Source organism: Marinifilum fragile (genome assembly GCF_963677365.1).
GTDB classification, from domain to species: domain Bacteria; phylum Bacteroidota; class Bacteroidia; order Bacteroidales; family Marinifilaceae; genus Marinifilum; species Marinifilum fragile.
In genome coordinates this window covers 173,015-403,700 of the sequence record NZ_OY781962.1, presented here as the reverse complement: position 1 = coordinate 403,700, position 230,686 = coordinate 173,015, and the positions used below count along the sequence as shown (strand labels likewise).

Below are 230,686 nucleotides of genomic sequence, written 5' to 3'. Positions count from 1 at the left end.
CGGATCAATGGAAAAGCCGAGTTAATAAAACTTGTGGTAATCAAATGATCATCTTCGAACTCGGTATGAGAATACAATGGGAATTCCCTGTACAATTCATCTTCGAACTGCCCCAATGCTACTGTTTGTTCCGCATTACCGTACCAATCGTATATTTTTGTATTCAGCGTTTTCTCAACAATTTCTTTCTGAAATCCATGCAACACCTCTGATGATGTAAATGCGATCGGAATGTCTAAATTCAAATCTTTCTTATGCAATTCTGTAGCCAAAATGTGCATGGAACTTGGATAGGCTTTGATTACCTTAGGATTAAAATCCTTAATCAATTTGTAGTATTCATCAATTCTTTCCGCCTTTAAATGATAAGATGACAAATACAATACATTATTGCTCTTATCAAAATAGGAAAAAGTATTTCGGTCTAGAGTTCCTCGTAAGGATACTACTGGATCTCCTAAATGATAACCATGCATTTGCTGAAAAAAGTGACCGTAGGCATACTCTTTTATTGTAGATGAGAAATCTCTGTAAACCTGCAATGGTGTACCAGTTGTTCCGCTCGAATAGGCTTTAAATACACACAATTTTGATTTCGCCAACATCTCTTTGGCGTAATCACGAACATCTGCTTTCGAAATAATTGGCAGTTTGTTCTTATCGCTTAAATCTTTTACTGAATAAAGATGCAATCCATGCTTTTTGTATAGTTGTTTATAAAACTCGGTATTGGAAAAGGCATTTCGATATTGCTTTACAAATTCCTGACTTTTCAATTCTAAAATCTCAGATACAGACATTTGATCCAGCTCAATAATCCTTCTCAATTCACGCTCGAATGCTCTGCCATATTTTATTTTATAGGCAATCAAATCCTTAATTAACTGTACTGGCATGTTTTCAATAAATTAACCACAAATTCAAGATTCCTAATCAATTCTCTCTTGAAACTTGTTACGATTTTAACTTTCAGCTCGACTCTATCTCCTTTAAAATCTCTTTCGCAGTAGCATCCTTCTCCTTGGTATCCAAGTAGGAAACCATCAAGTTAAATTTACCAGTCTTTGTTTTTATGATCTGATCTTCGCTAATCTCATTGTAATGAATCTTACAATCTTCGGTTACCAATTGTGTGAGGTTCTTTAGCAATTCTGCTTTGTTTTTCTCCGTAAAATTGTAATCGGGTATAATGTTCAAATCAATTTCACCGGGTTCTTTTTGAACAATTTGAGCAGCCAAGATATTTTTAATGTTGTTGAAATTAAATGCATGATCTAGCAAGCCAACCTGTTGTCCATTCTTTAATCTTACATATTGGTTGTCGCGACCTATTATTCGTTCTGTGCAACAACGAATACAGCTGGCATCGCACTTTAACTTGATGATATCATCTACCTGGTAGCGAATCAACGGGAATGATTTATTAATAAATCCTGTGGTGATGAGATGCTTCTCATTAACCTCAACATGTCCATACATTGGGACATCCTGATACAAACCTTCTTTTATCTGCCCCAAAGCAATGGTTTGCTCCGAATTTCCATACCAATCAATCACTTTTGAATGTAAAATCCTTTCAATGATTCTTCTTTGCCAATCGTGCAATACTTCGGATGAAGTAAAAGCAATCGGAATGTACAACTCCAATCCTTTTTTATACAATTCTGTCGATAAAATCTGTAGTGAACTTGGATAAGCCTTAACCACTTTAGGTTCAAACTCCTTAATTAATTCATAGTATTTTAAGATGTTCTTCTCATTTAGATTATAACTTGACAAATGCAGTGTATTCAACGACTTGTCAAATCTTGAAATTTCATCCTTGTCCAAATCTCCTTTTATCGAGATTACTTTATCCCCAAGAGTGTAGCCATGGGTATGTTGAAAATGATATCCATAGGAATATTCCTTACAAACCGATTGATAATCGCGATACAACTTTAATGGCGACCCCGTAGTTCCACTTGTAAAGGCTTTGTATACAAACAATCGATTTGTTGTCAACAAATCATCAACTCGATGCCTGATATCATCTTTTGTAATGATGGGTATTTTCTCTGTGTCGTCAATCGATTTTACCGAATTTACACTTAATCCATGCTTTCGATACAATTCATTGTAAAACTTAGAGTTTAAATAGGCGTTTCGATATTGCTTTACAAATTCTTTGTTTTTTAATTCCGATAATTGAGATTCACTAATTGAGTAAAGATTCTTTATTCGATTCAATTCTTTTTCAAATCCGATCCCGAATTTAATTTTGCTCAAAAAGTAATCCCTTATTCCCTTGTAGTTCATGGTAGATTGAGAATAATGATTTTAATACACGATCTGGATAAAAATCAACAACTGCTTTTGTTGAATTTTGTGAGTATTTTTTGCAAATATCTTTGTTTGTCATCAACTTGACGATTGCATTTTGAATAGCTCTTTGATTTCCAGGGATCACAAGAATTCCATTTTTCCCTTTGTGAATTAGATCTGGAATTCCTCCAACTTTACTAGAGATAATAGGCAAACCATAACTCATGGCTTCCAAAATAGATAATGGCAATCCTTCTTTATAGGATGGCAGAATAAATGCATCCGATGATCGAAACAATTCTTCTTTCTTTTCTTCGTTGGCCCAACCTTTAAAATGTACGATTTTCTGCATCTTCCATTTCGAAATGGTATTGGTTAATCGATCCACTTCACCATTTCCGGCAATCACAAGCTCCAGGTTACCTTCAAATTGTCTCTTGTTTTTTGCAAGAATTTTAATCAAATCGAAAATACCCTTGTTATCGCCTATCAATCCCAGGAATAACAATCTAAATTTATCATTGGATAGATTTCGCTCCGTGTTAATCGGAGGAATAATCATGTTATTTAAGATTTTGATCTGTTTCGGTTTAAATGCACTGCTATAAAAGTGTTTCCATTTTTCCGACAAGCATATTACCAAATCGGCAGAGTTGATTACATATCGAATTCTACGCTGAATAAACTTTGATGATTCCAGGTAAAAATCCCTAAAGCCACCTCCATGTATATGGTAAATAATTTTCTTATTGGAAAAGGCTCTCGCAAATGCATACAAAATGTACTTTCGGTAAAAACTGCCTTTCGAAGCTCCATGAATGTGAAGTATTTTAATATTTCGATCTTTAATCAAAATCAACAGCAACTCCACAATACAAATCGGGAACCATAAAGTATTCATCACCTTGGATTTAAACCGATGCGTAACCAAAACCTTGAAATCGGACATGTGCTTCGAATAATTGTTTACACACAAACCAATTCCTCCTTTTGAGTTTTGATTCCCAGGTGCTATGTAAAGAATCTCCTTCACCCTTTCAATTGATTTTAACTTCCTGATAATTTAGGATTAAATAGCAATGCTTGCTTTTGCTGCAGCGGCTGAACAAATTTGTGCCAAACCCGAAGCATGCGTGCAATATTCTCATATTTTCCTCCATTGGAATTGATAGATACTCTTGGAATCTGGAATTCAGAAATGAAGTTTGAATTCAATTCCGGATTCACCGTAAATGCCATTTTGTAATTGTATTTCTTCAGTAAGGCCAAATCTCTTTGGTCATAGTCGCCATTGGGAAAGGAAAACGAATTAATTTCAACCGATAGCCACTCTTCCAAAGCTTTTTTAGATTCACGATATTCAAAATTCAATTCCGCATCAGAACATCTTATGGTAATCGGATGATGATAGGTGTGAGACCCAATTGCAATTAATGGATTTTCGCTCAAGCGTTTTAATTCTGACAATTCGATACATGACCTCTTTAAATCATATCTGGAAGCTGCATCACGAATTAACTGCATTCTTCTATCATTTGGCAATTTCTTCAGTTCTTCAACAGATTTAAATTCCGGATTTTCCTCTACCACTTTAGCGGCATACTCCCACCAAAAGTTTCCAGTCATTACTGGTCGCACCGGAATAAAAAAGGTAGCAGGTATCTGATATTTTTCAAGAAACGAAATCAATTTTAAATTGCCTTTCCATCCATCGTCAAAAGAAACAAAGGCAGTTCTTCCTTTAACATTCTTTTCTCCGCTTATGATCTCAAAATACTCTTCTTCCGAAATAAACCGAAAGCCTTTCGATAGCAAAAAGCCAATGATGCCTTTAAAAAGAACAAGCGATGGATTGTGAAAATAGATGGATAATACTTGCTTATCGAACCGCTTCAAAGCTGATTTACCAAAGATCAAAAGCAATAAGTATCCCAATATGTTGGCAATTAATTTCTTCATACGTATTCTTCTACTCCTTCAAATTCCTGTTTTACTTTTTGATCTGATTTCTTTGCTCGGTACAAAACAAAGGGCTTTGCTAAAAATGACTTCAGTCGATTCTGTAGCCCGAAACACATGTAAAATGGTAATGCAGTCTTTGTGAACTGAAATTTATAAGCATCCATACCAACTCCGAACGAATATTTTTCCTTGCTCAATGAAAACGTCTTTCGAATATTACAATCCATACATTGAACGCCTACTCCATAAATTCTATAGTCGCGGTCGAAGGCACAATCAATGGCAATCCTGGCATCATCACAATCTATATTTGCAACATAGGCAACCGGGTAATTATTAAAATTGGCAAACATTACATGCGATGGAAACTTACTGTACAAACTTTTATGAAACTTTTCCTTGTTTACATCATCGTATACAAAGCTTTTTCCATCTAGCATTTTTGATTTCGAAATTCTTTTAATGGTCTCAAAATTGGATGAATTGATTTCCTCGTAGGACAGACTTAAACGAAAACCATCTTTTTCAATCTTTCGTAAGGTTCTGTCTAACTTCTTCCGAAATTTCTTTGCATAAACCTTTTGGGCAAACTCATTATAATCTTTGTAATCCGAAATACAAATCATGGGAGCTCCCGAGTATCGATACATTTTAAATTCTTTTGTCAGAATCGATTTTTTAGGAACATACTTGAAAAAGATGAAGTGATAGCGAATGTTCTTTTTGATCCAGCTAAGAAGCTGCCTAATAAAACTAGAATCCAATTCTTTGAGTATGATTAAATCATGTCCAATACAGGACCATTGCTGTCCAAGAAACTCAACAAATTCAAGCTTTATGCATTTACAAAACTTACGAATTAGCTTAACAAGAGGAACAATGGCAACCAATTGGTTATTTTCATAAGCAGTAACAATATAAGCTTGCTTCTGAAAGCCTACTATATTGTTTTCCACTTTCTCAAAAACCTCATACCAGCTATAAATCCATTCAAATCGATTGCTTGGAAAATTTGCTTTGTATTCAAGGTGTTCAAGTTCCTTAATTGAAATGGTTTTAAAATTATACATTAGATTTTAGGGCTTTAAACTTCTTTGTGTGATATAAACTTACATTTCAACACTTTTAAAAAAAATTAGATTGTTGTTAGAGGTCTTATTATTCTCCGCTTTAGTTTTTATCTGCTGTTCGCTTTTCTGCATAACCGAAGAAACATGCTGATTTATTTTTTTTATTCGATAATGAAAATAAGGCAATACAAATAACGACTTCAATCTGATTTTAAAGTCATAACACATGAAAAACTCTTCAACGCAATTGGTAAACTGAAATTTATAGGTATCCATTCCCAATCCGAATGATAATTTTTGAACATTATCTTCAAAACCACTGCGAATTATTTGGTCAACACAATGAATGCCTACCCTATATTTTCTGTATTTTCTGTCAAAAGCAGCATCAACACCAATTCTTTGCCCTCCAACATCTATCAACGTGCCATAAGCTACAGCTACTCCATTTAACTTTATAAAAACAACTTTTGATGGGTTCTGTTTGTATATTTTTAAATGAAAATTTTCTTTGAGTTTGTTCTCATACATATCACTTTTTCCATCAATAGTTTTACTAGCTGATATGCTCTTCATAGCCTCTAAACTGTTTTCATCAATATCATGTTGCTCCACCTCCATTGTAAAACCATCTCTTCCAATTTTCCGATAGGTTCTGCGAAGATCTTCTCTGAATTTTCTTGAGTACACATTTAATCGAAATGTTTCGTAATCGGAGAAAGAAGAAATTTTAATAAACGGAGCTCCAGCATATCGATAAAAATGAAACTTTGATTTTAACCTACTGCTTGCTGGAAGGTATTTAAGGAATAAAAAATGATAGGAAATATTTTTTTTGACCCAATGGAACAATTCTTCAATAAAGCCATCTTCCAGGTCCCTGATAGTAATAATGTCGTAGCCCATTCCCGACCATTGCTGTCCAAGAAATTCAAGAAACTGCAACTTAAAGTATTTGAAATAGGTTCTCGTTAACCTCATCAAAGGAACAACGGCAACCAGCTTATTTCCCTCATAAGCAGTAACGATGTAAGCTTTTTTATTGGCTCCAAAAAGATTGTCATTATGCTTTTTAAAGGTATGATACCAATCTGCTATCCATGAAGTCTGACCACCCGGAAACTGACTGGCATACTCAATTTTTTGAAGGTCTTCTAATGTAACTAAGCTAAAACTATACATTTATGTAATCTTATACCATTTATATTTCAAAATGATTGTGATGTAATACTGATTGGTATTTAACTTTTATAGAAAGGATATGAAGGTTTTATGTTTTTGTAGATCTCAGATTTCCTTTTAAAATCGATATAACGATTTACCTTTGATTCAATCAACGCAATTCCAATGTAGATAGAAAGAAATACATCTACCAGAAAATAATTAGCTTGCTGAGTAGCCAAACAGGACAGAAACATAAATAACATTGCCATTGTCAATTGGTTGTGGCTGCTTTCAGATCTTGCAATAGTCCTGTAAAGGGTTATCAGAAATAACAAATACAAAACGAAACCAATAATTCCATTGTCAACTAAGGTTTGTATAAATCCATTGTGCGCAAACAAAGCCATGCCATCCTTTTTTTCGTATCGCCTTTGCGATTCTTCCATTCCCATACCAAACAAATAGGTAACAAAATTGCTCTGATACAAATTGGTAAGGTATACTTCAGCAATTTGCAATCGTCCAGATCCAACGGTTTCATAAGCCGATTTGTCTTCCTGTCCTGCTCTGTCATCCATGACCCTTCTTCTGAATCCCTCATTGGTTTGAAACAAAACCGACAAAGCAATTACCATCAGCACTCCTACAGCTGCAATTTTCCCTAAGCTTTTAAAGGATACTTTTCTGGCAAACAATACAATATTACCAAGCAGAAACATCATCCAACCTGTTCTTGTATAGGTTTTAAAAAGAAAAAACACACCTATAATCAAAATGGGTATCACAATGAGGTTCACTCCAAAGTTTCCTCTTTTTTTCGCCACAAAATCAATCAGTACAATACTTGCAACAGCCAATACTGCAGATGTATAATGTGGTGCTCCCAGCATTCCAATTAATCCATCGATTTGAGTGTCTTCCATCCATAACATTGTGGTTGCTGGTGCCGCAAACACACCAAAGTAGTAAGGAATATTGCACACAATAAAAAAGGCTGCCATATATACCGGAACCAACCTTAACTTTTTTAAGGCATTAGCACTATTAATATTTAGGTAAATCCAGTGTACAAATAAGGGTATCGTTAGATATTTTATGAAATTGATTATAGAATCAACAGGAAACTTAAAAAACGACACATTCACTAAATTCTTTGCTGCAAACAGATAAGCCAAAACCAAAAATGTATGCTTTGTTTCCTGACCAACTACTCTTGATATTAAGAACAGTAACAAAGGAAGTTTCCATAAATACACCAACTCTTGACCACCAACCGTAAATCCTTTAAGGTAGAAGGCTACAAAAAAGATGAGAAACCAGAATGCGATTTCGATATACTTCATTGTTTCAACAATTGTATGATCAGTTTACAAATTCTGTCCATATCCAATAATCCATAACGCTGATCTACAGGAAGTGGAATCAGATACTTGGCTAATTTATACTCCAGTTTATCAGATTCTACATTTTGGATTACACTTGGCCAATAACTTGCAGTATATATTTCCTGTAGCATCAACTCTTTTCGCAAATCATCATTTTCTACATAAAAAGGATAAACCATTGGTCCATCTATATCCGCATCATTAATGCTTAATCCATTGTATCCTTTCAACTTTAAGTGTAAATATTGAAAATTCCGATTTCTTCTACTTTTTACTGCTGCATAATCGATGCTGGCTAGAATTCGGTAGGTTAAATCCGACATCAACTTTATCTCCTGGTCACACAAATACTCTTCATTTCTTTTGAATGCAGGATATCCATCATTAGGACCATTCTCCAATCTTCGCAACAAGTGCTCACTTCTTTTCCAGGACACCTCTTGTTTAAAATCCATATATGGCTCACTATCGATACTCAAATAAGCTCCATCACTTACTCCAAAAAACTTTCGTGCAGAATAAAATGTATCAATTCCTTCCAAAGGAACTTCAAAAAATGCCTGAGAATTGTCTACTATTAAATTGTGAAAACGTTTTGCCAAGAAATTAACATATCTCCCTTTTAATCCGAAATAATTGATTGTCAATAAGGCTTCATCCTTCCCTGGATGAATGATTTTATCTTGCTCTAGTTGCATATTTATTGGGTACTTCTCATACTCCAGTCCCAATTTTAAAATGGGTTCCATAAGTGCATCACAAGAATATTCAGGCAAATAAATTTTTTTGTATGCGCGAACTCTTAGGATGTATTCCAGACAGTTTCGCCCAGTATTCAAACGAATTAAGTTCGGATAGTATTCCGATTCAAATCGGTTCTCCAATTCAAAATATCCACCAATTGCTCTAACCATTTGCTTTTATTCCAACTCAACGGCAATAAACTCGTCAATTTTATCCATCATCTTGTTGCGTATCTCAAGGGTTGGAAATTCCAGTAGACCAATTCCTACCGTGCAATTCGAACCCTTAAATTTGAAGACATCCCCACCCTTTTCTACCATCAACCTGATTTCCAGAATATAATCGGTTATATTTTCATGAACCTTAACCGATTTAAATTTTCCATCCTTATCGGAATGAATCACATAAGTTGTATAAAACTTATCAATATCCTTACGATTGTGGATCTTTGGTTCTTCTCCCATGCAAGCATCCACACTCATTTTAATCATATCTACATTACTGGCGCACTTGATGATATCCGGAATGCAATTGCCACCGTTTCTTGCTCCAATCTCAATCAAATACACCTCATCATTTTCATCTACTAATACCTCAATATTAAAGCCGCCAAACTTTATTTTCAGTAAATCAATTGCTCGCTGCAGCTCCGACTGAATTTTAGCATGAATGGTTTCTGGCAACAGGGATGGATAATTGATACTTGAAGGAACAAATGGATTTACCTCAACATCATTCCTTTGATCTCCGAGATAATAGGCAATAATTTTACCATCATAAACAAAAATATCTCCATCCAATTGAGGATATTTCTTTTCAATAAACTCCTCAACAATAAATCTTTTACATAGGGAGTATTTCATGGCATAATCAATTGCCTTATCCATTTCCCAAAAATCTTTTACTGCACTAATTCCTTTGCTTCCACTAGAATCAACCGGCTTTACAATGATAGGATACTTGAATTCATCGCTTGAATCTGCAAAATCTTTTAAACTCCCGAATGCTCCATAGGATGGAGTATTGAATTTCTTTAATCTTAAAAAACTTTTATACAAATCCTTTTCCGATAGAGTCTTTACCGATTTATATGGATTTCCTGGCAAACCCATTTTCTCTGCTACAAAAGCTGCGGTAGGTGCTGCCGGATCTGATGCATAAGCCAAAATACCATCTATTTCTAACTTTCGTCCCAATTTTAGTACTGTCTTCAAATCTGTTGTACTGACATTATAAAATTCATCTGCATATTTGTGTCCTGGATTATCTGGTTTATAATCACAAGTAATCACATGATACCCCTTTGACTTTGCATATTTTATGCAAGGAATTTGAAAGGATGTTCCTCCAAGAATTAATATTTTCTTTTTTTGATTTTGCATGATGTGATCAGAAATTAAATCATCCGATATCAAAATTATTTAACAATTCAAGTACTGTAGTTTTATCATTAAACATCAGGATATCAATTATGGAAAGATATGGAACAAAATCATTTTCAAATTGCTTGTACTTAACTTTTCCCGATTCTATAAAACCCAAATCAATTCCATGCTTTGCAAAGTAATCTTTGTGATAAAGAGTTTTTCCTCCTACCGGATTGATATAAGTATCACAAGCTAGCATTTTACTGACACTAATCAATCTATCGGCTTTTGCCTGACCTTTTGTTTCGCAAAACTCTTCGGATGATTTCATCCAATTCAAATCCATGTTCATATACCTGCAAATCGCAAGAATGCTTACAATGGCAAGGTCTCCAATGTTTGAATACTCTCCAACAAAAACAGATTCTATTACATCATTAACTTCTGCGTAGTAAGGTGCTTTTTTGTAAGCTGATCTTAATTGTTGACGAAATTTTTGAATAAACAATTGATTTTCTACCAGCCCAATTTCATTGATTAGTTTGTTTTGACTTGCTTTTTGTAATGGTATGGTAAACATGAATTCCTTTCCATTCACGAGTATTTTGTTTCTGTTGATCCAGCCTCTCTTAATAAAATTTACATCATCATAAAAAACCACATTCTCAACAGAGTAGAGCAATTGAAAGTACCCTAAATAAGGAAATACATATGGTTGTATGATTGCAACACTACCAGGAATGGGAAATTCACAGTTTCTTACCTGCTTCTCCAATTTTTGATAAGAACTTGATCTCATAACGAATTAAACTACCATTTTAAGTTTTCTACGAGTAGTGTATACAAAGCAATACAGCGGATCAAATATTGGATATTGCGAAAGCATAAGGTATGGAAAGCTTTTACCAACCGATGAATCCTTAAAATATTGGAGACATCTTTCCCTTAAATCCTCATCCTTCAATAATATAGCAAACTTTAGCAGTTCCCGATGATACATCTTGTTGATAAATGGTTCTAAGTCTTCACATCCAAATTTCTTAATGTAATGTCTCTTAATATCATACCGATCACTAAAGAATCTAAAATCGCCCATCACATCTAATCCATGTGTAGCAGAAGTTTCATGAATACGATAGGTAATGGTATCATCCTCTAAATAGTGAACTTTCATTCTGGCTGCAGATTCTATCCATAAAGGATAATCACCCATTCTCCAGTTGTGTTTCCTGATCGGCTCTCCAATTCGAATAGACTGTAACAAATCATTTCGCATACAAACCGAAGCTGTAGCAATGTGATTCCCTCTTATCAAATCTGATAGAATATTTCCACTTGGCAGATTCTGACCATCCCTAAATCCTTTTAAGAGTTTATCTCCCTTTTGACATGAAAAATTAGTGTGAACCAAACCATAATTCGGATTTGCTTCCAAAAAGTCAACCTGCTTTTGCAATTTATAAGGATCGGTCCAATAATCATCACCCTCACAAAAAGCAACATACTTCCCTCTGCAAGCATCATCGGTTCTTTGATCATTAAGCGTTGCACCTACATTTTGCTCACTTGTTATTACTCGAATTATATCTGGATATTTCGCAGCATAATCCTGAATTACATCCATTGTTTTATCAGTACTGCAATCTTCACCAATAATATATTCGAAATCAAAATTCGTTTTCTGATTCAAGATTCCTTCAATGCACTGAGCGATGTATTTCTCGTGATTGTAGGTTATGGTTTTTACACTTACCAAAGGCTTATCCATAAGACTCGTTTATTTTTCTTTTGGGAATTTTCTTTTCTCCTTATAGGTTTTCAGCACCTTTACTGGTACTTTATCCGTATTGGCTTGAACCATTTCTGTAATGATGGAAATGATCAAATCAACGATCTCGTCTGCCAAATCAGGATACAAAGGCAAGCAAATAATTTGCCTGGATACTTCATAGGCAATATCTAAACCTTTTGCTGAAGGCAAACCTCTATAGGTTGGGAACTCGCTTATTAGTGGGTAAAAATATCTACGTCCATAAATTCCATGTTTCTTCAATTCTTCAAACAAATCATCTCTACTTCTTCCAAATTCCGATTCATCAATGAAAATTGGAAAATAGGAATAATTGTAATCCACATCCTGTGGTTCATCCAGATATCTTACTCCTGGAATATTCTCTAATCCTTGCTTGTATTTTTCTGTAATATGCTTACGCCCATCAATTACCGTATCAAAATATTTCAATTGTAACAATCCGTAAGCCGCCTGCAATTCGTTCATTTTTGCGTTAATCCCCGGAGCAACCACAGTGGTTTCGTTCGCAATTCCAAAATTCTTAAGATAATCCAATCGCTTCTTGGTCTTCATATCATGGCAAATGATTGCTCCTCCTTCAATCGTATTGAACACCTTGGTAGCATGAAAGCTAACAATGGATAAATCACCATAATTGAGAACACTAGAGCCCTTTAATCGAACTCCAAAGGCATGAGCAGCATCATAAATCACTTTTAAACCATAATAATCTGCTAAATCCTGAATCTTGTCAACCTCACAAGGATTACCATAAACATGAACCGGAAGTATTGCAGTGGTTGCTGGTGTTATAGCAGCCTCAATTCTCTCGGGATCCAAATTACAGAAATCAGGCTCTATATCTACAAAAACAGGTTTGATGTCATTCCACCATAATGAATGTGTGGTGGCAACAAAGCTATAAGGCGTGGTAATTACCTCTCCCTTGATTCTCAAACACTGAAGCGCAGCCATTAAGGCCAAGGTTCCATTTGCAAATAATACAACATATGGAACACCCAGGTAGTTTGCCAAAGCCTTTTCAAATTCCTGATGATATTTTCCATTATTGGTTAGCCATCTGCTATCCCAAATATCTGCTAGTAAAGGTATAAACTCGTTAAGAGGCGGCAATTGCGGTCTTGTTACTAATATTTTACGTTTTTCCATCTTCGTGTCGGTATAATTTCTTTAAGAATTAAAATACCATCGCTAACTGCTTCTTGTTTTGTAGCACAAGCCAATAGTAGATATGTTCCGATACCTGCTAGTATCTGAAAAGAGAGTGAGAGAAGCTGATCTTGTATCAACCAACCAATGCTCATAACTGCGGCACTTACAATTGTGATCAAAAAAGTTTGACTCACATCTTTAATTTGGCTGATTGTTGAGTAGGAAATTAATCTTCCCGTATAATGCGCATTGATAAAAAAGCTTATGAATGAGGTTACTATTTGTCCAACGATTAACCCCATGATTCCCCATTGTAAACCAATTACAATTGCCAATACAACAAACACTTTTTTAATAATTTCCAGATAGAGAAATAAATCTGATCGCCCTTTTACCTTAAGAATATTCAAATTCGAAGAATGTAATGTGTACATCATTCCTGCTATACACAAGAGTTGGAAATAAGGAACCGAAGGCAACCACTTTTCTCCTAGAACTAGCTCGAATAGTGGTTTAGCCATTACAGCCAAACCAATCATCAAAGGAAAATTAATAAAAACCAACAGCTTAATTAGTTTTCTGAATCCCATTCGAAGGCGTTCATTCTCATCCTGAATTTTTGAAAAAGCTGGAAATGTTACATTGCCTACAACCTGTGCTAAAGTTCCAACGGGTACTTGTTGAAATTTTTTGGCCTGATGGTAAAAGCCTAGTGCTGTTGCTGAAAACATCCTACCAATTACCAGCAAATAAATATTCTCAAATATCTGACTAATCAATCCTGACAGCAACAACTTTGATCCAAAATCGAATAAACTTTTAAATGATTTTATTGAAAATACAAGACTTGGTCGCCAGGAACTCTTTATCCAAAACAATACGGTTCGAAATACATAAATGCCCATTACTTGAGCCGCCAAAGCCCACACTCCAAAGTTTAATAATGCCAAACTAATTCCTAATACTGCAGACAAAATATTTGCTGCTACAACCACTTGTGCAATGGCTTTAAAATTCATATCGATCTTAAACTTCACAAATTGAATCAAACCAAAAGAGTTTATCACCAATATCAAACAAACTACTCGTGTAAGTTCAACCAATTCGGGAGTTCTAAAAAAATCAGCAATTAGTGGAGCTGCAAAAAACAATATCAGATACAAAGCAATTCCAATGCTGATATTAAAGAAGAATACAGTAGAAAAATCCGTCTGATCTGCATTCTTTTTCTGAATCAAAGCATTGTCAAAACCGCTATCAATAAAAGCCTGCGATACTGCAATAAAAATGGCAAGCATTCCAAGTAAACCAAAGTCTCTGGGCTCTAACAATCTGGCCAGAATAACTTGAGAAATTAAAAGGATGAATTGACTCCCAAACTTTTCCACAAAGCTCCAGAAAACACCTTTAATGGTCTTGCTCTTTAATTCAGACATGTATTTGTAAAACTAGGCAACAATACGTTCCCGAATGGATGATGCTTTTTTCAATTCCTGTACAATCCTGATGCAAGCTTTCCCATCACCATATGGATTAATGGCCTGAGCCATTTTTCGATATGTTGCATCTTCATGGAACAACAAGTCAACCGATTCTATGATTTTCTGAGAATCTGTGCCAACCAATTTTACTGTACCAGCGGTTAAAGCTTCTGGTCTTTCTGTTGTATCTCTCATCACAAGAACTGGTTTACCCAAGAAAGGAGCTTCTTCTTGTATGCCTCCCGAATCGGTAAGTATCAAATAAGATAAATTCATCAGGTAAACAAATGGCAGGTAATCAATCGGATCAATCAAAAAGATATTCTTATTTGTATTTCCCTCTGAATCCGCTCCTTGTCCTAAAATATCATAAACTGGTTTTTGAACATTTGGATTCAAGTGAACCGGATAAACAAAATCTACATCGGGATGCTTCTCAGCTAAAAACTTAATTGACTCACATATATTTAGAAATCCTCTTCCAAAATTTTCTCTTCTATGCCCAGTTATCAGTACCATTTTACGGGTTCTATATACCCACTCGGCAACCCGACCTGTAGAAATTCCTTTGGCTTGCAAAACATTCACAATATCCATAACCACTTTCGAAGAGCGATGTATTTTTGTAAGTGTTAGCTGCAGTGCATCAATCACTGTATTGCCAGTAACAACAATTCTGCTTTTGGAAATTCCTTCATCCATTAAATTCTTTTGTGCCATTATGGTTGGTGCAAAGTGCCATTGAGCCAAACGACCCGTAATTTGTCGATTTGCTTCCTCGGGCCATGGCGAATACAAATTATTGGTACGCAAACCCGCCTCAATATGAGCTACAGGAATTTGCTGATAATAGGCCGCCAAAGCCGTTGTAGATGATGTGGTAGTATCGCCATGAACCAAAACCAAGTCAGGATCGGCCACTTTTAATACATCTCTCATCCCAATTAATACGCGACTGGTAACATCATATAAATCCTGACCTGATTTCATGATTTGCAAATCATATTCAGGTACAATTTCAAAAAGATTTAACACCTGATCCAACATCTCGCGGTGTTGACCCGTAACGCAAACTATGGTATCAAACTGCTCCGGGTATTTCTGAAACTCCTTCACCAAGGGAGCCATTTTAATGGCTTCTGGCCGAGTTCCAAAAACCAACAATACTCTATATTTAATATTCTCACTCATATGCTTTATCATTAGATGGTAGAAAAGAATAGTAGCTGTATAATCTTATTTATTCCTTTTGTTCTCCTTTGGCTTAAGAATTTCTATCGGAATTTCATTAAAGGTTTTCTCCTGATGATTGGTAATTCCACAGAAATCAAGAATTACTTTCTCATCGGAAAAAGGAAGGTTTTTGAACTCATTGTGTGCCACCAAATAAACAATCATATCAGCCATGTCAAAAGCAATCTGGTAATCACAAATCTGGAAACTTGAATGTTCTTCAATATTTGGTTCAACAATTAGGTAATCATCCTGCTTAGATTGAGTAATTTTATTGGCGATATACATTGCAGGCGATTCTCTTAAATCATCAATATTAGGCTTAAAAGCCAATCCCATTATTGCTATTTTTGGCTCATATCCGCGTTCTAATTGAAATTTCAATCGAGCATTTTTAATTTTCTCTACACACCAAAATGCCTTGTAATTATTTATTTCCCGTGCTTTTCCAATGATTTGACTCTCCAGAGGATATTCAGAAACAATAAAATAAGGATCAACAGCAATGCAATGACCACCAACACCACAACCCGGACTTAGAATATTCACCCTTGGATGCTTGTTCGCCAATTCAATTAATTCCCAAACATTTATCTGCGCTTTATCGCAAATCACTGATAGTTCGTTGGCAAATGCAATTTGAACGTCTCGAGAAGAATTCTCAACCAACTTGCACATCTCTGCAGTTCGTGAATTTGTTTTGTGAAGCTTACCTACCACAAAGTTTTTAAAGAAATCACATGCCATTTCTGTTGACATTTCATCAATTCCTCCAATTACCCTATCGTTATGCTCCAACTCATAAATGATATTACCAGGAAGTACACGCTCCGGACAATAAGCAATAAATAGTCTATCCTCCAACTCAGGACGTTTGGCGTATATTAAATCTCGCACCTTTTCGGTTGTTCCAACCGGAGATGTGGATTCTATAATGAATAAATCTCCCTCTTTTAACAATGGAATTGCCGCCTCGGTGGCATCCAATACATAGGAGATGTCGGGTTCGTGATTGCCTTTAAAAGGAGTTGGAACCGCAATGGTATAAACATCAGCTTGCTGTACTTCCGTATGAGCGGAAAGTAAATTATCTTCTACAACCTGATGCACCAACTCATCTAAATCGGGTTCTACAATAATGATTTCACCCAGATTTACTGCCTCTACTACTTTTGGATTTACATCAACTCCTTGTACACGAATCCCACTTCTAGCAATAAGTGAGGCCGTAGGAAGTCCGATATACCCCAATCCAATTGTGGTAACTACTTCAAACTTATTCATAAAATTTCTGATTTCTGCGATACCGTAACCAGTATCAAGCGACGGGTTGAACTTGTTTAATCTTGTCTAACGAAATATCAGTATAAACACAAGTTCCCAAAGAATCGAATCGGATAACAATACGATCCTTACCTTTTATTTGTATGATCTCGCCCTTAATTCCTTTTAAAGGACCACCCATTATCTCTACCAATTCTCCTTTTTCCAGATTCTCATGACTTAGATCTACCTTGCGATTTTCATCATCCAGAAAAATTCGAAGAGCCTGAATCTGATATTCAGGTATAGGCACAGCTTTGCCACCGAAAGTTACATATCCAACAGCGTAAACAGAATTGATTACGTCGTAATACTCCCTTTCACTGACTTTCACAAACAAATAAGATCGAATCAATGGTTCTTCAACCCACTTGGTTCGATCGCTCCACTGACGAAGCTCTTTTTTTAAAGGAAGGTAGCACTCTATATTCTTTGAGCACAATTCTTTGTACAGCCTCTTTTCTGCACGCGATCTGGTATAAATCGCGTGCCAAAGATAAGGCCTCTTTAAAGCTTGCATGGTTGATTGAGTTTAAGGTTTATACTTGTGAAAAAGATCTGCCTCTAAAATGATGTTGGTTGAAGGGTGGTTGAAGCCCTGAAATCATTTTATCAGCGTATAGCGCTCTGGTTATATTATATGATGTCTCGGCACAGCTTCGCTTCCTCGGTCACAGAAAACATTAATGCCGATTCATTTTTTATACATTAAAATTCGAAAAAGCTCAAGGCTTTTCCTGGGCGAATGATAGTCGTTTGGGCAGTAATTAATTTCATTACATAAAGCTGGGTCGTATCTTCATGTAAACCGAAAAAAAAACATACTTTTCTTTCTCGTATTTTTTAAACGGTAAATAAAATTTCGTAAGATTTTATGAGTTGTACAAATATACTCCCTCATTACTTAGATTGAGTCTAAGTAATTTTGGTAAGAGTACATTCTCGCATGATCAACTTGCACTTTCGCCTGACTACCAATAGATAAGAAAAATTAAACACATTAGGTTGTTTTATTTTTTCTTAAACCATATACGTATTAACAATTATTAAACCCGCTATTTATCACGACTTTAGGCTGTTTATCTATAATATCCTTCAAACGAAATACAGACTGATTGAAAACAAAAACCTGTTAGAAGTAGATATTCCAACAGGTTTAAATAATATTAACAGACCTAATTAGCTCACTCTTTCAGGAATTGCAATCTAAAGCAATCCCTGATTTACAATTCTCACATCTTATTGAGCATCTACCACGGCAATGGTTACCATGTTTACAATCTCACGAACCGAACTCTCCAATGGTACAATATGAATGGATTTATTCATACCCAAAAGAATTGGACCAATGGCCTCGGCACCGCCAATCTCCTGCATCATCTTATAAGCAATATTACCAGAACTCAGATTCGGGAAAATAACCGTATTCACCCTTCGCGAACCCAATTTTGAGAAAGGAAACATTTTCGTTCTTAACTCAGAATTTAAAGCAAAGTTCATTTGGATATCACCATCTACCATTAATTCCGGATATTCGTGATGTAGCATCTCAACTGCCTTTTGCACTCGAATCGGACTACCTTCCCGAATTGAACCGAAATTGGAATAAGAAACCATTGCAATCACAGGTTCAATATTAAACTTGCGAACTGCTTCAGCCGTAAGCAATGTGGTATCCACCAGAGTTTGAGCATCAGGGCGTGGATTTACAGTTGTATCCGAAAAGAATATTGGCCCTTGTCTGGTCATCAACAAATACATACCAGCAATGTGATTGATATCTGCTTTGATCCCAACCGTTTGGATTGCAGGCTTAATGGTATCGGCATACTTGGATGTTGAACCGCTAATAAAGGCATCCGCCTCTCCTGTTTCTACCATCATGGCACCAAAATAATTACGATCGGTCATTTTATCGACTGCCTCGCTGTAGGTAAGTCCTTTTCTGTTGCGCTTTTGGAACAATATTTTTGCGTACTCTTCCCTTCTTGATCTCTCTTCATCCCCTCTCCAATTGATGATTGGAACACCATCCAAATCCAAATCATTCTCTTGTATTACTTTATGGATATACTCAGGATTACCCAATAATATTGGAACTGCAATCCCCTCGTGAAGAACTGTTTGTGCAGCTTTTAACACCTTAAAATTACCACCTTCGGCAAATACAACACGTTTCGGATTTCGTTTGGCTTTGTCAGTCAAAGCTCGCAGCAACTTGTTGTCCCTACCCAACCTTTGCTCCAACTGGTTCTTGTACTCGTCCCAATTTTGAATTGGAGATTGTGCAATGCCCGAATTCATTGCAGCTTTGGCCACAGCAGGTGCAACCACAGTTAGTAATCGCGGATCAAGAGGTTTCGGAATAATGTAATCCTTACCATAGCTAAGATTCATTTCGTGATAAGCCGTATTCACAATATCAGGAACATCCTCTTTTGCCAATGTTGCCAGCGCTTTAACGGCCGCAATCTTCATTTCCTCATTAATGCCCGTAGCTTTAACATCCAATGCTCCGCGGAAAATAAATGGGAATCCCAATACATTATTTACCTGATTGGGATGATCCGATCGACCAGTTGCCATTATCAAATCCTTTCGTGTTTTCATTGCCAGCTCGTAGTCGATTTCAGGATTAGGATTGGCCAGTGCAAATACAATGGGTCTATCAGCCATTTTTTGCACCATACTTGGTTTAAGCACATTAGCTACTGATAATCCCAAAAACATATCGGCACCATCCAAGGCATCCTCCAAGGTCTTCACATTAACTGATGTAGCAAATTCCTTTTTAATATCACTTAAATCGGTGCGAGATTTATGAATTACCCCTTTGCTATCGAGCATGATGATGTTCTTTTTCTTCACACCCAATGCGATGTAAAGGCGAGTGCAGGCAACGGCCGATGCTCCTGCTCCATTCACTACAATTTTGATCTCGCTTAGTTTCTTCTTTTGTAACTCAACGGCATTCAACAATCCTGCTGCCGATATAATTGCAGTACCATGCTGATCATCGTGCATGATCGGAATATTCAACTCCTTTTTCAACTGATCTTCTATGGCAAAACATTCTGGTGCCTTGATGTCTTCCAGATTAATTCCTCCGAAAGTAGGAGCAATTCCTTTTACAATTTTCACAAACTCATCTACATTCTTACTGTCTATCTCAATATCAAACACATCAATATCTGCAAAGATTTTAAACAGCAAGCCCTTCCCTTCCATCACTGGTTTACCTGCTTCGGCACCAATATCGCCCAAGCCTAAAACAGCAGTACCATTCGAAATAACAGCCACCAGGTTACCCTTGGCGGTGTACTTGTAAACATCTTTTGGATTTGCCTCGATTTGCAGACAAGGCTCTGCCACCCCTGGAGAGTAAGCAAGCGATAAATCCAATTGTGTGGAATGTGGTTTGGTTGGGATCACCTCGATTTTCCCGGGACGTTTGCCTTCGTGATACCGAAGTGCATCCTCTTTGGTAAATTTTGCCATGATAAGTGTTAGTTAGGGGAACAATTGATCGTAGACCAATTGTTGATTGTTAGTTGTTTTTTGCTTTTGGGTGGAATACCCTTTTAGAGGACTAATAGACGAAGCTATGAGGTACACTCGTAAAACGACTCAACTTCACGGTCCTTTCTTAGGTGGGTTTTACTCTATTAAAATTCCGACATTCTGCCATCAATGGAAAGATGTAAGTTCATGTTGTTCAACATGGTTTAAGAAAAACCTCAGCCTAACCCTCTCCTTAGAAGAGAAGCTCGGGGATGAGATGGGTTGTAAACACAAAAAAACCGCCAAAGCATCAAATCTTGTGGCGGTTTCTTAGAGCAATATCATAAACATGCCTAGCATCTTTGAGAAGCTTGGCATGTCCCTATACTAAAGGATATCTTTAAACTTAAAATCCTTTATCAATACATCAGGCTCAACTCCCTTGTTCAGGTTTGTGCCGCCATATTGTATAAATTCCTTTGGCGAAACATAGAAAGTGATTTTGGTGTTGGGCAGTTTGTACATCAGAAAATCACCATAGTAACGTATGTTTTCACCTGTAGCTTTGTTGCCTACAATGGTTCCCAAACCCTTCTCTTTTACCACTCCTGCAAAGGTTGCTGCAGCACTATTCGATCGCTCATTAATTAGAACATATACCTCCCCGGTAAAGGCCGATTCCTTGTAATTGGGTTCGTGTTTATAGGCAGTACTATCCATATAGAACAAAGTATCGTTGGGCAGTTTTTCGATACGATCATACAATTCAGGTCGCTTTTGCTTGTAGTTTGCTTTCAGTTCCTCGCTTACCCTAATTCCTATGCTTTTGTATTGTGAGTAGCTTTTATCCGTTAAGTAATTCAGCAAACTATCTACTGCACGACTTCTTCCTCCCGGATTATTCCTAACATCGATAATCAACTGCTTGCTGCCTTTGCTTTTGATCTCTTGAAAAGCATCTTTCAAAAATTGATAATATTGCTCATCCCCATAAAAAGAGGCAATGCTCATCTTTGCCAGTTGCTGATCCTCAGAAAAAGCCAAGTGGTACTTCTCGGGATTTTGCTGAGAGCCGTATTTTTTCTTCAACTCGAAGTATTTGGCATTGCTAACTCCACTTATGGCAAGCGGTACATCCTCTCCCATTAGCTTTAAGCGATAAACATTGGTTTCGCCATACAAAGCCCAGAACGACATGGCAAACATCTTCTCCACAGATCGATCTCCACATTCCCGACCTCTCACTCCTACTGTATTTCTCATATCCTGCAGAATCTGATCCGAAGCAATGTTGTTAATGGCCAATATTTGCTTGCCTGCAATATCATGCGATCGATCTTCAGCAAAATATTCGTTTACATACAACCTATGATCCTTGACTGTTATGGTAAAAGGCATGCTTACACCTCCTCCATCAATCATGTACTTTTTTCTTTCGCTGTATGGGAATGAAATGCCAGTATGAGTATCCTCCAATTCTCCCACCAGCTTTGTTATTTCTATATAAAATTGATTTATGGACAGGCTATCGGGCAATTGTTTTTCTACAATATTTCCATGCATACTCCACTCAAATGCAAATGCTTCATTTAAAATCAAGGGATGCATGTTCTCCACCTTGTTTTGTAAAAACCATAAATCTTCAATCAATTCCCCTTTTTCAAAATAAGTGGGTTTGTAGTCTTGTGCTGTTGCGGATTGAAATACACACACACAGAAAACAATCGAGATCAATAAGCTTTTCATTTGTATAATTTTTAGAAGGAATAACTATCTATCATCTATTTAATCAAACCATTCTAAATTAACCATATAAACAAAAACACCCAACACCAAGAAACTATCCATCCTCATTCCAAATAAGCGCTTTGCACAACCACTTCATTAATTCGCACTTAACGGATAAAACTCATAATAACTTCATTTACCAAAACCTTTAATCAGAATTAAAATAAACTTTATCACTAATATAAAATCACTTACAACACTTTTTTCACAACATCAGATTGATTTTAGATTTACCATATCATTAATATTTTTTTTAAAAGAATTTTAAATTCTCTCTACACCTTTAAATTCGCAGGAAGTGATGGATTTCAACATCCAGTATGAACTTAATCTTTTATCAATAAATCAGCATATTATTTTTATTTTTAAATATTGTTTCATAATTTCATTATCGTTTTGTCAACCATGAAAGCAAAATAATCAGAGCAGAAATTAATGTAGAAGGATTAGTGCGGAGGAAATTATTAACCTTTAAACATTATTAAAATGTCTGAACAACAAAACTATGACGACAGCTTGGTAGAAATTAAAGCTGTGAAAAACGAAAATGTAAAACATTGCAGCATGCCTGTTGGAATGTACATTCAAGAGATTAAAGCAATGATTCATGTGGCAAAAGAAGACTTGCCTTTGTTGACCCCTGTTGGATATACCGCAGAAAACCTTACCAAACTTGAAGTTCTAACAGGAGCACTTTCTATTGCACAGGCCATTTGGGATACCCAATTAACGGCGCAGAAAGATGCTCAGAAAAAATGGCAAAAGGATGCACCTGCCATGTTTGAGCTAATTCGTGATTTATATGAAAACATGCGCTTTGCTTACCGCAAAAACGATGAATTACAAGAAATTCTTGATGAAATAAACGAAGGTGACTCCAACGCAGATGCTGTAATGGACCTGTTAAGGCTAGGGACACTGGGAAATAATAATCAAGAACCATTAACAGGTATTGGATTCGATATCGCAAAATGTAATACCGCAATTAGCGAATCGGAACGCATGGGAGCTCTCTTGGCAGAAGTAAACGGTTCGTTGTATGTTGACGATGACAGAAAGGTAATCCGCGACAAAGCATACTCTTTGGTGAAGCAATATGCCGATGATTTAAAGGAATACGGACAATTTGTATTTAGAGACGAAGAGGAACATGCAATGCTATATTCTAGTAAATACCTGAGAAACAAGAAAGCTGAATACCGCCGTAAGAAAAAAGAAGAAGAAAATACACAAGAAGAAACAGTAAGTTAATGTTCATAAATACGGGTTTTGAGTTTTACACTTGAGAGGGAATCTGCGGATCCCCTCTTTTTTATGGTGGTAAGACAGGAAATAAGATGAAAAAGACAAAAGTAGATTCCAGTCTTCGGTCTTGGATAGTGTCAAACCTGTCTTGGAGGCTTCACCCAACTGTCTTTTTACACCTGCCCCTTGTCTTGGAAAAGGTTCTTCTATGTCTTGGAGCACCTTACGGCAGTCTTGGAGTTCTTTTTTTGTGTCTTGGGGTAACTGACTTCTTGTCTTGTTGATAGTGGCTTTTGTCTTGTTAAAGCTTTCAATTTGTGACACAATCACTTCAGTCTCAAAATCAAATTGGGATCAGGACAGGTATTGAGGTAATTTTCGCGATCGGCCTGGTTGGATACACCTGGAAAATCTCCCTTGCGACCATTCATATCTGCGATGATCTGAAAATGCAGATGAGTAGGCCAATTGCCATTCTCCTGATCGTTACCCAATTCGGCAAACTGCTCACTTTGCTTTATTTCTTGTCCCACACTTTTTCCTTTTAGCGATTCAACAGAGAGATGTCCGTAAAGGGTATAGAACGTTGTGTCCTCAATACAATGTTCGAGTATGATGGTTGGGCCGTAATCGCCAAACGCATCGTTGTTTTGAAAGCTATGGATTTTGCCATCCAAAGGTGCTGCAATGCTGGTATTGGCTGCCAACCAAACGTCGATTCCCAAGTGAATGCTTCGTGCATCATCACCCTCGCCAAAGTGTTTGCTCTTGCGATAAATCAGCCTGTCCTCGTTGTATCCACCGATGGCATATTTGCCACCAGTCTGCTTTAAACAATCCGAAATGTATTGCTGCAAGGCCTCCACCGAACTCAAGTCTATGGAATACAGGGCTTGATTATCGATGGACAGATCGAGCTTGTGATGCTTCTCTTGTTTTAAGTTGAATGGGAAAATATCAGTAAAGAGGTGTTGATTGTTTTGTAAAAATTCTTTTAGCATTTGTTGTTGGTTTAGTTTGTAGCTCAAAATATTTATTGAGAGTAATCTTTACTTCTGGTTGTCCTTAAGCCGGACAGGCTTTTCATTAAGTGATGAGTAATTCCAAGTTACCATTACCCCAAACCCCTAAAGGGGCTTTTCCTGTGCGCTGTTCCCTTTAGGGAATCGAAGGGTTAGCGTTGGAAAGGCTACTAACTTATTCCCCGTTTATTTTTTGGTACAGACCTGTAAAGATCGTAAGTCCTGTTTCGATGATCTCGTCGGGAAAATCGTAGTCGGGATGATGCAAGGCTGCCTGATCTACTCCGGCTCCCAAACCAAAAAATCCACAGGTGTATTTCTGTGAGAAATAGCCAAAATCTTCGGACCACTTAAAGGGTTTATCCATGTATTTATAAGACAAGTTATGCTCTTCGGCCAAATCCTGCAGCATATCCACACATTCATCTTGATTTACCGTTGCCGGAAATTCTTCGTGGTAAGCAATGCTGTATTCCAAATTTTCCTCAGCAGCAATTCTATGTACGATCTCCTCGGATTTTTGAGTCAGAACCATCATATCCACATTCTCGAATGAGCGCAGGGTAACGCCCATTTCGCCGCTCCCCGCCGAAGTTCCAAAGGACTGCTCACCCATACGAATATAGATAAAGGTAAGTAGGGTATGATCGGTAAACAGGGCTTTGTTGTTGAGTAAATCGTTTAACTCTCGACTGATTTTTGAAATGGCAATGGCTGGGTTTCTTCCCTTCTCGGGCTCAGCCGCATGAGATGTTTTCCCTTTTAATCCAATGGTCATTCCTTTTGATGCTGCAGAAAAACTTCCACGTCGCAGCAAAATGGTATTGGTCTCTTGCCCGGGTACGTTGTGCAAGGCAAACATGTAATCTGGTTTCAGATCAGCAAATTTTGGATGAAACAATACATCCTTTGCTCCTTGCTCTACCTCCTCGGCTGGTTGAAATAGTAAAATTACCTTGCCTTTAAGTGGCGGATTTGCTGAAAGCTGTTGAGCCATGCCAGCCAATATAGTCATGTGTCCATCGTGCCCACAGGCATGCGACACTCCGTTGTATATTGAGGCATACTTTACTCTCGTATTTTCTTCTATTGGCAATGCATCCAATTCTGCACGAAACACGGTAGTTTTGCCCTCTTCGGCTCCCTTAAATACAAATGCCCTTCCCGTATCTCCCAAATGGATGACCTCATAAGGATGATAGTCTACCATGAAGTCGACAATGGTTTGAGCGGTTTTATATTCCTTATTGGATAGTTCGGGTTGTGAATGTAGCTGATGCCTTAAGGCTATGAGTTTTGAGTTCATTTTATTCGGTTTGTGTTTGCTTATGTGTTAAAGTTATGTGAAAGATAGTGATAAATTGTATTATCACCTCACACTAGTCCTCTGCTTAAGGAGTGGAAATTGGAACCATCTGGATTGTGTAGAAAACTCCCCTTCTCCATGAGGAGAAGGGGATGGAGGATGAGATTATTTCTCATTCCACCCACTGAAGTTCTTCTTTTAAAAGCTCTTCCAAGTAAGGTTTCATTTTAAATTCTTCACTTACTTTTTTGTATTCGTCGGCAATATCAAAAGTCTTTCTGAAATCAGTTCGGGTAGCTCTTAGCATTGTATTTTTCTCGGTAAATCGAGAAGATACAAAGTCGAAGATACTTACCTTAAATCCCATTAGTTCCAGAAGCATGGCACGTAAGGAATCCGATATCATCATAATAGTTTTATCTCTGAATGCCTTGTGACGTATTACTGATTTAAAGGTTTTTGATCTCATTGTAATGGAATGTTGACAACAAGCTACGCTAAAAATAAATCGTGCATTATTCCTGATAGCCAAATGCATGGTTTTATCGGTTGCTGTATCGCAAGCATGCAATGAATAAACGGCATCTACTTTCCCATCGAAAGTGAATTGACTAATATCATTGGCATGGAAATGCATTCGATCAAAATTCATTCGTTTGGCTAATTCTCTGTTCTCAGCCATTAGTCTTTCATTAATATCAACACAATGAATTTCGATGTCTCTTTCATCTATTTTCTGATAAAAGAAATAGATCAGAAAACTTAGATAGCAATTTCCTGCAGCACTATCTATAAATACCAATTTCTTCTTTTTCGATATTTTTTTAATGTCGGCATGCATAATTTCGAGGAATGCCAATACCTGTTCTATTTTTACCTTCTTATCTAATGAAGCATTTCCGTAACGGTCTTGTAGTCGAATGATATAGAACAAATCATTCAGTTGTTCTCTTGTATTTTTATTTAAAAGCATACTATTCGTGATTGTAAAATTTCACGAGGCAATTGATGCAATACTATGATTATGGGAATATTTTCGCTGGAATGAGGAAATATATAAATACGATTAATCTTATTACACCAATCTACCTCTACAAAATGTAAAGTTAAATTGAAAGCAAGGCAAGCTATTACCTGTTTAGGGCAAAGCATGTCTTCAGATATGTAATTAAGATTTGTCGTTCCCAAACCATTGTTCTATGAACAACGAACGGGTTGGATTTCCAGCATTAATTTTTGAATTCTCTGCGAAGCTACAAAAAATTAGGATGTGATAAAATAAAACTCTACAATTCTTCATTGTTAACCTGGTCTCAAACCAGACAAATTTTTTATCACCTCACCCTAGCCCTCTCCTTGAGGAGAAGGTGTTGAGGGATAGATCCTAAACAAAAAAGCCCCACATAAAATGCGGGGCTGTATATAGAATCGTAATGATCTTATTTTTTAGGAGGCTTGTAACCTCTTTGCTTTGCAGCTTCTTCCAAACGTTGTTGGAATTTTGATTTCTTCACTGGCTTTTTCTTGTTTGCCTCGATAGTTGCCAATACTTTATCTTCGTCAACCATATACTTACGGATTGCCCAAGTTTGAACAATGGTAAATAATGTTGCAATAAAGTAGTAATACGAAAGACCTGATGCATAACCATTGAACCAGAATAGGAACATTAGTGGCATTAAGTACATCATGGTTTGCATACCCGGCATTTGTTGCGACGACTGCATTTGGCTATTCATACGAGTGTACACCAAGTTGGTAATTGCCATCAACAAACAGAATAAACTAATGTGATCTCCATAGAATGGAATGTTGAATGGTAAATCTAAAATTGAATCGTATGATGATAAATCTTCTGCCCAAAGGAAACTTTCCTGACGCAACTCAATGGATGCAGGGAAGAAACGGAACAATGCAATCAGAATTGGGAACTGTACCAACATTGGCAAACAACCTCCCATTGGATTCACTCCTGCCTTTTTGTACAGTGCCATGGTTGCCTGCTGGCGCTCCATTGCTTTATCCTTGGGTATTCTTTCGTTGATTTCATCGATTTGTGGTTTCAACACCTTCATCTTAGCAGTCGACATGTACGACTTGTAAGTTAATGGCGCTAAAATCAACTTGATTAATATGGTCAAAATCAAAATGATGATACCATAGTTACCAATGTGTTTTTCCAGGAAGTTGAAAACAGGGATTACAAACCATTTGTTTACCCAAGCAAACATTTTCCATCCCAAGTCAACTAACGAATGCAATTCGATATCCTTACCGTACTTTCTTAAAGTTTGATATTTGTTAGGACCGAAATAGAAATTCATTGGGTAATTTTCCAATTGAGATCCTTGATATGGCAAAGAAATCGCTGCCGAGAAGTTCTTCAAAATTGGAGAATTTTCTTCCATATCAGTCGATTTCAGCTCAATTCCTTTGAATGAATCATCAGCAATCAATACAGATGAAAAGAATTGTTGCTTAAAACCAACCCATTTTACTTTAGTTGATAAACTCTCTTCTTTTGAACCTGTTATACTTTCAACATCATCCTCAAAAAATTTATAAGAAATATTGGTATACTGATTTTCGAACTTGCGACCTTTTTCCTGACTAGGAATATCAGCTGCCCAATTGAAGGTTAAATCTCTTTGATTCAATGAAATTACATCTTGCATTCCTACTACGTTGATATCAAAACCAAGCATGTAAGAATCCGGATCTAATGAATATTTGTATTCGATGTATTTGCCTTCGCCAGCATGTAAACGCATGCTAACAACTTGTTGTGCTGTTGATGCATCAACTGTTTTAACCGAATTCACAGGAGTAAAATACAAATCCTGAGTATTCATTGGTTTGTTCTCAGCATAGAAAGCCAATCCGAATTTGGAATTTTTCTCACCCCAAAGTATCAGTTTTTTTGCATCATGAGTTTTATATTCTTTCAACTCTACATTAGCAATTCTCCCCCCTAAAGTATTGATGCTAATCTTCACCAATTTATTTTCAAGGGTAATGATTTCCTCTTTTTGCTGAACTGCTCCTGCAAATGCTCCATATTCACTTTGAAGTGCTGCAGTATCTTGTTTCTTTTCTGCGTACTGCTTTTTTAAGGCCTCAACTCTTTCCGCTTCTAATTGCTCTTCATGCAATCTTTCAACACGCGCAATCGAATCTCTGGTCTTCATGGCTTTGATTTCTTCATCCGATGGTTTTGTCAGGTAAGTATACCCAATCAAAATCGCACCGATGATAACCAAGCCCCAAATCGAATTTTTATCCATATTCTATTATTTTATCTTTTCTAAGTAATGTATTGTAATCTACAGATTACTTTTCCATTGCTACTTTTACAAACTCAACAAACAATGGTTGAGGTCTGATAACCGTACTTTTGTATTCTGGGTGGAATTGTACACCAACAAACCATTTATGGCCTTCAATTTCTACCGCTTCAACCAAGCCTGTATCTGGGTTCATACCAACAGCTTTCATACCTGCAGCTTCGAATTGCTCCAAATATTCGTTGTTGAACTCATAACGGTGACGGTGACGTTCCGAAATTTCTTTTTGCTTGTATGCTGTAAATGCTTTCGAATCTTCTTTTAAGATACAATCGTAAGCTCCCAAACGCATGGTACCACCTTTCTCGGTTACATTCTTCTGCTCTTCCATTAGGTTGATAACCGGATGTGGAGTTTTCGGATTCATTTCCAAAGAATCTGCACCTTCAAGTTTCAATACGTTTCGTGCAAACTCGATTACCGCAACCTGCATACCTAAACAAATACCCATGAACGGGATGTTGTTTTCGCGAGCATACTGTACTGCCAAAATCTTTCCTTCCAATCCTCGGTGACCAAATCCTGGTGCAACCAAAATACCTTTCAGGTCTTTCAACTCTTTCTGGTAATTGGCTTCATTCAATTTCTCAGAGTGAATCCATTGGATTTTTACCTTACACTCGTTAACCGAACCTGCATGAACGAATGATTCTGCGATTGATTTGTAAGCATCATGTAACTCCACATACTTACCTACCAAACCAATCTTCACTTCCGATTTTGGATTCTGAAGACGAGTCAGGAATTTTGTCCATTCCTTTAATTTTGGTTCTTGCTTTAAGTCTAGTCCAAGCTTTTCACAAACGGTTTGATCAAGCTTTTCTTCACGCATTTTCAATGGCACTTCGTAAATGGTTGATACATCAATAGATTGAACTACCGCTTTAGGATCAACATTACAGAACAATGCTACTTTTCTTCTAACATCAGCAGGCAATTCATGTTCTGTTCTTAATACCAATACTTCCGGCTGAACACCTGTTTCCAACAATGACTTCACAGAGTGCTGTGTTGGTTTGGTTTTCAACTCGCCTGAAGCAGCAAGGTAAGGAACCAAAGTCAGGTGAATTACCAAAGCATCGCGTCCAAGTTCCCACTTAAGCTGACGAACTGCCTCGATGTATGGTAATGATTCAATATCACCCACAGTACCACCAATCTCAGTAATTACAACATCATATTTGTGTTTGGTTCCCAACAATTTGATGTTTCTTTTGATTTCATCTGTGATATGAGGAATAATCTGAACCGTTTTTCCTAAGAAATCTCCTTTTCTCTCTTTATTGATTACGTTACGGTAGATTCTACCTGTAGTAACATTGTTCGCCTGAGATGTTGGAGCATTTGTAAAACGTTCGTAGTGTCCCAAATCCAAATCAGTTTCCGCACCATCATCGGTAACGAAACACTCTCCATGTTCATATGGATTTAATGTTCCTGGATCTACATTCAAATATGGATCTAACTTTTGGTTAGTTACAGAGTATCCTCTGGCTTGTAATAATTTAGCCAGCGACGATGCTATAATTCCCTTTCCCAATGATGAGGTTACCCCACCTGTAACGAAGATGTATTTGGTTGTTGACACTTTATAAACTTTTTTAGTTGATTTATTAAAGCTGCAAAAGTAGTCAAATTATAGGTTTTTAGGAAACAAATTCAATGTTTCAAACTATCATTTGTCGATTTCTTTGCGCAAAGAATAAATTATCGAATATAAAAAAAAGCATTCCCCACCTCGAGAAATACTTTTAAACGCATCTATTTTGTACGAACTTAAGAAACTAAACCGTCAATAACTTTGAGCTTTTCGTTCAAGATTGTGAGGTTTTGTTTCCCTTTCTCAATCTTCTCTTGAATCTCACTTACCACATTCGAATTCTTTGATGAAGAGAAAAATCCAACATTGTTTTCCCAAAGGGCAATGTCACTTTCCAGTTGCCTGATTTTACTTACAATCTTATTTCTCTCAATAATAATCTTGTCCTCAGAATTATTCATGGTCAAGAAAGTATCAATCTTCGATTTAAACTTTTGAACTTCCTTGTTCTCACTATCCATATTCATTCTATCATACAAGCCATTAATGGCTTTTCTGAAAGATTCTTGCAACTTATCTTTCTTCTTATAAGGAACATGCCCAATCTTCGTCCATTCTTTTTGGAACTGACGCAAAGTATTTAAATTACTCTCGTTATCGTCTCCAAGTTCAAATCCCCTCACCTTTTCTATTAATGCTTCTTTCAACTTCAAATTCTCTACTTGTCCTGTATCCGCATTATCGAAATGTTCAGATTTATTATTAAAAAACTTGTCGCAAGCCGCACGAAAACGAACCCACAGGTCCTCAGAAACCTTTCTTGGCACGGGACCTATATTTTTCCATTCTTTTTGTATGGCAATCAATTTATCCGTAGTTTCCTTCCAATCCTGACTATCTTGCAAACTTTCTGCAATGGCACAGAGTTCCTTCTTTTTTTCCAAATTAACATTCAACTTATCTTTCAAAGCCATGTAAAAGTCACGCTTTCTATCGAAGTAAAGGTCACAGGCGGCCCTAAACCTCTGATAAATTCTGTTGTTATCTTTTTTAGGAGCGAAACCAATGGTTCGCCATTCTTTTTGAAGATTAATTATTTCTTTAGAACTGGAATTCCATTCCTTGTGAGAACCAATCTCACGATTGGCAATTTCTTCAGCTTTTTCGCAAAGAACCGTTTTTTTGGACAAATTATTTTTCTGTTCAGATTTTAAGCCCTCGTAATACTCCTGATGTTTACGATTGATAATTGTTGTAGCATCCTTAAATCTTGTCCATAATTTTTCTTTCTCTTCACGCGGCACAGGTCCAATCTCTCTCCACTGCTCATGATATTTTTGAAGAGTATTAAAAGCTTTCACTACTGAGGATTCATTCAACAACTTCTCGGCCTCTTCACAAAGTTTAATTTTAGAAGTCATATTCTTCTTCAAATCAAGATCGCGAAGTTCCTTATTGATTTTAATGTAATCGTAAAAATTCTCGACATGATGATGGTAATTATCCCAAAGGTTTTTTAGTGCCTGCTGTGGCACCATTCCTATATCATGCCACTTCTTTTGCAAAACCCTAAATTCATTGAAGGTTTTATCGAATGATTCTTTTCTGTTTACCAGTTCTTTAATATCCTCAATTATCTGGTATTTCTTTTTAAGATTATCTTCCTTCTCTTGTTCTACATTGCGGTTTAACTCTGATTTCTTCTCTTTAAACTTTTGCAACATTTCACGAACCTGAACTTCCAAATCGTCTGTACCGAAATCAAATTCCTCTTCAACGCCACCATCTGCAATAAACTTTTGTTTCGCAGCATCAACTTCTTCCTTGTGCTTTTTATAAAAGTTTTGTTTTATTGCATCTACTTTTTCTTTTATCGCCGACAACGATTCATTTTCAAGAAGTAATGCCAAGCGATTTTTCAATTCGCTTTTCTCCATTAAAGTATAGTCAGGCTCTTTCTGAAGTTCCGAATCATTTTCTGAAGCAGAATCAGAATTATCTTCTGTCTTGCTATCCATTTCAGGTTCCGAATTTTCTGCACTAACATTATCTTCTTTTAAATTTTTTATTTCATGAGAATCTACAACATTATCTTTCGCTTCTAAATTTTCATTCAATTCATTCTCATGTGAGGGATTTGACAGATCTGGTGCTTTCATGTAAATTGAGTTAGATTAAGTTTCGAACAAGGCAAAACTCCCGTTAACAATACCACCTAAAAGAAAACTTTTAAGCCTACTCTTACGAATTTAACTAATTAAGTGCTAATCCTCAAAGATTTTAAATATTTTCTTACCCTTTAAAACAAAGAGGTTCATGCATCGCATGAACCTCTTAACCAAAACAAACTAATTAACTAACCTAAATTTCTCCATAATTCGGAGAAATCTTTCTCCTTAAACCTTACTCATTATTATGAATATTACTTATTCAATTTCTTATCAATTCCTTTATTTTATCTCGATATTATGAACTTGAGACTTTCTCTCCTCAACTTTTGGAAGAATGATATTTAATATTCCATTAATAACTTCAGCAGAAATATTCTGTTGATTGATGGTATCAGCTAACTTAAAGCTACGCTCAAATTTGTACACTCCAAACTCTCTTCTTAGGTACTTTTTATCTTCTTTTTCTGCTTTCTTCTCAGCCGAGATTTTAATAGAACCATTCTCCACCCTAATATTCACATCTTCTTTTGCAAAACCAGGAATAGAAACTTCTATCAGATAGTAATCCTCTTCTTCGATAACATTTGTTGCTGGACGAAAACCACTTTCTCTTTCCACAGCAGCTTTAAAACTATCCTGAGTTTCTTTAAACAATTGATTCATTAACTGATTTGTAAAAAAATCATTTGGCCTTTTTCCATATCTTAATAATGTCATAATTCTAATCTCCTATACTTTTATTAATTTTTCGGCTCCGGATTCCGATCATTTTCATTTTCAAATTCGACGAGTAATCTTCAAATGGCATACCATCACGAAAAACAATTTAAATCGTCAGTTTTCTCTTGTTTCACACTGCCATCTTGTCTTTACACCTGCAAAATCAACTGTCACATTGTCTTCTTTAAATGAATTAGCATCTTCATTTTCTATTTTCTTGCATCACTTGCATGGGATATATATTTTTACACAAAATTTAGAATAAATGAGAATCGATATATTAACTGTTGTTCCTGAATTATTGGAAAGTCCTTTGAACCATTCCATAATTCAGAGAGCAAAAGACAAAGGTGTAGTTGAAATACACATTCACAACATTCGTGATTTTTCGGAAGACAAGCACAATAAAGTTGATGATTATGCATTTAGTGGCGGAGCTGGCATGGTAATGCGATTAGAGCCTGTTGTTAAAGCGATAGAACACTTAACAGATCAAAGAGAGTATGATGAAATCATTTTCACAACTCCAGATGGTGAACAGTTCGAACAAAAAACTGCAAATACCTTATCGCTAAAGGAGAATATTATAATCCTTTGTGGTCACTACAAAGGAATTGATCAAAGAATCAGAGATCATTTTATTACCAAAGAAATTTCGATAGGAGATTTTGTTCTTACCGGAGGTGAACTTGCTGCTGCAGTAATTATAGATAGTGTTGTTCGCCTGATTCCTGGAGCTATGAACGATGAAACTTCTGCTCTAACCGACTCCTTTCAGGATAATTTGTTGTCTCCACCAATCTACACTAGACCTGCAGAGTTTAGGGGGTGGAAAGTACCTGAAATTTTACTTTCTGGAGATCACAAAAAGATTGAGCAATGGCAAGAAGAACAAGCCTATTTAAGAACTAAAAAATTACGTCCTGATTTATTGGATGAATAAGAAAGGCTCCTTAATGGAGCCTTTTCTTTTTTTATTAATAGTTTTTCGCTTTTCTCTCAAAATATGCTTGAGGATGTTCACATGCAGGACAATTCTTAGGAGCTTTGCTACCTTTATGTACGTAACCACATTTGCGGCAATACCACTCTTCCTCTTCTTCTGATTCAAATACTTTTTCTGCTTCAAGATTGCTTAAAAGCTTTAAGTATCTCTCTTCATGCATTTGTTCAACCTTAGCAATTAATTTAAATGCAGTAGCAACTTTTTTGAATCCTTCTTCCTCAGCGATACGTGCAAACTCAGGATATAATTCGGTATACTCTTCATTTTCACCACAAGCTGCTGCCTTTAGGTTTTCCGCAGTTGTACCTACTTTTCCTGCTGGATATGCAGCTGTAATTTCCACATCACCACCTTCTAAAAAGCTAAAAAAACGTTTAGCATGTTGCATTTCTTGTTCTGCAGTCTCTAAAAACAAAGCTGCAATTTGCTCATAACCTTCCTTTTTTGCCTGTTTTGCAAAGTAAGTATATCTACCTCTAGCTTGCGATTCACCAGCAAATGCTTTCAAAAGGTTCTTTTCAGTTTCGGTTCCTTTTATACTTTTTTCCATGGTATTATTTTTTTGATTCTGTTATGCGAATATCTTGATTTTTACTACAACATAAAAGAAATTCAATACTAATCAAACAATTTATACTGATTACAAAAAAGCTTAATATTCCAATCAAGTCTGATTTCAAGTACAGTTAGGACAATAATCTCTAAACTAATTAAGTCGAGACATAAATTATCAGGGTGTAATTCTAAAAAACACTTTTATACAAGCACACCCCCCTAAATTTAAAACCTTTGCACATTTTTTTTAATCTTTTTATTATAGATACCCCTGTTTTTATTTGTTGCTTTAAATAATTTTTAACTATTTTTAAATCACACCCCAACTCGTTAGGGTTAGAATTAGAAATTAGTTGATTTGCACCAACACTTACCCCCTTACAAAAGGGGTAAGTGTTATTTTTTTAGTGAAAAACCACAATTTATTTAATCGATATATAACTATTTACCTTAATTATTAATCTAAAAACCATTATTATGATGAAAATCAAAAAATTAACCACATTACTTATTGGAGTTATTATCATCACAGGCCCATTATTCGCTCAAAACGAAAAAGGCGATATATCCTTAGGGGCTGACCTAATGAGCAGATACATTTGGAGAGGTACCCAATTTTCAACCGGTCCCGTAATTCAACCAGGAATTGAATACAGTAAGGGGTCATTTACAATTGGCGCGTGGGGCTCTTATTCCTTTGATGGTGATAATGACGGAGCAGAAGCTGACATTTACATTTCATACAGTTTTGCAGACAATTTATTTATAGCAACTCTTACCGATTATTTCTTCCCAAATGATCAGATTGCAGCAAACAACTCCTATTTCGATTTCAAAAAAGAATCAACAGGTCACATTCTTGAAGGAAGTATTGCCTTTAATGGCACGAAAGGCTTTCCTATAAGCATTATGGCAGCAATGAACTTCTGGGGAGCAGATCAAGATGCAAATGGCGATCAGCAATATTCCTTATACATGGAACTAGGGCATAGCTTTACCTATAAAGATGTAAATATTGACTTATTTGCGGGTTTCACTCCTATAGATACAGATGAGGACAAAGGAGAATCTGGTTTTTATGGGGATACAGCTGGTTTTGTAAACTTAGGCTTTACAGCATCAAAGGAAGTAGCAATTACAGAAAAGTTTTCTCTCCCAATTTCTGCTTCTGTTATTGCTAATCCAATGGCAGAGAATCTATTTTTAGTGTTTGGAGTTTCATTTTAATCGCAATAGTTTTTCCAATTATTTAATTTATTAGTTTATAACAAAGAAGGGCATTCAAAATTTTGAATGCCCTTCTTACTTGTTCTTTTATATATGCTTTATGGTATTCTCATAAACTTATGAGATTGTAATGAAATATTCCATTTTGGATTATTCTTCACGTACTCAACTATTGGTTTCACATTGTGAACATACTGACTCCACTCAGACTGAAGATACAACAAGCAATCATCACCTACATTTTTAGCCAATTCCTCTGCCCATTCAAAATCTTTTTCCAAATCGTAAATAATCACTTTAAGCTCATTGGCTTTTTGATAGGATGAAGGTACCGGCAATTTATTTCTCTTTGGCGATAAACAAATCCAATCCCATTCACCACTGATTTCATATGCCCCAGAAGTTTCAAGGAAATTCTCGATATTGTGTTTCTTCAATTCTGTACACAAAGGCTCCAAATTATACAAGGATGGTTCACCTCCCGTAACAACAACTGATTTTGCCGGAGATTCAACAGCTTTTCTCACCACCTCTTCAACTGATATTAATCGATGCTCTGCAGGATTCCAAGAGATTTTACTATCACACCAACGACATCCAATATCACAGCCACCAACTCGAATAAAATATGCAGGCTTACCAGTATGATACCCCTCTCCTTGAATGGTATAGAAATCCTCAACCAGAGGTAAATCTGTTCCTTTGTCGAATATTTCTTTGTACTTATCTTTCAAAACCTTCTTCTTTTCTTATAAAACAATCTTAAAACTGTGGCTGTTTAGCAAATTGGGCTACAAAATTAGAAGCTTTTTAAGGAATTCAAAATCAAAGCAAGAGATTATTTGATACATCATCCCAAAGGTTAGTTCTTAACCCACTGTTTCCAATCAATTTTATATACCGCTTGCACCTGCTTTGTAGCTTCAGTATTTATAAGCAACTCATCACAGTCGGTAAAAACTACACCTTCCGTTTGAGCTCCTCCTAAAGAACTTAAATTTAATCGAATATGCTCTCCTCCAAAAAAATCAGATCCTATAAAGTTATAATAAAGAATCATGTAAGTTCTGTAGTTTTTATAACCTACCAAAGCCATAAGTTTGCCATCAGAGCTGATATCTGCACCCGTAACCATAAAATCAGTATCAAATTCAGCTTTTGGATTTAAATCTTGATGCTTAACAGATTTTTCCATTATATACATCCTGGTTTTTAGATTTTCCCAATTTTTGGTGAAAAAATACAAAGAATCTCCATAAGAGAAAAAAGCTTCACAATCATAATTATGATTGTGTTTTTTGCGCTTAAAATCCTTCTGATCTGCCCATGCAAAACTAATCTCATCAGCTGTAACATTTACTTCGGGTCTATCATCAATGTCCGATTTTTCTACTCTGAAAAGTTTAAGATTCTTGCGAGTTCCTTTGTTATTTCCAAATTCACCAATGTAAAAATACTTCTCGTCTTCAGCCAAATCCTCCCAATCCAAATTTGCAACATTTTTTATCTGCAAAGTTTGCTGCAAACTCCCTTTTAAATTATATGCATACAATGCCGGAGCTCCCCCACTATCGTTATTCACCCAAATTAAACTGTCATGCCAAATCATGCCCGATTGCTCTTCTACCACCTTTGGCAATTGGTCCGAAATTAAAATTGGATCATATTTTACCCAGTTGTAATTTTCTCGTTCACTACTGATTGATTCCTCTTTGTTTACTTGAGAAGAGTGACGACAAGAGATCAGTAAAATAACTAATAGACTTAATGCGAAGGCATAGTGTTTCACGATATGTTGTTTTTAATGAAAAACAAATCTGTGAAATTTTATTGAATATTAAAAATATTTAGAACACTCCAACTACTTATCCAAAATATAACTTTGTAACAGCTCAAACAACTTGATTCTGTCTATGGGCTTGGTGATATATGCAACGCAACCTGAATCCAATGCTTTCTGCCTGTCGCCTTTTAAAGCGTAAGCCGTTTGTGCAATAATTGGCATACCTGGTTTGTGTTCCAATATTTCTTTTGTAGCATGATATCCATCCAAATGAGGTATTTTAACATCCATTAAAATCAAATCAATTTCTGAATGTGATTGTACCATACCTACAGCATCAACCCCATTTCTTGCCCACAACACCTTTGCTTTGGTGGGGGTTAAAATCTCTTCCAGAAGATCATAATTTATCTCAACATCCTCAACTATCAAGATACTTTTATCCTTTAAATTCGGTGGTTTCATAAAACTTAGCTTTTCACAATCCTTAGAGTCAGGTATAGTAACTACATTATTTAATTTAAAGTAGAAACACGACCCTTTTCCTTTTTCTGATTCCAACCAGAGTTCTCCCTCCAACAAATTAGCTATCTCCTTACAAATTGCCAAACCAAGGCCAACACCAGATTGCAATCCCCAATACGGCTCTTCTACCTGACGGAAAATATCAAATATTACTTCTTTATGCTCATCAGAAATACCAATTCCAGTATCCGATACAAAGAATACAATATTTTTATCATGAACCTTACATCCATAATCAATTTGCCCTATGTCTGTATATTTAATTGCATTATTCAAAAGATTGGTTATCAACTGCATTAATTTAGTCCTGTCTGAAGTGATGAAAATATCACAATCGCTACAGGATTTAAAGTTGGTTACAACCTCTTTTTTATTATGCTTTTTCACCTCTGCCTTTACATACTGCTGAATAGTATTAAACATTTCGAGTAACGAGAACTGATTGACATTCACTTTCACCTCCTTAGCTTGCAGTAATGAAACATCGAAAATGGATTCAATAATTCTTAACAGGTGCTTTCCACTAGCTTTCACAATGCCATTCCACTTTTCTATTTTATCGGCTGGTGAATCTGGTTTTAGCAATGTACTAAAGCCTATTATTGCATTTAAAGGCGTTCTTAACTCATGAGACATGGAAGCCAAAAATGTTGATTTTAGCTGATCACTCTCCTCCGCCTTTTCTTTTGCAAAAATCAGTTCCTGTTCATATCTCTTTCGACTAAGAACACCCGCCAACATATCTGTAAAAGTTTTGATGTGAATCACATCAGTTTTATTCCATTTTTTTAAATGATTTACCACATCAAAAACAACACAACCAAGTATATTTTCTTGGGTAATTAATGGAAATACCATAAGAGATTTCACCACTTTCCTTGGATCATATTCGAAATTGCCAAAGGCATGAGCTGGCAATTTTTTAATATCATCTACTACAACGCTTTTATGCTTCTTAAATCTTTCAATCCACCATGAAAAACCATCGCTTAACATTAGTTTTGGGTTATCGAACCGAGCGATTTTCTCATTTGAAAACCACTCGTGGGTTCTTTCCAAATATTTTTGATTCTTGCTTACCAAAAACATATAGGCTCTATCTGCCTTTGTGTGGCAGGCAATTTTCTCTAATGCAGAATCAATCGCATTGTCAATATTCTCAATCGGAGTACTCACCAAATCGGCAGATATTTTACTAAGTAGCTTTTCAATCCTCGCTTTTCGAGCCAATTCAGTTTCTGCTTTTTTCTGTTTGCTAATGTCTCGAACTACGGTTTGAACGTACTTTTCTCCTTTGAGATTGATTAAATTCGCCGTTAACTCAACAGGAAACTCCTCTCCTTCCTTCGTACGATGCCATGTACGCATAAAGAAACTACCTAACTCTTCGATAATTTCTTTTATTTCGTCAACTTTCTCTTTGTTTAATACACCTTTGCGAGCAATATCTTTTGGACTTAAACTTCTAAACTCCTCTTTTGTATATCCATATCGATCAACTGCAGTATCATTCACTTCAATAAAATTCTGCAAATCTTCTCCTTTCCATGGATGTACAAACACCGCTTCGTTTAAAGAATTAAATAACAATCGAAACTTACTTTCACTTAACGCAAGCTTCTGCTCCGCATGTTTTCTTTCCGTGATATCTGCAATGTAACCTTCAATAAAAAGTGGTTTACCCATTCTATCTTTTATAGTAAGACCTTGTTCAAACACCCACTTCTGCTTGCCTGATTTGGTAATAATTCTGTATTCTAAAGAGAATCTTTCATTCTTATCGCCTGCCGTAAAAACCTCTTTGGCTACATATTCTCTATCATCGGGATGAATAACATCATTAAAAGCCAAACTGGCATTGTAATTTAGCTCTTCTGCCGTATAACCAGTAAGTTCATTTACTCCTTCACTAACAAATAGCATTGTCCAGTATTCATCAGCCAAGCAACGATAGGCCATGCCTTTCAGGTTTCCAATTAAAGTAGTTAACCTTCTTGTGGCTTCAATTACTTTGCGCTGCGAACGCTTTTGCTCTGTTACATCACGAATAATTACCGTGACTTCTTTTTCTCCAATCGCACTTAGGCGAAATTCGTAATAACAAACACCTTTATTCTCTACATTTTTTCGATAATCAAATATTTGAACTTGCCTTGAATCAAAAGCCTCTTCCATTGCATCTGAAAACTTCTCTCTTAATTCCAGATCAAACAAGTTTCTGATATTAACATTATCAATATTTTGGGGATAGGTGAATAGTCCATTGGGTTTTTCGTGCAGGTCAATGATCGTACCATCACGTGTAACTCGAATGATTAAATCAGGTATGGTTTCAAGTAGCGCTTTAGCTTTTGCTTCTCCATTTTTTATTTGTTGATCTGCTTCAATTTTAGCCGTAATATCTTCAAAAATTGTAAAAACCTTGGTGGGTTTGTTGGTCTGCTTGTCCAACATCGGCGTTGCAGTTACACTTAGCCAAATGTAATCCTGCTTTTCAGGGTTAAACACCCCTAAAGTAGAATTTGAAACTTCTTTTCTTGTATCTAATGCAACTTTTGCAGGATGGGTATTTACATCCATTAATGTACCATCGGGCAAAATATTCCTCATCCTAGGCTCAAAGCTGTCAATTCCCAGCAAATCTTTAATTGGTTGTCCCAATATATTCGAGGCTGCGGGATTTGCATAGCTTATTTTTCCATCAGCATCTCTAATAATTATACCCTGTCCTGTAGATTTAAAAAGCAGATTATACTCGTCGTTGGTTCTAGTATTTTTAAGCTCATTTGCCAAATAAGTATTTTCAGAATCTAGAGCGGATATCTGCTTTTGCAATTGCTCTATCTGTTCCTGATACTCAAACAGTCGCTTTTCAAATTCATCCGGCGATATGTTCTCAAAACTTTCCGACATTCCTGATTTTACATTAAACACCAAATTAGCAATCCTTACTAAGTTAATAAAAATCGCGTCAAGTATTTAATCGAATCGGCAAAAGAATTCTTGAATTAAATTAAATGTAATATTCAGAACTATGCTTTATTTCTTTGATTACAAATGTACTATTCAGTACTCCAATATTCTTTATTTTAGATAGTTTATACCGAACAAATTCATGATATTCTTCAAGACTCTTTACATGAATTTTTAAAATAAAATCAACCTGACCTGCCATGTGGTAACACTCTTGAACTTCCTTTAAATCCTGTATTTGCTCTTCAAATTCATCAATAAAAGTCTCATCATGGTAACGCATGGAAACCTGACAAATAGCTGTCACACTTCGCTCAATTCTTTTTTTATCGAGAATTGCCACGTATTTTTTAATGAACCCCTGATTTTCCAATCTCCTGATTCTCTCATACACTGGCGAAGGAGTTAAATTCAGCATATTTGCAATCTCTTTGGCTGTTTTCTTTGAATCGGTTTGCAATATTCTAAGAATCGTTTTATCGGTTTGATCAAGCTTATCCATAAAAGAAATTTTTACTCTGATTTATAACGTTTGCGGAAACATGAAAGTAGTTTTATCTTTCAAGTGTGGCAATATCGGTAATTTTTACTTATTTAAACAAAAACACTATGTTTTTTATCGGAAAGACCTTTACTTTGTCAGTATATAACACTGAAAACAACAACAAATACTCATATAATATCAGCTATTTAATAGCTAAACAAACACAACACACTTAACTAACAATTAGGGTTAATATGAACACCTTTATTCTCTCAGGATAAAGGTGTTTTTTTAATGGCTAATCCCCATTTTGGGAAAGGCTATATTTTTCCATTTTAAGCTTCCCCATCCTGGGGGAAGGATTCTTTTTTCAAATTCGAGTTTCCCCAAGCAGGGAAAGCTTTCTTTTTATACATTTTGCATTTTCCCAAGCTGGGAAAGGCTTCCTATTTTCAATTCACGCTTTCCCCAAGTTGGGGAAGGCGTTTTTTTTCAAGATTGCCTTCCCCAAATTGAAAAACTTGCCTATTTCACCTTAAAAAATTATTGCATAAAAAATGCGTCTCAAATCTGAGACGCATCCTTAATATTTGAATTTCAAGTTTTATTTCTTTAACTCGTAACCATCCATTTTTCCTTTTTTAACTGCAGGAATACCATCAGTCATCCAAACCGGAGCTGGCTTTCCTTTCAGATAATAATCGAAGAATTGCATGGTTCTAATCGATAAGTCCATTCGATTAGGACGCTTTCTTAGGTTATGTTCCTCGTTGTTATAGGTAAGCATCCAACATGGTTTCTGCAAACGACGCATTGCTACAAACAGCTCAATTCCCTGGTACCATGGTACCGCACCATCGTTATCGTTGTGCATGATTAAAAGTGGAGTTTTAATTTTTGGGGCAAAGAACACTGGAGAATTCTCGATGTACTGCAAAGTACTGTTCCAAAGCGTTCCTCCAATTCTACTTTGTGTACGCTCGTATTGAAACATTCTACTCATACCGCTTCCCCAACGAATTCCGCCATAAGCTGATGTCATATTGCTTACAGGAGCTCCTGCCATTGCACATTTGTACAAATCGGTTCTGGTAACCAAATAAGCAATTTGGTATCCGCCCCAGCTTTGTCCCTGAAGTGCTACATTTTCCTTATCGATAAAATCATAACGATCCATCATTGCCAATGTTCCTGTAACAATTGAGCTGTAAGCCGATTCTCCAGGAAATCCAACCTTGTGATACGTGATATCCGGCATAAAAATAAGGTAGCCGTTACTCACACAATAACTAGGATTAATAATCGACCAATTGGGTTGTGGTACATGGTAGTTATGCAAACGATCGGAAGTTCTTTCGTAAAAATACACCAACATTGGATATTTTTTGTTCGGATCAAAATCTTCCGGCTTGTAAAGTAAACCTTGTAGTTTTTCACCATCTCCTGATGTCCAATCAACTAATTCTACACTCCCCCAATTAAAATTCTTTTGCTGTGGATTTGCATCAGATACCTGAGTTTGATCAGCAAAACTCAAGTTGCTGGTCCAAAGGTTTGGATAATCAACGAAAGTTGATCTTTTAAACATGATTTGCTCAGCAGACTTTGCTTTTTCAACTCCATTAAGTTTGGCATCCTCAAATAAAATCTCTTTAGGATCGTCTTCTTTTTGCAATTTAAAATAACCTGATTTTTTATTGAATTCATGAAATGCCTCAAGCAAAACATCCTTCTTCAAATCCACAAATAACTCTTCCTCATCAAGTTTCACGTAATCGAATCGAATCTTATTTCTACGTCCATAACCATTGGTTAGATTTACTGCTGGCTTAGCTCCTGAAGGATCAATCATCCACAAATCATAGCGGTCTTTTATTATTACATTTTTATCACCTTTGGTCCACCCCACTAATCCATATGGACTTGGATCGCTTGGAGTATCATGGGTTTCGCTGTAAAAGTTCACATTAATTTTTTGGGTTAATGCAACTGTTTTTTTGCTTTCAACTTGGTAAGAATACCAAATGCTATCTTGCGTTTCGTACCACAATAAATACTTCTGTGCAGGAGAAATTCTCACACTTGAATTTTTCTTTTTCAAGATTAATTCTCTTTCACCTGTGTTAGTGTTTACAAGGTAGTAATCGGAATACCAATCGTCCCACGAAGCTAATTGCTGATACGGTAAAGAAGAACTTCCCAATGACAATACAGCATTACCTTTGTCGTAAAGCTCAACATTGCGCATTTCTTTGTCAGCCAACTGAACCAGTTTGTTGTTTTTGGTGTGATATACAGCCATCCATGTGCGCTTTTCTTCTTTCTCTGCCTGGACTTTCTGTTGTGGCTGCAACAATGGATCCTTCCAGTTCCATACATCAACATGATATTTTTCCTCATCCAGCAAAGTATCTTTTACCTCTTTCACCGGCTTTGGAGCAACTCCAAAGAATAGTTTCTCACCATCTCGCGAGAAAGAAATTTCTCCATTTTTGCTCACAGTCCAATTCTCTTGAATTTCACTGGATAAAGTATCAACAATGCGCTTGCTATTGTTTTTTAGATCGCCATAATACAATTCGTAACATTTGTTTTTAGTTGTATCGGCTGAAAAAATAAAGGAAACCTGATCTCCATTTGCCGAAATGCACGCTTTATCCGCTTCTCCCTCTTTTTCGAAAACCTGGTTTACTTTCTCGGTTTTTCCATCAAAGGTTTTAACCAATACGGTTTGAATGCTATCGCCAACCGACTGAATAAAATTCACTGCATTTCCATTTCTGGCAAGTGCATAATCGGTTACATTTTCAAAGTTATATTCCTTATCATTTACAAAGTTCCTGATAACAAGCTTACCCTTTTTAATCTTTCCGTTACCTTTCTTTTTCTTTGGCTTTTTAGCTTCTACTGAATCCTTTGCCAAACTATCTTTTTCTTCCTTTGGCATATCCAGATAGTAAGCCATCCATTCGCCTTTTTCCTTAGGCATTTGGAAGGATTTTAGCTCTGGTAGTTTCACCAATTCTTTATTGCTTAAATTCCAAATTCCAATAGAATCTTTTGGCATATCCTTCTTGTCAACTTTGTCTAATTTAGCTTGACGAACTGTATCATACTGAGCTTTAATTTTAAAAGTTAAGATTTCCGATTTTGGTGAAAATTCAGCATTAAAGCCTCTGGCAATTGAATCCAACTGTTTCGTTTTTACCTGATACAGATAAAGAAATCCATCCCCCTTTTGTGGATTTACTTCATAGGTTATCCATTCTCCATTGTCAGAAATCTGCTGATTCTTTAAGTTTTTCCATCCATCATAATCGGTATGCTTCAATGGAATTTTTTGCGCATAAGCTGTTACTTGAATCATAAGTAAACAGACCAATGCAGCTTTTAATAAATTTCTCATTTGTTCTTAGTTGTAGGTTGATTTATAGGTTAATTCCCAACGAATCTATCGAGTGCAAATAAAACTCGGATTCATTAAGTCCTTCTTGTTATATTTTAATTCTAAATTGGTATTGTACTGCAATACTTTACCACCTGAAGCTTTTACAATAGCATGACCTGCAGCCGTATCCCACTCCATGATTGGACCAAACCTAGGATAAACATCTGCTTCATTTTCAGCAATCATACAAAGTTTCAGTGAACTTCCTTTCGAAATCAGCTTCACCTCTTTTTTATCTTGCTTCCAATTCTCAATAAACTGTTTGGTTTCTTCATTCATGTGCGATCGGGAACCAACAATAAGCGTTTCGCTACGATTTTGCTCCAAAGGTAGCTTTTGGGATTTTTGGAGCAATACATCCAAATCTTTATCCCAATCCCGTATCTTATCCACTCGATAAGCACCTAATTCAATATCTGCAAAATACAACTGCTCATATACAGGAACGTAAATCACTCCGGCAACTGGAGTTTCATCATCAATTAGTGCAATGTTCACCGTAAACTCATCATTTCTCTTTATGAATTCTTTTGTTCCGTCAAGTGGATCAACAATCCAACATTGTTCCCATTTCTGCCTCTCTTCATAATTTAAGTGCTCTCCTTCCTCGCTTAAAATAGGAATTCCCAAATTATCAATAACAGAAATAATGGCGTGATGAGCTCTTTGGTCAGCAATGGTTAAGGGTGTATTATCCGATTTTAATTGCACCTCGAAATCTTCTGATTGATACACTTTAAGGATTTCTTTACCTGCCAATAATGAAGCCGATATAGCTTCTACCAAAAGCTTTTTTCTTTTACTGAAATTCATGAATAGATTGTCGTAATGATTACTTTGTACTATGCGCTTATCTATTAATAAAAATAAATGTATGACAGAATCAAAACTGTAACAATCATGTAAATGATTGTTAGGGGAAATCCTATTTTGAAGAAATCTTTAAACGAATAACCACCCGGACCGTAGACCATAATATTCGTTTGATATCCAATAGGAGTCATAAAGTTAGCTGCAGCTGCAAAAGCCACAATTAGAACAAATGGCTCGGGATCTAAATGCAAACTTAAGGCCATTGTTAACGAAATTGGGAAAACAATTGCTACAGCCGCTTTATTGGTAATATAGGCAGCCAAAACAGAGGTAATTAAATATATACCAAACAGCACACCTACTTTACCCAACGGAAGAAATACAGAGATCAACAAATCGGCAATAATCTCTGCCAATCCTGATTTTATCATAGCTGTTCCAAAAGCCAAAGAGAGTGATATAATCAGTGCTAAGTTAAAATCTACCATTCTGGCAATATCCTTAGGATTAGATATCTTCAAGCCCAAAATTACAATGATCATTACAATCAATGTCATAAAAAGTGGTACTATATTTAATGCTGATAATATTACTGCCACTACTGTACCTCCCAGCAATAATCCAATTTTATATCCTTCTTGCTTTCTGAATTCTTTTACTTTGGAAATAAAGTAGAAATCTTGAATACGATGTGTTCTTTCAACAAAGTCGTCACCACCAAGCAACAACAAAACGTCACCAGCACGTAGCTTCACCTCTCCTATTTTTCCACTTACTCTGCCTCCATTTCTATGGATCCCAATTACAGCAGCATCGAATTGGCCTCTAAAATTAGCCTCTTTTACGGTTTTTGAAATTAGTGTTGAATTGTGAGAGATTACAATCTCCACAACCTCGATATGCTTCTTATGTGTAAGCATACCAACCGTTGGCAGAGTTAAACCTGAATTTGGCAGCACCAAATCCGCAATGGTTTCCGTATCACCAGCAAATAAAAGTCGATCTCCTTCTTCTAATCTAAATTCATGCGAAACCGCTGCAACTCTTACGCCTCCTCTATTGATTTGAAAAAGATAAAGTCCCTTTAAGTTTCTTAGGTCTGCTTCTTCAATAGATTTTCCAATCAAATCCGAATTGGGTTTAACGTGTGCCTCTACAATATATTTCCTTGTATTTTCCGAAAAATCTCCTAAAATATCCTCTTTATCAGGAAGCAGTTTTTTACTTACATACAAAAGGTAAATTGCCCCAATAAACATCATTGGCAAACCTACATAAGCAAAACTAAACATGCTTAATGATTCCAGACCTGTAACAATGGTTTGGTCTTTCACCATACCGTTTACAATTAGGTTTGTTGAAGTTCCGATAAGAGTTATGCAACCTCCCAAAATGGCTGCATACGAAAGTGGAATTAGTAATTTTGAGGGAGAAATATTGTTTCGCTTGCTCCAACTATGCACGTATGGCATCATTACAGCAACCAACGGAGTATTGTTTAAAAATGCCGAAAATCCTCCCACCAAAAGCATCATTCTGGCCATAAAAGCTTTGTAGCCATTCGCTCGTTGAAATACTTTATCGAACAAAGTTTCAACAATGCCCAAATCTCTAATGATATCACCAATAAGAAGTAACATTAGGATTACAACAACCTGATCGTTGGCAAAACCACTAAGAATTTCTGAAGGTGTTAAAATCCCACTTATCCCTAAAACCACCACTCCTATTAAAAATGTAAAGGCAGGGCCAATCCATTCTTTATAGAAGGAAATAAGAATAAAAACCAATACGATTAATACAATGATCGCATCCAGTGAGAGCATAGATATATTTTTGGGTACAATTTAAGATACGAATATACAAAAATACCTTCAGGTACGAATGTCTTTACCACACCTTTGCACAAATGTTATACAAGCTATTTTTACGAGATCAATTATTATACTTTTGTGATAAATTGAATATTACAATGATAGAGGTTAAGGCAGATACAATTGTTAAGCATTTTAAAAATCAGAAAATCGAAATTACAAGAAAGGTATTGGAAATTCGAAAATCGGAAATATTACCTTTTCTAAACAAAGAGGAGTTTAATTCGCATTGTAGAAATGCTTGTCCAAACCACAATAGCAAATGGACTTGTCCGCCCAACTGTCCAAATTTCGTAGATTACTCAAAATCTTATTCAAAAATCCAATTGTTCCTATTTGTAACTTCAACAAAACAATTTGATTTTCTCCCTCAAGAAGAATGTTCACTTGAGGCATATAATTTTACCAAAGAAGAGCTACAAAACTATCTTCGTATAAATGAACCCCTTGATGGTAAAATTATAGCAGCCAATAGTTGTGAAATTTGTGCTACCTGCTCAATAATCAAGGGAAAGCCATGTTATTTCCCTGATAAAATGCGCTATAACCTGGTTGCTTTCGGATTTAACGTAGGAAAAATACTCACAGATTTGTTTCAACATGAATTAAAGTGGTCTACGGAAAATATCATTCCCGAATACGTAAGTAGTGTTGGAGCAATATTAAAAAAGTAATCTGATTGAAAACAAAATAAGCTCCCTTTTCGGAGCTTATCATCAAAATTTATTCTATTGGGGATTTCGTACCGATATTGGTTCACTTACCGATAATACTCTTTTATTTTTATAAGCTGTAGATTCAATGGCAATTAGTTTCACATCCTTTATTAGCTGAGATCCCTTGTTAACTTTGAATTTGTACTCTGCAATACCATTTTTAGATGGCAGTTCCATAAACCCCTTGCCGTCTGCAGGAAAATATTTTCCCTCTATCAATTCACCAATGTAGTAAACTACCTTATTTCTGCCGTTGCTTAATCTAAACCTTAAAATGTACTCGTTGGCTATTGCTACTCTATCAATCTTATCTACAATAATTTTGGGAGTAGTTTTTACTTTATTGGAATTATCGATTTCCTTTAAGCCTGTAGAAAGCATATTCTCCTTAAAAACCATTTCGGATTTTAAATTTCCGGATTCCCAATATTTCCTCTGGTATCCATCCTTCTTACCAAATTTATAATCCGTTTCTCTATATACTTTCCCATCTTTATAATACCAAATCACCTTACCATGTTTTTTTCCTTTCACGTAAGGGATATCGTACTGTTTTTCTCCACTTTTATAAAACGTATTACTTACACCAACCTTTTTGCCATCCTTAAAAGTTACAATGGATTTAATATTCCCATTATCGTACTTGTATTTCTTGACACCATTTTTAGGTTGTTTGTACGTTACTTCGTTTTCCTTTTTTACTTCTTCCTGTTTTTTTGTTTCTCGACTAATTGTCTTAATTGAATCAACTGCTGAAACAATTAGATCGCAGGAGCTAAACATGATAGCCACAAGGAATAAAAGAATTAATTTTTTCATGTAAATGTTAGTTGGTTAGTTGGCTTCACAAGTTAACTAAAATTATCATAAATAAAACTAAACACTTACTATTTCAGATAATTTCCCATACAACACATATCCTTCAACCTGATCGAAACCTAAGGATTCAACAAGTTTTTTATATACCGCAACTTGCTTTTCATGAGATTTTAATTTCTTTTTCCCGAACTTGTAATCAATCACAATGGCATTTTTTCCATTTCGAATTACCCTATCAGGACGATATATTTCTCCATTCCCTTTTAGAATATCTCTCTCATTTACAACTTCCCAATCTTTGGAAAACCATTTCGAAACCCGATCATCAGCCAGCAATATTTTTGCAAACTCCAGCACTTCGGCTGCTTGTTTTTCATCTAACTTCCCTTCAAATTGCAATTGCGCAACAGCTTGGTCCAAGTCTTCTGAGTACTCTATTAATTGGAAAAGCTGATGTAAAATATTCCCCCTGCTCACCGGTGAAAAAGACTCCACTGATTCGGCTTCGGAAAAGTCAAAATAGTCTGAAGAATGAGATCTTAATTTTAACCTGTCATCCAATAACGAGGCCGGGTATTCTATTGACTTTTCTTTTAGAGTTGGGATTGCTTTAGTTTCTTGACTTGGCAATTTCCCCATCTCGAAACATTGATCCTCTTCATTCCAAAACTCACCCAGAGCTACAATTTTATCTCCATAAAAATCGGTTGAAAACTCACTTGCTTCTTTAAAAACAAATTGCAATAGGTCAGCTACTGTTTTTAGCTCCTTATTTTTATTTATTGGTGAATAACTGATAAACACCTCTTCCGCTCTGGTTTGAGCCACATACAATAAATTCAGATTATCAATGTATGACTGCAGCTTCTCCTCAAAATATTCCTGATAATATATTGTTTCGCGTAATGAACTGCTGTAGCGAACTGGCAATACATCTAAAATATCAAATCCTTCAACTTTAGGCTGGCACCATAAAATATTGGTATGTCGAGTATTATCCAAATCCCAATTTGCAAAAGGCAATATTACAGCTTTAAATTCCAAACCTTTAGATTTATGAATCGTCATGATTCGGATGGCATCCTGTTCATCTGATACTGAAATCACCTCTTTGTCTTTTCTCTCCTCCCAATATTGTACAAACGAATTTAAATCTGGAGAATCACTTTTTGTAAAGCCTAAAACCAAATCCTGAAATGCTTCCAGGAAAGGATAATCCTCTGAATTTTGATTCAAGCCAAATATCTTAATCAACTTCTCGGTTAAATCGTATAATGGTTGGCGTTTTAGCTCTCCAATATGATCTTGAAATTCCTGTGGGAAAATAGAATTAAACTGATCCTCATCGGTAATTACATACAAATCATCAGTACTTGTACTCACTGATTCTTTAACATACAAGCTATACTCCTGCTTAAGGAAACCAATGTTAATTTTGTCATCAGGGTACACCAAATAATGAAGCAGATGAACTAGAAAATTAACCACTGATGAGTTCTTTAGATAAAGGGAGTCGTTGGAAATAACATCGTAATTGACATTTTCCTTTGCATTTTCGCTTGCGCGATAAGCCATTAAGGTATCGGCTACCAAGCCTCCTTCTTTACCATTTCTTACCAAAATTGAAATGTCTCTTGCCTTGTAACCACTGGTTTGTAATTCCTCTATTTTAAGAGGTAAATCTTCCAAAACCTGTTCAATCCAATCCGATTCATTTTCCTTTTCCAGAAAATGTGCTTTAACATATCCCGATGCTCCTTCTCCCTTGTTAGGAATATGCTGAAATACATCCTGATATGCACTTACAATTTTTTGTTTCTCATCCTCCATGCGATCAGAAATCTCGACAGGAATAGATTCATTGTAGTGATTTTGCATGATTTGAGCTCCTAGGGCAAAAGTTGCATTGTTAAAATCAATGACATTCTTGCTACTTCTCCAATTGTAATTTAAGCTTAAACCATTCACTCCATAAGCACTAAAGTCTGTATCCAGCTGATTCGCCAGCAATTTCCAATCTCCATTTCTCCATCGGTAAATCGACTGCTTTACATCTCCCACAACAAGAGAATGTTGATCTTCAGCCAAAGAGTTTCCCACCAAAGGCCTGAAATTATCCCATTGCATAGATGATGTATCCTGAAACTCATCAATCATGAAGTGCTTATAGACATTACCTATTTTCTCGTAAATAAATGGGGAATCGTTGTTTCCAATAATATCTCTTAACAACCTACTCGCATCTGATAAAAGAAAAATATTTTCCTCTTCGGAATACACACGAACTTTCTTCGAAAGGTCTGTAAGAATTCCTAAAGTATATATATAGCTTAATGTCTTTTCGGTTGAATTGTACAACATCGATTGCTCATCGTAATGATTCACTACAGCTTTGAGAATATCATTTAAACCTGATGAAACAGCCGCTTCAACAGCCATTTTAGTTTCTTTTCCAGCTTTCCCTGCAACCCATTTCTGAGGAGTATCAACTGCGGCTCTGGCCCTCGCGCCAGGCTCATACTTCCCTCCTTTTACTAGTCCTTCCAAATAGCCTGCTACTCCTGTTTTGCCATATGAAAAATCGGAAACACCTAAAGAGTGACTCTCCATTATTCTTGTTGCCTCTTCCCCTTTTAAAGCAAAAAATTGTTCAAACTCCTCCTTAATCTCATTCAGGATTTTTCGGTAAGAACTCAGAAACTTTTTATCTGATAATTTATCAATCAAGTTACTCGAGAAGTTTTGAAAATCCTCCTTGAACACTTCACTTCCGAGAGTTAAAATATCCTGCTTAAAATTCCAGGTTTTTCCATCTCTGATTTTCGATTCTGCAAAAGAAGAAAGCCAGTTTCTCAACTGTGCATCTTTATCAACATCTTGCAACAAATGATCCACAACATCACTCAAAACAGAGTTTTGATCCAGCTCGATATTGTACCCCATTTGCAAACCAATCTCGCGAGTAAACGAACGCACAACCTTTTGAAAAAAACTATCAATAGTAGTTACTGAGAATCTTGAATAATCATGAAGCAATCGATTCAAAATCTCATTCGCTCTCCTTCTCAATTCTTCCGAATTCAGCTGATTTGCCTCACACAATTGCTTTTCGTATGGCGATTTTTTCCCTGATGAGATAATATGAATCTCTTTTAAAATTCTCGACTTCATTTCATCGGTGGCCTTATTTGTAAAAGTAACCGCTAAAATATTCTTATAACTTAAAGGATCGTTAAATACGATGCTTAAAAACTCACCAGTAAGAGTATACGTTTTTCCTGAGCCTGCTGAAGCTCTATATATATTAAGTTGTGACATTTAAAATTGCTTTATGCCGAAAATACAAATAATCTTTTCAGTAAAATAATCAGGAATTGTAAATTCTCACAACAACTACCTTTCATCACTCGTAACTTTTTGCTTTTCACAACGTTTCTATAATATAGTCTCTGTCAATATTGATTCAATCAATACTATAGATGTTCTTTTAACATTAAAACGAATGAACTATGAAACATTTATTATTTATTCTAGTTGCTTTCTTTGCATTAGCGGCTTGCAGTTCATACACTTCATTCAATCAACCTGAAATTGTAAATGATGATACCACTGAGCTTGCAACAAAAGAACCTACAGATAGCACAGAATACGAGTTATTAATTTTAGATGTTGGTTTCGAAAACTGGTTTGCAACACGAAATATGCCAGCTACGGCACACTCCAATACCTATTATAAAAATTGGAATCAAAGGTATGTTATAGAGTGGAACATTAAACATTCACAAGGACATCCATATTTCGAGAATCATATTTACTACGATCCTTTCGTGGATTATGGTTTTGATGTCAATTACAAGTTGTATCACTATTTCCAGTTTGTTGAAGAAAAAACTGGCGTTATTTTAGTTCAAAGGGGCAGGTGAGAGTACAAAAAAAGCGGAAGACTGATTGTCTCCCGCTTGTATTTTATATCAATTCAATTAAAACTTGTAAGCCAAACCTACTCCGATAATCTCTTTAAATTGAATTCTAGGACCTCTATTATTTCCTCCTACATCGTAATAATCAATATCATCATCGTAAACTAGCGAAGTGTTTACCGTTGCCGTAAGGAAACTATTAACTTTCATATTCAACAATACTTCCCAAGTCACATCAATGTTCCCAAAGCTATCCGAATAGCTAGTAAATAAATCCAGAGTACTTTTTAGATTTACATTTTCCATGATATCTTTATTCAATGACAATTTGGAAAACGCACCAAACTCACTTCTAAATTTATCACCCGGATCAACACCAAAAGCACCTCTATCTGAAAGATCATCATCATTTACCACAGTCATTTTTCCAGTAACTGGTGAAATGTATGCAGAAAAAACATCACTTGGTTTGTAATCCATACCGACTGATAGGTTCATGTAAGCAGGAGCAAGAAAATTCGAAATTTTCACATCTTCCACTCCCTCTTCACCACTGTAATTGTAACCTTTGGCAAACTGAGTCTTAAAATCAAAAAGAGCTGTATAGTACCAATGTCCACCATTTTTATAACCGTACTTGGTAAAGTATTCCAGTTTATCGATACTCTTACGAACTCCTTCGTCGCCTTGCTTTACCAATCCATACTCCATATTCAATTTGTTCTCCCAACTGTTTTTTCCTTTGTTATAATTGGCAAACAAATTTAATTGAGAGTTTGTAGAAATAGCATTGTCGCCACCACCAGACCAGTTTGTTAAAGATGTTTGTGAAAATGATATCGAAATCATCCCTCCTTTTTTCCAGTAGGATGTATCTTGTTTTTCTTGAGATATTGCAATAAAACAAATCATTGCAGCAAGAAGTGTTAAACCAAGTTTCTTCATGTGTTAAATTTTAGCTTTGTTTATTAGTTAGTCAATAGAGAGCTTTATCAAGCTTTAATTTACAAACGAATTTAAAGCAATTTGTTGATCAAAAAAAATTCATAAGAATTTTTATAATCGAAAATTACAATGAAGGATTCAAAATTTTCTATAAAGAAGTTTTAATTTATTCTATCTCATTACAAATAAATGACATCCAAAAGAATTAAAGACCTTTAAGCCAATCAATCATAGTTGTTATTCAACGAGTACCTGCTAATAATCATGTAAGGCAGATGTATTATATACATTAACATCTGCTTAAAATTTGATTGCTTGCCACTTCTGTAAAAAATGAATACTTTTGCTCCTTGAAAAAACAAGGAGATTTTATTTAATGAAGAAAAAAGTTGTAATCGGACTGTCGGGAGGAGTAGATTCAAGTGTTGCTGCTTATTTGCTTAAAGAGCAAGGTTATGAAGTGGAAGCACTTTTTATGCAAAACTGGAATGATACAGTCGGATTAAAATCGGAAGAATGCCCTTTTGAAGAGGATGTTTTGTTTGCTCAAATGGTAGCAAAAAAACTGGATATTCCTTTCCACTTTGTGGATTTAAGTACCGAATATCGCGCACAAGTAATTGATTACATGTTTGCCGAATATGAAAAAGGGAAAACTCCTAATCCTGATGTATTGTGTAATCGTGAAATTAAATTCGATGTTTTTCTAAAGAAGGCATTGGAATTAGGTGCCGATTACGTTGCAACTGGACATTATTGCCAGAAAGAAACCATTGTTAAAGATGGCAAGGAAATTTACCGTTTAATTGCTGGTGTAGACAATAACAAAGACCAGTCTTACTTCCTGTGTCAACTATCGCAGGAGCAATTGTCGAAGGCGATGTTTCCAATCGGACATATTGAAAAACCTGAAGTAAGAGAAATTGCCCGAAGAGAAAAATTGGCATCCGCCGAGAAGAAAGATTCTCAAGGAATCTGCTTTGTGGGTAAAGTTGATTTGCCTGTTTTTCTTCAGCAAAAACTAAAAGCGAAAAAAGGGAGAATTATCGAAATATCAGCTGATAAGGCAAAAGATATCATTCCTCAGTCAGAGGATTTAAAAGAAATTGCTCAACCCTATCAATTTTCTCCTGAAATGGGAGAAGAAGTGGGAACCCACAATGGAGCTCACTTTTTTACCGTAGGTCAGCGTAAAGGACTAAATGTTGGTGGAAAAGCAGAACCTCTATTTGTAATTGGTACCGATGTAAAGGAAAACATTGTTTACGTGGGAATGGGACACGAACATCCACTGCTAATGCGCAAGGCTTTGTTTATTCCTAACGAAGACATTCACTTTATTCGCGAAGATTTGCGTCCGACCGAAAATTGTGAAAGAAGATACGATATCAGAATTCGTTACCGCCAACCTTTACAAGGTGGGACCATTCATTTTAAAGAAGAAGGATTGTACATACATTTCGATGAACCACAACGTGCCGTTGTTTCAGGACAGTTTGCTGCCTGGTACGATAAAGGTGAATTAATTGGTTCGGGTGTGATTGATTAAATTCTACTACAGTATTTTAAAGCCATTCATTTTTTGAGTGGCTTTTTTTTTGAGAAAATGATTTCCTAAACCAATTTAGGAGCTTCTTTTTTGAGAAAATGATTTCCTAAACCAATTGAGGAGCTTCTTTTTTGAGAAAATGATCTCCTCAACCAATTGAGGAGCTTCTTTTTTGAGAAAACGATCTCCTGAACCAATTCAGGAGCTTCTTTTTTGAGAAAATGATCTCCTAAACCAATTCAGGAGTTGCTTTTTTAGGAAAATGAATTCTTCATTCAAATGAAGAGCATTCCTGATTGTGAAATAATCTCTCATAACATCATTGCCATGTAATCTGCTATCAAAAGTGCTATATAGAGAATTTTATAGCAATAAAAAAGTGCACCAAATGATGCACTTTAATTTATTTTGATCCATAAAGATCTTATTCTTTCAGCTTTTTCGAAACATACACGAAAAACTCAATTGCTGCAATAAAAAGCAAGGTGTATCCAAACAACTCACTTCCCTCTTCAACTGCATTTTTTACCCAACGTTGCACTGGTTCCAACTTATCAACATCGAACAAAGCACGCCATACTTTCTTGGTTCCAAACAAACGCGAGAAAACAAATACACTTAAAAAACCTGCAATAAAGGTTCCGAATGCCGGGGTTGTAAAAAACTCCTCAAGGTTTTCCCAAATTTGCTGGCGTTTGCGATACACCAAAAAGATGGAAATCAGCATCACAAACAATGCAAATGGGAACCAGGCTCCGTGATATATATTATCGAAATAAACATCGAACTCACGAATTAAGGCTACCAAAGCACCACCACCAAATAAATAGGAAATGGCTTGATGTCCTCTGGAACGGATCCCTGCCAAAATAAACATTATACTGGTTAGCAACAAATACAATTGCTGCATCCATTCGGTTTGGGAACCTTCACCAAATTTTCCCCCATCGATAAGAATACCTGCATCGCTTTTAATGATTAATGCTGATGCTACTACAGGAATGGCATAAAGAATTACCCTAACTGCAGCAAAAATAATTGGTTTTAAATTCATCTGTCTATATTTTTTTAAATCTTAAAGTCTAATAGTCGAACCGTTAGAAAGTTCAATTTTTATTGTTCATTATTCTTAATTAATATCTCTGCTTTCTGCAGTTGCTCTGGTTTTCCCAAATCGAACCACAAATCTGATTGATCTTTGTAGGCCAACATTTTTTCGGTTTTTGCCAATCGCAGATACAAATCGATAATGGAGAATTTTCCATCCTCCTCTATCAAATCAAAAAGTTTAGGATCAACTAAATGAATGCCACTAAATGCCAAAGGTTCTGATTCTTCCATATCAGTCCTAGCCTGTTTTACCTCTGCGGTCTTACAATTCTTCCAACCCGTTAGCTGTTTCTCTTTGTTAAAATACAAATAACGACTACTTTCGCGCTTTCGCATCACCATGCTTACCAAAGCTTTTGATGATTCGTGTTGTTGAATCAATTCATTCAAATCAATTGAAGAGAGAATATCTACATTGTAAATTAACACAGGAGCATCAGGAATAAATAAATCTATGGCCTTCTTTAAGCCTCCACCTGTATCCAATAAATGATCTCGTTCATCAGAAATACGAATATCCACACCAAAATTGTTATTCTCTTTCAGGAAATCATCAATTAAATCGGCAAAGTGGTGCACATTTATTACAATGCGATCAACACCCAGCTTTACAAGCTTTTGAATTGCTCTTTCCAATAGTGTTTTGCCAGCAAGTTCAACCAAAGCCTTTGGTTTGGTATTGGTATAAGGTTTTAATCTTGTGCCCAATCCTGCTGCAAATATCATTGCATTCAACATTTTTCAGTTATCAGTGAAGTTACTTGTAAAATATTCTGTCTTTATCTATTTCAATCTTTTTAGCCTTGCAAAGTTTCTTGGCACTTTTTGCTACTCTATTGCATTTCGGACAAATGAATTGTTCCGTTTTACAAACCTTCTCCGCATACTCCTCTGGTGACAATTTACAACGCTTCTTGCTCATTTTTAATTCCCCTCTATTTCTCTTTCAATATGTCGCAAACTAATATTCACATCAAATTTTTCGCTTAAATGCTTGGCTAAACTTTCTGCTGAAAACACTGAACGATGTCGACCTCCTGTACAACCAAAACTCACCTGTAAATTTGTAAATTTTCGCTTAATGTACTTGCCAACACTCATATCTACAATAGCGTAAACCGATGTAAGGAATTCATCCATTTCACTCTTTTCTTTGAAAAAGTCAATTACCGGCTGATCTTTTCCTGTCATTTCCACATACTCTTTATACCTTCCCGGATTATGAATGGCACGACAGTCAAACACGAATCCCCCTCCATTTGTTGACTTATCCAATGGTATTCCCCTGCGATATGAGAAACTGTTGATTTCTACATTTAGTTTAACCTCTTCTTCTTTTCCCACATGCTGTAAAAATTCCGAACTAACCACTTCATTAAGCGCTTTGGTTAATTCTGGTAACTCCACAGGCATATCCAATCGACCTAATATCGTTTCCAAATTCTTTAGCGCATATGGTATCGACTTTAAGAAATGCTCTTTTCTCTCGTAAAACCCACGGAAACCATAAGCTCCCATTGCTTGCATAATACGAATCAAAACATATCCCTGGAAGAATGATTTGAATGCTTTCAAATCGACTTCTTGTACTTTCTTAATCTCCTGAAGGTAATGATCAAACAATTCATCTCTTACTTCTTGCGGCAAATCAGCCTTTGCATCATAAAGCAATGATGCCAGATCATATTGTAAAGCTCCTTTTCTTCCTCCCTGATAATCGATAAACCAAGGTTCACCATTCACCAACATGATATTTCTTGACTGAAAATCACGATATAAAAAATAATCTCTTGGTGCATCCAAAAGGTAATCCGAGAACTTTTGAAAATCATTTTCCAGTAATTGCTCATCAAATGGAATCTTGGCCAATTTTAGGAAGTAATATTTAAAATAATGTAAATCCCAAATCATCGACTGCTTATCGAAGCTATCTCGAGGATAACAAGCGGTAAAATCCAATCCTTCTCCCCCTTCCACTTGAAAACGCACCAATTGACTTATGATTTTCTTGTAAATCAATACCAAATCGGTAGCGAATCCTTCACCAACACGAAGATTCAATATGTAATCAAACAAGGTTGTTTTTCCTAAATCCTGCAATAGGTATAATCCATTTTCATCGTCTTGATGATAGATTTCAGGCACTGGTAAATTTTTCGATAAAAAATGCTTGCTAAAACTTATGAAAGCATGATTTTCTTTTAAGTCGGCATTATAGGCTCCAAGAACAATTCTCTTTTTACCGATAATTCTTATATATTCTCTGTACGAACCAGATTGCGGAAGGAGCTCTGTTTCAACTACTTTATCTTGAGCCCAATTTTCAAACAATCTGATTAACGCGTTTTCAATTTCTTGTTTCAATTCTGTATTTTTTAGAGGTTACCCTGACATGCGGATTTACAAATTTATAAAAAGATATAACACAGAAGTATTTCAATTAGTATTGCTGGTAACATATTCAAAACTTTAATTTTTTTAAGTTCCAAAATGCTTATTCCTAAAGCAATTATTAACACTCCTCCTATTCCTGTTATTTCATTGATTATTACTTGAGGAATAATATCACCAAACAATGCTGCCAAAAGGGTTAATCCACCTTGATAAATTAAAAGAGGAATAACCGAAAAAAGAACTCCAATTCCCATTACTGCTGCCAAGGCTACCGAGGATATGCCATCCATTAAAGATTTGGTTAGCAACAAAGTTGGCTCTTTTCCCATACCTTCTTCTAAACTCCCAACAATGGTCATTGCCCCCATACAAAAAAGCATGAATGCAGTAAGCAAGCCTGTTGAAAAGTTTGCATCCCCACTGCCTACTCTTTTCTTCAAGCGTTCACTTAACATCTCTACTCGTTCTTCCAATCGAAGCAACTCTCCAAGCAAAGATCCCAACACCAAACTAAACACCATAATAAGCAATTCATTTGCCTTAAGCGCCATGCTAATTCCCAAGTAAAGGGTAAAAACACCAATTGCCTGAAATACTATTTTAAATAAACGTTCGGGAATTTTAGTCCTAAATAAAAGACCAATGCTACCTCCAAGAATTATAGCACCAATGTTGATCAGCGTTCCTATCATAAATCTACATTTTGATATCAAATAACTAAATTAAATAAATTAATGGAAGCTAGGTATAGAATTACAAAAAGCTTTGCCTATTGACAAAGCTTTTGTGCCCAAGGCGGGAGTCGAACCCGCACGCCCAATCGGACACATGGCCCTCAACCATGCCTGTCTACCAATTCCAGCACTTGGGCAAGGCAAGCAAAATTAACAAAAAAGAAATAATTGCAAAAGATTTTTAATCTTATCCTAATAATTCCATATATTTAATTCTGCTTGATTTCGTATTGGAGAATGTTTTCATGTTTATATCTTTGCGCAAATTAAAATTTCGATATGGCTAATCAGAAGAAGGACTACTCCTATTTAGATAAAATCGCATTGCAATCTGATAAATGGGATGAATTGGATAAGAATGAACTGCAAGTAATGACTTTTAGAACATGTTTTTTATATGGTGAAAGTCGCAACAAAAATATTATTCCTGTTCTTTTTCGCATGTTCGAATATCTTATTAATAAAACTTCAAGCGAAGAAAGAACTAAACTTCTAACCGCGCTAAGTTCAGTTATCAGAAAAAGTAATCCAAAAGCTGTTATGGCTTTGTTTCCTTTTATCCAGGTTGAAACGGATGGCCAAATTGTTCGTACTGCAAGCCAATTTTTCGTCAACCTTTCGGTTTTATCAAATAAGGAGTTTCATTCTGGAACAAATATTCTATTGGAATTGATTAAAGATGCGCCTGAAGATAGAAATTCAGCATACATTATACTGGGATTAACCGATATTGAGAATGAAAAAATCAATCAAATGCTGAGAACTATTACACCTCAACTGGGTACTGAAGTACTTAGCATACTTCACAATAATGGAATCCGATTTTAAATAAAGCAACCTATAAGATTGTCCAAATATCTAGATTTTTACATCTTTTAACACGACAACTAGGCATTCTAAGTTTTTTTTTTTTAGTTTTGATTTAGATTTTTATGTTTTGATTAAAAATACATTTAACTAAATAGAAACTAGAATGAAGATTGTAAAATCAATGTTTTTACTATTTGTAGTACTCCTTGCTACAAATAAAATTCAAGCACAAACAGATTTAAATCAAGCTTTAGAACAAGCAAAAAAAGAGAACAAATTTGTATTCATGAATTTCTCTGGCTCCGATTGGTGCAAATCCTGTATCCTATTAAAGAAAACAATCCTAAACACAGAAGAGTTTAAAGATTTTGCCAAAAACAAACTTGTTATTTTAAATTTGGATTTTCCTCGTTCTAAAAAGAACAAACTCAGCAAAGAACAAGTTAAAGTTAACGAAAAGCTTGCTGAAAAGTATAATAACAAAGGGCATTTCCCTACCATTGTCCTTCTGAATAAAGAAGGGAAAGTTTTAGGAAAAACCGGCTACAAAAAGCTAAATCCTACTCAATACATTAATCACATTAAATCATTCTTAAATTAAAGGAATGAGAAGATTACTGACAATGGCACTTTTCCTTGTCCTCAGTCTTATTACATTCGGACAAAATAAATCGCATAAAAAGGTCTTGCTGTTAATGGGATCCCGATTCGAAATTACAGCAGTTACCAAGGATGCAATAAAAGCAAATAATGCAATAGAGGCTGGGATAAATGAAATACAAAGAATTGAAAACTTAATTTCTTCCTGGGATTCAAATTCACAAACATCGGCAATTGTTCGTAATGCTGGCATTAAGCCTGTTCAAGTTGATCGTGAATTATTCAACCTAATCAGAAGAAGCAAAAAAATATCTGATTTAACACATGGTGCATTCGATATTAGTTATGCATCAATGGACAAAATATGGAAGTTTGACGGAAGTATGATTCAAATGCCAGATTCAGCCAGCGTAGCAAAATCTGTTTCAAAAATAAATTACAAAGACATTATACTTGACAATGAGAATACAAGCGTATTTCTCAAAAAGAAAGGAATGAAAATTGGCTTTGGTGCAATTGGTAAAGGTTATGCAGCAAATAAAGCACTCGAAGTGATGTCGAAAATGGGATTAGATGGTGCCTTGGTAAATGCTTCGGGCGATTTAATCACCTGGGGAAAAGATGAAGATGGTAAGGATTGGAAAATTGGAATATCAAATCCAAAAGAAAAAGACAAAATATTTTCTTGGTTGAGCATAGGTGAAACCGCAGTAGTAACCTCCGGAAACTATGAAAAATTTGTAACCTTTAATGGGAAAAGATATTCACATATTATTGATCCCAGAACAGGTTATCCCGTAAGTGGATTAAGCAGTGTTACCATTATTTGTCCGAATGCCGAATTGGCTGATGCACTTGCCACTTCTGTTTTTGTTTTAGGAGCTAAAAGTGGTTTACAATTAATCAACAAATTAAATGGAGTTGAATGTATTTTGGTTACCGACGATCAAGAAATGCTTACTTCCTCCAACTTAAAGTTAGAATATCACAAAACAAATAATCAAAATAACTCACATCAAATTCAAATAGGAAAATTCAATGAGTAAAAGAAAAATCAAATTAATGCTATTTGGATTGCTTGCTGTAGTTGCCATGAACAGCTGTGTTTCCGTGGCGGCATATCAAAAAGCATATCTTAACGATGCTGAAATGGCATTGCAAGCAAAGAAATTAGAGGTTTACGAAACCAATTTCCAGGCGTATCGTGAAGGTGCGGCAGGTGCTAATGGTGGAAAATCGGGAGGAGGTTGCGGATGCAATTAAAAACTCTATTAAGCCTGTTTTTGTTATTAGGAATTGGCATGACAGGATTCTCTCAAACCGATAAAAATAGTCTTGACGATAGACAGGAAGAAAGTCGCAAAAAAGTTAAGATTAAAAAATCGCCTGAAGATTTTAAGGACACTGAGGTGAACTTCCTATTCAACTATTACGAACAGGACGGCGATCATTCTCCGGTTACTGGTGGAATGGGAACCGAAGAATTGGACAATGTTGCACCAAGCTTTGTGGTTCATGTTCCTATTGACTCTTTATCGGCTCTCGACTTAAACTTTGGAGTAGATATTTACTCGTCAGCATCTACCGATAATGTCGATTATTTTGAGATTAATAAATCTTCTGCTTCGAGTATGGATGCAAGAGTTCACTTTAATGCTGCCTATTCGCACACTTTGGCTAATTCAGGTAATGCTTATAGTATTTCAGGTGGTGCTTCGGCAGAATTTGATGTTACCTCCTTTCATGCAGGTGGTTCTTACACTTTTAATTCAAAAGATCAAAACCGATCTCTAACCATTGATGGTTTGTTCATGAATGACACGTGGAATCGAATTTATCCTGTAGAACTAAGAACGGGAACAGAATGGCTAAAAGACGATGTTCGTACAACCTTAAAGCTGGGCCTGTCCTACTCTCAGGTAATCAACAAGCGCTTACAAGCTTTATTTTCGGCTGAAGTAGTGTCGCAAAGCGGATTGTTATCAACTCCATTCCATCGGGTATTTTTCGATGATGCGAACATCAATGACGATATGGCTACTTTAAGAGGATTAAGTCATGTTGAGCAATTGGATGACAGTAGACTGAAAATTCCAATCTCTATGCGATGGAATTATTATTTAAGTGATTTTGTTCGATTAAAAACCTTTTATCGATTCTATACCGACAGTTGGGGAATATCAGCACATACTGCTAGCATTGAATTGCCGATGATGATTTCTCAATCATTTATAGTTTCACCGTTTTTCAGGTATCATACTCAAACTGCCGCTGATGACTTTTATAAATTCGGCCAGGCAAGTGCAACCAACACTCCTGAGTTTTATACATCAGATTATGACCTGTCTGACTTTGACAGCTATAAAGTAGGTATTGGATTTCAGTATTCCCCAGTTATGGGAATTGGCAAATTTAAATCGCCATTTAGAAAAGGAAAGGTTGCTCAATTTAAAAGCATTGGGCTAAGAGCAGCTTATTACGATAGAAGCGATGGCTTAAATGCAATGCTAGTAAGCCTTGATTTTGGATTTACATTCTAATTGATATATCTAAAAGACTTCCGAAAGGGAGTCTTTTTTGTGCATACATTCCTATCTCATAAAACCGAATTAAACATACTTTGCAAACCAGCAAACTACCTTTTTTCTATTTTTTTACCAAATCATTACAAAATGCAGCTACAAGGTCAGAAGGTATTTTTTGAGGATTTAAAGAATAAAAAAAGCTGCTCCATAAAATGAAGCAGCTTTAGTAATGCTAGTTTGTACAGTAAAAAAATCCTCAAAAGAGGAAATTTCTTCAAAAGAGCGAGAAACGAGACTCGAACTCGCGACCCCAACCTTGGCAAGGTTGTGCTCTACCAACTGAGCTATTCTCGCAATTTCCTTTTTTATTTAAACGGAAAAGAAAAACCGTTTTGAGCGAGAAACGAGACTCGAACTCGCGACCCCAACCTTGGCAAGGTTGTGCTCTACCAACTGAGCTATTCTCGCATTTTGCAATGAACCGTTGTTCTTACAATTGCGATGCAAATATAGAGATTCCCTAGTTTTTCGCAAGTGTTTTTTTCAAAAAAATTTCAAAAAAACAACCATCGTTCACCTAAATTTCTGAGTGTTTGCACAAAAGAAAAGGGAAAAAATTTCTTAATTCTTTCCCTTTATTATTTAAATCAGCTTAAATCGTGCTTATAAATTATCTTTTAAAAATTTATTGAAACGCTTGTACAGGTGTAATCTGGTTTTACCTCCATAAATGCTATGGTTTCTGTTGGTATAAATTTGCATTTCGAATTGCTTGTCAGCTTGAACCAATCGCTCTGCAAACTCATAAACATTTTGTACATGAACATTATCATCTGCAGTTCCATGGCAAAGTAATAAGTTCCCTTGTAGTTTGTCTACATGATTAATTGGCGAATTATCATCGTAACCTTTAGGGTTTTCCTGAGGAGTTCTCATAAAGCGTTCGGTATAAACTGAATCATAGTATCTCCAATTGGTTACCGGAGCAATTGCGAGTGCAGCAGCAAAAACATCAGGAGCTTTCTCCAAACAAAGTGATGACATGAATCCACCAAAGCTCCAGCCCCAAATTGCAATTCTATTTTCATCAACAAACGACTCCTCAGACAAAGCTCTTGCTGCTGAAATCATATCGTCCGACTCAAGTCTTCCCAACTGCATGTAGGTACATTTGCGGAATTCCTGACCTCTGGCACCAGTTCCTCGAGGATCAATGCATACCACAATATATCCTTCCTGAGCCAAATACTGATACCAATCAAAACTCCAGCTATTCTGAACACTTTGTGAATTAGGACCACTATACTGAGTCACTAAAACCGGATATTTTTTAGAAGGATTAAAATTGAATGGTTTAATCATCCACGCATTCAGCATTGTCATTCCATCAGCCGCAGGCAACATGGTGAACTCTTTCGGATTGTATTGATAGTTTTTCAACTTCTCAACCAAAGCCTTGTTATCTTCCAACACACGAATTAGTTTGCCTTTGTAATTGTACAGACTAACTGTATTTGGCTGTGTAACACTAGAAAAGTAGTTGATGTAATATTTAAATCCATTACTAAATACAGTTCTATTTGTTCCTTTAGCAGGAGTAATCAGTTTCTTTCCCGTTCCATTCAATTTCACCGAATAAGTGTTTCTGTCCATTGGCGAAACCTCTGCCGATTCGTAATAACACACTTTCTTCACCTCATCAAAACCTAGAAAATCTGTCATATCCCAATCGCCTGATGTAATTTGATTAACCGCTTTACCAGTTACCATATCGAATAAATACAAGTGATTGAAACCATCTTTCTCATCAGGATAAATGAACTGAGTTCCGTTATCTAGGAATGTTAGAAAATCAAAATTACCTTCTTCAACGTAATACTTGTTTTCTTGTGTATACATTACATCCGACTCGCCGGTTTTAGCATTGGCCAGCAAAAACTCCAATTTATTCTGATGACGATTCAAACGGTAAATGGTTAGATTTTTAGGATCTTTGGTCCACTTCAGTCTTGGAATATACTGATCCTTCTCCTCTCCTACATCCATTTTCTTGGTAATACGATCTTCCACGTTGTAAACCCAAACACTTACTTCCGAGTTCTTCTCTCCTGCTTTCGGATATTTGTAAGTATAGTTTTCAGGGTAAAGTGCATTCTCTTTTACTTGCGGATACAAACCTTCAAACTTGTTCATGTTAAACATCTTCACTTCGCTCTCGTCAAACTTCATATAAGCAAGAAATTTACTATCAGGCGACCATGTAAATGCTTTATTAAATTCGAATTCTTCTTCGTAAACCCAATCAGGAGTACCGTTCTGGATTTTATTAAACTCACCATCTTTGGTTATTCTGATTTCCGACCCGAAAAGAACATTATGAATAAATAAGTTGTTGTCTCTTACAAAAGCAATTCTATTTCCATTTGGCGAGAAAGTTGCCAATCGTTGCTTTCCATTTTTTGATAGCGGAACCAACTCCTTATTTTTAAACGAAAAAACGTAATAATCGGCTGTGAACGATCTTCTGTAAATTCTCTCCTGGTTTGTTGTCAACAGTATTCTCTTCTCATCATTACTTAAAGTATATTCACTGATATACTTTAAGTCAGTATCCTTCATTTCACTTAAATCGAAAAGTGTTTCAACAACTTTGCCCGTTGCAAAACTGTATTTCACAATTTTAGTTCCGTTGCCTTCCAATGTAGTATAGTGTACTCCATCATTCATCGAACGTAATCCATACACCGATTTTTGACCAAATGTGCGATTTAGCATCAAATCTTCCATGCTTATTTTCTTCACGTCTTGCTGAGCAAGAACTACAAGTGAGAAACACATCACGATAGCAGATGTTAAAATCAATCTTATTTTTCTCATGTCTGTTGAATTATTTACAATTTGTATAGGTTGTATTTACAAAGTCCAAAGATTCTACTTTTTTGTAGAAAAGAAAAATTTTTAATCCTGATATAAATCAGAACTAATAAGCATTACAAGTCCTAATCGTCTTCATAATATAATATCTCATCTTAAGAAATTGCTAAATCTATTGAAATGCTAAATATTGCTTACAATTTAAATTTCTATTTGCACAGAAAGTTATATCTTTGTGGATTGAATTTCAAAATGGTTGATTTATTATCTCAACCAGCTGAATATTAGAACGAAATTCATATTTTCTATTTAAGTATGTCATGCTGGTTTGTAGCAGTGTGAATAAAAATTAAAAACAATAGGATGATTAAAATTACATTTCCAGATGGAACAGTAAAAGAGTTTGAAGCTGGAGTCTCTGGTATCGAGATTGCGAAAAGCATTTCTAGTCGATTGGCAAAAGAAGTTTTGTCGATAACTGTTAACGATCAGTTGTATGATCTTACACGTGCGATTAACGAAGATGCAAGTATTAAGCTTCACACTTGGGATGATGAAGAAGGGAAACATGCTTTTTGGCATTCTTCAGCTCACTTAATGGCTGAAGCTTTAGAAGCTTTGTATCCGGGAGTAAAATTTGGTATTGGTCCTGCAATTGAGATGGGCTTTTACTACGATGTTGACTTAGGAAATGGAACGGTACTTACCGACAAAGATCTTCCTAAGATTGAACAGAAAATGCTTGAGCTTGCACGTAGCAAGAACGAATATAAAAGAACTGACGTAACAAAAGAGGAAGCTCTTAAGTTTTTCGGTGAAAAAAATGAAGAGTACAAAGTTGAGTTGATCAACGAATTGGAAGATGGTACGATTAGCTTTTACCAACAAGGTGGTTTTACCGATTTGTGTAGAGGACCACACTTGCCAAACACAAGCTATATTAAGGCTATCAAACTTAACTCGGTAGCTGGTGCTTATTGGAGAGGTGACGAAAAACGTCCTCAGCTTACTCGTGTTTATGGTATTACTTTCCCTAAGAAAAAATATCTTGACGAGTATGAGGTAATGATGGAAGAAGCTAAAAAGCGTGACCACAGAAAATTGGGTAAGGAAATGGAATTGTTTACTTTCTCTCAAAATGTTGGTCAGGGTATGCCAATTTGGTTGCCAAAAGGTGCTCAATTGCGTGAAAGCTTAGAATCATTCTTGAAGCGAGTTCAGAAGAAATTTGGATACGAGCAAATTATTACCCCGCATATTGGTAACATTAATTTGTATAAAACTTCCGGTCACTACGACAAGTATGGTGAAGATTCATTCCAGGCAATTCAGACTCCACAAGAGGGTGAAGAGTATTTGTTGAAGCCAATGAACTGCCCTCACCACTGTGAAGCATATAAATTTAAGCCTCGTTCTTATAAAGATCTTCCTGTTCGTTTTGCAGAATTTGGAACCGTTTATCGTTACGAGCAAAGTGGAGAGCTTCACGGATTAACTCGTGTTCGTAGTTTTACTCAAGATGATGCTCATTTGTTCTGTACTCCAGATCAATTGAAAGATGAATTTAAAAAGGTAATCGATATCATTTTCATCATCTTTAAAGCATTGAACTTTACCGAATATGTTGCTCAGGTTTCTCTTCGAGATAAAGAAAATCATGCAAAATATATCGGCGCAGAAGAAAATTGGGATAAAGCTGAAAAAGCAATTATCGAAGCTGCTGAAGAAAAAGGATTGAACACTGTAGTGGAATACGGTGAAGCTGCATTCTATGGTCCAAAGCTTGACTTCATGATTAAAGATGCAATTGGTCGTAAGTGGCAATTGGGTACTATTCAGGTTGATTACAACTTGCCGGAGCGTTTCGAATTGGAATATGTAGGTAGTGATAACCAAAAACATAGACCAATTATGATTCACCGTGCACCGTTTGGATCTATGGAACGATTCGTTGCTGTATTGCTTGAACATACAGGTGGTAAATTCCCATTGTGGTTAACACCTGAACAAGCTGTTATTATGCCGATTAGCGAAAAATATAACGATTATGCAAAAAAAGTTTTAAATTCGTTAAATAATTCCGATATTCGCGCCGTATTAGATGATCGCAACGAGAAAATCGGAAGGAAAATCCGTGACAACGAGTTGAAAAAGACCCCATACCTGATTATTGTTGGCGAAAAAGAAGCTGCAGAAAATACAGTTTCGGTTCGTAAACAAGGAGAAGGTGACATGGGATCTATGACTATTACAGAATTTTCAGAATTTATTAATAAAGAAGTAGAAGCACAATTGTCTTCTATCGAGAATTACTAACTAAAATAGGAGGACCTAGCCATAGCTGGATTTCATCAAAGAAACAACAGAGGTCAAAGAAAACCTCAAGAGGCTCAACACAAAATTAATCAAGCAATTAGAGCCCGCAGTGTTCGCGTTGTTGGAGATAACGTAGAACCAGGAGTTTATTCAATTTCAGAAGCATTAAAACTTGCGGATGAACAAGAATTGGATTTAGTTGAAATTTCACCAAAAGCCGATCCACCAGTTTGTAAGATCATCGATTACAAAAAGTTTCTTTATCAACAGAAAAAGAAACAAAAGGAAATTAAGGCTAAAGCGGTTAAAGTTGTTGTAAAAGAAATTCGTTTCGGACCAAATACCGACGAACATGATTACAACTTTAAATTGAAACATGCTGAGAAATTCCTTAACGAAGGAGCAAAGGTAAAGGCATACGTTTTCTTTAAAGGACGTTCGATCCTGTTTAAAGATAAAGGTGAGATTTTATTGTTAAAATTCGCTCAAGATCTTGAAGAATTAGGAAAAGTTGAACAACTACCTAAATTAGAAGGTAAGCGTATGACAATGTTCATTACTCCAAAGAAAAAGTAGAATAATTTATATATACATTAATTTTTAAATTTGTACAATGCCTAAGATGAAAACAAATTGCAGTGCAAAGAAAAGATTTACTTTGACTGCATCTGGAAAAATCAAAAGAAAGCACGCTTTTAAAAGTCACATTTTGACTAAAAAAAGCACTAAAAGGAAGAGAAATCTTACCTACTTCGGTACTGTAAATAAAGCAGACCAGAAAAACGTTAAGTTAATGCTTAACATGTTGTAAGAATCAGTTATTGATTTTTTTAGTTATTAACCGAGTGGTTAGCACCAAAGAGTCCTTAATTGGAACGCTAACATTCAAAAATTAGGAATTATGCCAAGATCAGTAAATTCTGTAGCTTCAAGAGCTAGAAGAAAAAGAATTTTAAAAGAAACCAGAGGTAACTTTGGAGCAAGAGCTAATGTTTGGACAGTAGCCAAAAATACTTTCGAAAAAGGTTTGCAATATGCTTACCGCGATAGAAAGAAAAAGAAATCAAACTTTAGAGCATTGTGGATTCAGCGTATTAACGCAGCAGCAAGACTTGAAGGTCTTTCTTATTCACAATTGATTGGTTTGATGCACAAAGCTAATATCGAAATTAACCGTAAGGTTTTAGCAGATTTAGCTGTAAATCATCCAGAAGCATTTAAGGCTGTAGTGGGTAAAGCACAAGCAGCTAAATAGTACTATAAATTATTTACTTTGAAAAGGGGTTGTGATTCACAATCCCTTTTTTACGTTTCAACTTCAAATAATTAATGCTTATTGCGCTCAATAAGTACATTATCGAAAAAGCACAATAATAGCAGCAAAGCGTGACATTATTATGCTTTGGATTTACTATTTTTGAAATCATAACAAGGGAAAGCTATTAACCAAACCAATTTCCCTCTAAATAAACCACAAATGAGAATTGCATTAATAGGCTACGGAAAAATGGGTAAAGAAATAGAGCAAATTGCTCTGGATCGTGGTCATGAGATTGGATTAATTATTGATCAGCACAATCCAAAAGATCTTTGTGCAGATCAATTACAAAATATCGATGTTGCCATTGAGTTTACGAATCCTGATTCGGCTTTTGGCAATTATTTAAAATGCTTTGAAGCAAATGTTCCTGTTGTGTCAGGAACAACTGGTTGGCTAGATCGATTGCCAGAAATTGAGAAGCAATGTAAGGAAGGCAAAGGGTTCTTTTATGCATCAAACTTTAGTTTGGGAGTAAATCTGTTTTTCGAATTGAATAAGAAACTAACTAAACTAATGGCTCCATTTAAGGAATACAATGTAGATATGGAAGAAATTCACCATATACACAAATTAGATTCTCCGAGTGGAACTGCTTTGACATTGGCCGAAGGGATTATTGAAAATCACCCAAAGAAAGACAAGTGGATTGAAGCTACAAGCATGAAAGAAGACGAACTTAGCATATTGGCCAAACGCCACGGTGCAGTGCCTGGTACACATTCTATCACCTGGCATTCTGAAGTTGATGAAATTATGATTCAGCATCAAGCTTACAGTAGAAAAGGATTTGCTTTAGGAGCAGTACTAGCAGCCGAATTTATGCCGAAAAAAGAAGGCTTTTATGGCATGAAAGATTTGCTTCAACTATAACAGAACATTGAGTAATCATTTAAATTTTATTGAATGGCAAACATACTAAGAAACAAATGGTTTAAGTTTTCAATCGCACTTATCATTACTCTGTTAATGATTATATGGATTGGCAATTATTGGCTTTTATTAGGATTACCAGTCCTTTTTGATGTTTATATCAGTAAAAAGGTACATTGGGCCTTCTGGAAGAAAAAAGGAGTTAAAAAACAAAGTACAGCTGTTGAATGGATTGATGCCATTATTTTTGCAGTAGTTGCAGCAACAATCATTAGAATGTTTTTTATTGAAGCTTACACAATTCCAACCAGCTCGATGGAGAAATCCTTACTTGTTGGAGATTATTTATTTGTAAGCAAGGTAGCTTATGGTCCTAAAGTACCTAACACACCTCTATCCTTCCCTTTTGCACATCACACTATGCCTGGAACGACCAAAACCAAATCGTACTTGGAATGGATAAACTGGCCTTACAAACGCCTTGCAGGACTAAATGAGATAAAACGCAACGATGTTGTGGTATTTAATTTCCCGGCTGGCGATACCATTGTTGTAGGAGCTGAAAACCCCGATTACTATTCTCAATTAAGGGCTGCTACTACTACTTTAAAAGAAAATGACATGAGACGAGGTCGTGCACTTCAATCAGATCAAACCTATATGAAAGTCGCACGTAAATATTTCGCCCAAAACATGGAAATTGATACACGTCCGGTTGATAAGCGTGAAAACTATATCAAAAGATGTGTTGCCATGCCTGGTGATACCATTTCCAGTATAGATGGTCAACTTTACATTAATGGGAAAGCACAAGATAAAGTTGGAGAAGTTCAATACAATTACGAAATCCGTACAAATGGAACTATGATCAATCCTCGAAAATTAGAGGAAATGAACATATCCAAAGATGAAATTAGTCATAGCGGTTCTGTGTATCACATTCCTCTATCAAAAGAAAAAGCGGATAAGCTAGCTAAACTTAGTAATATCTCATCGATGGTTAAAATGGTTCATGGAGTTGGCACAGAAGAAGATGTTTTCCCATTTAGCGAACATTACAACTGGAATAGAGATAATTTTGGGCCTCTTGTTATCCCACAAAAAGGTCAAACCGTAGCATTAAACCTTAAAACTCTTCCATTGTACGAAAGAGCCATTCATGCGTACGAAGGAAATGATTTGGTAGTAAAAGATTCTACTATTTACATCAATGGGAAACAAGCAGATAAGTACACTTTTGAAATGGATTACTACTGGATGATGGGTGACAATCGCCACCGTTCAGCCGATTCACGCTATTGGGGATACGTTCCGGAAGACCATGTGGTAGGAAAAGCTTCATTCATCTGGCTATCGCTTGATAAAGATCAAAGCGGCTTTGGAAAAATCCGATGGGATAGAATATTTAAATGGATTCACTAAAAGAGTAATCATTATACCAAAAGGCATCTTTATAGATGCCTTTTTCTTTTATCTATATTTTTTATAGTTTCGCAGTCCAAACAGAATTAATACCGATTTGTTGCTAAACTACTCATTTATTTCGCTATACTCATAACTGAGTGATAGCAATCTATCGGCATTATACCAATGTATAAATTAACATCTAAAAAGGTATAAAATGGAAAATACCACAGCTCTTCTATCAACAGCCTATTTTGCACCAATTCAGTATTATTGCAAACTGATTCAGTACCCCAATGTGATGATTGAACAATGGGAAAACTATTCAAAGCAATCCTACCGCAACAGGTGTAACATTTATGGTGCAAACGGAGCTTTGGCAATTTCTGTTCCCGTGGTAAAGGCTACCAATAAAAAGGTATTAACCAAGGATGTGAAAATCTCTTACGATACCAACTGGCAAAAACTACATTGGAAAGGAATCGAATCTGCATACAAATCATCACCTTTTTACGAATATTACATCGATGATTTAGAGCGATTTTTTAATCAAAAATGGGATTTTCTTTTAGATTTTAATCTTGAAATTCAAACCGAGATTAGTGAAATTCTGGAAATAGAAAACAAGCATTCCTTAACCGAAGATTTTATTCCTTTAGATGCTCCTGATATTACTGATTTTAGAAATGTTATTCATCCAAAACCATCAAAAGGAATAAATGATACTGAGTTTGCCCCACAATTTTACACTCAAGTTTTTGGTGACAAACATGGTTTCATTCCCAACCTTAGCATTTTGGATTTGATATTTAATTTGGGTCCTGATAGCTCTTACTATCTGGAATCTTGCCTAAAATAGTTTAAGGTAATCTTTCAGATCATGCATAATTTCATCATGATCGAAAGCCAAGGGTGGTAAATTTCTTACATCAAGCCATTGAGCTTTTAATGCATCATCATCGCCTTTAACTTGCGGTAAATCTTCTGTCTCCATTTGAGCCAAATAAACAACAGAAACCGTACGTCCTCTTGGATCACGATCTACAGCTCCATACGTTTTGAACTGCTTTATTGAAACCCCTTCAAAACCTGTTTCTTCCTTTAACTCGCGATAAGCTGCAGTATCCAAATCTTCATCCATATCCACAAACCCACCAGGAAAAGCCCACTTGTTTTTGAAAGGATCATTGGCTCTCTCAATTAACAACACGTAGTTATTGCTTTTACATTTGCAAAAAATGGCACAATCAACGGTTAATGCCGGGCGTGGATATTCGTATGTATACATGATTTAGCTTATTGAATATTGAAGTCATTATAGACTTCAATTTGCTGATTACTGTTTAATGATTCTTTTAATCACTCTCAATTTATGCGTGTAGCGTTTGGTATCAACATTAAAAATTCCTTGATGATCAACATTATCAATTCTCACCTTACCGGAAGCATGTATAATTTTGTGTCTATCCCAAATGATACCAACATGTGTAATTTTACCTTCCGCATTGTCAAAGAAGGCCAAATCTCCTGGCAATGCCTCTTCAACAAAAGTTAAAGGTTCGCCAACCAAAACTTGCTGACTGGCATCTCGAGGTAAACTTATACCATTTAGTTTGTAAACAATTTGAGTTAAGCCAGAACAATCAATCCCATATGGCGTTCTCCCTCCCCAAAGGTAAGGTGCATTAAAATATTTTAATGCGGCTTCAATTATGGAATCACGGACATTTGTTTCATCACCATTTTCGGTAACTTTTCCTTGATAAAAGTACTTCTTCTCTCCTATTTTAAAAGATTTCTCTTCTCGATTACAAAACGGGAATGAACTTCCTGGAACAATCAATTTGTTGGAATAATCTTTCTCCTGAAAAACAAGATTAAAAGTATCATTAGCTACTGCTGATAATTGGGTAGCCAGCAAATTATAGAACTCTTCATCGATAACACTTATCATTTTAGTATCAACCCAACCCTCGTAATTATCATAGGCTAATCGTACCTTACTCCAGTTTTCAACATCCTCAATAATTTCAAAATGTTCTCCAAATAAAATTTGGGTTACCATTTCGCTTTTTTCGGCAGGTTCGCTGCGTACTGGGATGATACTTAAATCGGAAATTCCGTAATTCATTTATTGGTTGCTTAATGATTGTTATCAATCAAATATAAAAAATATAATTATGTTTTTACATTTGCATTGATATATTTGCTGTGTATATCGCAGGTAAAAGAAAGGAATAAATATTTTTTACCAAAAAATATTCAACTAATTTTATAAAAAGAATTTCAACACTCCTAATCAGAATAGAATGAATAAATACTTTAGGTTAATTCGACAAAACTTAAGTAACATTTATCGCTTTACCATTACTACAATTACCATTGTACTGATCATGCTTCTATTCCCGAATACGGGTAACTTTAAGTATGAATACCAGAAAGGTAAGCCTTGGATGCACGAAACCCTTATCGCTCCCTTTGATTTTTCCATACTAAAAACAGAAAAAGAATTGAATCAGGATCGCGATAGTATTTTGAATCAATTCAGCCCCTATTTTAAGGTCGACACTTCTGTTTATCCTTCGGTAATCGAAAAGTTTGAAAAGAATTTTGAGACAAATTGGAGCAAATTTGAGAAATCTTCAGCCTATAAAAAGCTAAACTTTTCACAAAAGAGATCAGATTCCGAAAAATTACTATGCTACAATTACCTTAAAACAAACCTTAAGAATTATTACAATATCGGAATTGCTGATTTTCAAAATGAGAAGCAACAATACAACTTCAATCTGACAGAAACAATCAACAAATCAATAAATAACATTAATGAGAAAGTTCTTACCGATAAAATATACTCAGCAAGAACTGCCTATGAAAACATTAGTTCAAATTTAAAATCAGATTACAACAATCCCATTTTTCAAAGCTTTCTTCAGAATTTAAATCTTGATTCTTACCTGACTCAAAATCTGTTTTACGACAAAACCATGTCTGATCAGGTTAAAAACAGCATGCTTTCTAATATATCACTTACCAAAGGTAAAGTCGATTTTGGAACTCGTATTGTGTTAAGAGGAGATGTAATTAATGACGATACTTTTCTCATTTTAGAATCGCTAAAAAAAGAATATGAAAGCTTTTTAGGAGCATCGCAAAATCATTACCTAATTATTGGGGGACAAGCTCTATTAATCATTTCCTGTGTAATTCTTTTGTTTTTATATCTACGAAACTTTAGAAAGAAAATCTTGCACGACAACAAAAAACTCCTTTTCATATTTCTGTTGGTCTTGTTATTTGTTGCACTCACCACTCTGATATTAAAACTCCAAAATCAAGGCGTTGATGTTAACATTTACATTATTCCGTTTGCACTAATTACTATTGTGGTACGAACATTAATGGATAGCCGAACAGCATTATTTGTTTTTATTGTTACGGTTTTAATTACCGGATTCCTAGCTCCTAACGGTTTCGAATTTGTATTTCTTCAATTGGCAGCAGGTATCATGGCCATTTATAGTCTGCCTAGACTTGAGAGACGGGGTCAGCTTGTACTAACTGCCATTATTACATTCTGTACCTACAGTGTTATTTATTTTGCGTTCTCGATTACTCAGGAAGGCAGCATTGAAGAGATAGAATGGTTCAATTTTGTGTGGTTTGCTTTTAATGGACTACTACTTACTTTCTCCTATTCTTTAATTTACATTTTTGAGAAGTTATTTGGATTCCTTTCTGATGTTACACTAATAGAGTTATCGAATCAAAACCATCCACTATTACGACAGCTAATTCAACAATCGCCGGGAACATTCCAACACTGCTTGCAGGTTGCCAATCTTGCCGAAGCTGCAATTAATAAAATCGGAGGTAATCCTCTATTAGTAAGAACTGGTGCACTTTATCACGATATTGGTAAAATGAAGCATCCAATTTATTTTATCGAAAATCAGATGTCTAACAAAAACCCGCATGATGATCTTGAATTTGATAAGAGTGCGCAAATCATTACCGATCATGTAAAATTTGGAGTGAAAATTGCAAAAAAACACAAGTTACCACAACAAATTATTGACTTTATTGAAACTCACCATGGGGCAGGTAAAGTAATGTACTTCTATACATCCTTTAAAAACAAATACCCTGACAAGGAAATTGATGAAGAGAAGTTCCAGTATCCAGGTCCAGATCCTTTTACCAAAGAAACCGCTGTTTTAATGATGGCCGATGGTATTGAAGCTGCTTCGAGAAGTTTGAAAGAAAAAACTCCTGAAACCATTCGTGAGTTAATCGATAAAATCATTGACAAGCAGGTAAAAGAAAATCGCTTTGCCAACTCAGATATCACCTTCAAGAATATCAATGAAATCAAAGAGATTTTCACAAATAACTTGATTAATGTGTATCATGCAAGAATTGAATATCCCAAAGAAATAAAAAGCAAAGACTAATTAACTTGAAATTGAAACCAGCTTAAGCAGAACCTACTACTCAAGCTGGTTTCTTTTTATGCAAAATTACATATACTTATTATAACAGGTATTAAAATTATTTTTAATACTTATTAAAAGTAATTTTGATACCTGTTAAAAATAAAACAGCAAAGTACACCTGTGGTTACCTTGCGCTTTGAACCAATAAAAACTAAATGTTGAATACAACGGTTAAAACACATTCTAAAAACAACAATACCTGTATTTGTTACCCCCAATTTCTTCTTTCTAATCAATCGTATTTGTCATCAGCATTTTGAGAAAACTCAATTTTTTTCCCTCTCCTATTTTTTGTAACTTATAGAATGTGACCAACTTCACACAAAACATATTAGTTTTTAATGTGATATTTATTTGATGTAAAACCATCTGTTTACTAAATCTTCACCCAAAACCCTACTATTATGATACGAAATAGCATATTTTTACTCGGTCTGATTGTATCGATTGCATTTGCAGTGTCTTGTCAACCTGAAAAAAAAGTAGATGAAAAGAAGACAGGCGACACAGTGATACAAAGAAAATTAGCCAACTATGCAGAAGTTAAGCTATCTGCAGATCTAAGCTCCCTCTCTTCCCAGCAAATAAAATTGTTCTCCCATCTAATAAAGGCTGCCGAAGCTATTGATGATATGTATTGGATGCAGTCCTATGGAGATAAAGATGCTCTATTAAATGGCATTCAGGATCCTGATATGAAACAGTATGCCAAAATAAATTATGGTCCTTGGGATAGATTAGATGGATTTAAACCATTCACTGAAGACTTTCCTCCCAGACCATTAGGAATTGGCTTTTTCCCTGCCGATATTAATCAGGAAGAGTTCTTTCAATTGAATAATGATGAAAAATACAGTGCTTTTACAACGCTAACAAGAGATGAAAGTGGAAAGTTAAAAGTGGTTCCTTTTAAAGCTTCTTATAAAAAGCAATTACAATTGGCTGCAGATCATTTGAAAGAAGCAGCAAATCTGGCTGAATCAGAAGATTTCAAAGAATATTTACAGCAAAGAGCTAAAGATCTTACTTCCGATAACTTTACAGAAAGTAACAAGCTTTGGTTAGAGCTTAGCAATAACCAACTAGATTTTATTGCAGGTCCGATTGTAAATACAGAAGATCATTTAATCTGGACAAAATACTCCTATGGTGCCTTTATTCTTTTAAGAGATAACGAATGCACCAAAAATGTGTCTAAATATGCTTCCTTACTACCTTTTTTACAGCAGAACTTACCAGTTGATGAAAAGCTTAAAGCCGAATCTGTAAGCAGTACGGCTAATCTGTCAATCTATAATGTACTGTACAATTCTGGCTACTGCAACGCTGGAAATAAACTAATTGGATTAAATCTTCCCGTAGGTCTTCAAAATACATCTGAAGCCAAACGAGTGTACTTTAAAAATGTAATGCACGCCAAATTCGATAAAATATTAAATCCAATTAGCGAATTGGTCATTGATGAAAAACAACGTAAACATATAAATTTCGAATCGTTTTTCTTGAATACCATTTTCTTTGAACTTACCAGTGGTATTGATATCTCGAACACAGTTAATGGAAATGGAAATGTAAAAGATGCCTTAAAAGAGCATTACAACGTTATTAATGAGCTAAAAAACGATGTGCTAAGAATGTATCTTTTAAACCAGGTTCACGATATGCGACAAATAGAAGAAATAGATATGCTTGACAACTATGTAACCTATATGGCCGACGTTTTTAGATCTATTCGATTTGGCGTAACCGACGCTCAAGGGGTTGCAAATATGATCCGCTTCTATTACTTTGAGGAACATGAAGCCTTTAAATACAATCAAAATACAGGAACCTATAAAATCAATGATTACAAAATGGAGAAAGCAATTGAATCATTGGCCAAAATGGTACTTGAAATTCAAGGGAATGGTGACTATGCAGCTGCAGATAAACTGATAAAGGATAAGGGATATATAAGAAATGAGTTGTTGCAGGATTTATATCGAATTCAACATGCAAAAATACCTAAAGATCTAACTTATGATCAAGGAGAAAAGGTAATAATCGCTGAAAAGTAATTTTACTTTAAACGGGTAATTTTTAAAGGGCATCCAAGAGATGCCTTTTTTTATACCTCAAATAAAATATTAATCATATATTTGAGTTTTCTCTAAAATTTAGAATATATGTTTCGTCTATTAAGCTCTTTCTTATTCGTATTAATTGCAAATTACTGTTTTTCTCAGCAAGTAAAAGTTGTTGATAAAGAAACTAATAAGCCAATTGAGAATGTATACATATTTGACAAATACAATTCCACTCTAACCAATAAATTCGGAATTGCCGATTTATCAGAATTTAAAGAAAAAGGGCATATTTATTTTCAACATCCTTCTTTTCAAAACTTGGAATTGGATTTTGACGAAATTAAACTTAGAAATTTCACAGTTCGACTACTTTCAAATATTTTCCCCATACAAGAGGTTGTAGTTTCTGCAAATAAATGGGAACAAAACATTAAGGAAGTTCCTTTAAAAGTTCATAGAATAGATAAAAATGAAATCGCTGAAGTTAATTCTCAAACAACGGCGGACCTTTTAAAATCATGTAACCAGGTTTATATTCAAAAAAGTCAGTTGGGTGGCGGGAGCCCAATGATTAGAGGTTTTGCCGCAAACCGGGTTCTACTTGTTCTGGATGGAGTTCGTTTGAACAATGCCATATATAGAAGCGGGAATTTGCAAAATGTTATTAGCATTGATGCAAATAGTCTGGAATCGGCGGAAATTATTTTAGGGCCTGGATCAATTATTTACGGTAGTGATGCAATTGGAGGTGTTATGGATTTTCATAGCATAAAGCCACTCTACTCTACTTCGGGAAAAACCAATACCAAATTTAGATACAAAAACCGTTATTCATCTGCTAATAATGAAGTAATGAACCACGTATCGTATAATGTTGGAAAAGAAAGTTTAAGTTTTGCAGGAAGTGTTACTTACAGTGATTTTGATGATCAAAAAATGGGTAGTCATGGTCCTGATGAGTATTTAAGGAATGAATATGTTATTCGAGAAAATGGAACAGATAAAATAATCTCAAACTCTGATCCAAAAACCCAAAAACAGTCTGGGTACAACCAATTCAACCTTGTTCAAAAGATCAGGTACAAAGCTTCTGAAAACACGGATTTACTTTATGGTTTTCACTATACAACGAGTTCTGATATTCCTCGTTACGATAGATTAATTCAATACAAAGGAGATAATTTAAAGTATGCAGAATGGTATTATGGACCGCAAACATTACAAATGCACAACTTTCAACTAGCATTAAAAAAAGCCAATCTTTTATATGATTCATTCAAATTAACTACAGCATTTCAGAATTATAAAGAAAGTAGACATGATAGAAAATTCTCATCTGCTTCAAAACGTAGTCGTTCTGAAAAATTAAATATTTACATTCTAAATGCCGATGCTGAAAAAGAACTATCCAAATCAACTCATTTGTTTTGGGGAGCAGAAATGACCTACAATCGTTTAAGATCAAAAGGACATAGCACCAATATTGAAACCAATGCCTTCGAAGAAATTGCAAGTCGTTATCCTGATAAATCAAAATATTCAAGCCTGGCTGTTTACAGCAATATCAAACGAAAATTAAATTCAAATTGGACTTTAAATACGGGAATTAGGTACTCTCACATCTGGATCAATTCTGAACTAGATAATACTTACTATAACTTCCCTTTTACCAAACTTGATTTATCCACCGGAGCTCTTAATGGTGGCATAGGGGTTACATACAATTCCGATTTAGGTTGGGATTTCAAATTAAATGCAAGCTCTGGTTTTCGAGCTCCTAACATTGATGATATAGGTAAAGTTTTTGATTCTGAGCCTGGAAAAGTTGTAGTTCCTAATAAGGACTTAAAACCAGAATACATTTATAATGTAGACTTTAATGTCAGTAAAAATTTTAATCAGAAATTTTTTATCGATATCAACGCCTTTTATTCTTTTCTTGATGATGCGATGATTAGAAGCGACTATAGTTTTGATGGTCGAAATACAATAATTTACGACGGTGTGGAAAGTGAAGTCCAGGCGATAGTTAATGCTGATAATGCTAAAGTATGGGGTATAAACTTTCAATGCATTGCAAAAATCAATCAAAACTTTTCAGCAACAGCAAATATGAACTACAATAATGGAGAATACAAAGACGGCAGTCCGGTAAGACATGTTGCTCCTGTGTTTAGTTCATTTAAACTTGATTATAAGTCGAATAAATTGTCTTCCAATATTGCATTAGAATACAACGCAAAAATAGCCTACAAAGACCTTGCAGGGGTCGAAAAAGACAAACCATACCTGTATGCTTCGGATAAGAATGGCAATCCTTATTCTCCTGAGTGGTTAATTGTAAATTGGAACAACAATTATCAACTCAGCAAATCTATAAATCTCAACTTTTCAATTGAGAATTTATTTGACAAACGATATCGTCCATACTCTTCAGGAATAGCCGGTGTTGGAAGGAATTATGTTGTGGGAGTAGTTTACAGCATTTAGCTATAAAATCAAAAATAAATAATGCTATTCTGGTTAATTTTGATTAAATTGGCTACAAGTTAACTCCCTAAAATAGATATAGTAATGTATAAGTTCGTTTTTTTTATAAGCATATTATCGTTTTATACTTTAATCGGTAACGCACAAAAGCAACCTCAAAAATTGAATTCGAATTTAAACTTGTATTCAACGTCATTAATGAATTTTTATAATGACGTTATCAAGGTAAAAATAGCAGAAGAGAATACTTCAACTCAGTTTAATGGAAGTCCTTATGTCAATGATAGATTTAGTAAAGGCTCTTTGGTAACAAAAGATAGTTTGCTTTATTCAGGGCTTCTTCTTAGATATAATAACTATAAGGATATAATGGAGTTTCAAAAAAACAATACGGCTTTTGAAATATCTCATCAATTTCCTTTATTACAAATCATGTTTGACGGAAAAATCTACGAACGATTTACCTACCAAGATAGCAACGAATTGACAACTGGTTTTTTCTTGCAATTATTTAAAGGTAATTTCAGTTTGTATTCAAAAGAAAAGATAGTTCTAAAAAGCGGTAGACCTGCTAAGGGTTACCAAACTAGAACACTTCCAACTTTTCAAAAAACATCAATTCAATTATACATTAAAGACAGTAACGATAAACTTACAAGAATAAATAATAAAAAGGATTTACTTAATTTATTCCCATTAAATAGAAATAAGGTATCGGAATTTATAAAAAGCAACCATCTAAAAACTAATAATCAATCAGATCTTATTAAAATCCTTGATTATTGCAACAATCTTAAAATATAGAACTCTGCATTCATTGGAGCTTTTATTTTTTAAAAATAAGTCCTGCAATTAAATATGGTATAATATTTAATTGCAGGATTTATCTTGTAATACAATTTCCTCTAATCATTTTGATTTATAAGAATCGAATAAAGTTTACATTCAACTTGTTTCCTTTGCAACATATTCTACATATTTGCTCAGCACATTCAATTACTCCTTTCAACGTTCAATATTATCAATATGTCATGCCATAAATGAATGTAAATATGTTGAAATTAACATCTATCCTTCTACATTCTACCAACTGTAACACAATTGAGCCACTCTTTTAAACTCTATTGTATCAGCTCACATAAAATCGGGAGTAATATTCTGCTATAGTTTTCACTCCTCTGCTATCTTCATGAAAAAATCCTTTATACAATACTTTACACCTTTTTCAGAAAGAACATAGTTTATGCTGATATGCGTATAAAATAATTTTCTTCCTCATTTTGCAATTATCAAATCAATCAATACACTATCAATAGCACTATTTAATGCACGCAGCAAATAATCCTATCATACGATATTAAATTGTTGAAACAAAAAGTATCTATTTCGATCCTATGAATTAAACTGACTTTACTACTAATACTCTTAAAACAATATTTTTATCAGAGAAAAAGGGGCTATCTCAATTGAGATAGCCCCTTCGAATTAATTCTATTTAAATATTAATTAATGTCCCAAAATAATTTTGTGTCCATTTCATCTCCACCGATAGCAGCAGCTGCCGCATCATATTCTGTTCCATTAAGTGTTGCCTCTTCAATAGGATATAAAAATCTAACAGGAACTTCTGGATCTTCATAACCAATAAGATTATCATCATCATCAAAAATTGGAAATCCTTTTAGAATTCCAAAATCCAATAAACGATAAGTTGTCCATCCCTCAAAACCATTATTAAATAATGATATCCATTTTTGAGATCCTATCTTAACCTTCCAATCTCCAGTTGCAGTTGTATAAGCTACCTCAGGTTGTGCCAAAAAAGTAGATGCTTCTGTACCATCAACACCCCATTCTGCCATAGATGCTAATACAGCTGCATTATAATGATCTTCTGCAGTACCAGTAACAGTGTAACCTCTCTCAGCTGCCTCTGCAAGTAAAAATTCAACCTCTGCATAAGACATCAAAACACCTTCCAATTCTGGGTCATGAAATAAATCTCCAATATGTGAATTCTTAGAATAAGAATTTGCAGTTCCGTAAATTCCACCTTTATAAGATCCGTCATATAACGTAAAATAAACAGAACGTCTTGGATCATTTTGAGCATTCATGTAATCCACTAAATGATTTGCAGCAACGAAATCTTTTCTACCACTTTGTACCAAATCTACCCATAAAGGATTAGTATTTGGTGATAATGGCATATAATCTATTTTAAAATTATCTGCATTACTACTAATTAGAGTATTACTAATTGCTTCTTCAGCAGTCGCCTGTGCAACTGATGGATTTACGTCTGCCAATCTTAATGCAAGTCTTAATTTTAAAGAATTTGCATATTTCAACCAATTTGACATATTTCCTCCATAAATTGGATCATTTGCATCTAACCCTCCATAACCAGTACTGATCATATCAATTGCATTATCCAATTCTGTCAAAATATTTGAATATACAGTTGCAGCATCATCATAAGAAGGTTCTGGATTTTCAATATCTAATGCATCTGTATATGGAACATCTCCAAACAAGTCTACTAAATTAGAATATGCAAGGACCTCTATTATTTTAATACAAGCAAGCTTATTATCACGAATAGCTTCTTCACTTACTGGATTAACGCCTGGTAAAACAGCATTATTAATAGAAACTTTAGCCCCATCTAAATCTTTCAAAACATCGCGGTACAATGTTCGCCACATATTTCTACCAATATTTCTTGTGGTCTGATTATATTGACTTTCATCAGGATAGGTAGTTTGAGCCCAATATTGAGAATAAAGTCTGAATACATTACTATTAACATTAGTATTCAACATTAAATAATAATAATCAAGAACAGCATTTGTAAATAATGGTCCTGGAGGAACTTCCGATGCATTTTTTGTATCTGTATTTCTCTCTTCCAAATCATCATCGAATCCTGAACATGCCGATATCACAGCAAGTGAAAACAGCAGTATTCCAAATTTATATATATATTTTTTCATCTGATTATAAATTTTTAAAAGTCAATTTTCACATTAAATCCAAAATTTCTTACTGTTGGGTATGAACCCGAAAGATATCCTTGAGCTAAACCTGCAGATAATCCAGATTCAGGATCTGCATAAGGAACATGCTTATCTATAATCCAAAGGTTACGTCCAATCAAAGAAAGTGATACATTTTGTGCAAATCCACTTATTAAGCTTTTCGGTAAATTATACGTTAATGACAACTCTCTTAACTTAACAAAAGAAGCATCATAAATTGTTAATGCCGAAGGATTTCTTGAGTTATTACCCCAATAATATGCTCCACCATAGTAGTCGGCTCTCGCACGTGTAGTATTAACTTGTCCGTCAGCAGTTACACCTTGATTTAAAATACCACCACCTTCAGATACAGGATCGCGTTTAGGATTTCCTAGCTCATTCAAGCCAGCCGTATGCTTCAAAACACCGGTACCTTGTCCATAATGCATATCAAGAGAATAAACATCTCCACCCTGTTGAATATCAATCAAGAAACTCAATGTCAACCCTTTATAACTAATCGTATTTGTAATACCTCCTGTCCAATCAGGATTCTGATCTCCAATTACTTGATCTGTTTGTGATACATAATAGCCAGACGAGTTTACAATTCTTTCACCATTTTCATGATACAAGAAACCTGTTCCTCTAATTGTTCCTAGAGGTTTTCCTTTAGTTGCATTGATAGAAACTCCTCCTTGATATGAATTAATAACAATGTTATCAAGGCCTTGATACAAGTCTACAACTTCACTTTTATTTTTAGCCCAGTTGATATTAACGTCCCAGCTAAAATCTTTTGTTTTTACAGGTGTACCATAAAGACCTAATTCTATACCTTTATTTTCAACCTCTGCAGCATTAACCCATCTTTGTGAATAACCAGTCGCCTTACTCTGTTCAACAGGAATCAACATATCCTCTGTTGTTTTATGATAAAGTGACAAATCAACACCTAATCTATTATTAAGAACTTTTGTTTCCAAACCAAATTCATACTCTTTAGTTCTCTCTTCTTTCAGTTCTTGATTATTTTTAGTAGAACTATAACTATATCTCTGGTATTGACCAAAATTTTCGTCACGAACATAGGTGTCAAATACATTTAAAGGACTAGTATCATTCCCTACTTCCGCATAACTTAATCTTATTTTTGCAAGATTTAGCCAAGAGTAATCCATTAGACTTGATAACAAGAAACTTGTTGAAGCCGAGTAATAGTTATAATTATTATCACTTTTAGGTAATGATGAAGATTGATCAATACGATCGGTCAATTCTAGATACAAGAAATCTTTATAAGATAATGTAGCTTGAGCATATACACCATAAACCCTTTTCTCTTCTAAACTTTCAAAAGGGAAAGGATTCGGATTTGCTGAATTACTTAACGCATAAATACCAGGCACTACAAGACCACCTAAGGTAGAACTAATTACGCGATCTGTTTTTTCATCTCTAATGTTAAAACCAACAACTCCCGATAATGCAAAATCATCAGCGATCTTTGTATCGTAATTAAACATCAAATCGTAATTCAATTCTGTTCTTTGAATATCTTGACGTTGATATCCTGAACTTTCATCCTGACGAAGCAAGCCAAATGGAGCTGGAGTAGATCCTACTGCTCTCCTTTCTTCACGAATTTCATTGTAAGTATCCAAAGAAACTCTTGCTGTAATATCTAACCAATCAAAGGCATCAAAATTCAAATATACATTTCCGTAAAATCTATCACGTGCATCAGATTGATAATTCTCATATCTGGTCCAATAAGGGTTATCCCAAAAAATAGGGGTTAAAGGATCACCTCCAATAGTTGCAGTATGATTCCAAGTATAATTTTGTCTTGTATCCTTATATATCCTCTCTTGATCTTTAACATCAACATTTACCTGCCACCATTGGCGGAACTGAGACATTAAATTATCTGAATATCCAGTAGAATTACGACCTTTTGTATCTTGAAATGATGCATTGGCACTAATACCCACCTTCAACCTATCATTAATTTGATTATCTCCATTAAATGCAATAGTATTACGATTTAATTTTGAATTTGGTAAAACACCAGAAGTATGGAAGTTTGTAAAACTCAATCTAAATGTACCATTTTCTCCACCTCCAGTTAACTCTACATTATTAGTAAAACCAACTTCTGTTTCAAAAAAGTCAGATGGATCATTATCCGCTCCTTTATATTCGTATGCTTTCTGATAGTTTGGAGAACCAGGCACAAAAGAGTCCCACTGATATGCCATTGTACCATCAAATTTAGCTCCATAAGAACCATCTTCATAAAGTGGCACAACTAAATCATCAACTCCATCTCCGTCAAAATCAAAATCATCAAAACCATCGGTATTTCCATAATACCAAGGTGCATATCCTGCACCATACTCTTTCTGATATTTCGCAAATGTTTCCTTATCAATACGACCAATTGAAACACCTGAATTAATGCTTATACCTAATCCTTTTTTTGCAGTACCTTTTTTAGTAGTAACCATAACAACACCATTGGCTCCACGTGAACCATATATAGCTGTTGCAGCTGCACCCTTAAGTACACTCATTGCCTCAATATCATCTGGATTAATATCAGATAAAGCACTACCATAATCATAACCAGTACTACCACTACGTTGAGCACTTGAATTAAATGTAGAACCTCCAATAGGTACACCATCAACAACAAATAAAGGTTGGTTACTTCCAAAAATAGAAGAGTTACCTCTAATTACCATATTTGGAGATCCACCGAAGTTGTTTGATTGCTTAATCTGAACACCTGCAATTTTACCTGACATGGAACTCATCAAGTTCTGTTGCTTAACTTTTGTAACTTCATCGCCGCCCAAATCAGTTACCGAATATCCAAGAGATTTTTTTTCTCGAGTAACACCTAACGCTGTTACTACGACTTCATCCATACCAATAGATTCAGTTTGAAGAACAACATTAATTACAGTTTTATTTCCAACTGCGATTTCTTGAGTAACCATACCAACGAAGCTAAACATTAAAATGTCTTCAGGGGATGCCTCTAAGGTATACTTACCATCGATATCGGTACTGGCTCCAATCGTAGTACCTTTAATAACAACAGATACTCCAGGCATGCCCAGACCATCTTCAGCATTAGTTACCGTACCGGTAATCTGTTTGCTTTGCGCATTTACTATCTGTAATCCCATAAACATGAGGAAGACAAATAGTCCAATCATTTTTTTCATAAAAAAAACTTTTTAGTTAGTAATTAAGTAAAGATGCAAAATGGTTAATGGTAATTCTTGAGAATAAAAATAGCACTTTAATTGGTTTTAACAAATTTTAACACTTCCTAATCGGTACTATTTTCAGTTATTTAAGTAAATTATCGCAATACTTTATGATAATATTTACAGCGACAATCATTACAAGATTAATTTTTAATTATAATTAGTGTAAAAAAGGGAGTTTTATCACTATTGTATGATATACTATTGTTACTACCTCTTAAATATTATCTAAAAGAGATTAAATATGATCAAATTTTCAGCCCCTCTATTAAATTAATATGTTACTCTTAAAAATAACGCAAGTCACGCAAAAGTTATCCAACAAATTATCAAGCAGAGAAATTTTAATTCAATCAGTAAATCATATTAATTCATGATACTAGTAATCTTTTAAGCAATTAATAGGGTAATATACCCCTCAATTCATTCTATTAAAACCTAAATACTTAAAAGTAGTTTATAGCTTAAGCTTGCAGGGGCAGAAAAAAGAGTAAGTATATCTGCTTACCAAGGATAATAATGATACTCACTACTCTCTGGAAAGGTATATTGTAATTTAAATAATTCTTATAAACTTACAGCTTCAATAAATTTCACCTTTGTAAGCGAGAATTTATTTAACAAGGTGCATCTCTTGTAAACTATTGTAGTTACTAGTATTGATAACAATTTTGTGGTAAGCATTTTTTTCGTAATAATTCTAAGTTTTACTAAAACTATTCATTTGCGGAGTCAGATTTATTTAATATTTACAGTCAAAAACTGAAAAAAATATCATGTTAATATAAGAAGATCTTAATATAAAACTTGTTCTTGAGTTTATCACTCGAATACTTTAATTAAATTCTACAGTTTAGAAAGAAAAGTTAAAAAAAAGTCCCCAAGGAATATACCTTGGAGACTTTTTACTTTTTATTTAATAAAAACAATCAATAACGACTATTTAAATTAAAGGCTAGTCGTTTCTCGTAAACAAGAAATTATAGGTTCCAAATGATCCTTCATCCACAGTAATTTTAAATTGCATCTCGAAAGAACCATCACAAGACTTATACAGACCTCCACCAGGACCATAATAGTAGTTTGTATAATCCCCCCAAGGAGCACTTGGGCCAAGAAGCGAAGTTACTACATCTACTTTAAATGAGTTAGGATCAATGTTTAATTCAAGTAAATTATCATTTGCAGCTCCACCTTCCATTTCATAAATACCTGATACAAAAATTTTGAACGGATCATTAGGATCTGCTGTAAATTCAACATCACCTGCAACCTCCCAATCTTCAGATACAACATGGTAACTACCAACTGCCATAGCTGGAGTAAATTCACAAGTTACAAATACATTTAATGCAGCAGTCGATCTCGATGTAACATCACCTGAAGTAGTAACAACATGAAATAAAAACGAATCATCTACTTTAATATCACTTTCGGATAAACCTAAAACACCAATTACATCTAAAGCTGGTAAAGTAATAGTTGCCGGAAATGAAGCAATTTCTTGTACAACAGCAGTAGTGCCTTTATAAGTTACCTGTACTTCAGCAGCATCAACCTGTTCTCCTTCTGGTAAATCAACAACAAATTCCACATAAGAATTTGCTAAATCTGATGTATAAAAGGCTGGATTAACATCTGTAATTACCGGTATAATCGATAAACCACGAGATCCTACAAGATTCTCGTTCGTGTCATCACATCCACTAATAAAAAGTGAAAGTGCAACAAATAAACTTAATAATCTATATAATTTCATTCCTTTTCGTTTTTGTTTAGTTATAACATTATCTGGATCCTCCAGCCCACCATACATTCTCAGAATAAACGTAACTTCCATCACCATATGCTTCACGAACATTTGCATTAGTAGTTACATCTTCAGATCCGTAAGAAAATCTTAATGGAAATTGATTCGTGTTCAAAGGATTATCCAATTGAATAAAATCTTCGCCCATAGCTCTTAATCGTCTAATATCATTATATGCTTCAATTGCTTCTTCTTCAAAAAAGGCAATATATTTCTGAACCATGATCTCTTTCAAAGTTGTGTTCTGATCTAATAATTTAGGCTCCACCTCATCAGTAAAATAAGTTTCAGCATCAGCTTGTGAAATACCAATATTAGATTTTGCACATGCTGCTACTATTGCTTTTTTAAGAGCTGCAGTCGCATTTACAAGATCACTTTGTCTAGCATATGCTTCTGCTTTTAAAAACTCAACCTCATGATAACTCATTAAATAAGTTGGTGCAGTTAAAGAACTAATTGCAGAAATTCCATAGCGTCCTTGTTCTTGACTTGGTGTTCCATTTGGGGCAAATTCCAAAGTACCTCCATCTGTATAAGGCTTAAAGAAAACAGCATCTCGTGGATCGTTTCTGGAAGTAAGTTTGTTGTGTAAACTTGTACTTGCACCAAAATAATCACGATCTAAGAAAAATTGTTGAAAAGGACTTTTCGAAGAAGAACCATTGTAATTAAATTGACATTGTTCATCAGCATTAGCAAAAGATTGATTTGCAAAAGAAATTACATCAGTATAATTTGCATTGCGGAATGATAATCTCATTGTATATCTTGCTTTTAAACCGTAAGCAAATTTTATCCAATTATCAATACTATCTTCATCTCCGTCATAAAGGAAATCTTGATTTCCTAAATTTGGAAAAGTGGTTTCCTTTCCTAAATTCTCAATAGCATTATTTAAAAAGCTAAATATTTCAGTATAGATCGATTCTTGAGAATCCAATACAGGGGTAAAAATTACACCAGGTTGTAATGCTTCAGTCCAAGGTACATCGCCCATAACATCAGTTAATATCGCCAAATTATATGCAGATAAAACTTGTGCAATCCCTAACGTATGATAATTACCCTCTTCAGATCCACCTTCAGAACATTTGGTAATCACATCATTAAGATTCAATAAGGTCTGATAAATTGAATTCCATGAATTATTATAAGTAGTACTACTTGTAGGTTCATTCGATCTAATCTCTGCATTATACATCTGATTGTAAACACCCACGTTATGTTCAACATAACATGAAGAATAAAAAGCCAAATCAGATCCTGTCACACTAAATGCTGTACTTGTCATTACATCCGTAATAATCAAGTTTGATGCTACATTTGCAGGATCATTCACGTTCTTATTGATATTGTCCATCAAATCTTCAGAACATGAACTAACCATAAAAGCAAATAAAACAATGGTTATATTATAAAATATTTTTTTCATAATTGTCCTTTCTTAATAATTAGAATTTAACATCTATACTAAATCCATAACTTGTTGCCTGAGGAAGAGAAAATCTCTCAAAACCTCCAGCCATATTATTATTTCCCTGAGAAGATTCCGGATCAAAATTATCTAGCTCTGTCCAAAGCAAGATATTTCGTGCAAAGGCAGAAACAGAAAGATCTACATTAGGAATTAAAGTCTTACCAAAATTATATTTTAATGATAATTCTCTAAGTTTCACAAAAGAATTACCATGTATATAATACTCATCAATATTAGTTAATACATCTGAGTATAATGTCTGGTATGCACCAAGGTCATTAGCACCACCTCTTGCAATATCGTTTTTCGATCCATCTGCCTTATAACCTTCAAATATAAATGTAGATTCTCTGTCTTCTGTTCTTTCAGACATACCGTATAGATCAAGAAGTCCATTAGAGCCAGAATACATCTGTCCACCATCTTTCCATTCGAAAGTAGCACCAAGAGACCACTTCTTATATCTTAAGTTAGTAGAAACACCTACAATAAAATCAGGAGAAACAGAACCTATTACGCCTGGATCACCAGCCATTGGCATACCGTAACCATCAGCGTTAGGATCTTCATTAACAAGGATTCTCCCCATATCATCACGCTTATACTGAGAGCCATAAATTACAGGATAAGTATCTCCAATTCCAGCTCTAACTTGAGGAGTTGTAAAACCACCTAAGAAAATACTTTCTACACCTGGGGCCAATTTATCGACAACATTCTCAATTTTTGAATAATTAACATTCAAATCCCAAGTAAAATCGTTTGTAGAGATAGGAGTAAAGTATAAGACAACCTCATGACCATTAGTATGTACCTCTCCTCCATTCATAGTTAAACTACTAGCTCCTGTTGAACCAGCAAGAGGTACCGAGAAAATTTGATCTTCAACATTTTGTCTTGAATATGTATAATCAACTCCTATTCTGTTGTTTAAGAATTTCAAATTAATCCCTAACTCATAAGACTTTGTATTCTGTGGTTTTAATGCTGGATCATACAAAACATTATTAGGAATATAAGAACTTGTACCATCTAGCGGATATATGATAGGTTCATCAGTCCAGAATCCACCACCATAATTAGGTTTTGCATAATAATTTTCTCTATATGTTCCAGCTTGTCCAACTTCCGCATAAGAACCTCTAATTTTTGCAAACGAAATCCATTTTGCATTCTTAATAAAATCAAGTTCTGAAGCTACAAATCCTAAAGAAACAGAAGGGTAAAAGAATGATCTGTTATCACGAGGCATTGAAGATGCAACGTCATTACGTCCAGTCATATTCAAGAACAACATATTTTTCCACGAAAGTGAAACACTTGAAAATACACCAACGGTTCTGTCTTTATATTGTGCTTCATCAGAAGTTACAGTATTCGCATTGTTAACATGATTCCATCCGCCAAAATTGAACTCCTGACCAAACTGATCATAAGTTTTAGTTTCGTTATGATTTAATTCATTACCAACAATAACATTCAATTGGAAATCATCATTAATTTTCCAATCAAAATTAGCTGTTAACAAAGAGTTATAGGTTACGTCAGTTACTCCGTAATTATTAATAGAACCTGTTTTTCCTTTACTTCCAAAACCAAAAATATCCTGATAGTGAGTAGTATAAGAATCAATACCCAATTGATATTTCACAGTTAAGTTCATATCTGCTGTTAACTCTTTAGAATATTGAATATATCCATTTCCGAAAAAACGATTTGTTTGTTCATTAAACTCATTATTATGCTCAACCCAATATGGATTGTCAAAAGTTAATGAACGATAATAAATCTGAGTATATGGATCGCCAGGAACATGATAAGGTATGCCTTTTAGGTTATAACTACTTGGAGCAGATAATACACCTGCCAAAGAAGCATCATTAGCTCCCGACAATTTATCAACTTCAGTTTTTGCAAAGTTTGTAGAAAATCCAACTGTAAAATTTTCATTAAGTTTTCTTTCAGCTGCAGCCTTTGCATTCCATCTTTCCATTCCAGTATTTAAAGCAATACCGTCTTGATCAGTATAACCAATTCCCACTGAGAAATTACCATTTTCTGTAGCTTGGCTAACATTAATTCCCGTAGTTGATGTATAACCAGTTTGGTAATAATCATCCCAATTGTTATATACCTGAGGAGTAACCCAAGGATCAAGACCTGCATCCTCTAACTGAGGAACCCTATACATTCCATCATGACCATTTCCATTACCACCATAAGTTGGATCATTAGGTAATTCTGAAATTTTACTACCCCATGACATTGATGTTCTTGGACTATACGCACCAGCATATCCTTGAGCCCAGGTTTTTTGATAGTCTGGAGTTCTGGAAACCATATCAAAACTTGTTGTGTGGTTAATTGAAACTATAGGTTTTCCTTTTACTCCTCCTTTTCCACTCTTGGTAGTAATAATAACAACACCATTCGAGGCTCTAAGCCCATATAATGCTGCTGCTGCCTGACCTTTTAGTACATTAATACTTTCAATATCATTAGGATTCAAATCTAATGCTCTATTAGAAATATCGGCTCCTGTAACACTACTACCAGTACTAAATGCAGCTGTACTTGCGATAGGCATTCCGTCTACTACATACAATGGAGTATTATTTCCTGTAAACGAACGCGATCCTCTAATAACAATTTGAGAAGAAGCACCAGGCATACCACTTGACATTTTAATATCAACCCCAGCTACCTTCCCTTGCAGCGCTTTTGCCAAATCTGGCGTTCCTGTTTTCTTAAGATCTTCAGCTTTTACGTCCTGTACTGCATATCCAAGAGCTTTCTTTTCTCTTTTAATACCCAATGCAGTAACAACAACTTCATCAACCCCTATTGATTCAGCTTCCATAACAACATCAATTACAGTTTTATTTCCTACTGTAATTTCTTGTGGGACCATTCCCACGAAGCTAAACATTAAAACATCGTTTGGTGAAGCTTCTAATGTATATTTTCCATCAATATCAGTACTAGATCCTATTGTAGTACCTTTAATAACAACAGACACTCCAGGCATCCCAAGGCCATCTTCGGCACCAGTAACTGTACCTGTTATCTGCTTACTTTGTGCATTTACTAATTGTACACCTATCAAAAATAGACATACAAATAGTCCAATCATTTTTTTCATAAAAAACTTTTTTAGTTAGTAATTAAGTAAAGATTCTAAATATGGTTAATGGTAATTTTAGATCCTAAATATAATGCAATTATAGTATTTGACAAATTTTAACACCTCTAAACACTTGAAAATATAATCGCTTTTATAACTATTCTTAACAATATACAAAACAAAAAAAAACACATTAGTCATCAAACATCATCATTTTGTTTTATTAACTTATTATATTCATTTTATGAAATTTATAAAATCTATTATACAAGAAAAGCCAACATACAGACATGTTAGCTTTTTTATTGTTTTTTGAACTATATATACGAATATAAAAGAAATTCAGAAAATATTACTACCTTCCTTCTAAGTGTATAATTAAGTCTCTAAAATAAGCCGTTATAATAATTAAAAATTTGAATCAAATCATTTTCTTTTCCTATCTTCAATTTATTCTTTTTCACAAAAGTCTTTACATTCTCACTTTTGTCCGCAAGAAGTTGTAAAATAGATTTTTTATTCACTTTAATAAGTTCAGCTACCCCATTACTTCTTCTTATATAGTATTCTTTCTTCAACACATAACGATCTGGATCTGGAGCAGTATAAGAACTCACATCCCTCCCTTTTATGAAACGGCAGGTATAATATTTTAATATTTGTAACTTTTCATCACCGCCAAGCAATTCCATATAATCATATTTCACATTATTTCCATACATCAATTGTGCGTAAATAAATTTGTGCTTATTTATTATTATAGAATCCATCGTTTGAGGATTTGAAACTGCGAGTATTTCACCTTTATGGTGTATTAGCATTTTCCCACCTTTAACAAGGTATTTGATAGGTACATCAGAAACTGTGTATTCCGTATTAAAATATATTTTACCTTTTACCCAATCTTCATTAAAGAATATTTGCCCTTCTACTTCTTTAAGTGAAGCAAAACCTTCATAATGGTGTCTTCTTACTTCTGTAAGATCGAACTCTTGGCTAAACACTTCCACATTAAGTACGAATGTAAGCACTATAACTATTAATCCTCTATAAATTAACGAATACATTTCTTTTGTTTTTAACTTATTTTTTATATCATACATAAATATAATAAAAAAAGGTTGTTCTTAAAGAACAACCTTTTGTTTTTTTTCAAAACTTAATTATCTATTATCATTAATAGTATCATCAATCAAATCATTAGCATCTATTTCATCTTGTGGAATCTTTAAGAAGAAACGCTTGTCATTTGGTTCTAAAGCAACCATTACTCTGTGGTTTCCATCTCGAGTAATACCTCTACCTAAGCGTTTAGCATCAAACCATTCAACACCAATCTCTGCATACAATTCTTTTCTTCTTTCCAATAGAATTTCTTCCAATAAATCTGCACCTGTATTTGCAGACTTCACAGCATTTGGATCGCGATTAGATTGTAGAGCAAAAAGTAAATCATGAGCAGTATCTTCATCTCCATTACGATAATTTGCCTCTGCATCAATTAATACCATTTCGGCTGTTCTCATAATGTGCATATCAGCTTCAAAAGAGAATTCAAACTTATTTGAAATAAAATTTCTATAATCATCATCACCTACAGGGTAGCCTTCCCAAAATTCATTACGAACATCAGTTGCACTAAATGTTGCCACAAAAGTATTATTAAAGAATGTTCCGAAATAAGCATCCTCTGTATGATCTGTAAAAGCATGAGGAGCTATGTAATAATAGTTCGACTGATCTGCTTGCTGATCCATACTCCACATAACTTCTGAGGCAGTTAAATCATCAAAACCACCTGCATAAATAGAAGCATCTAATGCGGCTGCTAGATTTCCACCATAAGCAGCATTAGCTGCAATCTCAACCTGTCCCCAGTCTTTATCTAAAGCCATTAAAATACGTGCTTTTAATCCATTCGCAACACTCTTATTCATATATGACTTATTGATTCTGTCTGATGTTAAACCAGCAACAGCATCGTTTATATCACTAATCAATTGAGCTTCAAAATCAGCAGGATTAGACATCCCCTTTGGTTCTAAGGCAGCTGGTTCGGTATATAATGGAGGAGTTTGAAGTCCAGAATTTCTTGAATAATATTCCAAATACAACTGGAAATTGAAGAATGCTCTTAACCCTTTTGCTTCGGCATCTAATACCACTTTAGCATTATCAGATAATGCGTCACTTGCTGCAATTTCCTTAATTAATGTATTTGCATGCTTAACCCCTTCATAACAAAATTGCCAATCTCCTACTACACGCGTATAGTTTGGCTCACGGTTTTCATGTGCATAGTCAAAATTATACCATGAATTCTGAATTAGATCATTACCCTTTACACTACGCGACATGTACATAGAGTACACTCCCCCCATATCAGTTCTGATATATTGAGCTCTAAACAGTCTGTAAATTCCGGCAAAATATGCTTGAACTCCTTCTGGGTTACTATAAATATCATTTGCTGTTAAAACATCTGTAGGCTTTGGTTTATCAAGATAATCAGAACATCCTGCAACACCTAAAAACATAGCAACCCCTGCTATAAGAATATATATTTTTTTCATTTCTTCTATGTTTATCAATTAAAATTCTATATTCACACCAACAGAAACTGTCTTCATAATATTTGAACGACTATCAGTAGTTCCTGCTAAATTCTGCTCTGGGTCTAATCCTTCTAATGATGCCCAAGTAAATAAGTTATCAGCTTGGAAATACAATCTACACTTACTGATATTATATTTCTTCAAGAAGTTCTCTGGCACATTGTAACCTATTGTTAATGCTTTTAATCGTAAGTAATCATTATCAAATAAGAAACGAGTAGATGTACCATTGTAATCGTTATTGGCATTAATCAACTTAGGAACATCTGTAATGTCTCCTGGCTTTTGCCATCGGTCTTTAATATCAACATGAAGCTGGCTTCCAGCACTTTCCAAACTACTCATTAAACCCGCATAAGAATAATCATACAATTGACCACCAATACTAAAATTAAACTGAGCATTCAGATCAAAATTCTTGTACTTGAAGTAAGTACCAAACCCACCAGTCCAGTCAGGAAGAGAAGAGCCTTGGTAATAACGATCAGCTTTAGAATAATCATTAGTTGTTACTTTTACACCTTCTTCATCTTCAGAATCCATATACCACAATGCTTCTCCCGTTTGTGGATCTACACCTGCATATTCACGAATGAAGAAATCGTAAATTGATTTACCGACCATCCACTTCTTGGTTCCCATAGGTATTTCTTCCTGTGGCAACTTAGTTATTTCATTTTTATTTGTTGAAATATTAAATGTAGAAGTCCAATAAATGTCATCGGTATGTACATTTACCGTATTTACGCTAAATTCCCAACCAGTATTTTTCACGGTACCAATGTTAGTACTAATTACAGTATTTCCAGTTGAAGGAGCCAATGGTTGATCAAATAATAAATCTACAGATTCTTTGTTATAATATTCTAATGAACCTGTAATTCTATTGTTAAAGAATCCATAGTCAAGAGCTACATTAAATAAAGCCGTTTTCTCCCACTTGATATCTTCATCAACTACACCTCCTTGTAATACACCTGTGTTTGGTCCATTGTTCCAACCAGTATCATAAGCTGCATAATATGGGAAATAACCAATTCCTCTATTGTTTCCTAACTCTCCATAAGAAGATCTAATCTTAAGAAGGTCAATAAAATCCGCCCCCTTCATAAATTCTTCATCAGACATTATCCAGTTAGCACCGACTGAGTAGAAAGTACCCCAACGCTCATCTTCATGAAACCTTGATGAACCATCAGTTCTTACACTAAAATCCAAGAAATAACGCTGCAAGTAATTGTAATCAACTCGAGCCATATAACTTTCAAGTCTTTCCGAATTTAAATATCCTCCAACTGATTCAGGGACAGTGCTACCTGACATAACTTTAACTCCTGGCAAAAAACCGGTTCCTTGAGCAGTTAAACGATCATATTTGTAATCATAGTGTTCAGAAATCAAATCTACAGCAAGACTATGATCATCAAAATCTTTTCTATAATTTAAAGAGTTTGTAATGGTAGTCGTTTCTGTAATAGTTCTCTGCTGAGACACACGTCCATTAACTGATGCAGCTGAACCATACTTATAATGATCATACTCGTTGGAATCGTAGATGTATCTCTCATAACCAAAGTTTGTTTTGAAAGAAAGATCTTTATAAAGGTCAACTTTCATAAAGGTTGAAGAAAATAAATTAGAGCGAGTATAAACAATATCATTTAACAAAGTAGCCGAAACTGCATTTTCTCCACCTAACCTTGGTCTTACCGCATTAACCAACTGTCCACTTGCATTACCATAATCATAAATTTTTTCTCCCTTATCATCAAGCTTGAATTGTCCATTTCCGTCCCTTTGATAAATAGGATAAATATTTGCAATAGAATTAGCCCACTGCATGATACTTGTATATGAACTACCAGATTGGTTTGGATAGTTTTGAATAGATTTAGAGAATGAGCTATTAGTTCCAATTTCCAACCAATCTTTAAGTTTAGCCTTAAGGTTAACACGTCCCGAATATCTTTCAAATTCAGATTCCAAGATTGCTCCCTCTTGTTTTAAGTAATTACCATTAACGAAGTACACTACATTATCACTACTTCCACTAACACTTAGATCATATTCGTTATAAAATGCATTGTCATTTGAAAGAGCATCATACCAATCTGTATCCCACATTAATTCAGCTCCACTTACAATTTCACCATTTGCATCAACTGGATTGGCAACATTGTAAGGATTATAGCCCAAGGTAGATATTAAATTATTTGATGCAGTCGCAGCTGCTACTGCATCAGTAGCCCCATCTGCAATTTCTGCATTTTTAATAGATTCCCAAGAATATTTCATATAATCCTCTGCTCCTACATAATCATACAAATCAACAGCAGCATTAGAGAAACCAGCCCTTGCGTTAACAGCTATTTTCGCATCTTTCTTAACATACTTACCACCTTTTGTAGTAATCAAAATAACCCCATTAGCAGCTCTAGAACCATATAATGCAGATGCAGATGCATCCTTCAATACGTTAATTGTTTCGATTTGAGATGAACTAATAGAATTCAGATTACCAGAAAAAGCTACTCCATCAACAACAATTAACGGATCCGCAGATGCATTCACAGAACCAACTCCACGAATGCGAATGGTTGGATTTTCCCCTGGCTGACCTCCTGAAGTTAGGATATTAACACCAGGTGCAGAACCTTGAATAGCACTTACAGGAGACACTGCAATTTGGTTTTCTAACACTTCTGAACCAACACTTGTAATTGCACCTGTGATAGCTCTTTTGGTTTTTGTTCCGTAAGCTACAGCTACAACTTCCCCTAATCCAATAGATTCATTTTTCATAACAACATTAATCACGGATTGGGAACCAACCTTTATTTCTTGGGGTACCATTCCCACAAAACTGAACATCAAAATATCTGATGGTTCTGCTTTAAGGGTATATTTTCCATCAATATCAGTACTAGCACCAATCGTAGTACCTTTAATAACAACAGATACACCTGGCATACCCATGCCATCCTCAGCACTTGTTACAGTACCGGAAACCTGTTTACTTTGCGCATTTACTATTTGGGAGCCTATTAGAAGTAGACACACAAATAGTCCAATCATTTTTTTCATAAAAAACTTTTTTAGTTAGTAATTAAGTAAAGATTCTAATATGGTTAATGGTAATTTTAGATCATAAATATAATCTTTTAATATTATTTAACAAATTTTAACAACTCTCCATGAATTTTAGTTTTTCATGACTTTTGTCATGTTTTAATTTTATTTTTGAGCTGTACAAATAAACTATAATACTATATAAATTAATATTAAGACCTCTTCTCAATCTCTATTATAAAGGTTTTGTAGATTCTTAACATTTCAATACTAACATACATTATATAATAAACTTTCATTTAAATTATTATCATCAACTTTTGATGAATACACATTTATCTATTATCAAATATTATATTCCCAACTCTAATTTATTACATTTGAAAAAAATTTAAACAACAATGGAAAATATATTAAGCAAATTAGAGCCAAAAGAAGTTTGGAAGCACTTTGAAGATATTTGTCAAATCCCTCGCCCTTCTAAAAAGGAAGAGAAGATCATTGAGTTTTTAATTGAGTTTGGAAAGAAAAACAATTTAGAAACTAAAAGAGATGAGATTGGCAATGTTTTAATTAAGAAACCAGCTACACCTGGTAAAGAAAACTTCAAAACAGTGGTTTTACAATCACATATGGATATGGTTTGTGAGAAAAACAACGATACAGTTCATAATTTTGACACAGATCCAATAACACCATGGATTGACAATGGTTGGGTAAAAGCAAAAGGTACTACCCTTGGTGCTGATGATGGTATAGGTATGGCTGCAGAAATGGCACTTCTTACTTCTACCGATATTGAACATGGACCAATTGAGTGTCTTTTTACAGTAGATGAGGAAACGGGTTTATCTGGTGCTTTCGCTCTACAATCAGGTTTCTTCGATGGAAAAATCTTACTGAATTTGGATTCAGAAGACGAAGGTGAGATCTTTATTGGATGTGCCGGAGGTATTGACACCTTAGCTAACATGGAATATCAAAAAGAAGAGGTTCCTAGTGGACATTTTGCTCTTAGAATTGATGTAAAGGGATTACTTGGAGGTCATTCTGGCGATGAAATTAACAAAGGACGCGGAAATTCGAATAAAATACTAAATAGATTTCTGTGGCAAATTAACAAGAAATACCACATTCGAATTAACAAATTTAATGGTGGTAACTTAAGAAATGCGATTCCTCGTGAAGCATATGCCATTATTACAATCCCTTCAGAGTTTAAGGAAAATGTTAGAGCTGACTTAAACATTTACGCTTCAGAAATGGAGCATGTTTGGGAAATATACGAACCTAAACTTAAGATCACATTAGAATCTGTAGAAAAGCCTGAATTTGTAATCGATATCAATACTAGCAATAATTTAATGGATGCTATTTATGCATGTCCTCACGGTGTTTTTACCATGAGTTCAAGAATGCCAGGCATGGTTGAAACTTCAACAAATTTAGCTTCAGTTAAATTTATTGATGACAACCAGATCCAAATCACAACTTCACAACGAAGCGATGTGGATAGCGAAAAATACAACATTGCTCAAATGGTTGGAAGCTCTTTAACATTAGCTGGAGCTGAAATAGAACATACGGATGGTTATCCAGGATGGGCGCCAAATCCAAATTCTGAAATTTTAACTGTGGCAGTTGAATCTTATAAAAAGCTTTTTGGCAAAGAGCCAGTTGTAAGATCTATTCATGCAGGATTAGAGTGTGGATTATTTCTAGAGAAATATCCAGAAATGGACATGATTTCATTTGGCCCAACATTAAGAGATGTGCATTCTCCTGATGAAAGAATTAATATCGAAACGGTAGAAAAATTCTGGCTACATTTGGTAGATATCATTCAAAATATGCCAACAAAATAAAAACAATAATTCCTAAAATGCGATCAATTTTTGATCGCATTTTTTCCATCCCAAATCGTAAAAAAACTGTTATTGAACCAATGCAAATAGCCCCTTATCATGAATCAGGAACATTGGTCAAATCCTTATCAATTCTACCATACGAATACTTTCCGATTTTATAGAAAAGATGTAGTTTTGCGTGCTATTTTAATACACACATCTTGAATCAAGAAATTTACCAAAATATAAAATTCTGGTTTGATACATACACAAACCGTTTTTTAAGCGAGAATGATGAAATTCAACTGAATTTTGACCTTAAAAGAAGTCACTCTTTTAATACGGTTGAAATCATTACAGAACTTTCATTAGACTGTGAATTAGATGATGACCAGTTACTAATTGCAAAAACAATTGCTCTTCTTCATGATGTTGGAAGATTCGAGCAGTTATTGAAACACGAAACTTTTTCGGATAACGAACAGGATAATCACATCGATTTAGGGATCGCTATTTTAAAATCGGAAAATGTACTTGAGCAACTCGAAGAGGAAACAGTACAAATCATTTTCGAATGCATCAGATTTCATGAGATCAGCACTTTACCAAAATCGATAAATGAGAATGCGTTAACATTTCTTAATCTACTTAGAGATGCAGATAGAATAGATATCCTAAATATCTTTTCAAAATACTACTCGGAATGTAAGCCTGGCACCAATAAAAGATTAGAAATGGAACTGGCAGATAAACCAGAAATCTCGAAAATGGTTTATAAATCCGTTATGGATGAAAAGGTAATAAGCAAAAAGGATATTCTTACACTTAATGAGCAGAAGCTTCATCAAATGTCATGGGTTTACGATTTAAACTTTAAAAGGAGCTATAAAGTGGTAAGTGAAAAGAACTATCTAAAAAAGATCTACGAATCTTTGCCTAAAAAAGATGAAGTTATAGATATGTACAGACAGATGAAAATCTATCTCGAAAACAACTTATAATCCGTTTCGAAACTTTTATTTAGATTTATTTTAAATTAATCACCTTATTTGTCTGATTTGAATCGAAGAATATATATATTTACATCGGAATTATATATAAATTGAGATTAACATGAGAGACATAGTTTGCAACTGTCAAATGGTAGACAGAACAACAATAAATAGAGCGATTCACGATAAAAATGCCACTACAATTGAAGAAATTAGGCGATATACAGGAGCCAACACAGGATGCGGAAAGTGTATGTCTTACATCAATAGCATTTTAGACGAAGAAGTTCCTAAAATTGTTAAAAAAGAAGAAAACACACAAGGTAGCAGATTTAAACTATGGTAATATAAAGCTTCGATAACCGAAGCTTTTTTTATTTCTAAAAATTCTCCTACAAGAATCAATATTATAAAAGGAAACAGGAGAAACGAAAAACAATATCATTCTCGCCTCTCCCATTAAAACCATTTTAACATCTGATATAATTAGTTGTTATAAATATATAACATCCCTTCAATATAAAAAAATTGGACATTTAAAAAGGCAAAACCTTCTGAAAGCCCCTAGATGTTTGATTACTTTTCCGATGAGCGGGTTCCAAACCCGATGGGAGCTATTTCAAATGCGATGGGTTGATTAAAACCCCAATGGAAATCATTACAGATCCAATGGAAACAAAAAAGGACTGTCGATTACTCAACAGTCCTTTTAATATATTAACTATAGATATTTGGCTACATTAAGAAGCTTAATAAAATACCAGCACCCACAGCAGAACCAATTACCCCAGATACGTTAGGAGCCATAGCATGCATTAAAAGGTGATTTGTTGGATCGTTTTGTAATCCCATATTTTGAACTACACGAGCACTATCTGGTACAGCTGATACACCTGCAGCACCAATCATTGGATTGATTGGACGATCTTTTGGCGAGAACCAGTTCATGATTTTAGCAAAAATTACACCACCGGCAGTTGCTACGATAAATGAAGCAGCACCAAGACCAAAAATCATGATAGAGTCAGCAGTTAAGAACACGTCAGCCTGAGTAGAAGCACCTACAGTAACACCCAACAAGATTGTAATGGTGTTGATCAATGCATTACTAGCAGTATCTGCCAAACGGTTTGTAACAGTTGATTCTTTTAACAAGTTACCAAAGAACAACATACCCAATAGAGGTAGTGCTGTTGGTGAAATATATGCAGTCAGCAACAATCCTACAAGAGGGAAGATAATCTTCTCAAGACGAGTTACCGCACGTGGTGGCTTCATCTTAATCTTTCTTTCCTTCTTAGTTGTAAGTAAGTTGATGATTGGAGGCTGAATTACAGGAACCAATGCCATATAAGAATAAGCAGCAATTGCGATAGGACCGATCAGGTTTTTCACTGTTTCACCATTGGCCATTACGTTCATACCGTTTGCCAATTTCGACGAAAGGAAGATAGCTGTTGGACCATCAGCACCACCAATGATACCAATTGCACCTGCTTCAGGTGGAGCAAAACCTAGGGCTAATGCACCAAGGAAAGTAGCAAAAATACCAACCTGAGCTGCAGCTCCTAATATCATCAATCTTGGATTCGAGATTAATGATGAAAAGTCTGTCATGGCACCAATTCCCAAGAAAATCAATGGTGGATACCATCCATTAACAACCCCGGAATACAGAATATTCATTACTGAACCTGGCTCGTAGATACCTAACTTCAAGTTGAAGTCTACCGCCTGAAACATTGGAATATTACCAATAATAATACCTGTACCAATAGGGATTAATAGTAATGGCTCATAATCATATCTAATTGCCAAGAAGATGAAAAGCAAACCGATCAACACCATCAAAAGGTGACCACCAGTAACGTTTGCAAATCCAGTAAATTCATAAAAGTTCTTCAATCCAATTACTGCGCTTGAGTTGTGCTCGCTGTCCAACACTGGATTTCCAAAATTCAATAAATCACCTTCCATCTTAGCAACACGCTTGCCAATATGTAGAGTCTCTGTAGTAGTTACGTATGCATTTGAACCCGAGTTAGGGTCAGTATTCTTTTGCAAGTGAGTAACTTCTTTAGGGTTAAAAGTCATTGTTAAGTTAGTACCATTTAGTACCCAACGACCCGTAAACCTTTGCTTAATAGAGTCCATTGTAAAGGTATTATCCTTTTTGAACTCGATAGTTTTGTAACGTTTTACCGTTGTATTCGATTCTCCAATTGGATTTGGGATGTAACCATCCGCATGGTTTACCCATTTTCCGCTTGTTAGTTTAGCTGTTGCATCCCCTTGATCCTGAGCAATAGAGTTTATTGCAAACCCCATTATCAAAATCATCGAGAATACCAATGTATAAAGTTTTCTCATTGTGTCAGTTCTTTGACTTTAAATTCAAAAATGTTATGCAATTTCAACAAGAACATCGTCCTGAAGCACGCTGTCACCTACTGCAACCTTAATGGCTTTAACAGTACCTCCTTTTTCAGCCATAACATTATTTTCCATCTTCATTGCTTCCATAACCAACACCGTATCACCTGGGTTAATGGTATCACCAACAGCAACGTTGATTTTAATAATGCTACCTGGAAGTGGAGCCTTAACAGTAGTTGCACCAGCACCACCTTTTTGAATTTTTCCTTCGCCTGGTTTGTTTACAACAGGCTTACGAACTAGTGTAGGTGTTTTAGTTGTTTTTTCTGCAATGTGTACATCTACATCATAACTAGTTCCGTTCACTTCTATTTTGGCATTCGATCCTTCAAAATCCTTGATTTCAACATCGTATTCCTGCCCTCTTATTGTAAATTTGAACTTTTTCATTTTTTTATCTCGGTTGATTATTTACTCCATAAATCTTAGAACTCCATGGAGAATAATTCTTAGTAACTTTTTTAATTGTGATGATATTGCTCTCTTCATCGTGCAACTGATTGAAGTGCATGTGTAAAGCCATAGCGATGGCTGCATTCACGTTTCCTTCAACACTTAAATCATCAACTTCTGCGCAAGGCTTACCTTCTTTTACAAGCTTCTTTCTCAAATTAAGCTGTAACAGTTTAGGCAAATTGGTGAAAACAATAACCAAAAGTATTAACGCAACAAATACAATTGTATAACCAACAAGTGCTACTGTCCAACCTCCTTGACTTCCTATAGATAATAAATTCATCATCATAGTCCTGTTTTTTACAATGGAATATTAGAGTGCTTCTTAGGAGGATTCACCAACTTCTTAGTCTGAAGCGACTGGAATGCGCGAATCACTCGGAATCGTGTATTTCTTGGTTCAATTACATCATCAATATAACCGTAAGAAGCTGCATTGTAAGGATTAGCAAATGCCTCATTGTACTCAGTTTCTTTCTCTCCAATGAACTTCACTTTTTCATCATCGCTTAGTTCAGCAAGCTTTCTTCCATGAAGAACTTCGATAGCTCCTTTAGCACCCATCACTGCGATTTCAGCAGTTGGCCAAGCGTAGTTCAAATCTCCACGAAGTTGCTTAGAAGACATTACATCGTGAGCACCACCGTAAGATTTTCTAAGAGTAATAGTTACTTTTGGTACAGTAGCTTCACCGTAAGCGAACATTAATTTCGCACCGTGAGTAATGATACCACCGAATTCTTGTCCTGATCCAGGTAGGAATCCAGGAACATCAACCAATGTTAAAATTGGAATATTGAAACAGTCACAGAAACGGATAAATCTAGCCGCTTTTCTAGATGATTCAATATCAAGAACACCAGCAAGGAAGTTTGGTTGGTTAGCAACCACACCTACCGACATTCCGCCCATACGAGTAAAACCAACGATGATATTCTTAGCATAGTGACGGTGAACTTCCAAGAATTCTGCATCGTCAGCAATTGCATAAATAACATCCTTCATATCGTAAGGCATGTTTGGATTATCAGGAATAATATCATTAAGAACATCTTCCATTCTATCGATTGGGTCAGCACACGCAACGATAGGAGCTTCTTCCAAGTTGTTTGAAGGCATGTAAGATAATAACTTACGAATAATAGCAATACCTTCTTCCTCATCTTCCAACATGAAATGAGAAACACCTGATTTAGAAGCATGCATTTTCGCACCACCAAGATCCTCAACAGAGATATCTTCACCTGTTACAGTTTTTACAACCTTAGGACCGGTAACGAACATGTACGATTTCTCTTCAGTCATCATGATGAAATCTGTCAATGCTGGAGAATATACAGCACCACCCGCACATGGACCGAAAATTGCAGAAATCTGTGGAATAACACCAGAAGCAAGAATGTTTCTTTCGAAGATTTCAGCGTATCCTGCCAAAGCAGTTACACCTTCCTGGATACGAGCTCCACCTGAATCGTTCAAACCGATAACTGGTGCACCCATTTTCATTGCCATATCCATGATCTTACAAATCTTCTGTGCAAAAGTTTCAGACAAAGAACCTCCAAACACAGTAAAATCCTGAGAGAATACGAATACCAATCGTCCATCAATGGTACCTTGTCCTGTAACAACACCATCCCCTAAGAATTTGGTTTTTTCCATACCAAAGTTAGTACAACGGTGAGTCACGAACATATCGAACTCCTCAAAACTTCCTTCATCAAGAAGCATGTCGATTCTTTCGCGAGCTGTATACTTGCCTTTTTTGTGTTGAGATTCGATTCTTTTCTCACCTCCACCAAGCTTAGCCTCTGCTCTTAAATCAATTAGTTTTTTAATCTTATCCTGACTAGCCATAACTTTATTGAGTTATTTATATATATAATTATTGAGTTTTTATGTAATTATGTGTTTTTATTTGTCACCACAAAGCTCAGTCAATACTCTCATGGTTGATTTTGGATGTAAAAATCCAATCTTCAAACCTTCAGCACCACCACGAGGAGCTTTATCGATCACTTGACATCCAGCTTCTTGAACATCATTCAACGCTTCTTGTACATCTTCAACAGCAAAAGCCAAGTGGTGCATACCACCGCCAGTTTTCTCTACAAATTTTCCAATTGGTCCTTCTGGATCTGTAGACTCCAACAATTCGATTTTTACGTCTCCAACTTTAAAAAAAGCAGTCTTCACCTTCTGATCAACAACTTCTTCAATTGCGTAACACTCCAATCCCAATACTTTTTCATAAAATGGAATTGCTTCTTCTAAGCTTTTTACAGCGATACCGATATGTTCAATATGCGTTGGTTTCATACTAGTTAATTTTTAAAAATTTATTTTGGACAAAAATATCTAATCAAAAAATTTTGGTCAATGATCTTGAACATTAATAAAGTTGTTTTTCAACATGTTCTTGATTCATTGCAAGAAAGTTTTTTATTTGCTGAATTTCAACAAAATAACATTAGAATTCAAGTATCACGGTAACGATTTCATACATTTTCTTCGAAAACCTTTGCAGAAATAAACCTCATTTTTGAATTGCACTCCAAAGGAAAATGTTTTTTTCAAAATAGCGGATAAAAATTTTACTATTACAAAACATATCTCTACGGCATAATAGATTGCCTAAAATTTTTGGTCTGTTTTAACAATTTGTTGTAAGAGAACTCCTACAAGATTTATTTACTTGCCACGCAGAAAATTATTCTTGATGATTCAATTAAATCATCAGATAAATAAAGGCAATAATGCAAGTCTTTTATTTATATTTGCACTTTGAAACAACATTCAACCAATTTTATAAATTTATAAGTTGACTTTAAGATGATTTTATTCTTCAAAAAAGACGAAGTGCACTTTGTTGTCCAGACAACAAACCAATTGAATGGATTAGATCTTGACAAGCTATCATGGCTGTTTGGTAATGCAGAAAAATTAGATCAAGACACACTTGATGGAATTTTTGTGGGTCCAAGAAAAGAAATGATTACTCCTTGGAGTACAAACGCTGTAGAAATCACTCAAAACATGGGAATTGATGGTTTGCTAAGAATAGAGCAATACATACTCGTTGATTCCGAAAAAGCGGATTTTGATCCTATGCTTCAGTCAATGTATAAAGGACTTAACCAAGAAGTTTATACCATTGATAAGCAACCTGATCCAATCGTTTACATTGATAATATTGAAGAATACAATCAACAAGAAGGTTTAGCATTAAGCGCTGAGGAAATTTCTTACTTGAATGATGTTTCAGAAAAAATTGGCAGAAAATTAACAGATTCTGAGGTGTTTGGATTCTCTCAAGTAAACTCAGAACACTGTCGTCATAAAATCTTTAATGGTACCTTTATAATCGATAGCGAAGAAAAAGAATCTTCATTATTCCAATTAATTAAAAAGACCTCTAAAGAAAATCACAATAGAATCATATCTGCATACAAAGACAATTGTGCCTTCCTTGAAGGACCTAAAGCTGAGCAATTTGCTCCACATTCTCACGACAAAGCAGACTTTTTCTATACAAAAGACATCGATACAGTAATTTCGCTTAAGGCGGAAACTCACAATTTCCCTACTACAGTAGAACCATTTAATGGTGCTGCAACTGGCACCGGAGGTGAAATTCGTGACAGAATTGCTGGCGGTAAAGCTGCTATTCCAATGGCAGGTACGGCAGTTTATATGACTTCTTATCCAAGATTAGAAGCATCACGTAAGTGGGAAAATGCAACTGAAGCAAGAAAGTGGTTGTATCAAACTCCTGAAGAGATATTAATCAAAGCATCAAATGGTGCTTCTGACTTCGGAAACAAATTTGGACAGCCCCTAATTGTTGGTTCGGTTCTTACCTTCGAGCACTTCGAAAACAACAAGAAATATGGTTACGACAAAGTAATCATGCAAGCCGGAGGTATCGGATATGGTCGTTTAGAACAAGCACAAAAAGATGTTCCGCAGAAAGGTGATAAAGTTGTTCTTCTTGGTGGAGATAACTACCGCATAGGAATGGGCGGCGGAGCCGTTTCATCGGTTGCTACCGGAGAATTCGACAATTCAATCGAATTAAATGCTGTTCAGCGTTCTAATCCTGAGATGCAGAAGAGAGTTTGCAATGCAATTCGTGCTATGGCCGAAGCTGACGAGAACCCAATCATCTCTATCCACGACCACGGTGCAGGTGGACACTTGAACTGTCTTTCGGAATTGGTTGAAGAAACTGGTGGAAAAATCGACTTGAACGCTCTTCCTGTGGGTGATCCTACTCTATCTGCAAAAGAAATCGTAGGAAACGAATCGCAAGAAAGAATGGGATTGGTAATGAAAGAAAAGGATGTTGAGCTTTTGACTAAAATTGCCGAAAGAGAGCGTGCTCCTATCTATCAGATTGGTGAAACAACTGGTGATATGAGATTTACTTTTGAAGATAAGAAAACAGGTAAGAATCCTATTGATCTTGCACTTTCTGAAATGTTTGGTAAGCCACCAAAAACAATCATGAAAGATGAAACTGTAAACGAAGGATTCGCAGCTGTTTCATACGATATTAATAAGTTCGAAGAGTATCTTGAAGATGTTCTTCAGTTAGAGGCAGTAGCTTGTAAAGACTGGTTAACCAACAAAGTTGACCGTTCGGTAACAGGTAAAATTGCAATGCAGCAATGTGCTGGTCCTCTGCAATTACCACTAAACAACCTTGGTGCTGTAGCTATCGATTTCCAAGGTGAAAAAGGTATTGCTACCTCTATCGGACACACTCCTGTAGCTGCTTTGGTTGATTCTAAAAATGGTAGCCGTTTGTCGGTTGCTGAATCGTTAACCAACATGGTATGGGCACCAATTGAGAAAGGTTTGAAAGGTATTTCGCTTTCAGCAAACTGGATGTGGCCTTGTAAAAATCCTGGAGAAGATGCGCGTTTGTACAATGCAGTTGAATCAATCAGCGATTTTGCAATTAAATTAGGAATCAACATTCCAACTGGTAAAGACTCGCTTTCCATGACTCAAAAATATGGAAAAGACGATGTTGTTTACTCTCCTGGAACCGTTATCATTTCTACTGTTGGTGAAATCATCGATATCAATAAAATGATTTCTCCAGTAATGAAAAATGATCAAGATTCTCACTTGGTTTACCTTGATTTCTCTAAAGATAACTTCCAATTGGGAGGTAGTAGTTTTGCTCAGATCGTTAACAAATTGGGTAAACAAACTCCTGATGTTACCGATGCTGATTACTTTGTAAAAGCATTTGAAACACTACAGCAATTAATCCTTGACGGAAAAGTATTGGCTGGTCACGATATTTCTGCTGGTGGTATGATTACTGCTCTATTAGAAATGTGTTTTGCTGATAACAAGCTTGGTGCAAACATCGATTTAAGCTCTATTCAAGAGAAAGACTTAATTAAAGTACTTTTCAGCGAGAATCCAGGTGTTATTTTCCAAGTAAAAGAGAAAGATGCTGTAAGCAAAGCTTTAGCTGATAAAGGACTACGTTTCCACGTAATTGGTTCTCCTGCTGAGGCTGGAATCCTTAAGCTTGCTAAAGATGAACAATCATTTAATTTAGATATTGCAAGCCTTCGTGACCTTTGGTACAAGACTTCTTATCTGTTAGATAGAAACCAGTCTGGTAAAGAATTGGCTTTGGAAAGATTCGAAAGCTACAAAAAGAATGAGTTAACCTACAAGTTCCCTGAGAACTTTACCGGTAAATTCTCACAATACGGAATCGATCCTAAGAGAAAAGACATGTCAGGTGTAAAAGCAGCTATCATTCGTGAAAAGGGTGTAAATGGCGATCGAGAAATGGCTTGGATAATGCACTTGGCCGGTATGGATGTGAAAGATATTCACATGACAGATCTGATCTCTGGTCGTGAAGATCTGAGCGATGTTAACATGATTGTTTTCGTTGGTGGTTTTTCCAACTCAGATGTTCTTGGATCGGCAAAAGGTTGGGCCGGAGCATTCCTTTACAATGAGAAAGCAAAAGCTGCATTGGACAACTTCTACAGCAGACCTGATACACTAAGTTTAGGTGTATGTAACGGTTGTCAGTTAATTTCTGAGTTAGGCTTGATCTATCCAGAGCACGCAAAACATCCTAAACTACTTCATAACAACTCTCACAAATTCGAATCTGGATTTGTTAGCGTTAAAATCCCTGAAAACAACTCTGTGATGCTTTCTAGCTTATCAGGAAGCAAGATGGGTATTTGGGTGGCTCACGGAGAAGGAAAATTCGATCTTCCATACGGAGAAGAAGAGTACAATATTCCAATGAAGTATGCTTACGATCAGTATCCTGCTAATCCAAACGGATCTCCATTTGCAACTGCTGCAATTTCATCGAAAGATGGTCGTCATTTAGCGATGATGCCTCACTTGGAGCGTGCAACTTATCCTTGGAACTGGGCATATTATAATGAAAATCGCATAGAAGACGAATTGACTCCATGGGTTGAAGCTTTTGTAAATGCTAAAAACTGGATTATTGAAAATAAATAATCTCATTTAAAATATTCTTAAAAGCCTCTGCAAATGCAGAGGCTTTTTTTTCTGAAAATCTTGAAAAGTAGAAAAGCTTTTACAATTCAAAAACTAATCCCCCAATTAGTATGTAGAATTAAAACTGATCATGTAATTCTAATTCCGCATTTACAAAATCCTACGATAACGAAATTTCTCATAGATATCTGTGATTCTCATTTCATCATGAAATTTTTTATATGTAAATCATAGATCGTAATATTTTTTTCATAACTTGGGCTCTGCTAACTAAAATCACAAATAATATGAAAAAAATTTTACCAATTATTGCTATTGTTTCCCTTACTTTTGGGTGTGCCTTGCCCAAAAAAGCAAGTGAAACCAGCCCTCCTGAGAAGAAAATCCAAATATCAAATGATGCACCTAGCGAAAAACAATTTGATGTTGGAACTTGTTCTATTGTAATGAAAAACACAAAGATCATTTCTGAAAAAAAATCCCTTTGGCTAATGGGAAATGTAGAAGTGGTTCATGGCTACGGATCCGGATTCTCTGAAATTATAAATGTCGGTCAATCTTTAAAGATTGAAATTAACAAATCTCAAAAGGAGAAGATAGACACTTCAAAGAAATTAAATTGTTGTATTTCTATTGTTAAGGAAATGAACAACACAACCTACTTTAAACTGGTTAAAATCAAATAAGACAATCACCTGTTACGATATCTGAATTCTTTACTCTCAAAAAGAATATCATGATATCATCTTTACAGATAAAAAATAGAACAATGAAATATTTAATAACTCTCATATTAATATTCACGACTGTATTTTCCACAATAAGTCAGAATCGTAATCTTACTGCGAAAAAACAATCAAATGTAGGTGTCAAAAATATTGTCATCACTGAAAAGACGTACAAGACAATTACAAACCCTACCCTTAATGTAAGAAAACTATCGAAAATTGCAGATAAAGCAACTGGTGGTCCAAAGCATGCCGATGATCCAAATGCAAGAGTTAATTACGAATTGCAAAGACTAGTAGATCCAAGCACAGGAAAACTTCCTCTGAACATACGAAATCTTGAGATGCAATATATACTTTCTTCTGCATCTGGCTTGCAAAGCAGATTAAAAGCAGGTGGATTGGCTTTCACTCACAGTGGCCCAAGAAATGTAGGTGGACGTACCAGAGCACTTGCCATTGATAAGTCTAATCCAAATACAATCCTTGCAGGTGGTGTTTCCGGTGGACTATGGAAATCTACCAATAATGGTGTAAGCTGGAAAAGAGTTACTCCTTTGGACGATCATCCAAGTATCACTGCCATTGCTCAGGATCCAAGAGATGGTCACACCAGTACCTGGTATTATGCTACTGGTGAATATACCGGAAACAGTGCCAGTGGTACAGGATCATTTTATGCGGGAAATGGATTATTTAAATCTACCGATAATGGTGATACATGGACTCCTCTGGAAAGTACAACATCCAATACTTTTTCATCTTTTGATGAACTGTTCGATATTTGCTGGAATATCAGCATTGATCCAACCAATGGTGATGTTTATGTAGCAACCTATGGGGCCATCCATGTTTCTAAAGATGGAGGAGCAACCTGGTCTATAGATCTTCATAGTAAGGTTGACTCAAAATATTCTGCTTACACGGATGTTCTATGTACACCTGCCGGTGTAAAATATGCAGCTATGAGTTCTGCAGGCGATAAGAACAATGGAATTTTAAGAAAAGGAAGTGATGCTGGTGCTACCTGGCAAAACATTACCCCAGACAATTTCCCAGCAGAGTATAGCCGCCTTGTGCTTGCCCATGCACCAAGTAACGTAAGCAAGGATATCATTTATGTGTTGGGCAATACTCCTGGTTACGGGTCAGATGGACACAGCTTTTGGAAATTAAGCTACGATGCGTCTGCAGCAACGCCAGCAAGCTGGTTTGACCGCTCTCAAAACTTACCAACTAACGGAGGTGGCGACAGAGATGTGGACGGATACAATTCTCAAGGATCATATAATATGGTAGTGAAGGTTGCACCAGACAATGAAGATATGGTTTTCATTGGTGGAACAAACCTGCACAGATCGGATGACGGTTTTGCAACCAATGCCAACCCGGTTAGTGTCGGTGATACTGAAAAAGATAAATCTAAAACCTATTGGATTGGAGGATATGCAACAGAAAACGATGTGAACCAATATCCTAATCATCACCCGGATGTACACTCAATGGTATTCAAAGACAATAGTACACTGATTTGTGGACACGATGGAGGACTGAGTATTACCACTAATTTTAAGAAAAAGTCTGACACTAATACTTCTGATGACAATAGCACTCCTGTTGATTGGACCTTCTTGAATAATAGTTACCTGACTACACAGTGTTATACTGTTGCTATCGATGAAGATACCAGAGGTAGTAAAGTATTGGTTTCAGGCTTCCAGGATAATGGTTCATGGCTTGGCGAGGACATAGCTCCTACTACCAACTGGCAGCCTGTAGGCTCTGGTGATGGTAGCTACTGTAGTCTTTTCAATCATGGAAACAGCCTGCTTACCTCTTCTCAAAACGGAACAACCTACTTGAGACATAACATCTACGACAACAATACCTATTACATGACACGTATCGATCCGGAAGGTGCAGAAGGACAACTGTTCATCAATCCTTATATTGTTGATGCCAACAACAGCGAGATCGTTTATTACGCAGGAGGATCATATGTATGGAGAAATGTAGACATCTACGGAATCGACAAGTTTACCTATAGCAAAACAACAACAAATTGGGAAAAATTAGAAGCTTCTCAGACTACGGGAAAGATTTCCTATTTGGCCAGCTCTACTTACCCTGCTCATGTGCTTTACTATGGTACATCAACTGGGAAAGTATATAAAATTGAAAACTCACACTCACAATCGGCTAAGGTTAGCGATATCACAGGCAGCAATATGCCAGTCCCTGTCTCAGGGAAATCAGCTCCGTTTGTGAGTTCTATTTCCATCAACCCTAGAAATGCGAACGAGGTAATGGTTAGCTTTTCAAACTATGGAATCGAAAGTATTTTCTATACCAATGATGGTGGTGCTAACTGGGAAAAAGTGAGTGGTAATCTTGAAGAGGGAAGCTTTTCAGGCAATGGACCTTCGGTTCGTTCTGTAGCTATTATGGTTTCTCCTACCGATACAACTTACTATGCAGGTACCAGTACCGGATTATACAGCACAACAGTATTGAACGGAGCTTCAACTCAATGGACTCAGGAAGCTGTTAACAGAATTGGTACCACTGTGGTGGATATGATTAAAACCCGCCGCGACGGATTCATAGCTGCAGGTACCCATGGTAATGGAGTGTTTACTGCTGATGCTGATTATTCGGCCTCTGCTCCTATTGCTTTAATTGGAATGACCAAAGATTCTATTCAGGTCGGAGAATCTGTAACTTTCATGAACCGAAGCATTGGTGATGGCAACCTAAGCTGGGAATGGACTTTTGAAGGCGGAGAAACGACTAGTTCAACTGATGAATTTCCAGCGGCTATTCGTTACAACACACCTGGTGAGTACCGAGTAAGCTTAACCGCTACAAACGGTGCGGGAGCAACTACCCAAACCATTGAAAAGGCCATTGTGGTTAAATCTGTTGAAGCAAAATTTACAGTAAGTGCTACCAAGGTTGATGTGGGAACACAAGTTACCTTTACCGATAACTCAACAGGTACGATTACTACTAGAAACTGGAGCTTCCCAGGTGCTACTCCAAACAGCTCTACCGATGAGAAGCCTGTTGTTACCTACAACACTGTGGGAACTTATGATGTAAGCCTTACAGTAGGAGATGGTACTTTTGAAGATACCGAGACCAAAACTGCATACATTAAGGTGGTAGATCCGAATGATACTTCTGATCGTCTTCTTTACAATGTGGCAGATGAAGACAAAGACAAGCTGGTTCAGTTTGTATTCACAGGAGATAACAATGGATATGTAACAGGACATACCAACCTGCCAATCGATATGTATGCTGAAAAATTCAATATTGATAACGAGAACTTGAATGCCATTAAAGCTGTTCACATCTTCCCAACCAAGCTTATCAAGAAATCTTCTGATCCGAAGATCTCATTGAAGGTTTGGAATGGAACAGCAACGCCAGGCGAATTGGTATACAGTCAAGAAGTTGGTTTTGATGAGTTAACCGCTGGTGAATTCAACACCATCGAATTGAATGTCCCTGTAAAAGTTAATCAGGAATTCTTTGTAGGATATGAGTTGTCCTACGAAACTCCTGTTGATACATTTGCAGTGGCTCACTTGCCTTTGGATGGATCTGGCGACTGGGCAAACACTGCCTACATGCATTACGATGGCGACTGGGCAGCTTACAGCAATATCTTCTCTGGAAATCCAAATACCTCGTTGGCTATTAAAGCTCTTGTGGGATACGATGCTGGTGCTACTGCCATCGACGACATGCTAACGGATAAAAAAGTTGACAAACTACTAATTTATCCAAACCCAATGATGGACAGAACAAAAGTGGAATTCCCGAATGAAAACAACCAGAAGTACCGATTGATTGTGGTAGATGCAAGTGGTAGGGTTGTTCGAATCATTGAGAACATTACCAACAACAATGTCATCATAAACAGGGAGCAGTTGAAGCCTGGCTTACACATCATCAATCTATCAGGTGAAAAAATCTATAAAGGAAAACTATTGGTAAAATAAACTTTTCCAATAGCAAACCATAAACAAAGAGCTTGTCGACATTTGGCAGGCTCTTTTTATTTGATGGTCATCTACCTTCTGTCATCTACACTCTAAATAATTCAGACTGGAAATGTGAACAAATGCTATCAATCACGTTCATATTTATGCAATTTACAAATCTTCATATGTTTTTTAATTATTTATTGCGATTTTTCAAATATACTTTTAGGTTGTTTACATATAATTGTATTTTTATAACCTAATTTTTATAATATAATACCTATATTTTTATGTGATTATAAAATATTTTTATCTGTTATACATGTTTTTATATTGATTTTACAGCAAAAGTTCCCTAACTTTAGTAGTATTCAGTAATCTATTATCCAAATTCTTAATAAAATGTCTAAAAATCCAGATAAAGTACCCTTTGATGTTCAAAGAAAGATTCGTATGCACTTAAAAGAAACCCATCTCCCTGTTTCTTCATTGGCCAAAGACATCCATCTTACATCAAGCTCATTACACCAACAACTATATCGTGATAGCTTACAGGTAAATCGGCTTTGGAGTATTTGCAAAGCCTTAAAGTGGAATCTTTTTCAAGAAATTGCCAATCATCTTGAAAAAGAAATTCAAGGCATACAGGCCAAACAAAAAGGTATAGAAATAAAGGATATTCATGAAGAAATGGATGAAATTAAAAGAAAACTTGAATTACTCGAAAATGAAAATAAAACCTTAAAAGAGGTAATTACATTGCTAAAAAGTTAAATATTTTAAAACAAAACAGCATCAAGTCATTACTCTGACAAGATGCTGTTTTTCTATAAATTACTCTATCTAACTTGTCAACTGATCAAGCAAATTCTCCTCATCATCAACTTTAAAGTTTGAAAAATTGAGAGCCGTTTCTATAATAGCCAAATGTGAATATGCCTGGGGAAAGTTTCCTAACAAGCGTTTGCTCGCAAAATCAATGTCTTCAGCAAATAAGCCTAAGTGGTTCGAATAAGACAGAAGTTTCTCGAATTTTTCCTTTGCTTCTTTTTTCTTACCAATTTTAAACAAACTATTGATCAGCCAAAATGAACAAATGGTAAAAGCCGATTTAGGTGTTCCAAAATCATCCTGGTTCTTATATCGATACATTAACCCATCATGCTCCAACTCTTTTTGAATGGTCAAAACGGTAGACTTAAACTTCTCATCCTTGGCATCAATAAATCCATAGGTTTCCATTAATAAAACCGAAGCATCCATATCTTCTGATCCATAATACTGTGTAAATGCCTGTTTCTTTTCGCTCCAGGCTTTCTTCATAATATCATCTTTAACCGAGTGTCTTAACACCTTCCATTTAGTCACATAATAATCTCGCTGCAATAAACTGGCAATTTTAACAGCACGATCGAAAGCCACCCAACACATTACCTTGCTAAATGTAAAATGCAGGCTTCTCCCTCGAATCTCCCAAATACCTCTATCTGGTTTTTTCCAGTTTTCTTCAACCACCTTAACAATGCTTCTTACAATAGTCCACAACTCCTCGCTATGCTCCAGCGATGTTTCGAACATTTCAAAATGCTGATGAATCAGATCCAAAAGAATACCGTAAATGTCATTTTGCTTCTGTTTGTATGCCGCATTTCCAACTCTAACAGGCTTAGATCCCTCATAACCTGATAAATGATCTAATTCAAATTCGGAGAGTTTCTTTTCCCCATTAATGCCATACATAATTTGAATCTTTTCATTTTTTTCAGGAATAATATCCATTATGAAATTTAAATAACGTTTGGCAACATTATAATGTCCTAGCTGAGTTAATATTTTCACCATCATGGAACCGTCACGAATCCAGCAAAAGCGATAATCCCAATTCCGAATCTCTCCAATGGTTTCCGGAAGCGAAGTTGTAAGAGCAGCCAATACTGCCCCACTTTTCTGATAACTTAGCAACTTTAAAACCAATGCGCTTCTGGTAACCTGTTCATTGTATTCCGGTAATATTTTTGTTTTCTCACTCCAGTTCAGCCAATAGGTTTTTGTACGTTGTAGTTTTAAATAAACGCGTTCAATGTCCTGCTCTAAAAGTTTTTGATTATAACTGATCAGGCAAAATTCATTTTTCTCTAAGCAAATCAATTCCCTATCCAGTATCTCTTTATTCTTAAAACTGGAATACAGATAAAGCGAATCATAATTGCCTTTTGTAGTAAAAGATTTTATAAATCCTTCCTCAGAGATAATGTTCTCCGTGTGATTTCGCGCATAATCCAATTTAGGATCATATTTTAGTCTAAAAGTTGGCTTTCCATATACTAATCTAAAAAAACGTATCACATCAGGTGGTGCGTAATATTCTTTATTATCGGTCAGAAATCTTGGCATAAAATCCAACACCTCAAATACACCATCTACACATTCAAACCTTGTTTTTAATATATTGGTTTTAGATCTGTATTCTTGTTTTATTTCTAACAAATTTTCTGGGATAATTTCAAAACTCCCTCCTATCTCCTGATCCAAAATCTTAGCAAATGCCGATGAAGAGTCGAATTGAGGCAAACAAACCCAATCCAATGATCCTTTTTCTGATATTAAAGCTGCACTTCGACAGTTACCAATTACTCCATAATTTAAATTCTTCATAAAAAATCACTATTTTAGAGCTTAACAATATATGATTTGTCTATTCATTTGAGATTGACAAATCCACAACAACACAAAACACACAAACAATCAAATACTTAAGGAAATAAAATTGATATCATAGAAATAATATCAAGATTAAGTAATTGTTAAATTTTAATTGTTTGTGTTAGATATGATTCGGAAAATAGAGATTTTTCACGAATATTAATAACATTTCTACCAAAATAAAAACCACATTTTATGAATAGAATTCACATTGTCTCCAATAGGCTTCCTGTAAGTATTAACGTAGAAAACAACAATATTGATCTCATACCCAGCGTAGGTGGCCTGGCTACTGGCATGAGATCGGTATATAAAGAATATAATGGCAAGTGGATTGGATGGCCGGGATTGCCAAATGATGATTTAAACGATGAATTAAAGGCCAATATTGATGAAAAACTTAAGGGAGAAGATTGTATATCTGTTCACCTATCAAAAGAAGAAATAGACTTATACTACGATGGTTTTAGCAACCGTACCATTTGGCCATTGTTCCACTACTTTGCTCAATACATCGATTATGATCCAAAGCTTTGGGAGGCATTTGTAAAGGTGAATCAGAAATTTGCAGACAAAGCTCTTGAAACTCTTGAAGAAGGGGACACCATTTGGATTCATGATTACCAACTTCTTTTGGTTCCTGAAATGATTAAGTCGAAAAAGCCAGGAGTAACAGTCGGATTCTTTTTGCATATTCCGTTCCCATCTTTCGAAGTATTCAGAATTCTTCCGTGGCGAAAAGAATTGATTCATGGAATGCTGGGGGCCGATTTAATTGGTTTTCACACATTCGATTATCAAAGACACTTTTTTAGCAGCGTTCGAAGGCTAATGGGTTATGAAATATCTTTTAATGAAATTCATATTGAAGATAGAATCATCATTGTTGATTCTTTTCCAATGGGAATCGACTATGACAAATTTAGAGATGCTGCCACTCAAACTTTTCAAAAACCATTACAGGAAAAATCGAAACTACATCGCGAACTAGAGAAATATTTCCTTGTTTCTCCGGACAGAAAGCTGATTTTGTCAATTGATCGACTGGATTATTCGAAAGGAATTCCCAATCGCCTGCAGGCATTTGCTAAATTTTTGGAAGAGTATCCAGAGTTTATTGGAAAAGTAACTTTAATCATGTTGGCTGTACCTTCCAGAGGTACTGTAGAACATTACATCAACCTAAAACGTGAGGTTGACGAATTGGTGGGCAATGTAAATGGTAGATTTGGTAGTATTAATTATACGCCTGTTTGGTATTTTTATCGCTCTATGCCATTCGAAAATCTTATTGAGCTTTATAGCTCTTGTGATGTAGCACTGGTTACTCCTGTAAGGGATGGAATGAATTTGGTAGCCAAGGAATATGTGGCATCCAGAACAAACAGAACAGGAGTTATTATTTTGAGTGAAATGGCGGGCGTGTCCAAAGAAATGGGAGAAGCTCTAATAATCAACCCGAACAATACAGGCGAAATTGCTCAAAGTATATATCAGGCTTTAACCATGCCTCTTGATGAACAGCGTGAACGAATGATTTATTTGCAAGACAGAATCAAGCGTTATGATGTTTTCAAATGGTCATCTGAATTTGTAAAATCGTTACGAAAAGTTGAGAAACTGCAAAGTTCAATATATGCAAAAAAGGTAAGCTCTTCCATTTTAGAGAGCATTAAAACTGAATACGCAGATGCGAAAAAAAGATCTATTTTCCTTGACTACGATGGAACATTAACCGGATTCAAGAAAAATCCTAACGATGCAAAACCTGATGAAGAATTACACAACATTCTGTATAAGCTAGAAGAAGATCCTAAAAATGTAATCACGATTATTAGCGGACGCGATAGAGAAAGTTTGGAATCTTGGTTCGCAGGACACAACATCAATTTGATTGTTGAACATGGTGTGTGGATAAAAAAACATGGTAAGGATTGGAAAATGCTCGCCAATGCCAATGATACCTGGAAACCTAGTATTCGTCCTATTCTTGAAACTTTTGTTGATCGAACTCCTGGTTCTTTTATTGAGGAGAAAAATTATTCGTTGGTATGGCATTTTAGAAAAGCTGAACCTGAACAAGGTGAACTTAGAGCTAATGAGCTGAAAGATGAATTAACAACTATGATTGCTAATCACAATCTTGAAATATTAGAAGGCAACAAAGTTATTGAAGTGAAAAGTGGTGGGATAAATAAGGGAATGGCATCTCTACAGTTCCTACAAAATCAGAACTTTGACTTTGTTTTGGCTATTGGCGATGATTGGACAGATGAATACATGTTTAGAGAATTACCCGAATCATCCGTTACCATTAAAGTAGGCTTAAAACACACTGCCGCCAAGTATAAGGTAGATTCGGTATCTAAAGTTCGCAGTTTGCTTTCCGAACTGAATTAATTACCAATATAGGTTAGAATAAAGGTGGCAATATTGTCACCTTTTTTTCTGAAATTCAACTAGAATTAATATTCTCGCAGTATTTTTTCTCCAATTTTATAACTGATAGCAGGAAAATAGCTATTTTCGCACGAACCAAGATTTTTCTAAAATGTTACACAAACAATTCGATTTCTTAGTAATCGGAAGTGGACTTGCAGGATTGTATTCAGCATTCGAAGCCTCACAATATGGCTCTGTTGCGATAGTAACCAAATCAAAAATAGATGTTAGTAATTCATACTATGCTCAAGGAGGTATAGCTGCCGTAACCAATTCTAACGATTATCCTCAATTGCATTTACAGGATACGCTTACCGCAGGGAGAGGTTTGTGTGATTATACCCCTGTTGATATATTGGTGAATGAAGGTCCGGAACGAATTAAGGATTTAATTGATCTTGGAATGCAGTTCGATACAGAAGATGGTGAACTGTCTTTAGCTTTAGAAGGAGGGCATCACAGAAGAAGAGTATTGCATGCAGGTGGAGATTCTACTGGAAAAGAATTAGTAAAGTTTCTGATCCAGAAAGTTTTAAACACTTCTTCGATTAAAATCTTTGAAAACCAAATGGTTTATGAACTTTTGGTTGAAGAGCAACAATGTTTTGGGGCGAAAAGTTTTAATCCAAATGAAAATTCTAATCTCTGCATTCACGCAAAATCAACCATATTAACATTAGGAGGAGCTTCAGCAGTATATCAGCGTACTACCAACCCGGAAACTACAGTTGGAGATGGAATTGCTTTAGCTTATAATGCGGGTGCAGAAATTACTGATATGGAATTCATTCAGTTTCATCCAAGTTCGTTTTATTCTCAAGGTGGCCATACTTTTTTAATTAGCGAAGCTGTTAGAGGGGAAGGTGCTCATTTATTAAATTCTAAAGGAGAACGATTTATGTCTAAGATTCATGAATTGGCAGAACTTGCTCCCCGCGATATCGTAGCACGTTCCATTTTTAATGAAATGCAGAAGTTTGGAGATAATTATGTAACTCTTAGTTTAAAACACTTAAATGGTGAAAAACTGAAGAAGCGATTCCCTTCGATATATGCAAAATGTAAAGAATCAGGAGCTGACTTTTTAGATAAAATTCCAATTGCTCCCGCAGCGCATTATACGGTTGGTGGAGTTAAAACCGATAATAACGGAAAAACTAATATTAATAATCTTTATGCCTGTGGGGAATTAGCATCTACAGGAGTAATGGGTGCCAACCGATTGGCATCAAATTCGCTTTTGGAATGTTTGGTTTTTGGAAAACGAGCCATTCAACACGCTCAAAAACAAACGAACTTTACTCCATCAAATTCAAATCAAATAGGTATATCTGTTAATGATGACTTATCTGATTTGTTTTTAAACCATGTTAATGCAATAGCCATAGCTATGAATACTAAGGTGGGAATCGTTAGGACAGCTCAACATTTACAAGAAGTTTTAAATTTACTAGATGAAATAAAATCTACATTCCCATTTAAAACTAATGAATATTACAGCATTCGTATGCAAAATCTTATCAGTGTTTGTTCTTTAGTCACAACTGCTGCTTTGGCTCGTAAAGAAAGTCGTGGAGGTCATTATCGTGAAGATTTTAATACCGAAAATGAAGACTTTCTTGCTCACTCGGTGCAACAATTAAATAAAGAGCTTACTTTTGTGCCAGTAGAAATAAAATCAGAATAATATCATTTCATTCAAATGGAAGAAACAGGATTGAATATTCAGGAATTAGAATATATAATCGAACATGCTTTTCGCGAAGATATTGGCGATGGCGATATCACAACCAATAACTTGATACCCGAGAATTCGGTTGCAAAGGCAAGTATGACTGCAAAAGCAGATGGGGTAATTGCAGGATTACCAATCGCTGAAAAAGTTTTCAAAAAATTAGATCCAAACTTAATTTGGAAACCATTGGTAAAAGATGGTGATACCATTGAAAAAGGACAGATGATTGTTGAGATGCAAGGAAGTTTTAGAGCATTGCTTACAGGTGAAAGATTAGCTCTGAACTTGATGCAAAGAATGTCGGGCATTGCTAGCGAAACAGCAAAGTACGTTGCCGAAGTAAAGCACACCAATGTACAGATTTTAGATACTCGAAAAACGGTACCAGGACTTCGAACCTTAGACAAATATTCTGTAAAAACAGGTGGTGGAACCAATCACAGAATCGGATTGTACGATTTGGTAATGATCAAAGACAATCATATTAAAGTTGCTGGAGGAATTGCTCCTGCGGTTGAACAAATTAGAAAGTCAATACCAAATCATATTAAAGTAGAAGTAGAAACTACCAATATTGAGGAGGTACAAGAAGCTTTAAGTGCAGGTGCTGACATTATCATGCTCGACAATATGAGCAATGAAGCCATGACAGAAGCCGTACAACTTGTAAATGGTAAGGCCAAAACAGAAGCTTCTGGAAATATGAATTTGGAAAGATTAAAAGGTGTTGCTGAAACAGGTGTAGATTTTATATCTATTGGAGCACTGACACACTCCGTGAAAGCACTGGATATCAGTCAAAATATTATTCTATAGTTTAATTAGAAAGAAGTTTCCTAAAATGGAAAATAAAGAAATTATAAGACAGATAGAGGAGTTGAAAAAGGCAAAGAATGCAATTGTTCTTGCTCATTATTATACACATCCTGAAGTACAAGATATAGCAGATTATATTGGTGATTCATTGGGCTTGGCCCGTGAGGCAGGAAATACTACAGCCGATATTATTGTATTTTGCGGAGTACATTTTATGGCAGAAACAGCTTCTGTAATATCTCCCAATAAGAAAGTTCTAATTCCAGCTCAAAAGTGTGGATGCTCACTTGCTGAAAGCATTACTGGTAAAGACATTCAAGATTGGAAAGCCAAAAACCCTAACGGATTGGTCGTTTCATATGTAAACACAACTGCTGAAGTAAAGGCTGAAACCGATTATTGCTGTACCTCATCTAATGCAATTCAGGTAGTAGAACACTTAGGAAAAGACAAAAAAATCTTCTTTACTCCTGATAAGAACCTTGGTGCTTACATTATAAAGAAAACCGGAATTGAGATGGATTTGTGGGATGGTGATTGTTGCGTTCATGAAAGAATTAATAGCAATATGATTGTTGATATGGCTAATCAATATCCAGAAGCAGATATCCTGATTCATCCAGAGAGCAATTGTGCCAATGATGATGAAATTTTAAACATGCCAAATGCATTCTTTTATTCTACAGCTGGAATTATTAAACATGCAGCTGAATCAAATAAAAAGCAGTTTATTATTGCAACGGAATTAGGTACCCTGCACCAATTGCAGAAAGCAAATCCTGATAAAGAATTTATTCTTATTCATCCAAAAACCATCTGTGGTTCTATGAAAAGGGTAAAACTTCAAGGGGTACTGGAAGCATTACAGGAAGAAAAATATGAAGTAAAAGTTCCTGAAGAAATATCAAGAAAAGCAATAACATCCATTCAAAGAATGCTTGAAATTGGCTAAAAAAATTTAAAACCTTTCTGAATGACAGAAAGGTTTTTTTTATGACTCTCTTTAGCTTTTTTAATGTTAATAACTTGCGAATTCTAAAAATATGGTATATTTAGCAATCATTAAAAAAGCAATAGAATATTCTAGTAATAAACAATCTAAATAAACCAAAATCAAATAACAAATTCTTTTTTATACCGTACACCTTACACCAAACAGCTATTGTTAACGAACGATCTTTTAAAAAATGCAATTTCCCCTTAAACTTGTATTATTAATTTTCTGTCTTTTCCCCTATTCCATTTTTGCTCAGACTAAAATTGATCAACTAAAAAAACAGTTGAAAATAGAACCGGATAGTAGCAAAACATTATTATTAATTAATATTTCTGGAAAATACGCCTCTACTAACCTCGACAGTGCATTTCTCTATGCCAACAAAGCTTACAATTTTGCCAAAAGCAATCAGGAAAAATCGTTTCTAATCAGAGCTGGTTTAAATTTGGCTAATAGATATTCTCAACTTGGACAATCCGAAAAATCCTATAAATATCTTTTAGAAGCAAAAGATCTAGCTCATACTTTAAAAGATACTGCTTTATTAGGAAGAGTTTATCATAATTTTGGCTATTACTTTTCTGATAATAGTGAATATGATAAGGCTATTGAAAACTTTAATACGGCAATTGAATATTGTAAAATATCAAAAAGCGATAAAATACTTGCCAGCATTCTAAATGGATTAGGAATCATCTACTGGGAACGTGGCAATTCAGAAATTGCCTTAAAAAAATACCTGGAAGCATATGACATCTCTGAGGAGCTAAAAGATATCAATTTACAATTGGTCTTACTGCTCAACATAGCCAATATATATGCCGATGAAAGTAGAAATGATGTCGCACTTGAATACTACCAAAAAATTCTTAATTTGGCGATCAAAGACAAAAATCTAGATTCTCAAGCCATTGTATATAATAACATTGCGACGATACACCAAGAACGCAAAGATTATGCAAAAGCTTTAGAATTCTTTAAAAAAAGCCTGAACATCAATAGCAAAATTGGAAATGAAGCTGGAGAAGCTCTAGCCATGAATAATATTGGAGAAAACTATTTCAAGACTGGAAATATCCGAGAAGCTATATTTTATATCGATAATTCTCTTGCCATAAACAGAAAATTAAACTTAGAAACTGATATCGTTTACAATTTGGAATCCCTATCCAAGGTCTATTTATTTATCGGTAAATTACAAAAAGCCTGTGATATTATTGATGAAGGCTTACAATTATGCAGAAAACTTAAAATAAAATCTATGGAGCGTAGTTTTTTGCAACTTAAATCAGAATACTACTATTCCGCAGGGTATTACAAAAAAGCTTACAAGACTTACGAAAACTATAACAAACTAAAAGACAGTCTAATTGAAGTAAGTAAATCTGATAAAATTGCTCATCTCCAAACTCAATTTGAAACTGAAAAAAAACAAAAAGAAAACGAAATACTCAGAGTAAAGAATGAATTAACTCAAGAAAAACTAGATAAAGAAAAGGCACTTACCAATTACCTGATCGTATTTTTTGTTATAACCATGTCATTATTAATTCTGGTTTACTTTTTATATAAATCGAAAGCAAAAATCAATCAGAGAATTAAAAAGGTAAATGATATGCTTGAGGAATCAAATCAAAAGCTAAAAATTACAAATGCTACAAAGGATAGATTTTTTTCCATTATTGCTCATGACTTGCGTTCTCCATTCAATTCCATTCTAGGATTCTCCGAATTGATCAAAAACGAATTAAATGAGGGCAAGAACCTTAATTTAATTGAAGAATACAATTCTAATATTAATGAGTCTTCGCACAGCTTATTTACATTGCTTGAAAACTTATTACAGTGGGCTAAAAGTCAAAGAGGTGAACTAGAATTTAATCCGGTTGAATTTGACCTTCATCACTTGGTTCAATCAAATCTTATTATTTTCAAACTGAAAGCTGCTGATAAAGCAATTAAATTAAGTTCTGATATTCCTCCTCATACAGGAGCATATGGCGACATTAATATGGTGAGTACAATTCTTCGAAATCTAATTAGTAATGCTCTAAAGTTTACTGAACAAAATGGAGAAATAACAATATCAGCCGATGTTCACGATGAATTTGTATTTCTAAAAATTAAGGATTCGGGAATAGGGATCAGTAAGGAAAACCAGGAGAAACTATTTAAACTAGATTGTAATTATACAACAGTAGGTACAGCAGATGAAACTGGTAGTGGACTGGGATTAATTCTTTGTAAAGAATTCGCCGAACGAAATGGTGGTGATATTTGGGTAGAAAGCGAAGAAAATAAAGGAAGTGAATTTATTCTAAGTTTAAAAATAGCATAGGCAAAGTCGAAATATATACCAAGCGATTCTCAAAAAAGAATCGCTTTTTTTTCAGCTTCAAAATTAACTTTTATATTTGCGATCCAATCTAATAAAACATGGAACTAATTAGTATTTTTCTTATCGCCACAGGGCTTTCGGTAGATTCATTCGCTGCTTCGGTATGCAGTGGTTTGGCAATTAAAGGAATTAGATTTCTTCAGGCTGTTAAAATTGCCTTTTTTCTAGCTTTATTCCAAGGAGGAATGCCTGTTATTGGTTGGTTTATTGGATGGGAAATCAATGAGTTCATTAAAGATTTTGATCATTGGATTGCTTTTATTCTTTTAGCTGGTCTTGGTAGCAAAATGATTTATGAAAGCTTAACCAAGCAGGAGGAAGATTGCTCCTTTAATCCTCTTAAATTAACAGTCCTAATTGGTATATCTATTGCAACAAGCATTGATGCTCTTGTTATCGGTTTTAGTATGGCACTAATTGATGTTATTATTTGGTGGCCTGCAGTAATAATTGGGGGTGTAACCTTTATTGCATCAATGCTTGGGATGCTACTTGGTAAAAAAATTGGAAGTCAAACCAGCAAAAGATTCGAAGTTTTTGGTGGAATTGTATTAATTCTAATTGGTCTTCGAATCTTAATTGAACACTTGCTCTTTTAAATCCTTCCTGCTTCTTTTAAATGCACCATTAATAAACTAAGAGATTTTATTCCTGTTGTAATGGCTGGAGCAGATATTGTTGCGCCTGAAATTGAATCAATGTCTTTATTGAATTCAAGTTGCTCTCCATTATGCTTTCCCTCGAATTGCTTTAACCAATATTTGGCCATTATTTCACCACCATATGATGAGCGATACACAAGAATTACAACTTTTTTAATGGTCATTGATTCATCAAAAAGTACCAAATAATCAAACAGATCGTTTTTACCTTTTGAACTGGCAAAACCAGCAGTACCAATTGCCTTTCCTTCATTCACTAATTTACTAATGGACACTTTCTCAATGCCTGGAAAGCTGTCTAAATCATACGACACTTCAGGTAAATCAACAAACTGTACATCCTCAGCACCAAACGCAGTTTTTACTGCTTTATCAATTCTTTTTTGAATTGGTTTGGGATAATTTTTAGCATTTACATCACCGCAAATCAACACAATTGATGCAATAATTAATACTCGTAATAATCTCTTCATAGTAAGCTTTAAATAACAGAAAACTGCAAAGCAAGTTTTTACACCCACCCTGCAGTATATATTTTGTTATCTATTCCAGATTAGAACCAAACTCCAAATCCGCAATTGATAAAGTTCTTCTTCACATCATTACCATCTTTAAATCTTTGGTAATCTACTTTTACAACAGCACCTTTTGCCAAGTGATAGCTCAATCCAACAAACCAATCTTCGCGATCATAAGCTTTGTTAGCTGTGATACCATCAACTTTGTGATGAGTGTTATAGTTTTCGTAACGTACAAAAGGAACTAAAGATTGTTCTTTACCATGTAACAAGTCGTAACCTGCTTCAAGGTAGTAACCTCTCATTTGCTTTCCTAAATCCTTGCCAGTCTTATCGTTATACTCTTTTACATCGTTAATATATGAGTGAATATATTGTCCTTTAACTTGGAACGCATCAAGTTTGTAACGCAAATCAAGACCTAACATGCTAATACCAACACGAGTTGAATCTGCAACCTCTTCTGCAAAATCATCATCCTTATCTAAACCATTAAATTCTGACGATTGTGTTTTGCCGAAGTAACCCGATAAACCAAGATTAAGGCCTTTTATTCCATAGTAATCAACTTTTGCTGATAATGAAGGAGAAGTAAATGTAGATTCAGCACCTTTTTGACGACCTTTTCTGAATCCATCTGATCCTCTTAATTTACCGCTGCCATCAAATCCGTTAAATCCATTCATAACGTACAATTGATACTTTAAAGGAGCATTTGCCAATCTACCGGTAATACCTACCCCAATTTCTCTCCATGTTGTAGGTACAATGTACTTGTCAACGCTAGGACGCTCAACTCCGTTAAAAGTAGTTGGCTCATGATATTCATTAGTAATACCCATTGGTACCAACATTAAACCACCTCGGATACTTGTGTTTGGCTTGATATTGTAGTTTAAAAATGCCTGTTCTACATACAACTCTTTAACGTGTTCGTACTCAATCTCAGTCACAAAAGATGTTTTATCGTTGAATTGGTATCCAAAAAATAAAACCATTCTGTGTACATCCATATTTCCATTATATCTTTCTTTACCGCTAATTTGCTGATTGTAATGAACCTCACCGTAACCACCAATACTTAGTTTTTCACTCTTAATTTTCTCCAAAATAGTTGATCCAATACTTTGTGGTTCTTTCTGATCTTGTGCATTAGTAACACCAAACGCAAAACAGATTGCTAATAGTAGTAATACTTTTTTCATTTCGTTTTTTCTTAGGTTTTAATTCTGATAATCGTTAGTGTGATTATCTGCGACAAAATTAGATTCAGTCTTAATAAATAAAAATACCTACATGTTGGTATTTTTTAACTTCAGTGCAGAATTCATCGTATATAGACATTAAAGCATGCAGATATTTTAATACTTTTGAATCAAAATAATTTACGCAAACAGACAGAAAAAAATGGAATACCTGAACCAATTCATAATAGATTTTATTGAGATACTAAATGAAATGTCTCCCTATTTAATGCTGGGATTTTTATTTGCCGGAATACTAAAAGTTGCTTTTCCACAACGTTATATAGATAAATACTTAGGACAAAAAAATAGCAAATCAGTATTCAATGCTTCTTTAATTGGGATCCCATTACCCCTATGCTCATGTGGAGTGATCCCAACGGGAATTTCATTTTATAAAAGTGGAGCAACAAAAGGTTCTTCTGTTTCTTTTCTAATTTCAACTCCTCAAACAGGTGTTGATTCCATTTTGGTAACCTATTCCTTATTGGGATTACCCTTTGCTATCATTCGACCTTTCATTGCTTTAGCAACTGGATTTTTGGGTGGTATTTTAACCAATAAAATAGATGATTCAGATAAAATTGCAACTATTAAAGATTCTGATACTTGCTGTACTAGTGAAGAAAAAAACAACTGTGGTTGTGAAACAAATAACACAAAACAAAAATCAAAATTATATACGCTTTTCCATTATGCCTTTGTAGAATTCCTGCAGGATATTTCGAAGTGGCTAATCATTGGTTTGGTTTTGGCTGCAGTAATTTCTGTTCTAATTCCAGATGATTTTTTTAGCAGCTTTATTGGCAATGATTTAATTGGAATGTTTGTAATATTAATTGCTTCAATCCCTTTATATATCTGTGCAACATCATCTGTTCCAGTTGCTGCAGTTTTAATGATGAAAGGTTTATCACCGGGAGCTGCCCTGGTATTTTTAATGGCCGGACCAGCTACCAATGCAGCAACCATAACCGTACTGAACAAAGTACTTGGCAAAAAAACAATGTGGGCATACCTTCTATCAATAATTAGCGGTGCCATTGTTTTCGGGCTACTAATCGATAACTTTCTTCCAAGAGAATGGTTTGCTTTTGGTGGATTGCATCATCACATGACAGGACATGAAGGACATTGGGAACTTCCCAATTGGCTAAAATGGGGAAGCAGTATAAGTTTATCCTTACTAATTATTAATGGTTACCTTCAAAAGTATTTATCTTCTAAAAAGGAGGTCAAAACCAAAGATGTTGAAGTTCAAAAAGAGGAAAAATTAGTAATGGTTTATGGCATGAGCTGTAACCATTGTAAAAATAGTGTTGAAAAACACATTGGGGCTTTGCAAAATATTGATGTTGCAGAAGTTAACCTTGAACAGAAAATTTTACGAATGGTAGGTACATCCATTAACTTATCTCAAATTAAAAAAGAAATAGAAAGTTTGGGTTTTGAATTTGATGAAAATGTAAAAAACTAAAAAAAATATATTTCAACACAATTAACACAAACAACAAACTCATACACTGACAGTTTCGCCCTATTTGAATATAATTAAACTACCCTAAATAAGCTATATAAACAAGCTCTTATATTTATTAAGAATCTTTCTAAATCAGGCATTTTGCATGATTTTTATCATGTTTTTATGTCAAATCACATTGATACATCTTCATATTTAATTACTTGGAAACTTCGATTTTTTAATTATTTTTGACATGCTGTACAACATATTCATGCTGTATATTATCTTTTTTTTGGGAAACTATTCCTAATCTAATGGTAAATAATTGACTTAAAACAAGGTCCTTACAAGACCTAATTAACAATTAACCAAAACTATGATTACGAAGATTTCAAAAGTCCTTGTTGCGAATCGAGGAGAAATTGCTCTGCGTGTAATGAGATCGTGCAGAGAGTTAGGGATTCAATCCGTTGCGGTATATTCAGATGTCGATAGAGCATCAATGCATGTTCGATATGCCGATCAGGCATATCATATTGGTCCCGCAGCATCTGCTGAAAGTTACCTAAACATCGAAAAAATTATTGAAGTAGCTAAAAAATCCAAAGCCGACGCCATTCATCCAGGATATGGATTTTTAAGCGAAAATGCAGAATTCTCGAAAAGATGTCAGGAAGAAGGCATCATATTTATTGGGCCTACTCCAGAAGTAATTTCAACAATGGGGGATAAAATTACGGCTCGACAGACCATGATAAATGGCGGGGTACCCGTAGTTCCTGGCACAAAGGAGAACCTTAACAATGATGAAAACGCCCTTAAAGTGATTAGAGAAATAGGTCTTCCCGTAATGATTAAGGCTTCTGCTGGCGGTGGCGGGAAAGGAATGCGAATGGTTGATAAGGAAGAAAATATTCTTAGTGCATTAAGAGCTGCTAAATCCGAAGCCAAATCAGCGTTTGGAGATGACTCAGTTTATGTGGAAAAATACATCTCTTCTCCTCATCATATCGAGTTCCAAATCTTAGGTGATCAGCATGGAAATGTGATTCACCTTTGCGAACGTGAATGTTCCGTTCAACGTCGACATCAGAAAGTTGTTGAGGAAACACCATCACCACTTTTAACCCCTGAACTTAGAGAAAAAATGGGAAATGCTGCAGTAGCAGCAGCAAAAGCGGTAAATTATTATGGCGCTGGAACCATAGAATTCTTAGCTGATAATGATCACAATTTCTACTTCCTGGAAATGAATACTCGCTTACAAGTGGAACATCCAATTACTGAAAGAACCACAGGTTACGACCTTGTTAAACAGCAAATCCTTATCGCTGAAGGACAAAAGTTGAACATCAAACAAGAAGAAGTATTTCAGTTTGGACATGCAATTGAGTGTAGAATTTATGCGGAAGATACTGATAATAACTTCATGCCAAGTCCTGGTTTAATAACACACATTACAGAACCAATGGGCTTGGGTGTTAGAACCGATGGATACGTTTATGAGGGATATGAAATTCCTATTCACTACGACCCGATGATCTCCAAGTTAATTATTTGGGCTCGTACTCGTGAAGAAGCTATTGAAAGAATGCGTCGTGCGCTATACGAATACAAAATTACTGGAGTAAAAACCTCCATTAAATTCTTGGAAAGAATCATGGAATGCCGCGATTTTAGAGAAGGAAATTACGATACTCACTTTATACAGAACAATGAAGAGTTTTTGCTTGCCGATGATGAAGCCAAGCAACAATTTGAAGATCTAGCCATAGTTACTGCCTTTTTAGATTATCATCAAAAATTAAAGAATGCTCAAGTAAGTCATGAGATTTCTAAATCAAGCCGATGGAAAGATTTCGGTAGACGTAGAGGTGTATACAGAGCAAGTGAAAATTAAAATGGTTCAACTTCAAAAAAAATAATTATGGCATTAGAAATTAAATTAGATGACCGAGTTGCTAAGGTTGAACTTCTTGCTGAAGACGGCAACCATGTTAAAATCATAGTAGATGACAGGGAATATGACTTAGACATGCAGCAGGTTGAAAATGGAGTTTACTCCGTAATGTATAAAGGACGTTCATTCAATGTTGAGTTAATTGAAAATGGAAGTCCTAAAAAATACACTGTCAACACATTTTATCACTCATACAATGCTGAAATAATTGATGCTGAAACAAAGTATCTGCAAACGAGAAATGCAGGTAATCTTGAAGCAGCAGAAAGTACAATAATATCTCCTATGCCTGGAAAGGTTGTTAAAATTCCCGTTGAACTAGGCTCGGAAGTGAAAAAGGGAGATACTGTAATCATTATTTCTGCAATGAAAATGGAAAGCGAATACAAAGCAATGAAAGATGGCGTTGTGAAAGAAATCTTTGTAAAAGAAGATGACACCATTGATGGCAATCAACCTCTTGTATTCATTGATTAAAATCAGATTGTATACACAATTTGAAGTTCGCAATTAATAATTTGTAATAAAATAAGACATGTTGACAATAGAAGATAAAATCAAAAAGTTTCAAGAACTAAATAAAGCTGCTGAACTTGGCGGCGGACAAGAAAGAATTGACAAACATCATGCAGCCGGAAAAAAAACGGCTCGTGAAAGAATTAATGATCTGCTAGACCCTGAAACATTTGTTGAGGTTGACAAGATGGTAACACATAGATCAACGGATTTTGGAATGGAAAAGAACAAAATTCCGGGTGATGGAGTTGTCTGTGGATATGGAAAAGTGGATGGTCGTTTGGTGTATGTCTTTGCACAGGATTTTACTGTTTTTGGTGGTTCCTTAAGCAGGGCCAATGCTGATAAAATTGTAAAAATTACCAAATTGGCAATGAAAATGGGAGCTCCAATCATTGGTTTGAATGATTCCGGTGGAGCTAGAATTCAAGAAGGAGTTCAAAGTTTAGCTGGTTATGCCGATATATTCTATCAAAATGTTCGTGGATCAGGGGTAATTCCTCAAATTTCAGCAATTATGGGACCTTGTGCTGGTGGTGCTGTATATTCTCCTGCCCTAACCGATTTCATCATGATGGTAAAAGATACAAGCTATATGTTTGTAACTGGTCCGGATGTTATTAAAACTGTTACCCACGAAGAGGTAACAAAAGAAGAACTGGGTGGTGCCATTACCCACAATTCGAAAAGTGGAGTAGCTCATTTTACTGCCGATAATGATGAGCAAGCCATGATGATGCTAAGAGAATTGATTAGCTTCTTGCCATCAAATAATATGGAAGATCCACCTGTAAAACCATGTACTGATAACATTCATCGAGAAGATGAAAAGCTACAGAACATGGTTCCTGTAGATCCAAACAAGCCATATGATATGAAAGAAATCATTGAAACGGTGGTCGATGATCAAAATTTCTTTGAGGTGATGCCTTTGTATGCACAGAATATCACCATTGGCTTTGCACGACTGGCAGGTAGACCCGTAGGAATTGTAGCCAATAACCCTGCTTTCCTTGCTGGTGTTTTAGATATCAACAGTTCTATTAAAGCAGCACGCTTTGTTCGTTTCTGTGATGCTTTTAACATTCCATTGGTAACTTTTGTTGACGTTCCAGGATTCTTACCAGGTACGGCACAAGAGTATGGTGGCATTATTAAACATGGAGCTAAATTGTTGTATGCCTTTGCAGAAGCTACAGTGCCTAAAATTACATTAATTACACGTAAGGCTTATGGTGGTGCTTACGATGTAATGGCATCGAAACACATTGGTGCAGATATTAACTATTCGTTCCCAACTGGCGAAATTGCAGTTATGGGTGCTGAAGGTGCAGTAAATATTATGCACAAAGGTTTAACTGAATCTGAAAGAGCTGATGCTATTGAAGATTACAGAGATAAATTTGCTCACCCGTACAAAGCTGCAGAATTAGGATATGTAGACGAGGTTATACAACCTAAAGAAAGTAGATATAAGTTAATTCAGGCCTTGGAAATGTGTGCCAATAAGAGCGAGCAAAACCCTCCTAAAAAACACGGAAATATTCCTTTATAGATCAGATTAAACACAAAAGAAGCATGGCTTAAAAGTCATGCTTCTTTTATATTTTGTCGCTTTTAAAATCGGTAACCAGCCTTCTGAATATCTTTAAAAGTACTTATTGGTTTGTTGGGTTTTAATTGCTTTGCTAAAAACTTATAAATCTTTACGCGAATTTCTTTGGCCTTCTTTGTATCCATTCTATCAAAAGAGTGCCCACCAGGAACTGCCTGATAAATTTCATATTCAAATGTTTTACCATCCGCTTTTAGCGATTTAATTAAATGTTCTACTTCTAAAACATTTACATCATCGTCATTGGTATTGGTATGAATTAATAAGGGTGTATTCTGAAATTTATGAGTGTTCCAGGCTGGTGATCGCCTGCGATATTCAGCCAAATTATCATTGGCTGTTTTGCCAATATGGTAGTCAGCCGAGTACAAATCACGATATGATTGAGTCATGTATCCCATTCGGGCAACCAAATCGCTTACAGGAACTCCTGCAAACCCAACTTTGTAATCATTTGGATGATTAAATAAATTAAAGAGTGTAATCATACCTCCATGGCTCCACCCCATGATTCCAACTCGGTTCTCGTCAACAAAATCGTAATTTTCAATCATGTAATTGCGGCTGGCATAAACATCTTCATTCTCTAATCCACCGTAATCTATTTTCTCATAATGACCTTTTCCATATCCAGTACTTCCTCGGTATTCTGCGGCAACCACAATGTATTCCTGCGCAATTAACTCTCGTACAATATGGGTATAATAGGTTGTAAAATCGCCATGTACTCCACCATGTGGCAACACCATTAAAGGATATTTCTTATTTACATCTAATTTTTTTGGAAAAAAGGCATAGGTCCAAAATTTTACAGGATTACCTGCACCTTTTGCTGTAGGATTTTTTTCCTTCCATTTTGGCGGTCCATAAATATATAATTTGTCAACATGGGCTACATCTCCTACTCTTTCGAACCAAATGATATCATCTACCATTTTTTGAAGACGATCCAATCTATGATCTAAATTTTCGTTGTAATTTTTAAGTTCTTCGATTTCACTTTTCATTTCTTGAGATTGCGAAAATCCTGAAAGTGAAACCAGGCCTAAGATTAGAAAGGCTAAGCAGTGTTTTAGTTTTATCATTTTGTGAGTTATTAATGGTTGGTTGTAATAAACTTCGACTAAGTTATAAAATAAAATAGCAGATCATCACAGGCTTACACAATATTCCGGTGCGCTGCACCTTAGGTAGAACAAACAATATCGTTCTATAAATATTAAGGCACTCCGTACCATATTCTTACAATCATGTACTTCAAGCAACAGAGTTGCGTTATATTTATAGAAAGTAATCGTGATGAGAAGACAGGTGCAGCGCAGCGTAATATTACCAGATGCTACTTCAATTCTAATTTAAATATCTTAGTAGTTGTCGAGGTAATCTTAAATCGATCGTCCAAACGATGACCAACAACCCAAGCAATTCTATCACCCGAAAGTAATAACCATGTATTTTCCTTATCCTGTAAAGAAAACTTTTTATCGATAAAAAAATCAGATATTTTCTTGTTCCCCTTCATCCCTATCGGACGGAAACTATCTCCAATTTGCCATTTTCGCAGCTTAAGCGGAAACTTCAATTTACTAGCATCCAAACATGCAATTTCAGGATTGGTTGTAAATTTAAAGCTTGGTGTTCTATCAATAAATGATGCCTCCATTTCAATTGGAAATTCTATCATTCCCGATTTTTCTTCTAACAAATATTCCTTGGAATCATTCTCTCTCAGCTCAGATAAAATTAAATACTTTCTATCTCTTAATATTTGGTGTGTGGATGAATAGAATCTTTTGCCAGAAATGGTACCCAATGATTTGGCAATCATTTTCACATCACGGTGGTGATATCCGTAAGGAGATAAAATTTCGAACAAATGAGATGATGGAGAAGACAATTCTTGTAATCGTGCAATGGAGATTAACAACTGATTTTCTCTTTGAAATACCAGATGCAAGCGATTCTCTTCGATTACATCATTATAAATCTGTTCAACTTCCTTAAATCGTTGAACATTTTCACTCATGGTTTTTCTAATGGCCGGATTAATTTGCTCTAAAACCGGAATTATCTGGTGACGAATTTTATTTCTTATAAAGTCGGTTTCCCTGTTGGTTGAATCTTCATGGTAATTTAAGCCTTCTTTCTCAGCAAACTCTTCCAACTCTTTTCGAGTGAAAGGAAGCAATGGTCTAATGATCTTGCCCAACTTTGATTTAATGCCTGTTAAGCCATGAATTCCCGTACCTCTTACCAAGTTAATCAATACAGTTTCTGCAACATCATCGGCATGATGGCCAACCGCAATGTATTGGTAATTCTCCAATTCCAGAATTTGATTGAACCACTCGTACCTCAACTCCCGAGCTGCCATTTCAATAGATAGCTTATTCTTTTCTGCATAAGCTTTTGTATCAAAATCTTTAAAATAGAAAGGAAGATTGTATTGCTTGGCGAGATTTTTCACAAATTCAAAATCGCCATCCGACTCTTCGCCTCGCAAATGAAAATTGCAATGTGCAATTCCGCAATTCACCTCCATCTTTATTAATAAATGAAGCAGAACAACCGAATCGATTCCTCCGCTTACCGCAACTAAAATTTTTTCATCACGATAAAACAGATTTTCTTCTTCTACAAAGCGAACTAACTTACGAAACACAATAGCAATTTATAATTAGTAATTAAGTATAATCAATTTTACTCATTTTTTAGAACTTTCATAATGGCTTGGGCCTTTAACAAACACTCTTCATATTCTTTCTCTGCCTCTGCCTGCATGGTAATTGCCCCGCCAACCATAAACGAAAGATAATGATTTCTTGCATTATAAAGTATGCTGCGAATTACCACATTAAAATCAAAATTACCTTCAGGAGTAATGTATCCTACAGCTCCAGAAAACAATCCTCTTTTGGTCGATTCGTACTTTTCAATCAGCTTCATGGCTCGAACCTTGGGAGCGCCGGTCATCGATCCCATGGGAAAACACTGACGAATCGCTTCAATAAAGTGCACACCATCCTTAAGCTCTGAAACAACCGTCGAAATCATTTGGTGCACCTGCGGGAAGGAATAAATCCCACACAATTCCTCTACGATTACTGATCCTTTTTCTGCAGTTCTTGATAAGTCATTTCTTACCAAATCCACAATCATGATATTCTCAGCTCTCTCTTTAGGATCATTAAATAAAGTCTCCTTTATTTGCTTGTCTTCTGCTTCGGTGGCTCCTCGCTTGGCGGTTCCTTTTATAGGCTGAGAAATGATTTTCTTTCCAACCTTCTTGATAAATCGCTCCGGACTGGCCGACAATAAATATTGCTCGCCCATTTGGTAAAAACCCGAGTACGGAGTAGGCGAAACTTCGGTTAGTTTCTGATAGGTGCCGCGAGGCTTAATGTAGCAATCCTCAGCATAAAATTCCTGACAGAAATTCACCTCGTAAATATCTCCTCTTCGAATATGATCTTTCAGTTGATTAACAGCCTCCAAATACTCGTCACGAGAAATTCTAGAATGAATTTGATTTACAGAAATAGAGTTCTCTCCAGTCAATTCCATGTCTTGAAGATTCTGAACCAAAGAGAGCACCTCATCTTCCGTAAATTCTTCATCATAGTAATGAACAATCAGCGTATCTACATCCAAAAGAAACACCCAGCGTGGTTGGAAAAAATTCATTTCTGGAAAATCCAATCCATCATGATTTTCAGACTTCAGCTCTTCAATTTCATTCTTTAAATCATACCCCAAATAACCAAACCACCAATCATTCGATTTTTCAATGGACTCTTTCAAATGATGAAAACAATCCTGTTTTGGTTCAACAATCTGAAGCGCATCAATACCGGCAACCATTTCGTAGGTATTGTATTCGGCCTTCGAATTTACTTTCTGATTCACCTCATGACTATCAAGTATACTAACATACTCGAACTTCTTGCTCCAGAATAGCAGTTGTTCCTTAAACCTGCGCGGATTAGTGATATGAAATGTAAGCTGTTTTCGCATGCCGCAAATTTAGGCAAAAGATACACAAGATACTTTCTGCTTTAGATAAAACTTTTTGTGTGACAATATCCCTGTTCTACTCTAATACGATGGTACTTTATTTTAGTTAGGAAGAAGGCTAAAGTTTGAAATTGCTACTTTATGAATTGTTGCTGCTACTTTATATCCTGTTATCATTCTTTTGTAACTTGCTGCCATTCCTTTAGCTCTTGTCGCAGGTATTTTACAATACTGCACTGTGGGAAAAATATAAAAGAGAGACGACAAACCTCTGGCTAAGGGCGACAAAGCTTTGGCTGAGGACGACAAGCCTCTGGCTGAGGACGACAAGCCTCTGCTGAGGACGACAAGCCTCTGGCTGAGGACGACAAGCCTCTGGCTGAGGACGACAAGCCTCTGGCTGAGGACGACAAGCCTTTGGCTAAGGGCGACGAGCCTTTGGCTAAGAACAACATGTCGCAAAAAGTTACAAATAAGGGAGGAAAGATGGTAACAAGTCTGATAGTTGAATCAGTAGAAATCAGACCTCCTGCAATTAAAGAAGGAAAAATAGCTTATATCTCTGTATGTAAAGCAGCTATCGCATCCGTATCATCACAAAAGAAAATCCCTCATCATTATCACCCAAAACATTTACTTTAACTCTATTCTCTCTTAGTTTGAAGTATTGAATTTTCTTGGGAAAATCGTGCTTAGGATTCTCAAATGAATAATAGTCAGAAATGGACTCATTTAAAGGAAAAGAAATTGTAGCTCCCTGGTTTTGATTGAATACAGTTGCCTGATAAACCAACTTTCCTTCAATCAGCTTAATAGCTAAATGTTCCAAAACCTTCTGCTTGCCATCTACCAACTGATATCCCGTTCCAATCAATTCATTACCTTTTACCTCCCACTTTTCGAATTGTTGTTTGCCTTCCACCTGCCAATTTCCTTCCAAAAAGTGAAGGGTTTGAATATCCTGAGTAGAACAGGAGTAGGTACAAATCGAGAAAAGAATTAAAACCATATACTTCATAAAGCAAAGGGATATTTATTTCTTCCAATTTACCAATTAATATTTTCATCGATAAATTTAATCAGGCTATTGGCCATTTCCTCCTGCTCCTTAACCGATGGATGTCCTCTTGTTTCTTTGAATGGAACAAAATGCGTGTAGATTTTATCATCTTTTAATCCAACAACTGCCTTTTTAATATATTCTGGCCATTGAGAACCTTCCTTCGTAGCATCCATATTCCCAAGCATGCATATGATTTCTGCATTAGGGTAGTGATTTCGAATCCCAGTAACAAACTGCTGGTATGCATGAATCAAATATTCTTCGCTAGGAGAGTTTTTACCAAAATTCTTCTTGAACTCATCTCTTTTGGGCATATTTACCAACCATGAATCATTCTGAAATAAATTTACCACCACCACATCAGGTGCATACAAGGAAAAATTCCACTTACTGGTTGAATCTGCAGGGTTTAATCGATCGTAAATATCTGGCATTTCAAAAGGGAACCAACTAATTGTAATTCCAATACCGCTTTTACAAATACAATGGTAATCCGCATCAAAATGTCTTGCAGTTATTGCGGCATAGCTTAAATAATTGTTTGTAAAAGTACTGTCTGGAGAGTCTTTCCCTGAAGTATCTTCCACTGCGTATCCAGCTGTGATGGAATTCCCATAAAACTCTATCTTTCTTTTTGCCACATCCGCATTAGGTAACAACTTCGCTTTTCCATCAATCTTAAACCCATAGAAATCTGTTGTTCCCCTATCCCACTCTGTACGTTTAAACAACTCTATAATATGTTTCCCTGGCGATAAATTTGTAACCAATTCATGATAGCCCTTGATGGTATCAGGGCGAAACAAAACAATACTATCCTTATCGATGATAATATTATAATAATTATCGCCTTTTTCATCCTTCATTAAAGCACTAAGAGATTCTCCTTCAAAGTTTATTTTTATTGAGCTACCTGACCAATACAGCTCGGCATGATCAACACTTGCAGTATCAATTCTTCCTGAATATTTAATTTCTGAGTTTGAGAATGGAACAAACAAACTTTGTTGTTTTGAACAACCTGCAAAAATTACATACAAAACAATTAAGAGATAATAGGTATTTTTCATGATATGATTATTAAGGGATCCTTTTTTGATATAGGATGTCAAAACTACTTATTATTTTAATTAAAAATTAATGCCTCTTCTCAAATACTAATAAATCGTTATAAAAAAGACAGCCCAATGACTGCCTTAATCAATAAACATCTAATGAAACCTTAGAGTTTCACAATCACTCTCCCCCTACTTTTCTTCTGCAACATCAAATCAATGTAAGTATCCAATTCTTCTAAAGAAGATTCAATTACCTGTTCCTTATGTTTGTATACATTCCAATCAGCAGCCAATTTATCCCAAACTTTTTGTCGTAACTCCATCGGACAATTTTGAGAATCGATACCAATCAAGCTGATACCATTAAGAATAAATGGGTAAACGGTCATGGGTAAATCTCCCGATCCTATATTTCCACAACAAGTTACGGTTCCCATAGGCTTACAAGCTTTCAATAAGGTATGTAAGGTATTTCCACCGATTACATCAATGGCACCAGCCCAAAGCGGTCGTAACAATGGTCTTCCCGACTGATCATCAGTAATTTCTTTTGAAATACGGCTACTAACTCCCAACTCTTTCAAAACCTCTTCATCTCCTGTTGCATCGGAAGTTGCAGCAACTACCTCGAAACCTAATGAGGATAGAATACTAATGGCAATGCTACCTACACCACCTAAAGCCCCAGTAACTACAACGGGTCCCATTTCTGGAGTTTGACCCGATGCCAATAGTTTGTATATAGAAAGTGCTGCTGTAAAACCTGCTGTTCCATAAATCATCGCATCCCGAAAGCTTAGTTCTTTTGGCAAAGCCACAACCCAAGAGGCAGGAACACGAATGTATTCAGCAAATCCTCCATCGGTATTCATTCCCAAATCATAACTGGTAACAATAACCTCATCACCCACTTTAAATTGATCACTTGTTGATTCTTCTACTACACCGGCAGCATCAATTCCAGGAGTGTGAGGATAGTTTCTGGTTACTCCCTTATTTCCCGATACCGACAAGGCATCTTTATAGTTTAACGAGGAGTAACGTACACGAATTAAAACTTCTCCTTCAGGTAAATCCTCAATCTTTCTGCTTACAATCTCTCTTTTGTATTCTCCATTCTCTTCGCTAATACGAAGTGCTTTAAATTCTTTATCCATAACGGTTCTGTTATTTATTCTTATCTTGCAACAAAATTACAAGCATTTAATCTACAAATCAAGAACTTACAATTACATCACATACTAACATTTTGTTCTGATTTACTGATTATCAAGCCATAAAAAATCTATAAACATTGGAAAAAGGAGTTTGTCCCATCGATACATTTATTAATTACGTAAAAGGAAAACGTAAGGCAACGATCATTTTACACCTGAAACAAGGCACAAAACGATACTCCGAATTGGTGAAATTGATTCCTGATGTTAGCGATCGAATGCTTAGTAAAAACCTAAAAGAATTAGAGGAATCTGGCTTTATCCTAAAGAAAATATACCCGGAAGTTCCGCCCAAAGTGGAATATAGCCTAAGCCAATTGGGAAATGATATACATCCGGTATTGGTTGCGATGTATCGAGGAGGAAAACTACTAGAGAAAGAAATCAAATAGAAAAGGCAACCTATTGGCTGCCTTTTATTTTATCATTAAAGTTGATTTATCTTTTTGCAATCAAGTCAACAATCTTAAGAATTACATCAACTGCTTTTTCCATGGATTGAACCGGAACATATTCGAATCTACCATGGAAATTATGTCCTCCTGCAAAAATATTAGGGCAAGGCAAGCCCATGTATGATAATCTACTACCATCAGTTCCTCCTCGAATTGGAATAACCATAGGTGTAACGCCTACTTCATTCATTGCTTCTTCGGCAATATCCACGATATATTTTACTGGCTCAACCTTTTCTCGCATGTTATAATACTGGTTGGTCATTTCAAGAGTAACAGTACCTTCGCCATACTTCGCATTGTAATCTGAACACAAATCTTCAATGAACTTCTTGCGAGCTTCATAATTGGTCATGTCAAAATCACGAATGATATACTGAAGAGAAGTGCTCTCAACTCCACCATTGATAGCAATTAAATGATAAAACCCTTGATATCCTTCTGTCTTTTCAGGAACCTCATCCTTAGGCAAACGAGCAGCAAATTCATTCGCAATAGTCATAGAATTAATCATCTTGTCTTTTGCCATTCCAGGATGAACATTTCGTCCTTTAAAGGTGATTTTGGCGAAGGCTGCATTGAAATTTTCGTATTGCAACTCACCAATTTCTCCTCCGTCTAAAGTATATGCGAAATCCGCCCCAAACTTCTTAACATCAAAAAAGTCTGCTCCTTTTCCAATTTCTTCATCCGGGGTAAAACCAACATGTACCGGACCATGTTTAATCTCAGGATTTTTAGCCAAATATTCCACTGCAGTAATAATTTCGGCTACTCCTGCTTTATCATCGGCACCTAGTAGTGTTGTTCCATCTGTTGTGATTAAGGTTTGACCTTTATATTTTGTCAGTTCTGGAAAATCTGAAACTTTCATTATAATATTCTGCTCCTTATTTAGGACGATATCCATTCCGTTGTAATCTTCCAGAATTTGAGGCTTTACATGCTTTCCTGAAAAATCGGGACTTGTATCCATATGAGAAACAAAGCCCACTTTAGGAACTTCTCTATCAATATTCGAAGGAAGAACCCCCATTACGTATCCATTCTCATCTACACTTACATTTTCCAAGCCAATTTCTTCCAATTCTTTGGCCAACTCTTTTGCAAGAACCATCTGACCTGGTGTACTCGGTGTCAAACCTGTTTCTGTATCCGATTCGGTATCGAACTTTACGTATTTTAAAAATTTATCTACTACAGTATTCATTGTTGTGTATTGTTAATAGTATAAGCTTTACCCTCAGGTAAAATAAAAACGCTCCAAAAAATTGAAGCGTTACAATATTACTAAAATTCTGAATTCATTATTTAGATAATAATTGTAATTCCTAACTCTTAATGCATCATTCTATATTAAACGTCATCCGATTTAAACTGAAAACCTAGTCGTTTCCCTGTTTGTATTCTCGCATTCTGCATTTTCTCGAACATTTGTGCCACCGACATTATTTTAACATTATCATATGGTGGAACCAACAAATCAAAATTCAAGGAGTAGTTAATTGCCGTTTCAACAATTCTGCGTAAACTTTCTTTATTGGCCTTACTAGCTGACAAATCAGTTTGCAAGAGTCCCATTTGTCTCTTTCCTTCAACAATATAGTGTTTTTCACGATTGATAAATATACGAGCTACCAGATAACCTAAATCATCATAGCGAGTATATTTAAACGAATCGTAAAGAAAATTGTAAATATTTATAATTCCTGAGTATGCATTATCGGGATTCGTTCTTACATAGTCTTGTTCCCAGACATTATGATCCCGATTAAACTGGAAAACATTGGTATGCAAACTAAAAACCAAAATATCAGAAGCTACTTTTATTTGAAATTCAAATTCGCCTCTATCCTCATACTCCAATAAAACTTTCTCGTCTGCATCTTTTAGCTCTGCATTATACTCGAGTACCAAAACTTCCAAAACATCTCGCAAATCTTCAAATATCTCTTTAGTATTCTGATACACTTGTTGCTTTAAAGTAGCTTTATCTCGAATAGTATTTAAAATAGCAGCTTTTGTATTTAATATGTTCATTGTATAGTTGTTTAAGGTTAATGAGTAAATATACAAAAAAACAGTCACCGATATTTCGATGACTGTTTTTTATTATGATTGTATTGTATACTTTCTTAGTATGCTTTTGCAAAAACAACACGTCTTTTTGAAGGCTTTCCTGTAACCATACAAACTCCTTCTTCCTCCTCTGCATCAAAAGGAATACAGCGAATTGTTGCTTTGGTTTCATTTTTAATTTGCTCTTCTGTTTCTGCTGTTCCATCCCAGTGAGCAAGGAAAAATCCAGTTTTTGTCTCCAACAACTCTTTAAATTCATCATATGAATCCACTTTTGTTGTTTTTTCAGCTCTAAAATCAAATGCTTTCTGGAAAATATTAACTTGAATTTCTTCAAGTAACTTCTCAATCACTTCTTCTATACCTTCTATTGGAAGAGTTTCTTTCGTTAAGGTATCACGACGAGCCAATTCGATTGTTCCATTTTCCAAATCACGATTTCCGATCGCCAAACGAACAGGCACACCTTTCAATTCGTATTCAGCAAACTTCCAGCCTGGTTTGCGATTATCACTGTCATCAAATTTCACCGAAATTCCCATTGATTTAAGCTTCTCAACAATAGGGTCTAATTTAGCAGCAATCTTCTCTAACTCTTCCGCTTTTCTATAAATTGGAACAATAACCACCTGAATTGGAGCCAATTTTGGAGGTAAAACCAAACCGTTATCATCTGAGTGAGCCATAATTAATGCACCCATCAAACGAGTTGAAACTCCCCAAGATGTAGCCCAAACGTAATCCTCTTTTCCTTCTTTGTTCGCAAATTTTACATCAAATGCTTTTGCAAAATTCTGTCCTAAGAAATGAGAAGTTCCTGCCTGTAATGCTTTTCCATCTTGCATCAATGCTTCAATACAATAAGTATCCAAAGCTCCTGCAAATCTTTCTGATTCTGTTTTACGACCCTTTAATACAGGAACTGCCATAAAGTTCTCAGCAAAATCGCCGTAAATATTTATCATTTGTTCTGTTTCCTGCAATGCTTCTTCCTTTGTTGCATGAGCAGTATGCCCTTCTTGCCATAAGAATTCTGCAGTACGCAAGAATAAACGAGTACGCATTTCCCATCGCATTACATTTGCCCATTGGTTACAAAGAATAGGAAGATCTCTGTAAGACTGAATCCAGTTTTTATATGTGTTCCAAATAATGGTTTCCGAAGTAGGTCGAATAATTAATTCTTCTTCTAATTTAGCATCAGGATCAACAACTACACCGCGCCCATTGGGGTCATTTTTCAGACGATAATGGGTTACAACTGCACATTCTTTTGCAAATCCTTCTACATGATCTGCTTCTTTACTCAAGAATGATTTTGGGATCAATAATGGAAAATATGCATTTTGGTGACCAGTATCCTTGAACATCTTGTCCAATTCTGCCTGCATGTTTTCCCAGATTGCATAACCGTAAGGCTTAATAATCATACATCCTCTCACAGCAGAATTCTCTGCTAGATCTGCTTTCATTACCAGATCATTATACCACTGCGAATAATTTTCGCTTCTGCTCGTTAAAACTTTTGCCATTCGATATAGTTTTGGTATAGTATTTGCTACTTTTAGGCTGAATAAAATTCAATACAAAAGTATAAAATTATCTTATATATTCATTATTGGAGGACTTACGATGAAAACCTATTTTAAAATTCTATTAATTTCCGCCCTGTTTGCAACAGGATGTTCGCCTTCATATATGGGAGCTTCCCTTTATGATGACGATATTTACTATGACCCAAGCGATGCACCTTTGATTGTGCAAAACGCTGAAAGCAAAACTGTGATTGCAAAAAAAGACAATCCACTTGCGCCTGCTCAAGAAAATCAAACAAAAGTGGTACCAGAAACAAAATCAAGTATCGCACCAGCTGACAACCGCGATTTTTCTGAAATCCAAAAACAATACTCTGCAATTCTTCAGAATGATTCAATTGGCAATGTTGACACATTGGTTTATCAGGCTGAAGAAAGTGGTTATTACTATGGAGGTTTTACCGGATCTGAAAACGACCTTGAAGAAGCTGAACGCTTAAGGGCAATGTACCCACAAGGCTTTGGTTACTATGATGGTAGTGGTTATAGCTTAGCAATGTGGTTAGCAGGAGATTCTGATTGGAATGTTTATGTGGATGGAGACAAAGTTTGGTGGACTCCAACCTGGACCAATTATCGATATTATAATTCATATAATTTCCACACAATGAGATATGGCAATTATTTTGCTTATAACTATCCTTACGGATCTTACTATCCAAGCTGGGGCATTGGATTTGGATGGGATTCTTGGTATTGGGATCTTCATTTTGGATGGAACTATCATTATCCTTATCACTATGGTTATTACTACTATCCATATGATCATTATTATGGATATGGACACCATCATCATCACAACTATGCAGGGCATTATGATGGATATTACGGAAGAAATGTGTATTATGGAAGAAGAACTGCAACAGGATCACATGTTGGAACCTCTTCGTACGCAACAAACAGAAGTTCGAATGCAAATGTAAGCAGAAGAGCTAATGCAAGAACTAGTATTAATAGAACAGGTACAAACAGGACTACTAACGATAGAACTAGTAATGTAGCAACAAGAAGATCTGCAAGCTCTTCCTCTGCAGCCGATGTAAGAAGAACTAGAGCCGCTTCAAGATATAGTTCTGCAAACCGAAGTTCTTATGGTAATCGCTACAACAACACTAGTAGAACATATAATGGTACAAATCCAAATACAAGAAGAAGTGTAAGTGGCACAACTACTAATTCAAGAACTCGTTACGGTACACAAACAAATAGAACAAGAAGACCTGGCAGTACGTATTCGAATACAACAAGAAGTAGTTCACCTAGCTATAATAAAACAAGAAATGCTACCCGACCTACTTACAATTCTACAAGAGGATCACGAAACTCGAGCTATTCAAACAGATCTACAACAAGATCTTCATATTCTAAAGTGAGAGGTAACTCCAAAAGTTCTTCGAGAGGAAACGCTTACCGATCGTCGAACTCTAGATCAAACTCATCTCAAAGTAGTTCTTACAGATCTTCAAGTAGTGGATCTAGATCATCTGGTAGCTCTGTACGTTCATCAAGTGGCACTTCCAGATCATCATCAAGTGGTTCTCGATCATCATCGGGTGGATCAAGAAGAAGATAAAAATAGTATAGGGAAACAATCCTCCAGTTTCCCCATACTAATAAAACAACTCTAATTTAATTAGTACATATTTTCCCATATGGGTTCTAATATTAAAACCTAAAATTATGAAACGAATATATATTCTTATCTCATTTATAATCATTGCAGGAGTTACCTATGGTCAAACAGCCGATGATGCATTACGTTACTCAAAGCAATATTTTAATGGCACAGCAAGGTCTGCTGCAATGGGTGGAGCTTTTGGAGCCTTAGGCGGAGACTTTACTGGTATAGCTATTAATCCAGCAGGATTAGCAGTCTACCGAACTTCAGAACTTAGCTTTTCTTCAAATTTTAATTATACTGATACTAAAAGCTTAAATATTCAAGCCAAAACAAGTTTAAACGAAGATAAATATTCACTTGGCATTTCAAATATAGGTTATGTATCAACAAACAAGCCTAGAATTGAATCAGAAGGAGGCTGGAAAAACTTCAACTTTGCAATTGGATACAATAAATTGAACACTTTTAGAAAAAATGCTAGATCAAATGCACCCGAAGCTCCAACTTCACTGTTAGACGTAATGGTCAACAATTCGAACGGCAGACATCCCAATTCTTTAAATTCGTTTAGAGAGTTTTTAGCTTACGATACATATTTAATTGATACAATTAGCGGTAGTAATAATCAGTATATTGCGATTACCGATGAAATATTGAATCAAGCACAAACCATTGATGAAAAAGGATATGCAGGCGAATTTCTTATGGCTTTTGCTGCCAATTACAATCACAAATTTTACATTGGAGGTTCATTGGGAATTCAATCCATTTACTATAAATCAACAAAAGTATTTTCAGAAAGTATTTTGTCAAATAGCGATTCAGATTTTAACGATTATTCTTTTGAAGAATACTATAAGTCATCAGGTGTAGGTGCTAATTTTAAACTAGGTATGATTTACAAGCCTGAACAATGGCTTCGTTTAGGAGCTTCTATTCATACACCTACCTTCTATTCTTTTGATGAAGATTACCATAGTTCAATGGCTTCGAACTTTAATACGGCTGATGAAAATGGTTATTCCAGTTATTACTCACAATCGCCTCAAGGTAAATACTCTTATAAGTTTAGAACTCCATTAAAAGCAACATTCAGTGCAGCACTGGTTTTGAAGAAGAGACTTATATTAAGTGCAGACTATGAACTAATTGATTATTCAAAGGCAAAATTCTACAATGGAGATGATGGAGATGATTTCAATGGTACACCTGAAAATCCTGACACCAATGATATTATTAAAGCCAGTTACCAAAGCACAGGCAATTTACGAACTGGTTTAGAGTTTCGTGCAACACCTAACTTAAGCCTACGTGCCGGATATTCAAAAATGGGTAACTCTTTTAAAGTTTCAGGCGCTGATGATGGGTTTGACATGTTTTCAGGGGGTCTTGGTTTCAAACAAAACAACTTTTTTATGGATTTAGCTTATAGCTATGCCGATGTAGAAAATCAGTTTGTATACTACTCTACTCCTGATTTCGCTTCTGATCAAATTAAAGAGAATAATAAAAAACATGAAGTAAAAGTTACTTTTGGATTTAAGTTTTAATCATTATAACACACTACTACAAAGTAAAGGTGGCCTTATGCCACCTTTTTTTATTCATAAAAAAAGCTGATACCCATTAGATATCAGCTTCATATATTTATATTTCGAATGCTTACAAAATCATACCTGCAGCAACAGTTTCATTGGTTCCTTCATCAATCATGATAAAACTACCAGTAATTCTGTTCTCTTTGTATGGGTCAACAAATAGTGGTTTAGCTGATTTAAAGGTAATACATGCAATATCATTCAATCCTACTAGCTTATCATCTGTAACCTCTTCCAAAGTATTTACATTAACCTTGAATTTTACGTCGCGAACCATACAACGAGCCTCATTTGAGGTGTGTTTGATTGTGTACTTGCCACGTGGCATCATAGCACGCTCGTTCATCCAACAAATCATAGCATCAATTTCCTGCTCTACCTTTGGAGAATTCTCTATAGAAACAATCATATCACCTCTTGATACATCAATATCATCGGTTAAATTAATTGTTACGGATTGTGGTGGAAATGCCATATCCAACTCCCCATCGAAAGTATCAATTGATTTTACAGTCGATTCTAGTCCTGAAGGCAATACTTTTACCTTATCACCTGGGCGGAAAACACCACTGGCAACACGACCGGCATAACCTCTGTAATCATGATATTTATCAGACTGAGGACGAATTACATATTGTACAGGGAATCTTGCATCTTGGTGATTTCTGTCATCAACAATTTCGATAGTCTCCAATAGATTCAACAAAGTAGATCCTTGGTACCAATCCATATTTTCAGACGCATCTACAACATTATCTCCAAATTTTGCTGAAATTGGAATGAAACGGACATCCTCAATATTCAATTTCTCAGCAACCCTCTTGTAATCTTCCTTGATTTTGTTGTAAACTTCTTCTGAATAATCAACCAAATCCATTTTATTGATACAAACAATAATGTGAGGGATTTGAAGAAGGTTCGCAATATATGAATGACGCAAAGTTTGCTCAATTACACCATTTCTTGAATCTACCAAAATTAAAGCAGCATTTGCTGTAGATGCCCCGGTTACCATGTTTCTGGTATACTGAATGTGACCTGGAGTATCCGCAATAATAAACTTACGCTTTGGAGTAGCAAAATATCTGTAAGCAACGTCAATTGTAATCCCTTGCTCACGTTCTGCTCTTAATCCATCGGTTAACAAGGCTAAATCAACTTCCTCGTCTCCTCTTTTTTGACTACTGATTTCGATAGCTTCCATTTGATCTTCGAAAATGGCTTTGCTATCGTATAATAATCTTCCGATAAGAGTACTTTTACCATCATCTACACTACCTGCGGTAGTGAAACGCAAAAGCTCCATATCTAAATATCCTGATGTTTTATCTGACATATCTATATTTTTAGCTGTTAGCTTTTGGAGTTAACCTCAAGCTTAAAACTATTAACTTATCTGTTTAGAAATAACCTTCTTTTTTACGATCTTCCATTGCTGCTTCAGAACGTTTGTCATCATGACGAGTTCCACGCTCGGTAGTTCTAGATGCTGCTACTTCTTCAATAATATCTTCCAAACTATTCGCTTCTGATTCTACTGCACCTGTACATGTTGCATCACCAATGGTTCTAAAGCGAACAATTCTTTTCTCAACAGTTTCGGTATCACGCATTGGAATAAAATCTGAAACTGACAATAGGTTACCATTACGAACAAATACCTCACGTTCGTGAGAGAAGTAAATATTTGGTATTTTAATATTTTCCAGATAGATATATTGCCATACATCCATTTCTGTCCAGTTCGAAATAGGGAATACTCTAAAGTGCTCTCCCATGTGCTTCTTGCCGTTGAACAGGTTCCATAATTCAGGACGTTGGTTTTTAGGATCCCATTGTCCAAATTCATCGCGGTGTGAAAAGAAACGCTCTTTTGCTCTGGCTTTTTCCTCGTCGCGACGACCTCCACCCATAGCACAGTCTACTTGTAAATCTTCAATCCCATCAAGAAGAGTAACAGTTTGCAATTTATTTCTACTTGCATCAAAACCTGTTTCTTCCACTACTTTTCCTTGATCAATTGAATCTTGAACATAGCGAACGATTAAACGAGTTCCTGTTTCATCCATCAATTCATCACGAAACTGAATAGTTTCTGGAAAGTTATGACCTGTATCGATATGCATTAAAGCAAATGGAACTTTTGCTGGAGCAAATGCTTTACGTGCCAAGTGAAACATTACGATGGAATCTTTTCCTCCTGAGAATAACATCACAGGATTTTCAAATTGAGCAGCAACCTCACGAATTACGAAAATAGATTCCGCTTCAAGTTCTCTTAAATGATTAATATTGTATTCCTTCATTCGAAAATAATTTTATTTACTTCTCTTCTTACCCAATGGGTTTTATTAAGTCCGTTCAAGTCTCTCTTCACATATCCACAAGAGTATTAACACTCTTGAAAAATCTCTACATCAATAATTTCATTAGCAACGGCTTTAATCTATTATTGGGCTATCAAAACAGTATTTCCTTAAAACTTTACCAAGCTTCAGAAAATTAAAGGCAAATGTACATATTATCACTAGATTTAAAAAATCTAATCAACCTATATAGTTTACCATTAGAGCAAAAAAAATCCGAGTTTTACAACTCGGATTTTAAAACAATTCTAATATTGTTGTTACTCGCAATCTTCGCAAGTTTTAAAACTCTTGTTGTATTGGCTCATAGCTCTGTAACTCATACCCATACTAGAAAATCCTCCATCATGGAACAGATTCTGCATGGTTACTTTCCTTGTCAAATCAGAGAACAAAGTAATACAGTAGTTAGCGCACTCTTGAGCATCTGCATTACCAAGTGGAGACATTCTTTCTGAGAAATCAATCAATGAATCGAATCCTTTTACACCACTACCTGCAGTTGTAACTGTTGGTGACTGAGAAATCGTATTCACACGAACGCGTTTTTCACGACCATATATGTAACCAAAACTACGAGCGATTGATTCTAGCATTGCTTTCGCATCTGCCATATCGTTATACTCATACATAGTTCTTTGTGCTGCTGCATATGAGAGAGCAACTACTGATCCCCATTCGTTAATTGCATCTAGCTTTTTAGCTGATTGCAATACTTTGTGAAATGATGTTGCTGAAACATCTAAAGTTTTCTTAAGGTATTCATAATTTAAGTCATCGTAAGCGTGTCCCTTACGAACATTTGGAGACATACCGATAGAGTGTAATACGAAATCCACTCTTCCTCCCAACACTTCCATTGATTTGGTAAACAATTCATCCAAATCCTTAGGGTTGGTTGCATCGGCAGGAATTACCTCTGCATTGCATTTTTTAGCCAATTCATCGATGGTTCCCATACGAATTGATACAGGTGTGTTGGTCAAGACGATTTCTGCACCTTCTTCTACAGCTAATTCTGCAACTTTCCAGGCAATCGACATTTCATTCAATGCCCCGAAAATAATCCCCTTTTTTCCTTTTAATAAATTATACGACATAACTTGAAATTTTCAATTTTCAGGGTGTAAAGATAACCATTAATTCTTATAATGATTCTAAACAAGCCTATTAATTAAGACTGAATAAATTCTTTAATTGAAATCTCAATTGAATATCTAGCTATTTAATAGCACTTTAGCATTTTCCAACGCCGCTTTTGTAAGATCTGTTCCACTTAGCATCTTGGCTAGCTCTTCTATACGGCTTTGTTTATCCAGAAGTACAATATTTGAATAGGTTTCGTGCTCATCGTCGGCTTTATAAACCTTGTAATGAAATTTTCCTTTTCCAGCTATTTGAGGCAGGTGTGTGATGCTTATTACCTGAATATTTTCCGCCATTTGATTCATCATTGAGCCCATTTTGTCGGCAATTTCACCCGATACACCTGTATCAATTTCATCGAAAACAATAGAAGGCAAAGCTGTTGAAGAAGAGATCAAATACTTAATACTCAACATCAATCGAGATAACTCCCCTCCCGAAGCAACTCGCTGTACTTCCTCTAAACTACCATTCTTATTGGCACTAAACAAAAAGGTCACTTTATCGGCTCCTAATTGCTGAAATTCTTCGCTATTGCTAATTTGCACTCTAAAATTAGCGTTAGGAATTCCGAGTAATATAAGCTGGCTAACAATTGTTTTTTCTATTTTTGGAACCGATTTCTTCCTGCTATTTGATAGATTATCAGCAGCTTTCTGCAATTCTACTTTTTGCCCTGTCAATTGTTCCTTCAAATCTTCAATTAATTCATCGCTTGATTCAATTTTCCCAACTTTTCCTTCCAGGTCATCTCTAATTTGCATCAATTCTTCTACAGAATCGACACGATGTTTTTGTTGCAAAGAGTAAATTGTATCCAAACGTTGGTTCAAAAAGTCGATTCTCCCGTTATCGAATTCCACCAATTCATTACTTCGGTCCAACTCTTGAGACAGATCTTGCAATTCTATCAATGAACTATCCAATCTTTCAAAATAAGAATCTGCCTCAGTAAATACTCCTTGAATTTTAGAAATTGCACTTCTGGCTTCCTTTATTTGAGAAATCACAGATGATTCACCTTCCGACAAAAAGCCATATGCCTGATACAGGCCAGATTTTATTTCCTCAGCATGATTTAGAGTTTCCAACTCCTCTTCCATCTCTTTCTGTTCCCCCTCAACAAGATTGACCTCATTAAGCTGCTCCAATTGAAATTGGAAGTAATCCAGATCGGCCTTTTCCTTAGCAGCTATCTCTTCCTGATTTTTCAGCTCTTTCTTTAGATCTTGATATTTCTTGAAGGATAACTGATATTTTGCAAGTAGCGCTGCATTCTGAGCATAGGTATCAACAATACCTACCTGATATTCAAAACTTCCTAAAACAAGATTTTGGTTCTGACTGTGTATATCTACCAAACACACTCCTAGCTCTTTCAAAGTTTTCAAGCTTACAGGAGTATCATTTACAAAAGCACGTGTTTTTCCACTAGGCAAAATCTCACGGCGAACAATGGCCTCTTTTTCGTAATCCAATTCATTCTTTTCGAAAAACTCTTGCAAGTTGTACTTTTCAATATAGAATGAGCATTCAATAACACACTTCTTCTCTTTATCCTTTAGTACATTTCCTTCAGATCTTTGACCTAATACCAAAGATAAAGCGCCAAGCAAAATGGATTTTCCCGATCCCGTTTCCCCAGTTATTACAGAAAAACCATCCGAGAAATCAATTTCCAGCTGATTAATTAAAGCATAGTTTTGTATAGATATTGATTGAAGCATAGTCTCAAACTAAATTATTATTTGCAGCAAAAATAAGGAATAGAGAAAAACCAAATCAAAATCCTCGCCTATTTTTGTCCTATAATTTTTTTGTACTTTTTAATATTAGCCGGATCTATTTCACTAAGAATATTATAGACCCTTTTTTTCTCATCAGTAAATGATTCACTAAAGATATTTACCAGTTCGTCAGCCTTAGCATCGAAAAATATGGTTAGAATAAAGGCTCCTGGTTTTGCTCGATATGCTTTTTGCAGCAGTCTTAAACTTTCTGCAATTTCCGCTCTCGCTTCGGTCAAGTGATCAGACATACGATCTAAACCCAACCTGTGGTATCGATACAAACATTCACGAACTGGGCTGTATGCATTGTTAAGAATGTTCTCAATTAACCAATATCTATTATCCCTACTTTCATATGCTTTCCAACCTGTAGTATTTGAATTCTGCATTTTACCTACGATGGTCTCCGCTTTAGCAAAATATGGTGCCCCCCCATCCATTGCAAATGTATCGTAATCCAAACCTAAAATAAGATAGGCATAGTAAGACAAAAGCCCAGTCAATTCTGTTGGAGTAACTGTTTCGTTAAAATCCAGAGTCTGATACTCAACATACTTAAACTGGACATCGTCGTCTTTAAAATTTAGCATCACTGTATTATAAGAGGAATTATAAACTGGTCTGCTTGCTTGAACCTGTAAACTACCACGAAATTCATCTGCCGAAATTTGTTCAGTCAAATTGAACAAGAAAGTACATTCAATTCTCTCATCGTAACTGTAAACATGGTTTGTCCATCTACGGGCATTCAGAAACTCGTTAATAGCCGTTTGCATGGTTCTAAACACCTGCTTATTGGTACCTTGAATTTTCTGACTTACTACTTGAACATTACATCTGAATTCTTGCGAAAACAGAGGAATTGAAAACAGTGTAATAAATAATACTAGGAAGAATTTGCGCATAGTTATATATCAAAAGTTCACAGCTAAAGTTAAAAATTATAACGAAACAGATGCCAACTTATTTCTCATAAAACTGAATTAATTCCGCCAAGATATCTTTAGCAACTTCTGCTTTAGGCTTTAATTCAAATTTTTTGGTTGAACCATTGCTGTCGATAATCGAAATTTTATTCGTATCATGCTGAAAACCTGCTCCTGAATCATTTAAAGAGTTGAGCACAATAAAATCTAAATTCTTCTTTTCCAGTTTTAATTTTGCATTAAATTCCTCATCGTTGGTTTCAAGTGCAAAACCAACAAGAAATTGATCTTTAGTTTTGATTTTTCCTAAAGATGCAGCAATATCTTTGGTAGGTGTTAGTTCGATAGAATAGTTCTCTTTTCCACGTTTCACTTTTCTATCTTCAGGATTTAGCGGAGTAAAATCGGCTACTGCTGCCGTCATAATTCCACCATTGCAATCGGGATAATTACTAATTGATGCCTGATACATCTCCTCTGCAGTAATAACATCAATTCTTTTGATATTTGGATGCTTTGTTTTTAAAGCAGTTGGCCCACTCACCAAAACGACATTTGCACCGTTCTCAGCTAGTTCTTCGGCAATGGCAAAGCCCATTTTTCCTGATGAGAAATTACCGATAAATCTAACTGGATCAATTTTCTCGTAAGTAGGGCCGGTAGTGATTAATATCTTTTTATCACTTAGCTTTTTTTTTTATCTTCCAGAAATTGACTTAATTTCTGAACAATAATTTCAGGCTCTTCCATTCTTCCTTTTCCATACAATCCACTTGCCAATTCTCCACTTGATGGCTCAATAAATGTATCGCCATATGATCTAAGAATATCCATATTACGTAGGGTTGCTGGATGTTTAAACATATCCAAATCCATAGCAGGAGCATGAACAACAGGACATTTGGCAGACAAATAAGTTGTAAGAAGTAAGTTATCACAAATGCCATGTGCCATTTTAGCCATTGTATTTGCAGTAGTAGGTGCAATCACCATCACATCCGCCCAAAGCCCCAAATCAACATGACTATTCCACGAGCCATCATCATGCTTAAAAAAATCAGACAATACCGTATTCTTAGATAAAGTAGCCATGGTTACTGGTGAGATGAACTCTTTCGCATATGGAGTCATGATCACCTTGACATTAGCCCCCTCCTTTACAAGTAAACGAACCAATGTGGCAGCTTTATATGCTGCAATACTTGCAGTAATACCTAAAATTATATTTTTATCCTTTAACATAAACTATTTCTAAAAAATAAAAAGTTCCCTTTTTATTCAAAAGGGAACTTGACCATTATTACTAATTAGTCTTCTGATTTTTGCTCTTTAGAAGGATTTCTGTAATAGATTTCTCCATTAATGAATTCCTCAACCGCAATCAATGTAGGTTTTGGTAATCTCTCATAGTATTTCGAGATTTCAATTTGTTCACGGTTTTCAAATACCTCTTCCAAGTTATCTGTATAAGAAGCAAATTCCTGCAATTTCTTATTCAGCTCACTTTTCAGCTCAACAGCAATCTGATTTGATCTTTTTGCCATGATCATTACAGATTCATAAACATTACCCACTTCTTTGCTCAATTCGTTCATATTGCGAGTAACTGTAGAACTTGCTGCATTTGTTTTTTTGTAATCCATACTGTGTAAGAATTAGATCTATTTTAATTATTTATATTAAACTTACTTAAATATGCTTCGATATTATCTAGCATTTTTTCAGCACGTTTCATGTACTTACTTTCAGGGTATTCATCAACAAATGCATAATATTCCTCTTTTGCATTGTTGTATCTTTCACGTTGTTTAGAAGGTATACTCTTAAAAGCCAACTGATGCTTTGATTCTAAAAGCATAAACATTAAATCTTCTCTGTGTGACGATCCAGGATAATCTTTAAGACTATTTTGAAGTGCAATAATTGCCGAAGGATACCTCTCTCTATCGTAATAGTTTCTTGCACTCAAATAAGACTTAAAAACCAGTTTATCCTGCATTTCATCTATATATTCGTTACACTTAGGAATCCTAGTTGAGTTTGGATATCGGTTAATATACAACTGAAATGCATCTATAGCATCCTGCGTTGGTGTCTGATCCAATCTCGGTTTTGGTGATTCCCTATAGTAACAATATGCACTCATATATAAACATTCTTCCGAATATGGACTATCAGGGAATGTTTTCAAAAAGTTTCTAAAAAAATATCCAGCACCAATGTTATCCCCTTGCCCATAAGAGCAATATGCAATGTAATAACTTATGGTTTCTGCTTTACTTGTTCCTCTGTAAATAGGAAGCAATTCTTCAAACAAAGTGGCTGCTTTTGCATAATCTTCCGAATTATAATATTCTACAGCTTTTTTGTATTTAAGAGAGTTATCGGAACTTTTCAGCAATTTTTGATACTCGCTACATCCTCCCAAAACGAAGGCGAAAAGCACGAACAGTAAGACAATTTTTCTCATAGGCCTTGCTACTATATTTTTTTGCATTTTGCAAAGATAAAGTTTTCATATGAAATATAGCACACTTTCAGGTGTATATTATACAATTCTTTATAATTTATTGCTTTGAATCCAAAAAAGATTACTTTTGCACAGTTACATAGAAAATAACTCAAAAAAGCATAAATCGTGGATATTTTTGACAAAATTAAAACCCAAAAAGGGAATATCGGACAATACGCAAAACAAGCTCATGGATATTTTGCTTTCCCTAAATTGGAAGGTGAAATTAACTCAAGAATGAAGTTTCGTGGGAAAGAGGTGTTAACATGGAGTTTGAACAACTATATTGGTTTGGCAAATCACCCGGAAATTAGAAAAGCTGACGCAGAAGCAGCTGAAAAATGGGGATTGGCATACCCAATGGGTGCTCGTATGATGTCGGGACAAACTAGTCTCCACGAAGAATTAGAATCAAAACTTGCTGAATTCGTAGGAAAACCAGATGCTTTTCTTTTGAACTTCGGTTACCAAGGTATGGTTTCAATTATCGATGCCCTTGTTGGTCGTCATGATGTAATTGTTTACGACTCTGAATCTCACGCTTGTATCATGGATGGTCTTAGACTTCACCCTGGTAAGCGTTTCGTTTATCCACACAACGATATGGATAATCTTCGTAAAGAATTAGAGCGTGCTACCAAATGGGTTGAAAAAACTGGTGGTGGTATCCTTGTTATTACTGAAGGTGTATTTGGTATGGCAGGTGACCTAGGTAAGTTGGATGAAATCTGTGCTTTGAAAGATGATTTCAATTTCCGCTTATTGGTTGATGATGCTCATGGTTTCGGTGTAATGGGTAAAAATGGTGCTGGTGCTATCGAACACTTCGGTGTTGAAGACAAAGTTGACCTTCACTTTAGTACTTTCGCTAAAGCTATGGCTGGTATCGGTGCATTCATTGCATGCGATGAAGAAGTTGGTACTTACCTAAGATACACCATGAGATCTCAAATTTTTGCGAAATCTCTTCCAATGCCTATCGTTGAAGGTTCATTGAAACGTTTAGAAATGTTGAGAACTATGCCAGAACTTCGCGAAAAGCTTTGGTCTATTACAAATACTCTTCAAACTGGTTTAAAAGAAGCAGGTTTAGATATTGGTGTAACAGAATCTCCAGTAACTCCAGTTTATCTTTCTGGTAGTGTAGCTGAAGGAACTCAGGTTACTATGGACTTAAGAGAAAATTATAACATTTTCTGTTCTATCGTAGTTTACCCAGTAATTCCAAAAGGACAGTTGTTACTTCGTTTGATTCCAACTGCAACGCACTCTCTTGAAGATGTTGAGTACACTGTTAATGCATTTAAAGATGTAGCTCAGAAATTGAAAGAAGGAAAATATAGTAAAGATAAATTTGCTGATGTATTCAAGCAGTAATCTTACTATTACTATGATATTAAAACGACATTCGAAAGGATGTCGTTTTTTTATATCAATAATATTCCTTTATACTCCTAAAGGCAAAATGCACCGCCATTAATCAGAGATAAACTTCCCCTGCAACGATGGGTTAGCATCCCCTCGACCGAGCAAGAGTCCTCCCCTAGAGCAAACGAGTGACATCCTCCCGAGCGAGGGGAAGCCTTTCCCCACAACAAGAAGTCTCAACACAATAAAAAAGCCCAACTTTTACAAGTCAGGCTTTATACTATATTTTCAAAATAAACTTACTCTCTTTCAGCTAAAAATCTCTCAGCATCCATAGCAGCCATACAACCTGAGCCTGCAGATGTAATGGCCTGACGATAATGAGGATCTTTTAAGTCTCCTGAAGCAAATACACCAGGGACATTTGTTTTGGTTGAATCTGGCTCAGTAATTACGTATCCCTGATCATCTGTCTTTAAGTAATCAGCAAATACTTTCGAGTTTGGCGTGTGACCAATCGCAACGAAGAATCCATCAATTTTGATATCTACTTCTGTTTCATCAGCCTCTCCCATTCTCTTAATAAGCTTCGCTCCTTCAACAACTCCATCACCATACAATTCCTTGGTATTGTGCTCAAATAAAACCTCAATATTCTCTGTTTTGAAAACTCGATCTTGCATTGCCTTAGAAGCTCTTAAAAATGGCTTACGAACAATTAAATATACCTTATTACACAATCCAGCAAGATAAGTAGCCTCCTCGGCAGCAGTATCTCCACCACCCACTACAGCTACATCTTTTCCTCTGTAGAAAAAGCCGTCACAGGTAGCACAAGCCGAAACACCAGAACCCATATATTTTTCTTCTGTTGGGAAGCCAAGATATTTTGCAGTAGCCCCAGTCGCCAGAATCACCGATTCAGCTTCGATTACCTTTTTCTCATCAACCACAACTTTGTGCGGATATACTGAAAAATCAACAGCTGTAACCAAGCCCCAACGACAATCTGTACCAAATCGTTCTGCCTGTTTCTTTAAATCGGCCATCATATCAGGCCCTGTAACACCTTGCGGGTAACCTGGAAAATTATCCACTTCAGTAGTAGTTGTCAACTGACCACCTGGTTGAAGACCTTCAATCACAACAGGATTTAAATTTGCCCTAGCAGCATAAATTGCCGCAGTGTAACCAGCTGGTCCCGAACCAACGATTAAACATTTAACTTTCTCGACATCACCTTCAGGGATAACAGGTGTATTTTCGCTTAGGTTCATTGATTTAAATTCCATGTATGTTTAACTATTCTGTTTCTAAATAATATTTGGACAAGCAAATCTACAAAAATATCCAGATAATTAACTGTATTCATCAATAGAAAGATTAAATCACAGAATCAATTTTATCTAATGATCTTTATTGTTCTTTTTCTCAAATTATTAAACACATTGAAATCCACCCAAAGGTTGACAAAAGGACAAAAAAATACCCCCTGAATATCTTCAGGGGGACATAAAAACTCAATAATTAAATAGTCATTAGGCTTTTGGCTCTACTACTAAAAGTAAATCTCCTTTAGCAACAGAATCGCCAGAGTCACATTTAATCTCTTTTACAATACCTTCCGCTTTAGCATCAAGATTGTTCATCATCTTCATAGCTTCAAGTACTACTAATGTATCTCCTACTTTAACTTCATCGCCAACTTTAACTTTGCATTCAACAATCATACCTGGGATTGGTGCAACAACGCTACCTGTAGCTGTTTCGTCAACAGAAGCTTCTTTTTTCTTACGACCTTTGAATTGAGGTGCCGCTGGTCCATTTGGATCATTGATTTCAACAGTAAATGTTTCACCATCAACTGTAACCTCAAGCTCACGACCATTACCTTTTCCTTTAGAAGTCAATTCTCCAGAAAGGGCTTTTCTGATTAACTCTTGCTCTTTCTCAACTTCAGCCATTGTTTTGGCTTTCACATCAGCTGGAACCTCTTCCAAACCATACTTCCATTTTAAGAAGCGTTTACCAGTTACTGGGTAAAGTGCGCATAATACTTCATCATCGATATCTTTTGCAAGATCTCCAAATTCTGCCTTAACACCTTCCATTTCTGGCTCAAGGATAGAACCTGGACGTTCAGTAATAGGCTGCTCACCTCTTGGGTAATCCTTCAATGCTTTCTTCTGAACTTCAGGATCGATTGGATGAGTAGTTTTACCATACAATCCGTAGCAAAGGTCTTTTACCTCTTTTGTAATTTGTGCATATTCTCCTTCATAAGAATCGAATAATACATTGTTCACTGTCTGTACACCAACAATCTGAGACGTAGGAGTAACCAATGGAATATTACCTAGCTGCTTACGTACTTTAGGAAGCAAACGGAATACTTCTGGAAGCTTATCCAATGCATCCATAGCCTTCAATTGGTTCACCAAGTTAGAAAGCATTCCTCCTGGAGTTTGGTGCAACAATACGTTGATATCAGTTGTAGCATACTTAGGATTGTTATCTAAGTGCTTATATTTAGGGATGTATTTCTCCATCTCTTCAGCAATTGCATTAATCTTATTAATGTCCATTCCTGAATCACGGTTAGTTCCCAATAAAGACATAATCAATGGCTCAACAGCAGCATGTGAAGTACGATATGCGTAAGGTCCGATACAAGTATCAACGATATCAACACCAGCTTCAATTGCTTTGAAAATTGCCAAGTCACCCATACCTGAAGTAAAGTGAGTATGCAAGTTAATTGGTGTATCAGTAAATTTCTTAATTTCACGTACCAAGTTATAGATATCGTAAGGTGCGATCAAACCAGCCATATCCTTAATACAGATAGAATCAACACCAAACTCGATCAAATCTTTTACTTTATTGATATAGTATTCCATGTTGTATACTTCACCACCTAAACGAGGTTGGTTCAAAGTATAACACACAACACCTTGTAAGTGTTTTTTGTTGTCTTTAATAACTTTAGCAGCAGTTTCGAAGTTTCTGAAGTCGTTCAAAGCATCGAAACAACGGAAAATATCCATACCGTTATCAATAGAACGCTGAACGAAAGCTCTTACTACATCATCAGCATAGTTACGGTATCCTACCACATTCTGCCCGCGAAGAAGCATTGAAAATGGAGTTTTAGGCATGTGCTTCTTCAATACTCTTAGACGCTCCCATGGATCTTCACCCAAGAAACGGTGCATAGTATCAAAAGTAGCTCCCCCCCAGGTTTCAACAGCGTTATAACCTGCATCATCAATCATCTCTGCAACAGGCAACATATCTTCTGTACGACCGCGAGTAGCAAATAGAGACTGGTGTCCGTCACGCAAACTTACATCATTAATTTTAATTGGATTTTCTGCCTTTGGACGGTCTTTGTCAAAGTTCAGTTCGGTCATTTGTAAGACCCCATGCTTATCGTATATCATCTTTTTATCTTTTTTTTTAATTAATACATTTTCCACAAAGGGAAAATAGAATTACGCACTTTTTAGACTTCGACCGCGAAGCTGTACAATCTTACGTTTTGACATCATCATTTTAACGCCAGTACGCGACCAAGAACCATTAATTGAATTTTCAAGCTTTAATGCTTCTGCTTTCTCTTCCTCAATGTAGTGAGCAACCGCTACAAGTACTGCTTTTTTAATCTTTTCTTCTCGTGTCATAATTATTCGGTATTAATAATTAATTTTTATCAAAGTCTTTCTTACAATGGAATATTTCCGTGCTTCTTAGCTGGTAAAACTTCAGCTTTTGTCTTCATCGCTCTCAATGCATCAACTAATCTTGCACGAGTTTCGCTAGGAAGAATTACGTCATCAATATATCCGCGCTGAGCTGCCAAGTATGGTACGTTAAATGCATCTTCGTACTCCTTAATCTTCTCATCAGTTTTAGCTTGCTTATCATCAGCAGCAGCAATTTCCTTTTTGTAAGTAGAAATCACCTCAACAGCACCTTTAGCACCCATTACTGCAATTTCAGCAGTTGGCCATGCAAATACCATATCTGCTCCCAATGGTTTAGAACACATTGCCAAATAAGCCCCACCATAATCCTTACGAGTAACAACTGTAAATTTAGGTACGGTAGCCTCAGCATAACTCCAAAGTAATTTTGCTCCATGGCGAATAATACCACCTAGCTCTTGCTGAACACCTGGAAGGTATCCTGGAACATCCACAAATGTTACCATAGGAATATTAAAAGCATCACAAGTACGAACGAAGCGAGAAATTTTATCAGAAGCATCAATATCCAAACATCCTGCCTGAATTAACGGCTGGTTTGCAATAATACCCACTGATTGGTTATCAATACGACCGAAACCGATAATTGCATTCTCTGCATAGTATTCGTGTACCTCGTAGAATTCACCTTGATCAAGAACTGATTCAATTACAGCCTTCATATCGTAAGGTGTTTTAGGATCATCAGGAATGATAGTATCCAATTCCTCACATACACGCTGAGGATCGTCGCCCATTGGCATTAGAGGAGTTTCCTCTAAATTATTATTAGGTAAGTAACTTAAAAGATCACGAATAGCTTCGATAGTTTCTTCATCTGTATCACAAGCAAAATGTGCATTACCACTTTTGGTATTGTGTGCCATAGCTCCACCAAGTTCTTCAAAAGTAGTTTCTTCACCTGTTACTGTTTTAATTACATATGGAGATGTAATAAACATGTGACTTTGCTTTTTAACCATGTATACAAAGTCAGTCATAGCTGGAGAATATACTGCTCCACCAGCACAAGGACCCATAATAGCAGAAATCTGAGGAATTACACCAGAAGCTCTTGAGTTACGCATAAATACTTCACCGTAACCTTTCAAAGCATCAACACCTTCTTCTACACGTGCTCCACCAGAATCGTTAAGCCCTACAATAGGAGCTCCTGCACTTACAGCCAAATCCATTACTTTGCAGATTTTTGCTGCGTGCATTTCACCTAAAGATCCTCCTCGAGAAGTAAAATCCTGAGAGTAAGCAAATACTGTGCGTCCATTCACTAAACCATGGCCAATAATAACTCCATCAGCAGGAATTTCTGTTGTTTCGAAGCCAAAGTTTGTACAACGGTGTTCCACAAACATATCCAATTCTCTAAAACTTCCCTCATCAAAAAGCAAGTCTATTCTCTCTCGTGCGGAAAGCTTTCCCTTTTCATGCTGCTTAGCAACACGAGCTTCACCGCCCATCATTTTAACTTCTTCTCTTTTCTTTTTTAAGAGATCTAACTTTTCAGATACCTTCATCTTTATATTTATTTTCAAGTAATTTGCTAAGAAAATCTCATGGAATTTCTATATATACTTCAATTGCTATTCAATTTTTTTAATCCTTATCCTTCTAATTGAATAATTCATCTTCACATCAATTAATAAAGTGTCAGTTTTAAACTCGACTCTTTTTAAAGAATTATTTCAATATTGATGGACGAATATAAATACTTTCATTGTAGATAAGAAACTGTTTAAAAACAGCATTCTAGCTTCGTAAACGTTTGAATATCAATCTTCATTACAATATATTACCCTTACGTATCTGTATTTCAGGATATTAATCGATTTATTTAATATCTGGAAAAAATCATCAAAAATTCGCGTAAAATATTCTAAAACATATTTAAGACCGCCAATAAAATGCCAATATCACAAGAAAGAAATTTTGATTATTCTTTTTTTCATAAAAACTATGCATTTTACCAAATGCTCTTCTGACATTTTAAGCCGATTGACAGCTAATAATTAATACAATACCAGTCAATAGGTATATTTACCCATTTTTATATAATTGCCAATAATTGTTTTTTTTTATTACATATTTAAATCTCTCAAATATGCATATTCGGCAAAAATGATTACACAATTTCTTAAATAGAGCAATTGAAAACCGATCGATGACAATCAGAAAAAATCGATTGATAAGACAAAAAATGGATTTGTAAAATTTTAAATAATACACCCCTCTTATATAAGGAATTTTTTCTTTATTAAAAACCAACTTGATTACTATGACAATGTCTATGGATGGATGAAATTGCAGAGTTAATTTATCTCATTACATTTTGTGAGTAACAATACATCAATTATATTTGTCATTCAATTCGGGGCGTAGCTCAGCCAGGTTAGAGTACACGTCTGGGGGGCGTGGGGTCGGAAGTTCGAATCTTCTCGCCCCGACTTGTAAATAAAGAGCTTTCATAAATGAAAGCTTTTTTATTATCTGGGTTTAAAGATAGATTAAACCGCTTTGCATAGCTGAGAATAAAAACAAAAAACTGCTCCAACAATTGAAGCAGCTTAATACATTTAACAGTCAAATAATTTTACGCCACAGCTCGGGAATAATCCAAAGAATATTCTTCAGACCTAGCTGTTCCAACTAAAACATACTACATCCACTTCTTCTTCTTGAACCAAACAACCATTACAATAGCCAGCAAAGTCATAATTCCCAATAAGGTATAATATCCATATTTATAATTAAGCTCTGGCATATTAGAAAAATTCATTCCATAAATACCAGCCAAGAAAGTCAGTGGGATAAAGATCGTTGCTATTAGTGTTAATAGCTTCATTACCTGATTTAATTGATTATCCTGAATCGACTGATATGATTCATTTATTGCCGATAAATTGTCCCTCAAAAAATCCAACTGATCAATTACGAATAGAATATGATCTTTAGTATCTCGAAAATACTTAACATTCTCTTCTTTAATCAAATGTAAATCATCATTCACCAGAATTGCATATGCTTCTTGTACCGGTGTTATTCCTCTTCTGGCTCTCAGCAAAACTCGCCTGTATTCCCTAATCGAACTTGGAATATCCTCATTTGAAGGGTTTGAAATTTCTTCATCCAGTTTCTCCAGTTTATCATTTCCAGTTTCAATCAACTCAAAATAATTATCAATGACCACATCTGCTAAAGCAAAAAGAAGATAATCCGCACCTTTACCTCTGATTTTTTTCGGTTGATTTCTAAGTCTAAACAATGCTGCATCAAAAATTGGTTCTTCAAAATCTACAAAAGATAAAATAAACCTATCGCCTAATATAAAATGAACAGGTACGGAACCATAAGTTAATTCATCTTTATCTGTCAAAACCATTTTTATTGTTAGGTAATAGTAATTCTCAAAAACTTCAAATTTAGGTCTTAGGGAATTATTTAAAATATCTTCCAAAACCAAATCGTGTATATTGAATTGTTTACCTAGATTTTCCAAAGCAGGAATATCAATTCCTTTTAAGTTTATCCAAGTAACATGCTCACTTGATGGTTTTGGAAATTCAATATTGGAGAGATCACTTACAAATTCCTCCAATTGAATTCTATTCTCATTATATTTTACAAGCTGAATTGATGCATTACTAACTCGCTGCTTTCCTACATGAATAAGCGTACCTGGAGACATTCCTCTTTTTGTGGAATTTCTTTTTACTTTTTTATTTCCCATCATCCAAACAGTTGTATTTTATACTATATTTAATTTTATTTCTAACAGTTAAATTTACTCAATATTACTTATTTCAGATGGCTGCAGTTGAAAGTATTTTAAAGGATTTAGGCATAGGCTATAAAGTATTGTTTGTAATCTTTGCCATTCTTATTGGATTCATTGCTTCTAAAGTGATTCGCTTTTTTATGCATCGCATGGTTCTAAGGTCTGCGAAAAAATTAAATGCCGATCCTACAAATTACAACTTTTTAAAAAATGCGGTAAGTTTTCTAATATTCATTTTGGTTATCATCATTGTATTTTATTCGATTCCTGAATTAAAAAGTATTGGTGTTAGCTTGTTAGCCAGTGCAGGTATACTTGCTGCAATTGTAGGTTTTGCTTCGCAGCAAGCTTTTTCAAATATCGTTAGTGGTATCTTTGTTGTCATTTTTAAACCATTTAGAGTTGGTGATTACATAAAGGTTGGAGACCTACATTTTGGAACAGTTGAAGACATAACACTAAGACATACTGTCATCAAAAATCCGGAAAACAGACGAGTAATTATCCCAAATTCTGTAATCAGTTCCGAAACCATTCTTAATTCCTCAATTGCTGATCCAAAAGTATGTGCATTTGTTGAAATTGGAATAAGTTATTTTTCATCTATAGATAATGCCATTTCAATTATGCGATCGGAGGCCGAAAAACATCCAAATCTTATAGATAACAGATCAGAAGTAGAAATTGAAGAAGGGGTGGAAAAAGTAATAGTTCGTGTTATTCAGTTAACGGATTCCAGTGTCCTCTTAAGAGCATATGTTTGGGCCGAGAATACTGGAAAAGCATTTGTAATGAAATGTGATTTACTAAAATCCATTAAAGAAAGTTTTGATAAAAACAACATCGAAATCCCTTTCCCACATCAAACAGTCTACCTAAGAAAGTAGCTTGCAAAATAGTATCAAATTATATGATATCAGGGTATTTATAAAATTACGATTCCAAAAACATATCACAGATAACTACAGTAAAAATTATGGAAAGGCTTCCTGTTTAGCAAGAAGCCTTTGTTTTGTTATGTGACTTGATACTCTAATTGTCGTCTAATGGTAAATAAGGCATAAAATATGAGTAAAAAGAAAAGTTTGGATAACGATTTATTAGATTCCTTCATATATTGGAAAACCTTACCTAATAGCAGTGTTCTTAGGTCTTTTAAGAATTATTTCCCTGCCGCATCCAATATTAAATGGCGGATGCTTGGTCATGAAATGTATAAAGTAAGATTTTTTTATCAAGAAGAATCTATAAACGCGATTTTCACGAACAATGGAAAATTGGTTAAAGTTTTTAGTGAATGATATACTATTCTACAAGTTTATTTCTAAAAGCATATTTAACCAAACCAGCAGTATTTTTAACTGCCAATTTTTCCATTAAATTTCTTCGATGGGTATCCACTGTTCTTACACTTACAAATAACTGAGATGCAATTTCATTATTTGAAAATTCTTGTGCAATAAGCTTTAATATCTCTATCTCACGTTTTGTTAAGGAAATCGATTTTTCTGCTTTTGATTTTTCAATTCTACCAAACATCAGGTTTTTTGAAACTTCACCACTTAAATAAGTATCGCCAACCGCAACACATTTAATCGCTCTTAACATCTCTTCCTTGCCTGCATTTTTAAGAATATAGCCAACCGCTCCAGCCTCTAACATTTTTACCACATATTCTTTATCTCCATGCATAGATACCGCTAATACATTTATACTGCCATCATATGCCTTAATTTTTTCTGTTAGATTGATACCGCTGGTTGTACCCATATCAATATCCATCAAAACAACATCCGGACGAGATAATTTAATTAAACTTAGAATATCATGTTCATTATCTGCATCACCGCAAACTTCAATCATCTTTTCTTTCTGAAGAAGAGCTTTTATCCCTTCCCTAAACATTTTATGATCATCAGCTATTAAGATTTTGATCTTCATTCCTGTCATTTTTCCAAAGGTATTTCAATAGTAGCAGTAACTCCTTTTGATATTGCTGTATCTAAAATAAAGTTACCTCCAAATGCATTGGTTCTAGATTCTACATTAATTAATCCCACTCCCGGATTTTCCTTCATTACAAATGTTTTATCAAATCCACAGCCATTATCCTCAACCATTAAAATTATGCTGTCTGGATGTTCTATTAATTGTACCTGCACTTCAGAGGCCGATGAATGCTTTACTGAATTATTAATCAATTCCTGACATATTCGATACAGGCCTAGTTCAATTAACTCAGGAAATCGCTCACTAAGAATCGAGTGAAATAAAATAATTTTTATTCTTTCAGCTTTATTAATTCTATTAATCAGATTCTCCAGTGCTGGAATAATACCAAAATCAATCAACAACTTAGGCATTAACTGATGTGAAATATCCCTAATATCACCTGTTAAAGAATCAATCATATCAAAAATCACTGACATTTGAGTGGAGAACTTTGTATTATCGAGTCGGTTATTTTCTGATGAAATATTTTCCAACAAAAGACGAACTGTAGATAAACTTGGGCCGATTCCATCATGAATTTCCTTGGCTATTCTTCTTCTCTCCAACTCCTGACCTTCCAGCATTGAATTTAAAGCAACCATTTCCATCTCTTTATCCCTGGTGATATCCTCGATTGTTACGACATAACCTTCTTTTATTTTCCTACCTCGAATATTTAAAAACTTATCATCAAATGGCAACGCATCTATATTAAAATCCTGATATTGATTTTTAACAATCTGATTTAATTTCAAATACAATTGCTCTACATGCTTTATTTGATCAAAAATTACAAGTTCATTTAAATCATTGGAGTTCACATCAAGCTTCAAAAAAGAAATTGCCTGCTCGTTTACAAGCACAATTTGATCAAAATTATCAATTGCAATCATGCCATAAGGTGCATTATTAACAACTGAACTAAGAAGATTCTTAATCTGATCATTATGGATTTCTTGTGTCATTAATTTGATTTTCAGAATTACACTAAACCGAGATTTTAATTTGATAATATTTCATTATTAAATATCAATATTAAATAATATTTCAATACCTATTATAAGATGTGACTTTTTTATTATTCAAGCGTCAAATAAGCACAAAATTATTAGATCAAGTAATACTTAAAATCATGTCTAAAACATTTAGAACTTTCATGTCTGAAAAAGGAATGAAATCAAATCGAAGCAGAAAATCGATTAAATCCGCTCCTAAAAAGAAGCTTTTACAGGATTATTATCAAGGTATTCTGACCGATGAGTTAGATGGAAGATCTCATTAATAGAGTTTGCAAGTAGGTGAAATCACCTACTTTTTTTCTGTTATTCCACTTAGAAATAAAAACAGTATTTTACCTGAAATTTATCCAAAGAGCACTTCATACTTTTAAGTGTATAACAATTTATAAAGTTAAAAGATGAAAAAGTCTGTGGATAGGAATTTATCCGATGAACAATTGGTACATTATCATTTGCAAGGCGATCAAACAAGCCTGGGGATATTATACGAAAGACATTTCAACAATGTATATTACAAATGCCTTTCTTTTTCGAAAGATCCAATAGAGGCCTATGATCTAGTGCAGGAAATTTTTCTAAGAACTTTCAGTAAACTGCATCTGTTTAGAGGCAATTCAGAGTTCTCGACATGGTTATTTAGAATTACGCACAACTTCTGTATTGAAGATTACCGAAAAAAATATCGCAACAAGTATGAGAAGCTATCTTCCTTAGCTTATGATTTGGCAGATGAAGAATATGAACCCAATAACTTAGACAATGTATCGCTTGAAAATGTTATAAAATCGGTATCTAAAACTGAGCAACTAATGCTGAAATTAAAATATTTAGAAGGAAAAAGCATAAAAGAATTACAAGATCAATTTCATATGGGAGAAAGTGCTGTAAAAATGAGATTACAGCGAGCCAAACAAAAAATCAGCAAACAAATGAAATTTTCATATGAAATGATGTGACTTTTCAACCTTATTCTGTCTAATATGTATCCTGCTTAAGGGTAATGTTTAAATATTTGCAGAAACATGAGATGATTATTTCACCTACAAGATTAATAAAAATCAGTTTGTTGTGGACACTAATCAATAAGACTAAATACGTAAATTATCTTATTATAACTATGTTTTATTTTTTAGGGTGAAATAGGAAGTGCTACAATCTGGTTGCCGTAGCACTTCCAATCGTCTCTACTTCATTAATGCTTATCTCCTTTTGAAAACACTTGTTAGGTTTTGTTGTTTATATATCAGACCACAGAAAGGGACAGATTTTAATTGATCACATAAATGTTAGTTTATCATTCCTGTCCCTTTCAATATTTCACTTAAGACATGGCAAAACAAAAAATAGAGCTTAGACATCTTGAAATTGATGACTATTATTCATTAAAAGAGGCATCAACTGAAGCTTATTCGGGAATTGGCGGTCAATTTTGGAGTAAATCCGACCTGGAGAAGTTACTCAATATATTCCCTGAAGGTCAAATATGTATCGAAATTAACAGTAAAGTTGTTGCTTGTGCATTATCCATTATTGTAGATTACAAACAATTTGGAAACCAGCACACATATGAGCAAGCAACTGGAAACTATACTTTCTCAACCCACTCAAAAGATGGGGATGTTTTATATGGTATAGAGGTATTGGTGCATCCTGAACATAGAGATAAAAGGCTTGGACGAAGACTATATGATGCCAGGAAAGAACTTTGCGAACAGTTAAATTTAAAATCAATAATTGCTGGTGGCAGAATCCCAAATTACATTCGCTATGCAGATGTTTATAGTCCTAGAACTTATATTGACAAAGTTAGAAATAAAGAAATTGAAGATCCTGTATTAGGTTTTCAGTTGGCTAATGATTTTCATGTAAAAAAAATATTAAAAGGTTATTTACCTGGTGATGTTGAATCCAAGGAGTATGCTACTTTATTGGAGTGGAATAATATTTACTACCAGGAAGAAGAGCTGCTCATTAATTCACCTAAAACCACCATCAGAATTGGAATTGTTCAATGGCAGATGCGACCATTTGAAAATCAAGAAAGTTTGATCGAACAGGTGGAGTATTTTATAGATTCCTTAAGTCGCTATAAGGTTGATTTTATATTGTTTCCAGAACTATTTCATGCACCACTTCTGGCCAACTTCAAAGATTTAACTGAATCCGAAGCCATTCGAAAACTTGCCTTAATTTCTAATTCGTTAAAAAATACCTTTGCTGATTTTGCAGTAAAATATAACACAAATATAATAGCAGGTTGCATACCTGTAATTGATGATTATCAACTAAAGGGGATTTCTTATTTATTTCGTAGAGATGGAACGATGGATTATCAATTTAAAATTCATCCTACACCGGCTGAGTCATCCTATTGGGGAATGAAAGGAGGGAACGAAATAAAGGTTTTATCAACCGATTGTGGCAAAATTGGAATTCTATCAAGTTATGATATCGAATTTCCCGAATTATCCAGAATAATGTCGCAAGAAAAAATTGAAGTGTTGTTTGTTCCTTTCATTTCTGATACTAAAAACAGCTATTATAGGGTTCGAAGATGCGCCCAAGCTCGAGCCATTGAAAATGAATGTTATGTTGCTATTGCCGGATGTGTTGGAAATCTACCTAAAGTATCAAACATGGATGTTCAATACGCTCAATCGGCAATTTTCACCCCTTCTGACTTTTCATTTCCTACAGATGCCATATTAGCAGAATCAACTCCAAACACTGAAATGACCTTGGTGGCCGATTTAGACTTAAGCTTATTAAAAATCTTACATGAATATGGTACCTATCGAAATTTAAAAGATATGAGAAAAAATTTATATAAAATTCAAAAACTATAATGTGATCGGTTGTGACTTTAAAAAACTATGCCGTCTAAATGTCATAATTCTTAATAACAATTGAAATGAAAAAATTATTATTACTTATAGGTATTCTTCCATTGATAGCTTTTGGACAGGATTATGATGTTCCAAAACAAGTAAATGATGCATTTGTAAAAATGTTTGCAGAAGCTGAAGATATTATTTGGACAGAGATAGATGGAGAGTATGAAGCTTCTTTTTATATTGAGGAAGAATATAAGCTTGCTATGTTTTCTGCTGATGGAAAATGGCTGGAAACTTCTACATCAATTAATGTGGAATCTGCATCGGCTGAAATCACCAAACTTATTTATAAAAAATATAAAGGTGCCGTTATCGATAATATTTTCTTGGTTGAAACACCTGAAAAAATAAACTTTTATCGAATTCAGGCAGATGATGGAGAATCCATTTATAAAATAAAAATGTCTGAAGTATATGAAATATTGGAGTCAAAAAAAGTTTCATTTTCTTCGGTTGATGAATCTACAGAAGATGAAGAAGATGTAGAATAAACAAGTCGACTTTTGCATATGACTCTTTACAGATGGCCATCCTCCCCCAGGATGGCTATCATTTTTTTATACTTTAATCAATTTATCTTTTGGTAGCTTAGATTTAAATACTGAGTTAAGCCTTAGCTTTCTATACTAAAGTCTTATACAATTCACAAAAATAATTTTTATTCATTTAATCTCCTTGCATCCAAATCCCTTTTCATTCGTTCGCAAGTTTCATGATCGATGGTATAATAATACAACAATATCGCACAAGACATGTAAAGAATTCCTGGGAATACCGAAATCATCAATTTAATGCCTGCAATTGCAGTTTCTGTTTGTTCAACGTTTGGTGTAAACTGGAAAATTGCAAGCAACCAGCCAGCCAAAGCACCTCCAATTCCCCAGCCTGCTTTTTGTGCAAATGTGGCTGCGGAAAATACCAATCCAGTAGCTCTTCGGCCCGATTTCCATTCCGAATAATCTGCCGTATCGGCAAGCATTGTCCAAAGCAAAGGAACTGCTGGAGCATAAGAGATTTTAGCAAGAATATTAAAGATATAAATCAGAAACAGGTTATCGGAAGAAGGGATATAAAGGCAAATGAAGAAAAATCCAGACAATAATGAACTAGCCAAGAACACATTTCTCTTACCAAATTTTTGAGCCAATGGTTTCGAAAACGGAATAGCAACAATAAGCGCTACCGTTCCAATCACATTGAATAACTGGACATTTTCCTCATTCCCAATATAATACTTGAAATAATATGCAATGGACAAATTCTGCATGGCAAACATGATAAATGAGATGATGCCAACAAAAAACAGGATTACCCAAGGTTTGTTTTTAAATAAGTTTTTAAAATCCTCTTTAAGGTTCTCCTTTTGTTCCTTTGGAGGTTGAACTCTTTCCCTGGTAGTTTTAAAGGTAATTAAGAACAAAATCAAACTGATTCCTCCAAACAACATTAATGTGTATTGATATCCCTTGGTAGTATCACCACCACCAAAATACAAAGCCAACGACAGTGCTGTTCCCGATACGATAAACTGCCCCACAAAAGCGAAAATAAAGCGATAGGAGTTTAAGCCAGCACGCTCATAAGAATCGGAAGTCATTACAGCTCCCAAAGATGAATAAGGCAGGTTGATGGCAGTGAACACTGTCATTAATAGAAAATAGGTCGTTCCTGCATAAATTACCTTACCTGTTGGCCCCAAATTTGGGGTTGTAAAGGTCAAAACAGCTAAAACACTATAAGGTACAGCCATCCATAAAATATAAGGCCTGAATTTTCCCCATTTGGTCTTTGTCCTATCTGCAATAATCCCCATTAGCGGGTCGCTAACCATATCCCAAAAACGAGCGATTAGCATAATGGTTCCCGCAGCAGCAGCTGAAATTCCAAATGTATCAGTATAGAAAATCAGAATCCAGAAACCAACCATATCCCAAACAAAATGTGAGGCTGTATCTCCTAGGCTGTATCCGATTTTCTCTTTTAATGATAATTTTGAATCTGCTTTGTCCATCGCTGCTAATATTTTTGAATTTAAATTTCGAAGAAACGACATATAGACACTCAAAAAAATACTTCATGTCGTGTTAACTTTGCCTTTTAGATTATTTGTACTGTTCTTTCACAATGTAAAAAGCTTCTTTTTTATTTCTTTCGATATCTACAATGCCCCAATACTCTTCATTGGGAGCACCATCATATGGAACACCACTGCTGTTTGGTGCCCAACCTCCCGGATCTTGTGTATCCGGATTTCCTGCTTTCCAGAATTCATCTACAAAGGCAAATAAAGCAAGTCCTGCACATACCTCCTGATTCCCGAAAGTCGACTTTAAAATCTTCCTGGTGGCATCGGCCTGGGCTTTTTGGTTTTCACCTTGCTCATAACCACTCTTCGAAATGGTCATGTAACTATCGGCACCGGCTTCTGACAGGTACATTGGTTTTTTGCTAATGCTTTTCCATTCCCTGAAAATGTCTGTCGGATCATCCCAGCGGTACACATTCATTCCCCAAATATCAATATCAGTACAAATGGACAGCGCAAGGGAATCGGGTAATTCTCCATGAGCCGTAGCAACGGGGTGATGCTTATCAATTTCATGAACTTTTTGTGCTGCCTGGTTCAATGCAGCATACCAGTTTTTCATATCACCATCGTACCACTCGGGATGGTAATTGTATTCATTCCCCAATTCCCAAAAAAGAATGACTGGGTGTGATTTATACTTGTTAATGTAATTGGCAAAACTCCCTGATAGAATATCAAAATGTCCGTTTTGATTGTAACCAAAGCCTACTATGATTTTTATTCCTGCCTTATGGATTTGATCCAATACTGCTTGATCATCAACAGGAGAATACAGTCTGATGGTATTTATTCCTGCCTCATTCATCAAGGCCAAATCTTGTTCAAGTCTTTCAAAGCTTCTTTGTTTACTGCCTTTTGGAACAGGATGATAACAAATTCCTTTAATGAGATAGACAGAATCATTAAGCACAATATTTCTACCTGATATTGAAACAAGATTTTCCTTTTGATTGCAAGCAATGCAAATCATTAAAAAGGCTATACAGAGAAATCTATTCATAGTAGGCATGACTTCGATTTATTTATCCTGATGAATTACAATTGTTTGTACTGCTTGGGCGTCAATTTTAAAAGCGCTTTCCTTTCCGTCCATTTTCAACTTTAATTGCTTGGCTTCCTCTTTCATATTCAATACCACAACGGCAATTGAACCATCAGGGTTTTGAGCCGCAGTTACCATTAAATCATCATCATTTAATTCAAAACCAATTCGGATAGCGCCTGGACGGATATACTTGCTAAAGTGTGCCAAAGTGTAGTACATTGGAGTGAAGTATACCTCATCTTTCTTAGGATCGACTATTACAGGAGCCAAACACCAGTTATTTGCCCAGTTTGGACCACCTTGAGTGTCAAGCACCATATTCCAATCAACCCATCCTTGTACCCAATTGTTTAGGCAACCAATAATATCGCGCGCATAACGATATACCGGAACATATTTTGGGTGAAGGTGCTTCTGCTCTTCAGGAGCCCAATCAAATCCCCAATCGGTGGCTTCTTTTTTCCAGTACCATGCATCATCATTCCAGTGCGGCACCTCTGCATCCACACAGGCTTCCGACTGGATCATCATTTTATTAGGTGCTTTTTTGTAGGTGTATTGCAATGCTTCAGGCATATAATCAAATGTACTGGCATACCAGTGAATCGCCATACCATCGAAATATTTTGAGGATTCCTCATCTTTATACATGATATCAGCCCACTCTTTCAATTCATCACGATTTTGATCGTAACCCAACACCTTTACATCATGACCATCTGTCTTCAATTTTGGCCCTAAATAATTGTTAACAAAGTCAACCATTTCCTCAGGTGTGTAGTGCATACTCTCCCAGTTGTAACCATTACCCAATGGTTCATTTTCTACAGTTAAGCCCCAAATATCAATTCCTTCTTTCTTGTACTCATTAATGTACTTCGAAAAGAACAATGCCCAGGTATCGTAATATTCCGGCAATAATTTTCCACCTTTCCAATCCTTGTTGTCTTTCATCCAAATTGGAGCGGTCCATGGCGAAGACATAATTTTAAAACCATCCTTCGAAACTGCCATTGCCTCTTTTATCATTGGAATGATATCATCACGATCTTCGTCGATAGAAAAATGCTTTAGCTCTTTGTCTCCCTTAATCGGAGCATAAGAATAGTTGCTTAAGGAAAAATCACAAGAGTTAATATGCGTTCTGGTTAAGGAATATCTTGCTCCATTTTCTCCAAAATAGGCATCTAAAATTTGCTTTCGATTTTCTTTACCAATTTGATTCATCAGGTAGGCTGTTGATTCAGTAAACGAACCTCCAAAACCTATAATTTCCTGGAATTTCTCATCAGGCTTAATATTAATTTCAGCATCTGGTTTATGTTTTTCAGAGACTTCAATTTTTTGAAGCTTATTCCCTGCTGCTGATGTTTCATACGCATCAACCAACAAGCTTTTATCTTTTGTATTACAAGCCATCATAGCAATGCTTATAAATAATATCAATAAATAGTTTCTTTTCATGATTGTCCTATAAAGTTTTATTTAATGTTTTACTTTTCCTCTTCGGGCAATTAAGGCCTGTCGAATTTCAAGTGCTCTTTGCTCCGAAATGCTATATTTCATCATCATCCAAATGGCAATAAGAGCAAAAAATATAGGTATAATAATATCTGCCAATCTCAGGTTTATTAATGATTCTGCTGTTTGGATTTGTGCATTTTGATCAAATCCAACCATTTTTAAAACTACGCCACTAACTAAAAATGCAAGTGCATTACCCAACTTCACCATCAGCCAATAAACGGCTCCAAACATCCCCTCTCGGCGTGTTCCATTATTCAATTCATCCAAATCACATACATCCGCAGTCATCGACATCATTAAGGTAAACAAACCTCCAATACCGAAAGAAATCAATGGCAAAGGAATAAACATCAGCCATGGATTGGCCGGGTTAAATCCCCACCACTTTAATACATATCCCACAATAGAGAGTAAAGTGGAAATGATAAAGGCCTTTCTCTTGCCCACTTTGGTTGAAATACGAGTTACAATTGGAATAATTAGAAATGCAGTACATGCAGCGTTGACAGTACTGAACCATGGCGGCCAGGAACCAGCAGCACTGATGCTACCATCAAACAAATAATAAAGGATAATAAAATAAGAAAACTGTGCAATCGTCTGAAAACCATTAAATATTAAAAAAGTGGCACCACACAACTTCACAAATGGCTTACAGGTTAAAGTTTGTACAATTGCTGTCCAAAATTCTTTTAGATTTGAAGCAAGTTTCCGAATGCTTAATTTGGATTCACCTTCCAAATTCGGCAATTTAAGTTCCTTACAAAACAGCGCTGGTAAGGCACCCAATATGATGCTTGCACCTCCAACCCATACAGATAGAACTCTAACTCCCGTTGTCGATTCCTCGAAAAACAGATCTGAGTTTCCAATCATGATCCAGAACCATGGAGCAATCATCCAGGCCATCTGACCAAAAAACTGCCCAACCGCCATTAACCTGGTCCGCTCATTGTAATCGGGTGTCATTTCATATCCCAACCCTATGAATGGCGTGGAATAAATCGTAAAGGCAATGAAGAAAATAATCGACAGGATTAAAAAGTAAAAGAAATTATAGATTTCTGAATTCTCAGGATGCAATTGCCACAGTACCATAAAAGCGATCCCAGAAATGATACTTCCCAATAGAACGTATGGTTTTCTTCTTCCCCAACGAGTCCGAGTATTGTCTGAAATATAACCCATAATTGGGTCAATTAATGCGTCAAAAAATTTTGGCAAGGCAGACAATAAACCAGCTAAAACAGGATCCATTTTAAACCCATAGATCAGGTAGAACATAAAAACGCCTAAGGCCGCTGGATAAAGATTAATAGTCAACTGTCCTGCTCCATAAGCTGCTTTCTGTCCAAAAGGAACTTTGTCTTCTGCTGCCGTTTTATAGGGTGCCATATTGCTTTTTATTTTAGGTGTGAGTGATTCGTAATTAGATATTGTTGGTTAAAGTTCTGGGTAAAGAGCCTGCATTACTTTTTTCGGTTTTCTGTCAACCGTAAACAATCCCCAGTGCTTTTCAGCTCCTAACGGATTAGCTGTTTCACCCTTCCAATCCTCATCAAAAGCTTCAAAAAAGAAAGTGGTAATATTCATTTCCTTCGACCACTCCTTCAGTTCATTGTAGTAGCGTTCCTGTTTCTCCTCACTGGCCCTTTCACCAAACTCAGATGCAATGCTTGCCCATCCTGCTTCGGTAATCACAAGCTTACTATTCGGTAAAACATTTCTAACATCCTGTACATTTTGTATGGTATATAACATTCCTTCGTCAATGTCCTTTCCTTCCCAAACCGGATACACATGAATTGAAACAAAGTCTACAGCCTTAGCCAGCTTCTGTCCACTTTTAATCCACCATTCGTAGTTATCGGCAACGGTTACTGGCTGCTGAATCTCTTTCTGTACTCTTTTCACGTAGGAAATGATAGAATCGGTATCAACTTTATGGTCATTCCACTCCACCAATGCCTCGTTACCAACATTCACGGCAATTACCGTTTCCGGATATTTGTTGGCTAAAGCAATTCCTCTTTGAATTTCTTCCTGGTTCAGCACCCTATTTTTATCCAAAGTTTCTTGTGGAATGAGTTCGTTAAGCCACGAACAGGTTTCATGAGCACTCAACTCTGCCTTTAACCAAACCCCTAACATCACTTTAATATTCAGCTGGTTTTCTTGGATAATTCTTAGTACTGCCTGCGAATTTTCGCCACAATCATATAGCCTGATTAAATTGAACAATGAATCTTTCGAAATAATATTTAAATCTTCCAGCACTTCTGCATCACTCGGATTTACTGCTCCATTTCCCCTGTCGGGATGCTGTCCGCTACGAAAGCCTGAATAGGCTACGGCCCATGATGTTCCACCTAAAAGATTCTTTTTCTCTTGTTTGATTTCCATATTCTTTTTCACTTCCTCATGAATGTTTGTATCCGATTTTTTTACAGCATTCTTACATGAGAACAATCCAATCGTAATACATATCAGTATTGAAATATTTTTTATTGTTGAGTTTTTCATATGTTTAGGTTTTAAGCTTGCATGAGTTCAGTAAATTGATTTTCCATCACTTTCTTTGGTTCCCTATCCAGTGTGAATAATCCCCAGTGTTTTTCAGGTTCCATTGGTTCCGGCGATCCTTTCCATGATTCATCAAAGGCTTCGAAATAAAAGCAGAGTATCTCTTCTTCTTCGGTCCATTTCATCAAATCCTGATAATAAATACTTTGGAAATCTTCACTCACATTTTCAGGATCGATTCCTCTTCCATTTGAATTTGTTGCCCAACCTGCCTCGGTAATTACAACTGGCTTATCTGGATATTTTTCAGCGATACTGTAATAGTTTTGTTTGGTGTACTCCAAGGCCTCATCAATGTTTTTGTATTCCCAAACCGGGTAGGTATGAATGGAAATAAAATCTACAGCTTCCACTAAATCCTTAATATAATCGAGCCATGGCACATAATTTTCACAGAATGTAACAGGCTGCTTGGCTCCTTTCTTAATGATATTCACATATCGGATAACACTTTCAACCGGAACATAATGATCTGTCCAACTAACGGTTGCCTCATTTCCAGCCGAAAGAGCAAAAACAATATCAGAATATTGATTGGCCAGTTTGATTAATTTCTCAACTTGATTGATATTGTGCTCCTTGTTGGCAATTAGTTGTCCTTCGGTGTAAACGCCACCCCATGGACAGGCAAAATTGTTCATTTCAGCACCAATGTATGCGCCAAGCATCACCTGAAAATCAAGCTTCTCATTTCGAATCACCTTAAGCACAGTATCGGTTTGCTCATCGCAAGCATAAAGCCTTAAATATTTCCAGTGTCCTTGTAAGATTAACAAGTCTTCTCGAACCTGCTCATAAGTAGGAAAAATCCCCGCATCCGGACTCTGTCCCTCTCTAAATCCCGAGTAACAAATTGCCTTGTCAATTTTTATATTTAGTTGTTCAGTAAGCTTCTTCATTAACTATTTTCTTAGCCTTCTTCGCACGTACACGAATTAAAATTTCAACTTCTCATCCTTATTCCAAATTCCCCAATAAGCACCTACATCACCTTCATCTGATGTTTTCCATTCTTCATCGAATGACGAGAAATAAAATATTTCGATATCTTCCTCTTTTGACCAATTTTGAGCTTGAATGAAATATTTCATTGCATTTTCCTGAGAGGGTATAGCACCATGGAATGCCTCTCCTACATTAGGCCAACCAGTTTCTGAAATGATCACTTTTTTACCTGAACCAGCTCGTAATGCACGGTTATACATATCTTTCATGTACAGGTATGAATTTTCGAGACTACAACCTTCCCAGAAAGGGTAACAGTTAGCAAGAATCACATCGCAGGCCTCGGTAACCTTAGGTCGGTTTGCAAACTCATAGTATGCATCCACATAAGCCACAGGAATACCAGGAAGTTCTTCCTTTACACGATAGATATATTTCAGAAGCTCTTCTTCTGTTAAATCTTCACGATACAAAACTTCATTGCCAACAGCTACGATATCTGCATAACCAGCTTTTGCCACTTCGATAACACCTTCAATTTCATTTTCGTTGATGCTGTGATATTTACCCAACCAAGCTCCTACCATGGTTTTCAGACCAAATTCTCTGGCTATTTTAGGAATCAATTCATTTCCTTCGGTACATGAAAAAGATCTAATCCACTTGGAGTGGGAACTCACAATTGCCATTCTTCTGCGAATCTGTTCCTCGCTGATCTGGTTCCCAGGTTCCTGTCCTTCCTCATATGGACTGAAACAGATCCCATGCATTCCTCTGTTTAAATACTGATAGTATAGCGCTCGTAATTCATCTTGGCTTTTGTCTTCAAGATCAACGCCTGCCAATGACATTAAATATTCACTTCTTACAGACATAGGTTTAGGCTTAAAAGGTTAAAGTTTATCGGTATGGTTACACATAACTGCAACCACACCGACAGTTTATTTGTTAGTTTTCAGACATTGTATAATCAATTCTTTTCACTGAATCTTCTCTTCTAAATATTGATGCACTGATATTTTCATCGATGATATTACCAGAGATCAAAGTGTTTGATCCATTTCTATAAGTGATTTTTATTTCGGACATTGAACCTTTCGAAATTACAAGTGGAACCTTACAGAATGTTAAGGCCAATTGCCCCTCCTGCAGCTCTATTGTTTGTTTTACATTTTGAAGATCATAGAAAACAAACAATTCTTTATTCTTAAGTACTTCCTGCTCATTCAACAAAGGCAAATCAAAAACAATTTTACCCTGATCGATGCGAATCCCTAACTCTCCCATTCTCGAAATAAAATCTTCTTTTACCTGACCGGTCATACCTGGTTGCTTGGCTCCAGCATTTCCAGGAGTATGAGAGTAGGCATCAGTTGGGAAAGCACCATACAAGTCTGGTGATTTGTAGATTCCAATACCAGCTTTTATTTCATAGTAATGTTCCTTCAATCTTCCAATCAACTCTGCACTTAAGTTCTCGTCGGTGGCCAGAAAGAAATTCTCTTGAGTGGCAAGAAGCAGTTTTGAAACCATATGCCAATAGATACTTCCCAATCCTTCATATCCATAGAAAGTTCCTGATCTTCCTGTAAAAGACTGATGGTCGAACATACTTTCGTATGCATTTAGAACAAGATCTCTATCAGAAATAACTAATTCTGTATATTCAGAATTTAATCTGTCAAGAATTTCATTTAACACCTCTGCATTTCGAATTTTACCATTGAAATGACAGTTGCCTGACTGATCAACTGAAACCAGCTCTGTATTCCTATTTTCAATTAATTTCTGAAGCAGTGATGATTGTGCAACCTGCTCTTTGGAAATGTTATTCTTCTCGGTAAATCTTGCCAACTGCCTATCGGGATACAAAATGTAGCTAAATTGATCCTCACGGAATAATGAACTCGCCTTTAAAGCATCCAGCACTTCCAAACTCTCTTCTGCCGATAAATATCCTGAACTCAACACAGCTACCTGCCCTTCCAGCATTTCATACAGGTAACGAATCGATATTTCATCATCAGAAATTGAAATTAGATTATAAGCATGATACAACTTATCTTCGCGCTTATTCACTCGAATCGACTGATCCATAAAAGCCATTGCCAAACTGGTAAATTCTACCAAATCTGTAACTTTAACAGATTTGCGTTCGCCAGAGAATGAATTTGCATAGATGCTCTCTCTGTACTCTGTTCCTGCCAAACCAAGAACATCGGTAAAGTGCTTTCTGTCCTTGTTGGTAAAGCCAGTATTCAACAAGTTTGATCGCTCATTAAATAGGCTAAAGATCTTATCCAATAACGCTTTCACTTCTGCTGAAACAGTGATTTCTTCGACCGATAATACAGTCAGTTTTTCAGTCCAAAACTTCAAAAATCTTCGCAAGTAGTATAGAGTTACCATGGAAACACCATTCCCCACCAATGCATTATTTGCATCGTTCCATTCAGGACGCTGAGTATTCAGCCATATTCCAGCTTCAGGAATAAAATTGCTTAATTTACTTAGCAGGGTCACCAACACTTTCTCCATCAGATTTACCTTGTAAATATCATTTCCCTGCTGCAACAAAAAAGCATCAGCGCCAAGCTCTTTGTATTTTGCTTTTATTGTTTTGTTCAGATCAAAATCAAAACCAATGGTATCCTTTGGATTTTTAACAATCTCATCGTAAGATTTAATTCGATATGGGACATTTGCATACACAAACATCTCTTTGCTTAGAAGTTCATCTAATTTTCCCGGGTGAAATTCATTTGATAACTCCAAAAGTTTCTGTAAATAAATAATTTGGTGATCTCCCCAATATCCAATGTAAGCCCATGGATCATCAGGATCAGGACATTCCCAATCGATTCCTTCACGAGTAATTCGGTAAGGATTGTATCCATCGGCAGTAGAAGCATTCACAAACTTGCTAATCATCCCTTCCAAATACTCAGGAAATGACCAGGCCAAAGCTTCCCAGTTTTGGAAAATATCCCTCCAGTTTCCCTGGTAATTTAATTTAGGACTTCCATCTTCATTTTTAGTTTCAATGGAGAACTGGTTCCAAGGTCGGCTTGGATCACCATGACGACGACTAAATGTTAATGGCAGGTACTCCAGGCAAATTCTTTGCAAATCAGAATTTGCTACTGTACTTACCCTATCAAGCAATTCATTATATGATATTTCTATTGGCAGTTCATTCAACCAGCTGTTAAATTCCGAATAAATTATTGTATTCGATTGCTTCACAAACAAAGCAAAATCTGCACTATTAATATTGTATGAATCAATAAAAATTCCACCACGCATTACATTAAACATGGTATTCGAAAAATGACGAGCAGTACACAAATCATCTTTTCCCGACTGTAAACCATCGGCGTCAGCCACAATCTTAATCAAATTCTCAGTTCCCAATTGAATGTCTTCATCAATAGCTGCAAGCAGGTTCTTGTCATTTTTAATGAATTCATTCAGATTCGAAACATCTGAACTATCCTGATTAATCTCTGCTACAATCATCCATTCTTCCGAGTTACCAGCAGACAATTCCAATTCAGAATTTATCATGTAAGCCCCTCGGGTTGCTCTCACATCAACTTCAGTTTCAAGATTCAAACCTTTTAGGAAATTCGGTTCCTGCTTCGCCGATAATAAGATTTTCTTGTCTTGCAATCCCGCAGACCATACCGTAGTACATTTTAATGATTCACTTGGTTCTGCTCTATCAACAGGGATTGAGCTCAACATGAACAATCCCAAACCAGACTCTGGTAACAATTCATTCTTTTTATAAGCATCAAGTAGATTACTGTATTCACTCTGAAATGCGTAATCGAATCCATAAGGAATGATATTTTTAATTCCATCGAGCACTTCTGCATTTAGCTTATTTCCGCTAATGTTTTTTACTTTCGATTTACGTACAAATCCATACTTTTCTGAATTGTACCAGGCATACTGAAACTCGATTCCCAAATCAAGGTTCACCTCTTCGAAAATGATCTTGTTGCCGTAAATACTCTTATATAGATTTCTTTGAATTTTATATACTTCATTCAAATTTTTTGCGAAAGGTTCCCACAAAAAGGTTCTGTCATTTTTTTCAACCAAGAATAAGGTCTTACTACCTGTTATTCCTTTAAAATCATGGATTTTATCAACAGTGTAATATGGAAACAATGCGTTATCACGATTCTTTCTCCCTGCCGATAATGAACCATTACTTGATATGAACATCCAGTGATCTGAATCACTAACAATACTCATAAAGAAGTCTGCCATTTGGTCAGAATTGCTAATCTTGTAAAACTTCTCATTATTTAGTTCTACAAATTCCCCTTTAATCTCAGCCCCGCTGCAATTCAAATTTGTGTTTCCCAGATAAATGTTACTCTTCTTCATTTTAATCTAACTAGATTCAACTTCAATTTCTTTCAACAAAAAACTTCTGAGTTTTATATTATAAATCCTTAAAGGATTTGATCAGTTCCTATTCTTTAATCAGAATTACTTCTAATTCTTCAAGAGATTTCCCCTTGGTTTCAGGCAGCATTACAATCACAAACACAAGTCCTAATGCGCCAAATATTCCATATATTAAAAAGGTAGTAGCATTTCCCAGGTTCATCTGTTCCCACGGGAAAGCCAGCTGTACAATGAAACTTATCCCCGAGTTGATTAGTCCAACAAATGAGATGGCTAATCCTCTTACCCGATTTGGGAAAAGTTCTGAAAACAAAACCCACATAACAGGTCCTATAGAAATCGCAAAGGATGCAACAAAGCCAATAATCCCTGATAATACCAACCATGGGTTGATGCTGATTGCTTTTGCTACAAATTGAGATTGATGCTCTTTAAAAGTTTGTTCTCCTACACTAGTCAATAGTGCACTGTTGAATTCAATATCACTTTCGAATACAACATTCTCAATCTCTTTTAATTTGTAAGGCTCAATAAAACTAGAGCATTTCGATATACTCTTTTCGCTTAACTGGTAGGTAGCATTCCCAAAACTCGCAGATAATACAAACATCGAAACGACAATACCAAACAAACCAAAAACCAGGAGTGGTTTTCTTCCTACTCTATCGATCAACCAAATTGCAAAAAGAGTAAATAAAAGGTTGGTTAATCCCACCAGAATGGCTTGTGAGAATGAGGCATCGGTTCCAATACCTGTCTGTTCAAATATCATTGGAGCATAAAAGAACACTGAGTTGATTCCTGTTATTTGTTGTGTAATGGCAATCACAATACCAATTAACAACACCAACTTTAAGGATGGTTTAAATAACTCCTTTACTGAAATTCGTTCCTTATTCTTTGATGAATTGATGCTTCGCGTAATATGTACCAACTGTTCCTTCGCCTGTTCTTCTCCTACAGCCTTATTCATTACCTCAAGAGCTTCATCATCCAATCCGTTCATAGCTAACCATCTTGGACTTCTTGGTACAAAAAACAAGAGGAAAAAATAGAGCAAGGCAGGAATCGCTTCCAGTCCCAGCATCCATCTCCAATTGTATGCATCAAACTGAAGCCATATGGCCCAATTTGCACTTGATTTTCCCATTTTTAAAATCAGGTAATTGGTAAAAAATGCAATCGATATTCCCAGTACAATATTCAGTTGATTAAAGGACACCATAGTACCCCTAAGTCTTGGAGGGGCGATTTCGGCAATATACATTGGAGCTATGATCAGCGATGCGCCAACTCCAATTCCTCCAATCATTCTTGCCAAAACCAACATAAAAAAATTAGGGGCTATGGCTGATCCTAAAGCTGAAATAAAATATAATGCTGCTGCGAATTTCAACACTGTTCTTCTTCCAAACCTATCACTAACAGGGCCAGCTAACATCATGGCCAAAGTTGCAGTAAGAGTCAAACAGCTCACAGCCCAACCCAATTGAATTTTACTAAGGTCAAACTGAGGTTCAATAAATTTCACAACGCCCGAAATTACCGACGCGTCAAATCCCATTAAAAATCCTCCCATTGCAACAATTAAAGAAACAGCAGCACTATATTTTAAATTCATATTTTTCTTATTTCTTTTGATAAACTCTAACAAAGTCCACTTCCATTGTTTGCGGAAAAGCTTCCTTGTCAATTCCTTTAACACTTCCCCAAACACCTCCGACTGCAACATTTAAGATCAGGTAAAAGGGTTTTGTGTAAGGCCATTTGGATTCTCCCAAGCCTTCATTCTTGTACTCGAAGTACAACTGGTCATCTACATAGCATTTCATGATATCTTCGGACCATTCCAGTATGTAAGAGTGAAACTTTTCAGTGGCATCGGGAATTTTTATAATTGTCGTTTGCTGTGTGCCTTTTTGCCACTGATAATCTTTTGAGTGAGCAGACGCGTGAATTACTCCTGCATTATGGCCTACATGTTCCATGATATCTATCTCGCCAATATCCGGCCAGTTTCCATCTTCGAAAGACCAACCTCCAGGCATCATCCAAATTGCAGGCCAGGTGCCTCTCCCATTGGGTAGTTTAGCACGCACCTCAATTCTACCATGCAACCAGTCGGATTTTGAATTCAACCTTGCAGAGCTATATTCTTTTCCTTCTATACTTTCTTTACATGCAGTAATATGAAGGACTCCATTCTCGACCCAGGCATTTTCTTTTTTAGCATGTGTATAATGTTGCAATTCGTTATTGCCCCATGCCTGGCTGTTTCCTTCTGTATCGTATACCCATTTTGTTGAGTCAGGTAATCCTGTGTAATCGAATTCATCAGACCAAACCAATTGATACTCTTTTGAAGCAGTGTTTTGCTTGGATTTATCTTTTTTATTAGAGTTGCATGAAGAAAAAAGAAGACAGAATATACCCATTATCAAACAAGCTGTTGATCTCATAATGTAAAGATTTAGCTTAATGATTAAGTATTTATAGGCTGTTCAAATAAACAGGAACAGCCTATAATATTTTAAAATTATTGATATACTCTTACGTAATCAATCTCCATAGATGATTCAACAAATGCCGGATCAATAGTACCTCCAAGTGAACCACCCATAGCCACATTCATTATCAGGAATTGATCAGCATTGTATGGCCAATTGTCAGCATTTTTATCTTCCGGTGCATAGGTATAATAAACCTCATCGTCAATCAGGAATGTAATCTGATTTTCTGACCAGTTTACAGAATACACATGAAATTCCTCAGAAGCATCAGCAACAGTTGTAGATTCCATATTTTCGGTTGCTCCCGAACTTGATGGTGTATGCAATGCACATTGGATATGTCCAGGATTGTTTCCCATTCCTTCCATAATGTCAATCTCTCCACACGCAGGCCATCCTGCATCAGGAAAATTTGCTCCCAACATCCAAATTGCCGGCCATGTACCACCTCCCGTTGGAAGTTTAGCTCGAACATCAACCCTTCCGTAAGTAAATTCAAATTTATCTTGAGTTTTCAAACGGGCTGAAGTATAAGATCCACCATCTGCTTTTGCCGTTATTTTTAATATTCCATTAGAAATGCTAACATTAGCTGCATCGTTGGTATAGGTTTGAGATTCATTATTACCCCAACCTCCTGCACCAAGGTCGTAATCCCATTTTACAGCATCAGGAGCTCCATCGGTATCAAACTCATCCGACCAAACCAAATTGGTATATTCCACATCAATTTCACCAGCTGATTCACTTGGTTTTGTTGATGTAAAGATATGGTACCATGCAAAAGTGTCATCTTCCTCAACACGTACTCTTAGAATATTATCTGTAATCTCAATGATTTCATAAGTACTCGTACCAGCATACCAACACATAAAACCGTCATCTGAAATCGTAAAGCTCGTTCCTCTATAACCACCATCTTCAGTTGCAATTGAATTTGCAGGTGCAAAAGTTACATTCTTCACTCCATATAAACTTGGCAATACATCTTCACCATGACAAACATCACCTTCAACTCCTATCTTACCCGCATATGTCCCAGGAATGAATGCTGATCCTGCTGTTTGTTCAAAGCTTACACCACCGTCAGTTTGAGTAAATACAAATTCTGCATCATACATACATGTTTTTTCGAATGGTGCAGCAGCATACCATTGCGCAAATGTATGATTTGTTCCATCCACAAAATTTGGTCCTAGTCCTGTATGTGCTGGTTGATCGGCTGCCCAATACCATTTTTTAGAGCTTCCTCCTGTTAAGAATGCAATAGCTTCTTCATCACTGAAGCTACTGAATACTTCAACCTGAATCGACTTACTGGTTGTAACACCACCAGTTCCAACAGCTAAAACTGTTACATTGTAGGTATTAACTCCCGGAAGAGAGAAACGGTGCATCATATTTCCATCGGCAGAAACTTCATTATTTGTTCCATCTCCAAAAATATAGGTGTAGTTTATTTCATTTTCAGCTGTAGCTGTGAAATTCACAAATCCTGTTCCATCTCCGAAAGGATTAGCCTCATCTTGTCCAATAAGCTCAAAACTAACACTTAAATTGGATGGCGTAGTAATTTCACCTAAGCTATACTCCTCTTCGCAGCCTGCAAAAAACAACAGGCTTGAAAATAATATTACTAATATATTTAGTTTCTTCATCGTTTATTGTTTTTAGTTTTTCACAAGCTTAAATCTCCACCAAGCATCTCCACCAACATTGATATCCACAGTCATTACCGTTTCATTATCCGAAAGTGCAACATCATATGTTATCGAAGCAGGAGCATCAGCAGGATTTGCCAATTCACCTCCATTATACGCTTTAGGAATTCCCAGAAAAGCACCTACTCCATCAAGAGTGATTGTTCCTGCTACAGCATCGTAAGTGTATGTTGCTGCATTCGATCCATCATGAGGTGCAACAGGTGTACCGCAAGCATCGCTTCCTCCTTGCCACCCTTCAATCCAGGTATCACTACCCAAAACATTTCTGAAAGAACCATCAGCTCCAAAATCATAAGTGTCATCAAAGAAACATGCTCTTGTGGTAACGTCATCAGCTGTATTCGACCACCAAGAAGTATCTCCTAAACCAGGCCCGACTCCTATTGCTCCAGCTTCGGAAGCAATGCTCCAGCTGCCTACTATAGGAGAAGAAATCTCTCCCACTTTTACAAGTTTAAATCTCCACCAAGCATCTCCACCTATGTTGATATCCAGAGTCATTACCGTATTGTTTTCTGAAAGTGTAACATCGTAAGTAATTGATGCCGCTGCATCAGCAGGGTTTGCCAATTCTCCACCATTATATGCTTTAGGAATTCCCAAATAAGCTCCAATACCCTCAAGTGTTATTGTTCCTGCAACTTTATCATAGGTAAAAGTTGCTGCATTTGAACCATCGTGAGGTGCTACGGGAGTTCCACATGCATTAGATCCACCTTGCCAATCTTCAACCCAAGTATCACTTCCTAATACATTTCTAAATGAACCATCCGCTCCAAACTCGTAAGTATCATCGAAGAAACATGCTCTGGTAGTAACATCATCGGCTGTACTCGACCACCATGATGTATCACCCAATCCAGGACCAACTCCAAGTGCTCCAGCTTCAGGAGCCATTTTCCACACACCTGCTAATCCGCCATTAACAGCTGCGCTAACAAGCTTGATATCATCAAAATAATAATTTGAGTCATCTCCATTATTTCCGAAGTCGAAGAAAATTACGACTTTCTGATATTCATTTGCTTGATCGATTGCTGAAAAATCATAAGTTAATTCTTCCCATGCATTTGCAACAGTAGTTGTTGCATCAACCTCATAACCAATATTACCATCGGTTAAATTTTCAACTTTTAGCTTTACTGTTGCACCTGCTTTTGGCGACCAAACCTTAACTCTAAACTCTGTATTGTTTGAAAAATCAATAGGATTCTCAAGAGTAAGGAATGAACCTGCCCATATTTCTGCTCCGGCAGACTTATTACTTTGAGCAACTTTAGCACTAGTGTTGATTCCTGATGCATCAGGATTATCGATTACAGATGAAGTTGTACCTCCAAAGTTTTCAAATGCATAATTGATCGTGAACGATTCAAAATCAATAGGCAAATTAATCGGATCAGCAGCCTCAGGTACATTTACCGTTTCGGTATATTCTGCAGTTGCTGCCCCAGCACTTTTCGCAACAATTCTAACATCATAATCACCAGGAGCTTCGTAAGTATGAGAAACTGTCTCTCCTGGCATTAACATCGTTGGCTCTTCATCTTCTACATCACCAAAATAAACTTCAAAAACGGTTGCAAAATCCGCTGTAGCTGTTACGCTTACGATTCTTGGATTTTGAGTATTATTTGTAATGTTCACCTCTAAATTTTCAGGTGCTTTAAATGTTACATTTAATTCCTGTACAAATTCTGTTGTTTTGCCATTTATGCTTACGGCAATAATTTTTACCGAATAAACTCCTTCTGTATATACATGTTCAGCAATTTCTCCTGGCTTATAGGTTTCTGTTTCAGAACCATCGCCAAAATCAATGGTAAATTGCTGAGCTCCCTCAGCATTAGGGGAAATACTCACAAGACCTGAATTATCTTGTGTGATATCGAATACTGCTTCCACATTAGTAGGAGCACCTATATAATCTAACGAATACAAGTTATCTTCATCTGTTTCACAGGCAAAAAAGACACCTAGGATGAAAATAAATGCGCTTATTTTAGTTAATATTTTCATATCGAATAATCTTTTTAGTAATTAGGATTTTGTGACCAATTGCCATTTGAGAATTGAATTTCTTCAAGAGGAATAGGGAATACTTCATGTTTGCCAGCTACGAAACCTTCAATTTCATCAGCTGCTCTTCCTGTTCTTACAAGATCAAAGAAATGATGTCCTTCACCCATTAATTCCACTCTTCTTTCATGATAAATCGCATCGGTTAAAGCTGCACCTGTTAAGGTTACATCGTGATTTGTATCACCAAAAGCTCTTCTTCTTACTTCTGAAATGTATTCTTGTGCTTTTGTATCTGAAATACCTCCACGGTTATATGCTTCTGCTGCCATAAGCAACACATCTGCATAACGAATTGCTCTATAATTGTTCGGATTGGTTAGATTCAAATCTCCTTGAGCTTCCGCTCTTCTTTTTCTTGGTAAGTACTTTCTATTAAAATATCCAGTGTGCTCAAATCCTGTAGTATAAGTTGCACCCTTACTTTCTGCCCAAGCAACGATATCTAATATTGTGACATCTTTGCGAAGATCTCCTGGTTCAAACTGATCTACTGCTTCCTGAGTTGGCACATTAAAACTAAATCCTGAAGAAAACAAAGGTCCATCGTAACCTCTTACGCCACTAAAACCTACTGCAACATTACCTTCGCTACATTGCAAACATCCAAATCCAGCACCCTCAACATCTGTATATTGAATTTCAAATACAGACTCAACACCATTTTCGCCAGTCATTTCGAAAATTTCATCATAATCTTCAACAAGAGAATAATTTAAACTTGTTATTACCTGATCCAAAACATTTGCCGCCTCACTAAATTTTTCCTGAAATAAATATACTTTCCCAAGTAATGCTCGGGCTGCACCTCTTGTTACTCTTCCTGTTTGTTCCGGCACATCTGGCAATACATTAATTGCATCAATTAAATCTCTTTCAATTTGCGCATATACATCTTTTACTGGTGAGCGAGGAATTGAAGTCTCATCTCCTAAAGCAAAACGCTCATCTATTTTCAAAGGCACAGGACCAAACCATTTTACCAATTCAAAATAGTAATAAGCTCTTAGGAATTGTACTTCTCCAATCATCGATAATCTTCCATCAAAATCGATTTTGTCTTTAAACTCCATAAAGTAGTTGGCTCTCTGAACCCCTGCAAACATCCAATTCCACACATCATGTAAATTGCTATTTACCGGAGTATGAATCATATCGTCAATTTGTTGCCATCCAACAACATCTGTAGCACTTTCTCCACCACACAATGTATTATCTGATGCTATTTCGCCTAAGATTACATTTACATAGGTATATTGTAATGCATCATAAACTCCTACCAAACCATTATAATAGTCCTGTTCTGAGTTGAAAAAATTCTCAGAATCAATAGAGTATTTGGGTGCTTCCTGTGCAAAATCATCCGAACAGGAAACCAATATATTTACGGCTAAAACAAAAGCCCCTAGAACTGCAATGCTATATTTTATTTTTTTCATGATTGAGCTTTTTAAAAGTTTAGATTTAATCCGAACGTATATGTTCTTGCTGCAGGATAAAATCCATAATCGATTCCTGAAGTAATAGGATCGCCATTTGATGCAGCAGGATCATAACCTGTATAATCAGTGAAGGTATACAGATTGCTTACTGAACCATAGAATCTTAATTTAGAGATCTTTAGTTTTGAAGTAAGATGTTCTGGCAGTGTATATCCCAATTGTATGTTTTGAATTCTTAAGAAAGAAGCATCCTCAACATAGTAATCTGAAATTACCTGATTTGCTGTAGCTCCTGTGGTCACTCTTGGAACAGAATTACTTGTTCCTTCTCCAATCCATCTTTCCAAATTGGTACTTAGCTTATTCACATTTACATTTGAACGTTCGTAGTTCCGAAGTTTATCGTTACCCAATGATGCATAAGCATAAGCTGAAAAATCGAAGTTCTTATAGTTAATGGATAAATTTAATCCCATGGTTACATCAGGAATTGGATTTCCGATATATGTTCTATCATCCGCATTTATCACTCCATCATTGTTGGTATCCACATACCTTAAGTCACCAGGCTGAGCTTCAGCTCCCAATGCAATTTGCGATGGGTGAGCGTTAACTTCTGCCATATTCTGGAATAGTCCGTCTGTTTTGTAACCAAAGAATGAACCAATAGGCTGTCCAACTGCCATTCGGGTTGGGCTAGGTTGTCCTACACTAAATTCACCAGCTTCGATAAATCCAGTTCCATTGTTTACTTTAGTTACCTCATTATCTAAGGTTGTCATATTATAATTCACCTTAAACACCAGGTCTTCACCTATTTTGCCTCGGTAACCTACTGCAAATTCAAAACCACGGTTGCGAACCTCACCAGCATTGATAGTTGGCCCAGCAGCTCCTGCACCATTAACTCCTAAAATTCCAGAAACAGGTACACCTGCAACTAACAAATCATTGGTAGTTTTTACGAAGTAGTCAGCATTGATATCAATTTTATTATTCAATAATTTCATATCTAAACCAATATCAAACTGTTCCGACTCTTCCCATTTGATGGTATTGTTAGGAAGTGCTCCAATTGCTCTACCATTAACTAACTGCCCGTTGAAGATATAGGTTCCTTCTCCATCCATTAATGATAAGAATTTGTTAGGATCAATTTTATCTGAACCAAGGAAACCGTAACTTGCTCTTAGCTTGATGAAATCGATAAATTCCATGTCACTCATAAAATCCTCATCGGAAATTACCCAACCAGCAGTAGCTGAATTAAAATACCCTACACTTTCATCTGGACCAAATTTAGTAGAAGCATCTCTTCTGAACATTCCGGAAAGCAAATATTTTCCTTCATAATCATATTGAAGACGAGCAAAATAAGACAATCTTCTATCATCGTAATCCCATGAATTGTTGGTTTTTGCTTCACTAGTTCCTTCAGTTAGCGAGATATCTGCAAATTCCCACGAGTTGTTAGGTACATCAAAACCTGTTGCATCTAAATGGTCACCCCAATTTTTATATACAGTAGTACCTAAAGTTGCTGTTACATGATGCTTCTCTAGAAACGTATCATCGTAGGTAACAAAGGCATCAAATGTGTAATCATTGAAGTTATCTCTAGCCTGGAAGACACTACTTCTGGTATTATCAAATACTTTTCCTCCATAACTTATTTCCTTAGCAAAAGATTTTTCCTTGCTACTACCAGTGTTAAATCCAATACGAGCCGTTGCCTTTAATTGTGGAGAATAAATGTACTCCATGCTAAAACTTCCGCTCAATCGATTTGACTTATAGATATTATAAGTATCATCGATTTGTGCCATTGGGTTGATCACCTCATTACCAAGACTGTTAGGAGCTAAAAAGAATGAACCATCTTCATTATATACCGGCATGGTAGAAGGCATGTTTAATGCATTAAACAATACCGATCCTAATCCATTTTCGTTAATTGATCTTCTTCTTAAGTAAGTATAAATCAAGGATGATTTGAATTTCAGCTTTTCAGAAATATCAATGCCCAAGTTCATTCTTGCAGTATTTCTCTTGTAGCCTGATTTATCTTTCCCTACAATACCTTTCTGATCTAAATCTGAAGCACTTAACGAATATACTATATTATCAGATCCTCCACTTAAACTCACATCATTCTTGTAGATTGGTGCTGTTGAGAATACTTCATCCTGCCAATTGGTTCCTTTACCTAAATTTGAAATATTTGTAAACGGCAAATCTTGTCCATTTGCAGCATAGGCTTCATTTAATAATGCAGCATACTCAGTTGCATTTAGCACTGGCAATTTGCGTGAAGTTTCTTGAATACCAACAGAGCTGTTAAAACGAATTGCTGGCGCAGTGTTTTTACGACCTGTCTTGGTTGTTACCAACACAACTCCATTTGCACCAACAGTACCATAAATTGCCGCCTGTGCATCTTTTAATACCGTAATGCTTTCAATATCATCAGGACTTAAGGTTTCCAATGATCCTTCATAACCATCGATAATAACAACTGGAGAAGCATCTCCATTTGTAGAAATACCGCGGATTCTTATATCTAAACCAGAACCTGGAGCTCCCGAAGAAGAACTTACTACCACTCCCGAAGTGGTTCCTTGTAAAGCTTGCTCGGCTCTAACAGGTTTGATTTCATCGATTGTTTTGGCTCCAAGCACAGTTACTGCACCAGTAACATCACGCTTTTTCTGAGTACCATAACCAACTACTACAACCTCTTCAAGGCCTGTAGTCTCAGTCATCAGAATAACATTTACAACAGTTTGGTCTCCAACAAAAATCTCCTGTGGAGCAAAACCAATCATTGAAAATACCAAAGTAGCATCCTTAGATACTTCTATAGAATACTTACCGTCAAAATCGGTTGATGTACCAATTGTTGTTCCCTTAACAACAATGGAGGCAAATGGAATAGGAGTTCCATCTTCTCCAGAGGTAACAATACCAGTTACAGCATTATTTTGAGCAAATACTTGCAAACAAAAGAATGCCATAACTATTAACACAACTGTTTTTTTCATAAATTTAGTTCGTTAAGATTAGAAAAAATTAGCTCATAAATTTGGGTTACATTTATTCACCTAAATCGTTTGCAATATCTTTTCTTATTTGAGCAAAATCAAAAATACAGTTACATCAAGAACTCATCAACATCCAAAATACAATACATCATTACTACATCAAATGATTTTTCAGAACTTATAATTACCTGTGTAACTAATACTTAAAAAATACAACAAATCTTAAAAAATGCATATTACTTATACATCAAATATGAAAAAAGGCAAATCTTTGTTGCGAGATTTGCCTTTTTATTAAAATTGATATTTTATACGTTCAGTAAGAAATCTATTAAGTTTTCTTCTCGGTTTAAATCAAATTTCTTCCTTAACCTGTACCTACTAATTTCTACTCCCCTAACCGAAATATTCATTAAGGGTGCAATTTCTTTTGTGGATAAATTCATCCTAAGATAGGCACACATTCTTAAATCCTTTGGTGTTAATTGTGGAAAAGACGACCTCAGCCTCTTTATAAAGTTTTCATGCACCTGATCGAAATGTAACTCGAATTGTTCCCAATCCTGATCGCTATTAAATTCGGAATCTAAGGTTTTCATCAACTGACGCACTTGAACCAATGCAGTTGGATCCTTTATCTTTTTTAAAGCCTTCTTCAATTCTCCAACAGCATATGAAAGCACCTCATTTTTATGGATAATATTCATTGTAGAGCTTGCTAATTCGCGAGTTTTAAAATCCACCTCGCTTTTTAACTTTTCATTTCTTAATTCTACAATTTCTCTTTCTGCAATTAAAGCCTCTTCTCTAAATTTTTGTTCCTTAGCTTTAAGTTCTTCCTCCTGCTGTTTCTCCAACCTGTATTGTATCTGCTTCATTCTTAAGCGAACCAATAAAATCAAGCCATAAATAATAAGTAGTGAAGTGAATACATATACAAAATACGCCAATTTGGATCTGTACCAGGGAGGTAGAATTACAAATTTAAACTCATCGGGAACAGATTGAACCCCATATTGATTTTGTGCCAAAACTCTAAACACATATTCTCCCTCTCGTAAATTGGTATATTCCTTATTGGTGCTTACCTCCCATGCAGAAGTATCTTGATCAAATCCTTGCAATTGATATTTATAATTCACCAACTGTGCATGACTTGATTGAGGAGCGCTAAACTGAAAGCGAATCTCATTGTTCTTATACTTTATATATTCTACTGAATTTTCATTATTTGATTTGCTTCCAGCATAAATCACAGAATCTTGCTTTTTACCTGCAATTCGCACCTCTCGAATCAATGTATGAAATTTATTTTCATACCTTTTTCGTATTTCAGGATTGTAGTGAACAAACCCATCTTCAGTGGCAATTAATATATTTTGTCTGTCAATTTCATACACATTTTCAAATGCACCAATAAAAGAGCCACGAATAGAAGAAAATGCCAATTCCTGCTTTGCATAGGTATTATCTACTTGTAGTTTTAAAATACCCACTCTTCCATCCTGAAAATACCAAACATCACCATTGGATTGTTGAAAAAGCTTAGTAAGCTCTTTTTTCGTGCCGAATAAATTATTTAGGGATGAATAAATCTCAAACTTGTTAAGCTCAGGAACATACTTATATATTCCGTTATTCGTTGTAAAGACCTTTTCTCCTCTAACTTCATGAAGACCAATACTCAAATCAGAAGGAAGACCATCCTCAGTTCCATATAAACGAACATTAATACAAGAATCCAAGGCATTATTCAACACAATTCTATAGATCCCCTTGTATCCATGACTCATCCAAATACTGTTATCTGCTCCCCAAAGTAATTCTCGTGAAGATTCATTAAAACCTCCTATCTTTTGTTTGAATTTCCATTTGTCTTTTTCTGATTCTCGTTCAAAAAGAATTAATCCAGAATAAGTTCCTCCGATCATTTTATTTGGAAAATCCTTGTGGTATAAATATTTCCAACCTCCTTCAACATCAGAAATCAACTCCCCCTTATTCTTATCAATTCGAAATGTCCCATTGGTATGTCCGCAGATTAATTCTCCCCCAATTACTTCCAAACTCCATACCTGTCCGGCAGTATTTTCAACAAGATTAAACTTCTCCTCTGTATTTAAAGTTGCATCTGAGAAATCGTACTTCTGAGCAAACAAGCCCATGTTGGTACCAAGATACAAGTATCCATTGTGGTATATTGAAGCATAGCCTGTTCCTATATCTCTAATCCTTGGGAATGTTGAAACAGGAGAACTAATTTCAAGATGATTAATTCCATTATCCAAACCCAGCCACAAGTTCTCTTCTGAATCCTGAAATAAACTAAGTATGGTATTATTTAGCAATCCTAAATCAGTATTGATATGCTGGATAATTTGTCCCTGCTTGTTAATGATATACAATCCATTTCTTACTGTTCCAAAAACAAAATACTTTTTATTAACCGCTAATCCTGAATAAATCTGTTCTTTGATAAAAGACTTGTTTACCTTCAAATTCCAGGCTTCTATTTTCCCAGAGCTATAAATAAATAAGCCATTTAAAGCTGTTGCAATTAAAAGTTCATCTTCTGAATATGGCAACACACTTACAATTTCATAATTCTTTAATTTTTCTCCCTCATCAACCAATTGAAAATTCTGCCCATTCAACTTACAGAATCCTTTTTTGGGTACCTGAACATAGAATTCATCGCCAATTACAAAACTTTGACGAAATAGTTCTCCATCCCCCAAAACAGATATCTTACCATCTTTATAGAAGAATATTTTTTGAAAGCTATGAAAAACAATTCCATTTTTGTAAAGATAAATCTGCCATATCTCTTTAAAATCTCTATCCTTTTCAGGTACTAAATTTACCAAAGAACGAAAAGTCAATTTTCCTTTTTCGTCGGGCTCTAAAAATCCAAACTCATTGTATGCACCAACAAATACCTTATCCGATTCATCAATGACCAAAGAACGAACCACCGAATTATTTGGCATTTCAATCAAACGCCAATTCGTTCCATCAAATTCCAAAACGCCTTCATTATTGGCAAAATACATCAAACCCATAGAGGATTGTGCAATGTCCCAATTTTGAGTTCCTCCATGATATTCACCTCTTGGAAAATTCTTGATAAATGGGATTCCTTTATTCTTTACCTTAGCTAAACAGGAAAAATTTAAAAGCAGAAATAGGAGTAATATTGTAGTAGATTTATTCAAAGCAATGGTGATTTTGTTTATTGAAAGATATAATGATTCATAAAAATATGCAAAGTTGATTTAATACTACAAAACATCACAAACAATTTTTCTCAACTATAACAAAAGCTTACAATTAACAACTCTTAACACCAAAAACACCACATCAAACAAATAACTCACTAAACAGCCGAGACTTACAGCTAATGCGAAAGTTTTAGGATTAACCTTATTTAACCTTGATTCACCTTAAATCAGTTAATGATGCCTGGATGTTAGCTTATCTTTGAATTAAATTTTAAAACAAAGATTAATGTACCGAATTTTACTATCTATATTTTTCATCCTAACCGGATTATCCTTATTTGCTCAAAAGAGTTATACTTTAACTGGAAAAGTACTGGATTCGCAGGAAGAAGGCTCTTTACCTGGCGCAACAATTCTATTAATAAATAAATCTGATACCATTCAAAAAACAGGTACCATAACCGACGAATCGGGTAATTTCAATATAAAAGTAAAACCCGGACAATATGATTTTCAAGTTTCTTTTATCGGCTATAAGGATATTAAAAAATCAATCACCGTTGATAAAATATCCATTGATCTAGGTCAGTTTAAATTGATTGAAAACTCTGAATTTCTTCAAGAAATTAATATCACCGAAACATTGCCTCCTACAAAAATTAAAGGCGACACCACTGTATTTAATCCAGATGCATTCAAAGTAAATCCAGATGCTACTGCAGGAGAACTCTTAGCCAAAATGCCTGGTTTTTATGAAATGGATGGTAAGCTGGTAGTAGAAGGACAAGAGGTTGCAGAAATACTGGTTGATGGAAAAAAGTTTTTTGGGAACAATATGAATCAAGCTTTGGCAACAATTCCAAACGATGTAATTAAAAATATTGAAGTTTACGAATACAAAAGCGATGAAGAAAAGTTTACCGGTTTAAAGAGGAATGAAGAAGATAAAAAAACATTAAACATTGTTACCACCAAGAAAAGCAAAAGACTTGTTTTTGGAGATGTGGCTGCAGGACTTGGTAAAGACAACAGATATGGTTTCGATGGGAATTTTAACAGTTTCTCGGATAACAATAGCATTACCCTTACTGCAAAATCGAGAGATGTAAATGCGCCTCTAAAATTAAGCAACCGAAATTTTGGGAATAGAAGCATTGACGGGAATGATATTCAGGATGATTCTTTCGGAATCAACTTTGTAAATTCGAAAAATGAAAATGACATTGAGTTTAGCTATGAATATGGAAATCAAGAGTACGAAAACAAGAGTAGCAGCGTAAGAAATTATACTTCTGATGCTCTTTTGGGCCAAATTCAAAATTCAACAAACCACTCGACCAATGACAACAATGATCATCGGATTAACCTGAGAGTATCCTTAAATTCCAATCCGAAACACAGATTAATGCTGAATACCAATATTTCTACCGCTGATAGAGAGTCAAATTCCAATTCAATTTCTGATACCAAATTAAACGGCAATCCTTTAAACTCGAACAATAACCATAACTCTTCTGAGAATAAAAACTACAATCTATACCAAACCGTAAATTATTCGAAAAGATTAGGCAAACAAGGCCGCTCCTTGAATTTAAATGCTGGATTTAATTACTCTAACAATAAGTCGGATGGGACGCAATTGTCTGAAACTTTAAATGAAAGCAACGAAGTAAGTCAAAGTATCAACCGAATTTCAGATTCTAAAAGGAAAAATACAGGTGTCAATGCTGGAATATCGTATAGCGAACCCATTGGCAAAAAAGGATTTGCCAGCTTAGGATATCGTTTCAATTATAACGAACAAAAATCAGATAAGTACGGATATAACTTTAATGAAAATGAAAACTCCTATAGCGATTTGGATGAGCTAACCACGAATAATTTTGAAAATTCAAGCATCATAAATGCAGGAAGATTCTCGTATAACCTAAATGGTAAAACTCATGGTTTTAGCTTGGGAGCCGATTTTGAAATGACTACACTTAAAAATGAAGAGTCATTTCCCAATCAGACAGATTTTAACAAGGATTTCTTCTCATTCAAGCCATATGTTAGGTATTCGCTTAATTTGAAGAATCAAAAAAGAATAAACCTTAACTATATGTCGCGAACAACAACTCCAAATATTCGCGATTTACAAGAAGTTGTAGATCTTTCGAATCCATTGTACATTTCAACTGGTAATTCCGAATTGGAACAATCGAGCTCTCACACTTTAATGGCACTTTATTCAGCTTCAAACATGAAAAAAGGAAGTCATTTGTCCATTCATGCCATGGCAACTTCAACAAACAATACTGTAGGAAGAAGAACAATTGTTGCAGCAAAAGATACAACCATTAATGGATTGTACTTTCTACCTGCAGGAGGTCAATTTTCAGAACCTGTAAATCTTGATGGTCAATATTCAATCGGAACAAGTATTTCGTATAGCTTTCCTCTTAAAAAGTTAAAGTCCAAATTAAATATCAACACAAGAGGTCGTTTTTCTCACAACCCTACTTTTGTAAACGATAAAAAGGCATATACCGATTCGTGGAACTTGAATCATGGAATGACTCTAAGCTCCAACATTAGCGAAAAAATCGATTTTACATTTACCAGTTCAAGCAATTATCAAAAGTCCAATAACACATCAAATTCCGGTTCAGAGTATTTATCTCAAACAACCTCGCTAAACATGTATTGGAATTTCTATAAAGATTTGGTATTTAGAACAAATGCTAGTAACAATTATCAAAATAACTTTTCGACCAACGATGTGGATAACTTTTGGCACCTAAATCTTGGTTTATCTACCAAAGTATTTAAAAGCAAACGCGGAGAATTATCATTCACGGCTTATGATATTTTAAGTAAAGATGATCAAAGATCTCACTTTGTTTCGGATTTATATACTGCAGATTACTACACAAATAAATTGAACAAATTCTACATCCTTACTTTCAGTTATAAATTAAGAGATGGTAAAGAAAAAGGCAGAAAGCACAGAGGAGAACATGGGATGTATCCTAGTTATGGCAATTACAACATGATGTAATTACATGAACATCAAAGCAACAAATTATTTTCTTTTTAATTTTCATAGTCAAGTTTGGCCATTCCGAGAGGGATGGCCTTTTTCAATCAGAAATTTTCAATGTGTTGTTAAGAAAATACATTGCTAACTGATCACCCCCAAACAGTTCTCTGCATTTTGGTTAATTAAGGTTAACAATCCGAACATTTGCTACTGAAAGCCAGTATATTTGTTACATGTCAAAAAACCGATTAAATAGAAAGAAGTTTAAAATCATTTCACCCATGGTTTTAAGTATGTTTTTATTGGTAACTTTTGTGGGATACTGGTTGCATTCTCAGTACAACAATGAAAAGAAAAACCTGCAGGTAGAATTATCCAGACTTTATAATACATCCATAAACGATGGAGAGTTTATTTTCTTTTATCGAAACGTGATTAAACCTGCTTTAAATTATCAAGACACCATTAATTTCGATAGTTTAAAAATAGGAACGAAAAAAACCAGTGCTGAGTTTAAAAAGGCTTATGTTAAAGATTTAAAAGCATTTGTAGATACCAATCAAATCTATATAAATGCATTTAGAGCTATCGAAAAAAATTCATTTATTCCTGATAGTTTAAAAGATGAACGATATTATGATATTTTAAGATTAGGTTATCGTTATCAAATCTACCCTGCTCAAATTCTCTATAACCAAAGTAAGAATCCAAACGATACAACTCAACAATTTTTGAGAAATATATTCTTAAGAAATGTTACACTCAAGTTCCCAAATTTAAAAGCTGGTCACGAAGAAGAAATTGATAGAGAAAATATTGAGTCGATTGAAAGAACCAACAGTGAAATATTAAAAAGAGGGAGATTGGGAATCATTACATATACCCGCAGATATGATAAAGCAAGTGTTCTATACTTTGAACATTACTTTCTACATCTAATTGCAGAAATTCTGGCGCAAATTATATTTGGAATTGTATTGATTGGTCTATCCATTTTTGCCTTGGTATTTGCTTACCGGAGCTACCTTACACAGGCAAAGTTGAACATGCTTCGTTCCGATTTTGTTAGCAATATTACACATGAATTAAAAATTCCGGTATCCACAGCCAAAGCCGCTATGGAAGCCATTCTGAATTATGGCATTACCGACGATAAAGAAAAAACAAAATCCTACCTAAAAATGGTCGCTTCGGAGATGAATCGCCTGGATAGTCTTACCTCAAGAGTATTGGAACATTCAAAGCTTGAATCAAATCAACATCTGCTAAAGAAGGAAGAAACCAATTTGAACGAATTTGTCGATCGAATTGTAAAGTCGGTACAACTCTTTTATGTTGATACGGTCAATATCAAATTTACCAAACCCGATGAATTGATAAGCATACCAATCGATCGGGTGTATATTGAAGGTGTTATTCGTAATTTGATTGAAAACAGTAAAAAATATGGTGGCGATGATGTAAGTATTGTTGTTAAGCTATGGCAGAAAGGTGTACATGTTTACATCTCGGTTATAGATAATGGGCCAGGAATTCCAAAAGAATATCTGAGTAAGATTTTCGATCGATTTTTCAGAGTGCCAACTGGCAACCAGCACAATATAAAAGGATTTGGTTTAGGCTTGAGTTTTGCTGCTTTGGTTATGAAACAACACAACGGATCTATTTTGGCTGATAACCTATCGGAAAGTGGTTGTGAAATGAAATTAGAGTTTCCAGCAGTAAGCAGTAAGCAGTAAGCAGTAAGCAGTAAGCAGTAAGCAGTAAGCAGTAAGCAGTAAGCAGTAAGCAGTAAGCAGTAAGCAGTAAGCAAAATTATGACAGTTCTATCTGAAATCGCAACTGATAACTGATATTTAAGCATTATTAACAAAATCAAATTCCTATTATCTTCTTACATTTCTTATCTTGCAAGGCACTCTAGCTAAGATCAACATGAATAAAACCAAAATACTTTACGTTGAAGATGAACCTAATTTAGGGCAAATTGTTTACGACTCTTTAATTTTAAAAGGATTTGATATCATTTGGGTAACAGATGGAGCCCATGTAATGTCGAAATTTCATGATTTTACTCCTGATATTTGCGTTCTGGATATCATGCTGCCAAATGTTGATGGTTACCAACTTTGCGAGCACATCAGATCCAAATTTCCAGCTCTTCCAATCATTTTTCTTACTGCCAAAACTGAAACTCCAGATCTTGTAAAAGGTTTTGAAGCTGGCGGTACCGATTATATCCGCAAGCCTTTTAGCATAGAAGAGTTGGTGATTCGAATTGATAACCAATTAAAGCTACATGGCATTGGAGAAAACAAAGAAACTGTAAAAGAGCAAAAAATTGAGCTTGATGAAATTAAATTAGGAACTTACACCTATTTTCCTAAAAGATATGAATTAATCACTCCTTCAAAAACCATTAATCTGTCAAATCGCGAAGGCGAATTGCTAAAAAAATTAACCGAAATGGGAAGTAAGGTTGTGGAACGAAAAGACATTTTAATGCAGGTTTGGGGAGACGATTCATTCTTCAATTCCCGTAATCTTGATGTGTACATTAAAAAGCTTCGAAACTACTTTGGCGAAGATGATAATATTGAAATTCAAACCTTACGCGGGAGAGGATATTTGTTTTTGGTGAAATAAACAACTTTTCAAAAAATACAAAAAGGAGTACTCTAGAAATAGGTACTCCTTCTTTTATAACAATAGATTGAATTTCTATTCAAAGGTAGAGTCAAGTGTTCTAAGCTGAATCACTTTCTTGATTTCTTCCAGTGATAATTCAGTTTCCAACTTGATGTTTACAGATTCACCGGCCAATACATCGAAATAATTATCAGAAAAGAATCCATCTTCATCACCAAGGGTCAAAAATACATTCTTGGCCAACGCATCCGATGATATGTTTATTTCGTAGTTTTTTTCTTCTTTAACAATTGTGTACTCCACATTTGGCTTAGGCAATTTGAGATCTTTCACCGACTTAAAATATAAGGTATTCCTCGCCACTACTTCTTCACCCATTTGCAATTCAACCAAAAACATTTCCTTGTCGGGCTTTCTGTTCTGTAAGAATGATTTAAGCTCCTGCGCAAAGAAAACTTCGCTTGAATTTTTACGAATGACAATATCTTTGATTTCCGACCAGTTTTCTTTCCCTGAAAAATCAAGCACTCTCATGATTAGTTTGGCTTTGATTTCTTTCTGATGGTCATTTACCACAGCTAGCTTAATACTGTCATTTTCGGCATAAGGAGAAACTAACAAAGGTTCAAAGCCTTTTTTCACATAGTATTGTAGAGCTTTCCATTCCTGGTAATAATCAGTAGAACTCCATGAAGCCACAGGCCAGCAATCATTAATCTGCCAGTACAAGCTTCCCATACAGTATGGCATGGCTCTTCGGTGACCTTCCAATGCAAATTTAATTCCTTCGGCTTGCAACACATGATTCACATACAGGAATGATTCAAAATCCTTGGGCTTCTTGTAATCTTTTAGCATGTAATATTCAATGGTTTCGTTCCCTATCGACGATCGCTGGTGCGACTTCATTACCTCTGAATAGATATCGTAATCCTCAGGCTCGGCATATTTTCTAACCGATTTCATCTGAGGGAAAGATTGAAAACCATATTCGCTCATAAAGCGAGCAATATGTGTGGCATAGGTTTCAAATGGTTCTTTTCCCCACCATACTCCCCAGTAATGATCATCACCATTGATTAAATCCGGCTTTATTCCTGTTCCTGAAGAAGGACTTGAACTCCAGTAAAATCTTGATGAATCATATGCTTCCACTGCTTTAGGCAATACTTCATGAAAGATATCGGCGTAGGCTTTCCAAACTTTAGCACTTACCTCCTCACCTTGTTCTTTCACTTGTCTTTTCCAACCCCAATTGTTCCAGGCAACCAAAATTTCGTTGTTTCCACACCAAAGTGCAATACTTGGATGATTTCTGAGTCTTTTGATGTTATCTCTTGCCTCAAGTCTTATATTGTCCAAGAAGTCCTGATTACCCGGATACATTGCACAGGCAAACATGAAATCCTGCCAGACCAATATTCCTGCCTCATCACATAAGTCATAAAACAAATCATCTTCGTAATAACCACCTCCCCAAACTCTAAGCATGTTCATATTGGAAGTTTTGGCAGTATGAATCACCTTTTCAAGTTGCTCCTTACTAACCCGGGATGGGAAAATGTCATTAGGTATGTAATTGGCTCCTTTCATAAATACTGGCACCCCATTAACTTTGAAATAGAAAGAAGTTCCTTTTTCGTCCTTCTCACGAACTACTTCTACCGTTCGAATACCAATTCTGCGACTTGCTTCCTCTATTTTTCCATTAACATTTACCTGCACCTTGATATGATATAGGTTTTGATCTCCCAAACCATTAGGCCACCAAAGTTTTGGGTTTTCAATATCAAAATTCAATTCGTATTTATGAATTCCCTTTCTCAAATGAACTTCTGTAACAGCTAATTCTTCTCCTTCATTTTGAATCAAAATATCGGCCAACACTTCGTCCTTAGACTCCAATTCAAGAATCGCAGTAAAATTGGCAATATCATCGTTCACTTTATTTTGCACGATCTGTAAATCATGAATTCTTGCATTGTCCCATGCTTTAAGATAGACAGGACGCCAAATGCCACTACTTACCAAACGTGGTCCCCAATCCCATCCATAATGATAGCCTGCTTTACGAGTGTAAATGCTTACTCTTTTGTTTCCTTCAACCTGTCCCAATTTAGCCTGATCATTCTCCGCACCAGGATAGACAAATCCATTTGCATCATAAAACTTCAGCCCTTCTCTGATTGGCGATTTAAACTCAATTTTCAGTTTGTTCTTTCCTACTTTCAGATATTTCTTTACATCAACTGTCCACTCCCGAAACATGTTATCTGCCGAAAGTACTTTCTGATCATTCAGGTAAACATCGGCATAGGTATCAATACCTTTAAAATCAATGACAATTCTATCCTTGCTCAAAACTTTCTGATCCAGATCAAATTCTGTTTTATAAAGCCAATCCTTTTTATCGATCCATTGCAAATCATGCTCATTTAATCGATAAAAAGGGTCTTTTATTTTCTTATTTTCAATCAGGTCTGTATGTACACAGCCTGGCACTTCGGCAGGCATCCAATTTATCGAATCCTTTTCAGAAAACTCCCAACTGGAGTTCAACTCTTTCACAATCATTGAGTTTTGATTTTGTGATTTACAGCCCAGAAGAAAAATCAGGACAGTAAATACTACAATACATCGTAGAGACATAAGTTTGTTTTTATTGTTTGGCTTTGGCTTTTGGAATTCATGCACTAAAATAAACAGAAAAAAGAAACCGATGAATTGTAAACTTGTAAGTCTTACAATTCATCGGTCATTATCCTGGCGCTGTGTATGCACCGTCTATATAAACAGCACTTTTTTATCTCTGAATAGCTCTCCATATTCGGGAGGTAAATCAATTAAATCGGCAGTTAGATCATTGATAATATCCAGACTTTTATTGGACAATAAATTCATGATATCATCAATGGTATCTCCGCAAAGCATAAAAGGCATCTGATGAAAAACCATTTCATCCTTCCAACACAGAGCATAAATCTGATATTCATTTACCTCATCCATAGCCTTATTTTTCACAATACAATTGTTCAGCCAAATATCAGCATCCATCAAATCATGCTTTTTCAACTCTTTATCTCTTTCTTCCACCCTACTGTTGGCTTCAAAATAGGCAGCAATTTTCTCATTCGATTCTTCTGACAGCGAATCATGCATTTCCTGTCGGCAATCCATACAGCAAGCCAACTCAAAAACCAATTGTGGCTTATCAGAACCTGGCTTTTTTTCAAATGCCTTCTCAATCAAATACAATTCGTTACCATCAGCTAAATTCTTACCACAAATGGTACACTCAGTGAATTGTTTCTCCTCCTTCTCCGAATAGAATATCTCGGGAATGGGTGCTGAATGTGTTATTTCAAATAATTCTGACATGCCGTAATTTTTACTCAAAAATAGCAAAAGGTAGCATATTTAAAATCCAAATTAAATTTCTCTTTAGACTTCCATTTTTATTGTTTATGCATGAAAAGATCATACTATTAATCAAATGCATAAAATCTATAAATTGGACACAAATACTATCATTTATACCTTTTTAAAAGTATAATCTACGATTCAATATAATTCTAATAATTAAACAACGTCACCAGAAACCTGATGACGTTGCGCATTTTTAAGCAATTGAGAATAAACCTCTATAACATGGGAACTATTGACTTGCTACATCTCTATTACCTAAAAACAACTCTTGTCGAAATTAATTAGCTTTTACTATTTAATCATGATACGCTTTCCCATATCTGAATATTTTAACTTCTCTTTCTGAATTAGTTCTAAAACAATTTTTGCACCTGAATAATGTGACAAATTCAAACCTGCTAAAATATGCCCTAAACCAACAGGTTGATTCAAACGAACAAATTCCATTATTTCTTCTTCCAATATTTTATTACTTCTCATTTACAATACACTTTTACAATAGGCGACTTACTCAATAACCTTTTTTTCGATATATCGCGAAGACATAATTCGCAGCACACCCATATAATCCATAGTAAACTCAATCAAACCACCTACTTTATACTTGTTAATATTATCCCCCAAGTCAACCACCAACATATCGGAGCTAGCCCCCACAAGTTCAAGTGAATGATCCTTTGGAGTAATGTGTTTACTATCAACATCCAACATCCCCAAATCGATAATGGCCCGATAAGATGTCTCACCCATCTGATCTACCTCTACTGTAAGACTTTCACCTTCAAGATTTGTACCCAACTCACCAGCAGGAACCATTGGTTTCTCTATTAACTCAATTATTTCAGCATACAATTTAAAGACATCAGTATGTAATCCTTCAAGCGCTGTATCGTTGTAAACATCAGTCCCCATGAACAAGGATTCTCCGACCCTAAAATGGTTTATTCCTTTCGGCAAAATTTCATGAATTAAAAGAGGAATGGTTACTGAAGCCCCTCCAGAAACCAAAGGAATTTTCTTATTAAACATGGCCTCTATCAACTGGCGGTATAAGCTAAGCTGTATTAATTTGTCCTCGTTAGGTAATACACCATTTAAACAAGTAAGATTTGTGCCGATACCTACAACTTCAATATTTGGCAATTCAAACACCTTCTTGTAAAAGTCGATAAAATCTTCACGCATCACACCTTCTCTTAGCTCTCCCATTTCGATCATGATAATGATTTTATGCTTTTTATTCTGTTTTAAAGCCTCTTTAGAGAGTAAGTCTATGGTTTTTAACTCAGTGTTCACACTAACATCTGCATATTTAATAATTTCACTCACAGATAACTTTGGAGGAGGTTTTATATATATGGTCTCAATGTTAGGATCTAATTTTTTAATCATTTTTAGATTAGAGACTCTTGAATCACAAAGACTCTTTATTCCTAAGGAAATTAGATTTTCTAAAAATAATTTGTTTCCACACAACAATTTTGAAACCACAGTCCATTTAATGCCATTTTCTTTAAACAACTTATCTAAATAGCAGTAATTTTCTTGCAGTTTTGAAATATTAAGAGTTACAAATGCCATGACACTTTATTTTGTGAATCTCATTTCAAGGTATTTATTCTCAAAGCCCATTTTTTCATACAAATGCTTTGCAGGATTATTTGGTTCAACATGTAAAGCGATTGAACCTTTTGCAATCTTTATGGTTTCTTCCATAAGTTTCTTACCAATCCCCTTGCCTCTGTATCCCTTATGGGTAGCAATATATACAAGTATGTTTTCAGGGATATACCCTTCCATTCCAGTCCTATTTACCACCACAGATCCAACAATTTTATTATCTAATTTTGCAGACAGAATAAATCCGCCCATCGATGGTGTTTCTTTTAATGCATATTGCATAGCTTTTTCAATATCTGCCTTGTCATCTCCGTATTCTTCCAGATGCTCATACAGAAAATTTAACAGCTCTTTCTTTTCATAACCATCAGGACGAAGAAAGGAGGTCATAAGTTTAATTGTAATCATACTTATATCTTTAAATTTTGTTTCTACACAACAAATATAACAATTCAAATCACGTAGGCAAAATATACACTAAAAGTCTCCGACTTGAAACAAAGCCTCTAAAACACATTTAACTCTTTGAATATAGGTATTATTCGACACACACACACTTTTTATATTACTTCGGAAAATTTGTATATTTAATTTCTTGTATGTATTTTGTTTCTACAGAACAATTTTCACAAAATTCATGACCAATGAGCTATCATTTAGGATTAATTTATAAAGACATACTTTGGAAAAAGTGGAAAAAAGATCAGAATGTAAAAAAGAATAATTCGACAAAGAAAAAGACTACAAACGAACCTCAGAGTTCTTCTTCAAAGCAGAATGAAAAACTTTAAACAAATCATTAAAAACATTCCTGAAATTTATCTCTGTATTTGTATTCTTTATTATGGAATCATTAACGGTAATTGCAGCATCCTAACTAGTATCATTTTGTGCTTAATTGTAATAACACAAGTAATTTTCAAACTAAAACCGTTAGGAGTTTTAATAGCATTTACATTTCTCTTAATTAGTATATTAATTTTTAGAAATCATATCGTTTACAATTTACATCCCATTAATCTTGACATTCATTTCTTTTACATATTAATCTCATTTTCAATCAACATTTCATTCTTCACACTATTGATACTAAAGAATGTGAAATAAAAAAAAGAGGTCGTTAGACCTCTTTTTTTTATCTTGACTTACAAAGCCAATATGAAAATTATATCTGAAATGATATAACAAGAAAAACCAGATTTACAACACTTTAATATTTTAACGAATCTTAATAATAATCAATCCAAATACATTTGATATGTGAGTCTTTAATTATTTAATATCAACTCAAATTTATCATTACCTCTTAATTTTTTAAAGTGAACCTCCTTATCCAACTCATCTACAAATGCATCAGATAACTCTATCGCTTTTTCAATATCCTTTATAGCATCATTATCTTTTTCTAAATGAGCATAAGCACACGCTCTTTGCCAATAGGCCAATGCATATTGACTATCCTTTTCAATTGCAGCATTGGCTAAATTAAGAGCCCATCGAACCTCTCCAATTTCAAGAAGAGCATCAGCCTTATAGGTCATAGCTTCTATATCACTTGGATTTATATCTAATATCTCATCATAAATAGAAATCTTCTCTTCCTCACTTTTCTCAATCCCAGCTCTCATCCATAAAGAATGAATCGAGTTTGTCGTACTTATTTTCTTTTGTGTATCTACTATAATCTCCGACCTTTCCTTTGCTTGGTTTTCTATTGCATTCAATCGCTTTTCATAATCAGCTGTAAGTTGTTGAATTTTAGCTCCAGTATCTTTTTTAATTGTCTTTTTAATGTCACTTAGAGATTTCCAGCCTAGCAATACAAGCAATGATGCCGCTGCAGTAATTATATAGAAAATATTATTTATGGTACTTGTCGTATAGTTTATTGCCCGATCTGATGACTCAAGTTTTACTTCTGCCAACTTCTCAGCTACATATTTTTTTAGTTCAAGGTTTTCTTGTCTCAAACTTTTTAATTCATCTAATATGTATCTTTCTATGAATGGCTTAAACATAGGCTGCTCAAGCGAATCAACCTTAACCACTTTTTCTTCGGCTATTGCACTAAAAGAAACAAACAAAACAATTAATAAAAATAAATTCTTCATAGCTTTTCAAACAAGTCAACTCTAATCAATAAACTCTGAACATTAACATTTTAGAATCATTTTACTGCCTTTTAATTTTTTACACCATAATCCTTTTTTAAAGACTTTAGCAAACTATAGCATAATACCAGAAGCAGTATTGCAAAAGGTAAACCAGTTAATATCGTTGCAGTTTGCAAGGCAGCTAGCCCCCCACCGATCAGCAATATAATTGCAATTAAGCCTTCCATTGAGGCCCAAAATATTTTTTGCCCAACAGGAGCATCCAGCTTTCCTCCGGATGTTAGCGTATCAACCACCATCGACCCACTATCAGATGAAGTAACAAAGAAACATGCTACCAAAATAACCGTTAGCAAAGAAGATATAAATGGAAAGGGATACTGCTCCAACAAATGGTATATTGCCGTAGCAATATTGGCGTTAACCGCTTCCGATATCTGAGTATTTCCAAGCAATTCCTGATAAATGGCACTTCCTCCGAATACTGAAATCCATAAAAAGGTCAACAATGCAGGCACAAACAGCACTCCCAAAACAAATTCGCGAATGGTTCTTCCTTTAGAGATTCGAGCAATGAAAATACCAACAAACGGCGACCATGCTATCCACCATGCCCAATAGAATATGGTCCATGAATTTTGCCAATGAGTACCTTTCTTTACACCAATATAGGATTCTGTCCAAAAACTTAATTCCATAAAGTTACTTAGGTAATAGCCTAAATTCTGAACAAATGTTTTCAATAAGAATGCAGTTGGACCAATCAACAACACAAACAATAATAATATAAGTGCCAGGCGCAAGTTGATCTCACTTAATCGTCGAATCCCTTTATCAAGACCCATAACCAGTGAAAGAGTCGCAAACAAGGTAATCACCACAATCAACCCAATTTGCCAGGTTACTCCATACTCCACATCAAACAAATAGGTTAAACCTGCATTTACCTGTTGCACACCAAAACCTAAAGAGGTAGCCAGGCCAAATAGAGTAGCGATGACTGATACAATATCGATAATATCACCAATAGGTCCATAAATTTTCTCACCAAACAATGGATAAAAGATGGAGCGAATGGTAAGTGGCAATTTTTTATTGAATGTAAAATACGCAAGAGCTAATCCCACAATAGCATACACCCCCCAAGCATGAAATCCCCAATGCAAAAAGGTAACCCCCATAGCTGATTTTGCAGAAGCAACACCTTTCATCGCAAAAGGATTATTATCGAAGTGAAAAATTGGTTCGGCAACTCCCCAAAACAATAAACCAATTCCCATTCCTGCACTAAATAACATGGCAAACCATGATGTCATTTTAAATTCAGGTTTTGCTTCAGGACCACCTAAACGGATTTTTCCGTATTTACCAAATCCAAGAAATAAAGCAAATCCAAGGAATACATTCATTAACAAAATGAACAGCCACCCCACACTATTAGATAAAACAGTCTGTGTATTTGAGAACCATGTTGCCATTGGTTTTCCTACAATTAAAGTAGTGGTAACTAATGCAAATACTACCAAAAAAGAGGATACAAACACAGTACCATTGGCCTTTATTCCTAAAAAAGATTTACGGTCTGAACGAACATATACCTTTTCTTCATCTGCAGCAATTGATACCGATTTTATCTTATCATTTATTTTATCAATTCTTCTTTTTAATCCCATATCAATAATATTCGTTTTTACAGTAACTTTTAGAAGTAATATCCTACATTCACATTAAACCAAGAGTGCCACTCGGGATTCGCAGCTCCTCGGCCGAAACCATAAGCATCGGCCGATTCACCAAATGCACCCCATGGACCTAACCAGTCCTGATTTTTACCCGATGCATAATCGATATAAGTATAAATCGGACCAGCTTTCACCATCACTCCCAGTACATTCATTTGAGTGTCGTTAAATTGGGAATTACCCTTTTTCATGTAATTGTAATTGTCATACACTTGCAGCGACTCAATTGGTCCCCACTCCACAGGTATCGTATAGGCAACACCTCCACATATAATGATTGCTTCGCTGGCAATATCGTAGGTATAATTATAGGCAGCCATCTTAATCAAATCATTATCGGCACCCTTATAATCGTATCGGGTTAACTCAAACTTCACATCCAATCTCTCTTTTTCAAGAAAACGACCATGATAATGAAGCGCGAAGGCATTGTAGTGGTAATTTTTATCTTTTACATGATTTCTGTATCGAGCCAACTGTGCCGAAAAACCTACTTCCTGATTATTGAATTTACGGGCAGCACGAAAGTTGAACTGACCATTCTCTTCATTATCACCAGCCAAATCGTAAGAGTATCTTGCCAAATCCACGGCATTTCCTTGCGATCCGTTTGAAAAAGTTGTCCAAGCCCTTCCTCCTTCGGCATTCTTGTAAAACGCAAAGGCAAAATTCCACTTGTTCGTATCGAACACATACTTTAGCCCGGTATCGTAATCATCTTCCAATCCCACGTAGTAAGGAAGATTAAAAAACCATGAGTGCGAAGCAAATGGTTGAATTCCAAATGGAACTTGATGCACTCCCAATTCCAGATGTGAATTGTCATTAAAATTATATCCTATAAATCCATGATGCAACATACCTCCACCAAATTCTGATGGATAGAAACGATATTCAGCATCCATGTATAATTTTTCATACCTTGCTTTGGCATTCAAACGAAAAACATCAAGAACAGCATCCCCACCTACGTCCTTGTTATTTTCATCCCAGTTTTTGTATCTGAAATTAAACCGGAGGGCTCCTCCTATCTTAACATCCTTTATCTTTTGAGCTTGCGCAACATTAGCAATCACTATCAATGCCAATATCAATTTAAATCTTCTTAAGAGATTTTCTTTCATAATTCAAGTTTTCCTTTTCCAATCCTCAACTACCGATCTCTTGACCATATGAAATAAAGAACAAATAGCACAGATTTAGTTTCTGCGCGACAAATCTAGAAGAAATTTTATTTCTACACAACACATTTGCTAAATAACATACAATACAGAATCCCTTAAACAAGCACAAACCCCTGTATTTATGCACACCTTAGACCTAAGCGGTTTATTCAATTTAAATTATTTACTTTCATCAACATTAATTAATTCGCATAAAAACCATTCTACATATCCTATTGGTATGCATGATTTATAGAGACATTGGAATAGAACCAATCTGATTTTTATTCCAATTGGCATTTTAAAGATTGGCAAGACACGTAAAGAAAAAGCTTCAAATCTCCTAAACTTGTGAGCACAAAAAAAGCCATCATATTCATGATGGCTCAGTATTTATATCCTAATTTTCTTCTATAAATCTATGTTCTCTTCTTCCGAATTCAGTTCTTCCTTAATAAAATCCTCGGCGGTAAGTACAGGAGAAGCCTCCAATTCTTCAATCTCAAGCATATTTACAAGAATTTCCAGAGTCTCTTCAATTCTTTGCAAATCTGAATCAGGAACCTTCTTCAACTTTACAGCTAACCTCTGCTGCAATAAATCTGGCGTATTCTTTAACAATTGATCTCCCGTGGATGTCAAGGCAATTACCGTAGTTCTTCGATCTCCAGCTTTTGGCAAACGAGCAAGAAACCCCTTTTTCTCAAGTCGTCCGATAATTCCTGTGACTGTACTTGAATTTAGGTTTAAATGGGCACGGATAGATTTTTGAGTAGCCTGGTAACTTGGTGAACTCTTTAAATACTCCAGACATAAAATCTGCGGAATACTTACCCCATGATCCTTCTGAATCTTTTTAGACTCCAGATTAATCGATCGAACAATTCGTCTGATTTTAATAATAATATTCTTGTAATCCATATAAATCTAATGTTAGAGACGCTGATTTGATTACAAAAGTAAGCAATCCTGCACAATTAATGACTACTACTTATTGTAAGGCTTCAATTTTTTAGCATACTGCAAACAGAAATGTTGTTTTGAAAGAAAATTAATGAATATCAAACACCTGTAGAAGTTAGCTCTTTGAGATGCCAATAGGGTAACCCCAGGAGTAGAATACATCTCATATTAGAATTATAGCTTTAATAATTTATGCTGATGGGTCAAAAAGAGCAGAGTACGAGTAGTTATACTACTTCTACTCGTTCACTCTGCCTTTTTTCATTGTATAATTGTACTAAATCTAGACATGCTATTATCTAATTTTAGTTTCTTTGCTCACGATTCTAATCTGAACCGGAGTCATATCTTGAGTCTCTTTTTAACAATCATATTGCCACTTACTAAAACAAACTTTAGTACTTTTTCTTTACAGATTCATACCAATTGAAAATTAAATTTCTTCTTTTGAAATGAACCTATATCACAGATTTACTTATACTTCATCTTATTAAACATGCTACAATTAAGGCAATACGATTCTATATCAGGTGCATAAAACCCAATAGCAGATTGTTGTTTTTTAATGCAAAAACAGATTATCAAGGGCAATCGGATAAAGTACAATTGCCCTTGTGTTCATTTTAGCGGATACACAAATAATTATACATCTGTGTAAATATTATTATCGAGATTAAATATCCTGACAGAAATGACCAAAATTCAGTTTTTCGTCTTTTATATACGAATAAACCACCCATATTTTGGTTCCGTCATTCTTGATGATTTCTAAATCACATGGTTCATTAAGTGTAATTCTCGGATTGTGATAATTAATATCTAATCTACCATCCGTTTTCACTCCAACTTCTTTATCTCCAGAAAAGTAAACCTTATAAAAGTAGAATCCTCTATAATCTAATCCATATACATTTACACCGTCTTCAATTGTATTTACGTCACTATAAGCTGGGTGTCCAATACGAACTCCGTTAAATTCATAACGATTGGTATCATCAGCTTTAATGGCTTCCAATTCTTTATCATCGTAAGGAATTGTAGTTGTACTAATTGTTACCGGAATATCCAATGTTAAACCATAAGAATCGGTCAATGTAATTGTTGCCTTTCCTTCTTTTGTAGCTACAAGTACAATTTCACTATCATTTTCAATTGTTGCCGAAACAATTTCACTTTCAACACTCACCTCATAGCCCCCATTACCTTTTGTAATTGGAATTCTAGCGGTTTTGGAATGTCCCAATGGCATTTTAACATTTATTTCTGATGTTTCAATCTCAAGTACATCATAGAAAGCAACTACGCCCAATTCTTTGTATTGGCTGTTTTTATCAGAGATAATTACAGATGTTCTTCCTCTTGATAAAGCACTCAATTTTACCAGATTGCCTTCCAGCTCCACTGCAACAACATCAGGATTAGAAGAAAACACATGGTATTCTCCTCCACCCTGTGTAATTTTCACTGTACCTGTATCATCAACTTCCACATCTATTGATGATTTCTCAAGAATCAATTCCGCAACTTCTTCTGTTGGCTGCACATCAGCATCATCGTCGTCATCATCGCAAGCGGCAAAGCCTAAAGGCAACACCATAACTAGCAATAACAACAGTTTATTTCGTAATTTCATTTGTTTTAATTTAAGATTTTCAATTTCACTCTATAAAACCTTTCATTCCATTGTATATTGAAATTGCCATTCGGCTTGTTTCATAGATTCATCATTAAATTTTAAAAGCTTCCCCCAACCGTTCTTCGTTGGGAGAAAACTTAAACAATATCAATCTGCTTAAAAAAGGGTCAAATAAATTCCTTATTTAAGTCTACCAGTCTTTTTTATATGGCTTCTCATCGTAAACCAATTCATCATCGAACAACTTACTGGCGATACTTTCCATTGCTTGTTTCTGACGATCGAAATTATTTCGATAAGGATCCATTGCAAAAATCATGTGTGAACCATAACCATCGTTTCTCATGCTCTCCAAATCAGAATCTGAGGCCCAGTAACCACGGCTAAATTCCTGTGAATATAGAGCCATTCTAGATTTCGGCATTCCCGGATAATTAGAACTTAAATCTGAACTTCTGCCATAATCATGAATACCGTAATCAACAAACTCACCTGATTGGTGTCCGTCAATCTCAGGCAAAGAACTTGTTGAACCATAAGCATAAGCGCATACTAATCTATCAGGCATAGCTTGTTTGGCTTCGTAGCACAAACGTGATGCTGCAGCCGATGAAGGAGCAACAAACCCTGGAGGAACCGGATTTTGATATGCCGAATACTCGTCATCAACAAAGATTCCATCCAAATGGTAAGAGTCACATACCACCTTTAACTCCTGAGCAAATACTTTAGCCGTTTCATCTGCTAAATTAGATACTCCAGCACGGTCATGATTTCCTAAAATACCCAGTACGATCTTCATCCCTCTGTCCTGCAATGGTTTTAAATACTTCTCTCTGTTGTCTAAAATGTGCTGAACATTTGGATTGTTGTATACATATACCTTACCCGTTTCGTTATTGTAATTAATGTTCGCCGAGAAAAGAATGACGATATCAATTAAAGGTTTGCCACTCTCTTTAAGCGTAAAACACAGGTTGTTTAATGGGTTGGTATCGTTCACTTCCATACAACTGATGATTTTGATACCATTGGCTTTATCAGCGGTAGGAATTGTGCTTAAATCCTTTACAAAAATCAGATAAACCGATTCTTTTTCTGATAATTTAATATTACCTGATTTTACCACCACACGAACTGGAATTACATAGGTCTTCTCAGCACTTAAGGCATCTGATGTTGTAAATTGAACCAATGTTTTTCCAGACTTGTTACTTCCCTTGCTCAATTGAAAATCACTTTCAAAGCTTACCAAATCAACTGGAAACAACTCATAGTCTGAGTTATTTTCGTCATTATAAGCATCAAGTACTTCTGCATCAAATTTCAAATTGGCCACAACATCTGTTTCGGTATTTTTTGAGGATGCCAAATAGATTTCTGCCTGGCCTTGATTGCGAAATTCTACCAATGAAGTTTCTCGTTTTCCGGTATTGTCAACTAGGTAGCCTATTGCATCGGTGCTTGTCGTGTATTGGTTTTCGTCAACACTTGTCACGTCAATGCTATCATCACAGGCGGTAAACATGCCCATTACTGTCAACACAGCAGCAAGCATTAAATTTCTTTTGAATGATATGTTGTATTTCATCATTTTTCAGTTTTTAATTACACCTCAATTACTCGCCAGGTACAGGCAATGTAACCGGAGTCCATCTTAAAGTAGAATTCGCTACTGCATTATTTCCATTCCCTGTATGATCTTCGACTGATAGTGCCGATTCATCATCAAATTTCCAGTAGGCAACCAAACCTTCAGAAGCTGGATCTACATAATATGGATTGGAGGCAATTTCTTCGGCTGTACGCACTACATTCCAGATACGACACTCTGAAATTTCACCAGCCAGGTAACGCTCATCAGCATAAGATCGACCTATACAAAATCCACTGGTGCCACCTTGTCCCAGATTTATATTTCCCAATGATTTTATGGTTTCAGACTGTTTGTTGCCATTCACATAAACAGCCATTGCTCCGGTTGATGAATCATAGGTTAATGCAATGTGTACCCATTCGTTGGTTGGTAATCCTTTGTTGGAATCACCATCAGGGAAATTTCCACTATTCGTAGCAATCTGTATCTGATTGCTTGGGAAACCTGCATCTCCTAAACGAATTAAGAATTGCCCCTCAATTCCCATCACAGTGCTAATCATTCTATCAAAATTTCGCACTCTAACCAGAGCTTCCATTGTCAGTTGTGACAAATTATTACAAACATCAGGTTTGGTCCAATTTACAGTTAAATAGTTCTCCTCAATATCAGCAACAACATTAATAAGAGCAGCACCTTTAATCACATAGTACATTGTTTTGTCACTTTTCAACACATCGATATCTTCGCTATCCATGGTAATTGGCAAAACATATACAATTTCACGATCAAGCTGACTCAAATCTTTAAACAACACTTTTAACTCTTTTGAAAGAACATTTCCTGAGGTAATGGTCACCGTACTTTCAGGGAATGAATAATTTTCAGCAGGAAGCATTACAGCATTATCGTAATACGCCATATTATAGGTTTCCACCAATGCCTGATCAACTCGGTATTTCACAAGAATATCCTGATTGTTCGGTTTCGCAATAGCCGCCTGAATGCTTTTTTCAACATCATTCACTCCTGCTTTTACCAACAACTCGCTTATTTTTGATGAACTACTAACATATGCTTTATTGTCGAAATCATCATCAGAATTGTCACAACCAAAGGTAAAGGTCATGAAAAATAAAGCGGCATATAATATATAGTGTTTCATATCTGTTTAGTTTTTAAGTGATGGATTAATGTTATCAATCGCCATTCTTGTATAATGATATACACGCTCTGAACTAAAGAAATCATTACTCACATTATAAATCCCCATACCTGCAACTTTGAAGCCTTCGTGTTCCGCAGCAACCCAAACGGAGGCTCCTTCAACCGAATGCGTTACACCATCGGCCCAGTAACCAGTCTTCATATCTGCCGGGTCAAGAGAAATGGTTTCAACTGCAACAATAAATCTGTCTGTTGGTACTCCTTCAACAGCGGCAGAATAGATGTTGTAACTCAATTTTGAACTATTTCCTGCATCAGAACATGGTATAATGATATACTTACAGTCCGTAAGAAAACTCTTATCTAAAAGATTCTGTGGTTTCCCCTGAAACAAGACCATTTTATCAGCATTTCTGGTACTCCAATCTTTCAAAATTCCAATGAATGCATTATGATAGCTCATGTATTCTGCTTTTTCCTGCTCTGTCATGTGAAGAATACTTTTTCCTTCATAGGCGAAACATACACCATCGTAATTGTATTTCTTCACTAAAGAGAAAGAGTTGTGCAAACTGTCAACCATATAATTAATAAAAGTTGGTAGTGGAGATACGATTTCCTCACCATCTTCCCTGGCTTTATCTTCCTCACTCTTTAACTGAGTATAATTTAATTTAATGGCATCGAAACTAACAGTAAATACAAACTTGGTTCCTTTGTTCTCTCTTGTTTCATTGATTTCTTGAATTTCTCTTTCAACCAAATTATTTGGATAAATTAATGAAACAATATCAGTACTGTCAGGAATTACATTGATATGCTGCGCACGATTATAAGGCTGCTTTATCTGGTTATCGAAGCTTACGAATATGCTTTTATGATCAGAATTCTTATATGCTCTTAAATTTTCAAGATAATCTGCATAAAGTGCAGGATTTTCATCTTCGATACCAGCTTGGTTAATATCCAATGATTCAGTCTCTACCCAGTCATCACAAGAGCTAAACAGAGAAGAAGCAATCAGACCCATTCCATACAGTACAAATTTATATTTTGATATATTCTTCATGTTGTGCTAGTTTTTATTCTTACAATCCCACCATACTTTAGTTGCCATATTATCAGGTCCGCCCAAATTACTAATGGCTTGCTTCAAATTATCGCTATTTTCCTTGTACTCGCGTAGAGGGTATGGAAGACGACGGGCCATTTCAGCTCCATCAACAATACCATTGCTCAGGTTATATGGCACTTCCATTAAGCGTGGATATCCCGTACGACGGAATTCAGACCAGGCCTCGTGTCCCAAAGGAAAATTAGCAATCCATTTCTGAGTAATAATGCGTTCCAAACTTAGCTCAAATTCGTCCGCATCATTCCATTTAATTGTAATTGAAGCTGGAACTCCTGAGTTGTCGTTTGCTCCAAGAGGGTCCTTATAATTATCAGGAATACTGGTTGCATTCTCAGCATAAGTAGCTGCACCCGAAACACCCCATTGATTAAAGGACAACTCAATTCCTTGATTGTAAAATTCATTGGCAGAGCCACCCATATTCCATCCGCGCAAAGCACCTTCAGCTTTTAGGAATGCACATTCTGCAGCATTCATCCAAAGTAACTTATTGTATGATTCAGGAATATTCATGTTACTGTACTTGTGAGCTGTTGCTGATGATGCAATATTGGCACCTGATCGTAAGCCATAATATCCATTTTCGAATGCAGCATTGTCGGTATTCTCGAAAGTACTCATGGTAAAATACTTTTCTCTTCGTGGATCAGCGTATCCGTTCATATAAGAAGTAATATCTGCAGATATACGTGAATCACCACCATTGTACTCAAACATTACCACTCTAAATGGTGACTTGGCAACAGTGTTGTAAGCATTATCATCGTTAGACGACATGGTTCCTACTTCATGATTTACTGCCTCTTCGGCCTTGGATTGAGCTAAGGCAGCATCGGCATAAACAATTCTCATCGCCAAACGTAACTTCAACGAATTGGCAAACTTGATCCATTTTAATACTTCACCTCCATATACTTTATCTGCATAAGGACTAAAATCAGAAGTTTGATTTGGGGTTAAAACCTCAATCGCATGATCCAATTCTTCGAACATTTTATTATACACATCCTTTTGTAAATCGTAAGGAGCTTCTAATTTGCCATCTTCCCCAATTTTGGAATAAGGAATGTGTCCGTAAATATCCGTAACACGATGAATCGCTGCTACTTTAATAATATCAGCCACTGCCAAAGGTACCGGATCAGTAGTAACATTCTTTAACTGAATTTGATTGGCATAAATTTTAGGAATAATATCATTAAATGGAACTTGAATCCAGTGTTGTTCCGGATTATAAGTTGCATAATTTTTACCTACAAATCCAGAGTTCGAATCTGCCAAATATCCACCAAAAGATCCTCCAAGCAAACATTCTGTGAACTGATTTAAATTAACATCAGCAGGAATAACATAGCCCTGCATAGCCACCATAGCTGCCCTCAAGCTATATGCATCGTATTGCATTTGCTCATCGTTGGCGTCATATGGATTGGTGTTGTATTCCTCGAAATCTGAAGTACAAGAAGTAATCAATAAAATCGAAGCAGAAAACAACAAATTTATAAATGATTTTTTCATAATTATCAATATTGAATTGCTTAGAATTTAACTCTTACATTGAAACCATAACTGCGCTGGCTCGGCATCATAAAATAGTCTATTCCCTGATAGTAGTTCCCTGTTGAAGCAACTGATTCAGGATCGAATGGAGCCTTGTTGTAGAACATGAATAAGTTTCTTCCAACCAGTGTGAATGTCACATCAGCGAAATTATTCAACTTGTCTCTAGTAATGGTATAGCCAATACTTGCTTCTTGCAATCGTACATTTGTAGCACTATAAGTATAAAACTGTGGAATTCCGGATTTTGCCCCAATAGTGGTGTACCAATTCTTAGCATCTATCACATCACCACCATTCACAACTACTCCACCATTATCGCGAGCTTTAGCTGAAGCTTCAGATACCCCATAACGATCTAAAGTAGCCTGAGTAGCAGAGTAAACAATACCTCCCAAACGAGCCGAAAGCATGAATCCAAGTCTGAAGTTTTTGTATTTAAAATCGTTTCTCCAAGCCATATTTGCATCAGGAAATACCGATCCTAATTTTATATCCTCTACATTATATTCTGCAGCAACATTTCCATTCTGATCTACGAAAATTTTTCCATCACTATCACGCTTTAGATCCGCAATAGAATACAAGTCTCCAAGGCTTCCGCCTTTTTTCAATATAAACCTTGCATTCGATAAACCACCGATATCCAATCGATCTTTGGTAATAACTGCATTCGTTTCAGGATGAACGTAATTGTCTACCAATTCTGAAATCTCATTTTCGTTCGAACTTAATGTGAAATTAGAACTCCATGAAAAGTCATTCCAAGTGTTTTGATATCCTAATGCCAACTCAATCCCTTTGTTTTTAACACTACCAGTTTGAACATACAAAGTAGAATATCCTGAAGAAACGGATATTTGAGGATCGAAGGTTTGATTGAATGTTTTGGTACTATACAAACTTAAATCCAAATCGAAATGTTTCAACAATTTTGTTGTCAAACCCAGTTCCCATGATTGGGTTCTTTCTGGCTTTAAATCGAAAAGCGGATAGTGTGTTTTTGTTTGCCACACCTTATTTGCATTGTCCCAAGCATAAGTAGGATTTGCCAAAAAACGTGCAAAAGGAAGACCAACCGATGCATAGGAAGCTCTCAATTTTGCATATTGAATTTGTCTTGGCAAATCGAATATTTCCGAAAGTACAAACGAGGTACCTATGGATGGATACATAAAAGAACTCTCATTTGAATGAGGTCCTGCCAACTGTGAAGCCCAATCGTTACGACCTGTAAGAGTTAAATAGTAAGCCCCTTTATATCCCAATTCTGCACTTGCAAAAACAGATTTAGTTTGATCGTGCCATCCCGACTGCTCACGCTTGGTGGTCACATCGTCTAATTGAAATACATTAAATAAGTTTGGAATACCATCCGCACGAATCGGTCCTCTGTTAGATAACACATCTTCTTTCATATCGGAGTATGAAACACCGATATTAGCCTGAAGTGAAAAATCCTCACCCAACGACTTGTTGATGTTTACAAGGAAATCGGCGTAAGTTTGCTTTGCTTCGCTTCTTGCAATTCCATATAAACCATTATTAGATCCTTCAGTAAGAGTTCTGTTGGATGTGGCATATAGTTTTTCAGTGAAATCGTTCGTTGAATTGTCAATTCTCACACGACCAGCAAAGTTCAACCAATTTGTTGCATCAAAACTAAAACCAGCATTCAACATGTAGCGATCCTTCTTGTTTTTTCTTAGATTTCGATGGGCAATCCAATACGGATTTTGTCCAGCAAATTCATCAATTCCTTGTGGCCAATATTGTGTATATATTTTACGAGAAGAGTCATATCTTTCATACATTTTGATATCCTCCCAATCGTCACCTCTCGGAAATAGATAAGCCGTTACCAATGGATTCGCATAAACCCCTTGGTTCACCATATTTTGGTCTTCTTGTTTGATGTAGGAGCCTCCAAAATCGATTTTCATTTTATCATCCAAACAACTGGTTGTATTTCTGAATGTAAAGTTGTAACGATCATAGCTATTGTTTGGAACAATACCTCCTGAATTAACAGTACTTGCAGATAAATAGGTTTGGTTTTTGTCTGTTCCAGTAGAGAACGACATAGAATTTGTGAACACCATTCCGGTCTCGAAGAAATCACTCTTTGGTGAGTATCCTATTCTGTTAGCATCATTCAATTTGTGTCCCCAACTAATATCCGAAACCTGAACATCAGAACTCAAATCCCCAGTACCATAAGTATTTTGGAACTTTGGCAATGCAAAGGATTGCATCATTTCAACATTACTTGTTAGGGTTAGAGAAGTTGATCCTGCTTTCCCCTTTTTGGTTGTAATAACAATTGCACCATTAGATGCATGGCTACCATAAAGAGCAGCAGCTGCCGCCCCAGTTAAAACTGACACATTCTCAATATCTTCCGGGTTAATATCAGCTATTGCTTCCGTAGAACCATTAGATCCAAATTCGGTATCGCCGGTACCACCAAAATTAAACATTGGTACCCCATCAATCACATACAATGCATTACTCGATTGGGCAATCGTTTTCGTACCACGCATAACAACTTTACTAGCTCCCCCTACCCCTGATGAACTGCTATTGATATTAACACCAGCTACTTTTCCTGAAAGCGAATTTACAAAATTGGCATCCTTATTTGATAAGATGTCTTCGCTTGAAACCTGCTGTACATTATAACTCAATGCCTTTTCTGAACGCTTAATACCCAGGGCCGTAACAACAACTTCATTCAAGCCAACAACGGATGGAACCAACACAATGTTAAAGTATTCCTCTTTTGTTATAACATATTCCTGATTTTCAAATCCAATAAATGAAATGGCCAAAACTTCGGAGGTGAATGCTGTCAATTCAAACTCCCCATCAAAATTTGTAATTGTTCCATTGGTAGTTCCTTTAATACTTACAGATGCACCAATAATGGATTCTCCAGTATCATCAACCACCTTCCCTTTTATTTTTACTTCCTTTTTTACAGAGGCAGCATTTTTACTTAGATCTTTCTTTGTAACGGTAATAATATTATCCTTTACAAAGCACTCAAAGCCCTGTCCTTCAAATATTCTATTAAGAACCTCTTTAAGTTCAACGTCTTTTCCTTTGTAGTCAACACGTTTATTCATATCTATATCACTGGTATTCATAGAAAAAGAATAATTGTGTTTAGATTGTAGAACTTCAACCGCTTGTTTCAATGTTAAGTTCTTGAAATCAACCGATATTTTCTGAGAAAATATTGGTGTAATTCCTCCAAATAGCGCTACAATCAACATTATTATTGATTTTTTCAATCTTAACTGCGCCAGATTGAGGTTTACTGAAATTAAATTCATATTCTTGTAATGTTTTTTAGTTTTTTATTAGAATTTAACTGAAAAATACAGGTAGAGAATGTACGAGATTCTCTGCCTTTTTTTGTGATTAGTGTTTCTTCATTGGCAAATTTTAGGTTTTGAGTTATACTTTATATTTCACCTTATATATATCATATTGTTTTTTCGTTCAATAATCATCTTTCCACTTGCATTTAAAGCTGATAAGATTTCATCCAAACTTTCATTATTTACAAACATTGAATAGAAGCGCTCTTTTTTAAGCAATTCATTCTCAATATTAATCCTCACATCAAAATACCTTTCAAGAGCAACAACAATTTCACTTAATGATTCATCCATAAAGTAGAATCCCTTACTATTAAACCATTGTTTGCGAGTTGCAATTACAAAATCACTTTTCTGTAATTCTCCTGTACTCTTCGAGTATCTAACAATCTCACCAGGTTTTAATAACTTCGTCTTGCTTTCCCCTTTATAAAAGGCATTCATTTTAACAGAACCTTCCATTAAAGAAACTGCGATATATGAATCTTCACTATAGGATTTGACATTGAATTTTGTACCCAAAACTTCAACTGTCACTTCTCCTGCCGACAAAACAAATGGACGAGACTTATCTTTTGTAACCTGAGCATACGCTTCTCCTGCTACATAAACCTGACGAAGAGAATTATTAAACTTCTTTGGATAAATTAATTTGGTACCTGCATTCAACCATAGTTTAGAACTATCTGGCAAACAAACCATTTTACTTTGTCCGTATGGTACATACTCTTCAACCCATTCTTTAGGGTTTGTAGTTTCTTTATAAAAATAAAGACTCGTCAATAAAATAGGAATCAGTAAAACTGCTGCTGCAATACGATACCACTCTCCTATTCTTCTAACAATCGGAGTTTTTTCAACTTTATTCTTGTCATCTAAATGAATGGACTTCTTGAATTTCTCAAATGCTTGATTCACCAGACGATCATCCTTATCAACATTTATCTCATTCAAAATCTCCTTGAGCAAAGCTTCGTCCTGACTTTCAGCTTCGATAGTAGAAAGCCATTGTTGAACTTCAAGTGCTTGTTGACTGGTACATTGATTGTAAAAATAATTTTGTAATTCCTCCTTCGTCATATTATTCTAAAAATGCATTTTTTAATTGGTCGACATTAATAGAACGAAACAAGAGGATATACTACGCAATGGAAATAAGTTTTTTTTTACTTTTTTTTAAATGAGTAAGAACACACAACAAACGACTATTCCTAAAGAACTCATTTATTGAGATATTACATCCCAACAAAAATTCCATCAAAACTTAAAAACAGGAAGAGATAATAAATAGGTAGGTGTTTACGAATGTCTTGTAATGCCAAAAACACATGACGCTCAACTGTTCGAACAGACAATTGTAACTGCTCTGCAATTTCTTTATTCGACAACATTCGGTCACGACTCATCTGGTAAACTTTTCTTCTCTGTTCAGGCATTTTTGCAACGATTCTTGCTACACATTCAGTCATTGCTTGAACATCCAATGATTCTTCAAAATCTTCAACAAATACCCTATGATTTTCTTGCACCTCCTGATGATGCTCATTGCATTTTAGCCTAAAGTGGTCACGAATTTCATTTTTTGCTAAAACATACAAGTAATTGTGAATGGATTGATCAGGATTCAGTTTACTCCTATTGACCCAAACTTTCATGAATATATTTTGCGTAATATCCTCGGCTAGCCAAGCATTCTTAACCATTCCTTTAATAAAAGAATGGAACAAAGTATACTTTTCATCAAAGAGTATGCGAAAGGAATTCATGTCTCCTTTTATTAACCCTTCAACCAAATCACGATCACACAAATCATTCATCACATTAAGTAAATTGGGGAAAATGACACACAAACATAAAAAATATTTGCAATTTTATACAATTATTAAAAATGTTATCAT

The 230,686-nt window shown here is 35.5% G+C and carries 169 protein-coding genes and 4 tRNA genes (1 of these 173 only partly in view); 53 read left to right on the top strand and 120 right to left on the bottom strand.

Features of this window, described 5'->3' with window-relative positions:
* From ACKPCA_RS01500 to ACKPCA_RS01410, 18 genes are all read right to left on the bottom strand, one after another.
* Window positions 1–896, bottom strand: the 5' portion of a protein-coding gene (locus tag ACKPCA_RS01500; protein ID WP_321280970.1) for a phenylacetate--CoA ligase family protein. 385 nt of this gene lie to the left of the window's left edge; 896 of the gene's 1,281 nt are visible here — the first part of the coding sequence; its start codon is at window positions 894–896; its stop codon lies off the left edge, out of view.
* Window positions 897–969: 73 nt separating this feature from the next.
* Window positions 970–2,268: a phenylacetate--CoA ligase family protein gene (locus ACKPCA_RS01495; protein WP_321280968.1), complete on the bottom strand. Its 1,299-nt coding sequence runs from the start codon at window positions 2,266–2,268 to the stop codon at window positions 970–972.
* The gene (locus tag ACKPCA_RS01490) at window positions 2,255–3,337 is read right to left on the bottom strand and encodes a glycosyltransferase family 4 protein (RefSeq protein ID WP_321280967.1); all 1,083 of its coding nucleotides are present in this window, start codon (window positions 3,335–3,337) and stop codon (window positions 2,255–2,257) included. Before ACKPCA_RS01490 ends, ACKPCA_RS01495 begins: the two co-directional genes overlap by 14 nt.
* A gap of 14 nt (window positions 3,338–3,351) precedes the next feature.
* A complete protein-coding gene (locus ACKPCA_RS01485) occupies window positions 3,352–4,263 on the bottom strand; it encodes a polysaccharide deacetylase family protein (RefSeq protein ID WP_321280966.1) in 912 nt (303 codons plus the stop codon).
* Complete coding sequence (locus ACKPCA_RS01480) at window positions 4,260–5,336, bottom strand: GNAT family N-acetyltransferase (RefSeq protein ID WP_321280965.1); 1,077 nt, start codon at window positions 5,334–5,336, stop codon at window positions 4,260–4,262. Before ACKPCA_RS01480 ends, ACKPCA_RS01485 begins: the two co-directional genes overlap by 4 nt.
* A 39-nt stretch (window positions 5,337–5,375) precedes the next feature.
* Window positions 5,376–6,518, bottom strand: a complete 1,143-nt coding sequence (locus ACKPCA_RS01475; protein ID WP_321280964.1) for a GNAT family N-acetyltransferase — start codon at window positions 6,516–6,518, stop codon at window positions 5,376–5,378.
* Window positions 6,519–6,577: 59 nt separating this feature from the next.
* On the bottom strand, window positions 6,578–7,843 hold the full coding sequence (locus ACKPCA_RS01470; protein WP_321280963.1) for an O-antigen ligase family protein: 1,266 nt from the start codon (window positions 7,841–7,843) through the stop codon (window positions 6,578–6,580).
* On the bottom strand, window positions 7,840–8,799 hold the full coding sequence (locus ACKPCA_RS01465) for a hypothetical protein (RefSeq protein WP_321280962.1): 960 nt from the start codon (window positions 8,797–8,799) through the stop codon (window positions 7,840–7,842). The genes ACKPCA_RS01470 and ACKPCA_RS01465 overlap by 4 nt, the downstream gene beginning before the upstream one ends.
* A 6-nt stretch (window positions 8,800–8,805) precedes the next feature.
* Window positions 8,806–10,011 (bottom strand): ATP-grasp domain-containing protein, encoded by a 1,206-nt coding sequence (locus ACKPCA_RS01460; RefSeq protein ID WP_321280961.1) that lies wholly within the window; start codon window positions 10,009–10,011, stop codon window positions 8,806–8,808.
* A 19-nt stretch (window positions 10,012–10,030) separates the two neighbouring features.
* On the bottom strand, window positions 10,031–10,795 hold the full coding sequence (locus tag ACKPCA_RS01455; RefSeq protein WP_321280959.1) for a WbqC family protein: 765 nt from the start codon (window positions 10,793–10,795) through the stop codon (window positions 10,031–10,033).
* 6 nt (window positions 10,796–10,801) lie between these two features.
* On the bottom strand, window positions 10,802–11,764 hold the full coding sequence (locus ACKPCA_RS01450) for a glycosyltransferase (RefSeq protein ID WP_321280957.1): 963 nt from the start codon (window positions 11,762–11,764) through the stop codon (window positions 10,802–10,804).
* 9 nt (window positions 11,765–11,773) lie between these two features.
* Window positions 11,774–12,958: a DegT/DnrJ/EryC1/StrS family aminotransferase gene (locus tag ACKPCA_RS01445; RefSeq protein ID WP_321280956.1), complete on the bottom strand. Its 1,185-nt coding sequence runs from the start codon at window positions 12,956–12,958 to the stop codon at window positions 11,774–11,776.
* Window positions 12,937–14,397, bottom strand: coding sequence for an MOP flippase family protein (locus ACKPCA_RS01440; RefSeq protein WP_321280955.1), 1,461 nt, complete (start codon window positions 14,395–14,397; stop codon window positions 12,937–12,939). Before ACKPCA_RS01440 ends, ACKPCA_RS01445 begins: the two co-directional genes overlap by 22 nt.
* Before the next feature lie 12 nt (window positions 14,398–14,409).
* Complete coding sequence (wecB, locus tag ACKPCA_RS01435) at window positions 14,410–15,633, bottom strand: non-hydrolyzing UDP-N-acetylglucosamine 2-epimerase (RefSeq protein WP_321280953.1); 1,224 nt, start codon at window positions 15,631–15,633, stop codon at window positions 14,410–14,412.
* A gap of 45 nt (window positions 15,634–15,678) precedes the next feature.
* Complete coding sequence (gene wecC, locus ACKPCA_RS01430) at window positions 15,679–16,959, bottom strand: UDP-N-acetyl-D-mannosamine dehydrogenase (protein ID WP_321280952.1); 1,281 nt, start codon at window positions 16,957–16,959, stop codon at window positions 15,679–15,681.
* 34 nt (window positions 16,960–16,993) lie between these two features.
* The gene (locus tag ACKPCA_RS01425; protein ID WP_321280950.1) at window positions 16,994–17,518 is read right to left on the bottom strand and encodes a UpxY family transcription antiterminator; all 525 of its coding nucleotides are present in this window, start codon (window positions 17,516–17,518) and stop codon (window positions 16,994–16,996) included.
* A 719-nt stretch (window positions 17,519–18,237) separates the two neighbouring features.
* Window positions 18,238–20,496 carry an NADP-dependent malic enzyme gene (locus ACKPCA_RS19450; RefSeq protein ID WP_321280948.1) on the bottom strand — a complete coding sequence of 753 codons (2,259 nt, stop codon included), beginning with the start codon at window positions 20,494–20,496 and terminating at the stop codon, window positions 18,238–18,240.
* Window positions 20,497–20,886: 390 nt separating this feature from the next.
* Window positions 20,887–22,245 (bottom strand): S41 family peptidase, encoded by a 1,359-nt coding sequence (locus tag ACKPCA_RS01410; RefSeq protein ID WP_321280947.1) that lies wholly within the window; start codon window positions 22,243–22,245, stop codon window positions 20,887–20,889.
* Window positions 22,246–22,773: 528 nt separating this feature from the next.
* Here ACKPCA_RS01410 and ACKPCA_RS01405 point away from each other — a divergent pair.
* On the top strand, window positions 22,774–23,538 hold the full coding sequence (locus ACKPCA_RS01405) for a hypothetical protein (protein WP_321280946.1): 765 nt from the start codon (window positions 22,774–22,776) through the stop codon (window positions 23,536–23,538).
* A 320-nt stretch (window positions 23,539–23,858) separates the two neighbouring features.
* Here the strand turns inward: ACKPCA_RS01405 and ACKPCA_RS01400 are convergent, their stop codons facing one another.
* From ACKPCA_RS01400 to ACKPCA_RS01370, 7 genes are all read right to left on the bottom strand, one after another.
* Window positions 23,859–24,533, bottom strand: coding sequence for a peptidoglycan DD-metalloendopeptidase family protein (locus ACKPCA_RS01400; protein ID WP_321280944.1), 675 nt, complete (start codon window positions 24,531–24,533; stop codon window positions 23,859–23,861).
* 196 nt (window positions 24,534–24,729) lie between these two features.
* On the bottom strand, window positions 24,730–25,860 hold the full coding sequence (locus tag ACKPCA_RS01395) for an amidohydrolase (protein WP_321280942.1): 1,131 nt from the start codon (window positions 25,858–25,860) through the stop codon (window positions 24,730–24,732).
* Between the two features lie 172 nt (window positions 25,861–26,032).
* Window positions 26,033–26,833 carry a methyltransferase gene (locus ACKPCA_RS01390; RefSeq protein WP_321280940.1) on the bottom strand — a complete coding sequence of 267 codons (801 nt, stop codon included), beginning with the start codon at window positions 26,831–26,833 and terminating at the stop codon, window positions 26,033–26,035.
* 466 nt (window positions 26,834–27,299) lie between these two features.
* Window positions 27,300–29,144, bottom strand: coding sequence for a membrane protein insertase YidC (gene yidC, locus ACKPCA_RS01385; RefSeq protein ID WP_054721127.1), 1,845 nt, complete (start codon window positions 29,142–29,144; stop codon window positions 27,300–27,302).
* 46 nt (window positions 29,145–29,190) lie between these two features.
* Window positions 29,191–30,792 (bottom strand): CTP synthase, encoded by a 1,602-nt coding sequence (locus ACKPCA_RS01380; protein ID WP_321280937.1) that lies wholly within the window; start codon window positions 30,790–30,792, stop codon window positions 29,191–29,193.
* Window positions 30,793–30,980: 188 nt separating this feature from the next.
* Entirely contained in the window at window positions 30,981–32,903 is a 1,923-nt protein-coding gene (locus ACKPCA_RS01375; RefSeq protein ID WP_321280935.1) for a DUF349 domain-containing protein, read from the bottom strand.
* 291 nt (window positions 32,904–33,194) lie between these two features.
* Window positions 33,195–33,632, bottom strand: a complete 438-nt coding sequence (locus ACKPCA_RS01370) for an Hsp20/alpha crystallin family protein (protein ID WP_321280933.1) — start codon at window positions 33,630–33,632, stop codon at window positions 33,195–33,197.
* Window positions 33,633–33,900: 268 nt separating this feature from the next.
* On the opposite strand from ACKPCA_RS01370, the gene trmD reads away from it, so the two are divergent.
* Window positions 33,901–34,578 (top strand): tRNA (guanosine(37)-N1)-methyltransferase TrmD, encoded by a 678-nt coding sequence (gene trmD / locus ACKPCA_RS01365; RefSeq protein WP_054721123.1) that lies wholly within the window; start codon window positions 33,901–33,903, stop codon window positions 34,576–34,578.
* Between the two features lie 34 nt (window positions 34,579–34,612).
* On the opposite strand, the gene rbr is transcribed toward trmD, so the two are convergent.
* Entirely contained in the window at window positions 34,613–35,191 is a 579-nt protein-coding gene (gene rbr / locus ACKPCA_RS01360) for a rubrerythrin (protein WP_054721122.1), read from the bottom strand.
* 482 nt (window positions 35,192–35,673) lie between these two features.
* Between rbr and ACKPCA_RS01355 the strand changes: the two genes are divergently transcribed.
* On the top strand, window positions 35,674–36,423 hold the full coding sequence (locus tag ACKPCA_RS01355; protein ID WP_321280931.1) for a TorF family putative porin: 750 nt from the start codon (window positions 35,674–35,676) through the stop codon (window positions 36,421–36,423).
* Between the two features lie 98 nt (window positions 36,424–36,521).
* On the opposite strand, the gene ACKPCA_RS01350 is transcribed toward ACKPCA_RS01355, so the two are convergent.
* From ACKPCA_RS01350 to ACKPCA_RS01320, 7 genes are all read right to left on the bottom strand, one after another.
* Window positions 36,522–37,157, bottom strand: a complete 636-nt coding sequence (locus tag ACKPCA_RS01350) for a 7-carboxy-7-deazaguanine synthase QueE (protein ID WP_321280930.1) — start codon at window positions 37,155–37,157, stop codon at window positions 36,522–36,524.
* A 128-nt stretch (window positions 37,158–37,285) separates the two neighbouring features.
* Window positions 37,286–38,212, bottom strand: coding sequence for a hypothetical protein (locus ACKPCA_RS01345; RefSeq protein WP_321280929.1), 927 nt, complete (start codon window positions 38,210–38,212; stop codon window positions 37,286–37,288).
* 72 nt (window positions 38,213–38,284) lie between these two features.
* The gene (locus ACKPCA_RS01340; RefSeq protein ID WP_321280928.1) at window positions 38,285–41,644 is read right to left on the bottom strand and encodes a PAS domain S-box protein; all 3,360 of its coding nucleotides are present in this window, start codon (window positions 41,642–41,644) and stop codon (window positions 38,285–38,287) included.
* Window positions 41,645–41,744: 100 nt separating this feature from the next.
* Window positions 41,745–42,206 (bottom strand): Lrp/AsnC family transcriptional regulator, encoded by a 462-nt coding sequence (locus tag ACKPCA_RS01335; RefSeq protein WP_054721118.1) that lies wholly within the window; start codon window positions 42,204–42,206, stop codon window positions 41,745–41,747.
* Window positions 42,207–42,792: 586 nt separating this feature from the next.
* Entirely contained in the window at window positions 42,793–45,594 is a 2,802-nt protein-coding gene (locus tag ACKPCA_RS01330) for an alpha/beta hydrolase family protein (RefSeq protein ID WP_321280926.1), read from the bottom strand.
* A 45-nt stretch (window positions 45,595–45,639) separates the two neighbouring features.
* Window positions 45,640–46,449, bottom strand: coding sequence for a 3'(2'),5'-bisphosphate nucleotidase CysQ (gene cysQ / locus ACKPCA_RS01325; protein WP_321280925.1), 810 nt, complete (start codon window positions 46,447–46,449; stop codon window positions 45,640–45,642).
* 44 nt (window positions 46,450–46,493) lie between these two features.
* Window positions 46,494–48,275, bottom strand: a complete 1,782-nt coding sequence (locus ACKPCA_RS01320) for an SLC13 family permease (protein WP_321280924.1) — start codon at window positions 48,273–48,275, stop codon at window positions 46,494–46,496.
* A gap of 146 nt (window positions 48,276–48,421) precedes the next feature.
* On the opposite strand from ACKPCA_RS01320, the gene ACKPCA_RS01315 reads away from it, so the two are divergent.
* Complete coding sequence (locus ACKPCA_RS01315; RefSeq protein WP_321280923.1) at window positions 48,422–48,997, top strand: DUF2284 domain-containing protein; 576 nt, start codon at window positions 48,422–48,424, stop codon at window positions 48,995–48,997.
* A 54-nt stretch (window positions 48,998–49,051) separates the two neighbouring features.
* On the opposite strand, the gene ACKPCA_RS01310 is transcribed toward ACKPCA_RS01315, so the two are convergent.
* Together ACKPCA_RS01310 and ACKPCA_RS01305 are read right to left on the bottom strand one after the other, a co-directional pair.
* Complete coding sequence (locus ACKPCA_RS01310; protein ID WP_321280922.1) at window positions 49,052–49,858, bottom strand: toxin-antitoxin system YwqK family antitoxin; 807 nt, start codon at window positions 49,856–49,858, stop codon at window positions 49,052–49,054.
* Between the two features lie 57 nt (window positions 49,859–49,915).
* Window positions 49,916–53,176 carry a UvrD-helicase domain-containing protein gene (locus ACKPCA_RS01305; protein WP_321280920.1) on the bottom strand — a complete coding sequence of 1,087 codons (3,261 nt, stop codon included), beginning with the start codon at window positions 53,174–53,176 and terminating at the stop codon, window positions 49,916–49,918.
* A 191-nt stretch (window positions 53,177–53,367) separates the two neighbouring features.
* Between ACKPCA_RS01305 and ACKPCA_RS01300 the strand changes: the two genes are divergently transcribed.
* Window positions 53,368–53,781 carry a DUF6146 family protein gene (locus ACKPCA_RS01300; RefSeq protein ID WP_054721112.1) on the top strand — a complete coding sequence of 138 codons (414 nt, stop codon included), beginning with the start codon at window positions 53,368–53,370 and terminating at the stop codon, window positions 53,779–53,781.
* A gap of 57 nt (window positions 53,782–53,838) precedes the next feature.
* Here ACKPCA_RS01300 and ACKPCA_RS01295 read toward each other — a convergent pair whose 3' ends face one another.
* Complete coding sequence (locus tag ACKPCA_RS01295) at window positions 53,839–54,723, bottom strand: DUF3078 domain-containing protein (protein ID WP_321280916.1); 885 nt, start codon at window positions 54,721–54,723, stop codon at window positions 53,839–53,841.
* 376 nt (window positions 54,724–55,099) lie between these two features.
* On the opposite strand from ACKPCA_RS01295, the gene mnmA reads away from it, so the two are divergent.
* Window positions 55,100–56,272, top strand: coding sequence for a tRNA 2-thiouridine(34) synthase MnmA (gene mnmA / locus ACKPCA_RS01290; protein WP_321280915.1), 1,173 nt, complete (start codon window positions 55,100–55,102; stop codon window positions 56,270–56,272).
* Between the two features lie 424 nt (window positions 56,273–56,696).
* On the opposite strand, the gene ACKPCA_RS01285 is transcribed toward mnmA, so the two are convergent.
* From ACKPCA_RS01285 to ACKPCA_RS01260, 6 genes are all read right to left on the bottom strand, one after another.
* A complete protein-coding gene (locus ACKPCA_RS01285; RefSeq protein ID WP_321280913.1) occupies window positions 56,697–57,326 on the bottom strand; it encodes a type 2 periplasmic-binding domain-containing protein in 630 nt (209 codons plus the stop codon).
* Window positions 57,327–57,385: 59 nt separating this feature from the next.
* On the bottom strand, window positions 57,386–58,108 hold the full coding sequence (locus ACKPCA_RS01280; protein ID WP_321280912.1) for a nucleotidyltransferase family protein: 723 nt from the start codon (window positions 58,106–58,108) through the stop codon (window positions 57,386–57,388).
* A 31-nt stretch (window positions 58,109–58,139) separates the two neighbouring features.
* Window positions 58,140–58,304, bottom strand: coding sequence for a hypothetical protein (locus ACKPCA_RS01275; RefSeq protein ID WP_321280908.1), 165 nt, complete (start codon window positions 58,302–58,304; stop codon window positions 58,140–58,142).
* Between the two features lie 2 nt (window positions 58,305–58,306).
* On the bottom strand, window positions 58,307–59,746 hold the full coding sequence (locus tag ACKPCA_RS01270; protein WP_321280906.1) for a RapZ C-terminal domain-containing protein: 1,440 nt from the start codon (window positions 59,744–59,746) through the stop codon (window positions 58,307–58,309).
* Window positions 59,747–59,790: 44 nt separating this feature from the next.
* The gene (locus tag ACKPCA_RS01265) at window positions 59,791–60,468 is read right to left on the bottom strand and encodes a DUF554 domain-containing protein (RefSeq protein WP_321280905.1); all 678 of its coding nucleotides are present in this window, start codon (window positions 60,466–60,468) and stop codon (window positions 59,791–59,793) included.
* Window positions 60,469–60,563: 95 nt separating this feature from the next.
* Window positions 60,564–60,647, bottom strand: a tRNA-Leu gene (locus tag ACKPCA_RS01260).
* 142 nt (window positions 60,648–60,789) lie between these two features.
* On the opposite strand from ACKPCA_RS01260, the gene ACKPCA_RS01255 reads away from it, so the two are divergent.
* The 5 genes from ACKPCA_RS01255 (at window position 60,790) to ACKPCA_RS01235 (ending at window position 64,460) form a co-directional block, all read left to right on the top strand.
* Window positions 60,790–61,338: a hypothetical protein gene (locus ACKPCA_RS01255; RefSeq protein WP_321280903.1), complete on the top strand. Its 549-nt coding sequence runs from the start codon at window positions 60,790–60,792 to the stop codon at window positions 61,336–61,338.
* A 145-nt stretch (window positions 61,339–61,483) separates the two neighbouring features.
* Window positions 61,484–61,921, top strand: coding sequence for a thioredoxin family protein (locus ACKPCA_RS01250; protein WP_321280902.1), 438 nt, complete (start codon window positions 61,484–61,486; stop codon window positions 61,919–61,921).
* A gap of 4 nt (window positions 61,922–61,925) precedes the next feature.
* Window positions 61,926–62,966 (top strand): FAD:protein FMN transferase, encoded by a 1,041-nt coding sequence (locus tag ACKPCA_RS01245; protein ID WP_321280901.1) that lies wholly within the window; start codon window positions 61,926–61,928, stop codon window positions 62,964–62,966.
* Window positions 62,959–63,183, top strand: a complete 225-nt coding sequence (locus ACKPCA_RS01240) for a DUF4266 domain-containing protein (RefSeq protein WP_054722606.1) — start codon at window positions 62,959–62,961, stop codon at window positions 63,181–63,183. Before ACKPCA_RS01245 ends, ACKPCA_RS01240 begins: the two co-directional genes overlap by 8 nt.
* Before the next feature lie 38 nt (window positions 63,184–63,221).
* The gene (locus tag ACKPCA_RS01235; protein WP_321280898.1) at window positions 63,222–64,460 is read left to right on the top strand and encodes a DUF3570 domain-containing protein; all 1,239 of its coding nucleotides are present in this window, start codon (window positions 63,222–63,224) and stop codon (window positions 64,458–64,460) included.
* Between the two features lie 266 nt (window positions 64,461–64,726).
* Here ACKPCA_RS01235 and ACKPCA_RS01230 read toward each other — a convergent pair.
* The 3 genes from ACKPCA_RS01230 to ACKPCA_RS01220 all read right to left on the bottom strand — a co-directional run bounded on the left by ACKPCA_RS01230 (window position 64,727) and on the right by ACKPCA_RS01220 (window position 67,322).
* Window positions 64,727–64,799: transfer RNA gene (locus ACKPCA_RS01230), tRNA-Gly, on the bottom strand.
* 41 nt (window positions 64,800–64,840) lie between these two features.
* A tRNA-Gly gene (locus ACKPCA_RS01225) sits at window positions 64,841–64,913 on the bottom strand.
* Window positions 64,914–65,108: 195 nt separating this feature from the next.
* A complete protein-coding gene (locus ACKPCA_RS01220) occupies window positions 65,109–67,322 on the bottom strand; it encodes a S9 family peptidase (protein ID WP_321280897.1) in 2,214 nt (737 codons plus the stop codon).
* 360 nt (window positions 67,323–67,682) lie between these two features.
* Here ACKPCA_RS01220 and thrS point away from each other — a divergent pair, with 360 nt between their 5' ends.
* The 7 genes from thrS to ACKPCA_RS01185 all read left to right on the top strand — a co-directional run bounded on the left by thrS (window position 67,683) and on the right by ACKPCA_RS01185 (window position 74,089).
* A complete protein-coding gene (gene thrS, locus ACKPCA_RS01215) occupies window positions 67,683–69,635 on the top strand; it encodes a threonine--tRNA ligase (protein WP_321280896.1) in 1,953 nt (650 codons plus the stop codon).
* 21 nt (window positions 69,636–69,656) lie between these two features.
* A complete protein-coding gene (gene infC, locus ACKPCA_RS01210; RefSeq protein WP_083464767.1) occupies window positions 69,657–70,211 on the top strand; it encodes a translation initiation factor IF-3 in 555 nt (184 codons plus the stop codon).
* Between the two features lie 37 nt (window positions 70,212–70,248).
* Window positions 70,249–70,446: a 50S ribosomal protein L35 gene (gene rpmI, locus ACKPCA_RS01205; RefSeq protein WP_054722596.1), complete on the top strand. Its 198-nt coding sequence runs from the start codon at window positions 70,249–70,251 to the stop codon at window positions 70,444–70,446.
* A gap of 90 nt (window positions 70,447–70,536) precedes the next feature.
* Window positions 70,537–70,890: a 50S ribosomal protein L20 gene (gene rplT / locus ACKPCA_RS01200; protein WP_120239044.1), complete on the top strand. Its 354-nt coding sequence runs from the start codon at window positions 70,537–70,539 to the stop codon at window positions 70,888–70,890.
* A 222-nt stretch (window positions 70,891–71,112) separates the two neighbouring features.
* The gene (gene dapB, locus ACKPCA_RS01195; RefSeq protein WP_321280893.1) at window positions 71,113–71,826 is read left to right on the top strand and encodes a 4-hydroxy-tetrahydrodipicolinate reductase; all 714 of its coding nucleotides are present in this window, start codon (window positions 71,113–71,115) and stop codon (window positions 71,824–71,826) included.
* Window positions 71,827–71,859: 33 nt separating this feature from the next.
* The gene (lepB, locus tag ACKPCA_RS01190) at window positions 71,860–73,248 is read left to right on the top strand and encodes a signal peptidase I (protein ID WP_321280892.1); all 1,389 of its coding nucleotides are present in this window, start codon (window positions 71,860–71,862) and stop codon (window positions 73,246–73,248) included.
* 199 nt (window positions 73,249–73,447) lie between these two features.
* Window positions 73,448–74,089 carry a WbqC family protein gene (locus ACKPCA_RS01185; protein WP_321280890.1) on the top strand — a complete coding sequence of 214 codons (642 nt, stop codon included), beginning with the start codon at window positions 73,448–73,450 and terminating at the stop codon, window positions 74,087–74,089.
* On the opposite strand, the gene ACKPCA_RS01180 is transcribed toward ACKPCA_RS01185, so the two are convergent.
* Window positions 74,081–74,518, bottom strand: coding sequence for an NUDIX hydrolase (locus ACKPCA_RS01180; RefSeq protein ID WP_321280888.1), 438 nt, complete (start codon window positions 74,516–74,518; stop codon window positions 74,081–74,083). The genes ACKPCA_RS01185 and ACKPCA_RS01180 overlap by 9 nt on opposite strands.
* Before the next feature lie 48 nt (window positions 74,519–74,566).
* Entirely contained in the window at window positions 74,567–75,361 is a 795-nt protein-coding gene (locus ACKPCA_RS01175; protein ID WP_321280887.1) for a C40 family peptidase, read from the bottom strand.
* A 178-nt stretch (window positions 75,362–75,539) separates the two neighbouring features.
* On the opposite strand from ACKPCA_RS01175, the gene ACKPCA_RS01170 reads away from it, so the two are divergent.
* From ACKPCA_RS01170 to ACKPCA_RS01155, 4 genes are all read left to right on the top strand, one after another.
* A complete protein-coding gene (locus ACKPCA_RS01170; protein ID WP_321280885.1) occupies window positions 75,540–77,684 on the top strand; it encodes an HD family phosphohydrolase in 2,145 nt (714 codons plus the stop codon).
* 446 nt (window positions 77,685–78,130) lie between these two features.
* On the top strand, window positions 78,131–79,783 hold the full coding sequence (locus ACKPCA_RS01165) for a Zn-dependent hydrolase (protein WP_321280884.1): 1,653 nt from the start codon (window positions 78,131–78,133) through the stop codon (window positions 79,781–79,783).
* Window positions 79,784–79,891: 108 nt separating this feature from the next.
* Window positions 79,892–82,282, top strand: coding sequence for a TonB-dependent receptor (locus ACKPCA_RS01160; RefSeq protein WP_321280882.1), 2,391 nt, complete (start codon window positions 79,892–79,894; stop codon window positions 82,280–82,282).
* 84 nt (window positions 82,283–82,366) lie between these two features.
* Complete coding sequence (locus ACKPCA_RS01155) at window positions 82,367–83,086, top strand: hypothetical protein (protein WP_321280880.1); 720 nt, start codon at window positions 82,367–82,369, stop codon at window positions 83,084–83,086.
* 698 nt (window positions 83,087–83,784) lie between these two features.
* Here ACKPCA_RS01155 and ACKPCA_RS01150 read toward each other — a convergent pair.
* The 8 genes from ACKPCA_RS01150 to ACKPCA_RS01115 form a co-directional block, all read right to left on the bottom strand.
* Window positions 83,785–85,278: a SusD/RagB family nutrient-binding outer membrane lipoprotein gene (locus tag ACKPCA_RS01150; RefSeq protein WP_321280879.1), complete on the bottom strand. Its 1,494-nt coding sequence runs from the start codon at window positions 85,276–85,278 to the stop codon at window positions 83,785–83,787.
* Window positions 85,279–85,292: 14 nt separating this feature from the next.
* Window positions 85,293–88,541, bottom strand: a complete 3,249-nt coding sequence (locus tag ACKPCA_RS01145) for a SusC/RagA family TonB-linked outer membrane protein (protein ID WP_321280878.1) — start codon at window positions 88,539–88,541, stop codon at window positions 85,293–85,295.
* Between the two features lie 1,000 nt (window positions 88,542–89,541).
* Window positions 89,542–90,345 carry a hypothetical protein gene (locus ACKPCA_RS01140; RefSeq protein ID WP_321280877.1) on the bottom strand — a complete coding sequence of 268 codons (804 nt, stop codon included), beginning with the start codon at window positions 90,343–90,345 and terminating at the stop codon, window positions 89,542–89,544.
* 28 nt (window positions 90,346–90,373) lie between these two features.
* Entirely contained in the window at window positions 90,374–91,831 is a 1,458-nt protein-coding gene (locus ACKPCA_RS01135; RefSeq protein WP_321280876.1) for a SusD/RagB family nutrient-binding outer membrane lipoprotein, read from the bottom strand.
* Window positions 91,832–91,850: 19 nt separating this feature from the next.
* Window positions 91,851–95,018, bottom strand: a complete 3,168-nt coding sequence (locus ACKPCA_RS01130) for a SusC/RagA family TonB-linked outer membrane protein (RefSeq protein WP_321280875.1) — start codon at window positions 95,016–95,018, stop codon at window positions 91,851–91,853.
* 368 nt (window positions 95,019–95,386) lie between these two features.
* Window positions 95,387–96,067 (bottom strand): hypothetical protein, encoded by a 681-nt coding sequence (locus ACKPCA_RS01125; protein ID WP_321280874.1) that lies wholly within the window; start codon window positions 96,065–96,067, stop codon window positions 95,387–95,389.
* 96 nt (window positions 96,068–96,163) lie between these two features.
* Window positions 96,164–97,573: a RagB/SusD family nutrient uptake outer membrane protein gene (locus ACKPCA_RS01120; protein WP_321280873.1), complete on the bottom strand. Its 1,410-nt coding sequence runs from the start codon at window positions 97,571–97,573 to the stop codon at window positions 96,164–96,166.
* A gap of 18 nt (window positions 97,574–97,591) precedes the next feature.
* A complete protein-coding gene (locus tag ACKPCA_RS01115; protein WP_321280872.1) occupies window positions 97,592–100,699 on the bottom strand; it encodes a SusC/RagA family TonB-linked outer membrane protein in 3,108 nt (1,035 codons plus the stop codon).
* A 386-nt stretch (window positions 100,700–101,085) separates the two neighbouring features.
* Here ACKPCA_RS01115 and ACKPCA_RS01110 point away from each other — a divergent pair, with 386 nt between their 5' ends.
* The 3 genes from ACKPCA_RS01110 to ACKPCA_RS01100 all read left to right on the top strand — a co-directional run bounded on the left by ACKPCA_RS01110 (window position 101,086) and on the right by ACKPCA_RS01100 (window position 103,869).
* Window positions 101,086–102,549: an aminoacyl-histidine dipeptidase gene (locus tag ACKPCA_RS01110; RefSeq protein ID WP_321280870.1), complete on the top strand. Its 1,464-nt coding sequence runs from the start codon at window positions 101,086–101,088 to the stop codon at window positions 102,547–102,549.
* Between the two features lie 203 nt (window positions 102,550–102,752).
* On the top strand, window positions 102,753–103,532 hold the full coding sequence (locus ACKPCA_RS01105; protein WP_321280868.1) for an HD domain-containing protein: 780 nt from the start codon (window positions 102,753–102,755) through the stop codon (window positions 103,530–103,532).
* 112 nt (window positions 103,533–103,644) lie between these two features.
* Window positions 103,645–103,869, top strand: coding sequence for a (2Fe-2S)-binding protein (locus tag ACKPCA_RS01100; protein ID WP_083464780.1), 225 nt, complete (start codon window positions 103,645–103,647; stop codon window positions 103,867–103,869).
* A 389-nt stretch (window positions 103,870–104,258) separates the two neighbouring features.
* Here ACKPCA_RS01100 and ACKPCA_RS01095 read toward each other — a convergent pair whose 3' ends face one another.
* Genes ACKPCA_RS01095 through mce form a run of 5 tightly spaced genes read right to left on the bottom strand, consistent with a single transcriptional unit; the run spans window position 104,259 to window position 108,734 of the window.
* Window positions 104,259–105,893 carry a sodium ion-translocating decarboxylase subunit beta gene (locus ACKPCA_RS01095; RefSeq protein WP_321280867.1) on the bottom strand — a complete coding sequence of 545 codons (1,635 nt, stop codon included), beginning with the start codon at window positions 105,891–105,893 and terminating at the stop codon, window positions 104,259–104,261.
* Between the two features lie 33 nt (window positions 105,894–105,926).
* Complete coding sequence (locus ACKPCA_RS01090) at window positions 105,927–106,349, bottom strand: biotin/lipoyl-containing protein (protein WP_054722858.1); 423 nt, start codon at window positions 106,347–106,349, stop codon at window positions 105,927–105,929.
* Between the two features lie 4 nt (window positions 106,350–106,353).
* Window positions 106,354–106,704: an OadG family protein gene (locus ACKPCA_RS01085; protein WP_321280864.1), complete on the bottom strand. Its 351-nt coding sequence runs from the start codon at window positions 106,702–106,704 to the stop codon at window positions 106,354–106,356.
* Between the two features lie 11 nt (window positions 106,705–106,715).
* Window positions 106,716–108,272, bottom strand: a complete 1,557-nt coding sequence (locus ACKPCA_RS01080) for an acyl-CoA carboxylase subunit beta (protein ID WP_054722856.1) — start codon at window positions 108,270–108,272, stop codon at window positions 106,716–106,718.
* A gap of 57 nt (window positions 108,273–108,329) precedes the next feature.
* On the bottom strand, window positions 108,330–108,734 hold the full coding sequence (mce, locus tag ACKPCA_RS01075; RefSeq protein WP_054721465.1) for a methylmalonyl-CoA epimerase: 405 nt from the start codon (window positions 108,732–108,734) through the stop codon (window positions 108,330–108,332).
* 513 nt (window positions 108,735–109,247) lie between these two features.
* Between mce and purL the strand changes: the two genes are divergently transcribed.
* From purL to ACKPCA_RS01055, 4 genes are all read left to right on the top strand, one after another.
* A complete protein-coding gene (gene purL, locus ACKPCA_RS01070) occupies window positions 109,248–112,937 on the top strand; it encodes a phosphoribosylformylglycinamidine synthase (RefSeq protein ID WP_321280861.1) in 3,690 nt (1,229 codons plus the stop codon).
* Window positions 112,938–113,224: 287 nt separating this feature from the next.
* Entirely contained in the window at window positions 113,225–113,623 is a 399-nt protein-coding gene (locus ACKPCA_RS01065; RefSeq protein WP_321280859.1) for a type 2 periplasmic-binding domain-containing protein, read from the top strand.
* Between the two features lie 83 nt (window positions 113,624–113,706).
* Window positions 113,707–117,675 carry a PKD domain-containing protein gene (locus ACKPCA_RS01060; protein ID WP_321280857.1) on the top strand — a complete coding sequence of 1,323 codons (3,969 nt, stop codon included), beginning with the start codon at window positions 113,707–113,709 and terminating at the stop codon, window positions 117,673–117,675.
* 384 nt (window positions 117,676–118,059) lie between these two features.
* Window positions 118,060–118,431, top strand: a complete 372-nt coding sequence (locus ACKPCA_RS01055) for a hypothetical protein (protein ID WP_321280856.1) — start codon at window positions 118,060–118,062, stop codon at window positions 118,429–118,431.
* A gap of 69 nt (window positions 118,432–118,500) precedes the next feature.
* On the opposite strand, the gene ACKPCA_RS01050 is transcribed toward ACKPCA_RS01055, so the two are convergent.
* Window positions 118,501–120,312: a glycoside hydrolase family 15 protein gene (locus ACKPCA_RS01050; RefSeq protein ID WP_321280854.1), complete on the bottom strand. Its 1,812-nt coding sequence runs from the start codon at window positions 120,310–120,312 to the stop codon at window positions 118,501–118,503.
* Between the two features lie 243 nt (window positions 120,313–120,555).
* On the opposite strand from ACKPCA_RS01050, the gene ACKPCA_RS01045 reads away from it, so the two are divergent.
* The 6 genes from ACKPCA_RS01045 to ACKPCA_RS01020 all read left to right on the top strand — a co-directional run bounded on the left by ACKPCA_RS01045 (window position 120,556) and on the right by ACKPCA_RS01020 (window position 129,347).
* Window positions 120,556–122,760 (top strand): bifunctional alpha,alpha-trehalose-phosphate synthase (UDP-forming)/trehalose-phosphatase, encoded by a 2,205-nt coding sequence (locus ACKPCA_RS01045; RefSeq protein ID WP_321280852.1) that lies wholly within the window; start codon window positions 120,556–120,558, stop codon window positions 122,758–122,760.
* Between the two features lie 151 nt (window positions 122,761–122,911).
* Window positions 122,912–124,489 (top strand): L-aspartate oxidase, encoded by a 1,578-nt coding sequence (gene nadB, locus ACKPCA_RS01040; RefSeq protein WP_321280850.1) that lies wholly within the window; start codon window positions 122,912–122,914, stop codon window positions 124,487–124,489.
* Window positions 124,490–124,504: 15 nt separating this feature from the next.
* Entirely contained in the window at window positions 124,505–125,353 is an 849-nt protein-coding gene (nadC, locus tag ACKPCA_RS01035; protein ID WP_321280848.1) for a carboxylating nicotinate-nucleotide diphosphorylase, read from the top strand.
* A gap of 25 nt (window positions 125,354–125,378) precedes the next feature.
* The gene (gene nadA, locus ACKPCA_RS01030) at window positions 125,379–126,305 is read left to right on the top strand and encodes a quinolinate synthase NadA (protein ID WP_054721447.1); all 927 of its coding nucleotides are present in this window, start codon (window positions 125,379–125,381) and stop codon (window positions 126,303–126,305) included.
* A gap of 328 nt (window positions 126,306–126,633) precedes the next feature.
* Window positions 126,634–128,688, top strand: a complete 2,055-nt coding sequence (locus ACKPCA_RS01025; protein WP_321280845.1) for a tetratricopeptide repeat-containing sensor histidine kinase — start codon at window positions 126,634–126,636, stop codon at window positions 128,686–128,688.
* A gap of 98 nt (window positions 128,689–128,786) precedes the next feature.
* Entirely contained in the window at window positions 128,787–129,347 is a 561-nt protein-coding gene (locus tag ACKPCA_RS01020; RefSeq protein WP_054721442.1) for a manganese efflux pump MntP, read from the top strand.
* Here ACKPCA_RS01020 and ACKPCA_RS01015 read toward each other — a convergent pair.
* Window positions 129,344–129,883: an FMN-binding protein gene (locus ACKPCA_RS01015; protein WP_321280843.1), complete on the bottom strand. Its 540-nt coding sequence runs from the start codon at window positions 129,881–129,883 to the stop codon at window positions 129,344–129,346. The genes ACKPCA_RS01020 and ACKPCA_RS01015 overlap by 4 nt on opposite strands.
* An 80-nt stretch (window positions 129,884–129,963) precedes the next feature.
* Window positions 129,964–131,133: a porin family protein gene (locus ACKPCA_RS01010; RefSeq protein WP_054721438.1), complete on the bottom strand. Its 1,170-nt coding sequence runs from the start codon at window positions 131,131–131,133 to the stop codon at window positions 129,964–129,966.
* A 202-nt stretch (window positions 131,134–131,335) separates the two neighbouring features.
* On the opposite strand from ACKPCA_RS01010, the gene ACKPCA_RS01005 reads away from it, so the two are divergent.
* The 4 genes from ACKPCA_RS01005 (at window position 131,336) to ACKPCA_RS00990 (ending at window position 136,665) form a co-directional block, all read left to right on the top strand.
* Window positions 131,336–132,649 (top strand): SO_0444 family Cu/Zn efflux transporter, encoded by a 1,314-nt coding sequence (locus ACKPCA_RS01005; protein WP_321280841.1) that lies wholly within the window; start codon window positions 131,336–131,338, stop codon window positions 132,647–132,649.
* A 361-nt stretch (window positions 132,650–133,010) separates the two neighbouring features.
* On the top strand, window positions 133,011–134,534 hold the full coding sequence (accC, locus tag ACKPCA_RS01000; RefSeq protein ID WP_321280839.1) for an acetyl-CoA carboxylase biotin carboxylase subunit: 1,524 nt from the start codon (window positions 133,011–133,013) through the stop codon (window positions 134,532–134,534).
* Between the two features lie 27 nt (window positions 134,535–134,561).
* Window positions 134,562–135,071, top strand: coding sequence for a biotin/lipoyl-containing protein (locus ACKPCA_RS00995; RefSeq protein ID WP_321280838.1), 510 nt, complete (start codon window positions 134,562–134,564; stop codon window positions 135,069–135,071).
* Between the two features lie 58 nt (window positions 135,072–135,129).
* A complete protein-coding gene (locus ACKPCA_RS00990; protein WP_321280836.1) occupies window positions 135,130–136,665 on the top strand; it encodes an acyl-CoA carboxylase subunit beta in 1,536 nt (511 codons plus the stop codon).
* 62 nt (window positions 136,666–136,727) lie between these two features.
* Here ACKPCA_RS00990 and ACKPCA_RS00985 read toward each other — a convergent pair whose 3' ends face one another.
* From ACKPCA_RS00985 to ACKPCA_RS00960, 6 genes are all read right to left on the bottom strand, one after another.
* Window positions 136,728–137,810, bottom strand: coding sequence for an alpha/beta hydrolase family protein (locus tag ACKPCA_RS00985; RefSeq protein WP_321280834.1), 1,083 nt, complete (start codon window positions 137,808–137,810; stop codon window positions 136,728–136,730).
* Between the two features lie 254 nt (window positions 137,811–138,064).
* Window positions 138,065–139,387: a tRNA lysidine(34) synthetase TilS gene (gene tilS, locus ACKPCA_RS00980; RefSeq protein ID WP_321280832.1), complete on the bottom strand. Its 1,323-nt coding sequence runs from the start codon at window positions 139,385–139,387 to the stop codon at window positions 138,065–138,067.
* A gap of 38 nt (window positions 139,388–139,425) precedes the next feature.
* Window positions 139,426–140,739 carry an aminodeoxychorismate synthase component I gene (gene pabB / locus ACKPCA_RS00975; RefSeq protein WP_321280831.1) on the bottom strand — a complete coding sequence of 438 codons (1,314 nt, stop codon included), beginning with the start codon at window positions 140,737–140,739 and terminating at the stop codon, window positions 139,426–139,428.
* Between the two features lie 577 nt (window positions 140,740–141,316).
* The gene (locus ACKPCA_RS00970; RefSeq protein ID WP_321280830.1) at window positions 141,317–141,757 is read right to left on the bottom strand and encodes a DUF6265 family protein; all 441 of its coding nucleotides are present in this window, start codon (window positions 141,755–141,757) and stop codon (window positions 141,317–141,319) included.
* Between the two features lie 29 nt (window positions 141,758–141,786).
* Window positions 141,787–142,872 (bottom strand): SGNH/GDSL hydrolase family protein, encoded by a 1,086-nt coding sequence (locus tag ACKPCA_RS00965; RefSeq protein WP_321280829.1) that lies wholly within the window; start codon window positions 142,870–142,872, stop codon window positions 141,787–141,789.
* Between the two features lie 152 nt (window positions 142,873–143,024).
* Window positions 143,025–144,017 carry a YhdH/YhfP family quinone oxidoreductase gene (locus tag ACKPCA_RS00960; RefSeq protein ID WP_321280827.1) on the bottom strand — a complete coding sequence of 331 codons (993 nt, stop codon included), beginning with the start codon at window positions 144,015–144,017 and terminating at the stop codon, window positions 143,025–143,027.
* Window positions 144,018–144,154: 137 nt separating this feature from the next.
* On the opposite strand from ACKPCA_RS00960, the gene ACKPCA_RS00955 reads away from it, so the two are divergent.
* Window positions 144,155–144,469, top strand: coding sequence for a winged helix-turn-helix transcriptional regulator (locus ACKPCA_RS00955; RefSeq protein WP_321280826.1), 315 nt, complete (start codon window positions 144,155–144,157; stop codon window positions 144,467–144,469).
* A gap of 46 nt (window positions 144,470–144,515) precedes the next feature.
* Here ACKPCA_RS00955 and pepT read toward each other — a convergent pair whose 3' ends face one another.
* The 3 genes from pepT to proS all read right to left on the bottom strand — a co-directional run bounded on the left by pepT (window position 144,516) and on the right by proS (window position 148,143).
* A complete protein-coding gene (pepT, locus tag ACKPCA_RS00950; protein ID WP_321280824.1) occupies window positions 144,516–145,742 on the bottom strand; it encodes a peptidase T in 1,227 nt (408 codons plus the stop codon).
* Window positions 145,743–145,888: 146 nt separating this feature from the next.
* Entirely contained in the window at window positions 145,889–146,572 is a 684-nt protein-coding gene (locus ACKPCA_RS00945) for a hypothetical protein (RefSeq protein ID WP_321280822.1), read from the bottom strand.
* 95 nt (window positions 146,573–146,667) lie between these two features.
* The gene (proS, locus tag ACKPCA_RS00940; RefSeq protein WP_321280821.1) at window positions 146,668–148,143 is read right to left on the bottom strand and encodes a proline--tRNA ligase; all 1,476 of its coding nucleotides are present in this window, start codon (window positions 148,141–148,143) and stop codon (window positions 146,668–146,670) included.
* A gap of 100 nt (window positions 148,144–148,243) precedes the next feature.
* Here proS and ACKPCA_RS00935 point away from each other — a divergent pair, with 100 nt between their 5' ends.
* Both ACKPCA_RS00935 and ACKPCA_RS00930 read left to right on the top strand, forming a co-directional pair.
* Window positions 148,244–149,779, top strand: a complete 1,536-nt coding sequence (locus ACKPCA_RS00935; protein WP_321280820.1) for a hypothetical protein — start codon at window positions 148,244–148,246, stop codon at window positions 149,777–149,779.
* 107 nt (window positions 149,780–149,886) lie between these two features.
* Window positions 149,887–151,377, top strand: a complete 1,491-nt coding sequence (locus tag ACKPCA_RS00930; protein ID WP_321280819.1) for an OmpP1/FadL family transporter — start codon at window positions 149,887–149,889, stop codon at window positions 151,375–151,377.
* 112 nt (window positions 151,378–151,489) lie between these two features.
* Here ACKPCA_RS00930 and cysN read toward each other — a convergent pair whose 3' ends face one another.
* The 9 genes from cysN to ACKPCA_RS00885 all read right to left on the bottom strand — a co-directional run bounded on the left by cysN (window position 151,490) and on the right by ACKPCA_RS00885 (window position 160,123).
* A complete protein-coding gene (gene cysN / locus ACKPCA_RS00925; RefSeq protein WP_321280818.1) occupies window positions 151,490–152,761 on the bottom strand; it encodes a sulfate adenylyltransferase subunit CysN in 1,272 nt (423 codons plus the stop codon).
* A 64-nt stretch (window positions 152,762–152,825) separates the two neighbouring features.
* Window positions 152,826–153,731: a sulfate adenylyltransferase subunit CysD gene (gene cysD / locus ACKPCA_RS00920; RefSeq protein ID WP_054721403.1), complete on the bottom strand. Its 906-nt coding sequence runs from the start codon at window positions 153,729–153,731 to the stop codon at window positions 152,826–152,828.
* Window positions 153,732–154,051: 320 nt separating this feature from the next.
* Window positions 154,052–154,891: an enoyl-ACP reductase FabI gene (locus ACKPCA_RS00915; RefSeq protein WP_321280817.1), complete on the bottom strand. Its 840-nt coding sequence runs from the start codon at window positions 154,889–154,891 to the stop codon at window positions 154,052–154,054.
* Window positions 154,892–155,008: 117 nt separating this feature from the next.
* Window positions 155,009–156,664, bottom strand: coding sequence for a DNA repair protein RecN (gene recN, locus ACKPCA_RS00910; RefSeq protein ID WP_321280815.1), 1,656 nt, complete (start codon window positions 156,662–156,664; stop codon window positions 155,009–155,011).
* A 68-nt stretch (window positions 156,665–156,732) separates the two neighbouring features.
* On the bottom strand, window positions 156,733–157,632 hold the full coding sequence (gene porD / locus ACKPCA_RS00905; RefSeq protein ID WP_321280813.1) for a type IX secretion system protein PorD: 900 nt from the start codon (window positions 157,630–157,632) through the stop codon (window positions 156,733–156,735).
* Between the two features lie 58 nt (window positions 157,633–157,690).
* Complete coding sequence (locus ACKPCA_RS00900; protein ID WP_321282606.1) at window positions 157,691–158,293, bottom strand: phosphopantothenoylcysteine decarboxylase; 603 nt, start codon at window positions 158,291–158,293, stop codon at window positions 157,691–157,693.
* A 44-nt stretch (window positions 158,294–158,337) separates the two neighbouring features.
* Entirely contained in the window at window positions 158,338–158,895 is a 558-nt protein-coding gene (locus ACKPCA_RS00895) for a flavoprotein (protein ID WP_245625938.1), read from the bottom strand.
* Window positions 158,896–158,960: 65 nt separating this feature from the next.
* Complete coding sequence (locus ACKPCA_RS00890) at window positions 158,961–159,296, bottom strand: DNA-directed RNA polymerase subunit omega (protein WP_054721395.1); 336 nt, start codon at window positions 159,294–159,296, stop codon at window positions 158,961–158,963.
* Window positions 159,297–159,319: 23 nt separating this feature from the next.
* Window positions 159,320–160,123, bottom strand: a complete 804-nt coding sequence (locus ACKPCA_RS00885) for an outer membrane protein assembly factor BamD (protein ID WP_054721393.1) — start codon at window positions 160,121–160,123, stop codon at window positions 159,320–159,322.
* Window positions 160,124–160,291: 168 nt separating this feature from the next.
* Between ACKPCA_RS00885 and ACKPCA_RS00880 the strand changes: the two genes are divergently transcribed.
* Window positions 160,292–161,542 carry an aminotransferase class I/II-fold pyridoxal phosphate-dependent enzyme gene (locus ACKPCA_RS00880; RefSeq protein WP_321280810.1) on the top strand — a complete coding sequence of 417 codons (1,251 nt, stop codon included), beginning with the start codon at window positions 160,292–160,294 and terminating at the stop codon, window positions 161,540–161,542.
* 290 nt (window positions 161,543–161,832) lie between these two features.
* Here ACKPCA_RS00880 and trxB read toward each other — a convergent pair whose 3' ends face one another.
* The 4 genes from trxB to ACKPCA_RS00860 all read right to left on the bottom strand — a co-directional run bounded on the left by trxB (window position 161,833) and on the right by ACKPCA_RS00860 (window position 166,814).
* On the bottom strand, window positions 161,833–162,825 hold the full coding sequence (trxB, locus tag ACKPCA_RS00875) for a thioredoxin-disulfide reductase (protein WP_321280809.1): 993 nt from the start codon (window positions 162,823–162,825) through the stop codon (window positions 161,833–161,835).
* Between the two features lie 246 nt (window positions 162,826–163,071).
* A complete protein-coding gene (locus tag ACKPCA_RS00870) occupies window positions 163,072–164,976 on the bottom strand; it encodes a pyruvate carboxylase subunit B (protein WP_321280807.1) in 1,905 nt (634 codons plus the stop codon).
* A gap of 51 nt (window positions 164,977–165,027) precedes the next feature.
* Window positions 165,028–165,216, bottom strand: a complete 189-nt coding sequence (locus tag ACKPCA_RS00865) for a hypothetical protein (protein ID WP_054721389.1) — start codon at window positions 165,214–165,216, stop codon at window positions 165,028–165,030.
* A 41-nt stretch (window positions 165,217–165,257) separates the two neighbouring features.
* Window positions 165,258–166,814, bottom strand: a complete 1,557-nt coding sequence (locus ACKPCA_RS00860; protein ID WP_054721387.1) for an acyl-CoA carboxylase subunit beta — start codon at window positions 166,812–166,814, stop codon at window positions 165,258–165,260.
* 852 nt (window positions 166,815–167,666) lie between these two features.
* Between ACKPCA_RS00860 and ACKPCA_RS00855 the strand changes: the two genes are divergently transcribed.
* Window positions 167,667–167,741 (top strand) — tRNA-Pro (locus ACKPCA_RS00855).
* Window positions 167,742–167,953: 212 nt separating this feature from the next.
* On the opposite strand, the gene corA is transcribed toward ACKPCA_RS00855, so the two are convergent.
* Window positions 167,954–169,024: a magnesium/cobalt transporter CorA gene (gene corA, locus ACKPCA_RS00850; RefSeq protein WP_321280805.1), complete on the bottom strand. Its 1,071-nt coding sequence runs from the start codon at window positions 169,022–169,024 to the stop codon at window positions 167,954–167,956.
* 77 nt (window positions 169,025–169,101) lie between these two features.
* On the opposite strand from corA, the gene ACKPCA_RS00845 reads away from it, so the two are divergent.
* Complete coding sequence (locus ACKPCA_RS00845) at window positions 169,102–169,959, top strand: mechanosensitive ion channel family protein (RefSeq protein WP_321280804.1); 858 nt, start codon at window positions 169,102–169,104, stop codon at window positions 169,957–169,959.
* Between the two features lie 418 nt (window positions 169,960–170,377).
* Here the strand turns inward: ACKPCA_RS00845 and ACKPCA_RS00840 are convergent, their stop codons facing one another.
* Both ACKPCA_RS00840 and ACKPCA_RS00835 read right to left on the bottom strand, forming a co-directional pair.
* Window positions 170,378–171,013 carry a response regulator transcription factor gene (locus ACKPCA_RS00840; RefSeq protein WP_321280802.1) on the bottom strand — a complete coding sequence of 212 codons (636 nt, stop codon included), beginning with the start codon at window positions 171,011–171,013 and terminating at the stop codon, window positions 170,378–170,380.
* Window positions 171,014–171,018: 5 nt separating this feature from the next.
* Window positions 171,019–172,029 carry a sensor histidine kinase gene (locus tag ACKPCA_RS00835; protein WP_321280799.1) on the bottom strand — a complete coding sequence of 337 codons (1,011 nt, stop codon included), beginning with the start codon at window positions 172,027–172,029 and terminating at the stop codon, window positions 171,019–171,021.
* A gap of 167 nt (window positions 172,030–172,196) precedes the next feature.
* On the opposite strand from ACKPCA_RS00835, the gene ACKPCA_RS00830 reads away from it, so the two are divergent.
* The 4 genes from ACKPCA_RS00830 (at window position 172,197) to ACKPCA_RS00815 (ending at window position 175,468) form a co-directional block, all read left to right on the top strand.
* The gene (locus ACKPCA_RS00830; RefSeq protein ID WP_321280797.1) at window positions 172,197–172,346 is read left to right on the top strand and encodes a hypothetical protein; all 150 of its coding nucleotides are present in this window, start codon (window positions 172,197–172,199) and stop codon (window positions 172,344–172,346) included.
* Window positions 172,347–172,481: 135 nt separating this feature from the next.
* Window positions 172,482–173,039, top strand: a complete 558-nt coding sequence (locus tag ACKPCA_RS00825) for an RNA polymerase sigma factor (RefSeq protein ID WP_321280796.1) — start codon at window positions 172,482–172,484, stop codon at window positions 173,037–173,039.
* Between the two features lie 372 nt (window positions 173,040–173,411).
* Window positions 173,412–174,929 carry a carbon-nitrogen hydrolase family protein gene (locus ACKPCA_RS00820; RefSeq protein ID WP_321280794.1) on the top strand — a complete coding sequence of 506 codons (1,518 nt, stop codon included), beginning with the start codon at window positions 173,412–173,414 and terminating at the stop codon, window positions 174,927–174,929.
* Between the two features lie 65 nt (window positions 174,930–174,994).
* Entirely contained in the window at window positions 174,995–175,468 is a 474-nt protein-coding gene (locus ACKPCA_RS00815; protein ID WP_321280793.1) for a hypothetical protein, read from the top strand.
* A 167-nt stretch (window positions 175,469–175,635) separates the two neighbouring features.
* Here the strand turns inward: ACKPCA_RS00815 and ACKPCA_RS00810 are convergent, their stop codons facing one another.
* From ACKPCA_RS00810 to ACKPCA_RS00740, 15 genes are all read right to left on the bottom strand, one after another.
* Complete coding sequence (locus tag ACKPCA_RS00810; protein ID WP_321280791.1) at window positions 175,636–176,988, bottom strand: MFS transporter; 1,353 nt, start codon at window positions 176,986–176,988, stop codon at window positions 175,636–175,638.
* A 91-nt stretch (window positions 176,989–177,079) separates the two neighbouring features.
* Window positions 177,080–178,066, bottom strand: coding sequence for a glycoside hydrolase family 2 TIM barrel-domain containing protein (locus ACKPCA_RS00805; RefSeq protein ID WP_321280790.1), 987 nt, complete (start codon window positions 178,064–178,066; stop codon window positions 177,080–177,082).
* An 18-nt stretch (window positions 178,067–178,084) separates the two neighbouring features.
* Window positions 178,085–179,575 (bottom strand): glycoside hydrolase family 30 protein, encoded by a 1,491-nt coding sequence (locus ACKPCA_RS00800; protein WP_321280788.1) that lies wholly within the window; start codon window positions 179,573–179,575, stop codon window positions 178,085–178,087.
* Between the two features lie 21 nt (window positions 179,576–179,596).
* Window positions 179,597–181,033, bottom strand: coding sequence for an MFS transporter (locus tag ACKPCA_RS00795; protein WP_321280787.1), 1,437 nt, complete (start codon window positions 181,031–181,033; stop codon window positions 179,597–179,599).
* 48 nt (window positions 181,034–181,081) lie between these two features.
* A complete protein-coding gene (locus tag ACKPCA_RS00790) occupies window positions 181,082–182,161 on the bottom strand; it encodes a glycosyl hydrolase family 17 protein (protein ID WP_321280786.1) in 1,080 nt (359 codons plus the stop codon).
* A gap of 11 nt (window positions 182,162–182,172) precedes the next feature.
* Entirely contained in the window at window positions 182,173–183,120 is a 948-nt protein-coding gene (locus tag ACKPCA_RS00785; protein WP_321280785.1) for a glycoside hydrolase family 17 protein, read from the bottom strand.
* Window positions 183,121–183,156: 36 nt separating this feature from the next.
* Window positions 183,157–184,041 carry a glycoside hydrolase family 17 protein gene (locus ACKPCA_RS00780; protein ID WP_321280784.1) on the bottom strand — a complete coding sequence of 295 codons (885 nt, stop codon included), beginning with the start codon at window positions 184,039–184,041 and terminating at the stop codon, window positions 183,157–183,159.
* A 73-nt stretch (window positions 184,042–184,114) separates the two neighbouring features.
* The gene (locus ACKPCA_RS00775; RefSeq protein WP_321280783.1) at window positions 184,115–187,567 is read right to left on the bottom strand and encodes a hypothetical protein; all 3,453 of its coding nucleotides are present in this window, start codon (window positions 187,565–187,567) and stop codon (window positions 184,115–184,117) included.
* 88 nt (window positions 187,568–187,655) lie between these two features.
* A complete protein-coding gene (locus tag ACKPCA_RS00770; protein WP_321280782.1) occupies window positions 187,656–189,212 on the bottom strand; it encodes a sugar porter family MFS transporter in 1,557 nt (518 codons plus the stop codon).
* A gap of 7 nt (window positions 189,213–189,219) precedes the next feature.
* Window positions 189,220–190,050, bottom strand: a complete 831-nt coding sequence (locus tag ACKPCA_RS00765; RefSeq protein WP_321280780.1) for a glycoside hydrolase family 16 protein — start codon at window positions 190,048–190,050, stop codon at window positions 189,220–189,222.
* 77 nt (window positions 190,051–190,127) lie between these two features.
* Window positions 190,128–191,759, bottom strand: coding sequence for a family 16 glycosylhydrolase (locus ACKPCA_RS00760; protein WP_321280779.1), 1,632 nt, complete (start codon window positions 191,757–191,759; stop codon window positions 190,128–190,130).
* A 12-nt stretch (window positions 191,760–191,771) separates the two neighbouring features.
* Entirely contained in the window at window positions 191,772–193,844 is a 2,073-nt protein-coding gene (locus ACKPCA_RS00755; protein ID WP_321280777.1) for a COG1470 family protein, read from the bottom strand.
* Window positions 193,845–193,858: 14 nt separating this feature from the next.
* On the bottom strand, window positions 193,859–195,343 hold the full coding sequence (locus ACKPCA_RS00750; RefSeq protein ID WP_321280776.1) for a RagB/SusD family nutrient uptake outer membrane protein: 1,485 nt from the start codon (window positions 195,341–195,343) through the stop codon (window positions 193,859–193,861).
* An 11-nt stretch (window positions 195,344–195,354) separates the two neighbouring features.
* Window positions 195,355–198,387 carry a SusC/RagA family TonB-linked outer membrane protein gene (locus ACKPCA_RS00745; RefSeq protein WP_321280775.1) on the bottom strand — a complete coding sequence of 1,011 codons (3,033 nt, stop codon included), beginning with the start codon at window positions 198,385–198,387 and terminating at the stop codon, window positions 195,355–195,357.
* Window positions 198,388–198,695: 308 nt separating this feature from the next.
* Window positions 198,696–201,602, bottom strand: a complete 2,907-nt coding sequence (locus ACKPCA_RS00740) for a triple tyrosine motif-containing protein (protein WP_321280774.1) — start codon at window positions 201,600–201,602, stop codon at window positions 198,696–198,698.
* Between the two features lie 292 nt (window positions 201,603–201,894).
* Between ACKPCA_RS00740 and ACKPCA_RS00735 the strand changes: the two genes are divergently transcribed.
* The 3 genes from ACKPCA_RS00735 (at window position 201,895) to ACKPCA_RS00725 (ending at window position 207,276) form a co-directional block, all read left to right on the top strand.
* On the top strand, window positions 201,895–204,648 hold the full coding sequence (locus tag ACKPCA_RS00735; RefSeq protein ID WP_321280773.1) for a TonB-dependent receptor: 2,754 nt from the start codon (window positions 201,895–201,897) through the stop codon (window positions 204,646–204,648).
* Window positions 204,649–204,863: 215 nt separating this feature from the next.
* On the top strand, window positions 204,864–206,369 hold the full coding sequence (locus ACKPCA_RS00730) for a sensor histidine kinase (protein ID WP_054718583.1): 1,506 nt from the start codon (window positions 204,864–204,866) through the stop codon (window positions 206,367–206,369).
* Window positions 206,370–206,565: 196 nt separating this feature from the next.
* Entirely contained in the window at window positions 206,566–207,276 is a 711-nt protein-coding gene (locus ACKPCA_RS00725) for a response regulator transcription factor (protein WP_321280771.1), read from the top strand.
* A 75-nt stretch (window positions 207,277–207,351) separates the two neighbouring features.
* Here the strand turns inward: ACKPCA_RS00725 and ACKPCA_RS00720 are convergent, their stop codons facing one another.
* The 5 genes from ACKPCA_RS00720 to ACKPCA_RS00700 form a co-directional block, all read right to left on the bottom strand.
* Window positions 207,352–209,853 carry a beta-mannosidase gene (locus ACKPCA_RS00720; RefSeq protein WP_321280770.1) on the bottom strand — a complete coding sequence of 834 codons (2,502 nt, stop codon included), beginning with the start codon at window positions 209,851–209,853 and terminating at the stop codon, window positions 207,352–207,354.
* A gap of 210 nt (window positions 209,854–210,063) precedes the next feature.
* Window positions 210,064–210,657 (bottom strand): hypothetical protein, encoded by a 594-nt coding sequence (locus ACKPCA_RS00715; protein ID WP_321280769.1) that lies wholly within the window; start codon window positions 210,655–210,657, stop codon window positions 210,064–210,066.
* A gap of 339 nt (window positions 210,658–210,996) precedes the next feature.
* Window positions 210,997–211,185: a hypothetical protein gene (locus ACKPCA_RS00710; protein WP_054718556.1), complete on the bottom strand. Its 189-nt coding sequence runs from the start codon at window positions 211,183–211,185 to the stop codon at window positions 210,997–210,999.
* A gap of 27 nt (window positions 211,186–211,212) precedes the next feature.
* Window positions 211,213–212,286 carry an alanine/ornithine racemase family PLP-dependent enzyme gene (locus tag ACKPCA_RS00705; RefSeq protein WP_321280767.1) on the bottom strand — a complete coding sequence of 358 codons (1,074 nt, stop codon included), beginning with the start codon at window positions 212,284–212,286 and terminating at the stop codon, window positions 211,213–211,215.
* A gap of 6 nt (window positions 212,287–212,292) precedes the next feature.
* Window positions 212,293–212,733: a GNAT family N-acetyltransferase gene (locus ACKPCA_RS00700; RefSeq protein WP_321280766.1), complete on the bottom strand. Its 441-nt coding sequence runs from the start codon at window positions 212,731–212,733 to the stop codon at window positions 212,293–212,295.
* A 236-nt stretch (window positions 212,734–212,969) separates the two neighbouring features.
* On the opposite strand from ACKPCA_RS00700, the gene ACKPCA_RS00695 reads away from it, so the two are divergent.
* Window positions 212,970–213,116 (top strand): hypothetical protein, encoded by a 147-nt coding sequence (locus ACKPCA_RS00695; RefSeq protein ID WP_321280764.1) that lies wholly within the window; start codon window positions 212,970–212,972, stop codon window positions 213,114–213,116.
* A gap of 477 nt (window positions 213,117–213,593) precedes the next feature.
* Here ACKPCA_RS00695 and ACKPCA_RS00690 read toward each other — a convergent pair whose 3' ends face one another.
* From ACKPCA_RS00690 to ACKPCA_RS00635, 12 genes are all read right to left on the bottom strand, one after another.
* A complete protein-coding gene (locus ACKPCA_RS00690) occupies window positions 213,594–214,436 on the bottom strand; it encodes a tetratricopeptide repeat protein (RefSeq protein WP_321280762.1) in 843 nt (280 codons plus the stop codon).
* Window positions 214,437–214,507: 71 nt separating this feature from the next.
* On the bottom strand, window positions 214,508–216,112 hold the full coding sequence (locus tag ACKPCA_RS00685; protein ID WP_321280761.1) for a BCCT family transporter: 1,605 nt from the start codon (window positions 216,110–216,112) through the stop codon (window positions 214,508–214,510).
* A 29-nt stretch (window positions 216,113–216,141) separates the two neighbouring features.
* Entirely contained in the window at window positions 216,142–217,305 is a 1,164-nt protein-coding gene (locus ACKPCA_RS00680; protein ID WP_321280760.1) for a hypothetical protein, read from the bottom strand.
* 450 nt (window positions 217,306–217,755) lie between these two features.
* A complete protein-coding gene (locus ACKPCA_RS00675) occupies window positions 217,756–218,265 on the bottom strand; it encodes a MarR family winged helix-turn-helix transcriptional regulator (protein ID WP_321280759.1) in 510 nt (169 codons plus the stop codon).
* 715 nt (window positions 218,266–218,980) lie between these two features.
* Window positions 218,981–219,940, bottom strand: a complete 960-nt coding sequence (locus ACKPCA_RS00670) for a hypothetical protein (protein WP_321280758.1) — start codon at window positions 219,938–219,940, stop codon at window positions 218,981–218,983.
* A gap of 193 nt (window positions 219,941–220,133) precedes the next feature.
* Window positions 220,134–221,537, bottom strand: a complete 1,404-nt coding sequence (locus ACKPCA_RS00665) for a BT_3987 domain-containing protein (protein ID WP_321280757.1) — start codon at window positions 221,535–221,537, stop codon at window positions 220,134–220,136.
* A 25-nt stretch (window positions 221,538–221,562) separates the two neighbouring features.
* Window positions 221,563–222,705, bottom strand: a complete 1,143-nt coding sequence (locus ACKPCA_RS00660) for a DUF1735 and LamG domain-containing protein (protein ID WP_321280756.1) — start codon at window positions 222,703–222,705, stop codon at window positions 221,563–221,565.
* Window positions 222,706–222,711: 6 nt separating this feature from the next.
* The gene (locus tag ACKPCA_RS00655) at window positions 222,712–223,776 is read right to left on the bottom strand and encodes a glycoside hydrolase family 18 (protein WP_321280754.1); all 1,065 of its coding nucleotides are present in this window, start codon (window positions 223,774–223,776) and stop codon (window positions 222,712–222,714) included.
* A gap of 6 nt (window positions 223,777–223,782) precedes the next feature.
* On the bottom strand, window positions 223,783–225,360 hold the full coding sequence (locus ACKPCA_RS00650) for a RagB/SusD family nutrient uptake outer membrane protein (RefSeq protein WP_321280753.1): 1,578 nt from the start codon (window positions 225,358–225,360) through the stop codon (window positions 223,783–223,785).
* A gap of 20 nt (window positions 225,361–225,380) precedes the next feature.
* Window positions 225,381–228,740 carry a SusC/RagA family TonB-linked outer membrane protein gene (locus tag ACKPCA_RS00645; protein WP_321280751.1) on the bottom strand — a complete coding sequence of 1,120 codons (3,360 nt, stop codon included), beginning with the start codon at window positions 228,738–228,740 and terminating at the stop codon, window positions 225,381–225,383.
* A 138-nt stretch (window positions 228,741–228,878) separates the two neighbouring features.
* Complete coding sequence (locus ACKPCA_RS00640; protein ID WP_321280749.1) at window positions 228,879–229,868, bottom strand: FecR family protein; 990 nt, start codon at window positions 229,866–229,868, stop codon at window positions 228,879–228,881.
* Window positions 229,869–230,023: 155 nt separating this feature from the next.
* Window positions 230,024–230,605, bottom strand: a complete 582-nt coding sequence (locus ACKPCA_RS00635; RefSeq protein ID WP_321280748.1) for an RNA polymerase sigma-70 factor — start codon at window positions 230,603–230,605, stop codon at window positions 230,024–230,026.
* Window positions 230,606–230,686: the final 81 nt, after the last annotated feature.

Coding starts and splice junctions, on each gene's coding strand:
- ACKPCA_RS01175 (WP_321280887.1), bottom strand. CDS start 75,361: ATGAATTACGGAATTTCCGATTTAAGTATCATCCCAGTACGCAGCGAA.
- ACKPCA_RS01315 (WP_321280923.1), top strand. CDS start 48,422: ATGATAGAGGTTAAGGCAGATACAATTGTTAAGCATTTTAAAAATCAG.
- rbr (WP_054721122.1), bottom strand. CDS start 35,191: ATGGAAAAAAGTATAAAAGGAACCGAAACTGAAAAGAACCTTTTGAAA.
- ACKPCA_RS00680 (WP_321280760.1), bottom strand. CDS start 217,305: ATGAAAGAAAATCTCTTAAGAAGATTTAAATTGATATTGGCATTGATA.
- ACKPCA_RS01010 (WP_054721438.1), bottom strand. CDS start 131,133: ATGAAAAAAGTATTACTACTATTAGCAATCTGTTTTGCGTTTGGTGTT.
- ACKPCA_RS01065 (WP_321280859.1), top strand. CDS start 113,225: ATGAAAAAAATTTTACCAATTATTGCTATTGTTTCCCTTACTTTTGGG.
- ACKPCA_RS01020 (WP_054721442.1), top strand. CDS start 128,787: ATGGAACTAATTAGTATTTTTCTTATCGCCACAGGGCTTTCGGTAGAT.
- ACKPCA_RS00865 (WP_054721389.1), bottom strand. CDS start 165,216: ATGACACGAGAAGAAAAGATTAAAAAAGCAGTACTTGTAGCGGTTGCT.
- ACKPCA_RS01130 (WP_321280875.1), bottom strand. CDS start 95,018: ATGAAAAAAATGATTGGACTATTTGTATGTCTATTTTTGATAGGTGTA.
- ACKPCA_RS00965 (WP_321280829.1), bottom strand. CDS start 142,872: ATGAAAAATACCTATTATCTCTTAATTGTTTTGTATGTAATTTTTGCA.
- ACKPCA_RS01275 (WP_321280908.1), bottom strand. CDS start 58,304: ATGAGCAAGAAGCGTTGTAAATTGTCACCAGAGGAGTATGCGGAGAAG.
- ACKPCA_RS01300 (WP_054721112.1), top strand. CDS start 53,368: ATGAAACATTTATTATTTATTCTAGTTGCTTTCTTTGCATTAGCGGCT.
- ACKPCA_RS00650 (WP_321280753.1), bottom strand. CDS start 225,360: ATGAAAAAATCATTTATAAATTTGTTGTTTTCTGCTTCGATTTTATTG.
- ACKPCA_RS01015 (WP_321280843.1), bottom strand. CDS start 129,883: ATGAAGAGATTATTACGAGTATTAATTATTGCATCAATTGTGTTGATT.
- ACKPCA_RS00695 (WP_321280764.1), top strand. CDS start 212,970: ATGAGCTATCATTTAGGATTAATTTATAAAGACATACTTTGGAAAAAG.
- ACKPCA_RS01440 (WP_321280955.1), bottom strand. CDS start 14,397: ATGTCTGAATTAAAGAGCAAGACCATTAAAGGTGTTTTCTGGAGCTTT.
- ACKPCA_RS00655 (WP_321280754.1), bottom strand. CDS start 223,776: ATGAAGAATATATCAAAATATAAATTTGTACTGTATGGAATGGGTCTG.
- ACKPCA_RS00675 (WP_321280759.1), bottom strand. CDS start 218,265: ATGGATTACAAGAATATTATTATTAAAATCAGACGAATTGTTCGATCG.
- ACKPCA_RS00930 (WP_321280819.1), top strand. CDS start 149,887: ATGAAACGAATATATATTCTTATCTCATTTATAATCATTGCAGGAGTT.
- ACKPCA_RS00995 (WP_321280838.1), top strand. CDS start 134,562: ATGGCATTAGAAATTAAATTAGATGACCGAGTTGCTAAGGTTGAACTT.
- ACKPCA_RS01295 (WP_321280916.1), bottom strand. CDS start 54,723: ATGAAGAAACTTGGTTTAACACTTCTTGCTGCAATGATTTGTTTTATT.
- ACKPCA_RS00660 (WP_321280756.1), bottom strand. CDS start 222,705: ATGAAACACTATATATTATATGCCGCTTTATTTTTCATGACCTTTACC.
- dapB (WP_321280893.1), top strand. CDS start 71,113: ATGAGAATTGCATTAATAGGCTACGGAAAAATGGGTAAAGAAATAGAG.
- ACKPCA_RS00705 (WP_321280767.1), bottom strand. CDS start 212,286: ATGGCATTTGTAACTCTTAATATTTCAAAACTGCAAGAAAATTACTGC.
- ACKPCA_RS00860 (WP_054721387.1), bottom strand. CDS start 166,814: ATGAAGGTATCTGAAAAGTTAGATCTCTTAAAAAAGAAAAGAGAAGAA.
- ACKPCA_RS01390 (WP_321280940.1), bottom strand. CDS start 26,833: ATGCTTTTAAATAAAAATACAAGAGAACAACTGAATGATTTGTTCTAT.
- ACKPCA_RS00780 (WP_321280784.1), bottom strand. CDS start 184,041: ATGTCTGTAAGAAGTGAATATTTAATGTCATTGGCAGGCGTTGATCTT.
- ACKPCA_RS00885 (WP_054721393.1), bottom strand. CDS start 160,123: ATGAGAAAAATTGTCTTACTGTTCGTGCTTTTCGCCTTCGTTTTGGGA.
- ACKPCA_RS01355 (WP_321280931.1), top strand. CDS start 35,674: ATGATGAAAATCAAAAAATTAACCACATTACTTATTGGAGTTATTATC.
- pepT (WP_321280824.1), bottom strand. CDS start 145,742: ATGAATACTGTAGTAGATAAATTTTTAAAATACGTAAAGTTCGATACC.
- ACKPCA_RS00750 (WP_321280776.1), bottom strand. CDS start 195,343: ATGAAAAAAATAAAATATAGCATTGCAGTTCTAGGGGCTTTTGTTTTA.
- ACKPCA_RS00730 (WP_054718583.1), top strand. CDS start 204,864: ATGTCAAAAAACCGATTAAATAGAAAGAAGTTTAAAATCATTTCACCC.
- ACKPCA_RS01045 (WP_321280852.1), top strand. CDS start 120,556: ATGAATAGAATTCACATTGTCTCCAATAGGCTTCCTGTAAGTATTAAC.
- ACKPCA_RS19450 (WP_321280948.1), bottom strand. CDS start 20,496: ATGGCAAAATTTACCAAAGAGGATGCACTTCGGTATCACGAAGGCAAA.
- pabB (WP_321280831.1), bottom strand. CDS start 140,739: ATGCGAAAACAGCTTACATTTCATATCACTAATCCGCGCAGGTTTAAG.
- ACKPCA_RS01005 (WP_321280841.1), top strand. CDS start 131,336: ATGGAATACCTGAACCAATTCATAATAGATTTTATTGAGATACTAAAT.
- ACKPCA_RS01120 (WP_321280873.1), bottom strand. CDS start 97,573: ATGAAAAAAATATATATTCTTATAGCAGGGGTTGCTATGTTTTTAGGT.
- ACKPCA_RS00770 (WP_321280782.1), bottom strand. CDS start 189,212: ATGAATTTAAAATATAGTGCTGCTGTTTCTTTAATTGTTGCAATGGGA.
- ACKPCA_RS00670 (WP_321280758.1), bottom strand. CDS start 219,940: ATGAAATTACGAAATAAACTGTTGTTATTGCTAGTTATGGTGTTGCCT.
- ACKPCA_RS01320 (WP_321280924.1), bottom strand. CDS start 48,275: ATGCTCTCACTGGATGCGATCATTGTATTAATCGTATTGGTTTTTATT.
- ACKPCA_RS01470 (WP_321280963.1), bottom strand. CDS start 7,843: ATGAAGTATATCGAAATCGCATTCTGGTTTCTCATCTTTTTTGTAGCC.
- ACKPCA_RS00640 (WP_321280749.1), bottom strand. CDS start 229,868: ATGACGAAGGAGGAATTACAAAATTATTTTTACAATCAATGTACCAGT.
- ACKPCA_RS01405 (WP_321280946.1), top strand. CDS start 22,774: ATGTCTGAACAACAAAACTATGACGACAGCTTGGTAGAAATTAAAGCT.
- ACKPCA_RS00735 (WP_321280773.1), top strand. CDS start 201,895: ATGTACCGAATTTTACTATCTATATTTTTCATCCTAACCGGATTATCC.
- ACKPCA_RS00820 (WP_321280794.1), top strand. CDS start 173,412: ATGGCAAAACAAAAAATAGAGCTTAGACATCTTGAAATTGATGACTAT.
- ACKPCA_RS01095 (WP_321280867.1), bottom strand. CDS start 105,893: ATGAGAAAACTTTATACATTGGTATTCTCGATGATTTTGATAATGGGG.
- ACKPCA_RS01310 (WP_321280922.1), bottom strand. CDS start 49,858: ATGAAAAAATTAATTCTTTTATTCCTTGTGGCTATCATGTTTAGCTCC.
- ACKPCA_RS01050 (WP_321280854.1), bottom strand. CDS start 120,312: ATGAAGAATTTAAATTATGGAGTAATTGGTAACTGTCGAAGTGCAGCT.
- wecC (WP_321280952.1), bottom strand. CDS start 16,959: ATGAATAAGTTTGAAGTAGTTACCACAATTGGATTGGGGTATATCGGA.
- ACKPCA_RS01370 (WP_321280933.1), bottom strand. CDS start 33,632: ATGACATTATTAAGATATGGAAAAAGGCCAAATGATTTTTTTACAAAT.
- ACKPCA_RS01100 (WP_083464780.1), top strand. CDS start 103,645: ATGAGAGACATAGTTTGCAACTGTCAAATGGTAGACAGAACAACAATA.
- ACKPCA_RS01400 (WP_321280944.1), bottom strand. CDS start 24,533: ATGCTAAAAGAATTTTTACAAAACAATCAACACCTCTTTACTGATATT.
- ACKPCA_RS01395 (WP_321280942.1), bottom strand. CDS start 25,860: ATGAACTCAAAACTCATAGCCTTAAGGCATCAGCTACATTCACAACCC.
- ACKPCA_RS00815 (WP_321280793.1), top strand. CDS start 174,995: ATGAAAAAATTATTATTACTTATAGGTATTCTTCCATTGATAGCTTTT.
- ACKPCA_RS01135 (WP_321280876.1), bottom strand. CDS start 91,831: ATGAAAAAAATATTTTATAATATAACCATTGTTTTATTTGCTTTTATG.
- ACKPCA_RS01180 (WP_321280888.1), bottom strand. CDS start 74,518: ATGTATACATACGAATATCCACGCCCGGCATTAACCGTTGATTGTGCC.
- ACKPCA_RS00830 (WP_321280797.1), top strand. CDS start 172,197: ATGTCTAAAACATTTAGAACTTTCATGTCTGAAAAAGGAATGAAATCA.
- ACKPCA_RS01110 (WP_321280870.1), top strand. CDS start 101,086: ATGGAAAATATATTAAGCAAATTAGAGCCAAAAGAAGTTTGGAAGCAC.
- ACKPCA_RS00870 (WP_321280807.1), bottom strand. CDS start 164,976: ATGATATACGATAAGCATGGGGTCTTACAAATGACCGAACTGAACTTT.
- ACKPCA_RS00895 (WP_245625938.1), bottom strand. CDS start 158,895: ATGTTAAAGGATAAAAATATAATTTTAGGTATTACTGCAAGTATTGCA.
- ACKPCA_RS01265 (WP_321280905.1), bottom strand. CDS start 60,468: ATGATAGGAACGCTGATCAACATTGGTGCTATAATTCTTGGAGGTAGC.
- ACKPCA_RS00990 (WP_321280836.1), top strand. CDS start 135,130: ATGTTGACAATAGAAGATAAAATCAAAAAGTTTCAAGAACTAAATAAA.
- corA (WP_321280805.1), bottom strand. CDS start 169,024: ATGGGAAATAAAAAAGTAAAAAGAAATTCCACAAAAAGAGGAATGTCT.
- cysD (WP_054721403.1), bottom strand. CDS start 153,731: ATGAAGGAATACAATATTAATCATTTAAGAGAACTTGAAGCGGAATCT.
- ACKPCA_RS01475 (WP_321280964.1), bottom strand. CDS start 6,518: ATGTATAGTTTTAGCTTAGTTACATTAGAAGACCTTCAAAAAATTGAG.
- ACKPCA_RS01280 (WP_321280912.1), bottom strand. CDS start 58,108: ATGATATTTGCAGCAGGATTGGGCACAAGATTAAAACCTTATACCAAT.
- nadA (WP_054721447.1), top strand. CDS start 125,379: ATGGAAAATAAAGAAATTATAAGACAGATAGAGGAGTTGAAAAAGGCA.
- trxB (WP_321280809.1), bottom strand. CDS start 162,825: ATGGAATTTAAATCAATGAACCTAAGCGAAAATACACCTGTTATCCCT.
- ACKPCA_RS01080 (WP_054722856.1), bottom strand. CDS start 108,272: ATGGCTAGTCAGGATAAGATTAAAAAACTAATTGATTTAAGAGCAGAG.
- ACKPCA_RS00690 (WP_321280762.1), bottom strand. CDS start 214,436: ATGAAGAATTTATTTTTATTAATTGTTTTGTTTGTTTCTTTTAGTGCA.
- cysQ (WP_321280925.1), bottom strand. CDS start 46,449: ATGAATTTCAGTAAAAGAAAAAAGCTTTTGGTAGAAGCTATATCGGCT.
- wecB (WP_321280953.1), bottom strand. CDS start 15,633: ATGAGTGAGAATATTAAATATAGAGTATTGTTGGTTTTTGGAACTCGG.
- ACKPCA_RS01245 (WP_321280901.1), top strand. CDS start 61,926: ATGAGAAGATTACTGACAATGGCACTTTTCCTTGTCCTCAGTCTTATT.
- ACKPCA_RS00945 (WP_321280822.1), bottom strand. CDS start 146,572: ATGAACATATTAAATACAAAAGCTGCTATTTTAAATACTATTCGAGAT.
- ACKPCA_RS01155 (WP_321280880.1), top strand. CDS start 82,367: ATGTATAAGTTCGTTTTTTTTATAAGCATATTATCGTTTTATACTTTA.
- ACKPCA_RS01150 (WP_321280879.1), bottom strand. CDS start 85,278: ATGAAAAAATATATATATAAATTTGGAATACTGCTGTTTTCACTTGCT.
- ACKPCA_RS01410 (WP_321280947.1), bottom strand. CDS start 22,245: ATGAAAAGCTTATTGATCTCGATTGTTTTCTGTGTGTGTGTATTTCAA.
- ACKPCA_RS01465 (WP_321280962.1), bottom strand. CDS start 8,799: ATGGTTAGAGCAATTGGTGGATATTTTGAATTGGAGAACCGATTTGAA.
- lepB (WP_321280892.1), top strand. CDS start 71,860: ATGGCAAACATACTAAGAAACAAATGGTTTAAGTTTTCAATCGCACTT.
- ACKPCA_RS01455 (WP_321280959.1), bottom strand. CDS start 10,795: ATGAGATCAAGTTCTTATCAAAAATTGGAGAAGCAGGTAAGAAACTGT.
- ACKPCA_RS01375 (WP_321280935.1), bottom strand. CDS start 32,903: ATGAAAGCACCAGATCTGTCAAATCCCTCACATGAGAATGAATTGAAT.
- ACKPCA_RS01330 (WP_321280926.1), bottom strand. CDS start 45,594: ATGAGAAATTTATTAAAAGCTGCATTGGTCTGTTTACTTATGATTCAA.
- ACKPCA_RS01060 (WP_321280857.1), top strand. CDS start 113,707: ATGAAATATTTAATAACTCTCATATTAATATTCACGACTGTATTTTCC.
- ACKPCA_RS01085 (WP_321280864.1), bottom strand. CDS start 106,704: ATGATGATGAATTTATTATCTATAGGAAGTCAAGGAGGTTGGACAGTA.
- ACKPCA_RS01090 (WP_054722858.1), bottom strand. CDS start 106,349: ATGAAAAAGTTCAAATTTACAATAAGAGGGCAGGAATACGATGTTGAA.
- mce (WP_054721465.1), bottom strand. CDS start 108,734: ATGAAACCAACGCATATTGAACATATCGGTATCGCTGTAAAAAGCTTA.
- ACKPCA_RS01235 (WP_321280898.1), top strand. CDS start 63,222: ATGACAGGATTCTCTCAAACCGATAAAAATAGTCTTGACGATAGACAG.
- nadC (WP_321280848.1), top strand. CDS start 124,505: ATGGAAGAAACAGGATTGAATATTCAGGAATTAGAATATATAATCGAA.
- ACKPCA_RS00810 (WP_321280791.1), bottom strand. CDS start 176,988: ATGGACAAAGCAGATTCAAAATTATCATTAAAAGAGAAAATCGGATAC.
- ACKPCA_RS00785 (WP_321280785.1), bottom strand. CDS start 183,120: ATGAAGAAGCTTACTGAACAACTAAATATAAAAATTGACAAGGCAATT.
- ACKPCA_RS01250 (WP_321280902.1), top strand. CDS start 61,484: ATGAAGATTGTAAAATCAATGTTTTTACTATTTGTAGTACTCCTTGCT.
- ACKPCA_RS00710 (WP_054718556.1), bottom strand. CDS start 211,185: ATGAGAAGTAATAAAATATTGGAAGAAGAAATAATGGAATTTGTTCGT.
- ACKPCA_RS00805 (WP_321280790.1), bottom strand. CDS start 178,066: ATGAATAGATTTCTCTGTATAGCCTTTTTAATGATTTGCATTGCTTGC.
- ACKPCA_RS01335 (WP_054721118.1), bottom strand. CDS start 42,206: ATGGATAAGCTTGATCAAACCGATAAAACGATTCTTAGAATATTGCAA.
- ACKPCA_RS00835 (WP_321280799.1), bottom strand. CDS start 172,029: ATGACACAAGAAATCCATAATGATCAGATTAAGAATCTTCTTAGTTCA.
- rplT (WP_120239044.1), top strand. CDS start 70,537: ATGCCAAGATCAGTAAATTCTGTAGCTTCAAGAGCTAGAAGAAAAAGA.
- ACKPCA_RS01170 (WP_321280885.1), top strand. CDS start 75,540: ATGAATAAATACTTTAGGTTAATTCGACAAAACTTAAGTAACATTTAT.
- ACKPCA_RS00800 (WP_321280788.1), bottom strand. CDS start 179,575: ATGAAAAGAAACTATTTATTGATATTATTTATAAGCATTGCTATGATG.
- ACKPCA_RS00970 (WP_321280830.1), bottom strand. CDS start 141,757: ATGAAGTATATGGTTTTAATTCTTTTCTCGATTTGTACCTACTCCTGT.
- trmD (WP_054721123.1), top strand. CDS start 33,901: ATGAGAATCGATATATTAACTGTTGTTCCTGAATTATTGGAAAGTCCT.
- ACKPCA_RS00700 (WP_321280766.1), bottom strand. CDS start 212,733: ATGATTACAATTAAACTTATGACCTCCTTTCTTCGTCCTGATGGTTAT.
- ACKPCA_RS01160 (WP_321280882.1), top strand. CDS start 79,892: ATGTTTCGTCTATTAAGCTCTTTCTTATTCGTATTAATTGCAAATTAC.
- ACKPCA_RS01240 (WP_054722606.1), top strand. CDS start 62,959: ATGAGTAAAAGAAAAATCAAATTAATGCTATTTGGATTGCTTGCTGTA.
- ACKPCA_RS01285 (WP_321280913.1), bottom strand. CDS start 57,326: ATGAATTTAAAACCAATTATTTTTGCTGCAGTTAGGGTAATTCTTTAT.
- ACKPCA_RS01445 (WP_321280956.1), bottom strand. CDS start 12,958: ATGGAAAAACGTAAAATATTAGTAACAAGACCGCAATTGCCGCCTCTT.
- ACKPCA_RS01255 (WP_321280903.1), top strand. CDS start 60,790: ATGGCTAATCAGAAGAAGGACTACTCCTATTTAGATAAAATCGCATTG.
- ACKPCA_RS00915 (WP_321280817.1), bottom strand. CDS start 154,891: ATGTCGTATAATTTATTAAAAGGAAAAAAGGGGATTATTTTCGGGGCA.
- ACKPCA_RS01450 (WP_321280957.1), bottom strand. CDS start 11,764: ATGGATAAGCCTTTGGTAAGTGTAAAAACCATAACCTACAATCACGAG.
- ACKPCA_RS01115 (WP_321280872.1), bottom strand. CDS start 100,699: ATGAAAAAAATGATTGGACTATTTGTGTGTCTACTTCTAATAGGCTCC.
- nadB (WP_321280850.1), top strand. CDS start 122,912: ATGTTACACAAACAATTCGATTTCTTAGTAATCGGAAGTGGACTTGCA.
- ACKPCA_RS00725 (WP_321280771.1), top strand. CDS start 206,566: ATGAATAAAACCAAAATACTTTACGTTGAAGATGAACCTAATTTAGGG.
- ACKPCA_RS00795 (WP_321280787.1), bottom strand. CDS start 181,033: ATGGCACCCTATAAAACGGCAGCAGAAGACAAAGTTCCTTTTGGACAG.
- ACKPCA_RS01140 (WP_321280877.1), bottom strand. CDS start 90,345: ATGAAATTATATAGATTATTAAGTTTATTTGTTGCACTTTCACTTTTT.
- ACKPCA_RS01055 (WP_321280856.1), top strand. CDS start 118,060: ATGTCTAAAAATCCAGATAAAGTACCCTTTGATGTTCAAAGAAAGATT.
- ACKPCA_RS00755 (WP_321280777.1), bottom strand. CDS start 193,844: ATGAAAATATTAACTAAAATAAGCGCATTTATTTTCATCCTAGGTGTC.
- ACKPCA_RS00645 (WP_321280751.1), bottom strand. CDS start 228,740: ATGAATTTAATTTCAGTAAACCTCAATCTGGCGCAGTTAAGATTGAAA.
- ACKPCA_RS00715 (WP_321280769.1), bottom strand. CDS start 210,657: ATGTCAGAATTATTTGAAATAACACATTCAGCACCCATTCCCGAGATA.
- ACKPCA_RS01305 (WP_321280920.1), bottom strand. CDS start 53,176: ATGTCACAACTTAATATATATAGAGCTTCAGCAGGCTCAGGAAAAACG.
- ACKPCA_RS00775 (WP_321280783.1), bottom strand. CDS start 187,567: ATGAAGAAGAGTAACATTTATCTGGGAAACACAAATTTGAATTGCAGC.
- proS (WP_321280821.1), bottom strand. CDS start 148,143: ATGGCAAAAGTTTTAACGAGCAGAAGCGAAAATTATTCGCAGTGGTAT.
- ACKPCA_RS00760 (WP_321280779.1), bottom strand. CDS start 191,759: ATGAAGAAACTAAATATATTAGTAATATTATTTTCAAGCCTGTTGTTT.
- ACKPCA_RS01340 (WP_321280928.1), bottom strand. CDS start 41,644: ATGTCGGAAAGTTTTGAGAACATATCGCCGGATGAATTTGAAAAGCGA.
- ACKPCA_RS01220 (WP_321280897.1), bottom strand. CDS start 67,322: ATGAGAAAAATAAGATTGATTTTAACATCTGCTATCGTGATGTGTTTC.
- ACKPCA_RS00685 (WP_321280761.1), bottom strand. CDS start 216,112: ATGGGATTAAAAAGAAGAATTGATAAAATAAATGATAAGATAAAATCG.
- ACKPCA_RS01185 (WP_321280890.1), top strand. CDS start 73,448: ATGGAAAATACCACAGCTCTTCTATCAACAGCCTATTTTGCACCAATT.
- cysN (WP_321280818.1), bottom strand. CDS start 152,761: ATGTCAGATAAAACATCAGGATATTTAGATATGGAGCTTTTGCGTTTC.
- ACKPCA_RS01460 (WP_321280961.1), bottom strand. CDS start 10,011: ATGCAAAATCAAAAAAAGAAAATATTAATTCTTGGAGGAACATCCTTT.
- ACKPCA_RS00745 (WP_321280775.1), bottom strand. CDS start 198,387: ATGAAAAAAACAGTTGTGTTAATAGTTATGGCATTCTTTTGTTTGCAA.
- ACKPCA_RS00890 (WP_054721395.1), bottom strand. CDS start 159,296: ATGGATTACAAAAAAACAAATGCAGCAAGTTCTACAGTTACTCGCAAT.
- ACKPCA_RS01165 (WP_321280884.1), top strand. CDS start 78,131: ATGATACGAAATAGCATATTTTTACTCGGTCTGATTGTATCGATTGCA.
- ACKPCA_RS00935 (WP_321280820.1), top strand. CDS start 148,244: ATGAAAACCTATTTTAAAATTCTATTAATTTCCGCCCTGTTTGCAACA.
- ACKPCA_RS00985 (WP_321280834.1), bottom strand. CDS start 137,810: ATGATAAAACTAAAACACTGCTTAGCCTTTCTAATCTTAGGCCTGGTT.
- porD (WP_321280813.1), bottom strand. CDS start 157,632: ATGCGCAAATTCTTCCTAGTATTATTTATTACACTGTTTTCAATTCCT.
- yidC (WP_054721127.1), bottom strand. CDS start 29,144: ATGGATAAAAATTCGATTTGGGGCTTGGTTATCATCGGTGCGATTTTG.
- purL (WP_321280861.1), top strand. CDS start 109,248: ATGATTTTATTCTTCAAAAAAGACGAAGTGCACTTTGTTGTCCAGACA.
- ACKPCA_RS01125 (WP_321280874.1), bottom strand. CDS start 96,067: ATGTATTCGTTAATTTATAGAGGATTAATAGTTATAGTGCTTACATTC.
- ACKPCA_RS00790 (WP_321280786.1), bottom strand. CDS start 182,161: ATGAAAAACTCAACAATAAAAAATATTTCAATACTGATATGTATTACG.
- rpmI (WP_054722596.1), top strand. CDS start 70,249: ATGCCTAAGATGAAAACAAATTGCAGTGCAAAGAAAAGATTTACTTTG.
- ACKPCA_RS00665 (WP_321280757.1), bottom strand. CDS start 221,537: ATGATGAAATACAACATATCATTCAAAAGAAATTTAATGCTTGCTGCT.
- ACKPCA_RS00845 (WP_321280804.1), top strand. CDS start 169,102: ATGGCTGCAGTTGAAAGTATTTTAAAGGATTTAGGCATAGGCTATAAA.
- ACKPCA_RS00720 (WP_321280770.1), bottom strand. CDS start 209,853: ATGATTGTGAAAGAGTTGAACTCCAGTTGGGAGTTTTCTGAAAAGGAT.
- ACKPCA_RS00960 (WP_321280827.1), bottom strand. CDS start 144,017: ATGGATAAAGAATTTAAAGCACTTCGTATTAGCGAAGAGAATGGAGAA.
- ACKPCA_RS00765 (WP_321280780.1), bottom strand. CDS start 190,050: ATGAGATCAACAGCTTGTTTGATAATGGGTATATTCTGTCTTCTTTTT.
- recN (WP_321280815.1), bottom strand. CDS start 156,664: ATGCTTCAATCAATATCTATACAAAACTATGCTTTAATTAATCAGCTG.
- ACKPCA_RS00635 (WP_321280748.1), bottom strand. CDS start 230,605: ATGAATGATTTGTGTGATCGTGATTTGGTTGAAGGGTTAATAAAAGGA.
- ACKPCA_RS00825 (WP_321280796.1), top strand. CDS start 172,482: ATGAAAAAGTCTGTGGATAGGAATTTATCCGATGAACAATTGGTACAT.
- ACKPCA_RS01480 (WP_321280965.1), bottom strand. CDS start 5,336: ATGTATAATTTTAAAACCATTTCAATTAAGGAACTTGAACACCTTGAA.
- accC (WP_321280839.1), top strand. CDS start 133,011: ATGATTACGAAGATTTCAAAAGTCCTTGTTGCGAATCGAGGAGAAATT.
- ACKPCA_RS01425 (WP_321280950.1), bottom strand. CDS start 17,518: ATGCAAGCTTTAAAGAGGCCTTATCTTTGGCACGCGATTTATACCAGA.
- ACKPCA_RS00840 (WP_321280802.1), bottom strand. CDS start 171,013: ATGAAGATCAAAATCTTAATAGCTGATGATCATAAAATGTTTAGGGAA.
- ACKPCA_RS01485 (WP_321280966.1), bottom strand. CDS start 4,263: ATGAAGAAATTAATTGCCAACATATTGGGATACTTATTGCTTTTGATC.
- thrS (WP_321280896.1), top strand. CDS start 67,683: ATGATTAAAATTACATTTCCAGATGGAACAGTAAAAGAGTTTGAAGCT.
- mnmA (WP_321280915.1), top strand. CDS start 55,100: ATGAAGAAAAAAGTTGTAATCGGACTGTCGGGAGGAGTAGATTCAAGT.
- ACKPCA_RS01145 (WP_321280878.1), bottom strand. CDS start 88,541: ATGAAAAAAATGATTGGACTATTTGTCTTCCTCATGTTTATGGGATTA.